205 protein-coding genes, 3 tRNA genes and 6 pseudogenes (1 of these 214 only partly in view) are annotated in these 227116 nt (G+C 58.6%); 126 read left to right on the top strand and 88 right to left on the bottom strand.

Annotated elements, in window-relative coordinates:
• From AC07W5_RS11375 to AC07W5_RS11355, 5 genes are all read right to left on the bottom strand, one after another.
• Nucleotides 1-2446: the 5' portion of an FAD-binding and (Fe-S)-binding domain-containing protein gene (locus tag AC07W5_RS11375; protein WP_495023367.1), read on the bottom strand. Its footprint begins 365 nt before the window's first position; the window shows 2446 of its 2811 coding nt (coding positions 1-2446); it begins with the start codon at nt 2444-2446; its stop codon lies off the left edge, out of view.
• Entirely contained in the window at nt 2443-3114 is a 672-nt protein-coding gene (locus tag AC07W5_RS11370; RefSeq protein ID WP_495023366.1) for a LutC/YkgG family protein, read from the bottom strand. The genes AC07W5_RS11375 and AC07W5_RS11370 overlap by 4 nt, the downstream gene beginning before the upstream one ends.
• On the bottom strand, nt 3114-4580 hold the full coding sequence (locus tag AC07W5_RS11365) for a LutB/LldF family L-lactate oxidation iron-sulfur protein (protein WP_494995365.1): 1467 nt from the start codon (nt 4578-4580) through the stop codon (nt 3114-3116). Before AC07W5_RS11365 ends, AC07W5_RS11370 begins: the two co-directional genes overlap by 1 nt.
• Nucleotides 4577-5401, bottom strand: coding sequence for a (Fe-S)-binding protein (locus AC07W5_RS11360; protein WP_495023365.1), 825 nt, complete (start codon nt 5399-5401; stop codon nt 4577-4579). The genes AC07W5_RS11365 and AC07W5_RS11360 overlap by 4 nt, the downstream gene beginning before the upstream one ends.
• Before the next feature lie 142 nt (nt 5402-5543).
• Entirely contained in the window at nt 5544-7232 is a 1689-nt protein-coding gene (locus tag AC07W5_RS11355; protein ID WP_494995363.1) for a lactate permease LctP family transporter, read from the bottom strand.
• A 261-nt stretch (nt 7233-7493) separates the two neighbouring features.
• Between AC07W5_RS11355 and AC07W5_RS11350 the strand changes: the two genes are divergently transcribed.
• Entirely contained in the window at nt 7494-8261 is a 768-nt protein-coding gene (locus AC07W5_RS11350) for an FCD domain-containing protein (protein ID WP_494995362.1), read from the top strand.
• Nucleotides 8262-8390: 129 nt separating this feature from the next.
• Here the strand turns inward: AC07W5_RS11350 and smpB are convergent, their stop codons facing one another.
• Nucleotides 8391-8873, bottom strand: coding sequence for an SsrA-binding protein SmpB (smpB, locus tag AC07W5_RS11345; protein WP_494995361.1), 483 nt, complete (start codon nt 8871-8873; stop codon nt 8391-8393).
• A gap of 303 nt (nt 8874-9176) precedes the next feature.
• Here smpB and AC07W5_RS11340 point away from each other — a divergent pair, with 303 nt between their 5' ends.
• Both AC07W5_RS11340 and AC07W5_RS11335 read left to right on the top strand, forming a co-directional pair.
• The gene (locus AC07W5_RS11340) at nt 9177-9611 is read left to right on the top strand and encodes a type II toxin-antitoxin system RatA family toxin (RefSeq protein WP_419118805.1); all 435 of its coding nucleotides are present in this window, start codon (nt 9177-9179) and stop codon (nt 9609-9611) included.
• Entirely contained in the window at nt 9604-9918 is a 315-nt protein-coding gene (locus AC07W5_RS11335) for an RnfH family protein (protein ID WP_495023364.1), read from the top strand. Before AC07W5_RS11340 ends, AC07W5_RS11335 begins: the two co-directional genes overlap by 8 nt.
• A 61-nt stretch (nt 9919-9979) precedes the next feature.
• On the opposite strand, the gene AC07W5_RS11330 is transcribed toward AC07W5_RS11335, so the two are convergent.
• Nucleotides 9980-10516 (bottom strand): outer membrane protein assembly factor BamE, encoded by a 537-nt coding sequence (locus tag AC07W5_RS11330; RefSeq protein ID WP_495023363.1) that lies wholly within the window; start codon nt 10514-10516, stop codon nt 9980-9982.
• Between the two features lie 98 nt (nt 10517-10614).
• On the opposite strand from AC07W5_RS11330, the gene fur reads away from it, so the two are divergent.
• Nucleotides 10615-11019, top strand: coding sequence for a ferric iron uptake transcriptional regulator (gene fur, locus AC07W5_RS11325; RefSeq protein WP_150641005.1), 405 nt, complete (start codon nt 10615-10617; stop codon nt 11017-11019).
• A gap of 69 nt (nt 11020-11088) precedes the next feature.
• Here the strand turns inward: fur and recN are convergent, their stop codons facing one another.
• Complete coding sequence (recN, locus tag AC07W5_RS11320) at nt 11089-12762, bottom strand: DNA repair protein RecN (RefSeq protein ID WP_495023362.1); 1674 nt, start codon at nt 12760-12762, stop codon at nt 11089-11091.
• A gap of 251 nt (nt 12763-13013) precedes the next feature.
• On the opposite strand from recN, the gene grpE reads away from it, so the two are divergent.
• The 8 genes from grpE to AC07W5_RS11280 all read left to right on the top strand — a co-directional run bounded on the left by grpE (nt 13014) and on the right by AC07W5_RS11280 (nt 23525).
• Nucleotides 13014-13580 carry a nucleotide exchange factor GrpE gene (gene grpE, locus AC07W5_RS11315; protein ID WP_494995357.1) on the top strand — a complete coding sequence of 189 codons (567 nt, stop codon included), beginning with the start codon at nt 13014-13016 and terminating at the stop codon, nt 13578-13580.
• A 102-nt stretch (nt 13581-13682) separates the two neighbouring features.
• Nucleotides 13683-15599, top strand: a complete 1917-nt coding sequence (gene dnaK / locus AC07W5_RS11310) for a molecular chaperone DnaK (protein ID WP_495023361.1) — start codon at nt 13683-13685, stop codon at nt 15597-15599.
• 323 nt (nt 15600-15922) lie between these two features.
• Nucleotides 15923-17047: a molecular chaperone DnaJ gene (dnaJ, locus tag AC07W5_RS11305; protein WP_495023360.1), complete on the top strand. Its 1125-nt coding sequence runs from the start codon at nt 15923-15925 to the stop codon at nt 17045-17047.
• A 10-nt stretch (nt 17048-17057) separates the two neighbouring features.
• Complete coding sequence (gene dapB / locus AC07W5_RS11300) at nt 17058-17864, top strand: 4-hydroxy-tetrahydrodipicolinate reductase (protein ID WP_494995354.1); 807 nt, start codon at nt 17058-17060, stop codon at nt 17862-17864.
• A gap of 256 nt (nt 17865-18120) precedes the next feature.
• Entirely contained in the window at nt 18121-19257 is a 1137-nt protein-coding gene (carA, locus tag AC07W5_RS11295; RefSeq protein ID WP_495023359.1) for a glutamine-hydrolyzing carbamoyl-phosphate synthase small subunit, read from the top strand.
• A 140-nt stretch (nt 19258-19397) separates the two neighbouring features.
• Nucleotides 19398-22619 (top strand): carbamoyl-phosphate synthase large subunit, encoded by a 3222-nt coding sequence (gene carB / locus AC07W5_RS11290; RefSeq protein ID WP_494995352.1) that lies wholly within the window; start codon nt 19398-19400, stop codon nt 22617-22619.
• Nucleotides 22616-23092 (top strand): transcription elongation factor GreA, encoded by a 477-nt coding sequence (gene greA, locus AC07W5_RS11285; RefSeq protein ID WP_495023358.1) that lies wholly within the window; start codon nt 22616-22618, stop codon nt 23090-23092. The genes carB and greA overlap by 4 nt, the downstream gene beginning before the upstream one ends.
• Before the next feature lie 28 nt (nt 23093-23120).
• Nucleotides 23121-23525 (top strand): MFS transporter, encoded by a 405-nt coding sequence (locus AC07W5_RS11280; RefSeq protein ID WP_495023357.1) that lies wholly within the window; start codon nt 23121-23123, stop codon nt 23523-23525.
• A gap of 9 nt (nt 23526-23534) precedes the next feature.
• Here AC07W5_RS11280 and AC07W5_RS11275 read toward each other — a convergent pair whose 3' ends face one another.
• Complete coding sequence (locus AC07W5_RS11275) at nt 23535-23843, bottom strand: YhbY family RNA-binding protein (protein ID WP_494995349.1); 309 nt, start codon at nt 23841-23843, stop codon at nt 23535-23537.
• A 116-nt stretch (nt 23844-23959) separates the two neighbouring features.
• Here AC07W5_RS11275 and rlmE point away from each other — a divergent pair, with 116 nt between their 5' ends.
• From rlmE to AC07W5_RS11190, 17 genes are all read left to right on the top strand, one after another.
• Nucleotides 23960-24610: a 23S rRNA (uridine(2552)-2'-O)-methyltransferase RlmE gene (gene rlmE / locus AC07W5_RS11270; RefSeq protein WP_419118816.1), complete on the top strand. Its 651-nt coding sequence runs from the start codon at nt 23960-23962 to the stop codon at nt 24608-24610.
• Between the two features lie 192 nt (nt 24611-24802).
• Nucleotides 24803-26713, top strand: a complete 1911-nt coding sequence (ftsH, locus tag AC07W5_RS11265; protein WP_495023422.1) for an ATP-dependent zinc metalloprotease FtsH — start codon at nt 24803-24805, stop codon at nt 26711-26713.
• Nucleotides 26714-26721: 8 nt separating this feature from the next.
• Nucleotides 26722-27573: a dihydropteroate synthase gene (folP, locus tag AC07W5_RS11260; RefSeq protein ID WP_495023356.1), complete on the top strand. Its 852-nt coding sequence runs from the start codon at nt 26722-26724 to the stop codon at nt 27571-27573.
• A 16-nt stretch (nt 27574-27589) separates the two neighbouring features.
• Nucleotides 27590-28927, top strand: coding sequence for a phosphoglucosamine mutase (gene glmM, locus AC07W5_RS11255; protein WP_495023355.1), 1338 nt, complete (start codon nt 27590-27592; stop codon nt 28925-28927).
• 66 nt (nt 28928-28993) lie between these two features.
• Entirely contained in the window at nt 28994-29749 is a 756-nt protein-coding gene (tpiA, locus tag AC07W5_RS11250; protein WP_495023354.1) for a triose-phosphate isomerase, read from the top strand.
• Nucleotides 29750-29753: 4 nt separating this feature from the next.
• Entirely contained in the window at nt 29754-30137 is a 384-nt protein-coding gene (gene secG, locus AC07W5_RS11245) for a preprotein translocase subunit SecG (RefSeq protein ID WP_419118821.1), read from the top strand.
• A gap of 28 nt (nt 30138-30165) precedes the next feature.
• Nucleotides 30166-30251, top strand: a tRNA-Leu gene (locus AC07W5_RS11240).
• 95 nt (nt 30252-30346) lie between these two features.
• Nucleotides 30347-30423: transfer RNA gene (locus tag AC07W5_RS11235), tRNA-Met, on the top strand.
• A 140-nt stretch (nt 30424-30563) separates the two neighbouring features.
• The gene (rimP, locus tag AC07W5_RS11230; RefSeq protein ID WP_419118832.1) at nt 30564-31022 is read left to right on the top strand and encodes a ribosome maturation factor RimP; all 459 of its coding nucleotides are present in this window, start codon (nt 30564-30566) and stop codon (nt 31020-31022) included.
• Between the two features lie 47 nt (nt 31023-31069).
• Nucleotides 31070-32551 carry a transcription termination factor NusA gene (gene nusA, locus AC07W5_RS11225; RefSeq protein WP_489068704.1) on the top strand — a complete coding sequence of 494 codons (1482 nt, stop codon included), beginning with the start codon at nt 31070-31072 and terminating at the stop codon, nt 32549-32551.
• 27 nt (nt 32552-32578) lie between these two features.
• Nucleotides 32579-35095 (top strand): translation initiation factor IF-2, encoded by a 2517-nt coding sequence (infB, locus tag AC07W5_RS11220; RefSeq protein ID WP_495023353.1) that lies wholly within the window; start codon nt 32579-32581, stop codon nt 35093-35095.
• 159 nt (nt 35096-35254) lie between these two features.
• Entirely contained in the window at nt 35255-35656 is a 402-nt protein-coding gene (gene rbfA, locus AC07W5_RS11215; protein ID WP_494995343.1) for a 30S ribosome-binding factor RbfA, read from the top strand.
• Nucleotides 35657-35659: 3 nt separating this feature from the next.
• Nucleotides 35660-36577, top strand: coding sequence for a tRNA pseudouridine(55) synthase TruB (gene truB / locus AC07W5_RS11210; protein ID WP_495023352.1), 918 nt, complete (start codon nt 35660-35662; stop codon nt 36575-36577).
• Nucleotides 36578-36694: 117 nt separating this feature from the next.
• Nucleotides 36695-36964, top strand: a complete 270-nt coding sequence (gene rpsO, locus AC07W5_RS11205) for a 30S ribosomal protein S15 (protein WP_009042128.1) — start codon at nt 36695-36697, stop codon at nt 36962-36964.
• Nucleotides 36965-37160: 196 nt separating this feature from the next.
• The gene (gene pnp / locus AC07W5_RS11200; protein ID WP_494995341.1) at nt 37161-39266 is read left to right on the top strand and encodes a polyribonucleotide nucleotidyltransferase; all 2106 of its coding nucleotides are present in this window, start codon (nt 37161-37163) and stop codon (nt 39264-39266) included.
• Nucleotides 39267-39458: 192 nt separating this feature from the next.
• A tRNA-Thr gene (locus AC07W5_RS11195) sits at nt 39459-39534 on the top strand.
• Nucleotides 39535-39669: 135 nt separating this feature from the next.
• A complete protein-coding gene (locus tag AC07W5_RS11190) occupies nt 39670-39975 on the top strand; it encodes a DUF6388 family protein (protein WP_494995340.1) in 306 nt (101 codons plus the stop codon).
• A 39-nt stretch (nt 39976-40014) separates the two neighbouring features.
• Here the strand turns inward: AC07W5_RS11190 and nadC are convergent, their stop codons facing one another.
• Complete coding sequence (nadC, locus tag AC07W5_RS11185; protein WP_495023351.1) at nt 40015-40863, bottom strand: carboxylating nicotinate-nucleotide diphosphorylase; 849 nt, start codon at nt 40861-40863, stop codon at nt 40015-40017.
• Nucleotides 40864-41226: 363 nt separating this feature from the next.
• Here nadC and AC07W5_RS11180 point away from each other — a divergent pair, with 363 nt between their 5' ends.
• The 5 genes and pseudogenes from AC07W5_RS11180 (at nt 41227) to AC07W5_RS11160 (ending at nt 46852) form a co-directional block, all read left to right on the top strand.
• The gene (locus AC07W5_RS11180) at nt 41227-43146 is read left to right on the top strand and encodes a DUF1631 domain-containing protein (protein WP_495023350.1); all 1920 of its coding nucleotides are present in this window, start codon (nt 41227-41229) and stop codon (nt 43144-43146) included.
• 62 nt (nt 43147-43208) lie between these two features.
• A complete protein-coding gene (ampD, locus tag AC07W5_RS11175) occupies nt 43209-43769 on the top strand; it encodes a 1,6-anhydro-N-acetylmuramyl-L-alanine amidase AmpD (RefSeq protein ID WP_494995389.1) in 561 nt (186 codons plus the stop codon).
• Nucleotides 43766-44602, top strand: coding sequence for a regulatory signaling modulator protein AmpE (ampE, locus tag AC07W5_RS11170; protein ID WP_495023349.1), 837 nt, complete (start codon nt 43766-43768; stop codon nt 44600-44602). The genes ampD and ampE overlap by 4 nt, the downstream gene beginning before the upstream one ends.
• 252 nt (nt 44603-44854) lie before the next feature.
• Nucleotides 44855-45946: pseudogene (locus AC07W5_RS11165) on the top strand (methyl-accepting chemotaxis protein); the annotation flags it as partial.
• Nucleotides 45923-46852, top strand: a complete 930-nt coding sequence (locus tag AC07W5_RS11160) for a methyl-accepting chemotaxis protein (protein WP_495023421.1) — start codon at nt 45923-45925, stop codon at nt 46850-46852. The pseudogene AC07W5_RS11165 and the gene AC07W5_RS11160, both read left to right, overlap by 24 nt.
• Before the next feature lie 75 nt (nt 46853-46927).
• Here the strand turns inward: AC07W5_RS11160 and AC07W5_RS11155 are convergent, their stop codons facing one another.
• On the bottom strand, nt 46928-47716 hold the full coding sequence (locus AC07W5_RS11155; protein WP_495023348.1) for a TatD family hydrolase: 789 nt from the start codon (nt 47714-47716) through the stop codon (nt 46928-46930).
• 2 nt (nt 47717-47718) lie between these two features.
• The gene (gene cra, locus AC07W5_RS11150) at nt 47719-48714 is read right to left on the bottom strand and encodes a catabolite repressor/activator (protein ID WP_495023347.1); all 996 of its coding nucleotides are present in this window, start codon (nt 48712-48714) and stop codon (nt 47719-47721) included.
• Nucleotides 48715-49009: 295 nt separating this feature from the next.
• On the opposite strand from cra, the gene ptsP reads away from it, so the two are divergent.
• Genes ptsP through AC07W5_RS11135 form a run of 3 tightly spaced genes read left to right on the top strand, consistent with a single transcriptional unit; the run spans nt 49010 to nt 54557 of the window.
• The gene (gene ptsP / locus AC07W5_RS11145; RefSeq protein ID WP_495023346.1) at nt 49010-51871 is read left to right on the top strand and encodes a phosphoenolpyruvate--protein phosphotransferase; all 2862 of its coding nucleotides are present in this window, start codon (nt 49010-49012) and stop codon (nt 51869-51871) included.
• A complete protein-coding gene (gene pfkB, locus AC07W5_RS11140; RefSeq protein WP_494995333.1) occupies nt 51871-52812 on the top strand; it encodes a 1-phosphofructokinase in 942 nt (313 codons plus the stop codon). Before ptsP ends, pfkB begins: the two co-directional genes overlap by 1 nt.
• A gap of 11 nt (nt 52813-52823) precedes the next feature.
• Complete coding sequence (locus AC07W5_RS11135; protein ID WP_495023345.1) at nt 52824-54557, top strand: PTS fructose-like transporter subunit IIB; 1734 nt, start codon at nt 52824-52826, stop codon at nt 54555-54557.
• 201 nt (nt 54558-54758) lie between these two features.
• Here the strand turns inward: AC07W5_RS11135 and AC07W5_RS11130 are convergent, their stop codons facing one another.
• Entirely contained in the window at nt 54759-57287 is a 2529-nt protein-coding gene (locus AC07W5_RS11130; RefSeq protein WP_495023420.1) for a PepSY domain-containing protein, read from the bottom strand.
• Between the two features lie 468 nt (nt 57288-57755).
• Nucleotides 57756-58919, bottom strand: a complete 1164-nt coding sequence (locus AC07W5_RS11125) for a type III PLP-dependent enzyme (RefSeq protein WP_494995331.1) — start codon at nt 58917-58919, stop codon at nt 57756-57758.
• A gap of 515 nt (nt 58920-59434) precedes the next feature.
• On the opposite strand from AC07W5_RS11125, the gene AC07W5_RS11120 reads away from it, so the two are divergent.
• Both AC07W5_RS11120 and AC07W5_RS11115 read left to right on the top strand, forming a co-directional pair.
• Entirely contained in the window at nt 59435-61018 is a 1584-nt protein-coding gene (locus AC07W5_RS11120; protein ID WP_494995330.1) for a peptide chain release factor 3, read from the top strand.
• A 770-nt stretch (nt 61019-61788) separates the two neighbouring features.
• Nucleotides 61789-62037 carry a hypothetical protein gene (locus AC07W5_RS11115; protein ID WP_495023344.1) on the top strand — a complete coding sequence of 83 codons (249 nt, stop codon included), beginning with the start codon at nt 61789-61791 and terminating at the stop codon, nt 62035-62037.
• A 110-nt stretch (nt 62038-62147) separates the two neighbouring features.
• Here the strand turns inward: AC07W5_RS11115 and AC07W5_RS11110 are convergent, their stop codons facing one another.
• The 9 genes from AC07W5_RS11110 to AC07W5_RS11070 form a co-directional block, all read right to left on the bottom strand.
• Nucleotides 62148-63119 (bottom strand): peptide ABC transporter ATP-binding protein, encoded by a 972-nt coding sequence (locus tag AC07W5_RS11110; RefSeq protein WP_494995328.1) that lies wholly within the window; start codon nt 63117-63119, stop codon nt 62148-62150.
• A complete protein-coding gene (locus tag AC07W5_RS11105) occupies nt 63119-64087 on the bottom strand; it encodes an ABC transporter ATP-binding protein (protein ID WP_494995327.1) in 969 nt (322 codons plus the stop codon). The genes AC07W5_RS11110 and AC07W5_RS11105 overlap by 1 nt, the downstream gene beginning before the upstream one ends.
• 10 nt (nt 64088-64097) lie before the next feature.
• Nucleotides 64098-65009 (bottom strand): ABC transporter permease subunit, encoded by a 912-nt coding sequence (locus tag AC07W5_RS11100; protein WP_495023343.1) that lies wholly within the window; start codon nt 65007-65009, stop codon nt 64098-64100.
• A gap of 10 nt (nt 65010-65019) precedes the next feature.
• Nucleotides 65020-66030, bottom strand: coding sequence for an ABC transporter permease subunit (locus tag AC07W5_RS11095; RefSeq protein WP_495023342.1), 1011 nt, complete (start codon nt 66028-66030; stop codon nt 65020-65022).
• Between the two features lie 73 nt (nt 66031-66103).
• Nucleotides 66104-67699, bottom strand: coding sequence for an ABC transporter substrate-binding protein (locus AC07W5_RS11090; RefSeq protein ID WP_494995324.1), 1596 nt, complete (start codon nt 67697-67699; stop codon nt 66104-66106).
• 78 nt (nt 67700-67777) lie between these two features.
• Entirely contained in the window at nt 67778-69172 is a 1395-nt protein-coding gene (locus AC07W5_RS11085; protein ID WP_495023341.1) for an OprD family porin, read from the bottom strand.
• 166 nt (nt 69173-69338) lie between these two features.
• Nucleotides 69339-69470 (bottom strand): hypothetical protein, encoded by a 132-nt coding sequence (locus AC07W5_RS11080; protein WP_495023425.1) that lies wholly within the window; start codon nt 69468-69470, stop codon nt 69339-69341.
• 302 nt (nt 69471-69772) lie between these two features.
• A complete protein-coding gene (locus AC07W5_RS11075) occupies nt 69773-71398 on the bottom strand; it encodes an ABC transporter substrate-binding protein (protein ID WP_494995322.1) in 1626 nt (541 codons plus the stop codon).
• A gap of 260 nt (nt 71399-71658) precedes the next feature.
• On the bottom strand, nt 71659-73260 hold the full coding sequence (locus AC07W5_RS11070) for an ABC transporter substrate-binding protein (RefSeq protein ID WP_495023340.1): 1602 nt from the start codon (nt 73258-73260) through the stop codon (nt 71659-71661).
• An 874-nt stretch (nt 73261-74134) separates the two neighbouring features.
• Between AC07W5_RS11070 and AC07W5_RS11065 the strand changes: the two genes are divergently transcribed.
• Entirely contained in the window at nt 74135-74506 is a 372-nt protein-coding gene (locus AC07W5_RS11065) for a DUF6124 family protein (RefSeq protein ID WP_495023339.1), read from the top strand.
• Between the two features lie 39 nt (nt 74507-74545).
• On the opposite strand, the gene AC07W5_RS11060 is transcribed toward AC07W5_RS11065, so the two are convergent.
• Complete coding sequence (locus AC07W5_RS11060) at nt 74546-75262, bottom strand: SIMPL domain-containing protein (RefSeq protein WP_494995213.1); 717 nt, start codon at nt 75260-75262, stop codon at nt 74546-74548.
• 318 nt (nt 75263-75580) lie between these two features.
• On the opposite strand from AC07W5_RS11060, the gene AC07W5_RS11055 reads away from it, so the two are divergent.
• From AC07W5_RS11055 to AC07W5_RS11040, 4 genes are all read left to right on the top strand, one after another.
• Complete coding sequence (locus tag AC07W5_RS11055; protein WP_495023338.1) at nt 75581-76843, top strand: ATP-binding protein; 1263 nt, start codon at nt 75581-75583, stop codon at nt 76841-76843.
• Nucleotides 76836-77396, top strand: a complete 561-nt coding sequence (locus tag AC07W5_RS11050) for a response regulator transcription factor (protein WP_494995211.1) — start codon at nt 76836-76838, stop codon at nt 77394-77396. Before AC07W5_RS11055 ends, AC07W5_RS11050 begins: the two co-directional genes overlap by 8 nt.
• A gap of 96 nt (nt 77397-77492) precedes the next feature.
• Entirely contained in the window at nt 77493-79220 is a 1728-nt protein-coding gene (locus tag AC07W5_RS11045; RefSeq protein WP_495023337.1) for an ABC transporter ATP-binding protein/permease, read from the top strand.
• 70 nt (nt 79221-79290) lie between these two features.
• On the top strand, nt 79291-80040 hold the full coding sequence (locus AC07W5_RS11040; RefSeq protein WP_495023336.1) for a FadR/GntR family transcriptional regulator: 750 nt from the start codon (nt 79291-79293) through the stop codon (nt 80038-80040).
• A 20-nt stretch (nt 80041-80060) separates the two neighbouring features.
• On the opposite strand, the gene AC07W5_RS11035 is transcribed toward AC07W5_RS11040, so the two are convergent.
• Together AC07W5_RS11035 and AC07W5_RS11030 are read right to left on the bottom strand one after the other, a co-directional pair.
• Nucleotides 80061-80390, bottom strand: a complete 330-nt coding sequence (locus tag AC07W5_RS11035; RefSeq protein WP_495010232.1) for a hypothetical protein — start codon at nt 80388-80390, stop codon at nt 80061-80063.
• Between the two features lie 156 nt (nt 80391-80546).
• The gene (locus AC07W5_RS11030; protein ID WP_495010233.1) at nt 80547-80738 is read right to left on the bottom strand and encodes a hypothetical protein; all 192 of its coding nucleotides are present in this window, start codon (nt 80736-80738) and stop codon (nt 80547-80549) included.
• A 179-nt stretch (nt 80739-80917) separates the two neighbouring features.
• Between AC07W5_RS11030 and kdgD the strand changes: the two genes are divergently transcribed.
• The 5 genes from kdgD (at nt 80918) to AC07W5_RS11005 (ending at nt 87492) form a co-directional block, all read left to right on the top strand.
• On the top strand, nt 80918-81829 hold the full coding sequence (gene kdgD / locus AC07W5_RS11025) for a 5-dehydro-4-deoxyglucarate dehydratase (RefSeq protein WP_494995208.1): 912 nt from the start codon (nt 80918-80920) through the stop codon (nt 81827-81829).
• Nucleotides 81830-81882: 53 nt separating this feature from the next.
• The gene (locus tag AC07W5_RS11020) at nt 81883-83328 is read left to right on the top strand and encodes an aldehyde dehydrogenase family protein (RefSeq protein WP_494995207.1); all 1446 of its coding nucleotides are present in this window, start codon (nt 81883-81885) and stop codon (nt 83326-83328) included.
• Nucleotides 83329-83505: 177 nt separating this feature from the next.
• Nucleotides 83506-84870 carry an MFS transporter gene (locus AC07W5_RS11015; RefSeq protein ID WP_494995206.1) on the top strand — a complete coding sequence of 455 codons (1365 nt, stop codon included), beginning with the start codon at nt 83506-83508 and terminating at the stop codon, nt 84868-84870.
• An 11-nt stretch (nt 84871-84881) separates the two neighbouring features.
• Nucleotides 84882-86435, top strand: a complete 1554-nt coding sequence (gene garD / locus AC07W5_RS11010; RefSeq protein WP_494995205.1) for a galactarate dehydratase — start codon at nt 84882-84884, stop codon at nt 86433-86435.
• A gap of 115 nt (nt 86436-86550) precedes the next feature.
• A complete protein-coding gene (locus AC07W5_RS11005; RefSeq protein WP_494995204.1) occupies nt 86551-87492 on the top strand; it encodes an AEC family transporter in 942 nt (313 codons plus the stop codon).
• A 231-nt stretch (nt 87493-87723) separates the two neighbouring features.
• Here AC07W5_RS11005 and AC07W5_RS11000 read toward each other — a convergent pair whose 3' ends face one another.
• From AC07W5_RS11000 to gatC, 6 genes are all read right to left on the bottom strand, one after another.
• On the bottom strand, nt 87724-88119 hold the full coding sequence (locus AC07W5_RS11000; RefSeq protein WP_494995203.1) for a carboxymuconolactone decarboxylase family protein: 396 nt from the start codon (nt 88117-88119) through the stop codon (nt 87724-87726).
• Nucleotides 88116-89183 carry a calcium/sodium antiporter gene (locus AC07W5_RS10995; protein ID WP_495023335.1) on the bottom strand — a complete coding sequence of 356 codons (1068 nt, stop codon included), beginning with the start codon at nt 89181-89183 and terminating at the stop codon, nt 88116-88118. Before AC07W5_RS10995 ends, AC07W5_RS11000 begins: the two co-directional genes overlap by 4 nt.
• Nucleotides 89184-89233: 50 nt before the next feature.
• On the bottom strand, nt 89234-89605 hold the full coding sequence (locus tag AC07W5_RS10990; protein WP_495023334.1) for a septal ring lytic transglycosylase RlpA family protein: 372 nt from the start codon (nt 89603-89605) through the stop codon (nt 89234-89236).
• Between the two features lie 142 nt (nt 89606-89747).
• Nucleotides 89748-91193, bottom strand: coding sequence for an Asp-tRNA(Asn)/Glu-tRNA(Gln) amidotransferase subunit GatB (gatB, locus tag AC07W5_RS10985; protein WP_495023333.1), 1446 nt, complete (start codon nt 91191-91193; stop codon nt 89748-89750).
• A 10-nt stretch (nt 91194-91203) separates the two neighbouring features.
• On the bottom strand, nt 91204-92655 hold the full coding sequence (gatA, locus tag AC07W5_RS10980; RefSeq protein ID WP_494995199.1) for an Asp-tRNA(Asn)/Glu-tRNA(Gln) amidotransferase subunit GatA: 1452 nt from the start codon (nt 92653-92655) through the stop codon (nt 91204-91206).
• 16 nt (nt 92656-92671) lie between these two features.
• Nucleotides 92672-92959: an Asp-tRNA(Asn)/Glu-tRNA(Gln) amidotransferase subunit GatC gene (gene gatC / locus AC07W5_RS10975; RefSeq protein WP_003197816.1), complete on the bottom strand. Its 288-nt coding sequence runs from the start codon at nt 92957-92959 to the stop codon at nt 92672-92674.
• 210 nt (nt 92960-93169) lie between these two features.
• Between gatC and mreB the strand changes: the two genes are divergently transcribed.
• From mreB to tldD, 8 genes are all read left to right on the top strand, one after another.
• Nucleotides 93170-94207 carry a rod shape-determining protein MreB gene (mreB, locus tag AC07W5_RS10970; protein ID WP_002555108.1) on the top strand — a complete coding sequence of 346 codons (1038 nt, stop codon included), beginning with the start codon at nt 93170-93172 and terminating at the stop codon, nt 94205-94207.
• Between the two features lie 142 nt (nt 94208-94349).
• Entirely contained in the window at nt 94350-95441 is a 1092-nt protein-coding gene (gene mreC, locus AC07W5_RS10965) for a rod shape-determining protein MreC (protein WP_494995216.1), read from the top strand.
• On the top strand, nt 95441-95929 hold the full coding sequence (gene mreD / locus AC07W5_RS10960; RefSeq protein ID WP_495023332.1) for a rod shape-determining protein MreD: 489 nt from the start codon (nt 95441-95443) through the stop codon (nt 95927-95929). Before mreC ends, mreD begins: the two co-directional genes overlap by 1 nt.
• A gap of 92 nt (nt 95930-96021) precedes the next feature.
• Nucleotides 96022-96627: a Maf family protein gene (locus AC07W5_RS10955; RefSeq protein ID WP_494995197.1), complete on the top strand. Its 606-nt coding sequence runs from the start codon at nt 96022-96024 to the stop codon at nt 96625-96627.
• A gap of 57 nt (nt 96628-96684) precedes the next feature.
• Entirely contained in the window at nt 96685-98142 is a 1458-nt protein-coding gene (gene rng / locus AC07W5_RS10950; RefSeq protein WP_495023331.1) for a ribonuclease G, read from the top strand.
• Nucleotides 98143-98217: 75 nt separating this feature from the next.
• The gene (locus tag AC07W5_RS10945) at nt 98218-102021 is read left to right on the top strand and encodes a YhdP family protein (RefSeq protein ID WP_495023419.1); all 3804 of its coding nucleotides are present in this window, start codon (nt 98218-98220) and stop codon (nt 102019-102021) included.
• A gap of 216 nt (nt 102022-102237) precedes the next feature.
• The gene (locus AC07W5_RS10940; RefSeq protein ID WP_495010236.1) at nt 102238-103086 is read left to right on the top strand and encodes a carbon-nitrogen hydrolase family protein; all 849 of its coding nucleotides are present in this window, start codon (nt 102238-102240) and stop codon (nt 103084-103086) included.
• 18 nt (nt 103087-103104) lie between these two features.
• Nucleotides 103105-104547, top strand: coding sequence for a metalloprotease TldD (gene tldD, locus AC07W5_RS10935; RefSeq protein WP_494995193.1), 1443 nt, complete (start codon nt 103105-103107; stop codon nt 104545-104547).
• 62 nt (nt 104548-104609) lie between these two features.
• On the opposite strand, the gene yjgA is transcribed toward tldD, so the two are convergent.
• Nucleotides 104610-105134: a ribosome biogenesis factor YjgA gene (yjgA, locus tag AC07W5_RS10930; RefSeq protein WP_494995192.1), complete on the bottom strand. Its 525-nt coding sequence runs from the start codon at nt 105132-105134 to the stop codon at nt 104610-104612.
• Between the two features lie 108 nt (nt 105135-105242).
• Between yjgA and pmbA the strand changes: the two genes are divergently transcribed.
• Nucleotides 105243-106589 (top strand): metalloprotease PmbA, encoded by a 1347-nt coding sequence (gene pmbA, locus AC07W5_RS10925; protein ID WP_495010237.1) that lies wholly within the window; start codon nt 105243-105245, stop codon nt 106587-106589.
• A 59-nt stretch (nt 106590-106648) separates the two neighbouring features.
• Nucleotides 106649-107101: pseudogene (locus AC07W5_RS10920) on the top strand (ZIP family metal transporter); the annotation flags it as partial.
• A gap of 30 nt (nt 107102-107131) precedes the next feature.
• Here AC07W5_RS10920 and AC07W5_RS10915 read toward each other — a convergent pair.
• From AC07W5_RS10915 to AC07W5_RS10870, 10 genes are all read right to left on the bottom strand, one after another.
• Entirely contained in the window at nt 107132-107404 is a 273-nt protein-coding gene (locus AC07W5_RS10915; RefSeq protein WP_494995190.1) for an HPr family phosphocarrier protein, read from the bottom strand.
• Nucleotides 107405-107419: 15 nt separating this feature from the next.
• Nucleotides 107420-108277 carry an RNase adapter RapZ gene (gene rapZ, locus AC07W5_RS10910; RefSeq protein ID WP_494995189.1) on the bottom strand — a complete coding sequence of 286 codons (858 nt, stop codon included), beginning with the start codon at nt 108275-108277 and terminating at the stop codon, nt 107420-107422.
• Between the two features lie 2 nt (nt 108278-108279).
• Nucleotides 108280-108744: a PTS IIA-like nitrogen regulatory protein PtsN gene (ptsN, locus tag AC07W5_RS10905; RefSeq protein ID WP_494995188.1), complete on the bottom strand. Its 465-nt coding sequence runs from the start codon at nt 108742-108744 to the stop codon at nt 108280-108282.
• 12 nt (nt 108745-108756) lie between these two features.
• On the bottom strand, nt 108757-109065 hold the full coding sequence (hpf, locus tag AC07W5_RS10900) for a ribosome hibernation-promoting factor, HPF/YfiA family (protein ID WP_494995187.1): 309 nt from the start codon (nt 109063-109065) through the stop codon (nt 108757-108759).
• Nucleotides 109066-109141: 76 nt separating this feature from the next.
• Nucleotides 109142-110635: an RNA polymerase factor sigma-54 gene (locus AC07W5_RS10895; RefSeq protein WP_495010238.1), complete on the bottom strand. Its 1494-nt coding sequence runs from the start codon at nt 110633-110635 to the stop codon at nt 109142-109144.
• A gap of 270 nt (nt 110636-110905) precedes the next feature.
• Nucleotides 110906-111631, bottom strand: coding sequence for an LPS export ABC transporter ATP-binding protein (gene lptB / locus AC07W5_RS10890; RefSeq protein ID WP_058436531.1), 726 nt, complete (start codon nt 111629-111631; stop codon nt 110906-110908).
• Nucleotides 111631-112176: a lipopolysaccharide transport periplasmic protein LptA gene (gene lptA / locus AC07W5_RS10885; protein WP_494995185.1), complete on the bottom strand. Its 546-nt coding sequence runs from the start codon at nt 112174-112176 to the stop codon at nt 111631-111633. Before lptA ends, lptB begins: the two co-directional genes overlap by 1 nt.
• On the bottom strand, nt 112163-112735 hold the full coding sequence (gene lptC / locus AC07W5_RS10880; RefSeq protein WP_494995184.1) for an LPS export ABC transporter periplasmic protein LptC: 573 nt from the start codon (nt 112733-112735) through the stop codon (nt 112163-112165). Before lptC ends, lptA begins: the two co-directional genes overlap by 14 nt.
• An 8-nt stretch (nt 112736-112743) precedes the next feature.
• On the bottom strand, nt 112744-113268 hold the full coding sequence (locus AC07W5_RS10875; RefSeq protein WP_494995183.1) for a KdsC family phosphatase: 525 nt from the start codon (nt 113266-113268) through the stop codon (nt 112744-112746).
• Entirely contained in the window at nt 113268-114242 is a 975-nt protein-coding gene (locus tag AC07W5_RS10870) for a KpsF/GutQ family sugar-phosphate isomerase (protein ID WP_495010239.1), read from the bottom strand. The genes AC07W5_RS10875 and AC07W5_RS10870 overlap by 1 nt, the downstream gene beginning before the upstream one ends.
• Nucleotides 114243-114465: 223 nt before the next feature.
• Here AC07W5_RS10870 and AC07W5_RS10865 point away from each other — a divergent pair, with 223 nt between their 5' ends.
• From AC07W5_RS10865 to hisC, 10 genes are all read left to right on the top strand, one after another.
• A complete protein-coding gene (locus AC07W5_RS10865) occupies nt 114466-115275 on the top strand; it encodes an ATP-binding cassette domain-containing protein (RefSeq protein WP_494995181.1) in 810 nt (269 codons plus the stop codon).
• Nucleotides 115275-116072 (top strand): lipid asymmetry maintenance ABC transporter permease subunit MlaE, encoded by a 798-nt coding sequence (gene mlaE, locus AC07W5_RS10860; RefSeq protein ID WP_495010240.1) that lies wholly within the window; start codon nt 115275-115277, stop codon nt 116070-116072. Before AC07W5_RS10865 ends, mlaE begins: the two co-directional genes overlap by 1 nt.
• Nucleotides 116072-116539, top strand: coding sequence for an outer membrane lipid asymmetry maintenance protein MlaD (gene mlaD, locus AC07W5_RS10855; protein ID WP_494995179.1), 468 nt, complete (start codon nt 116072-116074; stop codon nt 116537-116539). Before mlaE ends, mlaD begins: the two co-directional genes overlap by 1 nt.
• 11 nt (nt 116540-116550) lie before the next feature.
• Nucleotides 116551-117210 (top strand): MlaC/ttg2D family ABC transporter substrate-binding protein, encoded by a 660-nt coding sequence (locus AC07W5_RS10850; RefSeq protein WP_494995178.1) that lies wholly within the window; start codon nt 116551-116553, stop codon nt 117208-117210.
• Nucleotides 117207-117512: an STAS domain-containing protein gene (locus AC07W5_RS10845; protein ID WP_494995177.1), complete on the top strand. Its 306-nt coding sequence runs from the start codon at nt 117207-117209 to the stop codon at nt 117510-117512. The genes AC07W5_RS10850 and AC07W5_RS10845 overlap by 4 nt, the downstream gene beginning before the upstream one ends.
• A 114-nt stretch (nt 117513-117626) precedes the next feature.
• On the top strand, nt 117627-117878 hold the full coding sequence (locus AC07W5_RS10840; RefSeq protein ID WP_095077854.1) for a BolA family protein: 252 nt from the start codon (nt 117627-117629) through the stop codon (nt 117876-117878).
• A 22-nt stretch (nt 117879-117900) separates the two neighbouring features.
• A complete protein-coding gene (murA, locus tag AC07W5_RS10835) occupies nt 117901-119166 on the top strand; it encodes a UDP-N-acetylglucosamine 1-carboxyvinyltransferase (protein ID WP_494995176.1) in 1266 nt (421 codons plus the stop codon).
• Between the two features lie 137 nt (nt 119167-119303).
• The gene (gene hisG / locus AC07W5_RS10830; protein WP_494995175.1) at nt 119304-119939 is read left to right on the top strand and encodes an ATP phosphoribosyltransferase; all 636 of its coding nucleotides are present in this window, start codon (nt 119304-119306) and stop codon (nt 119937-119939) included.
• A gap of 169 nt (nt 119940-120108) precedes the next feature.
• A complete protein-coding gene (gene hisD / locus AC07W5_RS10825; protein ID WP_494995174.1) occupies nt 120109-121440 on the top strand; it encodes a histidinol dehydrogenase in 1332 nt (443 codons plus the stop codon).
• The gene (gene hisC / locus AC07W5_RS10820) at nt 121437-122489 is read left to right on the top strand and encodes a histidinol-phosphate transaminase (protein ID WP_494995173.1); all 1053 of its coding nucleotides are present in this window, start codon (nt 121437-121439) and stop codon (nt 122487-122489) included. Before hisD ends, hisC begins: the two co-directional genes overlap by 4 nt.
• Before the next feature lie 49 nt (nt 122490-122538).
• On the opposite strand, the gene AC07W5_RS10815 is transcribed toward hisC, so the two are convergent.
• The 3 genes from AC07W5_RS10815 to algW all read right to left on the bottom strand — a co-directional run bounded on the left by AC07W5_RS10815 (nt 122539) and on the right by algW (nt 126624).
• Nucleotides 122539-123267 (bottom strand): DUF4198 domain-containing protein, encoded by a 729-nt coding sequence (locus AC07W5_RS10815; protein ID WP_495023330.1) that lies wholly within the window; start codon nt 123265-123267, stop codon nt 122539-122541.
• 12 nt (nt 123268-123279) lie between these two features.
• Nucleotides 123280-125385 (bottom strand): TonB-dependent siderophore receptor, encoded by a 2106-nt coding sequence (locus AC07W5_RS10810; protein ID WP_495023329.1) that lies wholly within the window; start codon nt 125383-125385, stop codon nt 123280-123282.
• 84 nt (nt 125386-125469) lie between these two features.
• On the bottom strand, nt 125470-126624 hold the full coding sequence (algW, locus tag AC07W5_RS10805; RefSeq protein WP_494995170.1) for a Do family serine endopeptidase AlgW: 1155 nt from the start codon (nt 126622-126624) through the stop codon (nt 125470-125472).
• 102 nt (nt 126625-126726) lie between these two features.
• On the opposite strand from algW, the gene AC07W5_RS10800 reads away from it, so the two are divergent.
• The 3 genes from AC07W5_RS10800 (at nt 126727) to cysN (ending at nt 130451) form a co-directional block, all read left to right on the top strand.
• On the top strand, nt 126727-127485 hold the full coding sequence (locus AC07W5_RS10800) for a Nif3-like dinuclear metal center hexameric protein (RefSeq protein WP_495010243.1): 759 nt from the start codon (nt 126727-126729) through the stop codon (nt 127483-127485).
• Nucleotides 127486-127620: 135 nt separating this feature from the next.
• Nucleotides 127621-128538: a sulfate adenylyltransferase subunit CysD gene (cysD, locus tag AC07W5_RS10795; protein WP_494995168.1), complete on the top strand. Its 918-nt coding sequence runs from the start codon at nt 127621-127623 to the stop codon at nt 128536-128538.
• Nucleotides 128539-128552: 14 nt separating this feature from the next.
• Nucleotides 128553-130451, top strand: coding sequence for a sulfate adenylyltransferase subunit CysN (gene cysN / locus AC07W5_RS10790; RefSeq protein ID WP_494995167.1), 1899 nt, complete (start codon nt 128553-128555; stop codon nt 130449-130451).
• A 188-nt stretch (nt 130452-130639) separates the two neighbouring features.
• Here cysN and yihG read toward each other — a convergent pair whose 3' ends face one another.
• The 3 genes from yihG to AC07W5_RS10775 all read right to left on the bottom strand — a co-directional run bounded on the left by yihG (nt 130640) and on the right by AC07W5_RS10775 (nt 134018).
• The gene (yihG, locus tag AC07W5_RS10785) at nt 130640-131548 is read right to left on the bottom strand and encodes a 1-acylglycerol-3-phosphate O-acyltransferase, YihG family (RefSeq protein ID WP_495023328.1); all 909 of its coding nucleotides are present in this window, start codon (nt 131546-131548) and stop codon (nt 130640-130642) included.
• Nucleotides 131549-133648, bottom strand: a complete 2100-nt coding sequence (gene pta / locus AC07W5_RS10780) for a phosphate acetyltransferase (protein WP_494995165.1) — start codon at nt 133646-133648, stop codon at nt 131549-131551.
• Between the two features lie 61 nt (nt 133649-133709).
• Complete coding sequence (locus tag AC07W5_RS10775; RefSeq protein WP_494995215.1) at nt 133710-134018, bottom strand: DUF3565 domain-containing protein; 309 nt, start codon at nt 134016-134018, stop codon at nt 133710-133712.
• Between AC07W5_RS10775 and AC07W5_RS10770 the strand changes: the two genes are divergently transcribed.
• The 3 genes from AC07W5_RS10770 (at nt 134017) to AC07W5_RS10760 (ending at nt 136458) form a co-directional block, all read left to right on the top strand.
• A complete protein-coding gene (locus AC07W5_RS10770) occupies nt 134017-134502 on the top strand; it encodes an FKBP-type peptidyl-prolyl cis-trans isomerase (protein WP_020297166.1) in 486 nt (161 codons plus the stop codon). The two genes, AC07W5_RS10775 and AC07W5_RS10770, sit on opposite strands and share 2 nt — an antisense overlap.
• Before the next feature lie 134 nt (nt 134503-134636).
• Entirely contained in the window at nt 134637-135119 is a 483-nt protein-coding gene (locus tag AC07W5_RS10765; protein ID WP_495010244.1) for a glutathione peroxidase, read from the top strand.
• 235 nt (nt 135120-135354) lie between these two features.
• Nucleotides 135355-136458 carry an NADH:flavin oxidoreductase gene (locus AC07W5_RS10760; RefSeq protein WP_495023327.1) on the top strand — a complete coding sequence of 368 codons (1104 nt, stop codon included), beginning with the start codon at nt 135355-135357 and terminating at the stop codon, nt 136456-136458.
• Between the two features lie 60 nt (nt 136459-136518).
• Here AC07W5_RS10760 and AC07W5_RS10755 read toward each other — a convergent pair whose 3' ends face one another.
• Both AC07W5_RS10755 and cysZ read right to left on the bottom strand, forming a co-directional pair.
• Nucleotides 136519-137739: a glycosyltransferase family 4 protein gene (locus tag AC07W5_RS10755; RefSeq protein WP_495023326.1), complete on the bottom strand. Its 1221-nt coding sequence runs from the start codon at nt 137737-137739 to the stop codon at nt 136519-136521.
• Between the two features lie 41 nt (nt 137740-137780).
• Nucleotides 137781-138536: a sulfate transporter CysZ gene (gene cysZ / locus AC07W5_RS10750; RefSeq protein WP_495023325.1), complete on the bottom strand. Its 756-nt coding sequence runs from the start codon at nt 138534-138536 to the stop codon at nt 137781-137783.
• A gap of 306 nt (nt 138537-138842) precedes the next feature.
• Between cysZ and trxB the strand changes: the two genes are divergently transcribed.
• Nucleotides 138843-139805, top strand: a complete 963-nt coding sequence (gene trxB / locus AC07W5_RS10745) for a thioredoxin-disulfide reductase (RefSeq protein WP_494995160.1) — start codon at nt 138843-138845, stop codon at nt 139803-139805.
• Between the two features lie 168 nt (nt 139806-139973).
• Here trxB and AC07W5_RS10740 read toward each other — a convergent pair whose 3' ends face one another.
• From AC07W5_RS10740 to AC07W5_RS10715, 6 genes are all read right to left on the bottom strand, one after another.
• On the bottom strand, nt 139974-140312 hold the full coding sequence (locus AC07W5_RS10740) for a HopJ type III effector protein (RefSeq protein WP_495010248.1): 339 nt from the start codon (nt 140310-140312) through the stop codon (nt 139974-139976).
• On the bottom strand, nt 140305-140601 hold the full coding sequence (locus AC07W5_RS10735; RefSeq protein WP_495023324.1) for a DUF1244 domain-containing protein: 297 nt from the start codon (nt 140599-140601) through the stop codon (nt 140305-140307). Before AC07W5_RS10735 ends, AC07W5_RS10740 begins: the two co-directional genes overlap by 8 nt.
• A gap of 68 nt (nt 140602-140669) precedes the next feature.
• Entirely contained in the window at nt 140670-141041 is a 372-nt protein-coding gene (folX, locus tag AC07W5_RS10730) for a dihydroneopterin triphosphate 2'-epimerase (RefSeq protein WP_494995157.1), read from the bottom strand.
• A 2-nt stretch (nt 141042-141043) separates the two neighbouring features.
• Complete coding sequence (folE, locus tag AC07W5_RS10725; protein ID WP_494995156.1) at nt 141044-141604, bottom strand: GTP cyclohydrolase I FolE; 561 nt, start codon at nt 141602-141604, stop codon at nt 141044-141046.
• A 22-nt stretch (nt 141605-141626) separates the two neighbouring features.
• Nucleotides 141627-142337, bottom strand: a complete 711-nt coding sequence (folM, locus tag AC07W5_RS10720; protein WP_494995155.1) for a dihydromonapterin reductase — start codon at nt 142335-142337, stop codon at nt 141627-141629.
• 148 nt (nt 142338-142485) lie between these two features.
• Nucleotides 142486-143055: an antibiotic biosynthesis monooxygenase gene (locus AC07W5_RS10715; protein WP_495023323.1), complete on the bottom strand. Its 570-nt coding sequence runs from the start codon at nt 143053-143055 to the stop codon at nt 142486-142488.
• A 208-nt stretch (nt 143056-143263) separates the two neighbouring features.
• Here AC07W5_RS10715 and AC07W5_RS10710 point away from each other — a divergent pair, with 208 nt between their 5' ends.
• The gene (locus AC07W5_RS10710; protein WP_495023322.1) at nt 143264-144223 is read left to right on the top strand and encodes a MerR family transcriptional regulator; all 960 of its coding nucleotides are present in this window, start codon (nt 143264-143266) and stop codon (nt 144221-144223) included.
• Nucleotides 144224-144232: 9 nt separating this feature from the next.
• Here AC07W5_RS10710 and AC07W5_RS10705 read toward each other — a convergent pair whose 3' ends face one another.
• A complete protein-coding gene (locus AC07W5_RS10705) occupies nt 144233-144838 on the bottom strand; it encodes a hypothetical protein (protein ID WP_494995152.1) in 606 nt (201 codons plus the stop codon).
• A 282-nt stretch (nt 144839-145120) separates the two neighbouring features.
• Here AC07W5_RS10705 and AC07W5_RS10700 point away from each other — a divergent pair, with 282 nt between their 5' ends.
• The 4 genes from AC07W5_RS10700 (at nt 145121) to AC07W5_RS10685 (ending at nt 148536) form a co-directional block, all read left to right on the top strand.
• Complete coding sequence (locus AC07W5_RS10700) at nt 145121-145576, top strand: flavodoxin (protein WP_495010251.1); 456 nt, start codon at nt 145121-145123, stop codon at nt 145574-145576.
• Between the two features lie 203 nt (nt 145577-145779).
• The gene (locus AC07W5_RS10695; RefSeq protein WP_495023321.1) at nt 145780-146562 is read left to right on the top strand and encodes a class II aldolase/adducin family protein; all 783 of its coding nucleotides are present in this window, start codon (nt 145780-145782) and stop codon (nt 146560-146562) included.
• Nucleotides 146562-147464, top strand: coding sequence for an alpha/beta fold hydrolase (locus AC07W5_RS10690; protein WP_495010252.1), 903 nt, complete (start codon nt 146562-146564; stop codon nt 147462-147464). The genes AC07W5_RS10695 and AC07W5_RS10690 overlap by 1 nt, the downstream gene beginning before the upstream one ends.
• A 160-nt stretch (nt 147465-147624) precedes the next feature.
• Nucleotides 147625-148536 (top strand): SDR family oxidoreductase, encoded by a 912-nt coding sequence (locus AC07W5_RS10685; RefSeq protein ID WP_495023320.1) that lies wholly within the window; start codon nt 147625-147627, stop codon nt 148534-148536.
• A gap of 52 nt (nt 148537-148588) precedes the next feature.
• Here AC07W5_RS10685 and AC07W5_RS10680 read toward each other — a convergent pair whose 3' ends face one another.
• Together AC07W5_RS10680 and AC07W5_RS10675 are read right to left on the bottom strand one after the other, a co-directional pair.
• Nucleotides 148589-148846: a hypothetical protein gene (locus tag AC07W5_RS10680; protein ID WP_495010254.1), complete on the bottom strand. Its 258-nt coding sequence runs from the start codon at nt 148844-148846 to the stop codon at nt 148589-148591.
• Nucleotides 148843-150876: an S-type pyocin domain-containing protein gene (locus tag AC07W5_RS10675; protein WP_495023319.1), complete on the bottom strand. Its 2034-nt coding sequence runs from the start codon at nt 150874-150876 to the stop codon at nt 148843-148845. The genes AC07W5_RS10680 and AC07W5_RS10675 overlap by 4 nt, the downstream gene beginning before the upstream one ends.
• 1052 nt (nt 150877-151928) lie before the next feature.
• Here AC07W5_RS10675 and AC07W5_RS10670 point away from each other — a divergent pair.
• Both AC07W5_RS10670 and AC07W5_RS10665 read left to right on the top strand, forming a co-directional pair.
• Nucleotides 151929-152039 (top strand): annotated as a pseudogene (locus AC07W5_RS10670) (hypothetical protein); the annotation flags it as partial.
• Nucleotides 152040-152399: 360 nt separating this feature from the next.
• The gene (locus AC07W5_RS10665) at nt 152400-152756 is read left to right on the top strand and encodes a hypothetical protein (RefSeq protein ID WP_495010256.1); all 357 of its coding nucleotides are present in this window, start codon (nt 152400-152402) and stop codon (nt 152754-152756) included.
• 42 nt (nt 152757-152798) lie between these two features.
• On the opposite strand, the gene AC07W5_RS10660 is transcribed toward AC07W5_RS10665, so the two are convergent.
• A complete protein-coding gene (locus AC07W5_RS10660) occupies nt 152799-153584 on the bottom strand; it encodes an IclR family transcriptional regulator (protein WP_494995144.1) in 786 nt (261 codons plus the stop codon).
• A gap of 164 nt (nt 153585-153748) precedes the next feature.
• On the opposite strand from AC07W5_RS10660, the gene hmgA reads away from it, so the two are divergent.
• The 3 genes from hmgA to maiA are packed head-to-tail and all read left to right on the top strand — an operon-like array spanning nt 153749 to nt 157009.
• A complete protein-coding gene (gene hmgA, locus AC07W5_RS10655) occupies nt 153749-155053 on the top strand; it encodes a homogentisate 1,2-dioxygenase (RefSeq protein ID WP_495023318.1) in 1305 nt (434 codons plus the stop codon).
• A 3-nt stretch (nt 155054-155056) separates the two neighbouring features.
• Nucleotides 155057-156361, top strand: coding sequence for a fumarylacetoacetase (gene fahA, locus AC07W5_RS10650; RefSeq protein ID WP_495023317.1), 1305 nt, complete (start codon nt 155057-155059; stop codon nt 156359-156361).
• 12 nt (nt 156362-156373) lie between these two features.
• A complete protein-coding gene (maiA, locus tag AC07W5_RS10645; RefSeq protein WP_495023316.1) occupies nt 156374-157009 on the top strand; it encodes a maleylacetoacetate isomerase in 636 nt (211 codons plus the stop codon).
• Between the two features lie 75 nt (nt 157010-157084).
• Here the strand turns inward: maiA and AC07W5_RS10640 are convergent, their stop codons facing one another.
• Nucleotides 157085-157888, bottom strand: coding sequence for a SirB1 family protein (locus AC07W5_RS10640; protein WP_495023315.1), 804 nt, complete (start codon nt 157886-157888; stop codon nt 157085-157087).
• Between the two features lie 181 nt (nt 157889-158069).
• On the opposite strand from AC07W5_RS10640, the gene AC07W5_RS10635 reads away from it, so the two are divergent.
• The 4 genes from AC07W5_RS10635 (at nt 158070) to AC07W5_RS10620 (ending at nt 162392) form a co-directional block, all read left to right on the top strand.
• Nucleotides 158070-159089: a Leu/Phe/Val dehydrogenase gene (locus AC07W5_RS10635; RefSeq protein ID WP_494995139.1), complete on the top strand. Its 1020-nt coding sequence runs from the start codon at nt 158070-158072 to the stop codon at nt 159087-159089.
• Between the two features lie 103 nt (nt 159090-159192).
• Nucleotides 159193-160287, top strand: coding sequence for a pyruvate dehydrogenase (acetyl-transferring) E1 component subunit alpha (gene pdhA / locus AC07W5_RS10630; RefSeq protein ID WP_494995138.1), 1095 nt, complete (start codon nt 159193-159195; stop codon nt 160285-160287).
• Nucleotides 160280-161266 (top strand): alpha-ketoacid dehydrogenase subunit beta, encoded by a 987-nt coding sequence (locus AC07W5_RS10625; protein ID WP_494995137.1) that lies wholly within the window; start codon nt 160280-160282, stop codon nt 161264-161266. Before pdhA ends, AC07W5_RS10625 begins: the two co-directional genes overlap by 8 nt.
• 16 nt (nt 161267-161282) lie before the next feature.
• The gene (locus tag AC07W5_RS10620) at nt 161283-162392 is read left to right on the top strand and encodes a dihydrolipoamide acetyltransferase family protein (protein WP_495023314.1); all 1110 of its coding nucleotides are present in this window, start codon (nt 161283-161285) and stop codon (nt 162390-162392) included.
• Nucleotides 162393-162589: 197 nt separating this feature from the next.
• Here the strand turns inward: AC07W5_RS10620 and AC07W5_RS10615 are convergent.
• Nucleotides 162590-162829 (bottom strand): annotated as a pseudogene (locus AC07W5_RS10615) (YebG family protein); the annotation flags it as partial.
• A gap of 360 nt (nt 162830-163189) precedes the next feature.
• Here AC07W5_RS10615 and AC07W5_RS10610 point away from each other — a divergent pair.
• Nucleotides 163190-163690 (top strand): phosphate-starvation-inducible protein PsiE, encoded by a 501-nt coding sequence (locus AC07W5_RS10610; RefSeq protein WP_495023313.1) that lies wholly within the window; start codon nt 163190-163192, stop codon nt 163688-163690.
• On the opposite strand, the gene AC07W5_RS10605 is transcribed toward AC07W5_RS10610, so the two are convergent.
• The 3 genes and pseudogenes from AC07W5_RS10605 to AC07W5_RS10595 all read right to left on the bottom strand — a co-directional run.
• Nucleotides 163687-164016, bottom strand: a complete 330-nt coding sequence (locus AC07W5_RS10605) for a DUF3509 domain-containing protein (protein WP_495023312.1) — start codon at nt 164014-164016, stop codon at nt 163687-163689. The genes AC07W5_RS10610 and AC07W5_RS10605 overlap by 4 nt on opposite strands.
• A gap of 433 nt (nt 164017-164449) precedes the next feature.
• Nucleotides 164450-164572, bottom strand: a pseudogene (locus AC07W5_RS10600) (HAAAP family serine/threonine permease); the annotation flags it as partial.
• 67 nt (nt 164573-164639) lie between these two features.
• Nucleotides 164640-164929: pseudogene (locus AC07W5_RS10595) on the bottom strand (L-serine ammonia-lyase, iron-sulfur-dependent, subunit alpha); the annotation flags it as partial.
• Nucleotides 164930-165208: 279 nt separating this feature from the next.
• Between AC07W5_RS10595 and AC07W5_RS10590 the strand changes: the two are divergent.
• Nucleotides 165209-165616 (top strand): HPF/RaiA family ribosome-associated protein, encoded by a 408-nt coding sequence (locus AC07W5_RS10590; protein WP_494995133.1) that lies wholly within the window; start codon nt 165209-165211, stop codon nt 165614-165616.
• A 221-nt stretch (nt 165617-165837) separates the two neighbouring features.
• Here AC07W5_RS10590 and AC07W5_RS10585 read toward each other — a convergent pair whose 3' ends face one another.
• Genes AC07W5_RS10585 through AC07W5_RS10575 form a run of 3 tightly spaced genes read right to left on the bottom strand, consistent with a single transcriptional unit; the run spans nt 165838 to nt 168454 of the window.
• Entirely contained in the window at nt 165838-166590 is a 753-nt protein-coding gene (locus AC07W5_RS10585) for an SDR family NAD(P)-dependent oxidoreductase (protein WP_494995132.1), read from the bottom strand.
• Between the two features lie 22 nt (nt 166591-166612).
• Entirely contained in the window at nt 166613-167398 is a 786-nt protein-coding gene (locus tag AC07W5_RS10580) for a sulfite exporter TauE/SafE family protein (RefSeq protein WP_495023311.1), read from the bottom strand.
• Nucleotides 167399-167428: 30 nt separating this feature from the next.
• Entirely contained in the window at nt 167429-168454 is a 1026-nt protein-coding gene (locus AC07W5_RS10575) for a TauD/TfdA family dioxygenase (RefSeq protein ID WP_495023310.1), read from the bottom strand.
• Between the two features lie 554 nt (nt 168455-169008).
• Here AC07W5_RS10575 and AC07W5_RS10570 point away from each other — a divergent pair.
• From AC07W5_RS10570 to AC07W5_RS10550, 5 genes are all read left to right on the top strand, one after another.
• Nucleotides 169009-170397: an aminotransferase-like domain-containing protein gene (locus AC07W5_RS10570; protein WP_494995129.1), complete on the top strand. Its 1389-nt coding sequence runs from the start codon at nt 169009-169011 to the stop codon at nt 170395-170397.
• A 149-nt stretch (nt 170398-170546) separates the two neighbouring features.
• Nucleotides 170547-171122 carry an RNA polymerase sigma factor gene (locus AC07W5_RS10565; protein WP_494995128.1) on the top strand — a complete coding sequence of 192 codons (576 nt, stop codon included), beginning with the start codon at nt 170547-170549 and terminating at the stop codon, nt 171120-171122.
• Nucleotides 171122-172108 carry a FecR family protein gene (locus AC07W5_RS10560; protein WP_495023309.1) on the top strand — a complete coding sequence of 329 codons (987 nt, stop codon included), beginning with the start codon at nt 171122-171124 and terminating at the stop codon, nt 172106-172108. The genes AC07W5_RS10565 and AC07W5_RS10560 overlap by 1 nt, the downstream gene beginning before the upstream one ends.
• Before the next feature lie 176 nt (nt 172109-172284).
• Nucleotides 172285-174723 (top strand): TonB-dependent siderophore receptor, encoded by a 2439-nt coding sequence (locus AC07W5_RS10555; protein ID WP_495023308.1) that lies wholly within the window; start codon nt 172285-172287, stop codon nt 174721-174723.
• Nucleotides 174723-175775: a YncE family protein gene (locus AC07W5_RS10550; protein ID WP_495023307.1), complete on the top strand. Its 1053-nt coding sequence runs from the start codon at nt 174723-174725 to the stop codon at nt 175773-175775. Before AC07W5_RS10555 ends, AC07W5_RS10550 begins: the two co-directional genes overlap by 1 nt.
• 54 nt (nt 175776-175829) lie before the next feature.
• Here AC07W5_RS10550 and AC07W5_RS10545 read toward each other — a convergent pair whose 3' ends face one another.
• Nucleotides 175830-176705 carry a helix-turn-helix domain-containing protein gene (locus AC07W5_RS10545; RefSeq protein WP_494995123.1) on the bottom strand — a complete coding sequence of 292 codons (876 nt, stop codon included), beginning with the start codon at nt 176703-176705 and terminating at the stop codon, nt 175830-175832.
• A gap of 138 nt (nt 176706-176843) precedes the next feature.
• Between AC07W5_RS10545 and AC07W5_RS10540 the strand changes: the two genes are divergently transcribed.
• Nucleotides 176844-177746: a DMT family transporter gene (locus AC07W5_RS10540; RefSeq protein WP_495010267.1), complete on the top strand. Its 903-nt coding sequence runs from the start codon at nt 176844-176846 to the stop codon at nt 177744-177746.
• A gap of 115 nt (nt 177747-177861) precedes the next feature.
• On the opposite strand, the gene AC07W5_RS10535 is transcribed toward AC07W5_RS10540, so the two are convergent.
• Nucleotides 177862-178836, bottom strand: coding sequence for a 2-hydroxyacid dehydrogenase (locus AC07W5_RS10535; protein WP_495023306.1), 975 nt, complete (start codon nt 178834-178836; stop codon nt 177862-177864).
• Between the two features lie 210 nt (nt 178837-179046).
• Nucleotides 179047-180015: a LysR family transcriptional regulator gene (locus AC07W5_RS10530; RefSeq protein ID WP_494995120.1), complete on the bottom strand. Its 969-nt coding sequence runs from the start codon at nt 180013-180015 to the stop codon at nt 179047-179049.
• Nucleotides 180016-180209: 194 nt separating this feature from the next.
• On the opposite strand from AC07W5_RS10530, the gene AC07W5_RS10525 reads away from it, so the two are divergent.
• The 4 genes from AC07W5_RS10525 to AC07W5_RS10510 are packed head-to-tail and all read left to right on the top strand — an operon-like array spanning nt 180210 to nt 185005.
• The gene (locus tag AC07W5_RS10525; RefSeq protein ID WP_494995119.1) at nt 180210-181721 is read left to right on the top strand and encodes an efflux transporter outer membrane subunit; all 1512 of its coding nucleotides are present in this window, start codon (nt 180210-180212) and stop codon (nt 181719-181721) included.
• A gap of 24 nt (nt 181722-181745) precedes the next feature.
• Entirely contained in the window at nt 181746-183941 is a 2196-nt protein-coding gene (locus AC07W5_RS10520; RefSeq protein WP_495023305.1) for an FUSC family protein, read from the top strand.
• Entirely contained in the window at nt 183931-184131 is a 201-nt protein-coding gene (locus AC07W5_RS10515; RefSeq protein WP_494995117.1) for a DUF1656 domain-containing protein, read from the top strand. The genes AC07W5_RS10520 and AC07W5_RS10515 overlap by 11 nt, the downstream gene beginning before the upstream one ends.
• Before the next feature lie 10 nt (nt 184132-184141).
• A complete protein-coding gene (locus tag AC07W5_RS10510) occupies nt 184142-185005 on the top strand; it encodes an efflux RND transporter periplasmic adaptor subunit (RefSeq protein ID WP_494995116.1) in 864 nt (287 codons plus the stop codon).
• 67 nt (nt 185006-185072) lie between these two features.
• On the opposite strand, the gene AC07W5_RS10505 is transcribed toward AC07W5_RS10510, so the two are convergent.
• From AC07W5_RS10505 to yaaA, 3 genes are all read right to left on the bottom strand, one after another.
• A complete protein-coding gene (locus AC07W5_RS10505; protein WP_495023304.1) occupies nt 185073-185897 on the bottom strand; it encodes an SDR family oxidoreductase in 825 nt (274 codons plus the stop codon).
• 36 nt (nt 185898-185933) lie between these two features.
• Entirely contained in the window at nt 185934-186398 is a 465-nt protein-coding gene (locus AC07W5_RS10500) for a multidrug transporter (RefSeq protein WP_495023303.1), read from the bottom strand.
• 240 nt (nt 186399-186638) lie between these two features.
• A complete protein-coding gene (yaaA, locus tag AC07W5_RS10495) occupies nt 186639-187418 on the bottom strand; it encodes a peroxide stress protein YaaA (protein WP_495023302.1) in 780 nt (259 codons plus the stop codon).
• Between the two features lie 170 nt (nt 187419-187588).
• Between yaaA and AC07W5_RS10490 the strand changes: the two genes are divergently transcribed.
• From AC07W5_RS10490 to AC07W5_RS10465, 6 genes are all read left to right on the top strand, one after another.
• Complete coding sequence (locus tag AC07W5_RS10490) at nt 187589-188713, top strand: polysaccharide deacetylase family protein (RefSeq protein WP_495023301.1); 1125 nt, start codon at nt 187589-187591, stop codon at nt 188711-188713.
• Between the two features lie 361 nt (nt 188714-189074).
• Nucleotides 189075-190469 carry a PhoH family protein gene (locus tag AC07W5_RS10485; RefSeq protein ID WP_494995111.1) on the top strand — a complete coding sequence of 465 codons (1395 nt, stop codon included), beginning with the start codon at nt 189075-189077 and terminating at the stop codon, nt 190467-190469.
• A 273-nt stretch (nt 190470-190742) separates the two neighbouring features.
• Nucleotides 190743-191213, top strand: coding sequence for a cyclic pyranopterin monophosphate synthase MoaC (gene moaC / locus AC07W5_RS10480; protein WP_494995110.1), 471 nt, complete (start codon nt 190743-190745; stop codon nt 191211-191213).
• Nucleotides 191214-191229: 16 nt separating this feature from the next.
• Nucleotides 191230-191472, top strand: a complete 243-nt coding sequence (locus AC07W5_RS10475) for a MoaD/ThiS family protein (protein ID WP_494995109.1) — start codon at nt 191230-191232, stop codon at nt 191470-191472.
• Nucleotides 191473-191474: 2 nt separating this feature from the next.
• Nucleotides 191475-191927: a molybdopterin synthase catalytic subunit MoaE gene (gene moaE / locus AC07W5_RS10470; protein ID WP_495023300.1), complete on the top strand. Its 453-nt coding sequence runs from the start codon at nt 191475-191477 to the stop codon at nt 191925-191927.
• A gap of 298 nt (nt 191928-192225) precedes the next feature.
• Nucleotides 192226-193002 carry an ABC transporter substrate-binding protein gene (locus AC07W5_RS10465; RefSeq protein ID WP_494995107.1) on the top strand — a complete coding sequence of 259 codons (777 nt, stop codon included), beginning with the start codon at nt 192226-192228 and terminating at the stop codon, nt 193000-193002.
• A gap of 139 nt (nt 193003-193141) precedes the next feature.
• On the opposite strand, the gene AC07W5_RS10460 is transcribed toward AC07W5_RS10465, so the two are convergent.
• From AC07W5_RS10460 to AC07W5_RS10440, 5 genes are all read right to left on the bottom strand, one after another.
• Nucleotides 193142-193768: a helix-turn-helix transcriptional regulator gene (locus AC07W5_RS10460; RefSeq protein WP_494995106.1), complete on the bottom strand. Its 627-nt coding sequence runs from the start codon at nt 193766-193768 to the stop codon at nt 193142-193144.
• An 89-nt stretch (nt 193769-193857) separates the two neighbouring features.
• On the bottom strand, nt 193858-194985 hold the full coding sequence (locus tag AC07W5_RS10455) for an NAD(P)/FAD-dependent oxidoreductase (protein ID WP_494995105.1): 1128 nt from the start codon (nt 194983-194985) through the stop codon (nt 193858-193860).
• Between the two features lie 161 nt (nt 194986-195146).
• The gene (locus tag AC07W5_RS10450) at nt 195147-196103 is read right to left on the bottom strand and encodes an ornithine cyclodeaminase family protein (RefSeq protein WP_495010273.1); all 957 of its coding nucleotides are present in this window, start codon (nt 196101-196103) and stop codon (nt 195147-195149) included.
• 128 nt (nt 196104-196231) lie between these two features.
• Nucleotides 196232-197719, bottom strand: coding sequence for an ATP-dependent RNA helicase RhlB (gene rhlB, locus AC07W5_RS10445; RefSeq protein ID WP_495010274.1), 1488 nt, complete (start codon nt 197717-197719; stop codon nt 196232-196234).
• 96 nt (nt 197720-197815) lie between these two features.
• Nucleotides 197816-198472 (bottom strand): alpha/beta hydrolase, encoded by a 657-nt coding sequence (locus tag AC07W5_RS10440; RefSeq protein ID WP_494995102.1) that lies wholly within the window; start codon nt 198470-198472, stop codon nt 197816-197818.
• Nucleotides 198473-198938: 466 nt separating this feature from the next.
• On the opposite strand from AC07W5_RS10440, the gene AC07W5_RS10435 reads away from it, so the two are divergent.
• The 9 genes from AC07W5_RS10435 (at nt 198939) to AC07W5_RS10395 (ending at nt 207179) form a co-directional block, all read left to right on the top strand.
• Complete coding sequence (locus AC07W5_RS10435; protein ID WP_494995101.1) at nt 198939-199970, top strand: amino acid ABC transporter substrate-binding protein; 1032 nt, start codon at nt 198939-198941, stop codon at nt 199968-199970.
• A 65-nt stretch (nt 199971-200035) separates the two neighbouring features.
• Nucleotides 200036-201217 (top strand): amino acid ABC transporter permease, encoded by a 1182-nt coding sequence (locus AC07W5_RS10430; protein ID WP_494995100.1) that lies wholly within the window; start codon nt 200036-200038, stop codon nt 201215-201217.
• 10 nt (nt 201218-201227) lie between these two features.
• A complete protein-coding gene (locus tag AC07W5_RS10425; protein WP_495023299.1) occupies nt 201228-202325 on the top strand; it encodes an amino acid ABC transporter permease in 1098 nt (365 codons plus the stop codon).
• 10 nt (nt 202326-202335) lie between these two features.
• Nucleotides 202336-203100 (top strand): amino acid ABC transporter ATP-binding protein, encoded by a 765-nt coding sequence (locus tag AC07W5_RS10420; protein WP_494995098.1) that lies wholly within the window; start codon nt 202336-202338, stop codon nt 203098-203100.
• Between the two features lie 144 nt (nt 203101-203244).
• A complete protein-coding gene (locus tag AC07W5_RS10415) occupies nt 203245-203904 on the top strand; it encodes a FadR/GntR family transcriptional regulator (RefSeq protein WP_494995097.1) in 660 nt (219 codons plus the stop codon).
• The gene (locus AC07W5_RS10410; protein ID WP_495023298.1) at nt 203894-205210 is read left to right on the top strand and encodes a CynX/NimT family MFS transporter; all 1317 of its coding nucleotides are present in this window, start codon (nt 203894-203896) and stop codon (nt 205208-205210) included. Before AC07W5_RS10415 ends, AC07W5_RS10410 begins: the two co-directional genes overlap by 11 nt.
• Before the next feature lie 100 nt (nt 205211-205310).
• Entirely contained in the window at nt 205311-205781 is a 471-nt protein-coding gene (locus AC07W5_RS10405) for a nuclear transport factor 2 family protein (protein WP_494995095.1), read from the top strand.
• A 53-nt stretch (nt 205782-205834) separates the two neighbouring features.
• Nucleotides 205835-206179, top strand: a complete 345-nt coding sequence (locus AC07W5_RS10400) for a GIY-YIG nuclease family protein (RefSeq protein ID WP_494995094.1) — start codon at nt 205835-205837, stop codon at nt 206177-206179.
• A 64-nt stretch (nt 206180-206243) separates the two neighbouring features.
• Nucleotides 206244-207179: a glutathione S-transferase family protein gene (locus tag AC07W5_RS10395; protein ID WP_495010279.1), complete on the top strand. Its 936-nt coding sequence runs from the start codon at nt 206244-206246 to the stop codon at nt 207177-207179.
• Nucleotides 207180-207291: 112 nt separating this feature from the next.
• Here AC07W5_RS10395 and AC07W5_RS10390 read toward each other — a convergent pair whose 3' ends face one another.
• Complete coding sequence (locus AC07W5_RS10390) at nt 207292-207639, bottom strand: glutaredoxin domain-containing protein (RefSeq protein ID WP_494995092.1); 348 nt, start codon at nt 207637-207639, stop codon at nt 207292-207294.
• A complete protein-coding gene (yejK, locus tag AC07W5_RS10385; RefSeq protein WP_494995091.1) occupies nt 207639-208643 on the bottom strand; it encodes a nucleoid-associated protein YejK in 1005 nt (334 codons plus the stop codon). The genes AC07W5_RS10390 and yejK overlap by 1 nt, the downstream gene beginning before the upstream one ends.
• A 396-nt stretch (nt 208644-209039) precedes the next feature.
• On the opposite strand from yejK, the gene AC07W5_RS10380 reads away from it, so the two are divergent.
• Nucleotides 209040-209321, top strand: a complete 282-nt coding sequence (locus tag AC07W5_RS10380) for an HU family DNA-binding protein (RefSeq protein ID WP_003440137.1) — start codon at nt 209040-209042, stop codon at nt 209319-209321.
• Nucleotides 209322-209423: 102 nt separating this feature from the next.
• Here the strand turns inward: AC07W5_RS10380 and rlmF are convergent, their stop codons facing one another.
• The 5 genes from rlmF to AC07W5_RS10355 all read right to left on the bottom strand — a co-directional run bounded on the left by rlmF (nt 209424) and on the right by AC07W5_RS10355 (nt 216423).
• Complete coding sequence (rlmF, locus tag AC07W5_RS10375; RefSeq protein ID WP_494995089.1) at nt 209424-210446, bottom strand: 23S rRNA (adenine(1618)-N(6))-methyltransferase RlmF; 1023 nt, start codon at nt 210444-210446, stop codon at nt 209424-209426.
• A 302-nt stretch (nt 210447-210748) separates the two neighbouring features.
• On the bottom strand, nt 210749-213595 hold the full coding sequence (locus tag AC07W5_RS10370) for a valine--tRNA ligase (protein ID WP_495023297.1): 2847 nt from the start codon (nt 213593-213595) through the stop codon (nt 210749-210751).
• A gap of 415 nt (nt 213596-214010) precedes the next feature.
• Nucleotides 214011-214436 carry a DNA polymerase III subunit chi gene (locus AC07W5_RS10365; protein ID WP_495023296.1) on the bottom strand — a complete coding sequence of 142 codons (426 nt, stop codon included), beginning with the start codon at nt 214434-214436 and terminating at the stop codon, nt 214011-214013.
• Between the two features lie 7 nt (nt 214437-214443).
• Nucleotides 214444-214872: a DNA polymerase III subunit chi gene (locus tag AC07W5_RS10360; protein ID WP_495023295.1), complete on the bottom strand. Its 429-nt coding sequence runs from the start codon at nt 214870-214872 to the stop codon at nt 214444-214446.
• Between the two features lie 60 nt (nt 214873-214932).
• Nucleotides 214933-216423, bottom strand: a complete 1491-nt coding sequence (locus AC07W5_RS10355; protein ID WP_495023294.1) for a leucyl aminopeptidase — start codon at nt 216421-216423, stop codon at nt 214933-214935.
• Between the two features lie 322 nt (nt 216424-216745).
• Between AC07W5_RS10355 and lptF the strand changes: the two genes are divergently transcribed.
• The 8 genes from lptF to pdxJ all read left to right on the top strand — a co-directional run bounded on the left by lptF (nt 216746) and on the right by pdxJ (nt 225447).
• Nucleotides 216746-217864, top strand: a complete 1119-nt coding sequence (gene lptF, locus AC07W5_RS10350) for an LPS export ABC transporter permease LptF (protein ID WP_494992484.1) — start codon at nt 216746-216748, stop codon at nt 217862-217864.
• A complete protein-coding gene (gene lptG, locus AC07W5_RS10345) occupies nt 217857-218918 on the top strand; it encodes an LPS export ABC transporter permease LptG (RefSeq protein ID WP_495010284.1) in 1062 nt (353 codons plus the stop codon). The genes lptF and lptG overlap by 8 nt, the downstream gene beginning before the upstream one ends.
• Nucleotides 218919-219144: 226 nt before the next feature.
• Nucleotides 219145-220944, top strand: a complete 1800-nt coding sequence (gene lepA / locus AC07W5_RS10340) for a translation elongation factor 4 (protein ID WP_494992486.1) — start codon at nt 219145-219147, stop codon at nt 220942-220944.
• Nucleotides 220945-220949: 5 nt separating this feature from the next.
• Nucleotides 220950-221804 (top strand): signal peptidase I, encoded by an 855-nt coding sequence (lepB, locus tag AC07W5_RS10335; protein WP_494992487.1) that lies wholly within the window; start codon nt 220950-220952, stop codon nt 221802-221804.
• A 228-nt stretch (nt 221805-222032) separates the two neighbouring features.
• On the top strand, nt 222033-222722 hold the full coding sequence (rnc, locus tag AC07W5_RS10330) for a ribonuclease III (RefSeq protein ID WP_494992488.1): 690 nt from the start codon (nt 222033-222035) through the stop codon (nt 222720-222722).
• Nucleotides 222715-223617 (top strand): GTPase Era, encoded by a 903-nt coding sequence (gene era / locus AC07W5_RS10325; protein WP_494992489.1) that lies wholly within the window; start codon nt 222715-222717, stop codon nt 223615-223617. The genes rnc and era overlap by 8 nt, the downstream gene beginning before the upstream one ends.
• A 173-nt stretch (nt 223618-223790) precedes the next feature.
• The gene (gene recO, locus AC07W5_RS10320) at nt 223791-224480 is read left to right on the top strand and encodes a DNA repair protein RecO (protein ID WP_494992490.1); all 690 of its coding nucleotides are present in this window, start codon (nt 223791-223793) and stop codon (nt 224478-224480) included.
• Between the two features lie 223 nt (nt 224481-224703).
• Nucleotides 224704-225447: a pyridoxine 5'-phosphate synthase gene (pdxJ, locus tag AC07W5_RS10315; protein ID WP_495023293.1), complete on the top strand. Its 744-nt coding sequence runs from the start codon at nt 224704-224706 to the stop codon at nt 225445-225447.
• Between the two features lie 69 nt (nt 225448-225516).
• Here pdxJ and mltF read toward each other — a convergent pair whose 3' ends face one another.
• Complete coding sequence (gene mltF / locus AC07W5_RS10310; RefSeq protein ID WP_495023292.1) at nt 225517-226977, bottom strand: membrane-bound lytic murein transglycosylase MltF; 1461 nt, start codon at nt 226975-226977, stop codon at nt 225517-225519.
• Between the last annotated feature and the right edge of the window lie 139 nt (nt 226978-227116).

Here is a 227116-nt window from a genome sequence, read left to right as displayed (position 1 = left end):
TAAAACGCACCGGGTCGTAGAGGTCCAGCCGCACATCACCGAGGTCTTGCACCAGGCGCAAGGTGCAGGGGCTGGTGTCGCAGTAGATCGGATCGAGCCCGCCGCGACTGGCGTGCAGCAGAGCGCCGATCAGTTCCTGACGCTTGTGTTCGGCTTGTTCGGTGTAGCCTTTGGAGGCGAACGGCTGACCGCAGCAAAGGTTGTCCTGATTGTCCGGGAACACTACTTGGTAACCGGCCTTTTCCAGCAGGCTGCGGGTCTTGTCGTAGAGCGATATCTGCTCTTTATCGCCCGCCGCTGGCCCCATGATTCGCGACACGCAGGCGGCCAGGTACACAACACGCGGACGTTGATCCGTCACTGGCGGACTGAAGCGAATCGCCCGTTCCGGTTGCGGCATGGCGTTGGTCCATTGCGGGACTTTGCCTTTGGACAGTTTGCTCAGCGCAGCAGACATCTTCGCCAGCTGCGGCGCACCCAGCAACCTGCGTGCGCCGTTGGCGGCGTGCAGAGTGAAGCGTGCACCTTGCAGCGCAGTCTTGAAGTTCGTCGCCAGCCATTCGGCGGTTTTGGTGTGGTTAGCGCTGCGGCCGCGCAGCTTCTTCACCAGTTCGCCGGTGTTGATTCCCACCGGGCAACGTTGCGCGCACAGACCGGTGGCGGCACAGGTGTCGATGCCCTGATATTGGTAGGCTTCCTCCAGCTCCGAGGTATCAATGCCAGCGCGTTTTTTCGCCTGGATATCGCGCCAGATCACGATGCGCTGGCGCGGGCTCAGGGTCAGGCCTTTCGAGGGGCAGACCGGTTCGCAGAAACCGCACTCGATGCACTTATCCACAATCTCGTCGGCGGCGGGTAGCGGCTTGAGGTGCTTGAGGTGGATTTGTGGATCTTCGCTGAGCACCACGTCCGGGTTGAGAATCCCGTGCGGATCGAGCAAGCGTTTGAGCTGCCACATCAGTTGGTAGGCGTCGCTGCCCCATTCCAGTTCAACGAACGGTGCCATGTTGCGCCCGGTGCCGTGCTCGGCTTTCAACGAACCGCCGAACTCCACCGCCACCAGTTGCGCGACGTCGTCCATGAAGGCCTGGTAGCGCGCGACTTCTTCGGCGCTGTTGAAGCCCTGGGTGAAGACGAAGTGCAGATTGCCCTCCAGCGCGTGGCCGAACAGGATCGCTTCGTCATAGTGATGCTTGTCGAGCAGCTCGATCAAACGGTTCACGCCGATGGCCAGTTGTTCCACCGGGAAGGTCACGTCTTCGATGATCACCGTGGTGCCGGTTTTGCGCACCGCGCCGACCGCAGGGAAGGTGTCTTTGCGGATCGCCCAGAGTTTGGCGTTTTCCACAGGGTCTTCGGTGAAGTCGACCTGCTTTTCCACCGGGAATGAGGCCAGCGAGGCCATGATCTGCGCCAGTTGCTCCTGCAGCAGCGTTGAGGTGGCGGCGCGGGATTCGATCAGCAAGGCGCAGGCGTTGGCGGACAATAGCTGAACGAATGCCGGCATTCCGGGTTTGTCCTGCACCGAGCGCAGGCTGCGGCGGTCGAGCAGTTCGACGGCCGAGACCGGTTGGCTTTTGAGTACGGTGACGGCGTTGCAGCAGGTCTCGACATCGGGGAACACGATCAGTGCCGAGGCTTTGTTCGGATGGTCGATGACCGTGTCGTAGGTCACCGCGCTGATGAACCCGAGCGTGCCTTCGGAGCCCACCAGCAAGTGGCTGAGAATATCCAGCGGCTCATCGAAATCCACCAGGGCGTTGAGTGACAGGCCGGTGGTGTTTTTCAGGCGATATTTGTGGCGGATCTTCGCGGCCAGTTCGGTGTTGGCGCGGGTCTCGCGGCTGAGGGTCGCCAGCCGTTCCAGCAGCTCGGCATGACTGTCACGGAAGGCCGCAACGCTGTGGGCGTCTTCGGTATCGAGACAGCTGCCATCGGCCAGCACCAGACGAATGCCGGCCAGGGTGTGGTAGGTGTTTTGCGCGGTGCCGCAGCACATGCCGCTGGCGTTGTTGGCGACGATGCCGCCAATCTTGCAGGCGTTGATCGAGGCCGGGTCCGGGCCGATCTTGCGTCCGAACGGCGCCAGCCAGGCATTCGCTTGCGCGCCGATGACGCCCGGTTGCAGACGGATCTGCGTGCCCTGGCCGCGAATCTCTTTGCCGCCCCAGGTGTCTGCGAGGACGATCAGCACCGAGTCGCTGATGGCCTGGCCAGACAGGCTGGTGCCCGCCGCGCGGAAGGTCACCGGTACCTGGTCGCGCTGGGCCAGTTTCAGCAGGGCGACCACCTCGTCTTCAGACTCGACGCGGATCACCAGTTTGGGAATCAGTCGATAGAAGCTGGCGTCGGTGCCGAACGCGAGTGTCGAGAGCGGATCATCGAAACGCCGATCTTGAGGAATCAGGAGCTGTGCATCACGCACAAAAGCGGCTGGCAGACTCATTGGTCCTCCAGGATCAGTACTACCAGGTCTTTCGGGCCATGGGCGCCGTAAGCCAGTACTTGTTCGATGTCGGCGGTCTTCGACGGGCCGGACACCAGCAGAGCGTTGGTCGGCATGCCTTGGGCCCATTCGAATTGCTGCTGCACCTGATAGAAGTTGTCATGGATTTCGCTGGCCTTGAGCAGGGCGAAATGCACCGGTGGCACCAGGCTCATCAAGCGGGGTTCTTCGCGGGTCGGCCAGATGATCAGGCTGCCGGTGGCGGCGATGGCACCGAGGGTGGTGGTGAGGCTGGCCGGAGTGTCATTGAACAGCTCGGCCTTCCATTCTTCCACGGGACGGTCATAGGCTTTGAGCGTCGAGGGCTGCGGAATGCTCGCCCAATGCTCGGTCACACGCTTGCCGTGTGGCGTCGTCGGCGCGATCAACAGGCTTGGTAGTTGGCGATCACGCAAAAGTTGCGCGAGCAGCTCGGGCCACGCTTGTTCGGACGTCAGGTGGATTTCGGTGTGCACCGCTTCCATCTGTTTGCGCAGTTGGGCGATGCGTTGTTCTGGCGGATAAGTCCACGGCTCGGTCACCAGCGCTTCGTCGAAGTTGTCGGCCAGCGGCGTGGTGCCGGTCAGGCTTTTGCGCAGTTTGTTGAGGATGTTCTGTTTGGCGCTCATCAACGATCTCCCTGTTTGGCCAGGTGCTCGCGGGCCATGTCGTGCAGTGAACGGGCGGCAGGCTTGGGTGCGCTGTGGTTTTGCGTCCAGGGGCCGACATTGCTCGGCGTGAGGGCGCGCAGGCGGGTGGCGAAGAAGCCAAACAGTCGGTACAGCGTCGGCGAACTGTTGAGCCGCGCCCAGGTGTTCCAGATGAAGCGCTCTTTGCGCGAGTACTTGCTGCCTTGGCCGCGCATCACCTGATTTGGGCTGTCGGGGGCTTTGACGTTTTCTTCGCGCAGGCGGCGCAGCAATGCCGGGATTGGAATCTTCACCGGGCAGACTTCACCGCAGGCACCACACAGCGATGAGGCACTCGGATGATCGGGGACTTTCGCCAGGCCGACCATGTGCGGGGTGATGATTTTGCCGATCGGGCCGGGGTAGACCTCGCCGTAGGCATGGCCGCCGATGCGGGTGTAAACCGGACAATGGTTCATGCAGGCGCCGCAGCGGATGCAGTTCAGGGTCTGGCGCAATTCGCTGTCGGCAAAGGCCTGACTGCGGCCGTTGTCCAGCAACACCAAATGCACTTCTTGCGGACCGTCGAGCTCATGGGCTTTGCGCGGGCCGGAGATCATGTTGACGTAAGTAGTAATCGGCTGGCCGAGGGCCGAGCGGGTCAGCAGCGAGAGCAGGGGAACCACGTCGCGCAGGTTCTCGACGACTTTCTCGATCCCGGTGACGGCGATGTGCACGGGCGGAACGGTGGTCGACATGCGACCGTTGCCTTCGTTCTCGACCAGCAGCAGGGTGCCGGTTTCGGCCACGGCGAAGTTGACGCCGGAGACACCGATGTCCGCTTCGAAGAATTTCTGCCGCAAGACCTTACGACCGATCTGAATAAGTTGGTCAACGTCCTTGGTGTACTCCACGCCAAGTTTGTCGTGGAACAAGGACGCGACCTGACCGGCATTCTTGTGGATCGCCGGCATAATGATGTGTGAAGGCTTCTCGTGGTCGAGCTGGACGATAAATTCGCCCATGTCCGACTCCAGGCATTCAATGCCTTGAGCCGCGAGGACATGGTTCATTTCCATCTCTTCGCTGACCATCGATTTGCCCTTGATCACTTGCCGCGCCTCGTGAGCCCGGATGATCGAGAGGACGAGGTCATTGGCCTCGTCCACCGTTTCCGCCCAGTGCACTGTCACACCGTTGCGGGTCAGGTTCTGTTCAAGCTGCTCGAGCAGGTCGGGCAACCTGGATAACGCACGAGCGCGGACGGCATTGCCCAGCGCTCGTAAATGTTCTCTTTCGTGGGCGTCGCTGAACGACGCCGCACGTTTGCTCATCAGTGAATCCATCGCATTGCGAAAATTGTTTCGCAGTTGCGTGTCCCCCAACGCCTGGCGAGCCCGGGCGCGGAAATCTTCCTGCGTTTCTACGTGCTCCTGGTGAACAGGAATCAGCCTTGGCGTGCTCATCTCGCACCTCCGGTACGCTGCCAGAGGAAGCTGGCCAGATGCTGCCCGCGTAACGCTTCGTTCTGTTTTTCCAGCGAGCCGTTGATGTTCATCAAACAACCGCAGTCGGCACTCAGCACCTGGTGCGCGCCGGATTCCTTCAATGCACGGGTCTTGTCGGCGACCATCGCACCGGAGATGTCCGGCATTCGGACGCTGAAAGTCCCGCCAAAGCCACAGCATTCGCTTTCGTGGCTGTGTTCTACCCGTTCCACGTTGCTCAATTGCGCCAACAGCTCCCGGCCGTGCAGATGGGTGTTCATCTCACGACGCGCCGAGCACGAGGTGTGCAGCGCCACCTTGACCGGTTGGCCGCTGTCCTTGAGCTGCACCTTGCAGACGAACAACAGGAACTCGGCCAATTCGTAAGTCCGCGCCGCCAGGGCCTGAACCTGTTTCAAGGTGTCCGGCTCTTCCTTGAACAAGTCAGCGTAGTGTTCACGCAACATTCCTGCGCAGGAGCCCGAAGGCACCACCACGGGATAGTCCCCGGCGAACAGCGCCAATTGCGCGCGCGCGACCTGCCGTGCCTGCTCGGTGTAACCCGAGGTGTAGGCCGGCTGCCCGCAGCAGCTTTGCCCTTGCGGATATTCGACACGAATGCCTTCGCGCTCGAGCAGGTGAATCGCGTCCATCCCGGCTTCGGGATAAAACAGGTCAACCACGCACGTTCCGAACAGATAAACCTTTTGCGGTTTCTCGCTCGGGTATTGGCGCGGTTCTGGCAGCGGCGGGGCGAGGCGGGTCGCGTTTGGCACTGCGTTGTAAAAAAGCTCGCTCATCAGGCGCGTCTCCGGGTGGTCCCGGTTATCTGTCTGGCGCAGCTGCTGAAATGTAGAGTGTGGAGCTTTCAGCAGCCTTGCAGACCGGGTTGTGAATAGCTGACGCCCAGGGCGTCGGTTTTTACCGTAATGCGTGTGGCTCTTAATGCACCAGCATGCCGGTGAACCAGTAAGCCTGAGCCAGAGTGATCAGGCCGACGATAGTGGCAAAGAATAGGCTGTGCTTGAGCGTGAAGCGGAACAAGTCGGATTCCTTGCCCACCAGACCGGTCGCGGCGCAGGCCACGGCGATCGATTGCGGCGAAATCATCTTGCCGGTTACGCCGCCGCTGGTGTTCGCCGCGACCAGCAGGGTGTCGTTGACTCCGATCTGGTGCGCGGTGGTCGCTTGCAGCGAGCTGAACAGGGCGTTGGACGAGGTGTCCGAACCGGTCAGGAACACGCCCAGCCAGCCGAGGAACGGCGAGAAGAACGGGAATGCCGCACCGGTCGCGGCCAACACCAGGGCCATGGTCGACGACATGCCGGAGTAGTTGGTGACGAAGGCGAAGGCCAGCACCATGCCAATCGACAGAATCGGCCAGCGCAGCTCGTAGAAGGTTTCCTTGAAAGTGGTCAGACCAGTTTTAAGGTTGATCTTCAGGATCAGCATCGAGATCAGCGCGGAGAAGAAAATCGCCGTACCGGTCGCGGAAATCGGGTCGAGTTTGAACACCGCTGGAATCGCGGTCGGGGCGGCTACGATCGGGGCAGTCTTGATCACCAGTTGATCAAGGTGCGGGATCGCAAAGTTGAACACCCAGCTGTACATCGAACCGCCGGCGGCGAACATCGCCTTGAAGGGCTTGAGGGTCCAGATGGTCACCAGCGCGGTGAGGATCAGGAACGGCGACCAGGCCTTGAAAATCTCGCCAAGGCTGTAGGGCGAAGGCTGGGTCGTACGCGGTTGGCCGAAACCTCCGGCGCTTCTCACGGTTGCGGCACCGACGCTGGCGGTCGCTTCGGCGAACGAACGCTTGGGCTGCCAGACCTTGAGGAACAGGGTCAGAGAGACCAGGCTGACCAGTGCCGAGGTGATGTCCGGTAGCTCCGGGCCGATGAAGTTCGAGGTGAAGAACTGGGTCACGGCAAAGCTCAAACCCGCCACCAATGCTGCCGGCCAGGTTTCCTTGACGCCGCGCAGACCGTCCATCATGAACACCAGCCAGAACGGCACGAACACCGACAACAGTGGCAGTTGGCGACCGGCCATGGCGCCGATCTTGACGGCATCGATACCGGTTACTTGCCCGGCCACGATGATCGGAATCCCCAGTGCGCCGAAGGCGACTGGCGCAGTGTTGGCGATCAGACACAGGCCGGCGGCATACAGCGGGTTGAAGCCCAGGCCTACTAACAACGCCGCGGTAATGGCGACCGGTGCACCAAAACCGGCGGCACCTTCCAGGAACGCGCCGAAGCAGAAGCCGATCAGCAGCACTTGCAGGCGTTGGTCGTCGGTAATCGACAGCACCGAGCTGCGGATCACTTCGAACTGTCCACTTTTGACCGTCAGCTTGTAGAGGAAAACCGCGGCGACGATGATCCAGGCGATAGGCCAGAGGCCGTAGGCAAATCCATAGCCCGCCGCTGCGAACGCCATGTCTACCGGCATCTGGAAAGCAAAGATCGCCACCAGGATAGCCAGAGCCAGGGTAATGCTCCCGGCGACGTGTCCTTTGAGGCGGAACACGGCCAAGGCCAGGAAGAAAAATACGATGGGGATAACTGCCGCGAGAGCAGACAAGCCGAGACTGCCGAGCGGGCTGTAGAGCTGTTGCCAGGTTTGCATATGGGGTGGCCCCTAGTTGTTGTTGGTCAGGCACTGGTCAGCGTTCTTGGATAATTGGTAATACCAATTTACAATCGCTGTGGGCTAGGTTAAAAGCCTTATGAGTGGCGTGTCAATTTGTCGCCCTGAAACTTTTGTCGTAGGGGCTGCGCAAGTGCCTGCTGAGCAGCTCGATCAAGCGCTGTCTGGTAGGTGCTGGCACGGCGCCAATAGGCCAGAATAGAGAGCCCGGCGAGTTGTCGGGATGGTGGGGAGTGAGTTATGGGGTTTGATCAGATTCGTCAGCGCCGTTTGTCTGACGATATTGTCGAGCAGCTCGAGGGGATGATCCTTGAGGGCACGCTGAAGTCGGGTGAGCGGCTTCCGGCCGAGCGGGCGCTGGCCGAGCAATTTGGTGTGTCCCGTCCTTCATTGCGCGAGGCGATCCAGAAGCTGACAGCCAAAGGGCTGCTGGTCAGCCGTCAGGGCGGTGGCAATTATGTGGTGGAATCGCTGGGTTCGACCTTCAGCGATCCGCTGTTGCATCTGTTGGAAAGCAATCCCGAAGCGCAACGCGATCTGCTGGAGTTCCGGCACACCCTCGAAGGGTCATGTGCTTACTACGCGGCATTGCGGGCGACCGAAGTCGATCGCGAACGATTGGCTGCGGCGTTCGACGAATTGCAGGACTGCTATTCGCGCTCTGATGAAGTGAGCCGGGCGGAAGAGGGCGCAGCTGACGCGAAATTCCACCTGGCGATTGCCGAGGCCAGTCATAACGCGGTGTTGCTGCACACCATTCGCGGTCTGTTCGATTTGCTCAAGCGCAATGTGGTGACCAACATCGGCGGCATGTACAAACAGCGCACCGAAACCCGCGACATGCTGATCAGTCAGCACCGGGAATTGTATCTGGCGATTATCGAAGGGCGAGCGGAGCAGGCGCGGGAAGTCTCCAGCCGACACATTTTGTATGTGCAAGAAGTGCTGGAAGAAGTGCGTCAGGAAGTGCAGCGCATGGCGCGGGCGGAGCGGCGTAAGGGGATGTAGGTTCGGCTCATGATCGTTCCCACGCTCCCGCGTGGGAATGCATCCCGTAACGCTGCGCGTCACAAAGCGGAAGCAGGGCGTCCATGGCGGCATTCCCACGCAGAACGTGGGAACGATCAGGTAAGGAGATTAATCTTCCTTACCCTTGGATCGCACCGCACGCTGCAATTCACGATCGGAATCGCGTTCGCGCTCGGTGTGACGCTTGTCGTATTCCTTCTTGCCCTTGCCCAGAGCGATCTCGCACTTGATCAAGTGCTTGCTCCAGTAAAGCGAGAGGCAGACGCAGGCGTAACCCTTTTGCTGCACGGCGGCAAACAGCTTTTCCAGCTCGCGCTGGTTGAGCAGCAGTTTGCGACTGCGAGTAGGATCGGCGATGACATGCGTACTGGCGGTGGTCAGGGGAGAGATATGGCTACCGAGCAGCCAGGCCTCGCCATCCTTGAGCAGCACATAACTGTCGACCAGTTGTGCCTTGCCCGCACGCAAACTCTTTACTTCCCAGCCGGCCAGGACCATGCCAGCCTCGAACCGATGTTCGATGAAGTAATCGTGACGCGCCTTTTTGTTTTGCGCGATGGTCCCTGTTGGGTGTTTCTTCTGTTTAGCCATAGGGGCGGCATTATAGGGAGTTGCACGCGTGTCGGCTACGGTGAAGCTGCGTGCTTGAGCACGTTGAGTGAATCCCGGACAATGCGCCCTCTTTTTTGATCGGTTGGGCGTGTTAACGATGTCGACAGGCAAGGTTTCTGTCCACGGCGGATGGGCTAGTCGCTGGGACTCTATACTCGTTGCGACCGGCATCCGTCGCGGTTGGGTGACTTTCTGGCTGGCATTTATCTGCTGGTTCGTTGGTTTGGGGACGGTGTTCTCCTTCAATATCTGGCAACAAACAGCTGTGGAAGTGACGCTGACATGACGACACATATTCAACGTTCGGCCCTGCTGCCGTATCCGGCGCAAGCGCTCTATGACCTGGTCAATGATGTGGCGCGTTATCCGGAGTTTTTGCCTTGGTGCTCTTCTGCCGAGGTTCTGGAGGCCAGTGACGAGCATATGCGCGCCAGCCTTGCCGTCGCAAAGGGCGGGCTTAGCCAGCATTTCGTAACCAGCAACACCTTGGTCCCGGGGCATTCGATTGAAATGAATCTGGAAGAAGGCCCGTTCAATCAGTTACACGGTGTCTGGGTGTTCAAGCCGTTGGGTGAAAAGGCCTGCAAGATCAGTCTTGATCTGGCCTTTGACTATGCCGGCCCGATTGTCCGGGCAACCTTGGGGCCGCTGTTCAACCAGGCCGCTAATACCCTGGTCGATGCTTTCTGCCAGCGCGCCAAGCAACTGCATGGTTGAGTCATTGATTGAGGTCGAGGTGGTGTATGCCGCTGTAGATCGTCAGGTGTTACTCAAGGTCGCTGTGCCGGCGGGTTCTACTGTGCGGGCGGCTCTGTTGCGTTCCGGGATCGGTGCGCAGTTTCCCGAGCTGGATCTGAAGAATTGTCCGCTGGGGATTTTCGGCAAGGTGGTCGCCGATCCGGACAGTCGTGCGGTGCAGGCGGGGGATCGAATAGAAATTTATCGTCCGCTTCTGGCCGATCCCAAAGAGGTCCGCCGATTGCGTGCAGCCAAGGCCGCGCAAGCAAAAGCACGGGACCAATAGCTTTTATTTTACGACAGACAACAAAAAACCCGGCATGCCGGGCTTTGTTGTCTGTCGCAAATTATTGCGGCGAGGTTCCCAGTGGTTCTGGAGTCGGGACTGGAGTGGTTTCCACTTTGTCCACGTCCTTCTGGATCTGGTCCAGCAGGGAGCCCGGCTTGACCGGTTTCTCTGGTTTCTCTGGTTTCGGCTTCTCGACGTTTTCCGCTGGAGCCGCCACCGTAGTGCCGCTGTTCTTGCCGAGAATGGCTTCGTCACGGCTTACGCCAGGCCTGAAATCACCTGAAAGGCTGACGAGCTGGTCGTTGGAATTGAAGATTACGCTGATACGTTCCTGTTGGCGTTCACCGCCGCCTGGCTGCAGGCTATACAGATAATCCCAGCGATCGGCGTGGAACGTGTCGGTCAGCAGAGGGTTGCCCATAATAAACCGTACTTGCCGGCGGGTCATTCCCGGGCGTAACTGGTCTATCATGTCCTGTGTGACGACATTGCCCTGCTGGATGTCGATTTTGTAAACCCCGGGGAATGAACAACCGGCGAGTGCGAGCAGTCCCACGAAGGTGAAACTGGTTAGCAGGAGCTTGGTGTTTTGCATCGGTGGGCGACTTCCACTATCTTGGCTGGGACAACGTAAACCCCGATCATACCCGCATTAAGAGAAGCTGCGAAGCAGCATCCGCGAGAAAGCTGACCATGGTTGAAAATAGCGAACTACGTAAAGCCGGCCTTAAAGTGACCCTTCCACGGGTCAAAATTCTACAAATGCTCGATTCTGCCGAGCAGCGACACATGAGTGCCGAAGATGTTTACAAGGCGCTGATGGAAGCTGGCGAGGATGTCGGTTTGGCCACGGTTTACCGTGTTCTGACTCAGTTCGAAGCAGCTGGACTGGTGGTCCGTCATAATTTCGACGGCGGTCACGCGGTATTCGAGCTCGATGACGGCAAACATCACGACCATATGGTCAACGTTGAGACCAGCGAAGTGATCGAGTTCTTCGACGAAGAAATCGAAAAGCTTCAGAAGGCGATCGTTGAGAAGCATGGCTTCGAGATGGTGGATCACAATCTGGTGTTGTACGTACGCAAGAAAAAGTAAGCATGTCGCGTGGGAAACCGCGAAACGATCGAAGGCGACTCTAGGGTCGCCTTCGTGCTTTCTGCTGCCTTAGATTTTGGCGGTGACAACCATCTTTTTCGCGTGTGCCAGGGACTCCTTGGTGAGATCGATGCCGCCCAGCATGCGCGCCACTTCTTCGACCCGTTCGGTTTTGCCCAGTCTGGATACAGCGGTGTGGGTGGCATCGCTGCCGCGGACCTTGTGCACGAAAAGGTGTTGATGGCCCTGGGCAGCCACTTGCGGCAAGTGGGTGACGGTCAGGACTTGCCCGCGCTCGCCCAGTCGACGCAGCAGCTGGCCGACAATCTCGGCTGTCGGCCCGCCGATACCCACGTCCACTTCGTCGAACACCAGCGTCGGCACTCGGGACGTTTGCGCGGTAATCACCTGGATTGCCAGGCTGATGCGTGAAAGCTCACCACCTGACGCTACTTTGGCCAGCGCCTTGAGCGGTTGCCCGGGGTTGGCACTGACCAGTAGTTCCACCTGTTCCAGGCCATTAGGCAGTAGTTCATTGCTGGTGTTGGGGTGCAGCTCAATGGTGAAGCGTCCGCCGGGCATTCCCAGGCGCTGAATTTCCATTTCGACGGCGCTGGCCAGGCTCGTTGCAGCCTGATGGCGCAAATCGCTCAGCTCTCTGGCTTTCTCCTGATAATGCCGGGCGAATGACGCCAGCTCATCACTCAGTCGCTCGATGGATTCGTCGTTGGCGTTCAGCGTTTCGATCTCATCCAGCAGCTTTTGCTGCATGTCTGAGACTTCGGTGGGCTGGATACGGTGTTTGCGGGCCAGGGTGTAAATCGCATCGAGGCGCTCCTCGAGTTGCTGAAGGCGTGCCGGATCGGCGTCGAAGTGATCGAGAAACCGATTCAGTTCGCCAACGGCCTCTTCAACCTGAATCTGCGCGCTCGTCAGCAAATTGCTTGCCTCGCCCAAGGCGCCTGTTGAATTATTCACGCTCGACAGACGATTAAGGCTGGTCGTCAGGGCATTGAGGACATTTCCTGAATCGCTTTCACTGCACTGTTCGACAACTTGCCGGCAAATGCCCAGCAGGGTTTCGGCATTGGTCAGGTTTTTGTGCTCTTGTTCCAGCTGCTCCAGCTCATTCTCGCCAAGACCCAGGTTTTCCAGCTCTTCGAGTTGGTAGCTGAGTAATTGATGCCGGGCACGCTGTTCATTGCCAGAATTGGAGAGATGCTCCAGTTCCTGTCGTGTCTGGCGCCAGCGTTGGGCGGCGAGCTGTACCTGGCGGGCCAGATCAGTGGCGCCAGCGTATTCGTCGAGCAGGCGACGATGGGTGTCGGTTTTCAGCAGGGACTGATGTTCATGCTGGCTGTGAATGTCGATCAGTAGCTCACCGAGGGCTTTCAGGTCCCCGAGCGGGCAGGGGCTGCCGTTGATGTAGCCGCGCGATCGCCCTTCGGCAGTGATTACCCGGCGTAGAATGCACGGGCCGTCGCTGTCGAGGTCGCGTTCGGCCAGCCATGCGCTGGCTTCTGGAATGTCCACCAGGTCGAAGGTTGCCAGAATATCGGCCTTGTCTGCGCCTGGGCGAACGACGCCGCTGTCGGCGCGATCACCCAGGGTCAGGCCCAGGGCGTCGAGCATGATCGACTTGCCGGCGCCGGTTTCGCCTGTGATTACGCTCATCCCGCGATCCAGTTCCAGATCGAGATGTTCAACGATGGCGTAGTTATGTACAGACAGGTGAACCAGCATAGAGGCCGCTCCCAGGCTTTAGGTGTGGATATTTATACAGTGTTTTGTTTCTGGCTGACAATGCCCTCCCTTAGCTTGATTTGTTTGAGTCGCGATGTTTTTTAGCGCACTCGGGAATTGTCATATCCGGGCTTTATGAAGGGTTAAGGGTTTTTGCCGCTCTGTCAGCCCTTGAAGCTGAAAATTGCGACCCCATATACCGGGGCAGAAGAGCGAGTCGAGCTCGCGGACGAAATTGAAAGGAGAAAACTATGGCTGACGAACAGACGCTGGATACGCAAAATCTAGACGCCGATCAGGCTCCCGAGGCTTCGGGTGATGACCTGGCGGCTCGTGTGCAACTGCTCGAAGAGCAACTGGCTGGCGCCCATGATCAGGCTTTGCGTGTTGCTGCCGATCTGCAGAACGTCCGCCGTCGCGCCGAGCAAGACGTGGAAAAAGCCCACAAGTTTGGCTTGGAAAGATTTGCTGGCGATCTGCTGCCGATCATCGACAGCCTCGAGCGTGGTCTGGAGATGTCCAACCCGGACGACGAAAGCATCCGTCCGATGCGCGAAGGGATCGAACTGACCCTGAAAATGTTCCAGGACACCCTGAAGCGTTATCAGTTGGAAGCGATTGATCCTGAAGGCGAGCCTTTCAATGCGGCACTTCATCAGGCGATGGCCATGCAGGAAAGCGCCGACGTCGAGCCAAACAGCGTGCTCAAGGTGTTTCAAAAGGGTTATCAGCTCAATGGTCGTTTGCTGCGTCCGGCCATGGTCGTGGTCAGCAAGGCGCCTGCGGCAGTTTCGCCTTCGATTGACGAGCAAGCTTGAAATTAGCCGCAAGGCCCCCATTTAGAAGTCAAACGTTTTAGTGCTACCGCAGTTAGCCACCACTGCTGCGGCAACCAAATCCAAAGTTTCGGGAGAGTTAACATGGGCAAAATTATTGGTATCGACCTGGGGACCACCAACTCCTGCGTCTCCGTTCTTGAAAACGGCAAAGCCAAAGTCATCGAAAACGCTGAAGGCGCGCGTACCACGCCGTCGATCATTGCATATGCCAACGACGGTGAAATCCTGGTTGGCCAATCGGCCAAGCGTCAGGCTGTGACCAATCCGCACAACACCCTGTATGCGGTGAAGCGTTTGATCGGTCGTCGTTTTGACGAAGAAGTCGTACAGAAAGACATCCAGATGGTCCCTTACAAGATCGTCAAGGCTGACAACGGCGATGCTTGGGTCGAAGTCAACGGCCAGAAAATGTCTCCGCCTCAGATTTCGGCTGAAATCCTGAAGAAAATGAAGAAGACTGCCGAAGACTATCTCGGTGAGTCGGTGACCGAAGCGGTGATCACCGTTCCGGCCTACTTCAACGACAGTCAGCGTCAGGCCACCAAAGATGCGGGTCGCATCGCGGGTCTGGACGTAAAACGTATCATCAACGAACCAACCGCAGCCGCTCTGGCTTACGGTATGGACAAGGCCAAGGGCGATCACACCGTGATCGTTTATGACCTGGGTGGCGGTACTTTCGACGTTTCCGTGATCGAAATCGCTGAAGTCGATGGCGAGCACCAGTTCGAAGTGTTGTCCACCAACGGTGACACCTTCCTCGGTGGTGAAGACTTCGATATTCGTTTGATCGACTACCTCGTTGACGAATTCAAGAAAGAAAGCGGCATGAACCTCAAGGGTGACCCGCTGGCGATGCAGCGCCTGAAAGAAGCTGCTGAAAAGGCCAAGATCGAGCTGTCCTCCAGCCTGCAGACCGATGTCAACCTGCCGTACATCACCGCAGACGCTACCGGTCCCAAGCACTTGAACGTGAAAATCTCTCGCGCCAAGCTGGAAGCGCTGGTTGAAGACCTGGTTCAGCGCACCATCGAGCCATGCCGTATTGCACTCAAGGATTCTGGTATCGACATAGGCGCGATCAACGACGTGATCCTGGTCGGCGGTCAGACCCGTATGCCACTGGTTCAGAAGCTGGTGACCGAGTTCTTCGGTAAAGAAGCTCGTAAAGACGTTAACCCGGACGAAGCTGTAGCCATGGGTGCTGCTATCCAGGGCGCGGTATTGGCTGGTGATGTGAAAGACGTTCTGCTGCTCGACGTCACTCCGCTGACGCTGGGTATCGAAACCATGGGCGGCGTAATGACTGCGCTGATCGAGAAAAACACCACGATTCCTACCAAGAAATCCCAAGTGTTCTCGACTGCCGATGACAACCAGGGCGCAGTGACTATTCACGTACTGCAGGGCGAGCGTAAGCAAGCCGCGCAGAACAAGTCTCTGGGCAAGTTCGACCTGGCCGAGATTCCACCAGCTCCACGTGGCGTGCCGCAAATCGAAGTAACCTTCGACATCGATGCCAACGGCATCCTGCACGTAGGCGCCAAAGACAAGGCTACCGGCAAGACTCAGTCGATCGTGATCAAGGCCAACTCCGGTCTGTCCGAGGACGAAATTCAGCAGATGGTTCGCGATGCTGAAGTCAACGCTGACGAAGACCGCAAGTTCGAAGAGCTGGCCAGTGCCCGTAACCAGGGTGATGCCCTGGTTCACTCGACTCGTAAAATGATCGTAGACGCTGGCGACAAAGTGACTGCTGAAGAGAAGACTGCGATCGAAGGTGCTCTGGTTGCACTTGAAGCCGCTGTTAAAGGCGACGACAAGGCTGCCATCGATGCCAAGGTTGAAGAGCTGTCCAAGCTGTCTGCCCCGATTGCTCAGAAAATGTACGCAGAGCAAGCCAATCCGGCGGACGCAGCGGCCAAGCCAGCTGAATCCGCTGGAAAAGCTGACGACGTTGTCGACGCTGAGTTCGAAGAAGTAAAAGACCACAAGTAAGCTAGCTTGTTGGTCGGCCGGTTGACTGCGTTCGGGCGGTGACTGGTAGGATGTCGCCGCGCGGGAGCTTGCTCCCGCGTTGGCGTGTCTGGAGTAAGTGAATTTTTACAGCATGCGACAACGTTCGGGTGCTGGCGGTACGGTCGGGATGCTCCTGCTTTTCGGTCAACAAATACCGCATCCGCGGGCCAGTTTATTGGCCGCAAATCAAAGACCAGGATCGTTGAATTGACGTGAGTTGGGTCCGGGCCTGTATTGGGGCTCAACGAGTTTGGCGAGGCTCAGGAGGGGTTTGCCGAACGTCCTTAAGAGTGCAAAGAATTATGGCAAAGCGTGATTATTACGAAGTGTTGGGTGTGGAGCGCGGCTCCAGCGAGTCGGACCTGAAGAAGGCTTACCGTCGTCTGGCGATGAAGCACCACCCGGACCGTAATCCCGATGACAAAGCATCGGAAGATATGTTCAAAGAGGCCAATGAGGCCTATGAAGTGCTGTCCGATTCCAGCAAGCGTGCTGCCTACGATCAGTATGGCCATGCAGGCGTTGACCCGAGCATGGGGGGCGGCGGTGCCGGTTTTGGCGGTCAGAATTTCTCGGACATCTTTGGTGATGTGTTCAGTGATTTCTTCGGCGGTGGTCGCGGCGGTTCTCGTGGTGGCGCTCAGCGCGGCAGCGATCTGCGTTACACCCTGGAGCTGAACCTGGAAGAAGCGGTGCGCGGCACGACCGTGAATATCCGTGTTCCGACACTGGTCAACTGCAAGCCTTGCGATGGTTCCGGTGCCAAGAAGGGCTCCTCGCCGATCACTTGCTCGACCTGTGGCGGTATTGGTCAGGTGCGGATGCAGCAGGGGTTCTTCTCGGTGCAGCAAACCTGCCCGCGTTGCCATGGCCAAGGCAAGGTCATTGCCGATCCATGTGACTCCTGCCATGGCCAGGGTCGTGTCGAAGAATCCAAAACCCTGTCGGTAAAAGTGCCGGCTGGCGTTGACACCGGCGACCGTATTCGCCTGTCTGGCGAAGGTGAGGCGGGTACTCAGGGTGGGCCGACTGGCGATCTGTACGTGGTCATCAATGTGCGCGAGCACGCGATCTTCCAGCGTGATGGCAAGCACCTGTTCTGCGAAGTGCCAATCAGCTTCGTTGATGCTGCACTGGGTGGTGAACTGGAGATCCCGACGCTCGATGGCCGGGTCAAGCTGAGGATTCCTGAAGGTACGCAAACCGGTAAGCAGTTCCGGGTTCGCGGCAAGGGCGTTGCGCCGGTTCGTGGTGGTGGTGCGGGCGACTTGATGTGCCGTGTTGCGGTCGAAACTCCGGTCAATCTGAGTCGTCGTCAGCGTGAACTGCTCGAAGAACTTCGCAATTCCTTGGCGGACGACAATACTCATTCGCCCAAAACGACCGGCTGGTTCGAAGGCGTGAAGCGCTTCTTTGGCGATCTGTAAGGAGGCAGGCATGCGACGTATAGCTGTGATGGGCGCTGCCGGGCGCATGGGCAAGATCCTGGTCGAGGCGGTGCAGCAGCGCGCGCCGCTCACTGGTTTGACCGCAGCGATCGTACGTCCTGGCAGTACTTTGATCGGGGTGGATGCCGGTGAGCTGGCATCGCTGGGGCGTATCGGTGTGTCGTTGACCGGCAGCCTGGAGAAGGTGGCTGACGAGTTCGATGTGTTGATCGACTTCACGCTCCCGGAGGTCATGCTGAAAAACCTGGCATTCTGCCGCAAGGCGGGCAAGGCCATGGTGATCGGCACCACGGGATTGGGCGCCACGGAAAAGCAGCTGCTGGTCGAGGCGGGCAAGGACATTGCGATCGTGTTCGCGGCCAATTTCAGTGTCGGCGTAAACCTGTCGCTGAAGCTGCTCGATATGGCGGCTCGCGTGCTGGGCGATGATGCCGATATCGAAATCATCGAAGCACACCATCGGCACAAGATCGATGCGCCTTCAGGTACGGCTTTGCGCATGGGCGAGGTCATCGCCAGTGCGTTGGATCGTGATCTGCAGAAGGTTGCGGTCTATGGGCGTGAAGGCCATACCGGTGCGCGCGAGCGCGAAACCATCGGCTTTGCCACCGTTCGTGGTGGTGATGTTGTCGGTGATCATACGGTGCTGTTCGCCTGTGAGGGCGAGCGACTGGAGATCACTCATAAGGCGTCGAGTCGCATGACTTTCGCCAAGGGTGCCGTTCGTGCCGCTTTGTGGCTCGATGGTCGTGCGCCTGGTCTGTATGATATGCAGGACGTGCTCGACCTGCGTTGAGATGTGCCGCAAACAGGGTTCGAACTTGAGTTTGAGCCCTGTTTTCAACCGCTAAGCGACGCCCTGTCGCATTCTCCTGCCTTTAAGGCTCATTAGCGGTGGACCAAAAAAGCCTTTTTCTGTAAGCTACAGCTTTAGTGTGTCCACTAAAAGCGCGCAGATAATTCGACGAAGAAGCGGGGTGACGTGTCTATACGTCATTCCGCTTTTTTGCAACCTGCGATTGCCCTTCAGGCTTTATTTACGGGAGGTCTTCTTGACTAAGCCAGCCATACTCGCCCTTGCTGATGGCAGCATTTTTCGCGGCGAAGCCATTGGAGCCGACGGTCAAACCGTTGGTGAGGTGGTGTTCAACACCGCAATGACCGGCTATCAGGAAATCCTTACCGATCCTTCCTATGCCCAACAGATCGTTACCCTGACCTACCCGCACGTTGGCAACACCGGCACCACGCCGCAAGATGCCGAGTCGGATCGTGTCTGGTCGGCCGGCTTGGTAATTCGCGACCTGCCACTGGTTGCGAGCAACTGGCGTAACACGATGTCCCTGTCCGATTACCTGAAAGCCAACAACGTTGTGGCGATCGCCGGTATCGACACTCGCCGCCTGACACGCATCCTGCGTGAAAAAGGTGCACAGAACGGCTGCATCATGGCCGGCGACAACATTTCCGATGAAGCAGCGATTGCAGCTGCACGCGGTTTTCCAGGCCTCAAAGGCATGGATCTGGCGAAAGTCGTCAGCACCCAGTCAAGCTACGAGTGGCGTTCCACTGTCTGGGAGTTGAAAACCGACAGTCACGCGACCATCGACGCGTCCGAACTGCCCTACCACGTGGTTGCCTACGACTACGGCGTCAAGGTGAACATCCTGCGCATGCTGGTAGAGCGCGGCTGCCGCCTGACCGTCGTTCCGGCACAAACCCCGGCCAGAGAAGTCCTTGCGCTCAAGCCAGACGGCGTATTCCTGTCCAACGGTCCAGGTGATCCAGAGCCTTGCGACTACGCAATCCAGGCGATCAAGGACATCCTTGAAACCGAGATTCCGGTGTTCGGCATCTGCCTCGGTCACCAGCTGCTGGCCTTGGCCTCTGGCGCCAAGACCGTGAAAATGGGTCATGGTCACCACGGTGCGAACCACCCGGTTCAGGATCTGGACTCCGGCGTCGTCATGATCACCAGCCAGAACCACGGTTTTGCGGTAGACGAAGCGACCCTGCCAGGCAACGTTCGCGCGATCCACAAATCGCTGTTCGACGGCACCCTGCAAGGCATCGAGCGTACCGACAAGAGCGCATTCAGCTTCCAGGGTCACCCTGAAGCCAGTCCTGGTCCGAATGATGTGGCGCCACTGTTCGATCGCTTCATCAACGAGATGGCCAAGCGACGTTAATCGTTGGCCTTGAGCATGTAGCGAGAAGCTCCTGAGGGTGGCCCCGGTAATCCGGCGGCCCCCGAAGGACTTCAGAGATTGATCAAGACGGCTTCTCCTCGGGGGATTGCCGTCGGACCTGCGGATTTGAGTGACTACCCATGCCAAAACGTACAGACATTAAAAGCATCCTGATTCTCGGCGCTGGCCCGATCGTTATCGGCCAGGCCTGTGAATTCGACTACTCCGGCGCCCAGGCCTGCAAAGCCCTGCGCGAAGAGGGTTACCGCGTCATCCTGGTGAACTCCAACCCAGCGACCATCATGACCGATCCGGACATGGCCGACGCTACCTACATCGAGCCGATCAAGTGGCAGACCGTTGCCAAGATCATCGAGAAAGAGCGTCCGGACGCGCTGCTGCCGACCATGGGCGGCCAGACCGCTCTGAACTGCGCCCTGGACCTGGAGCGTGAAGGCGTTCTGGAAAAATTCGGTGTAGAGATGATCGGCGCCAACGCTGACACCATCGACAAGGCTGAAGACCGTTCGCGTTTCGACAAGGCGATGAAATCTATCGGCCTGGCCTGTCCGCGTTCCGGCATCGCCCACAGCATGGAAGAGGCCAACGCGGTTCTCGATAAACTCGGCTTCCCATGCATTATCCGTCCGTCCTTCACCATGGGCGGCACCGGCGGCGGTATCGCTTACAACCGTGAAGAGTTCGAAGAAATCTGCGCCCGCGGTCTGGACCTGTCGCCGACCAAAGAGCTGCTGATCGACGAATCGCTGATCGGCTGGAAAGAGTACGAAATGGAGGTTGTCCGCGATAAAAAGGACAACTGCATCATCGTCTGCTCGATCGAAAACTTTGACCCGATGGGCGTGCACACCGGTGACTCGATCACTGTTGCGCCAGCTCAGACCCTGACCGACAAGGAATACCAGATCCTGCGTAACGCCTCCCTGGCGGTACTGCGTGAGATCGGCGTGGAAACCGGCGGTTCGAACGTGCAGTTCGGTATTTGCCCGGACACTGGTCGCATGGTTGTGATCGAGATGAATCCACGGGTATCCCGTTCCTCGGCATTGGCCTCCAAGGCCACCGGCTTCCCGATTGCCCGGGTCGCAGCCAAGCTGGCGATCGGTTACACCCTCGACGAACTGCAGAACGAAATCACCGGCGGCAAGACCCCGGCCTCTTTCGAGCCGTCTATCGACTACGTCGTTACCAAGCTCCCACGTTTTGCCTTCGAGAAATTCCCTAAGGCTGACGCTCGTCTGACCACGCAAATGAAGTCGGTCGGCGAAGTCATGGCTATCGGCCGGACCTTCCAGGAATCCCTGCAAAAAGCCCTGCGCGGCCTGGAAGTAGGCGTATCCGGTCTGGACCCGAAGCTTGACCTGAGCAATCCGGAAAGCATGGGTGTACTCAAGCGCGAGCTGACCGTGCCGGGCGCCGAGCGTATCTGGTACGTCGCGGATGCTTTCCGTGCCGGCATGACTGTCGAAGATATCTTTGGCATGAACATGATCGATCCATGGTTCCTCGTACAGATCGAAGATCTGGTGAAGGAAGAAGAGCGGGTCAAGACTCTCGGTCTGGCCACCATCGACCGTGACGTGATGTACCGCCTCAAGCGCAAAGGCTTCTCCGATGCGCGTCTGGCCAAGCTGCTGGGTGTGACAGAAAAGGCCCTGCGTCGCCACCGTCACAAGCTTGAGGTTTATCCGGTCTACAAGCGTGTCGACACTTGCGCTGCAGAGTTCGCGACCGACACCGCTTACATGTATTCGACCTACGAGGAAGAGTGCGAGGCCAACCCTTCGACGCGCGACAAGATCATGATCCTGGGTGGCGGTCCAAACCGTATCGGCCAGGGCATCGAGTTCGACTACTGCTGCGTTCACGCGGCACTCGCACTACGCGAAGACGGGTACGAGACCATCATGGTCAACTGCAACCCGGAAACCGTATCGACCGACTACGACACTTCGGATCGCCTGTACTTCGAGCCAGTAACCCTGGAAGACGTCCTGGAAATCGTCCGTGTCGAGAAGCCGAAAGGTGTGATCGTTCAGTACGGCGGCCAGACTCCGCTGAAACTGGCTCGCGCTTTGGAAGAGGCTGGCGTGCCGATCATCGGTACTAGCCCTGACGCCATCGACCGCGCTGAAGACCGTGAGCGTTTCCAGCAAATGGTTGAGCGTCTGAACCTGCGTCAGCCGCCAAACGCTACTGTTCGCAGCGAAGACGAAGCGATTCGTGCTGCCGGCAAGATTGGTTACCCGCTGGTGGTGCGTCCGTCCTACGTACTGGGCGGTCGGGCGATGGAAATCGTCTACGAAGAAGAAGAGCTCAAGCGCTACCTACGTGAAGCAGTGCAAGTGTCCAACGACAGCCCGGTACTGCTGGACCACTTCCTCAACTGCGCCATCGAAATGGACGTGGACGCGGTCTGCGACGGCACCGACGTGGTGATCGGCGCGATCATGCAGCACATCGAGCAGGCTGGCGTGCACTCCGGTGACTCCGCGTGCTCGCTGCCGCCATACTCGTTGCCGGCGCACATCCAGGACGAGATGCGCGAACAGGTCAAGAAAATGGCTCTGGAACTGGGTGTGGTCGGCCTGATGAACGTTCAGTTGGCGTTGCAAGGCGAAGACATCTACGTCATCGAAGTCAACCCGCGCGCATCGCGTACCGTTCCGTTCGTGTCCAAGTGCATCGGTGTTTCCCTGGCGATGATCGCGGCTCGCGTCATGGCCGGTAAAACCCTGAAGGAAATCGGCTTCACCAAAGAAATCATTCCGAACTTCTACAGTGTGAAAGAGGCGGTGTTCCCATTCGCCAAATTCCCTGGCGTTGACCCGATCCTGGGCCCGGAGATGAAGTCCACCGGTGAAGTGATGGGTGTCGGTGACACCTTCGGTGAAGCGTTCGCCAAAGCCCAGATGGGTGCCAGCGAAGTGCTCCCGACCGGCGGTACCGCGTTCATCAGTGTGCGCGACGATGACAAGCCGTTGGTTGCCGGTGTAGCCCGTGATCTGATCAGCTTGGGCTTTGAAGTGGTCGCAACCGCCGGTACTGCCAAGCTGATTGAAGCGGCAGGCCTGAAAGTGCGTCGTGTGAACAAAGTGACCGAAGGTCGCCCACATGTGGTCGACATGATCAAGAATGACGAAGTCACGCTGATCATCAACACCACGGAGGGTCGTCAGTCGATCGCTGATTCCTATTCCATTCGTCGCAACGCCTTGCAGCACAAGATCTACTGCACTACCACCATTGCTGCTGGCGAAGCCATCTGTGAAGCGCTCAAGTTCGGTCCCGAGAAGACCGTGCGCCGCTTGCAGGATCTACACGCAGGATTGAAGGCATGATCAAATACCCAATGACCGTCCAGGGCGCTAAAGCCCTGGAAGAAGAGCACGCTCACCTGACCAAGGTCGTCCGTCCGAAGCTTAGCCAGGACATCGGTACGGCCCGCGAGCTGGGCGACTTGAAGGAAAACGCCGAATACCATGCAGCCCGCGAACAGCAGGGCATGGTCGAGGCGCGGATTCGTGATATCGAAGGTCGCATGCAGAATGCGGTCATCATCGACGTCACGACCATTCCCCACACTGGCAAAGTGATTTTCGGCACTACCGTCGAAATCGCCAATGTCGAAACCGACGAGAGCGTGACTTATCACATCGTTGGTGAGGATGAGGCTGACTTCAAGTTGGGCAAGATTTCGGTCGGTTCGCCTCTCGCTCGCGCCTTGATTGCCAAGGAAGAGGGTGATGTGGTGGCGGTTAAAACGCCAAGTGGCGTTATCGAGTATGAGATTGTTGAAGTCCGTCACCTCTAAAAGAAGGCGCCCGCTGCATGCGGGCGCCATGCTCTGGCAGCTGACCCAGATGCTCTGGGTTGGCGGCGTCTGGCTGCTGCACATAGGTCTGCTGCCGGTGCTGGGTCAAATTGGCCTGGCGCCGTTACTGATCGAAGAGATTGGTAATATGTTGAGTGCGCTGCTGGTGGGGTTTTCAGCCGTTTGCGTGGCTCTGCAGATTCTGGTGCTGATTCAGGCCGAGGGTCGGGCCAGTCTGTGGCGGGATATTCGCGGGCAGTTACTGTTAATGGCGTCGTATGCGTGTGCGATGTATTTCGTGGTGCGTGTGTGGTTGCCAGAGGCACATCACTGGCATTTGTTCAGCTATCTTGTTCTGGGTTTTTCCGGATTGGTACTGGTATTGCAGTCGGTGCCGGGGTGGAGTGGCAGGGTGCGCGAAGCACACCCTTGACCCTTGATATCACTTGAAGCGATGGACGTTCGACAGCTGCTTGTTGACGCTGAAGTTCTTGCGGTAAATCAATGCCATTTTGCCGATGACTTGCACCAGATCCGCCTTGCCGGCCTTGCACAGCTCGGCAATGGCTCCCAGGCGGGATTCGCGTTCGAGGATGTTGAGCTTGATTTTGATCAGCTCGTGATCGCTCAATGCGCGTTCAAGTTCGGCTAACACACCTTCAGTCAAACCGTTGTCAGCCACAGTCAAAACTGGTTTCAGATGGTGGCCAATGGATTTGTACTGTTTCTTCTGCTCTTGAGTGAGCGGCATAATCTGACCCCTGTGTCTGATCTTGTAAAAAGCGGCGGCCAGTTTACCCGAGCGAGTCCGGGACCGCCCAGTTAATCACGACCCGTTTATTTTTGAGTTTAATTTTGAGGTGGCCCGTGGCCCGTTCCAAGACAAGCCATAACTGGCTGAAAGAACACTTCAACGACCCGTACGTCAAAATGGCGCAAAAAGACGGGTATCGTTCGCGTGCCAGCTACAAACTGCTGGAAATCCAGGAGAAGGACCGTCTTATCCGTCCCGGGATGAGTGTAATCGACCTCGGCGCAGCGCCAGGAGGGTGGTCGCAAGTGACCAGTCGTCTGATCGGTGGCCAAGGCCGACTGATTGCATCCGACATCCTGGAAATGGACAGCATCCCTGATGTGACCTTCATTCAAGGGGATTTCACCGAGGATGCGGTGTTGGCACAAATCCTCGAAGCCGTAGGTAATACACAAGTAGACCTTGTGATTTCCGATATGGCCCCCAATATGAGTGGATTGGCTGCTGTGGATATGCCACGTGCTATGTTCCTCTGCGAATTGGCGCTGGACCTTGCGGGTCGGGTTTTGCGTCCTGGTGGTGATTTTTTGATCAAGGTCTTCCAGGGTGAAGGCTTCGACGAGTACCACAAGGACATTCGCAAGTTGTTCGACAAGGTGCAGATGCGCAAGCCGCTGTCTTCCCGTGACAGGTCCCGTGAGCAGTATTTGCTGGGTCGCGGGTTTCGCGGAATTGAAGGTGCTGCGAGTGATGAGCGTCTTTAATGCAGGTGATAGTTTTTTTTGTGTCGCTTTACGAGTGAAGCATAAACGAAAATCGTGTAGTCAAGGTTTCACAAAGGGTTACAGACGGCGCCTGCCACATCTGTAGGTTCTGTAGTAAGTTAGGATGGTGAATATCATGCGAAGCGCGCGCCAATAGCGGAGCTTGCTTCAGAGGGTAGTTAATTGAACGATATGGCAAAGAATCTGATCCTGTGGTTGATCATCGCGGCTGTCCTGGTGACGGTGATGAACAACTTCTCCAGCCCTAACGAGCCACAGACCCTCAACTATTCCGACTTCATCCAGCAAGTGAAGGATGGCAAGGTCGAGCGCGTAGCGGTAGATGGCTATGTGATTACCGGCAAGCGCAATGACGGCGATAGCTTCAAGACCATTCGTCCTGCGATTCAGGACAATGGCCTGATCGGCGATCTGGTGGATAACCACGTAGTCGTCGAAGGCAAGCAGCCTGAACAGCAAAGCATCTGGACCCAGCTTCTGGTTGCAAGCTTCCCGATCCTGGTGATCATCGCCGTATTTATGTTCTTCATGCGGCAGATGCAGGGTGGTGGTGGCGGGAAGGGCGGGCCGATGAGCTTCGGCAAGAGCAAGGCGCGCTTGCTATCTGAAGATCAGGTGAAAACCACTCTTGGCGACGTTGCTGGTTGCGATGAAGCCAAGGAAGAGGTTGGTGAACTCGTTGAGTTCTTGCGTGATCCGGGCAAGTTCCAGCGCCTTGGTGGTCGTATTCCTCGCGGCGTGCTGATGGTTGGTCCTCCGGGTACCGGTAAAACCTTGCTGGCTAAAGCTATTGCTGGCGAAGCCAAAGTGCCCTTCTTCACCATTTCCGGTTCCGATTTCGTCGAAATGTTCGTCGGTGTCGGTGCCAGCCGTGTTCGCGATATGTTCGAACAGGCGAAGAAACACGCTCCATGCATCATCTTCATCGACGAAATCGACGCCGTCGGTCGTCACCGTGGCGCTGGCATGGGGGGTGGTCACGATGAGCGTGAACAGACCCTTAACCAGTTGCTGGTAGAGATGGATGGTTTCGAGATGAATGACGGCATCATCGTCATTGCCGCGACCAACCGTCCTGACGTGCTTGACCCTGCGTTGCTGCGTCCAGGTCGTTTCGACCGCCAGGTCGTTGTGGGCTTGCCGGACATTCGTGGTCGCGAACAGATTCTGAAGGTCCACATGCGCAAAGTGCCGATGGGTGATGATGTCGCTCCGGCAGTAATCGCTCGCGGTACCCCTGGCTTTTCTGGTGCGGACCTGGCCAACCTGGTGAACGAGGCTTCGTTGTTTGCTGCCCGTACTGGCAAGCGCGTTGTCGAGATGAAAGAGTTTGAGCTGGCCAAAGACAAGATCATGATGGGCGCAGAGCGCAAGTCCATGGTCATGTCCGAGAAAGAGAAGCAGAACACTGCCTACCACGAAGCGGGTCACGCTATCGTTGGTCGTGTTGTGCCTGAGCATGATCCGGTCTACAAGGTTTCGATCATCCCTCGCGGTCGTGCGCTGGGTGTCACCATGTTCTTGCCGGAAGAAGATCGTTACAGTTTGTCCAAGCGTGCGTTGATCAGTCAGATTTGCTCGCTTTACGGTGGTCGTATCGCTGAAGAAATGACCTTGGGCTTTGACGGTGTCACCACTGGCGCCTCCAACGACATCATGCGTGCCAGCCAGATCGCACGAAACATGGTTACCAAGTGGGGGTTGTCGGAAAAGCTCGGTCCGTTGATGTACGCCGAAGAGGAGGGTGAGGTGTTCCTGGGTCGCGGTGGTGGTGGCCAGCATGCCAGTTTCTCGGGTGAAACCGCGAAGCTCATCGACTCTGAAGTGCGAAGCATCATTGACCAGTGCTACGGTACTGCCAAGCAGATCCTTACCGACAACCGTGACAAGCTCGACGCCATGGCGGATGCCTTGATGAAGTACGAGACGATCGATGCTGAGCAGATCGACGACATCATGGCTGGGCGGACTCCGCGCGAGCCTCGCGACTGGTCGGATGGTGCCGGTACTTCCGGAACTCCTCCGGTAGTGCAGGACGAACGTCCGCAAACCCCAATCGGCGGTCCGGCTGCTGACGTGTAAGGTTTTAAATGACTTCTGTACAGTCCTCGACCCGGTTGCCTTGCGGCAACCGGGTTCTTGATTTGGCCCGCACTCATGTGATGGGCATTCTTAACGTCACTCCTGATTCTTTCTCTGATGGCGGCCGCTTCAATCAGCTCGATGCGGCCTTGCGCCATGCCGAGGCGATGGTTGCGGCTGGTGCGACGCTGATTGACGTCGGTGGTGAGTCGACCCGGCCGGGCGCGCGGGTGGTTTCGCCGATCGAAGAGCTTGAGCGCGTTGCGCCCATTGTCGAGCGAATTCATCGTGAACTGGATGTGACTATTTCGGTCGATACCTCGACGCCCGCGGTCATGCGTGAAACTGCGCGACTGGGTGCGGGTCTGATCAACGATGTGCGTTCACTGCGACGTGATGGAGCGCTAGATGCGGCGGCGGCCACAGGGCTGCCAGTGTGTCTTATGCATATGCTCGGCGAGCCGGGAGATATGCAGGACAATCCGCAATATCGAAACGTGACAAGCGAGGTCGGCGAGTTTCTGGCTGAGCGTATGGCTCAATGTGCGATGGTTGGCATCCCGCCCGGGCGGATCATCCTCGATCCGGGCTTCGGTTTTGCGAAAAGCCTGCAGCACAATTTGAGTCTTTTCAAGCATATGGAGGCTCTGCATGCCTTGGGGCGTCCCCTGTTGGTTGGGGTTTCGCGAAAGAGCATGATAGGGCTGGCGTTGAATCGTCCGGTTGGAGAGCGACTGCATGGCGGTCTGGCTCTCGCCGCATTGGCCGTGGTCAAAGGGGCGCGGATTTTGCGCGTGCATGACGTAGCCGAGACGGTCGATGTGGTGCGGATGATCGAAGCGGTAGAATCAGCCGATTAAGAGTGATGGAGCATTTATGACTAAAAAATATTTTGGTACTGACGGCATTCGTGGTCGGGTCGGCGAGTTTCCTATTACCCCGGATTTCATGCTCAAGCTCGGCTGGGCTGCGGGTATGGCATTTCGAAGCATGGGCGCCTGTCGGGTGCTGGTGGGCAAGGATACGCGGATCTCTGGCTACATGTTCGAGTCTGCCCTGGAAGCCGGGTTGTCTGCTGCAGGCGCCGATGTGATGCTGTTGGGGCCGATGCCGACACCGGCTATCGCCTACCTGACTCGCACCTTCCAGGCTGAGGCCGGTATTGTCATCAGTGCTTCACACAACCCTCATGACGATAATGGCATCAAATTCTTCTCCGGGCAGGGCACCAAGCTGCCGGACGAAATCGAACTGATGATCGAAGAGTTGCTCGATATGCCGATGACGGTGGTCGAGTCGAGCAAAATCGGTAAGGTTTCACGGATCAACGACGCGTCAGGTCGTTATATCGAATTTTGCAAAAGCAGCGTGCCGACCGGTACCAGTTTTGCCGGTTTGAATATCGTTATCGATTGCGCACACGGCGCTACCTATAAAGTGGCGCCTAGTGTCTTTCGTGAGTTGGGTGCGCAGGTAACGGTGCTTTCAGCTCAGCCTAACGGTCTGAACATCAATGAAAACTGCGGTTCGACCCATATGGGGCAACTGCAGGCGGCGGTGCTTGCCGAGCATGCCGACCTTGGTATTGCCTTCGACGGTGATGGCGATCGGGTGTTGATGGTCGATCATACGGGCGCGGTAGTCGATGGTGATGAGTTGCTGTTTATCATCGCTCGTGATCTGCATGAGCGTAAGAAGTTGCAGGGCGGCGTCGTAGGTACTCTGATGAGTAATCTGGGGCTGGAGCTGGCTCTCGCAGACCTGGGTATTCCATTCGTGCGAGCCAATGTCGGTGACCGCTATGTGATAGCGGACCTGCTGGAGCGTAACTGGCAGGTCGGTGGCGAGAACTCTGGCCATATCGTCTGCTTCCAGCACACGACTACCGGTGATGCGATCATTGCAGCGCTGCAGGTATTGATGGCATTGAAAGGCCGTAAAGAGAGTCTTGCTCAGTCCCGCCAGGCGTTGCGCAAGTGTCCTCAGGTGTTGGTCAATGTGCGCTTTTCGGGCGGCGTAAATCCGGTCGAGCATACTACCGTCAAAGAGGCTTGCGCCCGTGTTACAACGGCTATGGCGGGTCGTGGGCGGGTGCTTTTGCGCAAGTCCGGCACCGAGCCTTTGGTCCGCGTAATGGTCGAAGGCGATGATGAAGCGCAGGTTCGTGGTTACGCCGATGAGCTGGCAAAACTGGTTACTGAAGTTTGCGCCTGATTTTGGCTTGCCAGTGTTGATGCGGTTGGGTAACATCTGCGCCCACTTTGACCGACGAGGTACAGCATGCGTCGCCCTATGGTAGCTGGTAACTGGAAAATGCACGGTACCCGCGCCAGCGTCGCTGAGCTGATTAATGGCCTTCGTCATCTGGCCTTGCCAAGCGGTGTTGATGTCGCGGTATTCCCGCCTTGCTTGTATATCAATCAAGTGATTGATGGCTTGAAAGGTCAGTCGATTTCGGTCGGCGCGCAGAATTCTGCGGTGGAATCCATGCAAGGTGCTTTGACTGGCGAGATTGCGCCAAGTCAGCTGGAGGACGCAGGTTGTTCTCTGGTGCTTGTGGGTCATTCCGAGCGTCGCCTGATCCTGGGTGAGTGTGACGGGACTCTCAATCGCAAGTTCGCCGCGGCGCAAGCATGTGGCTTGATTCCGGTGTTGTGTGTAGGGGAAACCCTCGAGCAGCGCGAAGCCGGGAAGACCCTTGAGGTTGTCGGGCGTCAGCTTGGCAGCATCATCGAGGACTTGGGCGTAGGTGCATTTGCAAAGGCAGTAATCGCTTACGAGCCGGTCTGGGCTATTGGTACCGGGCTGACTGCATCACCGCAACAGGCGCAGGATGTGCACGCAGCCATTCGCGCCCAGTTGGCGGCAGAGGATTCTGAAGTCGCACGAGGTGTGCGGCTTCTATACGGCGGCAGCGTGAAGGCGGCCAATGCGGTCGAACTGTTCGGCATGCCGGATATCGATGGGGGGCTCATTGGTGGAGCTTCCCTGAATGCAGATGAGTTCGGTGCGATTTGTCGCGCCGCGGGAAACTGAGAAAATGCTGGAAACAGTCGTAGTCGTTTTTCATCTGTTGGGTGCTCTGGGCGTTGTTGCTCTGGTATTGCTGCAACAGGGTAAAGGTGCGGACGCTGGCGCGTCTTTCGGAGCAGGTGCTTCAAATACTGTGTTCGGAAGCCAAGGTTCCTCTACCTTTCTTAGTAAGTTTACTGCTATACTTGCCGCAGGTTTCTTCATGACCAGCTTAGGGTTAGGTTACTTTGCTAAAGAGAAAGCTCATGAGCTGACTCAAGTAGGTTTGCCAAATCCAGCGGTGTTGGAAGTTCCAAAGCAAAAACCGGCTTCTGATGATGTCCCGGTGCTTCAAGAGCAAAAGTCGGCAACCAATGCGACTGACGTACCTCCAGCTCAAGAGCAAAAGTAAGAAGGGTTTCATGCAGTAACGTTGTATTGCCGAGGTGGTGGAATTGGTAGACACGCAACCTTGAGGTGGTTGTGCCCATAGGGTGTAGGGGTTCGAGTCCCCTTCTCGGTACCAATTATCAGGAGAGCCCGCTGTTGCGGGCTTTCTTGTAGGTGGAGGTTCGATTGACCCTGCAAGGGATCGGTCGTATACTTCCGCCCCAGCTTTGTCGCGGGGTGGAGCAGTCTGGTAGCTCGTCGGGCTCATAACCCGAAGGTCGTCGGTTCAAATCCGGCCCCCGCAACCAGTTTTAGCGGAGCCCCTTTTTAGGGGCTTTTTGTTAGCTGGACACTTTCTACGCCGCTGTTCGACGGCGTTTCAAGGATGGGCGTTTCGCCCATTTTTTTATTTTGCATAGCATGCACATACATGCACGAGGGGGTTCAGGTGTCGAGCAAGCTAGAAGAGTTGCAGGCCTTGCTGGCCCCGGTGGTCGTGGCCCTGGGCTATGAATGCTGGGGTATTGAGTTTTCGGCTCAAGGTCGCCACTCAATGTTGCGCGTTTATATTGATAAAGAAGGCGGCGTGCTGGTGGACGATTGTGCCATCGTCAGCCGTCAGATCAGCGGTGTCCTGGATGTTGAAGATCCGATCGCCGTTGAATACACCCTTGAAGTTTCCTCGCCTGGCATGGAACGCCCACTGTTCACTATTGAGCAGTTTGCAAAATTTGCCGGTGAACAAGTGAAGATCAAGCTGCGCTCGCCTTTCGAAGGTCGACGCAACTTTCAAGGCCTTCTGCGCGGCGTAGAAGAGCAGGATATCGTGGTGCAGGTTGAAGACCATGAGTTCCTGTTGCCGATCGATATGATCGACAAGGCCAACATTATTCCCAGTTTTGACTGAGACGCGGATCCCGCGGATCCAATGGCTTGCGAAAGGCGAGGCGTACGATGAGCAAAGAAGTACTGCTGGTTGTTGAGTCGGTATCCAATGAAAAGGGCGTACCGGCAAACGTTATTTTTGAAGCGCTGGAGCTGGCTCTGGCCACCGCTACCAAAAAGCGTTTCGAAGACGAAGTTGACCTGCGTGTGGAAATTAACCGCCACACCGGTGCCTATGAAACTTTCCGTCGCTGGGCGGTAGTCGAAGAAGCAGATCTGGACGATCCGGCTGTCGAGATGTGGGTCGAGCAGGCTCAGGAAACCCAGCCGGGCGCTAAAGCTGGCGACATCGTTGAAGTAAAAATCGACTCGATCGAGTTTGGCCGCATCGCTGCACAGACCGCCAAACAGGTCATCGTGCAGAAAGTCCGCGAAGCAGAGCGTGCTCAAGTCGTTGATGCCTATCGCGAGCGCTTGGGAGAAATCATCTCCGGCACCGTGAAAAAAGTGACGCGCGACAATGTGATCGTCGATCTGGGTAACAACGCCGAGGCGTTGTTGGCCCGTGAAGACATCATCTCTCGTGAGACTTTCCGTGTTGGCGTGCGTCTGCGTGCGCTGCTCAAGGAAATCCGCACCGAGAACCGCGGTCCGCAGTTGATCCTGTCGCGTACCGCGCCGGAAATGCTGATCGAATTGTTCCGTATTGAAGTGCCGGAAATTGCCGAAGGCCTGATCGAAGTGATGGCAGCATCCCGCGATCCGGGTTCTCGTGCCAAAATTGCGGTCCGTTCCAAAGACAAACGCATCGACCCGCAAGGCGCCTGCATTGGCATGCGCGGTTCGCGCGTCCAGGCAGTGTCTGGCGAGTTGGGCGGCGAGCGTGTGGATATTGTCCTGTGGGACGACAACCCGGCGCAGTTCGTGATCAACGCCATGTCACCGGCTGAAGTTGCGGCAATTATCGTTGACGAAGATGCCCATGCCATGGACATCGCCGTTGGCGCAGACAATCTTGCTCAGGCCATCGGTCGCGGTGGTCAGAACGTGCGTCTGGCTAGCCAGTTGACTGGCTGGACCCTGAACGTGATGACCGAATCGGACATCCAGGCTAAGCAGCAAGCAGAAACCGGCGACATCCTGCGCAACTTCATCGACGAGCTGGAAGTCGACGAAGATCTGGCACAGGTGCTGGTCGATGAAGGCTTCACCAGCCTGGAAGAGATTGCCTACGTACCGTTGGAAGAAATGCTCAACATCGACGGCTTTGACGAAGATACAGTCAACGAGCTTCGCGCTCGCGCCAAAGACCGTTTGTTGACTAAAGCCATCGCTACTGAGGAAAAGCTGGCAGACGCCCATCCGGCCGAAGACCTGCTCTCGCTTGAGGGTATGGACAAGGATTTGGCGATGGAACTGGCGGTGCGCGGCGTAATTACCCGCGAAGACCTGGCCGAGCAGTCTATTGACGACCTGCTCGACATCGACGGCATTGACGATGATCGTGCCGGCAAGTTGATCATGGCCGCCCGAGCCCATTGGTTCGAGTAATTAGGCGCGGCCTGAGGAGAGAAGTGCATGACGCAAGTCACGGTGAAACAACTGGCCGATGAGGTCAAAACACCGGTAGAGCGCCTGTTGCAGCAGATGCGTGAGGCAGGTCTGCCGCACACCGCCGCCGAGCAAGATGTGACCGACAGTGAGAAGCAGGCTCTGCTGACTCACTTGAAAAGCAGCCACAAGGCGAAAGTGGAAGAACCGCGCAAGATCACTTTGCAGCGCAAAACCACCAGCACCCTGCGTGTTGCTGGCAGTAAAAGCATCAGCGTTGAAGTGCGCAAGAAGAAAGTCTTCGTACAGCGCAGCCCGGAAGAAATCGAAGCCGAGCGCAAACGCGAACTGGAAGAACGTCGCGCAGTAGAAAATGCTGCTCGCCAAAAGGCTGAAGAAGAAGCCAAGCGTCGCGCCGAAGAAGAAGCGCGTCGCCAGCCTGCTCCTGTGCAAGTGTCTGCAAATGACGCTGTTGTAGTGGCGCCTGCTGCTTTCGTCGCCCCAGTGCAAGAGGCCCCTGTAGTGGCTGCTGCACCGGCTGTCGACGCTCGCAAGCGAGATGAGCAACGTCGCCCGGACAAACCACGCAGTGATGACAGCAGTCGTCGCGGCGATGGCGAGCGCAAGAGCAATGCTCCGCATCGTGCAACCGTTAAAGAGAAGGCTCCGGCTCCACGCGTTGCCCCTCGTACTACCGACGAAGAAAGCGATGGCTTCCGTCGTGGTGGTCGCGGCAAGGCCAAGCTGAAGAAGCGCAATGCCCACGGCTTCCAGAGCCCAACCGGCCCTGTGATTCGTGACGTCCAAATCGGCGAGACCATCACTGTGGGCGATTTGGCCGCGCAGATGTCGGTCAAGGCTGCCGAAGTCATCAAGTTCATGTTCAAGATGGGCACTCCGGCGACCATCAATCAGGTACTCGATCAGGAAACTGCTCAGCTGGTTGCTGAAGAACTGGGCCACAAAGTGACCCTGGTCAGCGACACCGCCCTGGAAGACTCCCTGGCAGAATCGCTGAAGTTCGAAGGTGAGACGTTCTCCCGTGCGCCAGTCGTGACCGTAATGGGCCACGTTGACCATGGTAAAACCTCGCTGCTCGACTACATCCGTCGTGCCAAGGTAGCTGCTGGCGAAGCCGGTGGTATCACCCAGCACATCGGTGCTTACCACGTTGAAACCGATCGCGGCATGGTCACTTTCCTCGACACCCCTGGTCACGCCGCGTTTACCGCAATGCGTGCTCGTGGTGCCAAGGCGACCGACATCGTGATCCTGGTAGTTGCGGCGGACGACGGTGTAATGCCGCAGACCATCGAAGCTGTTCAGCACGCCAAAGCCGCCGGTGTTCCGCTGGTTGTTGCTGTGAACAAAATCGACAAGCCGGGTGCCGATCTCGATCGCATTCGTAGCGAACTGTCTGTCCACGGTGTTACGTCCGAAGAATGGGGTGGTGATACTCCGTTCGTTTCAGTCTCCGCGAAAATGGGTACTGGCGTTGACGACCTGCTGGAAGCAGTCCTGCTGCAAGCTGAAGTTCTCGAGCTGAAAGCAACCCCGTCCGCTCCTGGTCGTGGCGTTGTGGTTGAATCGCGCCTCGACAAAGGTCGTGGCCCGGTTGCAACCGTTCTGGTTTCAGACGGCACGCTGCGTCAAGGCGACATGGTTCTGGTTGGTTCGAACTTCGGCCGTATCCGGGCGATGCTTGACGAAAACGGCAAGCCGATCAAAGAAGCGGGTCCTTCGATTCCAGTCGAGATTCTCGGTCTGGACGGCACGCCGGAAGCTGGCGACGAGATGAGCGTAATGACTGACGAGAAGAAGGCACGCGAAGTTGCCCTGTTCCGTCAAGGCAAGTTCCGCGAAGTCAAACTGGCTCGTGCTCACGCTGGCAAGCTGGAAAATATCTTCGAGAACATGGGTCAGGAAGAGAAGAAGACGCTTAACATCGTCCTCAAATCCGACGTCCGCGGTTCTCTGGAAGCTCTGCAGGGCGCCCTCGGCGGCCTGGGTAACGATGAAGTGCAAGTGCGCGTAGTCGGTGGCGGTGTCGGTGGTATCACCGAGAGCGACGCCAACCTTGCACTGGCCTCCAACGCTGTACTGTTCGGTTTCAACGTGCGTGCCGATGCTGGCGCTCGCAAGATCGTCGAACAGGAAGGTCTGGATATGCGTTACTACAACGTGATCTACGACATCATCGAAGACGTCAAGAAAGCCCTGACCGGTATGCTTGGCAGCGACGTTCGGGAGAACATCCTGGGTATCGCTGAAGTCCGCGACGTGTTCCGTTCGCCGAAGTTTGGCGCGATCGCCGGTTGTATGGTTATCGAAGGTGTTGTGCACCGTAACCGTCCAATCCGTGTACTGCGTGAAGACATCGTTATCTTCGAAGGCGAGCTGGAATCCCTGCGCCGCTTCAAGGATGACGCTTCCGAAGTACGTGCCGGCATGGAATGCGGTATCGGCGTGAAGAGCTACAACGACGTCAAGGTCGGTGACAAGATCGAAGTCTTCGAGAAGGTTCAGGTTGCTCGCAGCCTCTAACTCGCGCACTTCAAGAGCCGTGATGGGCAGCCGCATGCAAATGCACGGCGCATCACCCGGACTCTAAACGCAACGCCCGGTCTGGCTTCTGTCAGGCCGGGCGTTTGCCGCTTTCAGACCACACGGGTTTCACCGTGAGGCAGTAACAGGTAACAATACATGGCAAAAGAATACAGCCGTACCCAACGTATCGGCGATCAGATGCAGCGTGAGCTGGCACAGCTGATCCGTCGTGAAGTCAAAGACCCGCGCGTCGGCCTGGTCACCATTACCGCTGTTGAAGTCAGCCGTGACGTCGGTCACGCCAAGATCTTCATCACCGTGATGGGGCAGGACAGCGCCGACGACATCGCTCAAAGCATCAAGGTGCTGAACTCGGCCGCCGGTTTCCTGCGTATGCAACTGGCTCGTGAGATGAAGCTGCGCAGCGTTCCACAGCTGCACTTCCACTACGACGAAAGCGTCGTGCGTGGCGCTCATCTGTCGGCATTGATCGAACGCGCGGTGGCTGAAGACAATCAGCACCTGGTTGCGGCTGAACCCGAAGACGCCAAGGAGTAATCGGTGGCTCAGGTCAAACGTATCCGTCGTAACGTCAGCGGCATCATCCTGCTCGACAAACCGTTGGGGTTCACCTCCAATGCAGCGCTGCAGAAAGTCCGTTGGTTGCTCAATGCCGAGAAGGCCGGGCATACCGGCAGCCTGGACCCGCTCGCCACTGGCGTGCTGCCGTTGTGCTTCGGTGAAGCCACCAAGTTCTCGCAATATTTGCTCGATTCGGACAAGGCTTATGAAACCTTGATGCAATTGGGCAAGACCACCACCACGGCGGACGCCGAAGGTGAGGTTTTGCAGACACGGGAAGTGACCGTCGGTCGCGCCGATATTGAAGCGGTTTTACCGAATTTTCGCGGTCAAATCAGTCAGATACCACCGATGTACTCAGCTCTCAAGCGTGATGGCCAGCCGCTTTACAAGTTGGCCCGTGCAGGTGAAGTGGTGGAGCGCGAAGCGCGTTCTGTTACTATTGCGCGCTTGGAATTGCTTGCGTTCGAGGGCGATACTGCCCGGCTTGCAGTGGATTGCAGCAAAGGCACTTATATCCGGACCCTTGTGGAGGATATTGGTGAGCAACTCGGTTGTGGCGCTTACGTTGCTCAATTGCGACGTACCCAGGCCGGTCCTTTCAGCCTGGCCCAGACGGTTACGCTGGAAGAGCTGGAAGCAGTACATGCCGAAGGCGGCAATGAGGCGGTTGACCGCTTCCTGATGCCATCGGACAGCGGCCTGCTGGATTGGCCACTGTTGCAGTTCTCGGAGCATAGCTCGTTCTACTGGCTTAACGGCCAGCCGGTACGAGCCCCGGATGCACCGAAGTTCGGCATGGTACGGGTACAGGATCATAACGGTCGCTTCATCGGTATCGGTGAAGTGAGCGAAGACGGGCGTATCGCGCCTCGTCGACTGATTCGGTCAGAATGACCGGACGAGGGTGGCTGTTAACAGGCACGGTCACTACTCATTTATAGATACAGGGATTTGTCCCTGGCCTGTTGAAGCTGTTTCTTTGAAACAGTTTCCTGATAAAAGGATTGCCTCATGGCTCTCAGCGTTGAAGAAAAAGCTCAAATCGTTACCGACTACCAGCAAGCTGTTGGTGATACCGGTTCGCCAGAAGTGCAGGTTGCACTGCTGACCGCCAACATCAACAAACTGCAAGGTCACTTCAAGGCCAACGGTAAAGACCACCACTCCCGTCGTGGTCTGATCCGCATGGTAAACCAGCGTCGTAAGCTGCTGGACTACCTGAAAGGCAAAGACCTGAGCCGTTACAGCGCTCTGATCGGTCGCCTGGGTCTGCGTCGCTAATAAGCGATTGCGCTAGAGGTTGGTTGTCTGTCGTGCGTCAGCGGGTTTCCCGCAGGCGCATGGCAGGCTCCCAGCCTCAAGTTTTATCTGGACAGTAGTTTTATCTGGACAATACAAGTCGGGCCGATTCCCGGCGTTGCCCAAGAATTTCGCAAGAAACCAGTTCCCCCAAGAGCCACAAAGAAGGTAGGACACCGTGAACCCGGTAATCAAAAAATTCCAGTTCGGTCAGTCGACCGTTACCCTCGAGACTGGCCGTATCGCCCGTCAGGCCTCCGGCGCAGTATTGGTCACCGTTGACGACGACGTCAGCGTATTGGTGACTGTAGTCGGTGCCAAGCAAGCCGATCCAGGCAAGGGCTTCTTCCCTCTGTCTGTTCACTACCAGGAAAAGACTTACGCTGCCGGTAAGATCCCTGGCGGTTTCTTCAAGCGCGAAGGCCGTCCTTCCGAGAAAGAAACCCTGACTTCCCGACTGATCGACCGTCCGATCCGTCCTCTGTTCCCGGAAGGCTTCATGAACGAAGTGCAGGTTGTCTGCACTGTCGTTTCCACCAGCAAGAAAACCGATCCGGACATCGCTGCGATGATCGGTACTTCGGCTGCGCTGGCAATCTCCGGCATTCCTTTCGATGGTCCGATCGGCGCTGCCCGCGTTGCGTTCCACGAAAGCACCGGCTACCTGCTGAACCCGACTTACGAACAACTGAAAGCATCGAGCCTGGACATGGTCGTTGCCGGTACTTCGGAAGCGGTATTGATGGTTGAATCGGAAGCCAAAGAGCTGACCGAAGACCAGATGCTGGGTGCGGTATTGTTCGCCCACGACGAATTCCAGGTGGTGATCAACGCTGTCAAAGAGCTGGCCGCCGAAGCTGCCAAGCCAACGTGGACCTGGGCTCCTCAGCCAGAAGCCACCGCACTGCTGGGCGCTATCCGTGCCGAGTTCGGCGAAGCGATCTCCCAGGCTTACACCATCACCGTCAAGGCCGACCGTTACGCTCGCCTGGGTGAACTGAAAGACCAGGTTGTTGCCAAGCTGTCCGGTGAAGAAGGCCAGCCTTCGTCCAGCGAAGTCAAAGCTGCTTTCGGTGAAATCGAATACCGCACCGTTCGCGAAAACATCGTTAACGGCAAGCCGCGTATCGACGGCCGCGACACCCGCACCGTACGTCCGCTGAACATCGAAGTCGGTGTTCTGCCGAAGACCCACGGTTCGGCACTGTTCACCCGTGGTGAAACCCAGGCTCTGGTAGTCGCGACTCTGGGTACCGCCCGTGACGCACAGCTGCTGGACACCCTGGAAGGCGAGAAAAAAGACCCCTTCATGCTGCACTACAACTTCCCTCCGTTCTCGGTGGGCGAGTGTGGTCGCATGGGTGGCGCTGGTCGTCGCGAAATCGGTCACGGCCGTCTGGCCCGCCGTTCGGTTCAGGCCATGCTGCCAGCCGCTGACGTGTTCCCGTACACCATCCGTGTGGTATCGGAAATCACCGAGTCCAACGGTTCCAGCTCCATGGCTTCGGTCTGCGGCGCTTCCCTGGCGCTGATGGACGCTGGCGTGCCGATGAAGGCGCCGGTTGCCGGTATCGCCATGGGTCTGGTTAAGGAAGGCGAGAAGTTTGCCGTCCTGACCGACATCTTGGGTGACGAAGATCACCTGGGCGACATGGACTTCAAAGTAGCCGGTACCTCCAAAGGTGTTACCGCGCTGCAGATGGACATCAAGATCAAGGGCATCACCGAAGAAATCATGGAAATCGCTCTGGGCCAAGCCCTGGAAGCGCGCCTGAATATCCTCGGTCAGATGAACCAGATCATTGGCCAGTCGCGTACCGAGCTGTCGGAAAACGCTCCGACCATGATCGCGATGAAAATCGACACCGACAAAATCCGTGATGTCATCGGTAAAGGCGGCGCGACCATTCGTGCGATCTGTGAAGAAACCAAGGCTTCGATCGACATCGAAGACGACGGCTCGATCAAGATCTTCGGCGAAACCAAGGAAGCCGCTGAAGCCGCTCGTCAGCGCGTTCTGGGTATCACCGCTGAGGCCGAGATCGGCAAGATCTACGTGGGTAAGGTTGAGCGCATCGTCGACTTCGGCGCATTCGTCAACATCCTGCCGGGCAAGGACGGTCTGGTTCACATCTCCATGTTGAGCGATGCTCGCGTCGAGAAAGTGACCGACATCCTGAAAGAAGGTCAGGAAGTGGAAGTACTGGTACTGGACGTGGACAACCGCGGCCGTATCAAGTTGTCCATCAAAGACGTAGCAGCTGCCAAGGCTTCGGGCGTTTAATACTCCCTTCGCTTGATCGCTGAACACGCAAACGCCCCGACTGGTTCGGGGCGTTTTGCTGTGTGCAGGAAACGTAGCCGGTGCCGAACCCAGGCTCCGCAAGCTGCTACAGAGGGTTGCGTGCAAGTCTGTAGAAATTCAGATACGCAGTAAGTTGCCTGACCTGAAAGTCAGTGCTAGGTTTAGCCCACCGCCCGTGTAGCTCAGCCGGTAGAGCAGCGCACTCGTAACGCGAAGGTCGCAGGTTCGATTCCTGTCTCGGGCACCAGGCACCACCTGTTTTCAGATGATCCCGAATGGTTCTGAAGGCCAGATAAACCGGATTGCACGCGGTTTTTTCTGCGTCAGAGAGATCCTTGATGATCCAGATCCATCTTCCATTCCCCAGATCAGAGAGAACGAAATGACCATTAAAGAACTGACACAAGAAGCCCGGCACGAAGAGGCCCTCAAGAAATACATTCTTGATGCGCCCGAGTTGATGGACGAGATCAAAGACTTGAGCGCTGACGATCAGAAAGATCAGATTCAGTGGGCGTTCGAGGACGAGGCTGAAGCGCAGGGCTTGCAGCCCTGGGAGCTGACGCTCAAGTACACCTCAACGCCGGAAGAATACGAAGCGACACGCCTTGCATTGCACAAGGAAGCGGCCGAAGTGTTGGGCGTCGCGTGGGAAGAATACTGCGAGATGAACAATCTGGTGGTTTGATGCCAGCGCCAGCCTCATTGAGGCTGGCGTTTTGCTACATCAGAGACTCAAGCGCATCGACAGGTCCACGGCCTTCACATCCTTGGTGATTGTACCGATAGAAATGTAATCCACGCCGGTTTCGGCGATTGGGCGCAAGGTGCTTTCGCTGATCCCGCCGCTTGCCTCGAGTTTGGCTTTGCCAGCGTTAAGGCGCACAGCTTCGCGCATGTCGTCGTGGCTGAGTTCGTCCAGCATGATGATGTCGGCACCGGCAGCGAGTGCTTCTTTCAGTTCCGCAAGACTTTCCACCTCTATCTCTACCGGTTTGCCCGGGGCGATCCTGTGCGCAGCAGTGATTGCCTGGGCGATGCCCCCGCAAGCGGCGATATGGTTTTCCTTGATCAGGAACGCGTCATACAGGCCGATGCGATGGTTGTGGCAACCACCGCAGGTCACCGCGTATTTCTGTGCCAGACGCAGACCAGGCAGGGTCTTGCGGGTATCCAGCAGCTTTACCTGGGTGTCGGCAACCTGGTCGGCGAAGTATTGCGCGCGGGTGGCGACCCCGGACAGCAATTGCAGGAAGTTCAGCGCGCTGCGTTCACCGCTGAGCAGCGAGCGAGCAGGGCCTTCGAGGTGGAACAGCGCCTGATTGGGGCTGACGCGCTCGCCATCACGCACCTGCCAGTGCACCGCGACCCGCGGGTCCAGTTGCCGAAATACCGAGTCGACCCAGGCGGTACCGCTGATGACGGCCGTGTCGCGCGTGATGATGGTGGCTTTGGCCAGGCGTCCGGTCGGGATCAGTTGTGCGGTGATGTCACCGCTGCCTATGTCTTCAAGCAACGCACGGCGCACGTTGGCTTCGATTTCGGCGGTCAGGTCGGCGAGACGTAGATTCGGCATAACGGGCTCCACAAACAAAGTGGCCCGATTATAGGGCCATGCCGTGAGCTAACCCAAGGCGACATACACCTTCACTTCGCTCTGAACCCTGCATTTGGTCGCTTCAGCTAAGCCGTCAGGTTCGGGCGAGGGACGAGTTTGAGGGGCTGCTTCAAAATGAAGTGCAGGGTCTGCTGGCACAAGTGGCATCTTTTACCAGATAATCTGCCTTGTAATTGACGTCATGGCTTTGACGTCGCTGTGTTCTTTCGATCGATGAATTGCCGCGCAGTGCATCCGTACCCGCCCCAAACCGGGCCGCGCGCGTTGCAGGCTGCCGATCATTTACACAGAACCGAAGGATGACCGTTTCAGGAGGCTTGGATGCACAATGACGGGAAGGTAGTGCCTTTGCACAAGGCTGCTACTGATCAGGCGACTCACTCGCCGCTCGCCCGCCTGCCAGTCATTCTGCTCCAGGTTCGCGACAAAGCCGCGCAGCAACTCAAGCATGGCCTGCAAGCGTTGTTCGATAATGCCTATGACACCTTGTTCGAAATGGCTGACCGAGCTCAGAACAATGTTGACCAGAGCACGTTCTTCGAAGCCATGCGCGATTTGCGTCTCAAGCGAAAAAGCATTGAGCGTGGCTTTCTCGAGAAATTTTTCGAGGCCTTTGCCGGCCTCGCTCAGTACGACATAACGCAAACGTCGTTTCCCCGGTCGGTGCTTTGCGACCCATTGCTACAGGCTCCCAACGACGAGCTGGAACGAACCGTAGCGTTGGAGGCCATGGTCGCCAAGGCGCTCAGTCGTGACGGCTTTGCCCTGGGCCAATTGACCGCGCGTTTGAGTGCGTTGCTCGGCAAGCGTCTCGATGATCAGCACAACCCGATGGGGCCGGCCATGCTCTGCGAGCATTTCCTGGAGGCCTGGTGCAATCTGGGTGTGGAGACCAAGGTCAAGTTGATCATTCTCAAGCTGTTCGAGAAGTATGTGCTCAGCGATGGTGACCAGCTCTATGCTGAAGCCAATCAATTGTTGATAGTCACCGGCGTACTGCCCGAACTCAAGGCCGCTCCCACCCGCCGGGCTTCCGAGCGGGCGGCCGTCAACGCTGGTGCCGTGCAAACCGACCCTGGCACGGCCAAATCCAGCGGCGCACAGATCGACGAGGGGGTGCAGGAGGTTTTCGCGGCGTTGCAGGAACTGCTTTTACACGTCAGAGGCAGCGTTGCACCGACCTTCGAAGTCAGTGCGCAGACTCAGCCTATTTCGACCCGGGATTTGTTGCGCCTGCTCTCGCATCTACAGCAGTACGTACCAGAGCCCAGTGCTCAGGATGATTTCGATCTGCGTAATCAGCTTGAGCAATTGCTGACCCGAGTCAGCGTCAAAAGCGGCAAGTCCAGGGTCGTCGGCGTGGCTGATGAGGATGTGATCAATCTGATTGCGATGCTTTTCGAGTTCATCCTCGGTGATCGCAATTTGCCCGATTCGCTCAAGGCGCTAATCGGCCGCTTGCAGATCCCGATGCTGAAAGTCGCGGTGCTGGACAAGAGTTTTTTCAGTCGCGGCAATCATCCGGCCCGGCGCCTGCTCAATGAAATTGCCGCCGCCGCGGTGGGCTGGGGCGAGTGCGATGACTACCAGCGCGACAGTCTGTACCTGCGTATCGAGCAGCTCGTGCAGCGGCTGTTGAATGATTTTGTCGATGACCCGGCGATCTTCTCCGAGCTATTGGCCGATTTTCTGGCCTTCACCGCTGACGAACGCCGTCGCAGCGAATTGCTGGAGCAGTGCACCCGTGATGCCGAAGAAGGCCGCGCCAAAATGCAACTGGCCCACCAGTGTGTCGAACAGGAGCTGAATCAGCGGCTGTCGGGCCAGAAGCTTGAGAAGAGCCCGGCTATTGTGGGCAATGATGATTTGCCGACGATGGTTGAGGTAGTCCAGAAGATTGTTCTGAGGACCGCCGACGAGGGGCCTGTCGACGTTGCCGCTGTGCGCCTGGGCAAGGATGACGCGGGCCTGCTTGAGGTTAATCAGCTGCGTCCGGGGTGTTGGGTCGAATTCCAGGAAGACGATGAAAACACGGCTCGATGCAAACTGGTAGCGATCATCCAGCCATCCGGCAAGTACATTTTTGTCAACCGTACCGGCATGAAAGTACTGGAGCGAACCCGCACCGCGCTGGCGCTGGAGTTCCACTGCGGGGCTGTTCGAAAACTGGATGACACCTTGTTGTTCGACCGGGCGCTGGAGTCGGTGCTTGGTAACTTGCGTCGACTCAATCGCAAGTGATCGCAACCTGAGTGCTGATCGCGGCATACTGGGCCATCAAAGTCGTTGTTCAAGGAATCTGTATGCAGTTGGACCCCGCTAGCGGTTGGTGTCAGGGCGTGCGTCATTGTCCGTCGCCAAACTTCAATGCGCGCCCCACAGGCGAGATTTCCCTGCTGGTGATCCACAACATCAGTCTGCCGCCAGCGCAGTTCGCGACGGGTAAAGTGCAGGAGTTTTTCCAGAATCGCCTGGATGTCACGGAGCACCCTTATTTTGCAGGGATAGCCGATCTGCGCGTGTCTGCGCATTTTTTGATCGAACGTGACGGTGCGATCACTCAGTTTGTCTCCTGTCTTGAGCGTGCCTGGCACGCGGGTGTCTCACGCTTCGATGAGCGGGAAGGGTGCAATGATTTTTCTTTGGGCATCGAATTGGAAGGTACTGACGAGTTGCCATTCACCGATGCTCAATATCAGGCGTTGATTGCCTTGACCCGGCAGTTGCAGAGCGCCTACACGGCGATCACTGTGCAGCGCATCTGCGGCCATAGTGATATTGCTCCCGGGCGAAAAACCGATCCGGGGCCGGCTTTCGACTGGGTACGCTTTCGTGCAGCCTTGGATAAAGGGGACGAACAATGAGTTTTCTGGTGTTGCTGCTGGCGGTCTGGGTCGAAAAATTCTCGGCCTTGCGTCATCAGGTACAGCGCGACAGTGGATGGTTACGCGAGTTGGCCAAGCTTGAGGCCAGTCCGCGACTGACGAACCGACCCTGGTTAGTGCTAGCGCTGCTGGTTTTACTGCCGGTTACGGTGCTGGGATTAGGGCTGGTGGTGCTGGAACCGGTGTTCTACGGTTTGTTGGCGTTACCCGTTCATCTGTTAGTGGTGATTTACAGCCTGGGACGCGGCGACTTGTTGGGTGCTCTGGGGCCGTTTCGCGATGCCTGGCGTCGTGAGGACCTGCAAGCAGCGGCTCATGTTGCCAAGCGTGACCTGGATATTTGCGCTGACAGCGGCGAACAGTTGCTTGGGCGGGTTCAAGGACACTTGCTGTGGGAGGCCTATCAGAGCTTTTTTGCGGTGATTTTCTGGTACTTTCTGCTCGGTCCGGTCGCAGCGTTGAGCTATCGCTTGCTGGCATTAGCGGCTGAGCACGGGAAAAATCCGGCGCTGGCCGAGCGCGCCGAGCAATTGCGTCATGCCTTCGATTGGTTGCCGGTGCGATTGTTGGCAGCAAGCTTTGCGCTGGTGGGCAACTTTGTTGCGGTCAGCCGGGTGATGTTGCATGAGTTGCTCAACTGGAACATCAGTGCCGCGCAGTTGCTGGAGAAAGTCGGCCTGGGGGCTGGCGAGATCCCGGCACCAATGGTCGGCGCGGATGGTATTACCAGTCTGGACCGGTTATGGGAACTGCTGCTCCGGGCTGCGGTGCTTTGGTATGCCGGCTTTGCACTCTGGACTGTGTTTCTCTGAGACGTGCACAAAACCTGAGGTGAGAAAAACATTGCGGCGAGAGGGCTTTGCCCCTCGCCACAAAGGAGCTTCCCCGTTCACCAGACCGATACTCACGCGGTTAACTTTAAGTTACAAAACCTCCCTTTGATTTGAGCTATACAGACGTAGCGCCGAATAGTGGCTATCTGCTGTCTTCGCGTGCCTGCCAATAAAAATAAAAGAAAAGGGAGACTTTCAGTGAAGAGCTTGCTCTATCCCGCTGTAGCGCTGATGAACCGCCTGAGCTTCGGTATGAAGTTCAGCCTGATCAGTGTTCTGTTTTTCCTGCCGATGCTGGTGACCAACTTCTATCTGGTCCGCGACTCCTATCGCGAATTCCAGGGCACCCGGGTCGAATTGCAAAGTCTTGACCTGTTGGGCAGCAGCCTTACGCTACGGCGTGATCTGGAAACCCTGAATAACCTGGTGCAGATCAACGTCAACCTTGGCCAGTCCGGCAAAGCGGGGGATGTCGAGCCGAAGATCAGCGTCCTTGAACAGAGCGTCCTGGAACGCATGAAGGGGCTGGCGGCTGTGACCATCGACCCCGGGCAGATCAGCGTTTTCGATGGCAAGCGCGATGAAATGATTACGGCCTTCAAGGCTCAGCAAGCCGAAAACTCTTTGCAAAGCAAAAGCGCGTTGATCGGCAAGTTGCTCGGCAGTGCGCAAGTGTTCAGCCAGATTATCGCCAGCCAGTCCGGCTTGAGCCGCGACAATCAAAGTGACATGCGCCAATTGAGTGAGTTGATCACTGGGGTCACCCCGCAAGTCACGCAAATCCTGGGCGAAGGCCGGGCCATAGGCAGCTATTCGCTGGGGCAGGGTTTCCTCAATTCGTCGTCGAGCACTCGTTTCGATGAGCTGTTACAGCAGATTGAAAAGCTCCAGGCCGAGTATGGCTTGAAGCTGCAGGATGCTTTGGGCTCGAGCAAAGCGGCCCACGACGCTCTGGACCCATTGGCCAGCGCCAGCAGAGCGACGCTCAAGCAAGGTAGCGAACTGTTCGAAGAGCAGGTGGTGATGGCCGATACCCTCGATGCTCCCTGGCAAGCTTTTTACGATCATGTCAGCGGATTAATGGCGCAGACCTACCAACTCAATGAGGCCACGTTGAAGTTCCTTGGTGCGCAATTGCAGCAGCGTCTGGAGCAGAACCGCACGCAGATGGTGGCGTTGGTGGTTGCACTGGCCGCGGTGTTTTTATTGATCGTTTACCTCTATGGCGGTTTCTACGCTTCGACCCGCACTACCCTCAAACGCCTGGGAGCGGTGATGGATAAGGTCGCGGCGGGGGACATGACTGTCACTTTCACCGCCCACAGTCGCGACGAGTTGGGTGAATTGGGCAATGTGTTCAACGGTACCGTGGCGAAAATCCATGACCTGATCGAACTGGTGGGCAAGACCGTCAATGAAGTCGAGCTTCAGGCCGGTCAGGTTGAATCGGTATCGGCTCGCAGCAATCAGGCCGTCGCCGGTCAGCGCAGCCAGATTGAACAGGTTGCCACGGCCATGAATCAGATGTCGGCGACTGCCCAGGAAGTGGCCCGTAGCGCAGCAGCGGCGGTCAGTAGCGCCCACAGCGTCAACGACGAAACGGTCAGCGGCCGTGGTTTGGTGGTGTCTCAGCAGGGCAGCATTGCTCAGTTGGCCGGCGAGATTGACCAGTCAGTGTTGGTAATCAATCAGTTGGCCAGTGACAGCCAATCCATCAGCCGTGTACTTGAAGTGATCAAAAGCATTGCCGAGCAGACCAACCTGTTGGCGCTCAATGCGGCCATTGAGGCTGCGCGTGCCGGTGAACAGGGGCGCGGTTTTGCTGTGGTGGCCGATGAGGTCCGGACATTGGCCAAGCGTACTCAGCAATCGACTGAAGAAATCGAGCAAATGATTGCCAGGTTGCACAGCGGCGTCGGCGCGGCGGTGAAAGCCATGGGTGTTAGCCATCAGATGGCCAATGGAACGGTCAGCCAGTCGGAAAAGGTTCAGCAGGCGCTGGAAAACATCCTTGGAGCAGTAGGGATGATCGTCGATCAGAACCAACAGATCGCAGCAGCAGTCGAGCAACAAACCGCAGTGGCCCACGATATCGATCAAAACATCGTCGAGATCAACCGCGCCGGCGAGCGCACCGCTGAAGGTGCGCACCAGACCGAAGATGCCAGCCGTCAGCTTTCCGCGCAGGTGGTGCAGTTGAAGGCGTTGATCAGCGCGTTCCGGGTTTGAGGTCGGCAGCCATCATTGAGTGGGCAGCTTCCAGGCCATGCGGCGAGTGAGCATGATCCTGTAGGCTGCCAAGGCCTATTGCGACTGATTCCAGTTGAACAAATCACAGGCGTTGGCAGTGCTCGCCGCCGCCAGTTGCTGGGGGCTGATGGCCATGATTTCGGCCAGCGCCGAACAGATCGCCGGTAAGTGCTGCGGGCTGTTGCGCTGGCCTGGATACATGGCGGGCGCCATATCCGGCGAATCGGTTTCCAGCACGACGGCATCCAGCGGTAAGCCTTTGATGACTTTGTGCATGCGCAGCGCCTGCGGCCAGGTCGCGGCGCCTCCCAGGCCCAGTTTGAAACCGAGTTTGATGTATTCGCGGGCCTCTTCCTGACTGCCGGCAAAGGCATGGATGATGCCCGCGCGCTTCAAGCGAAAACGTTTGAGGGTCGCGATCGTGGTCGCATGGCTACGGCGGACATGCAGCAGCGCCGGTAACTGGAAATCTGCCGCCAGTTGTAACTGCGCTTCAAACAGCGCTTGTTGCCGTTCGCGGTCGAGATGTTCGAGAAAATAATCGAGACCGATCTCTCCCACCGCACACAGCTGCGGATGGCCAGCCAGACGGGTCAGCCAGTCGCCAAGCTCGGTCAGGTCCGCCGGGCAATGCTCATCGAGGTACGCCGGATGCAAGCCGAACGCGGCATGCAGGTCCGGGTCGCTTTGCACCAGATCCCATACCCGCTGCCAATTTCGCTGATAAACCCCCAGCACCACCATTCGTCGCACCCCGAGGATGCGGCTGTCAGCCAGCAGCGCTTGGCGATCTTCGTCGAAATCCGGAAAGTCCAGATGGGTATGGCTGTCGATCAGCTCCACGTTCACGCCTCGTGAATACGCTGCTTGAAGGTCCGCGCGATGGCCAGGACACCCGGTTGGTAGTGTTGTTCTTCAATCGCCGCCAACGCCAGTTGCAGCGCTTTGTCCGCGATCAGTTGATGTTGCTGGGCCATGGCGTTCACCGGCAGCGGCAGGAAGTCCAGCAACTGGGTGTCGCCGAACGTACCGAGGCGCAGCGGTCGGGATTTGAGCGGGAAGTCATGCAGCGCATCGAACACGCCCTGGAGCAGCACATAGGAGGTAGTCACCAGCGCATCCGGTAAGTGGCCGAGGCGTTGTAGTAACTCCTCCATCAGCTGTCGTCCGCAATCGCGACTGAAGGCTTCGCCGTGCTCGATCAGGATCTTGCCGTCAAATCCGGACAAGGCCTGCTTGAAGCCTGCTGCACGTTCCTGGCTGATGCTCAGCTCGGGACGCGCACCGATGAGCACGATCTGCCGAGGTGCGGGTTGCAACAGACTGCGGGTGAGTTGCAAGCTGGCTTCTTGATCATCGCTGATCACCGAGCAGAAATGCTCGGGCTCCATGACCCGGTCGATGGCAATGATCGGCAGGCCCTTGGCCTGCAACTGGCGATAGCTGTCATCATCGGGCGGCAGGCAGCTGGCGACGAACAATGCATCGCAACGTCGGGCGCGGAATAATTGCAGCAATTGTCGCTCGCTGTCCGGCGCATCGTCGGAACTGGCAATCAATAACTGATAGCCGCGTGCGCGGGCACCTTGTTCGAGCAATTTGGCGATCCTGGCATAACTGGGGTTTTCCAGGTCGGGCAGGATGAAACCCAAGGTACGCGTATGCCGGCTGCGTAGCCCGGCCGCTTGTGGGTTAGGCGTGAAGCCATGTTGTTCGACCACCGCCTGCACACGCTCGACGGTGCTGCGGCTGATCCGTTGTTGTTCGGCCTTGCCGTTGATGACATAGCTGGCGGTGGTGACAGACACACCGGCCAGTTGGGCGATATCACTGAGTTTCAACCCGGGATTTCCTTGTTGTTTTGGAGCTTGCCCCGACATTTTGTCCAATCGTAACCGAAATGAGGGGGCGACCATCGTCGCAACTGCGACCGACAGATAGGGCTTCAAGGATGAGCGATTATCGAGTAACGTGCCAAACATTCTAGATTAAACGTTTCAGCAAGCGTGTTTTCAGGGGTATAAAGGAGTTGGGCCGGTTCTGCCGAGAAGCCGCCCGAGGCTGTTCTGACAATAAGCCTAAGCTGATTCATTCAAAACAATACCTAGCGCGAACTTGCGCTAAATAGGAGAAAGCATGCTCGAGCTCACCATAGAGCAGATATCCATGGGCCAGTCGGCTGTGGATAAGTCCGCGGCACTGCACCTGCTTGCCGAACATCTTGTCGCTGATGGCCTGGTCGAAGAGGGTTACCTCGGCGGTTTGCAGGCGCGGGAAGCCCAGGGCTCGACCTTTCTCGGTCAAGGTATTGCGATCCCCCATGGCACCCCTGAAACCCGCGATAAGGTGTTCACCACCGGTGTGCGCCTGTTGCAGTTCCCGGAAGGGGTGGACTGGGGTGATGGCCAGATCGTCTATCTGGCGATCGGCATTGCCGCCAAATCCGATGAGCACCTGCACCTGTTGCAATTACTCACCCGCGCCCTGGGTGAAACCGATCTGGGCCAGGCCCTGCGCCGCGCCAGTTCCGCCGAGGCCCTGTTGAAGCTGCTGCAAGGTGCGCCGCAAGAGTTGGCGCTGGATGCGCAGATGATCGGGTTGGGCGTGCCCGCCGAAGATTTCGAAGAGCTGGTTTGGCGTGGCGCGCGTTTGCTGCGTCAGGCCGACTGTGTGAGCAATGGTTTTTCCGCAGTACTGCAACAGGTTGAAGCACTGCCGCTGGGCGACGGCCTGTGGTGGTTGCACAGCGAACAGACGGTCAAGCGTCCAGGCCTGGCCTTCGTCACGCCGGACAAGCCGATCCGCTACCTCGGCCAACCGCTGAGCGGTCTGTTCTGTCTGGCCAGCCTGGGTGAAGCCCACCAAGCCTTGCTCGAACGCCTTTGCGCGTTGCTGATTGAAGGTCGCGGCCACGAGTTGGGACGAGCTACCAGCAGCCGCGCGGTCCTGGAAGTACTCGGTGGCGAATTGCCGGCGGACTGGCCGAGCGCCCGGATCGCCTTGGCCAATGCCCACGGCTTGCATGCGCGTCCGGCGAAGATTCTGGCGCAACTGGCGAAAAGCTTTGAAGGCGAGATTCGCGTGCGGATCGTCGACGGCAAGGACAGTGCGGTGTCGGTGAAGAGCCTGAGCAAGTTGCTCAGCCTCGGCGCCCATCGTGGCCAGGTGCTGGAGTTTATCGCTGAACCGAACATCGCTGCCGATGCCTTGCCCGCGTTGCTGGCGGCCATCGAAGAAGGGCTTGGCGAAGAAGTCGAGCCGTTGCCGGCGATCAGCGCACCGCGTGAAATCGTCGCTGAAGTGGAGCCGGTGCTGGTAGTTCCGGCCTCGGGCAGTCTGATTCAGGCGATAGCCGCCGCACCCGGGATTGCCATCGGTCCGGCCCATATTCATGTTCTGCAGCCGATCGATTACCCGTTGCGTGGTGAGTCCGCCGCCATTGAACGTGAGCGTCTGAAACAGGCGCTGGCCGATGTCCGTGGTGACATCGAAGGGCTGATTCAGCGCAGCAAGGCCAAGGCTATCCGCGAGATTTTCATTACTCACCAGGAAATGCTCGACGATCCGGAGCTGACCGACGAAGTCGACACTCGCCTCAAGCAAGGTGAAAGCGCCGAGGCTGCATGGATGGCGGTGGTCGAGGCAGCGGCCAGACAACAGGAATCGCTGCATGATGCGCTGCTGGCCGAGCGTGCGGCGGACTTGCGAGATGTCGGTCGCCGGGTGCTGGCGCAGCTGTGTGGCGTCGAAACCCGGGTCGAACCTGAGCAACCGTACATTCTGGTGATGGATGAGGTCGGCCCCTCGGATGTGGCGCGTCTCGATCCAGCGCGGGTTGCCGGGATTCTTACCGCTCGTGGTGGCGCCACCGCCCACAGTGCGATTGTCGCGCGGGCGCTGGGCATTCCAGCGCTGGTCGGTGCCGGCGCTGCGGTATTGCTGCTGGCGCCGGGCACGCCCCTGTTGCTCGACGGTCAGCGTGGCCGCCTGCATGTGGACGCCGATGCCGCGACCTTGCAGCGCGCCACCGTAGAGCGCGATACCCGCGAGCAACGTCTGCAAGCCGCAGCGGCCCAGCGCCACGAACCGGCGTTGACCACCGATGGCCACGCCGTTGAAGTGTTCGCCAATATCGGTGAAAGCGCAGGTGTCGTCAGTGCCGTGGAGCAGGGCGCCGAAGGCATTGGCTTGCTGCGCACCGAACTGATTTTCATGGCCCACACGCAAGCGCCGGATGAGGCGACCCAGGAAACCGAATACCGCCGTGTGCTCGATGGTTTGGCCGGCCGGCCTTTAGTGGTGCGTACCCTGGATGTTGGCGGTGACAAACCGCTGCCTTACTGGCCGATCGCCAAGGAAGAAAACCCTTTCCTCGGTGTTCGCGGCATTCGTCTGACTCTGCAACGTCCGCAGATCATGGAAGCCCAGTTGCGCGCCTTGCTGCGCGCCGCTGATAACCGGCCGCTGCGGATCATGTTCCCGATGGTCGGCAGCGTCGATGAGTGGCGCCAGGCCAGGGACATGACCGAGCGCCTGCGTCTGGAAATCCCGGTGGCCGATCTACAATTGGGGATAATGATCGAAGTGCCGTCCGCGGCGTTGCTCGCTCCGGTATTGGCCAGGGAAGTGGATTTCTTCAGCGTCGGTACCAATGACCTGACCCAATACACCCTGGCCATCGACCGCGGCCATCCGACGTTGTCGGCCCAGGCCGATGGCTTGCACCCAGCCGTGTTGCAACTGATCGACATCACCGTGCGTGCGGCCCATGCCCATGGCAAATGGGTCGGCGTGTGTGGAGAGCTGGCGGCTGATCCGTTGGCCGTACCAGTGCTGGTGGGGCTTGGCGTGGATGAACTGAGTGTCTCGGCGCGCAGTATTGCCGAGGTCAAGGCGCGGGTTCGCGAGCTCGGTTTGAGCCAGGCAAAAATCCTTGCTCAGCAGGCATTGGCCGTGGGCAGCGCCAATGAAGTGCGTGCTTTAGTGGAGGCACTGTAATGGCTAAGATTCTTACCCTTACCCTGAACCCGGCGCTGGACCTCACCGTCCAGTTGGCCTGCCTGGAACCCGGTCAGGTCAACCGCAGTGATGCCATGCACACCCACGCCGCCGGCAAGGGTGTGAACGTGGCGCAGGTGCTGGCCGATCTCGGGCATCAGCTGACCGTCAGCGGTTTCCTCGGCGAAGACAATCTACAGGCCTTCGAAACCCTGTTTGCCCGGCGTGGTTTTGTCGATGCGTTCATTCGCGTGCCCGGAGAAACCCGCAGCAATATCAAACTGGCTGAAAGCAATGGGCGTATCACCGACTTGAATGGGCCGGGCCCGCTGGTCAGTGAAGCCGCTCAACAGGCGCTGCTTGATCGTCTCGATCAGATCGCCGTCGGGCATGATGCGGTGGTGGTCGCTGGCAGTCTGCCGCAGGGCGTCAGTGCGCAGTGGTTGCAGACGTTGCTGATCCGCCTGAAAAATCTCGGCTTGAAAGTTGCCTTGGATACCAGCGGCGAAGCCTTGCGTGCAGGGCTCGCTGCAGGTCCATGGCTGGTCAAGCCCAATACTGAAGAGCTGGCCCAAGTGCTGGATTATCCGGTCGTGTCGGTGGCTGCGCAAACCGAGGCGGCAAGCCGGTTAAGGGCGCAAGGTGTCGAGCATGTGGTGATTTCCCAAGGTGCCGACGGTGTGAACTGGTTCAGCGTCGGTTGTGCCTTGCAGGCACTGCCACCGAAGGTCCGAGTCGCCAGTACCGTCGGTGCTGGCGATTCATTGCTGGCGGGGATGCTGCACGGTTTGCTCAGTGCTCATACCCCTGAACATACCTTGCGCACGGCCACCGCGATTGCCGCCATGGCCGTTACCCAGATCGGTTTTGGAATCAACGATGCCGCGCAACTGGCGCAGCTCGAACAGGGTGTTCGTATTCATCCCCTGACAGAACAATAAGAGGGTTCGTAATGAAGTTAGCCATTGTTACTGCCTGCCCGAATGGCATGGTCACCAGTGTGCTCTGCGCGCGTTTGCTCGACGCAGCGGCGCAACGCCAGGGTTGGAGCACCAGCGTCGAAGTGCATGACGCGGCGCATCCAGAACGCCAGTTGTCGGCCGCGACCATCGAAGCTGCTGAGTGGGTGCTGGTGGTCAGCAGCGCGCCGGTGGATATGTTGCGCTTTGTTGGCAAGCGAGTGTTTCAGAGTTCGCCGGCTCAAGCGCTGCAAGACGTCGAAGCGGTATTGCGACGCGGTGCCGAGGAGGCGCAGGTCTATGCCGCGCCCGACGTGGTTGCCACGCCGCCCGCCGTTGGCAAACGCGCGCCACGGCTGGTCGCAGTGACCGCTTGCCCGACCGGCGTCGCTCACACCTTTATGGCGGCCGAAGCATTGCAGCAAGCGGCCAAGCGCCTGGGCTATGACCTGCTGGTGGAAACCCAGGGCTCGGTCGGTGCACGTAACCCCTTGAGCGCAGCGGCGATTGCCGACGCCGATGTGGTATTGCTGGCGGCGGATATCGAAGTCGCCACTGAGCGTTTTGCCGGCAAGAGGATTTACCGCTGCGGCACGGGCATCGCCTTGAAACAGGCCGAAGCCACGCTGAATAAAGCGTTGGACGAGGGGCAGCAGGAAAGTGCTTCGACCGGCACCAAAGGTCCGGCCAAGCAAGAAAAAACCGGTGCCTACAAGCACCTTCTGACCGGTGTGTCGTTCATGTTGCCGATGGTGGTGGCCGGCGGGTTGATGATCGCCTTGTCATTTGTCTTCGGTATCACGGCGTTCAAAGAGCCAGGGACCCTGGCCGCGGCGCTGATGCAGATCGGTGGCGAGAGCGCATTCAAGCTGATGGTGCCGCTGCTTGCCGGTTACATCGCCTACTCGATCGCCGACCGTCCGGGCCTGGCGCCGGGGATGATTGGCGGTCTGTTGGCCAGTACCCTGGGGGCGGGTTTTATCGGTGGGATCATTGCCGGTTTTATCGCCGGTTATGCCGCGCAAGCGATCAATCGCTGGGCGCGCTTGCCGCAAAGTCTCGAAGCGTTGAAGCCAATCCTGATCATCCCGTTGCTGGCGAGCCTGTTCACGGGGCTGGTGATGATCTACGTGGTGGGTAAACCGGTTGCCGGGTTGCTTGAAGGGCTGACTCACTTCCTCGACAGCATGGGTACGACCAACGCGATTCTGCTCGGTGTGTTGCTCGGCGGCATGATGTGCGTTGACCTTGGTGGGCCGATCAACAAAGCTGCTTATGCGTTCTCGGTGGGCCTGCTGGCATCGCAAAGTTATGCACCGATGGCCACCACCATGGCTGCCGGTATGGTGCCGCCGATTGGTATGGGCATCGCTACGTTCATCGCCCGCCGCAAGTTTGCCCAGGCCGAGCGTGAAGCCGGCAAAGCGGCATTTGTGCTCGGCCTGTGCTTTATCTCCGAAGGGGCGATCCCGTTTGCCGCCAAGGACCCGTTGCGGGTGATCCCGGCGAGCATCGCCGGCGGTGCGTTGACTGGCGCACTGTCGATGTACTTCAGCTGCAAGCTGATGGCGCCGCACGGAGGGCTGTTCGTTATGCTGATCCCGAATGCAATCAACCATGCGTTGTTGTATCTCTTGGCGATTGTCGCCGGGAGTTTGCTGACGGCGGTGACGTATGCGCTGATCAAGCGGCCTGAGGTGGTTGAGTTGGTTCTGGAGCCGGCATAAGCCTGATACCTGTAGGAAAGCAGGGGGGCGCCTAGCTGTTGCCTGCGATAAGGTCAACGCGGTCTAGCTGGCGCACCGCGTTATGATCGTTCCCACGCTCTGCGTGGGAATGCCGCTCTGGACGCTCTGCGTCTGCTTTGGATGTGACGCGCAGCGGCACGGGATGCATTCCCACGCGGGAGCGATCAGTTACTCGGTGTATCAGTACACATCCCGTCGATAACGCCCTTGCTCGACCAGCTTCTCAACCTCTTGAGCCCCCAGCACGTCATTGAGCACCTGATCCACACCCGCCGCCATCCCTTGCAGGCTGCCGCAGATATAAATGGCCGCACCATCGGCCAGCCACTTTTTCAACTCTTCGGCTGCGTCGCGCAGTCGATCCTGCACATAGATCTTCTCTTGCTGATCCCGCGAGAACGCCAGGTCCAGGCGCGCCAGATCGCGGCATGCCAGCCATTCGTGCAGCTCGTCCCGGCAATGGAAGTCATGCTCGGCATTACGCTCACCGAACAACAACCAGTTGCGTTGCTGACCATCGGCGATGCGTGCTTTGAGCAGGCTGCGCAGCCCCGCCAGGCCGGTGCCGTTGCCTAGCAGGATTAGCGGTCGTGGTTCTGCGGGTAGATGGAAACCGCTGTTGCGCCGCACCCGCAGGCTGATGGCAGAACCCAGCGGCGCGTGTTCGGTCAGCCAGCCGGAGCCGATGCCCAGACTGCCATCGGCGTGACGCTCCTGACGCACGATCAGTTCCAGTAGACCGTCGCTGGCGATCGAGGCAATCGAGTATTCGCGCATGGCCAACGGCACCAGGGCATCGACCAATGCCTGGGCTTGCAGACCAACCAGATGAACACGATTGTCGGGCAACTGAAGACCTGCCAGGGCCTGGGCCAGGGTTTCCTGCAAACCGTCGAGCTGGACTGGAGCTGTCGCAGGCAGGCTCATCCCACTGAGAAAATGCTCGACTGCAGCACCGCTGTTGCGCGGCAGGATTTCCACCAGATCGCCGGCCAGCCAACTGCTGGCGGTTGGCGCGGTCAGCCCCAGCAAATACACGCCTGAGCCACTGCTGTTAGGGTTGAGTAGCCTGCGCTGGCTCAGCGTCCAGTTGTCGAAACTCGGTGCTTTCCAGGTGTCCACCGGGGTATGCCCGGTCAGCTGACCGAGTTGCTGTTGCCAGTGCCGCAGGGCGTAGGGGTCGCCGCTGTCGACTTCAATCGGGGCGAACAGCGTGGCGCCGCCATGTTCTGCGAGCCAGGCGTGCAGACGTCGGGCAAAGCCACAGAAGTGCTGATACTGCCGATCACCGAGACCCAGCACCGTGTAATTGAGGTTGTTTAGTGTCAACGCCTGTCCGAGCACTTTGCGTTCGAAGCCTCGGGCGCTGTCCGGTGCTTCACCGTCGCCGAAAGTACTGACCACGAACAACGCGTGGTTTGACTCTCGCAAATGCTGTTCGCTGACATCCGCCAATGGCTGCACCTTGACCGGCACCCCGGCGGCCTGCAATTGGCCGGCGGTTTGCCACGCCAGCTGTTCGGCAAAACCGCTTTGGCTGGCGAAACCGATCAGCCAGGCCGGTGCATCGCTGTTGTTATGACCCAGGCCGTTGCGGGCGTCTTTTACCTGGCGTTTCTTGCGTCGACGATCTAGGTACAACAGCCAGCCGGTGACAAAGAACAGCGGCATGGTAAGGGCGGCGAGGGTCAGCACAATGCGCCCCACAATCCCGAAGTAACTGCCGACATGCAGCGCGTAAATACTGGTCAGCAGTTGTGCCTTGAAGCTTTTGTCGGCATAGCGATCATGCCGGCTGACAGCGCCATTGGCCGGATCGAGCATGATCTGGTTCAGCGCACGATCATGGGGCGAGTTCTTCAGCAGGTAAAACACCGTGGACGGTTGTCCGGCCACTGGCGGCATGCGGATGTTGTAGGCACTCAAGCCTGGGCCGGCAGTGCTGTAGATGCTGCTCCACATCGCGCGGTAATCGGCGGTCGGTGCCGGGCCGGACGGCGGTGCGCCTCGGTCACCTTTACGCATCTGGCTATCGGGAGAATCCGAGAGCAGCTTGTTCAGGCCTTTGTTGTACCACTCATAGGACCAGGACAATCCGGTCAATGCCGCCAGCAGATAGAAAATCAGGCACCAGGTACCGGCCACCGAATGCAGGTCCCAATTGAAGCTGCGGCCTTTTTTTGCCCAGTCGAAGGTCAGCCAGGCGCGCCAGCTTGCGACCTGACGCGGCCAGCGCAGATAGAGGCCGGACAGGCAGAAGAAAATCAGAATCAGCGTGCAGGCGCCGGTGATTTGCCGGCCGGTATCGCCCATCGCCAGGAAGCGGTGCAGCTGCAGCATCAGGCCAAAGAAGTCCTGACCTGTAGCATCGCCCATGAAGTCGCCGGTGTAGGGGTCGAAGTAGCGCATCTGTCCGCGACGCTCGCCGGGCGGCGGGGTGAAGAACACCCGCGCGGCGTTACCGCTGTCGGTTTCGACCCAGAGCATCGAGACCTTTTTGCCTTCAGCGGCCTCGATTTTCTCCACCAGTTCGGCAGGCGGCAGCACACCGGCCAGCGGCTTCCCGACCTGCAAGACCTGTGGGTTCAGTGCCCGCAGGATCTCGTCCTGAAACGACACCGCCGCACCGGTAATGCCCATCAAGGCCAGCACCAGCCCGGCACTGATGCCGAAGAACCAATGCAGCTGGAACAGGGTTTTCTTCAACACGTCGACCGCCTTGTTCATCTGAAACTGTTTGTTCAAGAAAAATTCACGGCGTGCATTATGCCGTGAGTTGTCGAGAAACATTCCTCTTTACATGCAAAAGCCCCGCTCATCGTGATCAGCGGGGCCTGGCGACTTCACATGTGAATCAGAATTCATGAGAGTGGCAGGCTCAGTGCTGTTGAGCGCGAGCGATCCGCAGATCCAGGCGTTGGCCACGGATTATCAGCAGCGGGCAGTCGAGTTGGCATAAGAAGTTAGATCGTTCTCACGCTCCCGCGTGGGAACGCAGCCTGTGACGCTCTGCGTCACATTGGACGCAGAGCGTCCATGGAGTCATTCCCACGCAGAGCGTGGGAACGATCGGCGGTGTCTAGTCCTGAAACAGGTGTAAACCTATTTCAGGACTAGACACGGCACACAAAAAAGCCCATGACACGTCATGGGCTTTTTAATTTCAGCGAGCTGCGTTTAAACGTAGAACGACTTCAGCGGCGGGAAGCCATTGAACTCAACGGCGCTGTAGCTGGTGGTGTATGCGCCGGTGGACAGCCAGTACAAGCGGTCGCCGATGGCCAGGTTCAGTGGCAAGCCGTACTTGTAGTTCTCGTACATGATGTCGGCGCTGTCGCAGGTTGGGCCGGCGATGACCACTTCTTCCATCTCGCCTTTTTTCTCGGTCCAGATCGGGAACTTGATGGCTTCGTCCATGGTTTCGATCAGGCCGGAGAATTTGCCCACATCCGTGTACACCCATCGCTCTACAGCGGTACGGGATTTACGGGCTACCAGCACCACTTCGCTGACCAGGATGCCGGCGTTGGCGATCAGCGAACGGCCTGGTTCCAGGATGATTTCCGGGAGGTCGTCACCGAAATCTTCCTTGAGGAAACGGATGATTTCTTCGGCGTAGGTTTCCAGGCTGTTGGTGCGGGTGATGTAGTTGGCCGGGAAGCCGCCGCCCATGTTGATCAGCTTGAGGTGGATGCCGTCTTCTTCTTTCAGACGTTCGAAGATCACTTTGACCTTGGCGATTGCTGCGTCCCAGACGCTGATGTCGCGCTGCTGCGAACCAACGTGGAACGATACGCCGTATGGCACCAGGCCCAGGTCGCGAGCGAGGATCAGCAGGTCCATGGCCATGTCGGTCTGGCAGCCGAATTTGCGCGACAGTGGCCAGTCAGCCGTGGTCGAGCCTTCGGTGAGGATGCGCACATAGACTTTCGAGCCTGGTGCAGCCTTGGCGATGTTGCGCAGGTCCGCTTCGGAGTCGGTGGAGTACAGACGCACGCCCTTCTCGTAGAAGTAGCGGATGTCCCTGGATTTCTTGATGGTGTTGCCGTAGCTGATGCGATCCGGGCTGACGCCCTGGTTCAGGACTTTATCGAGCTCGTAGATCGAGGCGATGTCGAAGCTCGAACCTTTTTCTTTGAGCAGGTCGATGATTTCGACGGCCGGGTTGGCCTTGACCGCGTAGTAAACCTTGGCAAATTCGAAACCAGCGCGCAGGTCGTCATAGGCCTGGGCAATCATCGCGGTGTCGATGACCACGAATGGGGTTTCTTGTTTGTCGGCGAAGGCCTTCATTTTCTGAAAGGTTTCGCGCGCGAAATAGTCTTCGACATTGATCGACATACTTGGGAGCTCCTAATGGCAAACGGGTAAAAACAATGGGTGCAAATGAACGTCCTCCGTATCCCCACTTTGGTTCGCCTACTTCCCAAGGCATGTCCGCCGAAAGCAAAAAGGTCAACCGTGCAGAGCGCTACGGGTGACCTTGCTGTCTCGTCGTCAGTACTTGAGCCGGATGGATCGTTTCCAGCATGGACGTTCGGCGCGAACTTTAGGGCGTGAGGAGCTTGAGATCAACAAAAAATGTCGCGTTTTTGCACGCGTCCGTCGCGAGCTCCTGGTCAGCCACTTATGTAACCGACCCAGATGACAGGCTGATGTTCCCCGATCGGGGGAAATGGGCAGGATTTTCTGACAGACCGAGTCCTTGCCCGCGATGTCGTCAGATCAGGCCGGGGCCGCTTTGTCAGGCTGATGGGTTGGTTTTCGGTTCCTGATGTGCTCAACGGTTCGGTTCCGGGTTCAACTTGGGCTATAATCGCGGCCCTTTTTTTGAATCACCTGCCAGGCGATTTCCCATGACCAAACAGGCCGCCGAAGTCGCGAAACGCCGCACTTTCGCCATTATTTCCCACCCCGATGCGGGTAAAACCACCATCACCGAGAAGTTGTTGCTGATGGGCAAGGCTATTGCGGTGGCCGGTACGGTCAAATCCCGTAAGTCGGACCGTCATGCCACCTCCGACTGGATGGAAATGGAAAAGCAGCGTGGTATCTCCATTACCACGTCGGTCATGCAGTTCCCGTATCGCGATCACATGATCAACCTGCTCGACACCCCGGGCCACGAAGACTTCTCCGAAGACACCTACCGCACCCTGACGGCGGTCGACTCGGCGCTGATGGTGCTCGACGGCGGTAAAGGCGTCGAACCACGGACCATCGCCCTGATGGACGTCTGCCGTTTACGCGATACACCGATTGTCAGCTTCATCAACAAACTCGACCGGGACATTCGTGACCCCATCGAGCTGCTCGACGAGATCGAAGCGGTGCTGAAGATCAAAGCCGCGCCGATCACTTGGCCGATCGGTTGCTACCGCGACTTCAAGGGCGTGTACCACCTCGCCGACGACTACATCATTGTTTACACCGCCGGCCACGGCCACGAGCGCACCGATGTGAAAATCATCAAGAAGCTCGATTCCGATGAAGCCCGCGCGCACCTGGGTGATGAATACGACCGTTTCGTCGATCAACTGGAACTGGTGCAGGGTGCTTGCCACGAATTCAATCAACAGGAATTCATGGACGGCCAGCTGACCCCGGTGTTCTTCGGGACCGCCCTGGGCAACTTCGGTGTCGATCACGTGCTCGACGCCGTGGTCAACTGGGCGCCCAAGCCGCTGGCCCGTGTCGCGAACGAGCGTACGGTCGAGCCGGTTGAGGAGAAATTCACCGGCTTCGTGTTCAAGATCCAGGCAAACATGGATCCTAAACACCGTGACCGGATTGCCTTCATGCGTATTTGTTCCGGCAAGTACGACAAGGGCATGAAAATGCGCCACGTACGGACTGGCAAGGATGTGCGGATCGGCGATGCGCTGACCTTCTTCTCCTCCGAGCGTGAGCAACTGGAAGAAGCCTTCGCCGGCGACATCATCGGCCTGCACAACCACGGCACGATCCAGATCGGCGACACCTTCACCGAAGGCGAGGTACTGGGTTTCACCGGGATCCCGCACTTCGCCCCGGAACTGTTCCGTCGCGTGCGTCTGAAGGACCCGCTCAAGTCCAAGCAACTTCGACAAGGCCTGCAACAGCTGGCCGAAGAAGGCGCAACCCAGGTGTTCTTCCCGGAGCGCAGCAACGACATCATCCTTGGCGCCGTTGGTGTGCTGCAGTTCGATGTGGTCGCCAGCCGCTTGAAAGAGGAATACAAGGTCGAGTGCGCTTATGAGCCGATCACCGTGTGGTCCGCCCGCTGGATTGATTGCAGCGATAAGAAGAAGCTGGAAGAGTTCAGCGTCAAGGCTGTGGAAAACCTCGCCCTCGACGGCGGCGGTCACCTGACTTACCTGGCCCCGACCCGGGTCAACCTGGCCCTGATGGAAGAGCGCTGGCCGGACGTGAAATTCCGTGCGACGCGTGAGCATCACTAAGCACTGGCTGGTGACACCCGAAAGCCCACTGTGAAAACAGTGGGCTTTTTTTTTGCAAGCGACTTCGATCTTTGTGGCGAGAGAGCTTGCTTCCGCCGGCCAGTCCGCGCTCGGGCGAAGCAGTCGTAAAGTCGCTGCATGCGGTGTGTCTGGAAGAATGGGATAGATCGTTCCCACGCTCTGCGTGGGAATGCCTCACTGGACGCGCAGCAATCGCTTCGGCAGTGACGCAGAGCGTCACGGGCTGCATTCCCACGCAGAGCGTGGGAACGATCATTGGCAGATCTGACACCCAGTAATCAAAAAACGGGCGGCTCTGAGGTCGCCCATTCTTGATGTGGCGGGATTTCCGAGGCGGGTGTAGGACGTGCGGTGCTGGCCCGAAAAACATCGCAGCCTGCGGCAGGACCTACAGTGGAGCGCGGTCAATTGTGGCGAGGGAGCTTGCTTCCGTTGGGCTGCGGCCCTGAATTCATCCGGCACGGTGTTTCAGGAACACCGCATCTAACTGTTTCACTTCTGCTGCGCCCGAGCGCGGACCGACCAGTGGGAGCCAGCTCTCTAGCCACAACTATTCGTCATTCATTAAATAGCGATTTGAAATAAACATTAGTCCAAACCCGTCTGTTGACGAAGGGCATTTGGTGACCTCCATTAGTGTCCTATCTGGTGTATCCCGTATATCCGGACTAGATTTCAGACAGCGCTGCGGTCCTTGCGCACAAGGTCTGTGGCTTCGGTGATTCACCTACGAAAGGATGGAATCAGCTATGAGCATTTTTCAACGCATGGTTTTACTGATCAAAGTGCTGGTGTTGCTGTCGGTGGGCACTTCGGCAGCGTGGGCGAGCAGCGGCGCGGTACAGGACCAGGGTTTCTGGGCGGCAAAAAGTGTTCAGAGCAGTGGTTTGATTGCCGCCAAGTCCGAATCCGAATCTGGAGGGCAGGATCAGGGCGGCAGTAAAGGCGATGACGACTCGACCACCGACGATAATCCCGAAGACGATACCCAGGGTTAAGTATCCAGACAAAAGAAAACCCCTCTTGCCGGACTGATGCGCAATCCTGATGGAGGGGTTTGGATAACTCGTTGAAAGCGCCCCCAAGAGGGCGCTTTTTCATGCCCGGCTTATACGACGAATTGCTCGGCGTAATGGCAGGCCACCTGGCGGTTGTCGAGTGAGCGCAGGACCGGCTCTTCGGTGCTGCAGCGCTCGGTGGCGTACGGGCAGCGCTTGTGGAAGGCGCAGCCGGACGGCGGATTGAGCGGGTTAGGCAATTCGCCGACGATCTTGATTTTCGGCTTGCTCGGGTCCGGATGGATGGTCGGTGTAGCCGACAGCAGTGCCTGGGTGTAGGGGTGCAGAGGACGAGTGTAGATGTCTTCTTTGGGACCCATTTCCACCGGGCGGCCGAGGTACATCACCAGCACCTGATCGGCGACATGGCGCACCACCGCGAGGTTGTGAGAGATGAACACGTAGGCAGTGTTGAACTCTTGCTGAAGGTCCATGAACAGGTTGAGTACCTGCGCCTGAATCGACACGTCGAGGGCCGAAGTCGGTTCGTCCGCCACCAGCACTTTGGGTTGCAACATCATCGCTCGAGCCAAGGCAATCCGCTGGCGCTGACCACCGGAGAACATGTGTGGGTAACGCTGGTAGTGCTCAGGGCGCAAGCCAACCTGCTTCATCATCGCCTGGACTTTCTCGCGACGCTCGGCGGCGGACAGACTGGTGTTGATCAGCAGCGGTTCAGCGAGCTGGTCGCCGATTTTCTGCCGTGGATTCAAGGAGGCGTAAGGGCTCTGGAAAACCATCTGCACATCTTTGCGCAGCTGCTTGCGTTCGGCCTTGTTGGCACCGGCCACTTCTTGCCCTGCGATTTTCAGCGAACCGGAGGAGGGTTCTTCGATCAGCGTCAGGGCGCGGGCCAGGGTCGATTTACCGCAGCCCGACTCGCCTACAACAGCGAGGGTCTTGCCGGCTTCCAGTTCGAACGACACGCCATTGAGCGCGCGAACCAGCGCGGTGCCTTTGAACAGGCCTCGGGAAACTTCGTAGTGACGGGTAAGGTCGCGGGCGGTGAGAACGACGCTCATTACGCCACCTCCTGATTCAAGGGGTAGAAGCAGCGGGCGAGGCTGTTGGTTTTCGGGTCCAGACCTGGACGTTGTTGACGACAGCTGTCCTGCACGTACGGGCAGCGCGGCGACAGCAGGCAGCCTTGCGGACGGTCATAACGGCCGGGAACGATGCCCGGCAGGGTGGCCAGGCGCGAGGAACCCAGGCTGTGTTCGGGAATGGCCTTGAGCAGCGCTTCGCTGTACGGGTGCGCCGGGATGTCGAACAACTGCGGCACCTGACCGACTTCTACCGCTTGGCCGGCGTACATCACGCACACGCGCTGGGCGGTTTCGGCAACCACCGCCAGGTCGTGAGTGATCAGCACCAGGCCCATGTTGTGCTCTTGTTGCAGGTTGAGCAGCAGGTCCATGATCTGCGCCTGAATCGTCACGTCCAACGCGGTGGTCGGTTCGTCAGCGATCAGAAGTTTGGGTTCGCCGGCAATCGCCATGGCAATCGCCACACGTTGACTCATACCGCCGGAGAGTTGATGCGGGTAGGCGTCCATACGGCTCGCGGCGCCCGGGATTTCGACTTTTTCCAGCAGCTCGATGGCGCGCTTGCGGGCGGCCTTGCTGGACATTTTCAGGTGCAGACGCAGCACTTCTTCGATCTGGAAACCCACGGTGTAGCTTGGGTTGAGTGCGGTCATCGGATCCTGGAAAACCATCGCCAGGTCCTTGCCGACAATGCGCCGACGTTGGCGGGCGCTGAGCTTGAGCATGTCCTGGCCGTCGAAGCTGAGGGCGTCAGCGGTGACGATGCCCGGGTGCTCGATCAGGCCCATCAGCGCCATCATGGTCACGGACTTGCCGGAACCCGATTCGCCAACGATGGCCAGTACTTCGCCCTTGTCCACGGAAAGGTCGAGACCGTCGACCACCGGTACGGCGTTTTTGTCGCCAAAGCGAACGTTGAGATTCTTGATTTCTAACAGTGACATTTGAATCTCCTCAGGCGGCGTTCTTGAGTTTCGGGTCCAGCGCATCGCGCAGGCCGTCACCCATCAAGTTGATTGCCAGCACGCTGAGCAAAATGGTCAAACCAGGCAGGCTGACGACCCACCAGGCGCGTTCGATGTAGTCGCGAGCCGAAGCCAGCATGGTGCCCCACTCAGGGGTTGGCGGTTGTACGCCAAGGCCGAGGAAGCCCAGGGCTGCGGCATCGAGAATCGCCGAGGAGAAGCTCAAGGTCGCCTGAACGATCAGCGGCGCCATGCAGTTAGGCAGCACGGTGATGAACATCAGGCGCGGCAGACCGGCACCGGCCAGGCGCGCGGCGGTCACGTAGTCGCGGTTCAGTTCGCCCATCACCGCAGCGCGGGTCAGACGGACATAGGACGGCAACGAAACCACGGCGATGGCGATGACGGTGTTGATCAGGCCAGGGCCTAAGATGGCGACAATCGCCACAGCCAGCAGCAAGGAGGGCAGGGCCAGCATGATGTCCATCAGGCGCATGATGGTCGGGCCGAGCACGCGCGGGAAGAACCCGGCGAACAGGCCCAGCAGAACGCCCGGAATCAGTGACATGACCACCGATGACAGACCGATCAGCAGTGACAGGCGTGAGCCGGTGATCAGCCGTGACAGCAGGTCACGCCCCAACTCATCGGTACCGAGCAGGAACTGCAGCTGGCCGCCTTCGAGCCAGGCTGGCGGGGTCAGCAGGAAGTCACGGAATTGTTCGCTGGGGTTGTGTGGGGCAACCCATGGCGCGAACAGTGCGCAAAACACCACGAGGATCATGAACAGCAGACCGGCGACCGCCCCTTTGTTTTTCGAGAAGGCTTGCCAGAACTCTTTGTACGGTGATGGATAAAGCAGGCTTTGATCGACTGCTATTGAGGATGTTGGAGTGCTCATTAGTATGATCTCAGCGCTGGTGACGGATGCGTGGGTTGGCAAAGCCGTAGAGGATGTCCACCACGAAGTTGACCATAATCACCAGGCAGGCGATTAACAGGATGCCGTTTTGCACCACCGGGTAGTCTCGGGCGCCAATGGCTTCAATCAGCCATTTGCCGATGCCGGGCCAGGAGAAAATGGTTTCGGTCAAAACCGCGCCGGCCAGCAGGGTGCCGACTTGCAGACCGACAACGGTCAGTACCGGGATCAAGGCGTTACGCAGACCGTGCACAAATACCACGCGCGCTGGCGACAGGCCTTTGGCCCGGGCGGTACGAATGTAGTCTTCGCGCAGCACTTCGAGCATCGAGGAGCGGGTCATCCGGGCGATCACCGCCAGCGGGATGGTGCCGAGCACGATGGCCGGAAGGATCAGGTGATGCAGGGCATCGAAGAAGGCGCTGGTGTCATTGGCCAGCAGGGTGTCGATCAGCATGAAGCCGGTTCTTGGCTCGATGTCGTAAAGCAGATCGATCCGCCCGGAGACTGGCGTCAAGCCCAGCGATACCGAGAAGAACATGATCAGGATCAGGCCCCACCAGAAGATCGGCATCGAATAACCCGCAAGGGAGATGCCCATCACGCCATGGTCGAACAGCGATCCTCGCTTCAAGGCGGCGATCACCCCGGCCAGCAGCCCGAGGACACCGGCGAACAGCAGGGCAGCCGAGGACAGCTCCAGGGTCGCCGGGAACAGCGAGGTGAATTCGGTCCAGACGCTTTCACGGGTACGCAGGGATTCGCTAAGGTCGCCGTGGGCGAGTTTGCCGATGTAGTCCAGATACTGGGCATACAGTGGTTTGTTCAGACCCAGGCGTTCCATTGCCTGGGCATGCATCTCAGGGTCGACCCGACGTTCGCCCATCATCACTTCCACGGGGTCGCCGGGGATCATGCGAATCAAAGCGAAAGTCAGCAAGGTGATGCCGAAGAAGGTGGGGATCAACAACCCCACGCGGCGGGCAATAAAACTAAACATCTTCTGGTGTACCTCATCAGCCGGTTAGGCGTGTCCGGCACCGCTGGGATCAACGGTGACGGACGTTTCTTATCTACTTCACCAGGGTGGTAGCGAAGTTGTTAGTGGTCAGAGGGCTAATGTGATAACCCTCGACGTTCTTGCGCATGGCAGTAAACATTCTTGTGTGTGCCATGCTGATCCAGGGCTGGTCCTGGTGGAAAATCTCCTGGGCTTGCTCATAGAGCGCCGCACGTTCGGCCGGATCAGTCTTCTCACGGGCCTGGTCGATCAGCGCCTGGAACTTCTCGTTGCACCAGCGGGCGTAGTTTTCGCCGTTTTTCGCCGCCTCACAACTGAGCATAGGCGTCAGGAAGTTATCCGGGTCGCCGTTATCGCCCGCCCATCCGGCGGACACCATATCGTGTTCACCGTTTTTGGCGCGCTTGAGCATTTCCCCCCATTCCATGACGCGGATGTCGAGTTTGATCCCGACTTTGGCCAGATCGGCCTGCATCATCTGTGCGCCGAGCATCGGGTTGGGGTTGGTCGGGCCGCCGCCGTTACGGGTGAACAAGGTGAATACAGTGCCTTCCGGCACGCCGGCTTCCTTGAGCAGGGCGCGGGCCTTGTCCAGGTCGTGGGGCGGGTTCTGCAGTTTACTGTTGTAGCCCAACAAGGTCGGCGGATACGGGTTGACGGCGGTCAGGGCGTTACCCTTGCCGAACAGCGCGTTGACATAGGCCTGCTTGTCGAAGGCGATTTCGACCGCCTGACGTACTCGCACGTCGCTCATGTACTTGCGGGAGGTATTGAGCGCGGTATACGAGGTGGTCATCGCTTCGATTTCATCGACCTTCAGGTTTGGATCAGCCTTGAGGTTTGGAATGTCATCGGGTTTTGGATAGAGGGCGATCTGGCACTCGTTGGCCTTGAGCTTCTGCTGACGCACATTGTTGTCGACGGCGATGGCCAGGATCAGCACTTCACTTGGTGGTGCGCCACGGAAGTAATCGGGGTTGGCTTTGAAGCGAACCTGGGCATCCTTGGCGTAACGCTGGAAGACAAACGGGCCGGTGCCGATCGGTTTGCTGTTGAGGTCGTTGGTCTTGCCAGCCTTGAGCAACTGGTCGGCGTACTCGGCCGGGAAGATCGAGGAGAATGCCATGGCCACGTCAGGCAGGAACGGTGCCTCGGGACGGGTCAGGGTGAACCTGACGGTGTAGTCGTCGAGTTTTTCGACGCTTTTGAGCAGCTCTTTGAAACCCATGCTTTCGAAGTACGGAAAGCCCACGCTGGACTTGTCATGCCATGGGTGTTTCGGGTCCAGCTGACGCTGGAAACTCCAGACCACGTCGTCGGCATTCATGTCGCGGGTGGGCTTGAAGTAGTCAGTGGTGTGGAACTTCACACCTTTGCGCAGGTGGAAGGTGTAGCTCAGGCCGTCCGGGCTGATGTCCCAGCTTTCGGCCAGCGCAGGGGCGATTTCGGTCGTGCCGGGTTTGAAGTCCACCAGACGATTGAAGATGGTTTCGGCCACCGCATCGGCTGTGACTGCAGTCGTGTACTGGACCATATCGAAGCCTTCCGGGCTGGCTTCGGTGCAGACCACCAAGGGTTTGGCCGAAATACCGACAGCGACACTCAACAGCGCGGCGGCAATAGCGGCTTGTAAGGGGAGCATCTTCATTAGGAGCCCTCTGCAATCAATTGAACCAGACTGGCTTGAACGGGGGATTCATCATGAATCCGCCGTTTAACTGGCGCTTTAGAGAATGTTGAATGGAATGGTGGTGACCAGACGGAATTCGTTGATGTTGCCGTCGCCCTGATTCTCACTGGCGCGGTGCGTGGTGTAGGTCGCGCGGACGGCGGTGGCTTTCAGCGGGCCGCTCTGTACGGCGTAGGACGCACCGATGCCGTATTCATAGTGGTGCTCGCCATCCAGGTTTTTCACGTCATAGGCGGTGCCGGTGTAATGCGTACCGTCGATGCCCCAGCCGCGGGCCTGGTAGATGTTGAACTTCAGGCCTGGAACGCCGTATTCAGCCATGTTGAGGCCGTAGGCGATCTGGAAGGACTTTTCGTTCGGGCCGTTGAAGTCCGAAAGCAGGGAGTTGGCCAGGTAGATACCGTTGGTTTCGTGCAGGTAGTCGAAGTACTCGTCACCGTTAATTCCCTGGTAGGAGAACGTCAGGCTATGGGCCTGGTGAGTCAGGCCGAACGACAGCGAGTAGGCATCGTTGTCGATTTCACCCATCTCTTTTTTGCCGGTGTCGACGGTTTTGTAGTAGTTCAGGCCAGTGGTCAGGCTCAGAACCGAGCTATCGCCCAGTTCGTGAGTGGCGCCGAAGTAGTACTGGTTCCAGAAGTCTTCGACATTGGAGGCATACAGGCTGGTCTTCAGGCTTTTCAGCGGCTGGTAGTTGAGGCCGACGATGTTCACGTGGTCGGTTTCAGCGCCGTTGTTGGAGTATTCCGAGCGGAATTTCGACAGGCTTTGCTCGGTCCGTGGCGACACGCGATCGAAGGTACCGGCATCGAACGACAGGTTATTGAACTCTTCGCTGTGGATGCTCACACCTTCGAAACTTGAAGGCAGAGGGCGGTTGCCGATGACATCGACAATCGGTGTGCTGAAGTTCTGGCGACCGGCAGTCAGGGTGGTGTTGGATACACGCGCCTTGACGTTGGCCAGACCCAGTTTGCTCCATTGATCTAGCGGATCACCGCTGCTGTCAGTCAGGGTCCGGTTGCTCCCACTGGCGCCACCGTTACCAGCCGCGACGTCGTGACGGCTGCGATCCAGAGCAATCGCGTTGTACGCCGCGACTTCAGTACTGAAACCTACAGTGCCTTGGGTAAAGCCCGAGGTGTAATTGAGGATTGTGCCTTGAACCCAGTTGATACGACGTGGAGTCGTGGTGAGCGCGCCGTCTTTTTGATATTTGAAGCGGTCATCACGACGCTTCAACTCGTTGGCATACCAGTTACGGGTAGTCCCCGACAGGCTTTGCCCTTCGATAAAACCTTTGGTATCGGCCTGTGCGCTGGTGCTGTTGAGCTGGGTTGGAACGAAGTCCTGGCTCACGCTTTCTGCGTAGGCGGTGGCCGTAATGCTGCTGATGGCCAAGGCTAATAACGCGGTGCTGCTCAATCTCATGGGTGAAGCTCCGTTCTTTCTTTTTTGATGCCGGTTTTTGCTCGTCCGGCTATTGGTTTTTAATTCAAACAAGGCATTGCAAACGTTTGCTAGAGGCCAGTTGGCCGATTTCAGGCAACACGATTGCTGGAGAGCGAAATTCGCGCTCCGGGATTCGGTCAGCTATTTACGAAGTGATGCCGACAGCCGGGCTACCTTCCGGGCAGAACACCAGGTTATTGCTGGAGGCCTGACTGATCGATGTGCCGGCCAGCAAGCCTGTGCCCGGCAATGCGGATGTAACCAAGGTGTGGCGCATGACGCTCCTTCTCTTGTTAGTGTCTTGATCAGCGAGCAATCGCCCCGTCCCGGGACGTGCGGGTATCACTGATCCCAAACCATCGCGTACAGCAGTGCCGGCCAAAATCGTATAACTGCCGTGCCTCGACGGTATGAGTCGCAGGCGAGGCGGTAAATGCGTAAGGCCTGAAAGACGCGTAGGAAAAGGCAATACGCCCTACAGCCGCTGCTGTAGTACGCAGCGGTTTCGGATGTAAGCGGATTCTGCGGTCCTGGCAGGTAAAGCAACGGCGACGTCAGGGACGCCGCCGTTGCCAGACCTTATTTGCTGACGCTGACGCCGTAGAAGGAGTTCAAGCCAAACGGGCTGATCTTGAAGTCCTGCACGTTGTTGCGCATGGGTTGGAACACCGTCGAGTGAGCGATAGGTGTCATTGGAACGGCGTCTTTGAGGACGTGTTGCGCCTGTTTGTACAGTTCGGTGCGCTTGGCCTGATCGGTGGTGCGCTTGGCTTCTTTCACGATGCCGTCAAACTTCTTGTCACACCACTTGGAGAAGTTGTTGCCCTGCAGCGAATCGCAGCCGAACAGCACGTTCAGCCAGTTGTCCGGGTCACCGTTGTCGCCGCTCCAGCCAATCAGCATCGCGCCGTTTTCGCCGCCTTTGGAGCGCTTGATGTACTCGCCCCACTCATAGGTCACGATCTTGGCCTTGATACCAATCTTGGCCCAGTCGGACTGCAGCATTTCAGCCATCAGTTTGGCGTTCGGGTTGTAAGGACGCTGCACCGGCATCGCCCACAGGTTGATCTCGGTGCCTTCCTTGATGCCGGCTTCCTTGAGCAGCTCTTTGGCTTTCTCAGGGTTGTACGGCACATCCTTGATGGTGGTGTCGTAAGACCACTGGGTTGGCGGCATGGCGTTGACCGCCAGTTGACCCGCACCCTGGTAAACCGAGTCGATGATCTGCTGTTTGTTGACGGCCATGTCCAGTGCCTGACGCACTTTCAGTTGAGCCATCGGGTTCGGCTGATCGCTGCCCTTGATCTTGTCCATCACGTTGTAGGCGATGTAACCCAGGTTGAAACCAGCCTGGTCAGGCACCTTCAGAGTCTTGTCTTCTTTCAGCGCCTTCAGGTCGGCCGGGCGTGGGAACAGAGTGATTTGGCACTCGTTCTTTTTCAGCTTCTGAATACGCACCGACGGGTCGGTGGTGATGGCGAAGATCAGGTTGTCGATCTTGACGTCGTCAGGCTTCCAGTAGTCCTTGTTCCCGGTGTAACGGATGTTGGAGTCTTTCTGGTAGCTCTTGAACACGAACGGACCAGTGCCGACCGGCTTCTGGTTGATATCGGCGGCTTTGCCTTCCTTGAGCAACTGGGCAGCGTACTCGGCGGACTGGACCGAAGCGAAGCTCATGGCCATGTTCTGGATGAACGCGGCATCAACTTCTTTGAGGGTGAACTTGACGGTGTGATCGTCGACTTTATCGATCTTGGTGATGTTGGTGTCCATCCCCATGTCGGTGAAGTACGGGAATTCGGTCGGGTACGCCTTACGGAACGGGTCATCCTTGTTAATCATGCGATTGAAGGTGAACAGCACGTCGTCGGCGTTGAAGTTACGCGTCGGCTTGAAATACGGTGTGGTGTGGAATTTCACCCCGTCGCGCAGATGGAAGGTGTAGGTCAGGCCATCCGGGGAAATGTCCCAGCTGGTGGCCAGGCCAGGAACAACGGCGGTGCCGCCACGTTCGAACTGGCTCAAACGGTTGAACATGGTTTCTGCTGAGGCGTCGAAGTCGGTTCCGGTGGTGTACTGACCAGGATCGAAACCGGCCGGGCTCCCTTCGGAGCAGAACACCAGGTTAGTCGCAGCTTGGGCGAAAGGTGCGCTAGCTAACAAGCTTGCGCCGACTAAAAACGGAATGACCGCGTGTTTAAGCATGGTGGCCTCATGATTTGTTGTCATTTTTGGAGTTAGAGGACGACCTCGTGAGTCGACCTGCGGATACTTATGCAGGCCCCATACCCAATGCAAGATCCTGAGCGGTCACAAGTCTGAAACAGTGGTACGAACGTACACGAATGTCGCATTGGTATAAATTCTGACGCATTTTACCGTTTGCAAGCGGTTTACTCGGTGCGTTGGGCGCACCGAATGAGGTCAACCGGGAGCGTCTGGCGCACCCGGTTGGGGCGATGGTGTTACTTATTTATACCCACACCGTAGAACGGAGTCAGGCCAAACGGGCTGATTTTGAAGTTCTGCACTTCCTTGCGCAGCGGCTGGAATACCGTCGAATTCGCAATCGGTGTGATAGGTACTTGTTCCTTAAGAATTTTTTGGGCCTGTTGGTAGAGCGTTATACGTTCCTGACGATCGGTACTGACTTTGGCTTTTTGTACTAACTGGTCGTAGGCCGGGTCGCACCATTTGGCGTAGTTGCTGCCTTTGACCGCGGCGCAACTGTAGAGCACACCGAGCCAGTTATCCGGGTCGCCGTTGTCTCCCGTCCAGCCATAAATCATGGTGTCGTGTTCGCCGTTCTTGGCGCGCTTGATGTACTCACCCCACTCATAGCTGACGATGTTGGCCTTGATCCCGACCTTGGCCCAGTCCTGCTGGATCATCTGTGCTGACATCCGCGCGTTGGGATTGGAGGCGCGCTGCACCGTCATCGCCCATAAATCGATGGTGGTACCGGGGGCAATGCCTGCTTCTTTCAGTAGCGCACGGGCCTTGACCGGGTCGTGGGGCGCGTCCTTGATGTTCGGGTCATAAGACCATTGCGCAGGCGGCAGAGCGTTTTGCGCCAGCTGCCCGGCACTTTGGTAGACGGCTTTGATAATCGCCGGCTTATCGATGGCCATGTCCAGGGCCTGACGAACCTTGAGCTGGTCCAGCGGCTTGTGGGTCACGTTGTATGCCAGGAAGCCCAGGTTGAAACCGGCTTGTTTGAGCACTCGCAGGTTTGGGTCCTGCTCCATGATTTCGATGTCGGCCGGACGCGGATAGCCGCTGACCTGGCATTCGCCAGCCTTGAGTTTCTGCAGGCGCACCGAGGCGTCCGGGGTGATCGAGAAAATCAGATTGTCGAGCTTCACATCCTCGGGTTTCCAATACGCGGTGTTTGCGCTGTAGCGGATCTGCGAATCCTTCTGATAGCGCTTGAACACAAACGGCCCGGTGCCGACCGGCTTCTGATTGATGTCTGCGGCTTTGCCTTCTTTAAGCAACTGCGCGGCGTATTCGGCGGACTGGATCGAAGCGAAGCTCATCGCCAGGTTCTGCACGAAGGCTGCGTCGACGTTGTTCAGGCTGAAACTGGCGGTGTGTTCATCGACTTTATTGATGCTCTTGATCGTGGTGTTCAGGCCCATGTCGGTGAAGTAGGGCGACTCGGACGGGTAAGCCTTGCGAAACGGGCTGTCGGCGTCGAGCAAGCGCTGGAAGGTGAACAGCACATCGTCGGCGTTGAAATCGCGCGTCGGCTTGAAGTAGTCGGTGGTGTGAAATTTCACCCCTTCACGAAGATGAAAGGTGTAGGTCAGACCGTCCCTGGATACATCCCAACTTGTCGCCAGTCCAGGTTCAACTTCGGTGCCGCCGCGCTTGAACTGCGTGAGGCGGTTGAAGACGGTTTCGGCGGAGGCGTCGAAATCGGTGCCGCTGGTGTATTGGCTGGGATCGAAGCCGGCGGGACTGGCCTCGGAGCAGTACACCAGTGTGGTCGCGGCCTGAGCCAGTGGCGCGCAGGCAAGGAGGCTGGCAGCGAGCAGTAGCGGTTTGAAGGTGATTCTTTCCATGGAGTCCCCTGGGATGGCCGTTTAGAGCGGTTTTGATGAGTACGGTGGTCGTCGAGAGTAGCGCTGTTGGGGTGTGTGGAGTCAAATTGTCGGTAGGCGTGAATCGATCGCTTGTCTGCGAAGGCGGCCTGTCTCTTGCTGGTGTACACAGATCCCTTGTAGGAGCAGCCGGTCGACGCTCGATTGCTCGCGATGGCGGCCTGACAGCCGACCAATCTCTTGCCGGTGTACATATCCATTCCTGCGGTAACGGCCACTTAGGGTTTCGCCCTTACGGCGAGGCCCTTTTGGCAAACGCCCCAAAAGGACCCAAAAGGGCTTGCCCCGAGCGTACGGCACCTCGCCAAGGCTCGGCGTTCCCTCGCTCCGGCGCTCATCAGGGGGCGCCGCATTGCGGCGGAATCAGCTTCGCTGACGGCGCTACGCGCCACCCCCCTGATGAGCACCTCCACTCGGCCTTCCGAAGGGGCGGGCAGATCAAAAACAAGGCGAGGCGGCCTACCGGCCGGCCTGTTTTTTTTGGGGGGTGCGTTTCTCCTACAGAAAGCGCTGTCGGCCGAGTCTGCGGGGGAGAATTTTCCGACGAACTCTGGCGGTTGCGTGGGAGTTGGAGCTTGCCTAACCTTTGGTCGTTGCTGCGAATCAGCGATAGGGCGTGAGAACCCAGGAATCAGTAGGCGCAAAGCGCCAGCACCACCATAATCGTTGTCGGCGTTTTTTTTCGTCTGCAAAATGCGTTATGGCGGCTGTGTGCGGGCAGACTTCGGTCTGGCCGGAGTCCTACTGTCCGGTATTCTCACCCCGTACATAGCTGCCACCTCTTTGTCGAGTGAGACCGGCAAGTGATGGCTCCCATTTCAGTAGGAGCTTATGCATGGACAAGATCGTCCCAGACCCACCCTTCAATATAACCACGCCAATCCCGGATGCTCTGAGCGCCGAAGACCTGCTCAAGGACCGTGCCGCTGCGGATCGGGCCCTTGAGCATTACCTGGCGCCATCACTTGATAAATCCCCTGGCACGCGGTCGGTCAATATCTTCACCGTAGCCCCCGACCTCGACACCGAATTGCTGCTGGCCAGTGCCTCCGAGACTCTCGCAAGCGCCAATGCCATCGCCTGCGACCTGGCCTTCGATCTCGAAGACTCGCGACGCAGTGTGGTGTTGGGGATTTATCAGATGATCGAGTTGAGCAAGCTGTTGGTGGATAAGGCGCTGGATCAGGCCTGCCGGGTCAATCCGTAGCGAGAGGGATGATCGTTCCCACGCAGAGCGTGGGAACGATTAAGGCATCAACACTTCAATCGAACCATCGGCCGTCATGCTGACCTGGCTGGTGCCGGGTTCGACTTCCGGGGTCACCGGCGCTGAATCCATGCTGGCGGCTTTCATCATCATCGGTGCGCGCATGTAGGGGCGCGGGTAACCGTTGCTGTTGAGGTTCAGGTTGACGATTTTGTAACCCTTGCCGCCCAGTGCCTCGGTGGCCAGTTGTGCGCGGGCCTTGAAGGCGCCGACGGCTTCTTTGAGCAAGGCGTCTTCGCTGGCCTTGCGGGTCGGGTTGGCGATGGCGAAATCCATGCCGCCCATTTTCAGGTCCGTCAGCAGTTCGCCGGTCAGCCTGGACAGCGCGGCGAAGTCCGGACTTTCCAGGCGCAGTTCGGCACGTTCGCGCCAGCCGGTGATTTTCTGGCCTTTGGTGTCGTAGATCGGGTAGCTGTTGCGGCTGCCCTGACGCAAGGTGATGTCCTTGACCTGACGAGCCTGGCCCAGCGCCTTGTTGATGGTGGTGCTGATGTCGGCGGCGAGTTTGGCCGGGTCGGTATTCTGCTGTTCGCTGTAGAGGGTCACGATCATCAGGTCGCGGGCCACTTCCTGGCTGACTTCGGCGCGCAGGGAAATCTGGTTGTAATGAAGCTCATCGGCGGCCAGGGCCGGCAGGCTGGCGAGGGCGCCAGTGCTCAGGGCAAGTAGGGCAGCGCTGCGGCTGAATGTATGCATGGAAACTCCTTGAGTGCAATCCGCAGGGGCTATGGTCCGAGCCTGCGTGAAACCATCAGACTGTAGCTTCTATTCTCCGGTTCACCTGGTTACAACTTCTATACATCTAAGGCTGATGACGACCGCTTCGCGGTCGATCGCAGGCAAGCCTCGCTCCTAATTGCGCGGTCCCTGCAGGAGCAAGGCTTGCCCGCGAGGCGCCCTGACAGCCGCCGAAGATCCCGACTGGACTGTGGCCGTTTGCCGCAGTTTGCCTGTGGGAGGCGCGGCTTGGTTATACTCATCGCGATCCGCCTGGAGCGCTCATCAGGAGAGCTCATGCTCGCCCCCGTTCAATTGCTTTCCGCCACTCGCCAGAACCTTTGGCGTCTGACTTTTATCCGCACGCTGGTACTGGCCGCCCAAGCCGGTTCGGTGGGGCTCGCCTACTGGTTCGATTTGCTGCCGTTGCCCTGGCTGCAACTGGCGGTGACCCTCGGTTTTTCCATGGTGCTGTGCGCTTTCACCGCCATTCGCCTGCGCACATCGTGGCCGGTGACTGAGCTGGAATACGCCCTTCAACTGGCCTGTGACCTGTTTATCCACAGTGCCTTGCTGTACTTCTCTGGCGGCTCGACCAACCCTTTCGTTTCCTATTACCTGGTGCCGCTGACCATCGCTGCAGTGACCTTGCCTTGGCGTTATTCGGTGGTTCTCTCCGGCATCGCCTTGACGATGTACACTTTGCTGCTGGCGCAGTTCTACCCGCTGGATACCTTCCCGATCGCCCGGGAGAAGATGCAGATCTACGGCATGTGGCTGAGCTTTGCATTGGCAGCGGCGGTGATTACCTTCTTCGCGGCGAGGATGGCCGAGGAACTGCGTCGTCAGGAAGAGTTGCGGGCGATCCGCCGCGAAGAAGGCCTGCGCGATCAACAACTGCTGGCCGTGGCCACGCAAGCCGCCGGTGCCGCCCATGAATTGGGCACGCCGCTGGCAACCATGAGCGTGCTGCTCAAGGAAATGCGTCAGGACCACCACGACCCGTTGCTGCAGGATGATTTGAGCGTGCTCCAGGACCAGGTAAAGCTGTGCAAAGAGACCTTGCAGCAATTGGTCCGCGCCGCTGAAGCCAATCGCCGTTTGGCGGTGGACATGCAAGACGTCACCGACTGGCTCGACGAAGCGCTGAACCGCTGGCACCTGATGCGTCCGGAGGCCAGTTACCGCCTCCAGCGTCTGGGCCAGGGCCCGGTGCCGCGATTGGCGCCGCCGCCGGACCTGACCCAGGCGTTGCTCAATCTGCTGAACAATGCCGCCGATGCCTGCCCCGAAGGCCTGGAAGTGCATCTGGATTGGGACGCCGAAAACCTCACCATCAGTATTCGCGACCACGGCGCCGGTGTGCCGCTGGCGATTGCCGAGCAAATCGGCAAGCCATTTTTTACCACCAAGGGCAAAGGTTTCGGCCTGGGCCTGTTTTTGAGCAAGGCCAGCGTGACACGCGCCGGCGGCTCAGTGAAACTCTATAGTCATGAGGAAGGCGGTACGCTCACCGAGCTGCGCCTGCCCCGTGTCGCCCGAGGAGACGAACATGAGTGACGAGATCCAAGTCGAAGGCGAAGAACTGCCGCATTTATTGCTGGTAGACGATGACGCTACCTTCACCCGCGTCATGGCGCGCGCCATGAACCGCCGCGGTTTTCGCGTGAGCACCGCAGGTTCTGCCGAAGAGGGGCTGACCATCGCCCAGCAGGACATTCCGGACTACGCCGCACTGGATCTGAAAATGGACGGCGACTCGGGATTGGTGCTGCTGCCCAAGCTGCTCGAGCTCGACCCGGAAATGCGCGTGTTGATCCTGACGGGCTATTCGAGCATCGCCACGGCGGTCGAGGCCATCAAGCGCGGCGCCTGCAATTATCTGTGCAAACCGGCGGATGCCGATGACGTGCTGGCAGCTCTGCTTTCCGAGCATGCCGACCTCGACACCCTGGTGCCGGAAAACCCGATGTCGGTGGACCGTCTGCAATGGGAGCACATCCAGCGCGTGCTGACCGAGCACGAAGGCAACATCTCCGCCACTGCCCGCGCCCTGGGCATGCACCGTCGTACCCTGCAGCGCAAACTGCAGAAACGTCCCGTTCGCCGCTGAACGGGCGCTGAACGAATATCTCCAGACTCGCGATAACCCGGGCTGATCATCTATGATCGGCTCGACGCGTGTTCTTTTCCCTATAGAGCCTGAACAATGAATCAGAACGCTGAATATTCTGCGGTCAACGACGCTGTGAGTGGGCAATTCCTGCGGCGGGTCTGGCGCATGACTACGCCGTACTGGCGCAGTGAGGAGAAGGGTAAGGCATGGACGCTGTTAATAGCCGTGATCGCGCTGTCATTGTTCAGCGTGGCGATCTCGGTGTGGATCAACAGTTGGTACAAAGACTTCTATAACGCGCTGCAAAAGAAGGACGATGCGGCGTTCTGGCAGTTGATTCTGTATTTCTGCGGGATCGCCGCAGTGGCTATCCTCGGGGCGGTGTATCGGTTGTATCTGACGCAGATGCTGACCATCCGCTGGCGGGCCTGGCTGACCGAGCATCATTTTGCCCGCTGGCTTGGAAGCAAGAACTACTACCAGTTGGAACAGGGCGGTTATACCGATAACCCGGACCAACGGATTTCCGAAGACCTCAACAGCTTCACCTCCAACACCTTGAGCCTTGGGTTGGGGTTGATCCGGACCGTGGTCAGTCTGGTCTCGTTCTCGATCATTCTCTGGGGCGTGTCGGGTAGTATCGAAGTCTTCGGCTACACCATTCCCGGTTACATGTTCTGGTGCGCGCTGGTGTATGCGGTGGTTGGCAGTTGGCTGACTCATTTGATCGGCCGGCGCCTGATCAGCTTGAACAACCAACAACAACGCTTTGAAGCTGACCTGCGTTTTTCCCTGGTACGGGTCCGTGAAAATGCCGAGAGCATTGCGCTGTATAACGGCGAACCCAACGAGAACAAACGGCTGAGTACCCGTTTTGGCATGGTCTGGCAGAATTTCTGGGAGATCATGAGGGTGTCAAAACGCCTGACATTCTTCACAGCCGGTTATGGTCAGATTGCTATTATCTTCCCGTTCATCGTCGCGGCACCGCGTTACTTTACCGGCAAGATCGAGCTCGGCGAGCTGATGCAAATCAACTCGGCGTTCGGCAACGTTCAGGAGAACTTCAGCTGGTTCATCACCGCGTACTCCGAGATCGCAGCGTGGCGCGCCACCTGTGACCGGTTGCTGAGCTTTCACCAGGCCATGAGCGAAAACGAAGAGCGGCCGCCGGCAATAGATGTGCAGAGCCAGGGCGATGAGCTGAAAGTGCACAACCTGGGGCTGGACCTGGCCGACGGCCGTCATTTGCTGGCCGGCGCCAACATGAGTGTTGCGGCGGGTGAGCGATTGATGCTCAGCGGCCGTTCCGGTAGCGGCAAAAGTACCTTGCTGCGGGCTATGGGTCACCTCTGGCCCAGCGGCCACGGCAATATCCGCTTGCCGGCCCAGCGCTATCTATTCCTGCCGCAAAAGCCTTATTTGCCGATTGGCAGCCTGCGCGACGCCCTGAGTTATCCACAGCCGGGTGACGTTTATCCTCACGAGCGTTATGTGCAAGTGCTGGAGACCTGCCGTTTACCGCATCTGATCCCGCGTCTGGATGAGAGCAATCACTGGCAGCGCATGTTGTCGCCGGGCGAACAGCAACGCTTGGCCTTTGCCCGCGCGCTGCTCTACGCCCCGCATTGGCTGTACATGGATGAAGCCACTTCGGCGATGGACGAAGAAGACGAAGCGGCGCTTTATCAAGCCTTGATTCATCAGTTGCCGGGCTTGAGCATCGTCAGCGTCGGGCATCGCAGCAGTCTCAAGCGTTTCCACTCACGGCATGTGCGCATCGAGGGTGGTCACTTGGTCGAGCAAACGGTGACGGCGTAGTCAACAGTGATCGTACAACCCGGTTGAGCTATGATACGGGTTCAGCCGTTTGCCGAGAAAGATGTTCACCATGGAAAACCAGATCGAGGCGCCACGCCTTCCGCGCAAACGTCGCAGCCTTGCGCAAGAGTTGGTGACGGTGTTGTCCGAGCAGATCCGCGACGGTCAGCTGCAGCGCGGTGACAAGCTGCCCACCGAGTCAGCGATCATGGAGGCTCATGGCGTCAGCCGCACCGTGGTGCGCGAAGCGATTTCGCGCTTGCAGGCCGCAGGGCAGGTCGAGACTCGCCACGGTATCGGCACCTTTGTGCTGGACACACCCAGCCCGAGCGGCTTTCGTATCGATCCGGCGACCGTGGTGACCTTGCGTGATGTGTTGGCGATTCTTGAGCTGCGTATCAGCCTGGAAGTGGAGTCTGCCGGCCTCGCGGCGCAACGCCGTAGCGCCGAGCAGTTGGCGGCGATGCGCGCGGCACTGGATGCGCTTAACGAAAGTGCCGCCCGTGCCGGTGATGCGGTAGCGTCGGATTTCCAGTTTCATCTGCAGATCGCACTGGCCACCGGCAACCGTTACTTCACTGACATCATGACCCACCTGGGCACCAGCATCATTCCTCGCACCCGGCTCAACTCCGCGCGTCTGGCCCATGATGACCAGCAGCACTACATGAGCCGTTTGAGTCGTGAACACGAAGAAATTTATGAAGCGATTGCTCGCCAGGACTCGGACGCAGCCCGTGCGGCCATGCGTTTGCACCTGACCAATAGCCGCGAACGTCTGCGCCACGCCCATGAAGAGGCAGAGGCGCAGCGGGGCTAGGTTGGTGATCGTATGAGGCTTTACGCAACTACGTTTGCAGAAACCGGGTCAGATTCAATTCCGTCTACGGTGTAGGTAACGCGCCCCCTTTTGCCCTCCTGAGTGGCATAGACACCGCGATCAATGAGGACATCAAGCACTGCTCCAGTGCCGGATACTTTATCACTCCAGTTGGAATTTGGCCCCGCAGTCCATTTCACCAAGACCTCCTTACCCACAGGGAAGTTTTGAGTATCGATTCTGGCTAGAATGCCGGCAGAGTTAGCTTGGATAGAGATCACACCGTTCAGCGGCTGCCCGGAGCGGTTTAACAAAGTAGGTGCTACATAAGTTTTTTGTTTCACTGTCATGATGAAATTTCCTTCTTTCAATAATTGAAGACATCTGAGGTTCTCAGTCGTCCGACTTGACTTGGCCGCGACCAGGTCAAGCTGGAATCTATGCCGGCGCGAACCCTGTCGCTACTATCAGAAATGATAGTAGCGACAGGCGGTCATCGAGCGGATTCAGCCGCTCTTGAGAATCGAACGATCCACTCTCACCGCCAGTTGTCCTCCAACGGGCTTGGCATTGAACGCCACATTCCCTTGTTCATCCACGCTCGCCCTGGCAATCGGCGCGCCATTGGAAAGCAGTTCCAGCGGTGCGCCTTTGAGGGATTGGCCTGAGGCCAGTTCGAGGGTCAGGTTAATAGTCATCAGTGATTACGACCGCTTCGCGGCCGGACGTAGCCTTTGGCAACTGCTACGGGAAGATCATCGAGCCAATCAGATGAATTGCAGTTGACGATTATAATTTAAGTTGTACGATGACGTACGACATCGGCCAAGGCTGACGTACCTCTTCATCACAACGTGCTTCCCAGGGTGTTCGAATAATGAATCCACAAGAACTGAAGTCCATCCTCTCTTCCGGTCTGCTGTCTTTTCCGGTGACCGATTTCAATGCCCAGGGCGACTTCCATCGCGCTGGCTACATCAAGCGTCTCGAGTGGCTGGCCCCGTATGGCGCCTCGGCCTTGTTCGCGGCGGGTGGCACCGGTGAGTTCTTCTCCCTGGCGGCCAGCGAGTATTCGCAAGTCATCAAGACGGCCGTCGACACCTGCGCCGCCAGTGTGCCGATCCTTGCCGGTGTCGGCGGCTCTACCCGCCAGGCCATCGAATACGCTCAAGAAGCCGAGCGCCTGGGCGCCAAAGGTTTGTTGCTGTTGCCGCATTACCTGACTGAAGCCAGCCAGGACGGCGTCGCCGCCCACGTTGAGGCGGTGTGCAAATCGGTAAAAATCGGCGTGATTGTCTATAACCGCAACGTCTGCCGTCTGACCGCGCCATTGCTGGAACGCCTGGCTGAGCGCTGCCCGAATCTGATTGGCTACAAGGATGGCGTGGGTGATATCGAGTTGATGGTGTCGATCCGTCGTCGCCTCGGCGATCGCTTCAGCTACCTTGGTGGCTTGCCGACCGCAGAGGTCTACGCCGCGGCTTACAAGGCGTTGGGCGTACCGGTTTACTCCTCGGCGGTGTTCAACTTCATTCCGAAAACCGCGATGGATTTCTATCACGCCATCGCCCGTGAAGATCACGCCACCGTCGGCAAAATCATCGATGACTTCTTCCTGCCGTACCTGGATATCCGCAACCGCAAGGCCGGGTACGCGGTGAGCATCGTCAAGGCCGGAGCAAAAATTGCCGGCTACGACGCAGGCCCTGTGCGCACTCCGCTGACTGATCTGCTGCCAGAAGAATACGAAGCACTGGCTGCGCTGATCGACAAGCAAGGTCCGCAGTAAGAATTTTCCTGGGCCGCCGAGCAATCAGCGGCCATCGTGCAAGGAGATTGCTCGTGTCAGATACAAAACGATTCGATAACTACATCGGCGGCCAATGGGTCGCTGGTACCGACTACTCGACCAATATCAATCCATCCGAGTTGTCCGATGTCATTGGCGAATACGCCAAGGCCGACCTGGCTCAGGTACACGCCGCCATCGACGCTGCCCGTGCCGCGTTCCCGGCCTGGTCGACGTCCGGTATTCAGGCGCGCAGTGATGCGCTGGATAAAGTCGGCAGCGAGATCCTCGCCCGTCGCGAAGAACTCGGCACGCTGCTCGCTCGGGAAGAGGGCAAAACGTTGCCCGAGGCTATTGGCGAAGTGTCCCGCGCCGGCAACATCTTCAAGTTCTTCGCCGGTGAATGCCTGCGCTTGTCGGGCGATTACCTGCCGTCGGTGCGTCCGGGCGTCAACGTTGAAGTCACCCGCGAAGCCCTGGGTGTGGTCGGTCTGATCACGCCGTGGAACTTCCCGATTGCCATTCCAGCCTGGAAGATCGCCCCGGCGTTGGCCTACGGTAATTGCGTGGTGCTCAAACCGGCCGACCTGGTGCCGGGTTGCGCTTGGGCGTTGGCGGAAATCATCTCCCGCGCAGGCTTCCCCGCTGGCGTGTTCAACCTGGTGATGGGCAGCGGCCGAGTGATCGGTGACGCTATGGTCAACAGCCCGAAAGTCGACGGCATCAGCTTCACTGGCTCGGTCGGCGTGGGTCGGCAGATCGCGGTCAGCTGTGTATCGCGCCAGGCTAAAGTGCAACTGGAAATGGGCGGCAAGAACCCGCAGATCATTCTCGACGATGCCGACCTCAAGCAAGCGGTCGAGCTGGCGGTACAGAGCGCGTTCTACTCCACCGGGCAGCGTTGCACCGCCTCGAGCCGTTTTATCGTCACCGCAGGGATTCACGATACATTCGTCGAAGCCATGGCCGAGCGTATGCGCTCGATCAAGGTCGGCCATGCGTTGAAGTCCGGAACCGATATCGGTCCGGTGGTCTCTCAAGCGCAGCTTGAACAGGATCTGAAGTACATCGACATCGGCCAGTCCGAAGGTGCGCGACTGGTCAGTGGCGGTGGCCTGGTGACCTGCGATACCGAAGGCTACTTCCTCGCACCGACGCTGTTTGCCGACAGCTCGGCCCAGATGCGCATCAGCCGTGAAGAGATCTTCGGACCGGTGGCCAATATCGTTCGTGTAGCGGATTACGAGGCAGCGCTGGCCATGGCCAACGACACCGAATTCGGTCTGTCGGCGGGCATCGCCACCACCTCGCTGAAGTACGCCAACCACTTCAAGCGCCACTCCCAGGCCGGGATGGTGATGGTCAATTTGCCGACCGCCGGCGTTGATTACCATGTGCCGTTTGGTGGTCGAAAAGGTTCATCCTATGGTTCTCGCGAGCAAGGTCGCTACGCGCAGGAGTTCTACACCGTTGTAAAAACCAGCTACGTCGGTTCGTAACACGCACCACCCTGTAGGAGCAGCCGGTCGACGCTCGATTGCTCGCGATGCACTCGAAATTACCGCGGTATTCCTGATGCCCCGCGTTATCGTTGACGACCATCGCGAGCAAGCTCGCTCCTACAGAAATCAAAAATCATTACCCGCAAAAAAAATAATTAGTGGGAGTACATCTACATGCAAGCGACCAAGCCGACGCATGTCCGCTATTTGATTTTGCTCATGCTGTTTCTGGTGACCACAATCAACTACGCCGACCGCGCAACCATCGCCATCGCAGGCTCCAGCCTGCAAAAAGACCTTGGCATCGACGCCGTCACCCTCGGCTATATCTTCTCCGCATTTGGCTGGGCCTACGTGGCCGGGCAAATCCCCGGCGGCTGGCTGCTCGACCGTTTCGGTTCGAAAAAAGTCTATGCCCTGAGCATTTTCACCTGGTCGCTGTTCACCGTGCTGCAAGGCTATGTGGGTGAGATCGGTGTATCCACCGCCATCGTCGCATTGTTCATGCTGCGCTTTCTGGTGGGCCTGGCCGAAGCGCCATCCTTCCCCGGTAATGCGCGCATCGTTGCGGCCTGGTTTCCGACTGCAGAGCGTGGAACGGCGTCGGCGATCTTCAACTCGGCGCAATACTTTGCCACGGTGATCTTCGCCCCGCTGATGGGCTGGATCGTCTACCGCTTCGGCTGGCAGCATGTGTTCGTGGTAATGGGCGCAATCGGCATTGTGTTCTCGCTGGTCTGGCTGAAAATTATCCACAGCCCGCGCCAGCATCCGATGATCAACGACGCCGAGTTCAAACACATCGCCGATAACGGCGGCCTGGTCGACATGGATCAGGACAAAGGCAAGGGCAAGCGCACCGACGGTCCGAAATGGGACTACGTGCGTCAGTTGCTGAGCAACCGGATGATGCTCGGCGTGTACCTGGGCCAATACTGCATCAACGGTATCACCTACTTCTTCCTGACCTGGTTCCCGGTGTACCTGGTTCAGGAGCGCGGCATGACCATTTTGAAGGCGGGTTTCATCGCTTCTTTGCCGGCCATCTGCGGTTTTATCGGCGGCGTATTGGGCGGGATTATTTCCGACTACCTACTGCGCAAAGGTCATTCCCTGACCTTCGCCCGCAAGGCACCGATTATTGGCGGTTTGCTGTTATCCACCAGCATCGTGGCCTGCAACTACGTCGATATCGAGTGGATGGTGGTGGGTTTCATGGCCCTGGCGTTCTTCGGTAAAGGTGTTGGCGCGCTCGGTTGGGCGGTGGTGTCCGATACCTCGCCGAAACAGATCGCCGGCCTCAGTGGTGGCCTGTTCAACATGTTTGGCAACATCGCTTCGATTACCACGCCGATCGTGATCGGCTACATCATCAGCTCTACCGGTTCATTCAAATGGGCGCTGGTGTTTGTCGGTTGCAATGCGCTGGTGGCGGTCTTCAGTTATCTGGTGATCGTCGGCCCGATCAAACGCGTGGTGCTCAAGGAGCCGCCGAGTGCCGGCCCGGAACTTAATAAATTTTCTCAAGCTCATTCCTGAGGAGCGGCGTCATGCAGTTGATTGAACATTCCGACTCGCCGCGCTACATCCGTCTGCACGAGCTGGATAATGTAGTGATTGTGGTCAACGACCAGGGTGTGCCGGCCGGTACCGAGTTCCCGGACGGCCTGGTGACTGTGGATTTCGTCCCGCAAAGCCACAAGGTGACGCTGGAAGATATTCCCGAAGGCGGCCAGGTGATTCGTTACGGTCAGACCATCGGTTACGCCTTGCAGCCGATCCCGCGTGGCAGCTGGGTCAAGGAAGATCAACTGCGCATGCCCACCGCGCCGCCGCTGGACAGTTTGCCGCTGTCCACCGAGGTACCGGCCGCACAAGCACCACTGCAAGGCTTCACGTTCGAGGGGTATCGCAATGCCGACGGCACTGTTGGCACGCGCAATATTCTGGGTATCACCACCACCGTGCAGTGTGTGACCGGTGTGCTGAATCATGCGGTCAAGCGTATACGCGACGAGCTACTGCCCAAGTACCCGCATGTCGATGATGTGGTGGCGCTGACCCACAGCTACGGCTGCGGTGTGGCGATTACCGCCACCGATGCCTACATCCCGATCCGCACCGTGCGCAATCTGGCGCGCAACCCGAATCTGGGCGGCGAAGCGCTGGTCATCAGTCTGGGTTGCGAGAAGTTGCAGGCCGGCCAGGTGATGCATGAGAACGACAGCTCGGTGGACCTCAGTGAGCCGTGGTTGTATCGCTTGCAGGACTCCAGCCACGGTTTCACCGAGATGATCGAACAGATCATGGCGCTGGCCGAAACCCGTTTGAAGAAACTCGACCAGCGCCGTCGCGAAACCGTGCCGGCGTCCGAATTGATTCTCGGCATGCAGTGCGGCGGCAGTGATGCGTTTTCCGGGATCACCGCCAACCCGGCGCTCGGTTATGCCTCGGACTTGCTGTTAAGAGCGGGTGCGACGGTGATGTTTTCCGAAGTGACCGAAGTGCGCGATGCCATCTACTTGCTGACCTCGCGCGCCGAAACCGAGGAGGTGGCGCAGGAGTTGGTGCGCGAGATGGACTGGTACGACCGTTACCTGGCCAAGGGTGAAGCGGATCGCAGCGCCAATACCACGCCGGGCAACAAGAAGGGCGGGTTGTCGAATATCGTCGAGAAGTCGTTGGGCTCCATCGTCAAATCCGGCAGCAGCGCGATTAACGGCGTGCTTGGTCCGGGCGAACGCTTCAAGCGTAAAGGCCTGATCTTCTGCGCGACGCCGGCGAGTGATTTTGTCTGTGGCACCCTGCAACTGGCGGCCGGGATGAACCTGCATGTGTTCACTACCGGGCGGGGTACGCCTTATGGCCTGGCTATGGCACCGGTGGTGAAGGTCTCGACCCGTACCGAACTGGCCCAGCGCTGGCCGGACCTGATCGACATCGATGCCGGGCGCATTGCCACCGGCCGCGCCAGCATCGAAGAGCTGGGTTGGGAGCTGTTCCACTTCTACCTGGACGTCGCCAGCGGCAAGAAACAGACCTGGGCCGAGAAGCACAAATTGCACAACGACATCACGCTGTTCAATCCGGCGCCGATTACCTGACCTTATGATTATTCCCACGCTCGCGCGTGGGAACGATCCTGGATTGCGATGCGGCTTATCTGTCGCTGCTGGCTTATCATTAGCCCCCTAATGACAGGCACAAGGTTCACCAGGCATGCTGGCAATCTTTCTCGAAACACTGAATATCACCGCGCCAGTGTTTGCCATGTTGTTTTTGGGGGTGTTGCTCAAACGCATCGGCTGGATCGACGACAATTTTATCCACACCGCGTCGGCACTGGTGTTCAACGTCACCATGCCGGCGTTGTTGTTTCTCGGCATCCTGCATGCCGATCTGCATTCGGCGTTGCAGCCATCATTGCTGATCTATTTCGCCATCGCCACGTTGGTCGGTTTTGCCATTGCCTGGGGTTGGGCGATCTGGCGTTGCCCGCAGGAAGACCGTGGGATCTACGCCCAGGGCGCGTTTCGTGGCAACAACGGCGTTATTGGTCTGGCCTTGGCAGCGAGTATGTATGGCAGCTACGGGATTTCTCTCGGGGCGATTCTCGCGGGGCTGGTGATTGTGTTCTACAACACCCTCTCGACCATTGTGCTGGCGGTCTACAGTCCGGTCATCAAGTCTGATCCATGGAGCGTCTGCAAAAGCGTGTTCAGCAACCCGCTGATCATCAGCGTGTTTTCCGCGGCGCCGTTCGCCTATTTCCGGATAGGCCTGCCCAACTGGCTGGAAACCTCCGGCGGGTATCTGGCGCAGACGACTTTGCCACTGGCACTGATTTGCATCGGTGGCACGCTGTCGCTGGCGGCGTTGCGCAAAAGTGGTGAGCTGGCGTTGAGCGCAAGCCTGGTGAAGATGATTGGTTTGCCGGTGCTGGCTACATCTGGGGCCTGGCTCTGCGGCTTTCGCGGGGCGGAGTTGGGGATTCTGTTTCTGTACTTCGGCAGCCCGACTGCCGCCGCCAGTTTCGTCATGGCCCGACAGGCCAACGGCAATCACGAATTGGCGGCCGCCATCATCGTGATCACCACGTTGATGGCGGCAGTGACCACCAACATCGGGATCTTCTTGTTGCAGTGGGGTGGGTGGATCTAGTGGCCTGTGTGGCTAGTTCTGTTAGTCAACTTCGGCGCCAGCAGCCCATATCCTGCGTTGCTGTTCCTCGCCATAGCGGGCTATGACTCGTCACAGCGCCTTGGCTCTGGGCCGCCGGCATCCGAATTTGAGCTAACGAACTAGCCACACAGGCCACTAGGCCTTGGATCTTCATAGCTCTTTAGATCCATTCGCGGGCAAGTCGGATCTGCCACCGAAAATCCCGGCTAATTACTCGGCCTGCTGATACTCATCAATCACTTCCTGCGCCGCACGAAACGCATCGATTGCGGCCGGCACACCGGCATACACCGCACAGTGCAGCAGCGCTTCGCGAATCTCTTCTACGGTGCAGCCGTTGTTCAGTGCGCCGCGTACGTGGCCTTTGAGTTCCTGCGGGCATTTGAGCGCGGTGAGGGCGGCGAGGGTAATCAGGCTGCGGGTTTTCAGCGGCAAACCTTCGCGGTTCCAGACACTGCCCCAGGCATGTTCATTGACGAAGTCCTGCAACGGTTGGGTGAACTCGGTGGCATTGCCCAGCGCGCGGTCGACGAAGGCGTCGCCCATCACCTGGCGACGTATTTCGACACCTGCTGCTTTTGAAGGCGTAGGCTTGTTGTCGGTCATAGCGATTCCCTCTTGTGTTGGCGGCGCCAGGCGCTCAGTGACGTGAACAGCAGAAATGCCACCAGCGCCGGCAGGACGAAAAACAGCATCAAGTGTTCCAGCTTGCCGGCCAGCGGCATGCCAGTGGTGAACGACACCACGTGTAGTCCGTAAGCCAGATACAAGCTCAGAAACAGCACACCCTCGGCGCGGGTAATCCGGTAGCCCGAATAGAACACCGGCAAGCACAGCACGGCGACCCCGAGCATTACCGGCAGGTCGAAATCCAGCGCATTGGGCGACACAGATAAAGGTGTTGGCGCCACCAGCGCGGTGACGCCCAACACCCCCAGCAGGTTGAACAGGTTGCTGCCGATCACATTGCCCACGGCGATATCGCGTTGACCGCGCAAGGCGGCGATCAGTGAGGTGGCAAGCTCCGGCAGCGAGGTGCTGACTGCAATGATGGTCAGCCCGATGATTCGCTCCGATAACCCAAGCTCGGTAGCGACCTTGACTGCCGCATCGAGCAGCAGATGGCCGGCGTACGCCAGCAGGGCCAACCCGCCCAGCATCATCACCAGGCTGCTGAACCAGGGGGCGCGAATCCTGGACGTTCCATTGTCGTGTTTGTGTTGAGGGCGAGCAGCACGCCGCGACTGGCGTAGCAACAGCCCGAGATACAGAACCAGTGCCATCAGCAGCACCGCCCCATCCAGTGGTGTCAGCTCTTCGTTGTGGGCCAGTACGAATACCAGCAGGCTGGCGCCGATCATCAACGGAATGTCCAGCCGCACCAGTTGCCGGGAAACCCGCAGTGGAATGATCAGTGCCGAGAGGCCAAGGGTGACCAGGACGTTGAAGATGTTGCTGCCGATCACGCTGCCGACGGCGATGTCGGTGTTTTCCGATAAGGTTGCTTGCAGGCTCACGGCCATCTGTGGGGCACTGCTGCCGAAGGCGACGATGGTCAGGCCGATGATCAGTGGGCGGACTTTCAGCCGGGTCGCCAGGCGTACGGCGGCGCGGACCAGCAGTTCGGCGCCGGCGATCAACAGTACCAGACCACAGAGCAACTGGATCACTTTGAGCAGCGGTAAATCGGCTAATCCGAATATGGTCAGGGCTCCGCGGCTCAGTTGTTCAAGGCTTGCACGCGAACCCGCGTGGTGCCACTGCGCAGCATCCCCAATTGTGCGGCAGCATCACGTGACAAGTCGATCAAACGGCCGCGCACATGCGGCCCGCGGTCGTTGATGCGTACCACCACGGTCTTGTCGTTGTTCAGATTGGTGACTTTCACTTGTGTGCCGAACGGCAGTTGGCGATGAGCGGCGGTCAGGGCGTGCTGGTTGAAGGGTTCGCCACTGGCGGTACGTTTGCCATGATGCTTGGCACCGTAATAGGACGCGCCGCCCGTTTCGTCATAACCGCGTGGATCGATGTCATGGCTGGCACAACCGGCCAGCAGAGAGAGCAGGGCGCAAGCGCTAAACAGACGCTTCATAGGGGACTCCCGAAGTTGATCGTTCGCCGATCGTTCCCACGCTCTGCGTGGGAATGCCTCACTGGACGCTCCGCGTCCGCTGTTGTGACGCAGAGCGTCACGGGCTGCATTCCCACGCAGAGCGTGGGAACGATCACTGTGGTCAGCCTTCAAGCTTGCTTTTCAGCAGTTCGTTGACTTGTTGCGGGTTGGCCTTGCCTTTCGATGCTTTCATCGCCTGACCGACGAAGAAGCCGAACATCTTGCCGCGTTTGGCTTCATCAGCCGCGCGGTATTGTTCGACCTGTTCGGCGTTGGCCGCGAGCATCTCGTCGAGCACTTTGGAGATTTCGCCGGTGTCGGTTACTTGCTTCAGACCACGCTTGTCGATGATCTCGTCAGCGCTGCCTTCGCCGTTGGCCATACCTTCAAAGACCATCTTGGCGAGCTTGCCGGAGATGGTGTTGTCCTTGATGCGCAGCAACATACCACCCAACTGCTCGGCTGAAACCGGCGCTTCGTCGATTTCCAGACCTTGTTTGTTCAACAGGCTGCCCAGCTCGACCATGACCCAGTTGGCCGCCAGCTTGGCGTCGCCGCCGATGCTCACGACTTTCTCGAAGTAATCCGCTTGCTCACGGCTCGAAGCCAGCACGCTGGCGTCGTAGACCGACAGCCCGAACTGCTCCTGGAAGCGCTCGCGTTTCTGCGGTGGCAATTCCGGCAAGGTGGCGCGGATGTCGGTGAGGAACGAGTCCTCGATGACCACCGGCAACAGGTCCGGATCGGGGAAGTAACGGTAGTCGTTGGCTTCCTCTTTGCTGCGCATGGCGCGGGTTTCGTCTTTGTTCGGATCGTACAGGCGGGTCTGCTGAATGACCTTGCCGCCATCTTCGATCAACTCGATCTGGCGACGCACTTCGGTGTTGATCGCCTTCTCGATGAAGCGGAACGAGTTGACGTTCTTGATCTCGCAGCGCGTGCCGAATTCAACCTGGCCTTTGGGGCGGACCGACACGTTGCAGTCGCAACGCAGCGAGCCTTCGGCCATGTTGCCGTCGCAGATGCCCAGGTAACGCACCAGTGCGTGGATCGCCTTGACGTAAGCCACGGCCTCCTTGGCGCTACGCATGTCCGGCTCGGAGACGATCTCCAGCAGCGGCGTGCCAGCGCGGTTCAGGTCGATGCCGGTGGCGCCGCTGAACTCTTCATGCAGGCTCTTGCCGGCGTCTTCTTCCAAATGCGCGCGGGTGATGCCGACGCGTTTGACCGTGCCGTCTTCCAGCGGGATGTCCAAATGGCCTTTGCCGACGATCGGCAACTCCATCTGGCTGATCTGGTAGCCCTTGGGCAAATCCGGGTAGAAGTAGTTTTTGCGGGCGAACACGTTGTGCTGGCCGATATGTGCATCGATCGCCAGGCCGAACATCACCGCCATGCGCACCGCTTCCTGGTTCAGCACCGGCAAGACGCCGGGCATGCCCAGGTCTACCAGGCTGGCCTGGGTATTCGGCTCGGAGCCAAACGTGGTGGCGCTACCGGAGAAAATCTTCGATTGGGTGGCGAGCTGGGTATGAATCTCCAGCCCGATCACGACTTCCCATTGCATGTGTTTCTCCTCAGAAGCCTGTCGGGGTGCGGGTGTGCCAGTCAGTGTTGAGCTGATACTGGTGGGCGACGTTCAACAGACGGCCTTCCTGGAAGTACGGGGCGAGCAATTGCACGCCGACCGGCAGACCATCGACGAAACCGGCTGGCATGGACAAGCCCGGCAGGCCCGCAAGGTTGGCGGTGATGGTGTAGACGTCTTCCAGGTACGCAGCGACCGGGTCGCTGTTCTTGGCGCCGAGTTTCCAGGCCGGGTTCGGCGTGGTTGGGCCGAGGATGATATCGACCTCATTAAAGGCAGCCATGAAGTCGTTCTTGATCAGGCGACGAATCTTTTGCGCCTTCAGGTAGTAGGCGTCGTAGTAACCGGCCGACAGCGCGTAGGCGCCGACCATGATCCGGCGCTGCACTTCCGGGCCGAAACCTTCACCGCGCGAACGTTTGTAAAGGTCGGTCAGGTCTTTCGGGTCTTCGCAGCGATAGCCGAAACGCACACCGTCAAAACGCGACAGGTTGGAGGACGCCTCTGCTGGAGCGATCACGTAGTACGCAGGGATCGCGTGCTGCATGTTCGGCAGGCTGATTTCCTTGACCAGCGCGCCGAGCTTTTCCAGCTCCTTGACGCTGTTGTGGATCAGTTCGGCGATGCGTGGATCGAGACCGGCGCTGAAGTACTCCTTCGGTACGCCGATGCGCAGGCCCTTGAGCGAACCGTTGAGGCTGGCGCTGTAATCCGGCACGGGCTCGTCGATGCTGGTTGAGTCCTGCGGATCGAAACCGGCCATGCCTTGCAGCAGGATCGCGCAGTCTTCAGCGGTACGCGCCAACGGACCGCCCTGATCGAGGCTGGAGGCGTAAGCGATCATGCCCCAGCGCGAAACACGACCGTAGGTCGGTTTCAGGCCGGTGAGGTTGGTCAGTGCTGCCGGCTGTCGGATCGAGCCACCGGTGTCGGTGCCGGTCGCCGCAGGCAACAGACGAGCGGCAACCGCCGCCGCTGAACCGCCGGACGAACCGCCTGGAACGTGTTCCAGGTTCCACGGGTTTTTCACTGCGCCGTAGTAGCTCGATTCGTTGGCCGAGCCCATGGCGAACTCGTCCATGTTGGTCTTGCCCAGCGTGACGGCGCCGGCGGCAGCCAGTTTGGCGACCACGGTGGCGTCATACGGCGCCTTGAAGTTGTCGAGCATCTTCGAGCCGCAGCTGGTGCGAATGCCCTGGGTGCAGAACAGGTCTTTGTGAGCGATCGGCGCGCCGAGCAGGGCACCGCTCTCACCGTTGGCCCGGCGTGCGTCAGCGGCTTTCGCCTGCTGGAGCGCCAGGTCCTCGGTGAGGCTGATGAAGCTGTTGAGCTGCGGGTCGAGCCGGGCAATACGCGCCAGCAGAACCTTGGTCAGCTCTTCGGAGGAAAACTTTTTGTCGGCGAGTCCGCGGGCGATCTCGGCCAGAGTCAATTGATGCATTGCAGGCTCTTTCCCTTTAGTCGATGACTTTCGGAACCAGATACAGGCCGTTTTCGACCGCTGGTGCGATGGACTGATAGGCCTCGCGATGATTGGACTCAGTCACGACGTCTGCGCGCAGGCGTTGGCTGGCTTCCAGTGGGTGGGCCAGAGGCTCGATACCGTCGGTATTCACAGCCTGCATTTCATCGACCAGGCCGAGAATACTGTTCAGGGCGGAAGTAATATGTGGAAGATCGGCTTCATTGAGGCCAAGACAGGCCAGATGAGCGATTTTTTCCACGTCGGAGCGTTCAAGCGCCATGGGATTCTCCAGTGGAAAACAGAACGGATGCTATCCGTGTGTTAGATTGTCGGAACACTACCGCATTTCTACGGTCATAAGGCCGCGATTGTGGGGCTTGGTGCACAGAAAAGCGGCCAATTTAACATATTGGCGCCTTGCCCAAAATCCCTGTCGTTGTTAGAGTTTGCCGCACTTTTTTACCCACGCGTTGCCTAGGGTCCCTTCCCCATGTTCAAGAAACTGCGTGGCATGTTTTCCAGCGATCTTTCAATTGACCTGGGCACTGCCAACACCCTTATTTACGTGCGTGAGCGCGGTATCGTCCTGAATGAACCATCGGTTGTGGCCATTCGGACGCACGGTAATCAGAAAAGTGTCGTTGCCGTCGGCACTGAAGCCAAGCGCATGCTCGGCCGTACACCCGGCAACATTGCTGCCATTCGTCCGATGAAGGACGGCGTGATCGCCGACTTCAGCGTCTGCGAAAAAATGCTGCAGTACTTTATCAACAAGGTTCACGAAAACAGCTTTCTGCAGCCTAGCCCTCGTGTGCTGATCTGCGTTCCATGCAAATCCACCCAGGTTGAGCGTCGCGCCATTCGTGAGTCGGCTCTGGGTGCCGGTGCCCGTGAAGTGTTCCTGATCGAAGAACCAATGGCTGCTGCCATTGGTGCCGGTCTGCCAGTTGAAGAAGCCCGCGGCTCGATGGTCGTCGATATCGGTGGTGGTACCACTGAAATTGCGCTGATCTCCCTCAATGGTGTGGTTTACGCTGAATCCGTACGGGTTGGCGGCGACCGCTTCGACGAAGCGATCATCACCTATGTGCGTCGTAACTACGGCAGCCTGATCGGTGAGTCCACCGCTGAGCGCATCAAACAGGAAATCGGTACGGCCTACCCGGGCGGCGAAGTCCGTGAAGTCGATGTTCGCGGTCGTAACCTGGCTGAAGGCGTTCCACGCGCATTTACCCTGAACTCCAATGAAGTGCTGGAAGCTCTGCAAGAGTCCCTGGCAACCATCGTTCAGGCCGTGAAGAGCGCTCTGGAGCAATCGCCTCCGGAACTGGCTTCCGATATCGCCGAGCGTGGTCTGGTGCTGACCGGTGGTGGCGCCTTGCTGCGTGACCTGGACAAGTTGCTGGCCCAGGAAACCGGTCTGCCGGTAATCGTTGCCGAAGACCCGCTGACTTGCGTTGCTCGCGGCGGTGGCCGTGCATTGGAAATGATGGATAAGCACACGATGGATCTGCTTTCCAGCGAGTAATTTCGCGGGATGCATCTATGCTGTTCCGCTCTCAGGCAGCACTTTGCAGTGCTGCCTGTTGGCGTTCATCTTCTGTCAATCTGCTCCAGGCCGGTTTGATGCCGTATGAATAACGAGAACATTTGCCTGGGAGGAGCGGCTTATTAAACCGCTTTTCGCCAAAGGCCCCTCATTGGGCGTGCGCGTGTTGGTGCTGGTCGTGCTATCGGTCGCGCTGATGGTGGTCGATGCCCGCTTCACACTGCTCAAGCCGGTGCGTAGCCAGATGTCGCTGGTGCTGATGCAGTCTTACTGGATCACCGACCTGCCACAGCGGCTATTGCAAGGTGTTGCCAGTCAATTTGGCAGCCGTACCGAGCTGGTCGCCGAAAACGAAAAACTCAAGACCGAAAACCTGCTGTTGCAGGGCCGCATGCAAAAACTGGCGGCCTTGACCGAGCAGAACGTTCGGCTGCGCGAGTTGCTCAATTCTTCCGCGCTGGTCAACGAAAAGGTCGAAGTGGCCGAGTTGATCGGCATGGACCCCAATCCGTTCACCCATCGCATCATCATCAATAAAGGTGAGCGTGACGGTGTGGTCCTCGGCCAGCCGGTGCTCGATGCCCGCGGGTTGATGGGCCAGGTGGTCGAGTTGATGCCATATACCTCCCGTGTGTTGCTGTTGACCGACACGACCCACAGTATCCCGGTCCAGGTGAACCGTAACGGTCTGCGCGCCATCGCCAGCGGTACCGGCAATCCGGAGCGCCTGGAGTTGCGCCATGTGGCGGATACCGCAGACATCAAGGAAGGCGACCTGTTGGTCAGCTCCGGCCTCGGTCAGCGATTCCCGGCGGGCTACCCGGTGGCGACGGTCAAGGAAGTGATTCATGACTCCGGCCAGCCATTCGCGATCGTTCGGGCAGTTCCGACCGCAGCGCTGAACCGTAGTCGTTATTTGTTGCTGGTGTTCAGCGATAACCGTACCGCCGAAGAGCGAGCCAACGACGCCGCACAGGCTCAGGAAGCGCAAGATCGGCAAAACGGTACCGCCCCGATAATTCCGGCAACCGTTCCCAAACCTGTCACGCCGCCAGTGCCAGCTGTAGCTCCGGCTGTTGCAACGCCAGCGTCTGCTGCCGTGCCAGCCAAACCGGTTGCCCATACCCGTGCGCATCCCGTCAAACCGGCTACCCCGGCAGCGGCGAAGCCACCTGCTGCGGCTCCGGCGGCCACCACTCGGGAGAGGCAGTAATGGCAGGTATTCATTCGCGCAATGGCTGGATGGTCTGGCTGACCTTTGCCATTGGCTTGTTACTCAGCGTTTCGCCGTTGCCGCAGTTCATGGAAATTCTCCGGCCACTGTGGCTGGCGTTGCTGTTGGCGTTCTGGACTCTGGCGCTGCCGCAAAAGGTCGGCATGGTCACTGCCTGGTGTCTCGGTCTGGCGGAAGACGTGCTGTACGGTACGTTGCTCGGGCAGAACGCCTTGATTCTGACCTTGATCACTTTCCTGGTGCTGTCATTGCAGCAGCGTTTGCGCATGTTCCCGATGTGGCAGCAAAGTCTGGTGATACTTGTGATCTTCGGCCTGGCCCAGCTGGTTCAGCTGTGGCTGAGTGCTTTGACCGGTAACCGCCAGCCGACTCTGGCGCTGGTATTGCCAGCATTGGTCAGTGCTTTACTCTGGCCGTGGGTCAGCTTCGGTTTGCGTGGATTGAGTCGGCGCTACAAAATCAATTGATCCGGTCAGGCTTAGGGTCTGTTGACGCTTGGTGGCGGTTCGTCACCAAGCGTCAACAGACCCTACCCACACCTCGACAGGGAGATGTCTTGATGTATCCGCTTTATCTGGCCTCTGGCTCACCACGTCGACGTGAACTGCTGACGCAGATCGGCGTGCCTTTTACCGCTATCAGCGCGGATATCGATGAAACCCCTCTGATTGACGAATCTCCGGCGGCCTATGTCGAGCGTCTGGCTCGCGGCAAGGCTGAAGCCGGGCATGGGGTGCTTGCGGTCAGCGAATCCGACGCACCAATTTGTGTGCTGGGTGCAGATACCGCCGTGGTACTTGACGGGCACATTCTCGGTAAGCCGGTTGATGAAGCAGATGCCCTGGCCATGCTTATGGCCCTGTCCGACCGCGAACATGAAGTGCTGACCGCGATAGCCGTGCTCGACGGTCAACGTTGTGAGTCGCGCGTGGTTCGCAGTCTGGTGCGGTTTCGGTCGATCAGTGGCGAAGAAGCAGCGGCCTATTGGGCCAGTGGCGAGCCGCAGGATAAGGCCGGCGGTTATGGGATTCAGGGGCTGGGTGCGGTGTTTGTCGCAGGGCTCAATGGCAGTTATTCAGCGGTCGTTGGCCTGCCGGTGTGCGAAACCGCAGAACTACTCGGCCATTTCGGCATACCCTGTTGGCAAAACCTTACAGTGCGCTAAGCGCCGTACCTGACTGACGCGGCCATTATCGTGAATACGCTTGAGCGAGACCCTGCCATGAGTGAAGAGATTCTGATCAACATCACGCCGATGGAATCGCGCGTGGCGGTGGTTGAAAACGGTGTTTTGCAAGAGGTTCATGTCGAGCGCACCCAGAAGCGCGGGATCGTCGGCAACATCTATAAAGGCAAGGTGGTCCGGGTTCTGCCAGGTATGCAGGCGGCGTTCGTCGATATCGGTCTGGACCGCGCGGCATTTATTCACGCTTCGGAAATCTCCATGCGTGAAGGCCCGGCGGTGGAAAGCATCGGCGCCCTGGTCCATGAAGGGCAAAGCCTTGTCGTGCAAGTCACCAAGGATCCAATCGGTTCCAAGGGCGCGCGCTTGACCACTCAGTTGTCTATTCCGTCGCGTTATCTGGTGTACATGCCGCGCACCGCCCACGTCGGCATTTCCTTGAAGATCGAAGACGAAGCCGAGCGCGAGCGGCTCAAGCAGGTGGTCAGCGACTGCGTGACGAAGGAAGGTATCAAGGAAGCCGGTGGCTTCATCCTGCGTACGGCCGCTGAAGGCGCCGGGGCCGATGAGATCCTGATGGACATCCGCTACCTGCGAAGATTGTGGGATCAGATCGCGGAGCAGATCAAGACCATCAGTGCGCCGAGCGTCATTTATGAAGACCTGGGCCTGGCTTTGCGCACCTTGCGCGATCTGGTCAGCCCGAAGATTGAGAAAATTCGCATCGATTCCCGGGAAACCTTCCAGAAAACCACTCAGTTCGTCGCTGAACTGATGCCGGAAATCGCCGACCGCCTTGAGCACTATCCCGGCGAGCGGCCGATTTTTGATCTGTACGGTGTCGAAGACGAGATCCAGAAGGCCCTGGAGCGCAAAGTGCCGCTCAAGTCCGGCGGCTATCTGGTGGTCGATCCGGCGGAAGCCATGAGCACCATCGACGTCAACACCGGGGCTTTTGTCGGCCATCGCAACCTTGAAGAGACAATCTTCAAGACCAACCTCGAGGCCGCGACGGCGATTGCCCGTCAACTGCGCCTGCGCAATCTCGGCGGAATTATCATCATCGACTTCATCGACATGGAGGACGAGGAGCACCAGCGCCAGGTGTTGCGCACACTGGAAAAGCAGCTGGAGCGTGATCACGCCAAGACCAACATTATCGGTATTACCGAATTGGGCCTGGTGCAGATGACCCGCAAGCGTACCCGCGAAAGTCTTGAGCAGGTGCTGTGCGAACCGTGCAGCAGTTGTCAGGGCCGCGGCAAGTTGAAGACTCCGGAAACGGTTTGCTATGAAATTTTCCGCGAAATCCTGCGCGAGGCTCGGGCTTACGAGGCTGTGGGCTATAGAGTGCTGGCCAATCAAAAAGTAGTTGATCGGTTGCTTGACGAAGAGTCGGGGAACGTTGCGGAGCTGGAAGGGTTTATCGGACGGACTATCCGTTTCCAGGTCGAAACCATGTACTCCCAGGAACAATATGACGTGGTGCTGCTCTGAATCGGCGTGCTGTACTTTTATTGGAAGCGGCTGGATTGAGCGTTTTGCATGACTACGCCATGGGGGCCACCTGACATGGAGCGTTTGATACGCTTTTTTGTTGCTTTGACTCGCTGGGGGCTGGGACTTTGCGCCTTGATGTTGGTGTTGACTGCGCTGTACGTCAGCCTTGGTCGCGAACTCATTCCGCTGGTCGCCGAGTATCGAGGTGATGTCGAGGCCAAGGCCCGCGAAGCGACGGATATGCCATTGAGCATTGGCAGCCTCGAAGGCAGCTGGAGCGGTCTGGCGCCGATTCTGCTGGCCCGCGATGTGGTGGTCAGTAAGGGTGCCAATGGGTTGCGCCTGGATCATGTGCGGGTAGTGCCGGATGTCTGGGCCAGCCTGCTGGCTCGCGAGGTCCGTATCGCCCATCTCGAACTCAACGGCCTGAAACTGAGCCTGAAGGAAGACCAGAACGGCCATTGGGCACTTGAAGGGTTGCCGGTTCAACAGGGTCAACCCGTCGATCCCGAGCAACTGCTCAATCGCATGCAAATGATTGTTCAGCTGTCGGTGCTGGACAGCCAGGTCACTTTGCAGCCGTTCAATGAAACCCCACTGACCCTGACGAATGTCGGCCTGAACCTTAAAACCGGTCTGACCCGCCAGCGTCTCGATGCTCGCTTGACCTTGCCCGACGGCCAGCCCATGGCTCTGAGCTTGCGCACTCGTGTGCGTGCCAGCCACTGGCGAGATGCTGAGACGGATGCTTACCTGAGCCTGCCGCAAAGCGATTGGGCGCGCTGGCTGCCCGCGCGGTTGACCCAGCAATGGAAGTTTTCCGAGCTCAAGGCCGGTGGCGAGCTTTGGCTGAGCTGGGCTGAGGGCACTGTGCAAAGCGCTGTGGCCCGCCTCAATGCCCCGCAAGTCAAAGGCGCCTACACCGGGCGAAAGCCGCTGACGATTCAGAATCTGGCGCTCAACGCCTGGTTCCAGCGTAGCGACGAAGGCTTCAGCGTACTTCTCGATTCGTTGGCCATGAACCTCGGCGAAACCCGTTGGGAGTCGCATGTGCAGCTTCAGCGGTTCGCCGCCACCGACAAAGCCGAAGAACGCTGGCGTGTCCAGGCTGATCGCCTTGATCTGACGCCGATCACACCTGTGCTGGATGCCTTGGTACCGGTGCCGGACAATGTCGAAGTGGTGATCGACAACCTCAAAGTCACTGGCGCCCTGCGCAATGTGCTGGTCGATTATCGCCCACAGGCAACCGACGACCAGCGTTTGAGTTTCGCCGCCAACCTGGAGCGGGTTGGCTTCAACGCTTATCACGGCGCTCCGGCGGCACGTAATGTGAGCGGTAGCATCAGCGGCGACCTTGGACAGGGCGAGCTGCGTATGGACAGCAAGGATTTTTCCCTGCACCTGGACCCGATCTTCGCCAAGCCATGGCAGTACATCCAGGCCAATGCGCGGCTGACCTGGAAGCTCGACAATGAAGGCTTCACCCTGATCGCACCGTACCTGAAAGTGCTGGGCGAGGAGGGCAAGATCGCCGGCGATTTCCTGATCCGTCTGCATTTCGATCATACCCAGGAAGACTACATGGACCTGCGGGTCGGTCTGGTCGAGGGCGACGGTCGTTATACCGCCAAGTATCTGCCGGCAGTCCTCAGTCCGGCTCTGGATGAGTGGTTGCGTACGGCAATTCTCAAGGGCGCGGTGGATGAAGGCTTCTTCCAGTACCAAGGCTCGCTGAACCACGGCGCCATCGACAACGCGCGCAGTATCAGCCTGTTCTTCAAGGTTCACGACGCTGAACTGGCGTTCCAGCCGGGTTGGCCGCACGTCGGCAAGGTCAGCGGTGATGTGTTTATCGAAGACAGCGGCGTACGAATTCTGGCAAGCAAAGGCCAATTGCTCGACACCCAGGTTCGCGACATCTACGTCAATATTCCCCATGTACCCGCCGGACAAACCAGCCGCCTGTTTCTCGACGGCGAGTTTGCGGGTGGCCTGGGCGACGGTTTGAAGATTCTGCAGGAAGCGCCGATCGGCACCGACTCGATTTTTGCCGGTTGGCAGGGGGAAGGTGACTTGCAGGGCAAGTTGAAACTGGATATTCCGCTGGCCAAAGGCGAGTTGCCGAAAATCCTGGTGGACTTCAAGACCGCCAAGGCCCGGCTGAAGCTGAGCGAACCCGAACTTGAACTGAGCCAGCTCAAGGGGGATTTCCGCTTTGACAGCAGCAAGGGTTTGAGCGGGCAGGGCATTACAGCGCAAGCTTTCGATCGGCCGATTACCGCGCAGATTTTTGCCGATGGCAAAGCGGGCAGCCTCAACACCCGCGTCGTTACCAAGGGGCAGGTGACGGTGAAGAAACTCACCGAGTGGCTGAAAGTCAGCCAGCCGTTGCCGGTTTCCGGCGACATTCCTTATCAGTTGCAACTGACGCTCAACGGCGCGGATAGCCAGCTCATGGTCAACTCCAGCCTTAAGGGCGTCGCGGTGGATCTGCCTGCACCTTTCGGCATGCCGGCCAGTGAAGGCCGCGACACCGTGTTTCGGATGACCCTGCAAGGGCCTGAGCGGCGTTATTGGGTCAACTACGGCGACCTCGCCAACTTCACCTTCGCAGCGCCGAGCGGCGGCATTGCCGATGGGCGCGGCGAGCTGTTTCTGGGCGCCGACAATGCAGTGTTGCCGGATGTTAAAGGCTTGCGTGTGCGCGGTGTGCTGTCGGAGCTGGATATCGAGCCCTGGAAAGCCTTGGTCGATCGCTATGCCGGCCAGGCCCCCGGCGACAGCGCCAGGCAACTGTTGAGCAGTGCCGACGTCCAGGTGAGCAAGCTCATCGGGTTTGGCAGCACACTCGATAAGGTCTCGTTGCAGTTGAATCGCAAACAAGCCTCTTGGGCTTTGCAGATCGATAGCCAACAGGCCAAAGGCAGTGTCGGCATCCCCGACGCCAAGGACGCTGCGGTGGCAATCGATCTGCAATATGTGCGTTTGCCGGCCATAGATCCCACCGTTCAGGCCGACGAAAATTCTCCGGACCCGCTGGCGTCAGTCGATCCCGGGAACATCCCGGCGCTGGATATCTCCATCGTCCAGTTGTTCCAGGGTAATGATCTGATTGGCGGCTGGTCGCTCAAGGTACGCCCTACCGCCAAAGGTATTGCACTCAACAGTCTGGATCTGGGCCTCAAGGGCATGGTGTTGCAGGGCACAGGCGGCTGGGAGGGCCCGCCAGGGGCCAGCAGCAGTTGGTACAAGGGGCGTCTGGGCGGCAAGAATCTTGCGGATGTGCTGAAGGGCTGGGGCTTTGCCCCTACCGTGACCAGTGAAGATTTTCATATGGATGTGGACGGTCGTTGGCCCGGCTCTCCGGCCTGGGTCGGACTCAAGCGCTTCTCCGGAAGCCTCGATGCAACGTTGCGAAAAGGTCAATTCGTTGAAGTAGAGGGCGGTGCACAGGCCTTGCGGGTGTTCGGCTTGCTTAACTTCAACTCGATTGGTCGACGTCTGCGTCTGGATTTCTCTGACCTGTTCGGGAAAGGCTTGAGTTACGACCGGGTAAAAGGCCTGCTGGTGGCCAGCAACGGGGTGTACGTTACCCGTGAACCGATCACCCTGACCGGACCGTCGAGCAATCTGGAACTCAATGGCACGCTGGACCTGGTTGCCGATCAGGTCGATGCCAAGCTGTTGTTGACGTTGCCAGTGACCAACAACCTGCCGATCGCCGCGTTAATCGTCGGTGCGCCGGCGATTGGCGGGGCATTGTTCCTGATCGACAAGCTTATCGGTGATAGCGTGTCCCGTTTCGCCAGTGTGAAATACAACGTCAAAGGCCCGTGGAAAGAACCGAAAATCACCTACGACAAGCCTTTTTGAAAAACCACGCCTGGGGCTATGGGAGTAGCATGACTCCATGCGTTTTTTGTAGCAGTTGCCGCCAGGCTACGTCCGGCTGCGAAGCGGCCGTAGAGTCTGACACTGCGATTCTTCTGGTTAACCGCGTACGCCGCAGACGCAGGCTTCGCCAGCTGCTACACAGGGTTTTGCAGAGTCTGCACCGGGCGTGCAGAACCAACCGAAAAAGGATACGCCATGTCTCTTGCGGTGATTCAAATGGTCAGCCAGAGCGATGTTCTGGCCAATCTGGTCCAGGCCCGGCGCTTGCTGGAGCAAGCAGCGGCTGGCGGTGCCCGGCTGGCGGTGCTGCCGGAAAACTTCGCTGCCATGGGCCGCCGTGATATTGCCGACATTGGTCGTGCCGAAGCCTTGGGCAGCGGTCCGATCCTGCCCTGGTTGAAACAGACCGCTCGCGACCTCAAGTTATGGATAGTGGCCGGCACATTGCCGTTGCCGCCCCAGGATCAACCCGACGGCAAGGTCAATGCCTGCTCCTTGTTGATCGACGAACACGGTGAGGCGGTGGCGCGTTACGACAAGCTGCATTTGTTCGATGTGGATGTGGCCGACAATCGCGGTCGTTATCGTGAGTCGGATGACTATGCTCATGGAGATGCGGTGGTGGTCGCAGACACACCTGTCGGCCGAGTGGGCCTGACGGTGTGCTACGACTTGCGCTTCCCGGAGTTGTACAGTGAGTTACGCGCAGCCGGTGCCGAGTTGATCACCGCGCCCTCTGCATTTACCGCGGTGACCGGTGCGGCTCATTGGGAGGTGCTGATCCGCGCACGGGCAATCGAGACCCAGTGTTATGTGCTGGCGGCTGCCCAGGGTGGGATTCACCCGGGACCGCGAGAAACCTTTGGCCATGCAGCGATTATCGACCCTTGGGGGCGTGTGCTGGCCGAGCAGGATCAGGGCGAGGCTGTGCTGCTGGCCGAGCGCGATAGCAGCGAACAGGCGTCCATCAGGGCGCGGATGCCGGTGGCCAGCCATCGGCGCTTTTTCTCGCAGGGCGCACAGCGACCTGCCTCAGAACGATGAATTTAAGGCGCAAAGCATATGAGCGAGTTGTTGTCCTCAGTCAGTGAACACCTTTTAGCGCCGGGTGGCGTGACCATTGAAAGCCTGCAAGCAGTGCTCGGCGATCTGGCCGGGCCGGGCATCGATGCCGCCGACCTGTATTTCCAGGGACAGATTTCCGAGTCCTGGGCGCTGGAAGACGGCATCGTCAAGGAAGGTAGCTTCAACCTTGACCAAGGCGTCGGTGTGCGTGCGCAGTCGGGCGAGAAGACCGGTTTTGCTTACAGCAATGCCATTACTCTCGAAGCCCTGGGCCTGGCCGCCCGTGCTGCCCGTTCGATTTCCCGTGCCGGGCAGAATGGCACCGTGCAGGCGTTCAGTACCCAGGATGTCGCCCGACTGTATGCGCCGGATAACCCGCTGGAAGTCATCAGCCGTGCCGAGAAGGTCGAGCTGCTCAAGCGCGTCGATGCCGCGACCCGGGCGCTGGACCCGCGCATCCAACAAGTCACCGTGAGCATGGCCGGGGTCTGGGAGCGGATTCTGGTCGCATCCACCGACGGCGGTCTGGCGGCAGACGTGCGTCCCTTGGTGCGATTCAATGTCAGCGTCATCGTCGAACAGAATGGTCGCCGCGAACGTGGTGGTCACGGCGGTGGCGGTCGTACCGATTACCGTTACTTCCTTGGCGAGGACCGCGCCATGGGTTATGCCCGTGAAGCATTGCGCCAGGCGCTGGTCAATCTCGAGGCGATTGCGGCACCGGCCGGTACGTTGCCGGTGGTCCTCGGTTCCGGTTGGTCGGGTGTGCTGTTGCATGAAGCGGTAGGTCATGGCCTGGAAGGTGACTTCAACCGTAAAGGCAGTTCGGCTTACAGTGGCCGCATGGGCGAAATGGTTGCTTCCAGGCTCTGCACCATCGTCGATGATGGCACTTTGGCCGGTCGCCGCGGTTCCTTGAGCGTCGACGACGAAGGCACTCCGACCGAGTGCACTACTCTGATCGAAAACGGTGTGCTCAAAGGTTATATGCAGGACAAGCTCAATGCCCGCCTGATGGGCATGGCCCGCACTGGCAACGGTCGTCGTGAGTCATATGCGCACTTGCCAATGCCGCGGATGACCAACACTTACATGCTCGCTGGTGAAAGCGATCCGGCCGAAATCATCGCCTCGGTGAAGAGGGGTATCTACTGCGCCAATCTCGGCGGCGGTCAGGTGGACATCACCAGCGGCAAATTCGTGTTCTCCACCAGCGAGGCCTATCTGATCGAAGACGGCAAGATCACCGCGCCGGTCAAAGGTGCGACGTTGATCGGTAACGGGCCGGAAGCGATGAGCAAAGTGTCGATGGTCGGTAACGACCTGGCGCTGGACAGCGGGGTAGGGACATGCGGTAAGGATGGGCAGTCGGTGCCGGTGGGTGTCGGCCAGCCAACCTTGAAGATCGACGCGATCACCGTGGGTGGCACGGGCGCTTGAGCTTGAGAGGGAGCCTTGGGTGGGTGAACCGCGAAGCGGTACAACCCACCCGGGGTCGAAGACTAACGCAGACCGCGTTGTGTCTCGTCCAGCTCACGGATGTACTTGAAGATTTTTCGGCTGGCAGCAGGTGGCTTGCTTTGCGCAAGCTCATGCTGGGCCTGACGGATCAGGGAGCGCAGTTGCTGGCGATCCGCGTCCGGGTAGTCGATGACGAACTTCTCCAGGACACCGTCATCGCCCGCGATCAAGCGATCGCGCCAGCGTTCCAGACCGTGGAAACGTTCGTTGTACTGCCGAGTGGAGGCGTCGAGTTGATCAAGCAACACCAGAATGGCGTCAGTGTCCTGATCGCGCATCAGTTTGCCGATGAACAGAATGTGCCGTTTACGCGCGATATTCGCGGTGTGCTTGGGCGCTTCAGCCAAAGCCCGGCGCAAGGCGTCGGTCAATGGCAGTTTTGCCAGCAAGTCAGGCTTGAGTGTTGTAAGGCGCTCGCCAAGATCAACCAGAGCATGCAGCTCGCGTTTGACCTGGGATTTGCTTTTTTCTCCCCCGTCGAGGGAGTCGTCGTAAGAATCAACCATGGTGGCAGTCCGCAAAGAAACGCCGCCATGATAACCAGTCGGGGGCCGCTTGTCCGGCCCGGTCGCTCGAAGGCCCCAGCCGAACGCAGAATTTGAGTGGAGAAAACCATGAGTGCAGTTGAAAGCGTCGGTCCACAAGCCTTGCCGGCACTGCAAGAACAAGTCGAGCAGATCATCGCCGAGGCCAAACGCCAGGGCGCCAGCGCCTGTGAAGTCGCGGTTTCTCTGGAGCAGGGGCTGTCGACCACGGTCCGCCAGCGGGAAGTCGAAACCGTTGAGTTCAACCGTGACCAGGGCTTTGGCATCACCTTGTATGTTGGCCAGCGCAAAGGTTCGGCCAGCACCTCGGCCAGCGGTCCGGAGGCGATTCGCGAAACCGTCGCCGCCGCCCTGGCCATCGCCAAACACACCTCGGAAGATGAAAGCTCAGGTTTGGCCGATGCAGCCTTGATGGCCAAGGATCTGCCGGACTTCGACCTGTTCCACGCCTGGGACATCACTCCGGAGCAAGCCATTGAGCAGGCACTGGCCTGTGAAGCGGCGGCGTTTGCCACCGACAGCCGAATCAAGAACGCCGATGGCACATCCCTGAGCACCCATCAGGGTTGCCGTGTGTATGGCAACAGTCACGGATTTATCGGCGGTTACGCGTCGACCCGTCACAGCCTGAGCTGCGTGATGATTGCCGAAGCCGATGGCCAGATGCAGCGCGATTACTGGTATGACGTGAATCGCCAGGGCGAACTGCTCGCTGATCCGGTCAGCATCGGCCAGCGTGCTGCGCAACGGGCGGCCAGTCGTCTGGGCGCGCGTCCGGTTCCAACCTGCGAAGTGCCGGTGCTGTTTTCCGCAGAACTGGCTGGCGGTTTGTTCGGCAGTTTTCTCGGGGCGATCTCCGGCGGCAATCTGTACCGAAAATCGTCGTTCCTCGAAGGTACGTTGGGCCAACGGCTGTTCCCTGAATGGCTGACCCTGGATGAACGGCCACACCTGATGCGTGGCCTGGGTAGTTCGGCCTTCGATGGCGACGGTCTGGCAACTTACGCCAAACCTTTCGTCGAGAACGGTCATTTGGTTTCTTACGTGCTGGGCACGTACTCCGGTCGCAAACTGGGCATGCCGAGCACCGCCAACGCTGGTGGCGTGCATAACCTGTTCGTTAGCCATGGCGATGAAGACCAGGCTGCGCTGCTGCGGCGCATGGGGCGCGGGCTGCTGGTCACCGAATTGATGGGTCAGGGCTTGAACATGGTGACTGGCGACTATTCCCGTGGTGCCTCGGGTTTCTGGGTGGAAAACGGCGAGATTCAGTTCGCCGTGCAAGAAGTGACCATCGCCGGCAACATGCGTGACATGTTCCAGCAGATCATCGCCGTTGGTAATGACCTGGAATTGCGCAGCAATATTCGTACGGGGTCAGTGCTGATCGAGCGGATGACAGTGGCCGGTAGCTAAACGACCGCAGCTTCAAGCGAAGGCGCGTCACCCAATGGGAGGCGCGCCTTTTTTTGTGGGAGTATCCGGTGATTGCTCCGCGGATCTGGCAATTTGTATTTGCCATCATTGCTCACAACATCCCGGAAGGCATGGCGGTCGGTGTGTCTGCCGGCGGTGGGATGCCCGACGCCGACAGTTTGGCCATGGGCATCGCTTTACAGGATGTGCCGGAAGGTTTGGTGATCGCTTTGGTATTAGCCGGGGCAGGGATGTCGCGGGTCAAGGCGTTCCTGGTCGGCGCGGCTTCAGGTTTGGTTGAGCCGGTCTTCGCGTTGTTGTGTGCCTGGCTGGTGAGTCTGGCCGAGTTGCTCTTGCCACTGGGGTTGGCGTTGGCTGCAGGCGCGATGCTGCTGGTGGTGACTCACGAGGTGATCCCAGAGTCACCGTGCAATGGCCACGACAAGCTGGCCAGCCTGGGGCTGTGTATCGGGTTCTGTCTGATGACAGTCATGAATACCGCGCTTGCGTAGGCGCCGCCGAAGGCTCGGGCCGCCGAGCTTTTATTCGCCTTCGTCGAAGAAGTTATTGATCAGCGCAACCAGCGCATTCAGCGCTTCCTGTTCTTGTTCGCCTTCAGTGCAGAGATGGATTTTGGTGCCTTTACCGGCAGCGAGCATCATCATGGCCATGATGCTTTTGCCATCGACCATGGATTCAGGGGTACGTCCGGCTTTTATCTGGCAGGGATATTGACCTGCTACGCCGACAAACTTGGCAGATGCTCGGGCATGTAAACCCAGCTTGTTGATGATTTCAATTTCCAGAGCGGGCATCGCGGTGTGAATCCTTTAGCTTAGGTCGCGGTGGCGAACCTGGACGTTCTTCAGGGACTTTTGTAGAGCCTGGCCCAGACGTTCGGTCAGGTAGACGGAGCGGTGATGCCCGCCGGTGCAGCCAATGGCAATGGTGACGTAGGCGCGGTTGCTGGCGGCAAAGCGGGGCAGCCATTTCAGCAAATACGCAGAGATATCCTGGAACATTTCTTCGACATCCGGCTGAGCAGCCAGATACTCGGCAACCGGCTGGTCCAGCCCGGACTGATCGCGCAACTCCGGTTTCCAGTATGGATTGGGTAGGCAGCGCACATCGAATACCAGGTCAGCATCGACCGGCATTCCGCGTTTGAAGCCGAAAGATTCGACCAGAAACGCCGTGCCCGGCTCCGGCTGGTTCAGCAGGCGAAGTTTGATGGTATCGCGCAGTTGATACAGGTTCAGATGGGTGGTGTTGAGCTTCAGATCAGCGAGGTCGGCAATCGGCCCAAGCAGGTTGGTTTCATCATCAATGGCTTCGGCGAGCGACCGATTGGCGGTGCTCAGGGGGTGGCGTCGACGGGTTTCCGAGAATCGCTTGAGCAGGGTTTCCTCGTCGGCGTCCAGATACAGCACGTCGCATTGGATGTGCCGGCTGCGCACTTCTTCCAAAAGCTCCGGAAAGCGCGACAGATGGCTGGGCAAGTTACGGGCGTCGATGGAAACCGCAACCAGCGGTTGCGCCAGTTCAGTGTGAATCAACGCACGTTCGGCCAATTCCGGAAGCAGGCCGGCCGGCAGGTTGTCGATGCAGTAGTAACCGTTGTCCTCCAATACATCGAGGGCCGTGCTTTTACCGGAGCCGGATCGGCCGCTGACAATGATCAAACGCATGATTAATGACCGTTCTGCTCGTCCAGGACAACCTGGTACAGGGCTTCATTAGTTGCGGCGCTGCGAAGTTTTTCGCGCACTTCCTTGCGATCAAGCATGCTGGCAATTTGCCGAAGCAGTTCCAGATGCGCATCGGTAGCGGCTTGCGGGACCAGCAGGACAAACAGCAGGTCGACCGGAGCACCATCGATGGCGTCGAAATCTATGGGGGCGTCCAGGTGCATCAAGGCACTGATGGGCGATTCGCAGCCTTTGAGGCGGCAGTGGGGAATGGCGATGCCGTTGCCAAAACCGGTTGAACCAAGTTTTTCACGGGCTATCAGACTCTCGAAGACATCTTGCATCCCCAGATCCGGCACTTCGCGGCTGATCAGGTTGGCAATTTGCTCGAGGGCGCGCTTTTTACTGCCGCCCGGCACGTTCACCAAAGAACGGCCGGGGGTCAGGATGTTTTCAAGTCGAATCATGGGTTGGGAGTGTTAACGACCTGTTGCGCCCTGGAGGAGGCTCTGGGTCTTTTCCTTGTGCTTTTTGAGTTGGCGATCCAGCTTGTCGGTGAGTGCGTCGATTGCCGCGTACATGTCGTCATGCTCGGCGTTGGCGACCACTTCATTGCCGGGGATATGCAAGGTAGCTTCGATTTTCTGCTTCAGCTTTTCGACGGTCATCGTGACTTGCACATTGGTGATCTTGTCGAAATGCCTTTCCAATCGTTCGAGTTTTTCGCCGATGTAGATGCGCAGGGGTTCGGTCACTTCCAGTTGGTGTCCACTGATGTTGACTTGCATACAGCTTCTCCTTCGTTGCCAGTGCATAAAGCGGCAGGCAGAAATGCCTGCCACTGGAACGCTGTGGCGTGGCCCGTTACATCAAACGCTTACGTTCGCTCGAAGGCGCGATCCCAAGGGATTCGCGGTATTTGGCGACGGTGCGACGGGCTACCTGAATGCCTTGTGCCTCCAGTAAACCAGCGATCTTGCTGTCACTCAACGGCTTTTTCTGATTTTCCGCTGCAACCAGTTTTTTGATGATCGCGCGGATCGCTGTAGACGAGCATTCACCGCCTTCAGAGGTGCTTACGTGGCTGGAGAAAAAATATTTCAGTTCGTAGATGCCGCGCGGGGTATGCATGAATTTCTGGGTGGTGACCCGGGAAATTGTCGATTCGTGCATGCCGACCGCTTCGGCGATGTCATGCAGCACCAGCGGTTTCATCGCCTCATCGCCGTACTCGAGAAAGCCCCGTTGATGCTCGACGATCTGGGTGGCGACTTTCATCAGGGTTTCGTTGCGGCTTTGCAGGCTTTTGATGAACCAGCGCGCTTCCTGCAACTGGTTGCGCATGAAGGTGTTGTCGGCGCTGGTGTCGGCCCGGCGCACGAAACCGGCGTACTGCGGGTTGACCCGCAGGCGCGGCACGGATTCCTGATTCAACTCCACCAGCCAGCGTTCGTTGTCCTTGCGTACGATGACGTCGGGGACGACGTACTCGGCTTCGCTGGATTCGATTTGAGAACCCGGGCGCGGGTTGAGGCTTTGCACCAGCTCGATGATCTGCCGCAGTTCGTCCTCTTTGAGCTTCATACGGCGCATCAGCTGGCTGTAGTCACGGCTGCCAAGCAGGTCGATGAAGTCGGTGACCAGGCGTTTAGCCTCGGTCAGCCAAGGTGTTTTGGCTGGCATTTGACGCAGCTGCAGCAACAGGCATTCGCTGAGGTTGCGCGCACCGATACCGGCGGGTTCGAATTGCTGGATGCGGTGCAGGACGGCCTCAATCTCGTCCAGTTCGATGTCCAGTTCCGGGTCGAAGGCTTCGAGGATTTCCTCAAGAGTTTCGTCCAGGTAGCCCTGATTGTTGATGCAATCGATCAGGGTAACGGCGATCAGGCGATCAGTATCGGACATCGGTGCCAGGTTCAGTTGCCAGAGCAAATGACTCTGCAGGCTCTCACCGGCCGATGTGCGGGTGGTGAAGTCCCACTCGTCGTCATCGTTACTCGGCAGGCTGCTGGCACTGGTCTGGTAAACATCTTCCCAAGCGGTGTCGACAGGTAATTCGTTGGGGATGCGCTCGTTCCAGTCGCCTTCCTCGAGGTTATCCACCGTCGGGGCGGTTTCCTGGTAAGAGGGTTCCTGAACATCGGTATTGGCTTTCTGCTCGACGTTGTCGGCCAGAGGGTCGGCGTTATCGAAGTCGTCGCCTTCTTCCTGGCGTTCGAGCATCGGATTGGACTCCAGTGCCTCCTGAATTTCCTGTTGCAGGTCCAGGGTCGACAATTGGAGCAGGCGGATGGCCTGTTGCAGCTGCGGTGTCATCGTCAGCTGCTGGCCCATTCTCAAGACTAGCGATGGTTTCATGGCAGGGGCTTAACACCTTATTTGCCGGCGCACATGCGCCATCCACTACAGGGCGCCGAAGCGCCAAACATAAGCAAATTATATGCCTGAAACTGAAGTGTTTGCCTAGAGCGCGGTAACAATAAAAATTTACAGGATCTCATTGCTACTGGCGCTCTGACTATTGGCTGAACACCTGAGGGCGCGTGTTTGCCTAAAGCGCGGTAACAATAAAATTTATAGGGTTTTATTGATAGCGGCGCTCTGACGACTTGCCCAACACCTCAGCGCTTACAGGCGGAACTCATGGCCCAGATACACTTCCTTGACCAGCTCGTTGGCCAGGATGGTGGCGGAGTCGCCTTCGGCGATCAGTTGACCGTCGTTAACGATGTAGGCGGTCTCGCAGATATCCAGGGTTTCACGGACGTTGTGATCTGTGATCAGCACGCCGATGCCCTTGGCCTTCAGGTGATGAATGATCTGCTTGATGTCTCCCACCGAGATCGGATCCACACCGGCAAACGGTTCATCGAGCAGGATGAACTTCGGTGCGGTGGCCAGGGCTCGGGCGATTTCCACGCGACGACGTTCGCCACCGGAGAGGCTCATGCCGAGGTTGTCGCGGATATGGTTGATGTGGAATTCCTGCAGCAGGCTTTCCAGCTCCTGGCGACGTCCGGCCTTGTCGAGTTCCTTGCGGGTCTCAAGAATGGCCATGATGTTATCGGCAACCGACAGCTTGCGGAAGATCGATGCTTCTTGCGGCAGATAGCCGATGCCGGCCCGTGCGCGGCCGTGCATCGGCTGGTGGCTGACGTCCAGGTCGTCGATCAGTACGCGACCCTGATCGGCCTGGACCAGCCCGACGATCATGTAGAAACAGGTGGTCTTGCCGGCACCGTTAGGGCCGAGCAAGCCGACGATCTGGCCGCTGTCGATGGACAGACTGACGTCACGCACGACCTGGCGGCTCTTGTAGCTCTTGGCCAGATGCTGAGCTTTCAGAGTTGCCATTACTGGGCCTTCTGCTCGTCAGTTTTCTTTTTCGGCTGGATCACCATGTCGACCCGCGGACGTTGCTGGGTGACCTTGTTGCCGGTGGCGCGACCGGCGTTAGCGACCTGTTTGACGGTGTCGTAGACGATTTTCTCACCTTCGGTGGTGTTGCCGTCGTTGATCACTTTGGCCTTGTCGATCAGCACGATACGGTTTTGCGCGGCGTGATACTGAATGGTCACACCATAAGCCTGGACAGGCTTTGGATCAGTCGCCTTTTGCAGCTGTTCGAAGTAAGCCAGGTTGCCCACCGAGGTCACTACGTCGATTTCACCTGCCGGGGTGCGAGTGATGGTCACGGTATTACCGGTGATCTTCATCGAGCCCTGGGTAATGATCACGTCGCCCTTGTAGGTGGCCACGCCATTCTTGTCGTCCAACTGAGCGTCGTCGGCCTGAATGCGGATGGGTTGCTGGCTATCAGTCGGCAGAGCCCAGGCGCTCACGCTTCCCAGTGCTGCGCTCAGGCTGAGCAAAATAGGGAGGGTTTTAACGAGCCTCATACTGTCCTCTTACGTTCGATAGCAGGTGCATCCTGCCTTCTTCCAAATACGCTTTCATTCCCTTGCCAGTAGTCGCGCCACCAGCGCCGTCGATTCTAACGGCTTGCTCGGTCTGCGCATATTGCTTCTGAGGGAATACGGTCATACGGCTACTGGTAATAATGGTCGTACGATCTTTCTCGTCGGTACGTGCAATACGTACCGAATCAATCAGTTCTACTTCAGTGCCGTCCGGATTGACTTCGCCGCGTTCGCTCTGGACGTGCCAGGGGAAAGTAGTGCCGCGATAGATGTGCAAGTCGGGCTTGGTCAGCATCGTCACTTCGGTCGCTTTCAGGTGTTCGACCTTGTCGGAAGTCATTTCGTACTGCAACTTGCCATCGGGCAGAAACTGCACACTGTGGGCGTTGATGGCGTAGTAGTCGATAGCGTTTTCGTCGACGACTGCCGCCGGCCGCTCGAGAAAGCGTTCCGGGCTGATGTTCCAGTAGCCAACGGCTGCGAACAGGGCGGTGATGACTCCGAAAATCAGAATGTTGCGAGTTTTTTTGCTCAGCATAGGTGGCTCTACAGGTAGGCGGCGTTGGCCGCTTCAAGGCTGCCTTGGGCGCGCAGGATCAACTCGCAAAATTCGCGCGCAGCCCCTTCGCCGCCACGGGCCTGAGTGATGCCGTGCGCATGTTCACGAACGAAGCTGGCGGCGTTGGCGACCGCCATACCCAAACCGACACGACGAATCACGGGAAGGTCGGGCAGGTCGTCACCCAGGTAGGCGACTTGTTCATAGCTTAGGTTGAGTTGAGCAAGAAGCTCGTCCAGTACCACCAGTTTGTCTTCGCGGCCCTGATAAAGATGAGGAATACCGAGATTTTTCGCGCGGCGCTCGACCACCGGGGTCTTGCGGCCGCTGATAATGGCAGTCTGTACGCCCGCGGCCATCAGCATCTTGATGCCTTGGCCGTCGAGAGTGTTGAAGGTCTTGAATTCGCTGCCGTCTTCAAGAAAGTACAGGCGGCCATCAGTCAGTACGCCGTCGACGTCGAAAACCGCGAGTTTGATGTTTTTGCCGCGTAGCAGTAGGTCTGTGCTCATTACATTACTCCCGCACGCAGCAAATCGTGCATATTCAAGGCGCCAACCGGGCGATCATCGCTATCGACCACCACCAGTGCGCTGATTTTATTGTCTTCCATGATTTTCAGGGCCTGGGCCGCGAGCATTTCGGCGCGCGCGGTTTTGCCATGAACGGTCATCACTTCATCGATGGTGGTGCTGTGGATGTCAATGGTGCGATCCAGTGTTCGACGCAAATCGCCGTCAGTGAAGATCCCGGCCAGACGCCCGTCGGCCTCGAGAATCATGGTCATGCCAAGGCCTTTGCGGGTCATTTCCACTAAGGCGTCTTTGAGCAAGGTGCCGCGCGGCACTTGAGGCAGTTCCGTGCCCGAGTGCATGACATTTTCCACTTTCAGTAGCAGGCGACGACCCAGGGCACCGCCCGGATGGGAGAAGGCGAAGTCTTCAGCGGTAAAACCCCGTGCTTCAAGCAAGGCGACCGCCAGTGCGTCCCCCATTACCAGGGCTGCGGTGGTGGAGGACGTCGGCGCCAGGTTCAGCGGGCAGGCTTCGTGCTCGACGTGAACATTGAGATTGACCTCTGCGGCCTTGGCCAGTGCCGACTCGGGATTGCCGGTCATGCTGATCAACTGAATGCCCATTCGCTTGATCAGAGGCAACAGGGTGACGATTTCATTGGTAGAGCCGGAATTGGACAGGGCGAGGATGATGTCGTCGCGGGTGATCATGCCCATGTCACCGTGGCTGGCTTCCGCCGGGTGTACGAAAAATGCCGTGGTGCCGGTGCTGGCCAGGGTTGCGGCAATTTTATTGCCGATGTGCCCTGACTTGCCCATGCCGACCACAACCACGCGGCCTTTGCTGGCCAGAATCATCTCGCAAGCGCGTACGAAATCTGCGTCGATATGAGCCAGCAAGCTTTCTACAGCTTCAGTTTCGAGGCGAATGGTACGTTGTGCTGATTGAATCAGGTCGCTGGATTGGCTCATATCAGAAATCGTATACCCAGATGAAAAGGCGGCGATTATAACGGTAATGATCAGTTCCCTCACGTAAGTTCGTCGGGCTTTGCGTGATTTGCCTGTCTTGATCCTGAACAGGCACGGCTTCGGCCTTGGGCGCTCTGCATCAGCAGTGATATAGTTCGCCGCCAGTTCGGCCTGCCTAGGGAGCCAGGCGTCCTAGTGAGAGGCTGCATCGCAAGGAGTTTAGATGAGTGCCGATAACGCCTACGCGGTCGAGCTGAAGGGACTGTCCTTCAAGCACGGTGCGCGCAGCATCTTCAATAACGTTGATATTCGCATTCCGCGAGGCAAGGTCACCGGCATCATGGGACCTTCCGGCTGCGGTAAAACCACGCTGTTACGCCTGATAGGCGCGCAGTTGCGGCCCAGCGCCGGTGAAGTCTGGGTCAACGGTCAGAACCTGCCGAAGCTATCGCGCAGCGACCTGTTCGACGCGCGCAAGCAAATGGGCGTGTTGTTTCAAAGCGGCGCATTGTTCACGGATCTGGACGTTTTCGAGAACGTTGCCTTTCCGTTGCGCGTTCATACCCAATTACCGGATGAAATGATCCGCGACATCGTTCTGCTCAAATTGCAGGCGGTGGGGCTGCGGGGTGCCATCGATTTGATGCCTGACGAGCTGTCGGGCGGCATGAAACGTCGCGTCGCGTTGGCACGAGCCATTGCCCTCGATCCGCTGATTCTCATGTATGACGAACCCTTTGTCGGGCAGGACCCTATCGCCATGGGCGTACTGGTGCGCCTGATCCGTCTGCTTAATGACGCTCTGGGGATCACCAGTATCGTGGTTTCCCACGATTTGGCCGAAACGGCGAGCATTGCCGATTACCTGTATGTGGTCGGCGATGGACAAGTGTTGGGGCAAGGGACTCCTGAGGAATTGATGAACACCGACAACCCGCGCATTCGCCAATTCATGAAAGGCGATCCAGACGGCCCGGTTCCGTTCCACTTCCCGGCGCAGGATTACCGCGCAGATCTTCTGGGGAAGCGCTGATGCACAAGACTTCATTAATCGAGAGGATTCGCCTCTTTGGTCGATCCGGCATCGACATTGTCGAGTCGCTGGGACGTTCGACGCTGTTTCTGTTTCACACACTGCTGGGTCGCGGGAGCATCGGCGGCGGGTTTGGCCTGCTGGTAAAACAATTGCATTCGGTGGGTGTGATGTCCCTGGTGATCATTGTGGTCTCCGGGATATTCATCGGCATGGTACTGGCACTGCAAGGCTTCAATATCCTGTCCAGCTACGGTTCGGAGCAGGCGGTCGGGCAGATGGTTGCGCTGACGTTGCTGCGTGAATTGGGGCCGGTGGTCACCGCCTTGCTGTTTGCCGGGCGTGCCGGTTCGGCCCTGACCGCCGAAATCGGCAACATGAAATCCACCGAGCAGCTCTCCAGTCTGGAAATGATTGGCGTGGACCCGCTCAAGTACATCATTGCCCCGCGCCTCTGGGCCGGCTTCATTTCGCTACCGCTGCTGGCGATAATTTTCAGCGTGGTAGGGATCTGGGGTGGCTCCTGGGTAGCTGTCGACTGGCTTGGAGTGTATGAAGGCTCCTACTGGTCGAATATGCAAAATAGCGTGAGTTTCCACGGCGATGTGCTCAATGGTGTTATCAAAAGCATCGTTTTCGCTTTTGTAGTGACCTGGATCGCCGTTTTTCAAGGCTATGACTGTGAGCCCACATCCGAGGGGATCAGTCGTGCCACCACCAAGACGGTGGTGTATGCCTCATTGGCCATTCTCGGCCTCGACTTTATTCTGACCGCCTTGATGTTTGGAGATTTCTGATGCAAAACCGCACCCTGGAAATCGGTGTCGGCCTTTTCTTGCTGGCTGGCATCCTGGCTTTGCTGCTGCTGGCTTTGCGGGTCAGTGGCCTGTCCCCGAGCGCGAGCAGTGACAGTTATAAACTTTATGCGTATTTCGACAATATCGCCGGTTTGACTGTCAGATCCAAAGTGACCATGGCCGGTGTAACCATCGGCAAGGTCACGGCTATCGATCTGGATCGCGACAGTTTCACCGGTCGGGTCACGTTGCAGCTGGAAAAGCGTGTAGATAACCTGCCGACTGACTCCACTGCATCTATCCTGACCTCTGGCCTGTTGGGCGAGAAATACATCGGCCTCAGCGTGGGTGGGGAGCAGACTCTGCTCAAGGATGGTGGAACCATCCATGACACCCAGTCGTCGCTGGTGCTTGAAGACCTGATCGGTAAATTCCTGCTCAATACCGTTAGCAAAGACCCCAAATGAGGAGTTTTTTCATGATCTCTATCTTGCGACGTGGCCTGTTGGTATTACTCGCGGCATTGCCGTTGGTGGCTAACGCCGTGGCTGCGCCTTCCGCGCACGATCTGGTACAGGACACCACCAATCGATTGCTCGCCGATCTGGCGGCCAATAAAGAGAAGTACAAACGGGATCCGAGCGGCTTTTACGACTCCTTGAACAGCATCGTCGGGCCTGTAGTGGATGCCGAGGGCATCTCCAAGAGCATCATGACGGTCAAGTACTCGGGCAAAGCCACGCCTGAGCAAATGAAAACCTTTGAAAATAACTTCAAGAGGGGCCTGTTCCAGTTCTATGGCAACGCCTTGCTCGAGTACAACAATCAAGGCATCACCGTCGATCCAGCCAAGGATGAGTCGGGAGATCGTACAAACGTTGGCATGACGGTCAAGGGCAGCAATGGCGCGATCTACCCTGTGTCTTACACACTGGAAAAGATCAATGGCGAGTGGAAGCTGCGTAACGTGATCATCAACGGCATCAACATCGGCAAGCTGTTCCGTGATCAGTTCAGCGATGCAATGCAGCGCAATGGCAATAACCTGGACGCGACCATCAATGGTTGGGCCGGTGAAGTCGCCAAAGCCAAGGAAAAGACCGAAGCTGAAACGACTCAGAAGAAGCCCGCCCAATGAGTGAGTCGGCTGTCAGCATGGGCGAGGCCGGTGAGCTGATGCTCAATGGCATACTCGATTACCGCACCGGGCTGGATCTGCGCAAGCAGGGCCAGGTGTTGATCAAGTCGAGCGAGGCGTCAGCCTTGGTGCTTGATTGCTCGGGTGTGCAAAAGTCCAGCAGCGTCGGTTTGTCGTTGTTGCTGTGTTTCATGCGTGACGCGCAAGCGGCGGGCAAGGCGCTGAGCATCCGTGCCCTGCCTGACGACATGCGTGAAATCGCTCAGGTCAGCGAGTTGACCGAGCTGTTGGCGCACCCTTAACTATCATCAATAAAGAGGCCCCCCGTCAGAGTCCTGCTATGCGGGGTTCGCAGGCGCGGGGCTTTTTTGTATGATGTCCGACCCGTGCGCACAGGGCGCCGATTGAGGTTGAGCATGCAGGCCAACGAAGTGAAGAGCTTCCTTGAAGGAAAGCTGTCCGAGACTCTTTTATCAGTGCAGGTAGAAGTTGAGGGCGAAGGCTGCAACTTTCAGCTGAACGTGATTAGTGACGAGCTGGTGGCTTTGAGCCCGGTCAAGCGTCAACAGAGCATCTATGCCCATTTGAACCCATGGATCGCCGATGGCAGCATCCACGCGGTCACTATGAAATTTTTCAGCAGCGCGGCCTGGGCCGAGCGCACCTGAGCCCAAGGGCGTCGAGATTCTTATGGATAAATTGATTATTACCGGCGGCATTCGTCTTGATGGCGAAATTCGCATCTCCGGGGCAAAGAACTCTGCCCTGCCGATTCTGGCTGCAACCTTGCTCTGCGATGGTCCTGTAACCGTCGCCAACCTGCCGCACCTGCACGACATCACCACCATGATCGAGCTGTTCGGTCGCATGGGCATTGAGCCGGTGATCGACGAAAAACTCAGCGTTGAAATCGATCCGCGTACCATCAAGACCTTGGTCGCACCGTACGAACTGGTGAAAACCATGCGTGCCTCGATTCTGGTGCTGGGGCCGATGGTTGCCCGTTTCGGTGAAGCCGAAGTCGCGCTGCCTGGCGGTTGCGCCATTGGCTCGCGTCCGGTCGACCTGCACATCCGTGGCCTCGAAGCCATGGGCGCAACCATCGAAGTCGAAGGCGGCTACATCAAGGCCAAGGCGCCTGAAGGCGGCCTGCGCGGTGCGCACTTCTTCTTCGATACCGTCAGTGTGACCGGTACCGAAAACATCATGATGGCTGCCGCGCTGGCCAACGGTCGCAGCGTGCTGCAAAACGCCGCCCGCGAGCCCGAAGTCATCGACCTGGCGAACTTCCTGAACGCCATGGGTGCCAAGATCTCCGGTGCCGGCACTGACACCATCACCATCGATGGCGTGGAGCGTCTGCACCCGACGATTTACAAAGTGATGCCTGACCGCATCGAAACCGGTACCTACCTGGTGGCTGCTGCTGTCACGGGCGGCCGCGTGAAGGTCAAGGACACCGATCCGACCATCCTTGAAGCCGTACTGGAAAAACTCAGGGAATCGGGTGCCGAAATTACCACCGGTGAAGACTGGATCGAACTGAACATGCACGGCAAGCGGCCAAAAGCCGTCAACGTGCGTACTGCTCCGTACCCGGCGTTCCCGACCGACATGCAGGCGCAGTTCATCTCGCTCAACGCCATTGCCGAAGGCACTGGTGCGGTGATCGAGACCATCTTCGAAAACCGCTTCATGCACGTGTATGAACTGCACCGCATGGGTGCCAAGATCCAGGTCGAAGGCAACACCGCGATCGTTACCGGCACCGAGAAGCTTAAAGGCGCGCCAGTCATGGCCACCGACCTGCGGGCTTCGGCCAGTCTGGTCATCTCGGCACTGATCGCCGAAGGCGACACGCTGATCGACCGCATCTACCACATCGACCGTGGTTACGAGTGCATCGAAGAGAAGCTGCAGATGCTCGGCGCCAAGATTCGCCGCGTACCGGGCTAGTTTCTTGCGTCATGGGCACATGGAGGTGCCCGATAGTTGGTTTCGTTTCAAGTCGAGCCTGTAATGTTCAGGTTCGATGTTTGTCCGGCGCCGTTTGTGACCGGGCATAAGTATCCTGATAAGGACTTACGTTTCCCATGTTGACCATCGCACTGTCCAAGGGCCGCATTCTCGATGACACTCTGCCGCTTCTGGCTGAAGCGGGCATTGTACCGACCGAGAATCCGGACAAGAGCCGCAAGCTGATCATCCCCACGACCCAGGCCGATGTGCGCTTGCTGATCGTGCGCGCTACCGATGTGCCGACCTACGTCGAGCATGGTGCCGCCGATCTCGGTGTGGCCGGTAAAGATGTGTTGATGGAGTACGGCGGCCAAGGCCTGTACGAGCCATTGGACCTGCAGATTGCCCAATGCAGGCTGATGACCGCTGGTGCCATTGGCGCGGTTGAGCCCAAAGGCCGGCTACGGGTGGCGACCAAGTTCGTCAACGTTGCCAAGCGTTACTACGCCGAACAGGGCCGTCAGGTCGACATCATCAAGCTTTACGGCTCGATGGAACTGGCTCCGTTGATCGGTCTGGCGGACAAGATCATCGACGTCGTAGACACTGGCAACACGTTGCGGGCCAATGGCCTGGAGCCTCAGGAGTTGATCTCGATGATCAGTTCCCGTCTGGTGGTCAACAAGGCCTCCATGAAAATGCAGCACGCCCGTATCCAGGCGCTGATCGATACCCTGCGCAAAGCGGTAGAGTCGCGACACCGCGGCTGACCCATCCGCGCGACCCCGGTCGCGCCCATCTATCCGTGTCATAGCCAGAATTCTCAGGTGCCCACGCGGATGGCTTGGTAGTCTTGCGGCGCCTGAGATTTGCAAAACCCAGCTTTGCAAAACCAAGCTTTGCCCATTTGAGCATTCGCCAATTATTGAGGCCCTCGCTATGACCGCTCCCACTGCAATTCGCCGACTCAACGCTGCTGACCCGGATTTCGCGCATCATCTGGATCATCTGCTGAGCTGGGAAAGTGTGTCTGACGACTCGGTCAATCAGCGGGTGCTGGATATCATCAAAGCCGTGCGCGAACGCGGCGACGCGGCGCTGGTGGAATTCACCCAGCGCTTCGACGGCCTTGAAGTGACATCGATGGCCGATCTGATTCTGCCCCGTGAGCGTCTGGAGCTGGCCCTGACCCGGATCACCGTGCCCCAGCGTGAAGCGCTGGAAAAAGCTGCTACGCGAGTACGCAGCTACCACGAAAAACAGAAACAGGATTCCTGGAGCTACACCGAGGCCGACGGCACGGTGCTGGGCCAGAAGGTCACGCCGCTTGACCGCGCCGGTCTGTACGTCCCCGGAGGCAAGGCTTCCTATCCGTCTTCGGTGTTGATGAACGCGATCCCGGCCAAGGTCGCGGGCGTGACCGAAGTGGTCATGGTCGTACCGACCCCGCGCGGTGAAATCAATGAACTGGTGCTGGCCGCAGCCTGCATCGCCGGTGTTGACCGGGTATTTACCATCGGTGGCGCCCAGGCCGTTGCCGCCTTGGCTTATGGCACCGAAAGTGTACCCAAGGTCGACAAAGTCGTCGGCCCGGGCAACATCTATGTGGCCACCGCCAAGCGCCACGTGTTTGGTCAGGTCGGTATCGACATGATTGCCGGCCCGTCCGAGATTCTGGTGGTCTGCGACGGTCAGACCGATCCGGACTGGATTGCCATGGACCTGTTTTCCCAGGCTGAGCACGACGAAGATGCCCAGGCCATTCTGATCAGCCCGGATGCCGGGTTCCTCGACAAGGTGGCGGCGAGTATCGCCAAACTGCTGCCGACCATGGAACGCGCCGAAATCATCGAGACCTCGATCAACGGCCGTGGTGCGTTGATTCAGGTTCGCGACATGCAGCAAGCCATCGACGTGGCCAACCGCATTGCCCCGGAGCACCTGGAGCTGTCGGTCGCCGATCCGCAAGCCTGGTTGCCGCAGATCCGCCATGCCGGTGCAATCTTCATGGGCCGTCACACCTGCGAGGCCTTGGGCGACTATTGCGCCGGTCCCAACCACGTGTTGCCGACTTCCGGCACTGCGCGTTTCTCCTCGCCGCTGGGGGTGTATGACTTCCAGAAGCGTTCGTCGATTATTTTCTGTTCGCAGGCGGGCGCTTCCGAACTGGGCAAAACCGCTTCAGTGCTGGCCCGCGGCGAGTCCCTGACTGCCCACGCCCGCAGCGCGGAATACCGGATCGTTACCAATGAAGAGGGGAAACAAGCATGAGTAAATTCTGGAGTCCCTTCGTCAAGAATCTGGTGCCTTACGTGCCGGGTGAGCAGCCGAAGCTGGCGAAACTGGTCAAGCTCAACACCAACGAAAATCCTTATGGTCCATCGCCTAAAGCCTTGGCGGCGATGCAGACCGAATTGAACGACAACCTGCGTCTGTATCCGGATCCGAACAGCGACCTGCTCAAGCAAGCCGTTGCCAAGTACTACGGGGTGCAGAGCAATCAGGTGTTCCTCGGCAACGGTTCCGATGAAGTGCTGGCCCATGTTTTCCACGGCTTGCTCCAACACGATCAGCCGCTGCTGTTTCCGGACATCAGCTACAGCTTCTATCCGGTGTACTGCGGCCTGTACGGTATGGCATTCGAAGCGGTGGCGCTGGATGAGCAGTTTCAGATTCGCGTCTCGGACTATGCCAGGCCTAACGGCGGGATCATTTTCCCCAATCCGAATGCGCCAACCGGTTGCCTCTTGGCGCTGGACGCGGTCGAGCAAATCCTCAAGGCCAGCCCGGACTCAGTAGTCGTTGTCGACGAGGCCTACATCGACTTCGGTGGCGAGACGGCGATCAGTCTGGTGGATCGTTATCCGAATCTGCTGGTGACTCAGACACTGTCCAAGTCGCGTTCCCTGGCGGGTCTGCGGGTCGGTCTGGCGGTCGGTCATGCGGATTTGATCGAGGCGCTGGAGCGGATCAAGAACAGCTTCAACTCCTACCCGCTGGATCGTCTGGCGATCGTCGGCGCGGCAGCCGCGTTCGAGGATCGTGAGCACTTCGACAAGACCTGCAAGCTGGTTATCGACAGTCGTGAACACGTGGTTGAGCAATTGCAGGCAAAGGGTTTTGAAGTGCTGCCGTCGGCGGCGAACTTCATCTTCGCCCGTCATCCGCAACACGACGCGGCAGGCCTGGCGGCCAAGTTGCGTGAGCAAGGCGTGATCGTGCGCCACTTCAAGCAGGAGCGAATCGCTCAGTTCCTGCGCATCTCCATCGGCACGCCAGAGCAGAACCAGGCGTTGCTGGACGGCTTGGGCGACCTGTAGTTGGTTTTGATTGATCGTTCCCACGCTCCGCGTAGGAACGATCTTTGCCTTACTCGTGATGCGCTTCACCCAAAAACGTCAGTGAACTGAACAATCCCCGCGACGCCACATCGGCATTGTCTTTCAGCGGGATTTCCACCTGCGCTGCAATCACATTCAGCCCTTCATTACGCACCAGCACCTGTGCCCGACCTTCGGCATCCGTTTCGGTACTCAGGGTGTTCGGCGCGTTGCGATAATCGCCAATCAACTTCACCCCGGCCGCAGGTCTGCCATCGAGCAGCACGCGCACCGGCAGTGACTGGCCCGGGCCGACGGTGAGCGGATCGACTTCCGGCAGGATCAGCAGTTTGATCTGATCCAGCTTCGGCAACCTGGCCCCCGGCTGATAAATCGCCAGGCTGTATTTGAAGGTCTGGGTCGAGGCGATCGCTCCCGGTACTTTGCTGCGTCCCTGATTGACCCATTGCTTGTCAGCGGTCTGCGACCACATACCGTTATCCAGCGCCACGGCCAGCACGGCGGGCGGCTTGAGTGGTTGAAGGCGCGCATGATCGGCCAAGCGTTGTACGGTGACCGGGATCATCTTGCCTGCGACGTCATAGGCCCAGGCACCGCTGATTTTCTGCGCTTTGAAGGCATTGTCCTCGGCGCCATGGCCGTAGATGACTTCGACATTACCACGGCGTTGTTCGGTCCACAGGCCGTGGGCCGAGACATGAGTGGCGAACAACGCGCCGAGCAGACCCAGCAGAGCCAGTGTTTTTGGTTGTTGCATGGCGGTTCCCTTTTACAGATTGAGTGTCAGGCTGACGGTGAAATTGCGCGGCTCGCCGGGGTTGACCCAGTAATTACTGTAGGAGCGCTCGTAATATTTCTCGTCGAAGAGGTTGTTCAGATTCAGCCCCACGGTGACGTTTTCGCTGGTCTTGTAATGGGCCAGCAGGTCGACGGTGTGGTAGGCGGGCAGTTCGAAATCGCCACCGGCTTCGCCTGAGCGGTCACCCACATAGGTGAGCGCCGCGCCGACATCGGCGCCGCGCATCGGGCCATCCTGAAATACATACACGCCCAACAGACTGCCGCTGCGTTTGGCTACACCGAGAATCCGGCTGCCGGTGGGGATCGCTTTGTCGCCTTTTGTGACCTCGGCATCGATATAGGCGAAAGCACCGATCACTCGCACGGCGTCACTGAGTTGCCCGGTGACTTGCAGGTCAATGCCCTGGCTGCGGCCCTTGCCCATGGCGCGATAGTTGTCGGTGGCCGGGTCAAGGGTCAGAACGTTTTCTTTCTCGATGTGGAAAGCGGCGAGGGTGGTGCTCAGGCGATCGTCGAACAGCTCGCTCTTGATACCGGCTTCATAGCCGACGCCTTCCTCTGGATCGAAGGATTTGCTGCTGACATCCAGGCCGTCGTTCGGTTTGAACGAGGTGGACGCATTGGCGAACAGGCCGACTTGCGGTGTCAGTTGGTAGAGCAGGCCCGCGCGTTGGGTCAGAGCGTCATGGGTTTGCCGGGTACTGGCGTTCCTCGTGAAGTCGTCGATCTTCTGTTCGAAGTGCTCCAGGCGAACGCCGAGCATGCCTCGCAGACGTTCGCTGAAGACGATCTGGTCTTGCAGGTTCAGCGCCTGGCTTTCGACATGTTCGAAGAAGTCTGTGCCCGAGCGCGCACCATCGGGTTTCGGCTGGCCGTAAACCGGGTTGTAGATATCGATGGCATACGGGCTACCGGCGATAGTGGTGACCCGTTCATTCTTGCGGTAGTTCTCGTATTCGCTGCCGATCAGCAGCTCGTGCTGCCAATTGCCGATCTCGAACAGACCGCGTAGTTCAAGCTGGGTAATGCTGTCGTGCCAGTCGCTATCGCGCTCCCGGTAGCGACGGTTGACGGTGTGCTGATCGGCGTTCAGCGGGCGGGCTTCCGAGGCGAAACCCCAGAGTTTGCCCTGCTTGTAATGACTGGCCAGGCGCAGTTTCCAGGCATCGTTCAAATGATGTTCGAGCGCGGCCTGGAGCATGTTGTTGTGGTTATCAATGTCATCGTCGTTGGGCTCGCCGAGGAAGGTAGAGCGCGATACACCGCTCCACGTGTTGTTCGGTGCAACGATGCCGCGATCGAATGTCGAGCTGTGGCGTACGAATTCACTTTCCACCAGCAGGCTGGTATCCGGGTCGGGTTGCCAACTGAACGACGGCGCGACGAACACCCGCCGACTGTCGACGTGATCGCGCAAGCTGTGGTTGTCTTCTACCGCGAGGTTGACCCGGGACAGCACATTGCCTTGCTCGTCGAGGGGGGTGTTGACGTCCATTGCACTACGGTAGCGATCCCAACTGCCGGTGCTGGTTTGCAACGTCGTGAAGGCTTCGGGTTGCGGTTTTTTGGTGACGATATTCACCGTGCCGCCGGGATCGCCACGACCATACAGGCTGGCTGCCGGCCCTTTGAGTACTTCGATGCGCTCGATGTTGGCGGCATCCGGTGTGCTTGGGAAACCGCGGTTGGCGCTAAAGCCGTCCTTGTAGAACTGCGAAGTGGTGAAGCCGCGCACGCTGTATTCGTAGAGGGTCAGGCCACCGAAGTTGTTTTGTTTCGAGACGCCGCCGGCAAACTCCAGGGCGCGTTCGACGCTGGTGCTGCCCAAATCCTTGAGCACGCTGGCGGGGATCACACTGATGGACTGCGCAATATCCCGAATGGCCGTATCGGTTTTGCTCGCGCTGGAGGAACGAGTGGCGCGATAGCCCTTGACCGGGCCGGTGGGGGATTCGTAGTCGGCGGTGACGCTGATGGCGTCGAGTTCCAGCGGTTGTGGTTCTTCGGCGAAGACCGGATCCCCCAGCAGACCAAGGGCCAGGCCTGCCAGGGAAGCAGTTTTGCGAGACGTCATGACATCGTTCCAATAGCAATATTGAAACAATATAACATGACCAATGAGAATGTATGCTTTTAGCCCGGCGAGCCGGGCTGGCGCTTACTGCTCTTCTTTGACGGGCGCTGGCGGCGGACGCAGACCGATTTCCGCCGTGAGCTTGAGATCCTGGCCGTTGCGGATGACCTGGATGGTGACCTTGTCGCTCGGCTTGATCCGCGCCACCTGGTTCATCGAGCGGCGCCCGTCACCGGCCGGTTCGCCGTCGATGCTGAGGATCACATCGCCCAGTTGCAGACCGGCTTTCTGCGCCGGGCCATCACGGAAAATTCCGGCGACCACAATGCCCGGACGTCCGGAGAGGCCAAAGGATTCCGCCAGTTCCTGAGACAGCGGCTGTACTTCGATGCCGAGCCAGCCACGGATCACCTGGCCGTGCTCGATAATCGACTTCATCACTTCCATGGCCAGTTTGATCGGGATGGCAAACCCGATGCCCTGAGAGCCGCCGGATTTGGAGAAGATCGCCGTGTTGATCCCGGTCAGGTTGCCATTGGCGTCTACCAGTGCACCGCCCGAGTTACCGGGGTTGATCGCGGCGTCGGTCTGGATGAAGTCTTCGTAGTTGTTCAAACCCAGCTGATTGCGCCCGGTGGCGCTGATGATGCCCATAGTGACGGTCTGGCCGACGCCGAACGGGTTGCCGATGGCCAGCGCGACGTCGCCGACGCGGATGTTTTCGGAGCGGCCGACGGTGATCGAGGGCAAATTCTTCAGATCGATTTTCAGGACCGCAAGGTCGGTCTCCGGATCACTGCCGATCACTCGGGCCAGGGTTTCGCGGCCATCCTTGAGGGCCACCACGATTTGGTCAGCGCCGGTGGTAACGTGGTTGTTGGTCAGCAGGTAGCCTTCCGGGCTCATGATCACGCCCGAGCCGAGGCTGGACTCCATGCGCTTTTGCTTGGGTGCGTTGTCGCCGAAAAAGCGCCGGAACTGGGGATCCTCGAACAGCGGATGAGCGGGTTTGTTGATCACCTTGGTGGTGTACAGATTGACCACCGCAGGCGCGGCAGTGACCACCGCATCGGCGTAGGACACAGGCCCCTGCAGGGTGCTGGTGGTTTGCGGAGCTTGCTGCAGGTTGACGTCAAGGCTTGGCAGCCCGACCCATTGCGGGTAACGCTGAATAATCAGCAACGCGATAAGCACGCCGGCCAACAGCGGCCAGCCAAAAAAACGCAGCGCCTTGAGCATTAAGCAAGTCCTGAGAGGTTACGAAGGACCGCATACGGCCCATAATGTCGCGCATTATAGAGGCGCGCGAGCGCCTCTGAACGGGATATTTAGGAGTCTTTTATGGCCGTCGCCCTGAGCACCCTGGTAGAAGAAGCGGACCGTTACCTCGGCAGTTCGCGGATTGCCGATTACTGCCCCAACGGTTTACAGGTCGAAGGCCGGCCGCAGGTCATGCGCATCGTCAGCGGCGTCACCGCCAGTCAGGCGTTGCTGGACGCCGCAGTGGAGGCCAGGGCTGATCTGGTGCTGGTGCATCATGGCTACTTCTGGAAGGGCGAGAACCCGTGCATTACCGGGATGAAGCAGCGCCGGCTGAAGACCTTGCTCAAGCACGACATCAGCCTGCTGGCGTATCACCTGCCACTGGACCTGCATCCCGAGGTCGGCAATAACGTGCAGCTGGCGCGTCAACTGGACATCACGGTCGAAGGCCCGCTGGACCCGGAAAACCTCAAGGTGGTCGGCATGGTCGGGTCCTTGGCCGAGCCTGTGACCGCGCGTGATTTTGCCCGTCACGTGCAGGAAGTGATGGGCCGCGAGCCGCTGTTGATTGAGGGCAGCGAGATGATTCGGCGTGTCGGCTGGTGCACCGGCGGAGGCCAGGGTTATATTGATCAAGCGGTATTGGCCGGTGTCGATCTGTACCTGAGCGGTGAAGCTTCGGAGCAGACCTTCCACAGCGCCCGGGAAAACGACATCAGCTTTATCGCCGCCGGTCACCACGCCACCGAACGCTATGGTGTGCAGGCGCTGGGGGATTACCTGGCGCGGCGTTTTGCGCTCGAGCACATCTTTATCGATTGCCCGAATCCGATTTGAACGCTCAAACAGGCGGGTATATTCATATACCGTTTCGATCTACTTGGTGTCCTCAATAGAAGCGGACGCTGTGCTAGCATGCCCCGCTCGAACACGGCCCGCTGGCCGTCCATAAGATCGTTTTCGTGAGTAGCCATGGTCGACAAACTGACGCATCTGAAACAGCTGGAGGCGGAAAGCATCCACATCATCCGCGAGGTCGCCGCCGAGTTCGATAACCCGGTGATGCTGTACTCCGTCGGTAAAGACTCCGCTGTAATGCTGCACCTTGCGCGCAAGGCATTCTTCCCCGGCAAGCTGCCGTTCCCGGTGATGCACGTCGACACCCAGTGGAAATTCAAGGAGATGTACAGTTTCCGCGACCGCATGGTCGAAGAACTGGGCCTGGACCTGCTGGTGCACGTCAATCCGGAGGGTATAGCGCAGGGCATCAACCCGCTGACCCACGGTAGCGCAAAGCACACCGACATCATGAAGACCGAAGGCCTCAAGCAGGCTTTGGACAAATACGGCTTCGACGCCGCTTTCGGTGGCGCCCGTCGCGACGAAGAGAAGTCTCGTGCCAAAGAGCGCGTGTATTCCTTCCGTGACAGCAAGCACCGCTGGGACCCGAAAAACCAGCGCCCCGAGTTGTGGAACGTCTACAACGGCAACGTCAACAAAGGCGAGTCGATCCGGGTATTCCCGCTGTCGAACTGGACCGAGCTGGACATCTGGCAGTACATCTACCTTGAAGGTATCCCGATCGTGCCGCTGTACTTTGCCGCCGAACGCGATGTCATCGAGATGAACGGCACGTGGATCATGATCGACGACGAGCGTCTGCTCAATCACCTGAGCGATGAAGACAAGGCTCGCATCGTCAAGAAGAAGGTCCGTTTCCGCACACTTGGCGACTACCCGTTGACGGGCGCGGTCGAGTCCGAGGCCACCAGCCTTACCGACATCATTCAGGAAATGCTCCTGACGCGAACTTCCGAGCGCCAGGGCCGGGTCATCGATCACGATGGCGCCGGTTCCATGGAAGAAAAGAAACGTCAGGGCTATTTCTAAACAGGGTGTCTCACATGTCGCATCAATCTGAATTGATCAGCGAGGACATCCTCGCCTATCTGGCCCAGCACGAACGCAAGGAAATGCTGCGCTTTCTCACCTGTGGCAACGTCGACGACGGCAAGAGCACCCTGATCGGGCGTCTGCTGCACGACTCCAAGATGATCTACGAAGATCATCTGGAAGCCATCACCCGCGATTCGAAGAAAGTCGGCACCACGGGCGACGATATCGATCTGGCATTGCTGGTCGATGGCCTGCAGGCCGAGCGCGAGCAGGGCATCACCATCGATGTCGCCTACCGTTATTTCTCGACCGCCAAGCGCAAATTCATCATCGCCGACACCCCCGGCCATGAGCAGTACACCCGCAACATGGCCACCGGCGCATCGACCTGCGACCTGGCGATCATTCTGGTGGACGCCCGTTACGGCGTGCAGACCCAGACCCGTCGCCACAGCTTTATCGCCTCGTTGCTGGGCATCAAGCACATCGTTGTCGCCATCAACAAGATGGACCTCAACGGCTTCGATGAAACCGTGTTCGAGTCGATCAAGTCCGATTACCTGAAGTTCGCCGAAGGCATCGCGTTCAAGCCGACCACTATGGCGTTTGTCCCGATGTCGGCGCTCAAGGGCGACAACGTGGTGAACAAGAGCGAGCGTTCGCCCTGGTACACCGGTCAATCGCTGATGGAGATTCTCGAAACCGTCGAAATTGCCAGTGACCGCAACTACGCCGACTTGCGTTTCCCGGTGCAGTACGTCAATCGTCCGAACCTGAATTTCCGTGGTTTCGCCGGTACCCTGGCCAGCGGCATCGTGCACAAAGGCGATGAAGTCGTGGTTCTGCCGTCGGGCAAGAGCAGTCGCGTCAAATCCATCGTCACCTTTGAAGGCGAGCTGGAACACGCAGGCCCAGGTCAGGCGGTGACGCTGACCATGGAAGACGAGATCGATATCTCCCGTGGCGACTTGCTGGTGCATGCCGACAATGTCCCGCAAGTGACCGACGCTTTCGACGCCATGCTGGTGTGGATGGCTGAAGAGCCGATGCTGCCGGGCAAGAAATACGACATCAAACGTGCTACCACGTACGTGCCGGGTTCGATCACCAGCATCGTCAATCGCGTCGATGTGAACACCCTGGCCGAAGGTCCTGCCAGCGCGTTGCAGCTGAACGAGATCGGTCGGGTGAAGATCAGCCTCGATGCAGCCATTGCGCTGGACGGTTACGACAGTAACCGTACCACCGGTTCGTTCATCGTCATCGACCGTTTGACCAATGGCACTGTCGCAGCGGGCATGATCATCGCCCAGCCTCTGGCTCATGACAGCGTCACTCATCACGGCAAACTGGCTCATGTTGCCACCGAAGAGCGTGCCCAGCGCTTCGGCCAGCAACCGGCCACCGTGCTGTTCAGCGGCCTGTCCGGTGCCGGCAAAAGCACATTGGCCTATGCGGTTGAACGCAAATTGTTCGACATGGGCCGTGCGGTGTTCGTACTCGATGGCCAGAACCTGCGTCATGACCTGAACAAAGGTTTGCCGCAGGATCGCTCCGGGCGTACCGAGAACTGGCGTCGTGCGGCTCACGTCGCGCGTCAGTTCAACGAAGCCGGCCTGCTGACGTTGGCGGCGTTCGTCGCACCGGATGCCGAAGGTCGCGAACAGGCCAAGGCGCTGATCGGCGGCGATCGTTTGCTGACTGTCTATGTCCAGGCTTCGCCGACGGTCTGCGCCGAGCGTGATCCGCAAGGCTTGTACGCGGCGGGCGGGGACAACATCCCTGGCGACTCCTTCCCGTACGACGTGCCGCTGGACGCTGACCTTGTGGTCGACACCCAGTCGCTGTCGCTGGAAGAGTGTGTCAAGCAAGTACTGGAACTGCTGCGTAACCGCGGCGCGATCTAAGCTTCACGCGCACTGAAAAGCCCGCAACCGAGTGATCGGTTGCGGGCTTTTTGTTGATCCGGGATTGATCGTTCCCACGCTCTGCGTGGGAATGCCGCCTTGGACGCTCCGCGTCCTCTTCAGCTGTGACGCAGAGCGTCACGGGATGCATTCCCACGCGGAGCGTGGGAACGATCATGTACAGGCGGTCAGCGTTTGCTCGGATACTCCAGATGCATCTGCGCCAGCAATGCATCCTTGTTTTCCCACAGCACATTGATCCACTGCTGAAACTCCAGGCGGTACTCATCATCCTGGTCGTAGTTCTTGCCGATGAATTGCGCTGGAATCCGTACTTCCTCGAAATGCACCACAAGGTCATTCACCTTGCCGCACAGCAAGTCCCAATAACCGGGACGCCCGGCCGGGTAGTGGATGGTGACGTTGACGATCGACTCCAGCTGTTCGCCCATGGCATCCAGCACAAAGGCGATGCCGCCGGCCTTGGGCTTGAGCAGGAAGCGCAACGGTGAGTTTTGCTGTGCGTGTTTGCCTTCGGTGAAGCGCGTGCCTTCGACGAAGTTGAAGATACCGACAGGATTGTCGCGAAACTTCGCGCAAGTCTTGCGGGTGGTTTCCAGGTCTTTGCCTTTCTTTTCCGGGTACTTGGCCAGATAGGCCTTGGAGTAGCGCTTCATGAACGGGAAGCCCAGCGCCCACCAGGCCAGACCGATCACCGGGACCCAGATCAACTCCTGCTTGAGGAAGAACTTCAGCGGACGGATACGCCGATTCAGCACGTACTGCAGCACCATGATGTCGACCCAGCTCTGATGATTGCTGGTGATCAGGTACGAGTGCTGATAGTCCAGGCCATCAAGGCCGCTGAGGTGCCAGCGAGTCCGACGCAGCAGGTTCATCCAGGCTTTGTTGTTGCTGATCCAGGCTTCGTGGATATGGCTCATCAGCCAGTCGGTGAAGCGTTGGGCGGCCGGGAACGGCAGCAGCAGTTTGACGATTGCCACGATAAACAGCGGGGTGCAGCAGGCAATAGTGTTCAGCGCCAACAGCAGCGAGGCGATCACGCCGCGCACCGGTGCGGGTAGAAAATCCAGCATTTAGAGGTCCAGAGGTCGGTTGGCGGCTTGAATCGCAGTCAGGGCAATGGTGTAGACGATGTCGTCGACCTGAGCGCCGCGCGGCAAATCGTTTACCGGTTTACGCAGGCCTTGCAGCATCGGTCCGAGGCTGACGCAATCGGCACTGCGCTGCACGGCTTTGTGGGTGGTGTTGCCGGTATTCAGGTCGGGAAAAATGAACACCGTTGCCCGACCGGCCACCTGACTGTTCGGCGCCAATTGCCGAGCCACGACTTCGTTGGCCGCGGCGTCGTACTGTAACGGGCCGTCGATCAGTAGCGAGTTCTGCGTTTCATGGGCGAGCAAGGTGGCTTCGCGGACTTTCTCGACTTCTTCACCGCTGGCCGACTCGCCACTGGAATAGCTGAGCATCGCCACCCGGGGGGTGATGCCGAATGCCGCGGCGGAGTCGGCGCTTTGCAGCGCAATCTCGGCCAGTTCGCTGGCGCTCGGGTGCGGGTTCATGATGCAGTCGCCGTAAACCAGCACTTCTTCCGGGAACAGCATGAAAAACACCGACGAAACCAGCGTGCAGCCGGGCGCGGTCTTGATCAGTTGCAGGGCCGGACGAATGGTGTTGGCGGTGGAGTGAATGACCCCGGATACCAGCCCGTCGACCTCATCGAGCGCCAGCATCATGGTGCCGATCACCACGGTGTCTTCCAGTTGCTGCTCGGCCATCGGGGCGTTGAGGCTTTTGGTTTTGCGCAGTGCGACCATTGGTTCGACATAGCGCTGACGGATCAGGTCCGGATCGAGAATCTCCAGGCCTTCAGGCAACTCGATGCCTTGGGCGCGCGCGACTGCCTGCACGTCCTCGGGCTTGGCCAGTAACACGCAGCGAGCGATACCGCGAGCCTGGCAGATCGCCGCCGCCTGTACGGTCAAGGGTTCGCTGCCTTCAGGCAGGACGATGCGTTTGTTGGCAGCCTGGGCGCGCTGGATCAATTGATAGCGGAACACTGCCGGCGACAGACGCATTTCCCGTGGCGTGCCACAGCGCTGATGCAACCAGTTTGCGTCCAGGTGGCTGGCGACGAAGTCAGTGATGATCTCCGCACGTTCGCGGTCGTCGATCGGGATTTCCTTGTTCAAGCCGTTCAACTGGTTGGCGGTGTCGTAGGAGCCGGTACTCACCGACAGTACCGGCAGACCGGCCTGCAAGGCGCCTCGGCAGAGGTCCATGATTCGTGGGTCGGGCAGGGTGTCGCTGGTCAGCAACAGGCCGGCCAGCGGCACGCCGTTCATTGCCGCGAGGCTGACGGCGAGGATGATGTCGTCGCGATCGCCGGGGGTCACCACCAGCACGCCTGGCTTGAGCAGTTCCACGGTGTTGCGCATGGTGCGAGCGCAGATGATGATCTTGGTCATGCGCCGGGTTTCGTAGTCGCCGGCGTTGAGCACTTGAGCGCCCATCAGGTCCGCTACGTCGCGGGTGCGTGGGGCGTTCAGTTCAGGCTGGAACGGGATGCAGCCGAGCAGACGGAAATCGCCGCTGCGCAGCAACGGCGAATGCTCTTTCAGGCGAGCGGCGAAGGCCTCCATGCTTTCATCGGTGCGGACCTTGTTGAGGATCACGCCGAGGACTTTCGGGTCTTTCGGACCGCCGAATAGCTGCGCCTGCAACTCGACCCGACCGGACAGTTCGGTAAGCACTTCGTTTTCCGGTGCCGAGACCAGAATCACTTCGGCATCCAGGCTTTTCGCCAGATGCAGGTTGACCCGGGCGGCGTAACTGGCGCTGCGGGTTGGCACCATGCCTTCGACGATCAGCACGTCTTTGCCAATCGCGGCCTGCTGGTAAAGGGTGATGATTTCTTCCAGTAGCTCATCGAGTTGACCATCGCCAAGCATTCGCTCGACGTGGGCCAGGCCCAGCGGCTGCGGCGGTTTCAGACCGTGGGTGCGGGCCACCAGTTCGGTGGAGCGTTCAGGCCCGGTGTCGCCGGGGTGCGGCTGGGCAATTGGCTTGAAGAAACCGACTTTCAGCCCGGCCCGTTCAAGGGTACGCACCAGCCCGAGGCTGATAGAGGTCAGACCCACACCAAAATCGGTGGGCGCGATAAAAAAAGTTTGCATGCGGATTCTCTGGAGGTGCATGGCAAGGGTGAACGCCTATGACTGGCCTTCTACCGATATTTCAGACGTCAAGGTTATCGCTAACCGAGCCTTGAGCGCACCAACCGCAGTCAAAGGGTTGGCCTATTTTTTCCTGACGTCGCGCAGGATCCATTACCCAGGCTCGGGATTGCCACGGTGGCTGGTGGCGAAGGTGCTGGGTATGGCCGCAGGAAAGCTCGGCAACCCAGTGTCCGTCCTCGTCTTGATGGAAGCCATCGATCGTCGATCCTTTCGAAGCGGGCCGTCTGTCCGGGTTCCGTTCGCTTTCGGGCGATTGCTTCGCTAAACTTGACCGTTCTTCATTCTTTTGCAAAAGGTCTCGCCCCATGCTGATCGCTGCCAATAAGGCTGTCTCTATCGACTATACCCTGACCAACGATGCTGGTGAGGTCATCGACAGCTCCGCCGGCGGCGCGCCGCTGGTTTACCTGCAAGGCGCAGGTAACATCATCCCGGGCCTGGAAAAGGCTCTGGAAGGCAAGAAAGTCGGTGATGAACTGACTGTTGCCGTAGAACCTGAAGATGCCTACGGCGAATACGCTGCCGAACTGGTCAGCACGCTGAGCCGCAGCATGTTCGAAGGCGTCGACGAACTGGAAGTGGGCATGCAGTTCCACGCTTCCGCTCCGGACGGCCAAATGCAGATCGTCACCATCCGCGATCTGGACGGCGACGACGTTACCGTCGACGGCAACCACCCGCTGGCTGGTCAACGCTTGAACTTCCAGGTCAAAATCGTTGATATCCGCGACGCCAGCCAGGAAGAAATCGCCCATGGTCACGTCCATGGCGAAGGTGGTCATCACCACTGATTTTCTGCGCTAAGCTCGGATCGCTGGAGAGGCGCCCGAGGGCGCCTTTTTAGTCTTCGGCTGTTCGCGGCTGCAAAGCGGTTGTACTGTCGAGTGGCTATTTCGAGAAGAACACGGGAAATTTGGAGTCCGTCATGAGTGCTTTTCACGACCTTAATCTAAAAGCTTTGGATGGCCAGGACCTGCCTCTCGCGCCCTTCAAGGGGCACGTCGTACTGGTGGTCAACGTCGCCTCCAAATGTGGTTTGACGCCACAATACGCGGCGCTGGAAAACCTCTACCAGCAATACAAGGACCAAGGCTTCAGTGTGCTGGGTTTGCCGTGCAATCAATTTGCCGGGCAGGAACCAGGTACTGAACAGGAGATCCAGGAGTTCTGTAGCCTCAACTATGGCGTAACGTTTCCGTTGTCCAGCAAGCTGGAAGTGAACGGGCATGATCGTCATCAGCTGTACCGTCTGTTGGCGGGCGAGGGCGCGGAATTCCCCGGTGACATCACCTGGAACTTCGAAAAATTCCTCCTGGGTAAAGACGGTCGCGTGCTGGCGCGTTTTTCGCCACGTACGGCTCCCGATGATCCAGCCGTGGTTCAGGCGATCGAGAAAGCCCTGAGCTGAGCATTGCAACAAGAAGTGCCGGGCATCAGCGCCCGGCCAGTTTCACCCCCCGCCTTTCGGATGTTTCGCACTTCCACTCTTTCGCCAGCTTTTGCACCTTAATCACGTTGATCAATAGTGCTGGGCGATTCTCTCGATGAACAATATTATAGCCATCATAAGGCGTTCGATCGGCCGCTAATCCGCGTCGATGCGCTGACCTTTGATTCGAGCCCGCTTTCTTGTGGAGTGCCGCATGCCTGTTCAAGCCTTGTTCAAACCGTTTCAGCTCGGAACACTTCAACTGCCGACCCGAGTGGTGATGGCACCGATGACCCGTTCGTTTTCCCCGGGTGGCGTGCCGAACTCAAAAGTGATCGAGTATTACCGTCGTCGCGCCGCGGCCGGCGTGGGCCTGATCATCACTGAGGGCACGACGGTCGGTCACAAGGCTTCCAACGGTTATCCCAACGTTCCGCATTTCTATGGTGAAGTCGCGCTGGCCGGCTGGAAGAAGGTTGTCGATGCGGTGCACGCCGAGGGCGGCAAGATCGTTCCACAACTCTGGCACGTCGGCAGTGTGCGACGTATCGGCACCGAGCCGGATGCCAGCGTGCCGGGCTATGGCCCTTCGGAAAAACTCAAGGACGGTCAGCTCGTCGTTCACGGTATGACCAGGCAAGACATTGATGACGTCATCGCCGCGTTCGCCCAGGCCGCCAAAGATGCTCAGAGTATCGGCATGGACGGTGTGGAGATCCACGGTGCCCACGGTTATCTGGTGGATCAGTTCTTCTGGGAAGGCAGCAACCAGCGCACCGATGAATACGGCGGCAGCCTGGCCAATCGTTCACGTTTTGCCATTGAGTTGATTCAGGCCGTGCGCGCTGCGGTCGGCCCGGGCTTCCCGATCATCTTCCGTTTCTCCCAGTGGAAGCAGCAGGACTATACCGCCCGCCTGGTACAAACCCCGGAAGCCTTGGGTGAGTTCCTCAAGCCATTGTCCGATGCCGGCGTGGATATCTTCCATTGCTCGACGCGACGTTTCTGGGAGCCGGAGTTCGATGGTTCCGAGCTGAACCTGGCCGGCTGGGCTCGCAAGCTCACCGGCAAGCCGACCATCACCGTAGGCAGCGTGGGCCTGGATGGCGAGTTCCTGCAGTTCATGGTCAACACCGACAAAGTTGCTCAACCGGCGAGCCTGGGAAAACTGCTGGAGCGTCTGGGCAACGATGAATTCGATCTGGTTGCAGTCGGCCGTGCACTGTTGGTCGACCCGGACTGGGCGTTGAAGGTTCGCGAAGGCCGCGAGCAAGACATCCTGCCGTTCAGCCGTGAGGCGTTGATGAGCCTGGTTTAAGCGGCGACCAGGCTGACACCATATCGCGGGCAAGCCTCGCTCCCACAGGATTTGGGTCGATCACAATAATTTTGATCTCGCCGGACCTTGCAGGAGCGAGGCTTGCCCGCGGTGCTCTTCCTGGCAAGCCCCGCGCAACTGGCCTTCAAACTGTTCGATGACCGTTGCCCAACCTTGCCGGCTGGCGTGCTGGCGTGCATTGAGCCGTACCCGACGCAAGGTTTCGCGCTCTTCCAGCAGCCAGATGGCAGCATCGCAGAACGCGTCTTCGTCGCCGGGCATGGCGAGTACGCCGTTGTAACCATGTCGAATGTGTTGGGCCGCCGCTGCTTGATCGTAAGCCACCACCCCCAATCCCGACGCCAGGGCTTCGAGCACCACGTTGCCGAAGGTTTCGGTCAGGCTTGGAAACAGAAACAGGTCCCCCGACGCATAGTGGCTGGCTAATGCTTCCCCACGTTGCGAGCCGCAAAAAATCCCTTCCGGCAATTCCTTCTCCAGCGTCGCGCGTTGTGGTCCTTCACCAATCACGATCAGTTTCATCCGCTGCTGTGGATAAGTGGTCTGCAAGGCATCGAAACTACGCTTGAGCAATCCGAGGTTTTTCTCTGACGCCAGGCGTCCTACGTGAATGACTGCAATATCGTCGTTACCCAGGCCCCAGGTTTCCCGCAGCGCGTTCAGGCGTTTGGCCGGGTTGAACAGCTGGTTGTCCACGCCACGCGAGAGCAGTGCCAGGCGCTCGAAGTGCCGACGTTCCAGCTCCAGGCGTTGGCTGGTGCTGGGCACCAGAGTCAATTTTGAACGGTTGTGGAACCAGCGCAAATAATGAGTCAGCAGCCGGGTTATCAGACTGAGGCCGTACTGGTTGGAGTACTGCTGAAAATTGGTGTGAAAACCACTGACCACCGAGATACCCAGGCGTCGAGCGGCCCGCAGTGCAGACAAACCCAGTGGCCCTTCAGTGGCGATGTACAGCACATCGGGGCGATGGCGCTGCCAGCGACGCAGCAATTTGTGCATCGAGGAGTGCCCCCATTGCAGGCCGGGGTAGCCGGGCAACGGCCAACCGCGACAGAGCAGCAGTTGCTCGTCACTCGGCCGGCTCTGGTCACAGTCCTGACGCGGCCGGACCAGTTCGACCTGATGTCCGCGCGCGCGCAAACCATCGAAAAAGCGGCCAAGCGTATTGGCCACGCCGTTGATTTCCGGAGGGAAGGTTTCGGTGATCAGAGTGATACGTAGAGCTGTCGTCATGGCCTCAGTGTCGGCTGAGGCCATGTCGTCATTGTGTCGCTGGGATGATGGATTTGTGACGGTGCTCAGGCTTGCCTGACCACCAGGTTTTCCGCGCCGCGCTCGCGGACCCAGAACAAGGTCGCCCCAGCCACGGCGGCGGGCATCATCAGGATGTTCACCACCGGAATCAGCAACGCCAGATAGACGATGCCGCCAAAACTCATGCTCTGCCAGCGCTTCTCGCGCAGCCAGGCAAGCATCTCGTTCCAGCCCAACTGGTGGTTGTCCGCCGGGTAGTCGATGTACTGGATTGCCATCATCCACACGCCGAACAGCAGCCACAGCGGTGCGGCGATCACGTTGACCACGGGAATGAACGAGAGGATGAACAGGCCAATGGTTCGCGGCAGGAAATAGCCGAGCTTGCGCATTTCCCGGGCCAGAGTGCGCGGGACCATGGCGATCAACTCGCGCCAGCTGAATGACGGGAAGTCGTCGGTGCCGCGCACCACCACTTCGACTTTCTCCGCGAGAAAACCGTTGAAGGGTGCAGCGATGACGTTAGCCAGCAGGGTGAAGGTGAAGAACACCATCAGCGCCACCAGCACCACGAACAGCGGCCAGAGGATGTAGCTGAGAAAACTCAACCAGTGCGGCAATGAAGGCATCAGCGCATCGACCCACAGGCTGAACTGATGACCGGCCAGGTAGATCAATCCGACGAACAGCACCAGGTTGATCGCCAGGGGTAACAGGACGAACAAACGCAGGCGGGGGCTTAAGACCAGCTTCAGGCCTTCGCGCAGGTATTGCGGGCCAGACAGAGCGGGGGCGGGCATAGCGTGTTCCTTGCGATGAGAAAACTTGCCGACCTTAACGGCTTTGCTCCCTAGGCGAAAGCGCAGTAATTGTGTCGACATTAACTGTAACAAAGGCGCCCTCAGTCAGGACTGTTGCAGATAGAGACCGCCTATGAGCTGGATTGTTAATCCGTATTTCCTTAATCTTCGCCCCCTCGATACGCTGCACCCATTATTTTCAGGACTGTCTCGCTTCCCCAAGTGCTTTCACAGTCCTTTTTTTATTCCAGCCGGTTTTCCGGCGTTCCGCGCCAGATGCCCAGGGCCGGTCAATAGGAGTGAGTCATGTCTGATGTACGTCATTCGCGAGTGATTATTCTCGGTTCCGGCCCTGCCGGTTACAGCGCTGCGGTCTATGCCGCTCGTGCCAACCTCAAGCCGCTGCTGATCACCGGCATGCAGGCCGGCGGTCAGCTGACCACCACCACCGAAGTCGACAACTGGCCGGGCGACGTCCATGGCCTGACCGGCCCGGCGTTGATGGACCGTATGCGTGAGCATGCTGAACGCTTTGAAACCGAAATCGTGTTCGACCACATCAACGCAGTCGACTTTGCGGCCAAGCCTTACACCTTGACCGGTGACAGCGCCACCTACACCTGCGACGCGCTGATCATCGCCACTGGCGCCAGCGCTCGTTACCTGGGTCTGCCTTCAGAAGAAACCTTCATGGGCAAAGGCGTTTCGGCCTGCGCTACCTGCGATGGTTTCTTCTATCGCAACCGTGAAGTCGCTGTGGTCGGTGGCGGCAATACCGCCGTTGAAGAAGCGCTGTACCTGGCCAACATTGCCAGCAAGGTCACGCTGATCCACCGTCGCGAAACCTTCCGCGCCGAGAAGATCCTGATCGACAAACTGCACGCGCGGGTTGCCGAGGGCAAGATCGTCCTAAAGCTGAATTCGACCCTTGACGAAGTGCTGGGCGACAACATGGGCGTGACCGGTGCGCGTCTGAAGAACAACGATGGCAGCTTCGACGAGCTGAAAGTCGATGGCGTGTTCATTGCCATCGGCCACACCCCGAACACCTCGTTGTTCGAAGGTCAGCTGACATTGAAAGACGGCTACCTGGTGGTTCAGGGCGGCCGTGAAGGCAATGCCACTGCGACCAGCATCGAAGGTATCTTTGCTGCTGGTGACGTGGCTGACCACGTTTACCGTCAGGCGATCACTTCGGCAGGTGCCGGCTGCATGGCCGCACTGGACGCAGAGCGTTATCTGGACGACCTGCAGAACGCCAAGTTCTGAGTCTGATGAAATGAAAAAACCGGCCTTGGCCGGTTTTTTCATGTTCGCAGTTCATTGAGCATTCCCACGCTCCGCGTGGGAATGCAGCCCCGGACGCTCCGCGTCCATTGCGGAGCGTCCAATGAGACATCCCCCACGCAGAGCGTGGGAACGATCATCCATCTTGAATTAGCGGCGTTGCAGAGGCTGCGCCGCGAACTTCACACCCGCCAGACCATGAGCCATCAACGCCCGGATATTGCCGTGGTCGGTGCCATCCGGGGTCGCTACGACCGAGCGGTAGTGCTCGCCGAACGCCAGCAAGGCTTCCTCGTCGCTCAAACCTTCCAGCAGCGCCAGGCCCAGGGTCTTGCACGAACCTTCGTTCTGCCCAGCAGCATTTTCTACGCCGCCGTTGTTGAAGGCTTGTGGCTGGTAATCGTAGCCAGCGGCGATAAACGCCAGGGTCTCGGCAAAGGCGTGTTCGTCGCTTTTGAGGCTGGCGCGCAGGGTGTTCAGATCAGTCATGGGTTTTTCCTTTGGCAAACGCCGCTTGTTGTTCGGCGTTGGCTTCTTGCTGGTATTGGGCTTTCCACTCGGCGTACGGCATGCCGTAAACCACCTCGCGGGCGTCGTCGAGGCTGACCTCGATCTGGCGTTCATCGGCCTCGGCCTTGTACCACTTGGACAGGCAGTTACGGCAGAAGCCGGCGAGGTTCATCAGGTCGATGTTTTGCACATCCTTGCGGCTGTCCAGGTGCGCGACCAGGCGGCGGAAGGCGGCGGCTTCGAGTTCCAGGCGTTGTTGCTCGGTCATGATGGGCTCTGTGCGATCTATCGTGGCGCGGATGATAAAAGCCTGGCGGACAATTGGCCAGACGGCGGTCAGCGGCTCGCGGCGAGGGTGATCGACACCGACTCGGCGAAACGCAGGGCATGGGGTTTGTCGACTTCGACTTCGGCGTACAGCACCGATTCGTTGGTCATCACCAGATCGAGCAACTCCTGGGTCAGGCGTTCGAGCAAGGCAAAACGATTGCCCTCGACGTGGGCAATGATCGCTTTGGTGATTGTGCGGTAATTCAGCGCGTGGTCGATGTCGTTGTCGCGCACAGCGTCCTGTGCGGCATAGAGGATGGTCAGGTTGATCAACACATCCTGCTTGTTGAGGATTTCGTCCTCATTGATTCCGATGAAGGTCCGCAAACACAGGTCCTTGACCCGGATGCGTGCCATTCCTGGCTGAAGTTGTGGCATTGCTACTTGCTCCGTCCAATCAATTGCAGGAACTCCTGGCGAGTGTTGCTCGAGTCGCGGAAGGCACCGAGCATCACCGAGGTATTCATGGTCGAATTCTGTTTCTCGACGCCGCGCATCATCATGCACATATGTTTGGCCTCGATCACCACCGCGACACCAGCGGCCTGGGTCACTTGCTGAACGGCGTCAGCGATTTCCCGGGTGAGGTTTTCCTGGATTTGCACGCGGCGGGCGAACATGTCGACAATTCGCGCGATCTTCGACAGCCCCAGGACCTTGCCGGTCGGAATATAAGCCACATGAGCCTTGCCGATGAAGGGCAGCAGGTGATGTTCGCAGAGTGAGTAGAGTTCGATGTTGTCGACGATTACCATCTCGTCGTTATCAGAGTCGAACAGTGCACCGTTGACGATCTCCTCGACGCTCTGCGCATAGCCATGACAGAGGTACTGCATGGCCTTGGCTGCGCGGGCAGGCGTCTGGAGCAAACCCTCGCGATCCGGGTCTTCACCCAGGCCTATCAGGATTTCCCGGTAATTTTGGGACAGGGATAACGTCATACAACATCCTCGCAGGGGCGGCTTATTTGACGTGCCTTCCGCCGTTGACGGTCAGGGTCGTGCCGGTGACATAAGGGTTGTCCAGCAAATAGCGCAGGCTCTGGTAAATCACCTCGCTGCCGGGTTCGATACCCAGCGCGGACTTGGCCAGTGCCCTGGCGCGGTACGCCGCGTCGTCGTCCGGGTTGAACATCAGCAGGGCCGGGGCAATGCCGTTGACCTTGATTCGCGGCGCATATTTCGCTGCGAAGGACAGGGTCAGGCTGTCCAGACCGGCTTTGCTGGCGCAGTAGGCAATGTGCTTGCTGCTGCCCTTGCGGGTGACATCGTCGCTGATATGCACGATGTCCGCCGGGCTGGAGCGTTCCAGCAAGTCAGCACAATGCAGGTTGATCAGATAGGGCGCAAGCATATGCACGCTGAACATCTGGGTGAATGCGGCTGTTTCGCTGCCAGGCGTTTCTGCCAGCCAGGATGAAGCGTTGTGAACAATCGCCCGCAGGCCAAGGGTGTGAGTTTTCAGTTCGGCAATGAACTTCAGGATGCCGGCCTCGCTGGAGAAGTCGGCAAACAACGCAATGGCACCGCGCTCGCGCAGGGTCTGCACGCCCGGCCGCTCGCTGCGGTAGCTGATGATGACCGGATGACCTTCCTCCAGCAGCCGCAATGCGCAATGCAGGCCAACGCGCTGGCCGGCGCCGGTGATCAGGATCGGGGCAGGGGAAAGAGTCATGGAACGCTCGCGTCGAGGTATAGGTAAAACTATACCAGCGACGATACCTGGTCACCTAAAACGAAGGGGGGGACAGCCTCGTGTGCAGAAAAATCGTCCGAACGCGGCCCGAGCCATCGGTGCAGGAGCCGGCGCTGGCTGCGATCTTTTATGGAGTTTGCGTGGAAGGTGCGCCGGGCAATGATCGTGCAGGCGTGCTGTTCAGCCAGCCGGATAAAAGATGGGTCGACAGCGGAATAAAGAAGTACACCATCAATGGCGTCAAGGCCAGGGTGCTGAAGAACACCCGACTCAACAGCCCCAACTCGCCCAACAATGGCCCCAACAGCAGGTTGAACAGCAGCGAGACTGGAAAGAATGCCAGCCAGATCGCTACGGCCTGCTTCCAGCGAGGAGGGCGGTGACCGGCTGCGCCAAACCAGCCATCGATGCCGCTGACCCGATGTTCCGAAGGATGAGCGAACAAGTCGCTACCCCGCGCCAGCCAGGCGCCGCGCGAGGCGGAGTGTTCCCAGGCATGCAGGGTCTGTTCATTGGCAAAGCGGAAGATGATCTGGAATTCGTCATCATCGGGCGGCGGAGCAAGCACGCCAGAGCCGAGATAGCCGGGGAAGTCGGTGGCCAGTTGTTCGCCTTCGCCAAGCCAGGCGATCAAATCCTGGTAACGACCGTTGGCGACGCGGCGCGCCACCATCAGAGTGACGGGGTAGGTAGACATTGTGTATCTCCGAATTGTAAGCGCAGCCCCGGATAGGGGACTCACTTCACGCAGCGCCGGGGTGGTGGGCTGCGTTTAAGTACATGCAAGGATTATTCCTTGTTTCGGCGAATATACCAGCGACGTTTGTCGACTATGCCCTTGGAAGAACGGTACTTTTGGAGCATAAAATGGGATCCAATTTGTTAGCAGATATTTCCGCGTCCAGATGATCTCCATTATTGAACTCGCCCGCGATTCACTCATCTCCCACCAACTTGAACGGGAAGAGTTGTTCCCGATCCGGGAAGTGGCACGGCTGACGGGCGTCAACCCGGTGACCCTGCGCGCCTGGGAGCGTCGCTACGGTTTGATTGTTCCCACACGCACCGAAAGTGGGCATCGGTTGTATTCAATGGTCGAGATCGAGAAGGTCCGCAGCGTCCTTGGCTGGATCGAACGTGGTGTTGCGGTCAGTAAAGTCGGCAAGATCCTGAGCAAAACCAGCGCAGCTCAGACGCAGTCCAACGCCATTCCTGGTGAAGACACCCAAAGTGAGTATGCGCATTGGCAGACGCAACTCAAGACGGCGGTCAGCGAGTTTGATGACCTGCAACTGGAACGGCTGTATGGCCAAGTGTTTTCAAGCTTCGAGCTGAGTGTCGTGTTCCAGGACGTCCTGATGCCGCTCTGGAAACAATTGCTGCACCAGAAGGAGATGTTTGGTCAGACCAGCGAGTGGCTGTTCCTGGATGGCTTTTTACGCGCTCGGGTCTCGCAACGTCTGGTGTTGATACGCGGCTCGCAACGGCAGCGGGTGCTGGTGACGGCCATCGCCGGACAGTGCCGTGAGCTCGAATTGCTGGTGGCTGCCCTGTTCATGGGAAGCATGGAGGTCGGTGTCAGGGTACTGACGGTGGGGCAACCGTTCGATGAGTTGACCCTGGTCTGCGAAAAGATCAAACCCCAGGCGCTCGTGCTGTTCTCCAACCATGCACCTGCTCCCGAGTTACTCAGGCGCTTGAATCGTCTGGCCATTACCCTGAATTGTCCGGTAATGCTGGCTGGCGACGCGGCGAATCTGGCGCAGGAGAGTCTGGCGGGGTCGTCGATCGGGTGTCTGGGCAGCGATGTTCAGGTGATGCCGCAACGCTTGCGGCGACTCCTGAGCGGCGCGTTGGATACCTGAAAGAAAGCCTCAGATGTGAAGTGCAGGATGGGTCAGACGATGCTGCTGAAGGATGAACTGGCGCAGGCGTTCGGTTTCGTTCTTGTCACTCTGGTTCAGACGATAAGCGTAGTAGCCGTGCTCGGTTTCGCGCTCGAAGGTGCCGCGCAGAGCGATGCGCTCATAACCCGAAGGGCTGAACCAAAGGGCGAAATGCTTCGCTGGTTTGGTTCGATTGCGAATTTCCACCAGTACCCCTTTGAATGACACCTCGTGGACCCACAAGGCACCGGGTTGACCCTTTGCGTTTTCCAGTGCAACCGGCTCTTCGAGCGTCAAACGCCAAGGTCGAACCATAGGCCCGTCTTCATAAATGCTGGGTACACCGAGGCGTAAATGCATCGCATGAAACTCGTCTTCCACCAGGTGCAGCGGAAAAGTAATCTGCTGGTTTTCGAAATGTGCCTGGATGGTGACTTGCTCATGGGCGGCAAGGCGCGTGAGCAGATCGCGGATTTGTGAACCGCCGTTGACCAACAGGCTCGATGTCGCATCCCGCACGTTGAGTTGCGGGTTGTGCTGCATGGTCTGGATGAAATCCAGCTCATCCTGGGTCAGGAGGGTGTCACGGTGCATGATTTACTCGAAAAAAATAATTACAAATTCATTGGTGATTGTAGTTAATGACCATTAATTCGATGACTTGTTTAAGCCGTTCGTCGCTTTGAACGCTTCGAGTTCGGCTTGAACCTCGGCCAATTGCGCTTCCAGTTGTACTACGCGTTGCTAAGCCTTGACCTGAACAGTGACGTCTCTGCTTCCTGTCTAGGACGCTGCATTTTAAGACATCATCGTGAGCTATCCACTTGCCGTCAGCTGTTAATATTCTGGTCTTTACTCAGCTTCAGGATCAGATTGATGAAAGTCGCCATCCTTTCCGGCTCGGTGTACGGCACGGCTGAAGAAGTCGCCCGGCATGCCGCAAAACTTCTAAATGCAGCAGGTTTCCAGGCTTGGCACAACCCGCGTGCGAGCCTGGCCGATGTCCTGGCATTCGGCCCCGAGGCGTTTCTTGCCGTGACCTCGACCACGGGCATGGGTGAGTTGCCGGATAACCTGCAACCGCTGTATTCGATGATTCGTGATCAATTGCCTGCTGCCTGGCGCGGTCTGCCGGGAGGGGTGATCGGTTTGGGCGATTCGAGTTACGGCGATACCTTCTGCGGCGGCGGTGAGCAGATGCGAGAGCTGTTCGCCGAACTGGGCGTGCGCGAAGTCCAGGAAATGCTGCGTCTGGACGCCAGCGAGAGCGTGACCCCGGAAACCGACGCCGAGCCGTGGCTTGCTCAGTTCGCTAGCGCTCTGCGCGGCTGACCGGGCTGTTGAATCTGTTCGCGGCCCCCTCTACTGGCGCCGATGCGTTGATATTAAATTGAACGTATTGATACGAAACTCAGCTCTGACCCGCTCGGCCAGTAAGCTGGCTGCCAATGCAACTACCCCAGGCCCGGTGGCTGACTAGACTGATTGGACGTTAGTAAAAATAATAAAAATCGAAAACTGCCGAGGTCACTGCCGTGAGCGTAGCCCCCGTTCCATCGACACAGAATGTGAAAGACCAGGTCAGCGCCGCCGAGTGGCAGACCCGTGTGGATCTGGCAGCCTGCTATCGGCTGGTGGCGATGCATGGTTGGGACGATCTGATCTTTACCCACATTTCGGCCAAGGTGCCGGGCACTGAAGATTTTCTGATCAATCCCTTTGGTTTGATGTTTCACGAAATCACCGCGTCCAGTCTGGTGAAGGTCGATCAGGCCGGCAACAAGCTGATGGACAGTCCCTACGAGATCAATCCCGCGGGCTACACCATCCATAGCGCGGTGCATGAAGTGCGTCACGATGTGGTTTGCGTCCTGCATACCCATACGGCTGCTGGCGTGGCGGTTTCGGCACAGAAGCAAGGCGTGTTGCCGATCAGCCAGCAATCGCTGTTCGTGCTCGCAAGCCTTGCCTGTCACGGCTATGAAGGTGTGGCGCTGAATCAAGAAGAGAAGGCGCGACTGCAAGCCGATCTCGGTGAAAACAATTTTTTGATGCTGCACAACCACGGTCTGCTGACCTGTGGTGGCACGATTGCCGATACCTTCCTGATGATGTTCACCTTCCAGCGAGCCTGCGAAATCCAGGTGCTGGCGCAGAACGGCGCGGCGGAGCTGATTACGATCGAGCCGCAGATTCTGGCAGGGGCCAAGGCCATGATCGCCGGGGTCACGAAAAGCGCTCAAGGCATGGGTGGCATGCTGGCCTGGCCAGCGCTGCTGCGCAAACTCGATAAACAAGACTCGGGATACAAACTCTAATGCATCTCGCCGAGATCCCTCTTTGCGTCTGGCGAAAGCGCGGGAAGAGCTTTGTGTTTCGCGGCCAGACCATTCGCTACTGGATGGCGGGGCAGGGGGAACCGCTGTTGCTGATTCATGGCTTCCCGACCGCCAGTTGGGATTGGCACTATCTCTGGCAGCCGCTGGCTCAGCGCTACCGGGTGATTGCCTGCGACATGCTCGGCTTTGGTGACTCGGCCAAACCGCGGGATCATGAGTACAGTCTGCTGGAACAAGCGGACCTGCAACAGGCGCTACTGGAGCATTTGGGTATCGAGCAGCCGGTGCATGTGCTGGCCCATGATTATGGCGATAGTGTTGCCCAGGAACTGCTTGCCCGTCATTACGAAGCCAGTATCCATATTGCCAGTTGCGTGTTTCTCAATGGTGGCCTGTTCCCGGAGGCCCATCGTCCGGTGCTGATACAGAAACTCTTGCTCAGCCCCTTGGGCTGGATGATCGGCCGGGCGTTCAGCCGTGACAGGCTGGTCAAGAGCTTCAGCCAGATCTTCGGTCCTCAGACCCGGCCCAGCGAAAGTGTGCTGGATGACTTCTGGAGCCTGGTCGACAACAACCATGGGACGCGGATCCTGCACAAATTGATCAGCTACATCCCGGAGCGTCGGGTGCAGCGCGAGCGGTGGGTCAGCGCCATGCAGCGTGGTGACGTGCCGCTGCGGGTCATTGATGGTGAGGTCGATCCGGCTTCCGGTGCGCACATGGTTGTGCGCTACCGGGAGTTGATCCCGGAACCGGACACCATTCTACTGGCCCGGATCGGCCATTACCCCCAGACCGAAGCACCGGTGCAGGTGCTCAAACATTATCTGGATTTTCGTGACCAGCTTATTTCCCCACCCAGGAAAATGGTGTGCTCCTGAACTCGTTTCTACGAGGTTTTGCGTTCGACGATTCTCACTTTCAGCCGCCAATCATCCCCCTGCCTTATCGCGCACCATTCAGCCTGCGCCGTATTCATTGTGACCAGCAAGCCTGTGCCTGACACTCAACGTATTGTCCATTGGCCTGCTGGAGTTCCGTATGAATGAGTCTGTGCGCTTCGAAGATAAAGTCGTGATCGTCACCGGTGCAGGCGGTGGCCTCGGACGGGCTCATGCACTGCTGTTCGCTAAACATGGTGCAAAAGTGCTGGTCAACGATCTCGGCGGTTCGGCTCAGGGCGAAGGCGCAAACGCATCGGCGGCAGACCGTGTGGTGGCAGAGATTCGTGATGCAGGCGGGATCGCCCAAGCCAACCACGACTCGGTCACCGATGGCGACAAAATCGTTCAGAACGCTATGGATGCATTTGGCCGCGTTGACGTAGTCGTAAACAACGCCGGTATCCTGCGGGACAAAACCTTCCACAAAATGGACGACAGCGACTGGGACCTGGTTTACCGCGTGCATGTCGAAGGCGCCTACAAAGTTACCCGCGCCGCCTGGCCGCATATGCGTGAGCAACGTTATGGCCGGGTTATCTTCACCGCCTCAACCTCAGGCATTTACGGCAACTTTGGCCAGTCCAACTATGGCATGGCCAAACTCGGCCTTTATGGCCTGACCCGCACTTTGGCCATCGAGGGCCGCAAGAGCAACATCCTGGTCAACGCTATCGCCCCCACCGGCGGCACGCGCATGACCGAAGGGCTGATTCCGCCGCAAGTCTTCGAACAACTCAAACCGGAACTGGTCAGCCCGCTGGTGGTGTACCTGGCCAGCGAAAATTGCCAGGAAACCTCCGGCCTGTTCGAAGTGGGCGGCGGCTGGATGGGCAAAGTCCGCTGGGAACGCAGTCTCGGCGCAGGCTTCGATCCCCGTGAAGGCTTCTCGCCGGAAGACGTCGCCGCCCATTGGCAACAGATCTGCGACTTTGAAGGTGCAGCTCATCCGAAGGACAACATCGAAGCGTTGAAGGAAATGATGGAGAACTTGCAGAAGTATTCGTTGTAAGAACTGCACGTCACCAAGCCGCTGATCTGCAGCGGCTTGGTGAGTTCTGTGTTTAGACGTATCTTTTTTCTGTTACGAACTTTGGTTCTTTCCAGTTAGGGCCTTTGGTTGCCAGTCCTTTTTCACCGTTGGCCAGTACACCTTCTTCGAAAAGTCGTGCATAGACTTTTTGAAGTTCTCCGTGCTGGATGGCTTCACGATTGTAGCGTCTGATCATCATATCTAAGTGTGGAGGTGCTTTTGCTAGTGCAAAGACAGACACAATATCTTCTAATGACTCATTTTTAACGATCTGCTCAATAGTGTTCATTGCTGCATGTCCTTCAGAAGACTTTGAAAATATTTTCTGTCCTGTTCGTCTGCTGCGGCTAAAGCTTCTTCTGTGTAAAGTAGTGAGTTATCGTCTTTAACTTTGTAATCTTCGAGAGCTGCAGTATGAGCGTTGTTCCATGTAGGGGAATCTTGTTGCGGTGTATCTGTGTCGCTGTAACCTAAAGCTCTAAATCTATCCAGTTCTCTAGTTTCATGAGTGTAGTAACGTTTGTCAATGTCAGTGAAGTCGAGTTCTCCCTTCAGAATTTTTTCCAGTCGTTCGATCATCACGTTGTTAGCGTCAGAGGCTGCAAGTCGACCAGTATGAAGTTTTACCAAATCTATTCCTCCTTGAGAGATGATGGCAGAACTCCATTCCAGATCCTGAATCGGTCCTCCCGCCTGATCTGGATTGAAGTCGCGTCCACTGTGCTCCCCCGTGGCAGTGGCGCCATCGTAAGGGCTGCTGAACACCACATAGAGAGGCGGTATGGCGGAATCATCCGGGAACACCGTGATGAAATTTTCCCAACCCGTCACCAGGGCGGGGAGTCTGTCTATGCGCCCCTCCACCGGTACAACTGTGGCACCGGGATAAACGGGGAGGTCAGGCTGTGCAACTGGCAATTGGGTAGAGCTGTTACCTGGCGTCACCGCAGGTGTCCAGGTCAGTGTGCTGGTCGACGAGTTGGGCGGGGTCACACGATAGACATTAAGCTGCGCATCGTAGGTCGCCAGCCTCACCGGCACGGTTGACGGTAGTTTCACACCGTCGGTTGTCGCAACGAAGACCTCTATTCCTGTCTCTGTTGGTTTGAAACCAATACGCATTGGCAGGTCTGTTCCTCCGCTTTCAGCGGCGATCGCCCAAAGCTTCTGATGTTGTACGGGCGCCAGTTCCGCCAAGGGGATGCTCATGGCCAAACGTTCACTGTTCCCCAGTCTGGAAGGAACAAGCAGCGCGGCAAATCCGACCAGTACAGGACCGAGCATCGTCAGTGCCGCCGCACCTGCTGCTATCAGTGCCGATCGCAACGCAGTGATGATCGCAATCGATGTTTCGGGGGCGAGGAGGATAACAGTCGAAGCAAAGGAGATAACGGGTCTGGATGCTGCAGATGCACCAGAAGCTGGGTAGGTGCTGGTGGTCTTGAGCGCGTCCTGACGCAGACGCTCCTGCGCCCATAGGATTTCTTGCTGTTCGGTTTCAAGGCGAAGCAGTTCCGCCTGGCGCTGAGCCTCTGCCAGTTCCGCGAGACGAGCCTGTTCGGCGGCGATGTGCTGAGCAGCCGCTTTTGCAGCAGCCTCAGCCTGCTCGTTGGCCAATCGTTGAGCTTCTGCCAATGCTGCAACCCGCGCCTGCTCTCGAGCCCGGGCCTCTGCTTGCGCGTTGATGCGGGCCAATTCGGCAGCGACCCTCTGGGCTTCCTGTTTCGCAGCCATTCGTGCCTGATCATCTGCCTGCACAGCGCGGAGAAAGTTCTGCACATTGACGGATTGCTGGTTGAGCAACTGAATGGTTTGGGACAACAATCGTGCGTCGTGGGCCGCCCTGTACGACGTGGCCCACGCCTGCATCGCAATACCATCGGGGACAACCACCTTCTCCAGGGTCAAGGCTTTTGGGTAGAACTCCTGCAACGGCCTGTCAATTGGGTCGAAGCCATAAAATTCATTGGCGATAGCCGTTTTGTAATGGAACTCAGCCGTCTTTCGAATCAATAGTTTGTTACGCACGCCCAACTCGCGAATGATCGCTTCAGCGGGCGGAAGCGGGTTGGTTGGACCTTCCAGCCTTGTTGCGGCCAGTTCATTCTCAATGGTTTGCGGTAGTTGGTTGGATAGGGTTTTATACTCCTCTGCCAATGTACTGGCGGTGGTTTTCAGTTTGTGCAAATTTATTCCGACTGCCGGCTGGAAGCCGGGCTTGGACGTTCTGTCGAAACCTCCCCCAATGGGGTCTTTACCGGGTGGTGGCTGAGCACCAACGTAGATTGCTGGAAGTACATTTTCCTGACGGTCAGACATGTTTTGTTCTCCGTGATATTGATCAGTGTCAACTTACTTAGAGATGAATGGTTTAGGCTCGATGTTCGAGCGTAAAAATTGTTTGTTGAGTATTGATTTTCTTGTGCATTACTTGTCCTGCGTTGGATGCGAAAAGTTAAGCGTTTGAGCAAGTGCTTACATGTTAGCGAATGGCGTTTGGTAATGGGTCTGAGAAGTGTGTAGGTTATTTCCTGTTTTTGTTGCGTGCGTCGAAGATTTGGTTTTTTGTTAATAATTGAAATATGTGAATTAAAGGTGGGATGTTTTTTTATGTGTCAGCTAAAAGTTATTTGTTTTCTGTAGAGGCTTTCTGGTTTGTTGCTGGTCGCAGTTCTGCGTGTAAAGCTCGCCCTGCGACCACTTTACTTTTCAGTACATTGGGGCGAGAGGAATCAGGCGCAGATAAAGTTGCGGGCAGATGGAGCAAGCAAAAAAAAGCCGCTGCATCAGCAGCGGCTAAAATAAGACGTTAGATAAAGGAGCAATAAATCAACGTCAGTGAACTCAGTGGTAACAGCTTGAATAAGTTTTTTCAAGCTGTCCGAATGCTATCAATCAGAAGTGGAGTATTCACACTTCACTGTTTGCTCTTTCTGGCTGTTTGCCGTGAAAGCCCGGCAAGAATAAACACTTATCTCCCCGTGAAAAATAGTGATTCAGAACAATGACTGTTACAGCTTCAGCAACAGTCACCGTTCAGACTGCGCGCGTCCCCGTAGCAGCTGCCGAAAGCTGCGTCCGAGCCTGGGTCGCGTCCGACCGACGCACACGCAAAACCAGACACCGTGTTTTTCAGGATAACCAGGTCTGCATGATTTACGACTGCTGCGCAGCCGGACGCAGCCTTCGGCAGCTGCTACAAAAGCCGGTGCTATCCATCCCCCTGATAACGTCCCATCCAGCCCACGCATGCTCCGCTGCAAGCCCTGGCAGGCGCAGGCATTCATCCTTTCGAGGTACAACGCGAATACCTCCTTGGTGCGCTTATCGCTCCCGATTGCCGACAGTAGGGTGAGGCCTTCTGTCACTCATTTATCTCGTTGCATATGGTGAAAACTCATGCCCGGTGGATTCACGGCAAGCTTGGGGTGGAACGCCGGACTCAGGCGGTCGCCAAGGCCAGGCAGCTGGAACTGATGTGACGTGTATATGCCTTTAATATCTGGCGCTGTGAAACTCAGTGAGTGAGTCTTGGATGAGTAAAAACTGTACGTGACTCGAATGAACTGTGTGGGCCTATGATGTTCTTTTTACGAAATCATACATATTTCAGTGAGCGATGCTTTTGTAATCGGCTATAAATTTATTCGCGGCAAGAATAAGTGGTGCCTTGAATCTGCTCTGTCGGTCCATCCTTAATTAACCAAAGGGAGTCTTCGGAGCCGATTTGTCCCTTGCGAACAGTATGAGGTGGTTTGTAAGTAACGTTTGATTATCAGAAGGCTCATGTATTGATATTCCAGACTTGGAGTCTGGGCACGTGAGCGTTAAAAGGAGCAGTTATGAGTGACCGATATTTTCACAAGAATGATCCGCGTATTACCGAGCTTCACAAAGGCCATATTGCACATGCAGTGCGCGTACTCTTGGGTGAGCGTCTTGAAAAGCTGGGGCTTCACCCTGAAAGGACATACATCACCAGTGTTGATAATCTTGTCTCTCAGCAAATTTTCGGATCGCGGACGCTGTTCGACGAGGTGCTGGAGAAGGTTCAGGAGAACGATCGACCCACGTATAGCCAAGGGAATGTCGGTATTTTTACCGAGTCGTATTCGTTTGCACCTGAACATAAGGTGAAGGGGTTGGACATTATTCAGTTTGAAAACATGCTCATCAACATCGTCGATGTATTGAATTAACGATGTTGACGCTGCACCGGACGACTCTATTGAACCGTCCGGTCAGCGCTCATACCCCATTCTCCAACTCACCGCCTGCGTCGCCGCCAACAAACGCTGCGCGGCCGGGCCATTCTCATCGGCATGAAACAACGACGTCGGGCCGACCACCGTCAGCACTGCCGCCACATTTCCGACCGCGTTGAACACCGGTGCCGACAACGCGTCCACACCCGGCATCAACAGGCCATGGACATGATGCAGACCGCGTAAACGGATCTGTTCGCACACTGCCGCGTAAGCCTTCTCATCGGCCAGCAGATGACCAGCGCTCGCTTTCAGTTCCTGCTCGCGCAACTCGATGGTTTCGCGGTTCGGCAGGAAAGCGCTGAACACCAGTCCTGTCGATGAGCTGAGCAATGGCAATACCGAGCCCAATTGTGTGACCACCGTCACTGCGCGCACCGCCGGTTCGATATGCACCACGGTCGCACCCTGATTACCCCATACCGCGAGGAAGCACGTTTCGTTCAGCTCGTCGCGCAACTCGGCCAGCGGCAGCGCGGCGACTTTCAGCACGTCCATACTGCTAAGAGCGGCCAAACCCACGCGCAATGCTTCACGGCCCAGGCCGTAATGGTTGGTGGCGGTATTTTGCTCAGCAAAACCGCTGGCAATCAGCGCCTGCAAATAGCGATGGACCTTGCTCGCCGGCATCTTCACGTGTTCGGCCAGACGCGACAAAGAAGTGGCCGGCGACAGTTCCGCCAGGGCCTTGAGGATGTCAGTACCGACCTCGGCCGAGCGGACTTTCTGTTTACCGTTGCTGTCGCTGGTGTTCTTTTCCATGGAGGCGGTGTGATCCCGAGACGAATGGACGTCTTTATAGCTTGACGCTCAATACCAATCAAATTACGTTATGCGTAATCTAATTACGATAAAAACAATGCAGGCGTGCTGAGACTTCTGGATCGGAAGGTACAGCGCTCTGCTCACTCCACTCAGGAGGCTCCATGGACCTCGATTCCTCGGCGCAAGCCTTGGCTTATCAGTCAGGCTTTGGCAACGAATTCAGCAGTGAAGCGCTGCCTGGTGCGTTGCCCGTCGGCCAGAATTCTCCGCAAAAAGCGCCCTACGGTCTCTACACCGAACTCTTCTCCGGCACCGCGTTCACCATGGCTCGCAGCGAAGCGCGGCGCACCTGGATGTACCGCATTCAGCCATCGGCCAACCACCCGTCGTTCGTCAAGCTGGAACGGCAACTGGCGGGTGGCCCGCTGGGTGACGTCACGCCTAATCGCCTGCGCTGGAACCCGTTGGACATTCCCGGCGAACCGACCGATTTCATCGACGGTCTGGTGAGCATGGCTGCCAACTCGGCGGCGCAGAAGCCGGCCGGGATCAGTATCTATAACTACCGCGCCAACCGCTCGATGGAGCGGGTGTTCTTCAACGCCGACGGCGAGTTGCTGGTGGTGCCGGAGCAGGGCCGTCTGCGTATCGCCACCGAACTGGGTGTGCTTGAGCTGGAACCGCTGGAAATCGCCGTGCTGCCTCGCGGTATGAAATTCCGTGTCGAGCTGCTCGATGCCCAGGCTCGCGGCTACATCGCCGAGAACCATGGCGCACCCCTGCGCCTGCCGGACCTGGGGCCGATTGGCAGCAACGGCCTGGCCAATCCGCGGGACTTCCTGACCCCGGTCGCCCATTACGAAGACCTCAAGCAGCCCACTACCCTGGTGCAGAAATTCCTCGGCGAACTCTGGGGTTGCGAGCTCGATCATTCGCCGCTGAACGTGGTCGCCTGGCACGGTAACAACGTGCCATACAAATATGACCTGCGGCGTTTCAACACGATCGGCACGGTCAGCTTTGACCATCCCGATCCATCGATCTTCACCGTCCTTACGTCGCCGACCAGTGTCCACGGCCTGGCCAACCTCGACTTTGTGATCTTCCCGCCACGCTGGATGGTGGCCGAGAACACCTTCCGTCCACCGTGGTTCCACCGCAACTTGATGAACGAGTACATGGGTCTGATCCAGGGCAGTTACGACGCCAAGGCCGAAGGCTTCCTGCCGGGTGGTGCGTCCTTGCACAGCTGCATGAGCGCCCACGGGCCAGACGGCGAGACCTGCACCAAAGCGATCGCCGCTGAGCTTTCGCCGAGCAAGATCGACAACACCATGGCTTTCATGTTCGAAACCAGTCAGGTGCTGCGCCCGAGTCGCTTCGCCCTCGACTGCCCGCAGTTGCAGAATGACTACGATGCTTGCTGGGCGTCGTTGCCCGCTACCTTCAATCCGAACCGGAGATAACCGATGAATCAGCCAACCATCACTCGTAGCTGGGTTGCCTCCGCCAACGGCCACGCCGATTTCCCGCTGCAAAACCTGCCGTTGGGTGTGTTCAGCATCAACGGTTCTGCACCCCGCAGCGGCGTGGCGATCGGTGAGCACATCTTTGATCTGGAAGCGGCGCTGGAGGCCGGTCTGTTTGACGGCGCAGCACGCACGGCGGTCGAAGCTACCCGCGGCGGCCAGTTGAACGCGTTCTTCGAGCTGGGCCGCAGTGCTCGCCTCGCTTTGCGCGAACGTCTGCTGGAACTGTTCGCCGAAGGCAGCACCCTGCACGGCAAGATCGAAGCCCAAGGCGCGAAGTTGCTGCCACTGGCTGCGAACTGCCAAATGCACTTGCCAGCGAAGATCAATGATTACACCGACTTCTATGTCGGCATCGAGCACGCACAAAACGTCGGCAAGCTGTTCCGTCCCGACAACCCGCTGCTGCCGAACTATAAATATGTACCGATCGGCTACCATGGCCGCGCATCGACCATTCGCCCGTCCGGCACCGACGTGCGTCGGCCGAAAGGCCAGACCCTGCCGGCCGGTCAGACCGAGCCGACTTTCGGCCCATGTGCGCGCCTGGACTATGAGCTGGAACTGGGTATCTGGATCGGTCAGGGCAACGCCATGGGCGACTCGATTGCCATTGGCGATGCAGCGGAGCACATCGCCGGTTTCTGCCTGCTCAACGACTGGTCGGCGCGGGATATCCAAGCGTGGGAGTACCAGCCGCTGGGTCCATTCCTGTCCAAAAGCTTCATCACCAGCATCTCGCCGTGGGTGGTGATGGCCGAAGCCCTGGAGCCATTCCGTCGTGCCCAACCGGCCCGTCCGGAGGGCGATCCACAGCCGCTGCCGTATCTGCTCGACAAGCGTGATCAGGCCACCGGTGCCTTCGATATCGAACTGGAAGTGCTGTTGCTGACCGAGTCGATGCGCGAACAGAACCTGCCGGCCCATCGCCTGACTTTGAGCAACACTAAACACATGTACTGGACCGTGGCGCAGATGGTTGCGCACCACAGCGTCAACGGCTGCCAGCTGCAGGCCGGCGATCTGTTCGGTTCGGGCACCCTGTCGGGGCCGGAGAATGGTCAGTTCGGCAGCCTGCTGGAAATCACCGAGGGCGGCAAAAAGCCGATCGAACTGGCGTCGGGCGAGGTGCGTAAATTCCTCGAAGACGGCGACGAAATCATCCTGCGTGCTCGCTGCAGTGCTGACGGTGTTGCCTCCATCGGTTTCGGCGAATGCCGCGGCAAAATCCTGCCGGCACGTTAAGAGGTTCTAGCCATGGAACTCTATACCTACTATCGCTCGACCTCGTCCTATCGGGTGCGCATCGCGCTGGCGCTCAAGGGGCTGGATTACCAGGCGCTGCCGATCAACCTGATCGCCGCCCAAGGTGGCGAACATCGGCAGCCGGCGTACCTGAGTGTCAACCCGCAGGGCCGCGTACCGGCCTTGCGCACCGATGAAGGCGACTTGCTGATTCAGTCACCGGCGATCATCGAGTACCTCGAGGAACGTTATCCACAGGTGCCGTTGCTGTCCAAAGATCTGGCCACCCGCGCGCACGAGCGTGGGGTGGCAGCGTTGATCGGTTGCGACATTCATCCGTTGCACAACGTCAGCGTGCTCAACCTGCTGCGCCAATGGGGCCATGACGAGGTTCAGGTGGTGCAGTGGATCAGTCACTGGATCACCCAAGGGCTGGCGACGGTCGAGCACTTGATCGGCAACGAAGGTTACTGCTTTGGCGGCGAGCCGGGGTTGGCGGATGTCTACCTGATCCCGCAGGTGTATGCGGCCGAACGGTTCAAAATTTCCCTTGAGGGCTATCCACGGATTCGTCGGGTGGCCGCGTTGGCTGCTCAGCATCCGGCGTTTCTCAAGGCGCATCCGGCGCAGCAACCCGATACACCGTAGTGTGAGGGTTGATGATCGTTCCCACGCTCTGCGTGGGAATGCCGCCATGGACGCTCTGCGTCCGTCAATTCAGACTCAATGCACAATCGAATTAGGCGGTAAATGCTCCAACCGCTCGGTCAGTCGCAACCGCTGTATCGGGTCTTCACTGAGCAGCAACGCATGCTCAAGATCGAAGCGCTCGGCATTTGGGCAATCCAGACGTTGATACAGGCTGGCGCGGGCCAGGTAATCGGCTGCGCTGGCGTTACCCAGCTCCAGCACACGTTCGGCGTCGATCAGTGCGCCGAGGTTGTCGTCGTTGGCGAGGTGTAACTGGCGCAGGTTGCGCGACAGGCGCTGCAACATGTGAATCGGCTCGGCGGTGAGTAAATGCTCTGCGCCAAGCTTCATGTTCGGACCATATTGGCGTTGCAGCAGCTCACGGCAATCATTGGGATATAGCCGTCGCCCGCCGCACGGGTCGAGTAGATGGTCAGTACCAGGCACTCGCAGCAGGAAATGCCCCGGGAAGTTGACGCCGACGAGGGGGATTTCCAGACGCCTGGCCAGCTCCAGGGCAACCAACCCCAGCGCCAGCGGTTGTCCGCGTCTGCGTTCCAGTACTTTATTGAGCAGTGCAGCCTGGGGTCGCAGCGGGGTGGAATCATCCTGCGCAAAGTGCAGGTCATTCATACGGCGCAACAAGGGCTGCCCGAGCTCAGTCACCGGCAACATCGGCAAACCGGAGCTGACCCGTTGCTGCAGCTCTATGAAATTGTGCAACAGCACCTCTGGCTCTACCGCCGGATCGTGCTCGACAGCGATCCACAGTGCCGCTTCAAAGAGCGCCGGTGGAGAGCGTTGCAGACAGGCGAAAAAAGCTTGGCGGGGGGTCATCAAAATCTCCGGTGAATGCCTCGTTTTAGCCCCGTCGCCGGCTTTCGTCCAGTGCCGTGCGCATGACGTTGCAGGTTATGTCTGAAAGCCTTCAAACAGCCTCGGCTTATTCCCGTGTGCTTCAGCAATCTTTTACCGGAAGCCTATACTGGCGACATAAGCTTTATTCGGGAGCCCGATGATGTTTGCTCTCATGCAAAGCACTCGCCTTGAATCGCTGCACCTGAGCGTCGACCCAAAGACCGGGTTGAAGGCGGTGATTGCCATTCATTGCAGTCGCTTGGGACCAGCCCTGGGCGGTTGTCGTTACCTTGCCTACCCCGACGACGAAAGCGCTGTGGTCGACGCTGTGCGTCTGGCCCAGGGAATGAGTTACAAGGCTGCATTGGCCGGTCTGCCTCAAGGCGGCGGCGTAGCGGTGATCGTTCGCCCGCCTCATGTCGAAAGTCGCGCCGCCTTGTTTGAATCTTTCGGCCGCTGCATCGAACAGCTTGACGGTCGCTACATCACCGCCATCGACAGTGGTACCTCGGTTGCCGACATGGATTGCATTGCCCAACAGACCCAGCATGTCACCAGCACCACCGCTGCGGGCGATCCTTCGCCGCACACCGCCATGGGCGTGTTCGCCGGAATCCGCACCACTGCCATGGCCCGTTTGGGCAGCGATAACCTTGAAGGTTTGCGCATTGCCATTCAAGGTTTGGGTAATGTCGGCTTTGCACTCGCCGAGCAATTGCACGCCGCAGGTGCCGAATTGCTGGTCAGCGACATTGACCCCGGCAAAGTACAGTTGGCCATGGAGCTATTGGGGGCTCATCCAATTGCCAATGAAGCGCTGCTCAGCACCCCGTGCGACATTCTCGCGCCTTGCGGTCTGGGTGGTGTGCTCAACAGCCACAGCGTCGCCCAATTGCGCTGCGCGGCGGTAGCCGGTTCCGCGCACAATCAGCTGACCAACCTGCTAGTCGCCGATCAACTGGAAAATCGCGGGATTCTGTATGCACCGGATTACGTGATCAATTCCGGCGGGTTGATTTACGTTGCGCTGAAACATCGTGGCGAAGAGCTGACGACCATTACCGCTCACCTCTCGAAAATCGGCGCACGGCTGACCGAAGTCTTCGCCCACGCCCAGGCCGAAAAACGCTCCCCGGCGCGGGTGGCTGACGAGTTGGCGGAGCGCCTGCTATACCGATAGGAGAGAGCAAAGACCCCACGACGGCCGACTTGCTCGAAAGGCCCGCGCCACAAGCACCGGGCTCAACAGCATCACGCTTATCCGGCGTGCAAGGAGCGGTGCCATGCCCAATAAGGTCGACCTTCCCTATACCCGCTATTTATCTCCCGACGGCAAACTGCTTGGTGAGCTTCCTGCCTGGGCGGATGATTTCAACCTGCTGACGCGCCTCTACCGGCAGATGGTGTTGACGCGCCTGTTCGATCAGAAAGCCGTCGCTCTGCAACGCACCGGGCGCATTGGGACTTACGCGCCGACCCTGGGCCAAGAGGCGATCGGCGTCGCGATTGGCAGCCTGATGCGGCCCGAAGATGTGCTGGTGCCCTATTACCGCGACACCGCCGTGCAATTGATGCGCGGGGTACGCATGGAAGAAATTCTCCTGTATTGGGGGGGCGACGAGCGCGGCAGTGACTTTGCCGAACCTGCGGTGGCCCAGGATTTCCCCATCTGTGTGCCGATCGCGACCCAGGCGCTACATGCCTGTGGCGTCGCCAGTGCATTCAAGATCCGTGGCGAGCATCGGGTGGTGGTGACCACCTGTGGCGACGGCGCCACCAGTAAAGGTGATTTCCTCGAAGCCCTCAACGTGGCCGGAGCCTGGCAGTTGCCGGTGGTGTTCGTGGTCAACAACAACCAATGGGCGATCTCGGTACCGCGGCGGATTCAGTGCGGCGCGCCGACTCTGGCGCAGAAGGCGATTGGCGCCGGGTTCCACGGCGAGCAGGTCGACGGCAATGACATGCTCGCGGTGTATGAGCGCATGCAAATCGCCCTCGAACGGGCGCGTCACGGCAAAGGCCCGGTACTGCTGGAATGCCTGAGTTATCGCCTCGGCGACCACACCACCGCGGACGACGCCACGCGTTACCGCCCGGCCGATGAGGTCAAGCAAGCCTGGCTTGAAGAACCGATCAAACGCCTGCAAACCTTCATGGCCGGGCAGGGTGTCTGGGATGAAGGTCGCGAGCAGGCGCTGATCGCCGAATGCCAGGGTCTGGTGCAGCGTGCTGTGGATAACTTCGATGCGGCTGGCAATCAAGCGCCGGAAGCGGTGATGCGATACGTCTATGCACAGTGGCCGGCGGCCTTGGCGGAACAGCGCGAATGGTTTCTCGAAAGGATTGCGCGGCGCGCGGGAGGTTCGGCTCATGAGTAACGAAAAAGTCAGCCTCCTTGAAGCCGTGAACCTGGCCATGCACCGGGCCATGAGCGAAGACGAAAATGTCATCGTCCTCGGCGAAGACGTCGGCGTGAACGGCGGTGTGTTTCGCGCCACCCAAGGATTGCGGGACAGCTTCGGCTTCAAACGGGTCATCGACTCGCCACTGGCGGAAACCATGCTCGGTGGACTTGTGGTGGGCATGGCCGCTCAAGGCTTGAAACCGGTGGTGGAAATCCAGTTCATGGGTTTTATCTACGCCACCATGGAGCACCTGGTGTCCCACGCCAGCCGCATGCGCAACCGTACGCGTGGGCGGATCACTTGCCCGATGGTAATGCGCTCGCCGATGGGCGCCGGAATTCGTGCGCCGGAGCATCACAGCGAAAGTACCGAAGCATTGCTTGCGCATATTCCGGGGCTACGGGTGGTGATTCCATCGTCGCCGGCAAGAGCCTATGGCTTGCTGCTGGCGGCCATCGATGATCCCGATCCGGTGGTGTTTCTCGAGCCAACCCGGCTCTATCGCATGAACCCGCAACCGCTGGTCGATGACGGCAAACGCCTGCCGCTGGATACCTGCTTCACCCTGCGCGAAGGCAACGACATCACCTTGATCAGTTGGGGCGCCAGCGTCATGGAAACCTTGCAGGCCGCCACCGCGCTGGCCGAGCAGGGCGTTTCGGCGGAGGTAATCGATGTCGCCTGTGTCAAACCTTTGGACCTCGACACCCTTGAAGCCTCGGTACGCAAGACCGGTCGCTGCGTGATCGTCCATGAAGCACCACGCTCCTGTGGCGTCGGCGCGGAAATCGCTGCGAGCCTCTACGAGCGGGTATTGCTGCAATTGCAGGCACCGATCCAGCGAGTCACCGCGCCGGATATTCCGCCACCGCTGTACCGGCTCGAACACCTGTATATCCCCAGCGTCGAGGACATCCTTTACGCCTGCGATACCGCGCTGAATTTCGCCTGAGCCCGAGGAGGGAGCGATGAAATATTTCAAACTGCCCGATCTGGGCGAAGGTCTGCAGGAAGCGGAGATTGTCGAGTGGCACGTCAAGGTCGGCGATACGGTGAAAGCCGATCAACTGCTGGTCTCGGTGGAAACCGCCAAGGCCCTGGTGGATATCCCTGCGCCCTATGACGGTGTGGTGGCAAAAACCTACGGCGGCGAAGGCGACATCCTGCATGTTGGCGAGCCCTTGCTTGGCTATGAAGGCGAAGCGGATGCGGGCACCGTGGTCGGGCGCCTCGAAGGCGGCGGCAACAGCCAGGACGATCAGTTTTTCGTCGGTGCCGCGCCCTCGACCCGTGAACACATGGCTACTCGCGCCACCCCGGCGGTGCGGCAACTGGCACGGCAACTGGGCGTCGACTTGAGTGCGCTGAGCGGTTCCGGCGCTGATGGCTTGATCACCCGCAGCGATGTCGAGAACGCGTCCCAGACCGAGCGCGACAAATTCGGCGGCGATAAGCTGCGTGGCGTACGTCGCAGCATGGCGTTGAACATGGCCAGGTCCCACGCTGAAGTGGTGCCGGTGACAATCTTCGGTGATGCCGATTTGCATCGCTGGGGGCACGCCAGGGATCCGTTGATTCGTCTGGCCAAGGCCATGGCCGCCGCTTGTGCGGTGGAGCCAGTGCTCAACAGTGCGTTCGACGGCAAGTCGCTGTCGATCAAGCAGCACGAAACACTCGACCTGGGGATCGCCGTGGACACACCGGACGGCTTGTTCGTGCCGGTGCTGCGTGACGTGGGCAATCGTAAATCGGCAGACCTGAAAGAGGGCATGAGTCGTTTGCGAGCGGACGTGCAGGCTCGCTCGATACCGCCCAAGGAGATGATGGGCGCGACCCTGACGCTGTCCAATTTCGGCACCTTGTTCGGACGTTATGCCAACCCGGTGGTGGTGCCGCCGCAAGTGGCAATCCTCGCTGCCGGCGGGATTCGCGACGAACCGGTGGCGGTGAACGGCAAGGTGGCGGTGCATCCGGTGCTACCGCTGTCATTGACCTTCGATCACCGGGCAGTCACGGGAGGCGAAGCGGCGCGCTTCTTCAAGGCGTTGGTCGAGGCTCTGGAAAAGCCTGAGGATTAGACTTTTCATTCGCCCATGAAAAAGGCCCTGAGCCATTTGACTCAGGGCCTATTCAATTCGGGCGTTGCTTACTTGGCGGACTTGGCGGTTTTCGCGGGCTTAACGGGTTCAGCTGCTTTAGTCGCTTCAGTCGCTTCAGTTGTTTCAACCACTTCAACCACTTCAACCGATTCAGTTACTTCAGCCGGCACGTTGAGCAACTCGGACAGTGCATCCGGTTGGCTCTTGAATGCCCTGGCGAACACATCGCGGTTTTTCGCCATGTAGATCCCGGCTTCTTCCACTTGCTGTTCGGTCAGCGACGGAACTGCTTTTTGCAACACTTCAGCCAGCAACTCAGCCAGTTCGAGCATTTTGTCATGACGGTCAGCTTCGGCTTTATCCATGAACAAGCGCTCCAGATCTCGGCTGCTGCGGTATACCACTTCGACGGCCATTCACCACCTCACATGCCTTTACGATAGTTGTCTTGGCGACTACTGTATTTTTATACAGCTAAAAGGATAAGCGAATCCCTGCGCTTTGGGTAGTGGCTTTTTAATGTAGTCGGGATTTTGGGTTTGTCAGGTAAACCGAGGTGCCTCATTCGCGGGCAAGCCTCGCTCCTGCAGGTACTGCGTTCATGTAGGAGCGAGGCTTGCCCGCGATGATGGCGCCGGTACAGGTGCCGCAGAAAAGTGCCTCATATCACCCCGTCACCATCTCACTTCTCAGGCTCTGGCCTTTTTTCTGCATGCAGAGAAACCGTCACGTCAAACCCGCATGATCTGGTCTAACCGACCTAAGGAAATACCATCGTGAAAATCAATTGGGCCGAGAACCTTCGCCAAAATGTCCATCAGCTGGCCGAGTCGCTGGGCAATCTGTTCGTCGAAACGTTCCACTACCTGGCGCTGTTCGCCATTGGTGCGGTGACGGCCTGGGCGGCGGTGATAGAATTCTTGCAGATGATCGAGGCGGGTCACATCAAGATCGATGACATTCTGCTGCTGTTCATCTACCTCGAACTGGGGGCGATGGTCGGGATTTACTTCAAGACCAACCACATGCCAGTGCGCTTCCTGATCTACGTGGCGATCACCGCGCTGACCCGCCTGCTGATTTCCAATGTCTCCCACCACAATCCGCCAGACGTTGGCATTATTTATCTGTGCGGCGGGATTCTGCTGCTGGCATTTTCGATTCTGGTGGTGCGCTACGCCTCGTCGCAGTTCCCCTCGGTGAAGATTGCAAACCCGCAGCGCAAAGCCGGTGCGGGTTCCAGCGAGCATTCGGAAGTCGAGGAGGGCGAGCGTTAATTCCTCATTGCCAGAGGGGGCTGGCAGCCCGGCCAGCTCTTGCGTGGAGGAGATGGAAGTTTGAGGTTGTCGCTGTCGGTCATCGCCTCGAGAATTGCCATGGCGCTGTGGCCCTGTTCGATGGCGATGCCGAACTGAATACTTTGCACCAGTCGTTTCAGGCGCTGCGGGTCGTTGCGTTGCTCGATGCTGATCATGCGTTTGGCCACCACACGGCCAGCGTTGGAAAGGGTCAGCATGATGCTGCCGTCGAGCCCTTGAATGCTCAGATTGACCTGATAAAGCGGGGCAAAAGCATCGGTAATGATCTGAAAAGGATTGTCCATAATGCGTCACCGCGTGATTGGATCTTGCAGTCATTGACCGGTCGTGATCGGGATTGGTTCGTACTTCCAGACCATCGGCAGGCCGTTCGCTGAGGTTTCATAAGTCCATTTTCCTCCTGACCGACAAAGCAAAGGGCATGCCGGGAAAATCGTCAGACAATAGACCGGCAATAAAAAGGCGGGCTCACGGGCCTAATGCCAGTCAGTTAAGGAATTTCAGGTTCAGCGCTGTCCCCCGTAGCAGCTGCCGAAGGCTGCTCCGGCGGCGAAGCCGTCGCAAATCCTGCTTCCACGATTTGTCTGGAATACCGCAGTGACTGTTTTACGACTGCTGCGCAGCCGGACGCAGGCTTCGCCAGCTGCTACGGTTCGCGTAATGTCTTGACTGACTGGCATTAGGCTCACGGGCCCGCCTTTCAAAACACTGCCCGTTTCAGGGCATGAACGAGAAGATGATCGCCGAAAGCGCCACCAAACCGATCACGACCACGAACAGGTTCGACAGCTGCCCGGAGTACTGGTGCAGCGCCGGCACCCGGCGAATCGCATACATCGGTCATAAGTATCGCCTGATTATTGTTTTTACTGGGGCTCACGGAAAAAGGACGGTTAAGGAGTGCTCGTCAGCATTCCACCCAGCTCACAGCCAGGCCGCCCCGTGAAGTTTCTTTGTATTTGTCATGCATATCGGCGCCGGTATCGCGCATGGTGCGGATCATCCTGTTTAGGGAAATGAAGTGTTTGCCATCGCCGCGCCAGCACCGGAAATCGAGGCGTTTTTCTTGCACAGAATCCCCACCGCTGCCGCGCCGAGGAAGAACGCTCTGACATCGTCATCGCAGGCTTCGGGATTGAACTTCATGTCGTAATGCAGCACTGCGGGGATGATTCCGGCGGCGCCGGCGGGCGGTGCATGACTGGCTGGTGGAGGAGGGGATTTTTCGCAGCATGCACCCGTTGGGCGAGGGGCAATTGTGAAAATTGGAGAGGGAGAGCCGAGGCGACCCAACTCTCGACATTAACAGCGCTTTTGCGTGTTGTCCGGCTTTTTTTGTGAATGAAAATTTATCTTTTTTTAGGGGTTGAATTGTTCTGCGCGCAGCCCGACTCTGTAAGCAAGAGGTCACGGTCATCACGCCTCAAGGCGTTGCCGGGGTACCTCTCGCGAGCTAGCTGAAATAAGGGATGAACTATGCAAATCCAAGTCAATAGCGATAACCATATTCAAAGCAGCATCCGACTGGAGGAGTGGGTACGTACTACCATTGAGAGCACGCTCGAACGTTATGAAGAAGACCTGACACGGGTCGAGGTTCACCTGCGGGACGAGAACGGCGACAAACCGGGTCCCCACGATATGCGCTGCCAGCTTGAAGCGCGGCCAAAAGGCCATCAACCGATTTCGGTCACCCATAAAGCCGATACGCTGGACCAGGCGATCGAAGGTGCAGCCACCAAGCTTGAGCACGCGCTGGAGCATCTGTTCGGCAAACTGCGCGGTAAACGCGCCACCGTGACGCCAATCCAGACTGGCGCTCATGCAGATGCGCTGCTTGAAGAAGAGTTTCTGGAAAATGAACAGGCCGCGCTCAATAGCTGACGCCTGACATACCTTTACCACCCCAATGAAAACGGGCCTGCAATCGCAGGCCCGTTTTGTTTTTGGCAATTGGTGCCTGACGCCTGATCCGTTGATCGTTCCCACGCTCTGCGTGGGAATGCAGCCCGTGACGCTCCGCGTCACAGCCAAAGTGGACGCAGAGCGTCCAGTGAGGCATTCCCACGCAGAGCGTGGGGACGATCAACGCCGATGCAAAAACCTCAAAGATTGCGTGCGATGCTCAAGGCCGAATAGGTCTGGGCGACGGGCATGATTTCGATGGAGTTGATGTTCATGTGTTCCGGTTGCTGGGCAATCCATGCCACGGTATTGGCCAAATCCTGCGGCAGGATGGCGTCGACGTCCTTGTACAATGCCGCGACCGCTTCCAGGTTGCCATCCAGGCGCACCACGGAGAAATCCGTCCCCGAGCAAAGCCCCGGTTCGATATTGGTCACGCGCACTTTTGTCCCCGCAAGGTCTGCCCGCAGGTTCAGGCTGAACTGCTTGACGAAGGCTTTGCTGGCGCCATATACGTTGCCGCCGGGGTAGGGGTAAGTACCGGCAATTGAGCCGATGTTGATGATCAGTCCGGTATTGGCTTCGACCATGGCGGGTAGAATCTTGTGCGTGACCATCGTCAACCCGGTGATGTTGGTTGCGATCATCCGCTCCCAGTTCTGTGCGTCGGCGTTTTGTGCCCGTTCGATGCCCAGAGCCAGACCGGCATTGTTCACCAATACATCAATCTGCAAAGACGAATCGCGAATGGTTTCGATGGCTGCATCCAGCGATGCCGGATCCGTGACATCCAGGGTGAGGGGAATGAAGTTCTCTCCCAATTCCTGCTCAAGTTCCGCCAGCTTGTCAGTGCGGCGTGCGCCACCAATGACGCAATAACCGTCAGCAATCAGTTTACGGCAGATGGCTTTGCCGAACCCGGCGGATGCGCCGGTTACAAATGCGGTTTTCATGGTGTTCTCCCGTTGAAAAAAATCAGGCCAGGTACTTCACGCCAAGACTGGCGAACAGACAGAGCATCGACAGCACCAGCACTTGGCGCACCACCTCGTTACCCTTGCGGATCGCCAGGGCGCTGCCCACGTGATTACCCAGGATGTTGCACAGCACCAGTGGCAGCGCCAGCAGATAGACGACTTTGCCGGCCATGACGAAGGCCACCAATGCACCAATGTTCGAGGCGAAGTTGAAGGTTTTGGAATTGGCGGAGCTCGATACCAGATCCATCTTCAACAGGTAATGAAAGGCGATGATGAACATGCTGCCGGTGCCTGGCCCAAAGAAGCCGTCGTAGAAACCGATCACCAGGCAGGTCAGCGGGACCACGGTGTAGAGCACCCGATTGCTCAGGGTGTGTTCTGCAACGGGGCGATCTTTGGGGGTCAGGAAAATCAGGATGCCGATCGGAATCAGCGCGAGGATGATTTTTCCCACGGTTTCCTGAGAGATTGAAATGATCAGGTGCGCCCCGAGGTAGGCACCCAACAGGGAAAACGGTACCCCGACCAGCGCCACTTTCCAGACCATTTTGCTATTGGCCAGAAAGTTTCTGATAGCGGCGATCGTGCCCAGGGTGCTGACCAGTTTTTCCTGACCGAGCGCGACCTGAGGCGGCAACCCGACCAACAGGAAACCCGGCACCAGAAACAACCCGCCACCGCCGGCGATGCTGTCGACAAAGCCTGCGACAAAGGCGATCGATCCCAGCATCAGGATCGCGAATATCCAGTGTTCAGCCCAAAAAGATCCCAGCAATTCCATGGTGATACCTGACGAGTGTGAGTTGAAAAATCAAGAAAGGACTTCGTACAGATGATCGGCGCGGGTGAAGCGCACCCGGTTCAAATCGTTGACGGCGAACAGGCGCATCAACCAGCGATCGGCGCCGTCGTTCTGCGGTTCGAAACCATCGCGGGCATGCAGCACGCGCTGATTTTTAAAGATCATGAAGTCGCCCGGCAGCAGCAGATGCGGCTCGTCGAATTGCCGCGATTCCACCAGGGCTTTCAGGGCATTGAGCGCGCATTGCGCCTGGGTGTTCATGGCATAGGTGTTTTCGCAGTCGAAGCGGCACAGCCATTCACCGGACGAGCCACGCACCAGCACCGGCAAGTTGGCCGTGGTGCGGCGATTGCTGGCGAAGGAATCGGGACGTCTGATCTCGAACTGCGGCAACGTCAGTGCGTGGACGGTTTGCGTCGGCAGGGCTGCAACGAGATCGTCGACGTTGACCAGTGTGGTGTTGATCCGCGGGTCGCAACGCATGCCGAAGAACGACAGGTATTCCGGGCAGCAGGACACCGCGTCGACGTTTTCCGCAGAGAGTGGAAGGTCAGGATTGTCCACGTGATAAGAGAAGCGCAGCTTCGAACCATGGGAGCTTTTCTGGGTGCCCGAGGCGCGTGCCGGAATCACGTGACGGAACAGTCGTCCATCGTTCTCGCCTTCGTACACCACCGGGTTGATGCCCAGCAGGCTGTGCATGGACAGGCTCACCAGGCAAGCCACTGGTGTGCTTTTCGGGCTGAGCACGCCTGAGTAAGGCGTCGGCGGAATATCGCGGTCTCGGGGGCAGTTCCTGATGATCAGCGAGCTCAGCTGTTGGTCTTCGACGAATGAGCGGATTTGCTGGGTCAGTGATGAGCCGAGAACATCCTGGGCCTGTTCCTTGAGCTGAAAGTAGATGTCCTTGTTGGCTTCGAAGTCGAGCGGCGTGTGGTTCAGTACGGCCTGCCATGCGCTGGAAATGACCCATGGCAATCTGATTTCCAGCTTGGTGACAGCCTCGGCGGCGAGCTTTAAATTTGCGCTTTCCATTTCCAGTGAAACCCCATGTTCCGATGCTTGGTGCCGTTAGATTTCGTGCGACGCTGGCAGGCGTGCACGACATTATGATTTTGCCGGTGGCGTCTGTCGGAGCGCGGCCGGGTGTTCGTATCGACTCACGGGGTGCATGGAATGCGCCTCTTGATTGAGTCGATGTAATAATTGTAATTACAAAAATTAAATCGATTCAATTTATTTCTTTGGGGCGATCTACCGCAGCATCGCAAAATGATGTTTAACGTGATGATTAAAAAGGGATTTTTCCGACGGAATTTTATTTTTGAATTCCAGCGCTCTGAGCGCTCAGGCGAAGATTTTATTGGGCATCGCTAAACGACTTGCGCCTGAATATCAGGCCGTGATGCGGGATCAGTAGCAGTGAGTCCACTCATGGGCGCGCCCGCTTTCAGGCATTTCTCAACAGATGTTTTTCTAGGGGTGTAATCGTATTAATAGGTGAATATTGATTCGATTGTGGTGCGATTACTCTTATTGAATTTTTCATGTTAGGCTTTCGCGTTCATGCAATTTCTGGTGTTGTCCCTATGTGGGTTCCTCAATACAGCGGCCAAGCACAACCGGTCTATCTGATGATCGCCGACGCCATCGAGCGCGACATCGTCGCCTCCAGACTCGAGCCCGGCGATCGGCTCCCAACCCTCAAAGAACTGGCTGAAATCCTGAAAGTCACGCCGGGCACCATCGGCCGCGCCTACGATGAAGCGGGCAAGCGCGGGTTGGTGATTGGCGAGGTGGGGCGCGGTACGTTCGTGCTGCACAAGAAAGTCTCGAGTGCAGAGCCGCGCGTGCTGAAGAGTCCCGGGAGCAAGGCCGTGACCGGGCAGATCGATCTTTCGATCATCAAACCCAACGATGCCGGAATGACCGACTGGTTACGCGGCTCGATCGTCGAACTGGCGCAGTCGCCGGACCTGGGGCGCATCCTCGATTACACCACTGATGGTGGTCATGCCGTTCACAAAGAGGCCGGTGCCGCCTGGGTGCAACGAAGCTTGCCGGACGCCAACTGGCAGCAGATCGTGCTGACCGCTGGCGCGCAACATGGTTTGTTGGTCGCCATCAGCAGCCTGTCGACCAGTGATGACGTCATTCTCTGCGAAGAGTATTGCTATCCCGGCATCATCTCCCTGGCCCATAGCCTTGGCCGTCGTTTGAAAGGTGTTCGGGTTGACGAATTCGGACTGGTGCCGGAGTCGTTTCGCGCCCTGTGTGCCGAGCACCGGCCGGCCTTGTTGATCTGCGTAACGACCCACCAGAACCCGACCAACTCGATCATGCCGGATGAGCGACGGGCGCAGATTGCGCAGATCGCCCGTGAGTTCGACGTGTTCATCGTCGACGACGACATCTATGGTTTTCTCGAAACCCGTAACGTCCACAAGCCGCTATCGGCTTACGCCCCCGAGCGCTCCATCTACCTGACCAGCTTGTCCAAAAGCATCTTGCCGGCGCTGCGTATCGGTTACCTCTATGCGCCTGCGGAGACCTTGTCGCGGTTGTCTTCGATGGTGCGCAGCAGTGTCTGGATGCCGTCGCCGTTGATGGCGCAACTGGCGAGCAACCTGATCAACAGCGGCATGGGCGCAGGTCTGGTGAAAGTGCAGCAGGATGAAGCTGCGGTGCGGCAGAAAATGGCGCTGGAAATTCTGGGCGCTTATGACATTCGCAGTCAGACCAACAGTTTCCATATCTGGCTTGAGTTGCCGGAGCCCTGGACCAGCGACGAGTTCGCCAATCTGGCGCGGGCCAATGGCGTGACTGTGGTCAGTGGCAGCCAGTTCCTGGCGCAACGCACGGCGTCGACCCGTGGTGTGCGGATTGCCCTGATGACTCCCACTCGCGACGAATTGGGCTTTGCCCTGACCAAGCTGGCCAGTCTGTTGGCAGCGCCGGAGCCGCGGTTGTTCTACTGACGGACAGGTCTGCGCTTGCGCATTTGTGGCTGCCTCGTCGATGTCTTTTGCGTATGAGAATATTTATCATTAATATTGGCGTTTTGTTGAACCACGAACTAGTGCGGCTGCTTGAGACCTTTGCGCAGCACTAGTTGAGCCAGCTATCAATGATCACTACGCCCCCCGAATCCCAGGACGCCGACAGCGCTGAAGCGTTGGGCGGCCGCGCGCATTTCCTGCAGGTGTTTCTATCGCAGCGCCCGCAGATGGAAGCGCTGGTCAGTCGCCGGGTAGGTTGCCGGGCGACCGCGGCGGATCTGGTGCAGGACTTGTTCCTGCGTTTCTGGCGTCGGCCCCTGGTGCAGGTTGAAGAGCTCAGTACCTATTTATTGCGCTGTGCCGGCAACATCGCCATCGATCATTTACGCAGCGAAGGTGCGCGGGGGCGGGTCAACGAAGGTTGGCTGCCGGAGCAACAGGACAATCAAGGCACCGAACCGCAAGCGGCGCTGGAAGCCAGCAATGACCTGCGCCACGTCGAAGCGGCGTTACGCAGTTTGCCGGAGCGCACGCGGCAGATCTTTCTGCTCAACCGCATTCACGGCCGCAAGTACGCTGAGATTGCCAAGGCCATGGGGCTGTCTCAAAGCACCGTCGAAAAACATATGATGCGCGCCCTCGATGCTTGCAAGGCAAGCCTGCGGGAGCCCTCGACACCACGTACGCCAGGGAAAGCACCGTGATGAACACCGCAAGCGTCACCCCGACGCCCGCCCAGGAACAGGCCGCGCTGGCCTGGCTGAGCCTGTTGCATGACCAGCCGAGCAGTGGCGATCAGGCTACGTTCAGGCGCTGGTTGCAGGCCGATCCAGCCCATGTCGAGGCTTATGCCCAGGCTCAGGTGGTCTGGGAGTTGAGTGAAGCGCCAGCGAGCAAGCTGGCACAGGAAGAGGCCTTTGCCTTGCAGGGTTATCTCAACGCCATGAACCGTTCCGGGCGCACTTCGCTGCGACGCTGGTCTGGCGCGTTGGCGATGGCCGCCTGTTTGTTGTTGATGATTTCCCTGGGCGCCGGTTGGCAGCCCTCGCGCTGGATCGATGATTTGGGCGCGGATTATGTCTCGGCGCCTGGCGAAGTGCGTACCGCCACCCTTGCCGATCAATCGCAAGTCACCCTGGATGCCGACAGCGCCATCGCCGTTGATTTCAGCCGGGGAGAGCGGCATATCCAGCTGCGTCGCGGCGCCGGGTTTTTCAGCGTGACCCATACCGGCGAACCGTTCGTCGTTGAAGCCAACGGTGGTGAGGCGCGAGTGCTCGGCACCCAGTTCGAAGTGCGGCTGCAACCGACGGGCGCGCAGGTGACGGTACTGTCCGGGCGGGTGGGCGTCAGCGCGAGCAAAGACACCGCACAACAGGTGCTCGGCGCCGGTCAGCAAGTGGTCTATGCCTCGGGCGCTGCCAGCAGTTTGCATTCGGTCGACAGCGAAGCGCAGCTTGCCTGGCGCCAGGGCTGGCTGAATTACTACAAGGCACCGCTGGCCGACGTGGTCAAAGACCTGAGGCGCTATTACCCGGGGCGGATTGTTCTGCTCAATGATGAACTGGCTGCCCGCCGGGTCAGTGGCAGCTTTCCCAGCAAGGATGCGCAGCTGGTGTTGAATTCCCTGCAAGGCGTTTTGGGCTTTGAGCAGCACAGTGTGTTGGGGCGTCTGATTATTTTGCGTTGAAGCCTCCTGGCAGAAAATCGTTCCCACGCGGTGCGTGGGAACGATCTCCACAATCTCCAATCTCGGACCTGAAAATATTTTCACATTTTTCGTGAGGTAAACCCGGGCGACATCCGTGTAGTGCTTGAAAGTGCGATTCATTCGCATCCGTAGCGTTCTACACACAGGTCATGAGCATGAAGTCCAGGGCAAGGTCGGCGGCAAGCGGTTCGGTAAAACAATGGCTCGGTGCATCTGCACTGGCTGTTTCGGGTTTGGCCCTGTTGCCGCTGAGTGTGGCGTTGGCCGCGGATACCGTCGGTGCGCAACACAGTGCACTGTTCAACTTCGCGATCGCGGCCAAACCGCTGCCCCAGGCACTGAGCGACTTCAGCCGGGTCACGGGCATCAGTGTGGTCTACACCGATGAAGCGCCCTATGGCCTCCAGGCGCCGGCCGTCAGCGGTCAGCTGAGTGCCGTGCAGGCCATGCAGCGCTTGTTGAGCCATTCCGGGTTCACCTTCCGCCAAACCGACGCCCACACCCTGGCTCTCGAACCGCTGCCTACTGAAGGCACGTTGAATCTGGGCGCGACCACCATCACCTCGTCCGAACAGCAACCGATGAGCTATCAGCCGCCGCCCACCAGTTCGGTGATGCGCTCCCAGGCGTTGCAGCAAGAAACTCCACAGACCGTCAACGTGATCCCGGCCCAGGTCATTCGCGATCAGGCGCCACGCAATCTGGATGACGCGCTGGCGAACGTCAGCGGCATCACTCAGGGCAACACGCTGGGCAGTACTCAAGACTCGGTGATGACCCGCGGTTTTGGCGACAACCGCAACGGTTCGATCATGCGTGACGGTATGCCAGTCGTGCAGGGCCGAGGCTTGAACGCCTCGGTGGATCGCGTCGAAGTGCTCAAAGGGCCGGCTTCGCTGCTCTATGGCATTCAGGACCCGGGCGGTGTGGTGAACATGGTCAGCAAGAAGCCCGAGCTTGAGCAATACAACGCATTGACCCTACGCGGTTCGACCTATGGCTCCGGTAAGAACGGCAGCGGTGGCAGCCTCGACAGCACGGGTGCGCTGGGAGATTCGGGGCTGGCTTACCGGATGGTCCTGGACCATGAAGACGAAGATTACTGGCGCAATTTCGGCACCCACCGCGAGTCCCTGATCGCGCCGTCCCTGGCCTGGTTCGGTGAAAGCACCAAACTGTTGTTCGCCTATGAACACCGCGAATTCCTCTCGCCGTTCGACCGTGGCACCGCCATCGATCCCAACACCAATCACCCGCTGGACATTCCCCGTGGCCGGCGTCTGGACGAACCGTTCAACAATATGGAAGGGCGCTCGGACCTGTATCACTTCGAAGCCGACCACGACCTGAACGACAACTGGAAAGCCCACTTCGGCTACAGCTGGAACCGTGAAACCTACGACGCCAGTCAGGTCCGGATCACCGCCATCGACACTAAAAAAGGCACGCTGACCCGCAGCATGGATGGCACCCGGGGCGCCATCAGTACCGATCGCTTCGCCACCGCCAGCCTCGATGGCAAGGTCGATGTGGCCGGCATGCAGCATGACCTGGTGTTTGGCCTGGACGATGAATACCGCAAAATTTATCGTTCCGACCTGATCCGCCAGAAGAGTCAGACAACCTTCAGCTACGTCAACCCGGTCTATGGTCGTGAAGTCGAAGGCAGCACCGTCAGCCCGGCCGACAGTGCCCAGACCGATTTGCTGCGCAGCGATTCGTTGTTCATGCAGGACTCGATTCACCTCACCGACCAGTGGATTCTGGTGGGCGGTGCGCGCTTGCAGGAGTACGACCAGTTCGCCGGCAAAGGTCGACCATTCAAGGCCAACACCGACGGCAACGGGCAGAAATGGGTGCCGCGTGCAGGCCTGGTGTACCGCTACACCGATGAGTTGTCGTTCTACGGCAGCTACACCGAGTCGTTCAAGCCCAACTCGACCATCGCACCGTTGAGCGGCAGCGCGGTGGTGCTCGATGGCAGCATCGCGCCAGAAGAGGCCAAGTCCTGGGAGCTGGGTGCCAAGCTCGACATAGCGGGCCGTGTGACCGGCAACATCGCGCTGTTCGACATCAAGAAGCGCAACGTACTGGTGGCCAACTCCGAAGGTTTGACGACAATTTACAGCACCGCCGGGGAAGTGCGCTCCCGAGGTCTGGAACTGGACATGAGCGGTCAGTTGAGTGATCGCTGGAGCATGATCGGCAGCTATGCCTACACCGATGCCGAAGTCACCGAAGACCCGGACTACAAGGGTAAACGTCTGCAAAACGTGGCGAAAAACAGCGGCTCGCTGTCAGCGGTCTATGACTTCGGCACGATCGTTGGCGGTGACCAGTTGCGGGTGGGTGCAGGCGCGCGTTATGTCGGCGAGCGGGCCGGTAACGCGGCGAATGATTTCGACCTGCCGGGCTACACCGTGGCCGATGCCTTTGCCACCTACGACACCCGGGTCGAAGGTCAGAAGGTCAAGTTCCAGCTCAACGTGAAGAACCTCTTCGACCGCACTTACTACACCTCGGCTGTCAGCCGGTTCTTTGTGTCGATGGGCGATTCGCGGCAGGTGTCGTTGTCCAGCACCCTGGAGTTTTGATGAAGCGCATGAGCCTGTTGTTTCTGGCGTTTGCTTTGAGCAATGCGGCACTGGCCGCCGCGCCGCAGGATGCCCGGCTGTATCACCGCGAGCAGCAGGTGATGTTGCCGGGGTCGGGGGACAGCTGGGGGTTCGCCGCGCTCGATCCCGCGCGACCGTATCTGTTTCTCGCGCGTCGGGAGAACGGCCTGAGCGTGTTCGATGTGGATAAACAGCGTCTATTGAAAACCGTAGAAGGCACCGAGGGGGCCAACGGTGTGGTGTTCGTTGCGGCGTTGAACCGCTTGTTCGTGCTCAACACCGACGGCAGTCTGGGGGTGATCGAGTTATCCACACTGCGGCTGCTGAAAAGGATTCCCGTCGCGCAAAGCAACCTCAACAGTGCGGTGTACGACCCCCAAAGCGGGCAGGTGATCATCGTCAGCGGTCGGCGTGCCAATCGCTCGACGTTGTTCGTGTTCGATCCCAAACAGGAACGTATCACCGCCGCCCATGAGCTGGACGTCAAGAAGATCGATCCGCTGTTGCTCAAGGGCGATGGCAGTTTCTTTTTGCCCATGCGCGATGAAGGCAAAGTGGCGCGGTTTTCGACCAGCACCTTCGAGATCCTCGATACCTGGCAATTTGCTGGTTGCCCACGCCCCAGCGCCTTGGCGCAGGACACTGAGCGCCAGCGTTTGTTTGTGGCTTGTCGCGGCGACACGCCGCAGCTAATTGTTGCTGATCGGGTGAGCGGCGCCATCAAGGCCAATCTGCCGATTACCCGTGATGTGAATGCCTTGGCCTATGACGCGGATAATCGCCGGTTACTGATTCCCAGTGGTGTCGATGCCAACCTGAGCGTTGTCGATCAACTCGACGCTGACCATTACGCCCTTCGAGGCAGCGTCAGCACGCAACCGATGGCGTACAACATGGCCTTCGATCCGTTGAGCAAAAAGGTCTACCTGCCGGCGATGAACTTTACTCAACCCGCGCCGGGCAAGAGTGAGCCCAAGCCCGATCCGCTGTTTCATGCCGATACTTTTTCAGTGATGACGCTGGCGCCTTGAGTTTTTTGCGCCGGAATGATTGTGCGGGAAAGTCCTTCTCCACTCGCAAAAAAGCTAGCGCAAAAACGCCTGCCGATATTCCCCCGGCGTTCCACCCACCGCTTGCCGAAAGCGGTTGGTGAAATGGCTGGCGCTGGCAAAACCACAGGCCAGAGCAATCTCGCCCAGCGGTTGCGAAGTGGTGCGTAGCAATTGCCGCGCATGAGTCAGACGCCGCGCCAACACGTATTGATGAGGCGGCAAGCCAAAGCTTTCACGGAACATGCGGGCGAAGTGGTATTCCGACAGCGCACACAAACCTGCCAGTTGACCAAGGCTGATCGGCTCGGCCAATTGGTTGTCGACGTACTCCACCAGTTGCCGTCGTTGGTGCGCGGCCAATCCACCTTTGAGGCGCAAGCCCTGACGCATGCCGACCTGGCTGAGCAGGGTATGGCTGAGCAGCTCGTGGGCCAGGCTGCTGGTCAGCAGGCGTTCGCCGGGTTCGTTCCAGTTCAGCTGGATCAACTGGCGAAATCGCCGGGCCTGCGTCGGGTCGTCGAGGAAGGTGCTTTCCTGCAATTGCAGCTCGCGGGGTTCGCGGTCCAGCAGCGTGACGCAACCGAGCGCGAATTGCTCCGGGCTGAAGTACAGGTGAGCCAGGCGGATTTCGCCGTTGATCACCCAGGCGGACTGGTGTTCGGCGGGCAAGATGCAGAGTTTGTCCGGACCACCCTTGGTGCCGGGATGTTCACGGCGAAAGGTCCCGGTGCCACCGGCGATGTAGCAGGACAAGGTGTGGTGGCTCGGCGCCTGGTAGTCCTGGGCGTCGTGATGGTTGCTCCACAGGGCTGCAGCCATGCCGTCACCGAGCTCGGCGCTGTGCTCCAGACGAGCATTGGGCGAGCGGTTCAAGGCTTGAAAGACTTGCAGGTTTTCCAGTGTGGGCATGATCGTTTTCTCCAACGCTTTGCATCCTACTCCGTAGCCTGCGCGCTGTGAGCCCGCGATCTGACAAAAGCGCAAGTTTATGCAAGCGCGTCCAGGCTTGCGGTCTGAGACTGGTAGCCATACTCAGGAGTCCTCGCCATGAACATCACCTTGTACCTGCTCACTGTCCTGATCTGGGGCACCACCTGGATTGCTCTGAAGCTGCAATTGGGCGTAGTGGCGATTCCGGTGTCGATCGTCTATCGCTTCGGTCTGGCGGCGCTGGTGCTGTTCGTCATACTGCTGCTCAGCCGTCGCCTGCAAGTCATGAACCGGCGCGGGCACCTGATCTGCCTGGCGCAGGGCTTGTGCCTGTTCTGTGTGAACTTCATGTGCTTTCTGTACGCCAGCCAATGGATTCCCAGCGGCCTGGTCGCCGTGGTGTTTTCCACTGCGACGTTGTGGAATGCCTTGAATGCCCGGGTGTTCTTCGGCCAGAAAGTCGCGCGTAACGTGTTGATGGGCGGCGCTCTGGGCCTGCTGGGTTTGGGCTTTTTGTTCTGGCCAGAACTGGTCGGCCACACGGCCAGTCCGCAAACCTTGCTCGGTCTGGGTCTGGCGCTGCTGGGGACCATGTGCTTCTCGGCCGGCAACATGCTTTCGAGCCTGCAACAAAAGGCCGGTCTCAAACCATTGACCACCAACGCCTGGGGCATGACCTACGGGGCTGCGATGCTGTCGCTTTACTGTCTGGTCAAAGGCATTCCCTTCGACGTGGAATGGAGCACGCGCTACATCGGTTCGTTGCTGTATCTGGTGATTCCGGGCTCGGTGATCGGCTTCACCGCCTACCTGACGCTGGTCGGGCGCATGGGCCCGGAGCGGGCAGCGTATTGCACCGTGTTGTTCCCGGTGGTGGCGCTGAACGTTTCGGCGTTCGCTGAGGGCTACCAGTGGACCGCACCGGCGCTGGCCGGGTTGGTGCTAGTGATGCTGGGCAACGTACTGGTGTTTCGCAAGCCCAGGCCGCTGGCGGCGACGGCCCCCGGCAAACTGGCCTGACCCGTTTTTGTAGGAGCGAAGCTTGCTCGCGATGAACGATGACACGGTGTGACAGGTAAGCCGCGTTGACCGCATCGCGACCAAGCTTCGCTCCTACAGAAGACCACCGATTATCTCAACCCTTCCACACCTGCGGATTGACCAGGTCCTGCGGCCGCTTACCCAGCAATGCACTGCGCAGGTTGTCCAGGGCGCGATTGGCCATGGCTTCGCGGGTCTCAAAGGTGGCCGAGCCGATGTGCGGCAAGGTCACCGCATTTTTCAGCTGGAACAGCGGTGACTCGGCTAACGGCTCCTTCTCGTAGACGTCCAGTCCGGCGCCACGAATATTGCCGTTTTGCAGGGCTTCGATCAGCGCCGGCTCGTCGACCACCGGACCCCGGGAAATATTTACCAGAATCGCGCTCGGCTTCATCAGCGCCAGTTCGCGATGGCTGATCAGGTGTTTGGTTTTTTCGCTGAGGGGCACTACCAGGCAGACGAAATCGGCTTCGGCCAGCAACTGATCGAGGCTGCGAAATTGTGCACCTAGCTCCTGCTCCAGCTCGGTCTTGCGGCTGTTACCGCCGTAGATCACCGGCATGTTGAAACCCAAACGCCCACGACGGGCGATGGCCGCGCCGATGTTGCCCATGCCGACGATACCCAGGGTTTTGCCATGCACATCGCAGCCAAACAACGGCGCACCGACGGTGGCCTGCCATTGCCCGGCCTTGGTCCAGGCGTCCAGTTCGGCGACGCGCCGGGCGCTGCTCATCAACAGCGCGAACGCCAGGTCGGCGGTGCTTTCGGTGAGCACATCCGGGGTGTTGGTGAGCATGATCCCGCGTTCGTTGAAGTAGGCCAGGTCGTAGTTGTCATAGCCGACCGAAACGCTGGAGACCACTTCCAGTTTTGCGGCGTTTTCCAGCTGAGCGCGACCAAGCTTGCGGCCAACGCCAATCAAACCGTGAGCGTGGGGCAGGGCTTCGTTGAATTGGGCATTGATGTCGCCCTGTTTCGGGTTCGGAACGATCACGTTGAAGTCCAGCTGCAGGCGCTCGACCATTTCAGGCGTGACACGGCTGAAGGCAAGTACGGTCTTTTTCATCGCAGGAAAGCTCATCGGGCGGAGGAGAATGCCAAGCAAGCTATCATTTTTGGCGGGGGGCGCGCGAGACCTGCACGTTTGATCGTTCCCACGCGCAGCAAAGGAATGCAGCCCGTGACGCTCTGCGTCACAGAAGCAGACGCAGAGCGTCCATGGAGGCGTTACCACGCGGAGCGTGGGAACGATCTCTCATCGCATAGATCCTTGAGATCAGTTAGCCAGCCTTGCCCCATTCATGCTCCCGCTCAGGTCATACGCCGCCAACTCTGCCTGATGCGCCGCGAGAATTTCCGGCAGTGAACCACGCAGGTACTCGACCCAGGTTTTGATCTTGGCATCCAGGTACTGTCGCGACGGGTAGATGGCGTACAGGTTCAGTTCCTGGGAGCGATACTTGGGCATCACCCGCACCAGGGTGCCGTTGCGCAGACCTTCGATGGCTGCGTAGACGGGCAGCACGCCAACCCCCATGCCACTGGTAATGGCAGTCTTCATCGCGTCGGCCGAATTCACCAGAAACGGAGAACTGTTGATGGTGACCATTTCCTGGCCTTCGGGACCATCAAACAGCCACTTCTCCAGTGGAATCACCGGGCTCACCAGGCGCAGGCACGCGTGGTTGAGCAGATCGCTGGGTTTCTGTGCGCAGCCATTGGCTTTGACGTATGCCGGCGAGGCGCAAACGATGCTGTAGGTGATGCCCAGTCGTTGCGAGACGAAACCCGAGTCCGGCAACTCGCTGGCGAGCACGATGGACACGTCGTAACCCTCGTCCAGCAGATCCGGTACGCGGTTGGCCATGGTCAGGTCGAAGGTCACGTCCGGGTGGGTTTTGCGATAACGCGCAATGGCGTCGATCACAAAGTGCTGCCCGACCCCGGTCATGGTGTGCACTTTCAACTGCCCAGCCGGGCGCGCGTGGGCGTCACTGGCCTCGGCTTCGGCTTCCTCGACATAGGCCAGGATCTGTTCGCAGCGCAGCAAGTAGCGTTTACCGGCCTCGGTCAGGGCGATACGTCGGGTGGTGCGGTTGAGCAAACGGGTTTGCAGGTGGGCCTCAAGGGTGGAGACCGCGCGCGAGATGTTGGCAGTGGTGGTGTCCAGTTGCACGGCCGCGGCGGTGAAGCTGCCGGCTTCGGCGACACAACTGAAGGCGCGCATATTTTGCAAAGTGTCCATGGGGTGCTCTCTTTGGAGATTGCAAATTGTGACACGAAGTTTCTATTTTTACAGGCACTCCTGTGAACCTGACCAACGGATTATCGCGTTAACGGTAACAAAGATTCACAGGAATCCCGGCTTATCGCCATCCCTGCCGCCCCCTAGAATTGCGCCACCACCCGGAAGATCCCCCACGTCAGGAAATTGCAGCAGTGCCGCGTCGCATCAGCAGAGAACTGAGGACTCTCAGTGTTTGGGCTTTATCGTTAGCAATCAGCGGCTGCATCGGAACCGGAGGAATTGCCCCGCAAGGCAAGACACTCACCGCCAACACATTGGCCACCGACGAGGCGATCCAGAGCGCCGCGCAGGATGCTCACTGGCCGATCGCCCAGTGGTGGCAGGCCTATGGCGACCCGCAATTGAACCGCTGGGTAAACCTCGCCGTGCAGGGTAGCCCGAGCATGGCCATGGCCGCTGCCCGAGTACGCCAGGCCCGGGCGATGGCCGGGATTGCCGAATCTGCCGAGTCGTTACAGATCAAAGGCGAATCGACCCTCAAGCGTCATAACTGGCCCACCGACCAATTCTATGGCCCCGGTGAACTGGCCAATACCACCACCTGGGACAACAATGCCGCGTTGGGCTTCAGCTATGCCCTTGACCTATGGGGCCGCGAAAGCAACGCCACCGAACGCGCTGTGGACATTGCCCACATGAGCGTCGCCGAAGCACGCATGGCCCAGCTGGAGCTGCAGAACAATGTGGTTCGTGTCTATATTCAGCTGTCCCTGCATTACGCTCAGCGGGACATCGTCGAGGCGACCCTGAAGCAGCAACAGCAGATCCTCGACCTGGCGCAAAAGCGTTTGAATGGTGGCATCGGCACACATTTCGAAGTCAGTCAGGCCCAGACGCCGTTGCCGGAAACCCATCGGCAACTGGATGCGCTGGACGAAGAAATCGCGCTGAGTCGCAACCAGCTCGCCGCACTGGCAGGCAAAGGCCCGGGGGAGGGCGCGCAGTTGCAACGGCCAACGCTGTCGTTGGCTGCGGCGCTGAAACTGCCATCGGCGTTGCCCGCCGAACTGCTCGGTCAACGTCCGGATGTGGTCGCCAGTCGCTGGCAAGTGGCGGCTCAGGCGCGCGGCATTGATGTCGCCCACGCAGGTTTTTACCCCAACGTCGATCTGGTCGGCAGCCTTGGCTTTATGGCCACCGGCGGTGGCGCGCTGGAGTTTTTGACCGGCAAAAAGCTCAACTACAACGTCGGACCGGCGATTTCGTTGCCGATCTTCGATGGCGGGCGTCTGCGCTCGGAGCTGGGAGAAGCCTCGGCCGGTTATGACATCGCCGTCGCCAAGTACAACCAGACCCTGGTCAATGCGTTGAAAAGCATCTCCGACCAGTTGATCCGTCGCGAGTCGATGGACAAGCAGCAAGGCTTCGCCGCCGAGTCGGTGGCTTCGGCGCAGAAGACTTACGACATCGCGATGATCGCTTTTCAGCGTGGGCTCACCGACTACCTCAACGTGCTCAATGCCCAGAGCCTGTTGTTCCATCAGCAGCAGATCCAGCAACAGGTCCAGGCCGCACGCCTGAGCGCCCATGCTGAACTGGTCACCGCATTGGGGGGCGGGCTCGGCGCAGGCCTGGACGTGCCTGACGACAGCAAAACCGTGCCAGGCAAGACCCCGGCAGCGCTGGCTGCCTTCGATCACTGACGCTCGGCTATAGAGAACGATGCAATGACTCCCTTGCCTGCACCGCTGCGCTGGCTGTATTCCCTTGAATGGCGCCGTGGTTTTTTCGACTGGGCACGCAGCGATGGCGTGACCTGGGTCTACATCTTCAAGGTGTTGATCGCTGCTTTTCTGACCCTGTGGCTGGCCATGCGCCTGGAGTTGCCGCAACCGCGTACGGCAATGATCACGGTGTTTATCGTGATGCAACCGCAGAGCGGCCATGTGTTCGCCAAAAGCTTCTATCGCTTGCTCGGTACCCTGACCGGGTCTGCGGTGATGGTTGGGTTGATCGCCCTGTTCGCGCAGAACACTGAACTGTTCCTCGGCTCGCTGACGATCTGGGTCGGCATCTGTACGGCTGGCGCGGCGCGCTGTCGCAACTTTCGCGCCTACGGTTTTGTGCTGGCCGGTTACACCGCGGCGATGGTCGGTTTACCAGCGCTGGCCCATCCCGATGGTGCGTTTATGGCTGCCGTGTGGCGGGTGCTGGAAATCTCTCTGGGCATTCTCTGCTCTACGCTGGTCAGTGCCGCGATCCTCCCGCAAACCGCCAGCGCCGCCATGCGCAACGCGCTGTACCAGCGCTTTGGAGTGTTTGCGCTGTTCGTCACCGATGGCCTGCGCAGCCGCAGCCAGCGCGATGCGTTCGAAAGCAGTAACGTGCGCTTCATCGCTGAAGCGGTCGGCCTTGAAGGCCTGCGCAGCGTCACCGTATTCGAAGACCCGCACATGCGTCGGCGCAACGGTCGCCTCAGTCGTCTGAACAGCGAATTCATGGGCATCACCACGCGCTTCAACGCCTTGCACCAATTGCTCGAGCGTTTGCACAGCAGCGGCACGGAGCATGTGGTGGCGGCGATCAGGCCCGGTTTACAGGACCTGGCCGAATTACTCGACGGTTTCTCCGCTCGGGCGCTGACCAGTGCCGATGCGCAACGGCTGGCCGCGCAACTGGCGACCTTTAAAGAAGGTTTGCCGGCGCGAGTGCGCAGCCTGCGGGCGACCTTTGAGGAGAGCAACCCGAGCGACGCCGAGCAGCTGGATTTTCACACCGCATATGAGCTGCTCTATCGCTTCGTCGACGACCTGCACGGTTATGCACAGACCCACGCTTCGCTCGCCGAACACAGTCACGAACGCGAGCGCTGGGACGAACCCTACACACCGCAAACCAACTGGCTGGCTTCGGCGGCTTCGGGGATTCGTGCGGCGTTCATTCTGGTGGTGCTCGGCAGTTATTGGGTGGCAACGGCCTGGCCCAACGGCGCCACCATGACCCTGATTGCCGCGGCGACCGTCGGCCTGTCAGCCGCCACACCCAACCCCAAGCGCATGGCGTTTCAGATGGCGTGCGGGACCTTGCTCGGTGCGCTCATCGGTTTCGTCGAGATGTTTTTCATCTTTCCCTGGATCGACGGTTTTCCATTGCTCTGCATGATGCTCGCACCGGTGATCGTGCTTGGCTCGTTCCTCACTTCACGGCCGCAATACGCCGGGGTCGGCCTGGGTTTGCTGATCTTTTTCAGCACCGGCTCCGTACCGGACAACCTGACCGTCTACAACCCCTATGCCTTCATCAACGACTACATCGCCATGGTCATGGGCATGTTGGTGTGCGCCGCCGCCGGGGCGATCATTCTGCCGCCCAACAGCCGCTGGTTGTGGCGTCGGCTTGAGCAGGATTTGCGCGGGCAAGTGGTGTACGCCATCAGCGGCAAGCTTAAGGGGCTCGGTTCGAGCTTCGAGAGCCGCACTCGGGATTTGCTGCATCAGGCCTATGGCCTGGCAGTGAGGCAACCGCAGGTGCAGCGTGATTTGCTGCGCTGGATGTTCGTGGTGCTGGAAGTCGGCCACGCGATCATCGAGTTGCGCAAGGAACAGGCGATCCTCCCGGTGCATCCGGCTTACGCCGAAATCCAACCGTGGCGCCAGGCGATTCGGGTGATGGGGCGCTCATTGGTGCGGCTGTTTATCCAGCCGAGCCAAAGTAACCTCGAGCGCGCGTTGACCGCGGTCGACCACGCTATCAGCCGGGTGCAGGCCACCGACGAACCTTTCGCGCCGCACTTCGATACCTCGGCGCTGCGTCGCGTCAAGAGTTACCTGCACTTCATCCGCACCTCATTGCTCGACCCGCAATCACCGCTGGCCGCGTTCGCTGCACCCGCCGAGCCGCAAGGACTAGAACATGCCTCGTGAAATCGCCTTCCACGGCGTGTACATGCCGACCATGACCCTGATGTTTTTCATCGCGGCTCTGCTTGCCTGGGCCCTGGATCGTTTTGTCTCCGGTTACGACCTGTACCGCTTTTTCTGGCACCCGGCGCTGCTGCGCCTGAGCCTGTTCACCTGCATTTTCGGCGCCTTGGCGCTCACTGTTTACCGTTGAGAACGATCTGATGAAAAAACTCTTCAGCCTGCTCGCCACCTTGCTCGTGCTGGCCCTCGCCCTGTGGATTGGCCGGACCCTTTGGGTGCATTACATGAACACGCCCTGGACTCGTGACGGCCGGGTGCGCGCCGATATCATCAACGTTGCCGCCGACGTCACGGGTGAGGTGGTCGACGTCCCGGTGCGTGACAATCAGTTGGTAAAAAAGGGCGACCTGCTGATGCAGATCGACCCTGAGCATTACCAGATCGCGGTGAAACAGGCGCAGTCGCTGGTGGCCTCACGCAAGGCAACCTGGGAAATGCGCAAGGTCAACGCCCATCGGCGCGCCGACATGGACAGCCTGGTCATCTCCAGGGAAAACCGTGACGACGCCAGCAATATCGCTGACTCGGCCCTGGCAGATTACCAACAAGCGCAAGCACAGCTTGAAGCGGCGCAGTTGAACCTCAAACGTACCCAAGTGCTGGCGGCGGTGGACGGTTATGTCACCAACCTCAACGTTCATCGCGGCGACTACGCGCGCATCGGTGAAGCGAAAATGGCCGTGGTCGACATGAATTCATTCTGGGTCTACGGCTTCTTCGAAGAAACCAAACTGCCCCACGTAAGGGTCGGCGATAAAGCCGATATGCAACTGATGAGCGGCGACGTGCTCAAGGGACATGTGGAAAGCATTTCTCGTGGCATCTACGACCGCGACAATCCCGAGAGCCGTGAACTGATCGCCGATGTCAATCCGACCTTCAACTGGGTGCGCCTGGCGCAACGGGTACCGGTGCGCATTCATATCGATGAAGTGCCGGACGGCGTGCTGCTGGCGGCGGGGATTACCTGTACGGTGGTGGTGAAGCAGGAAGGCGAGCAATAGTCCTCAGACCGTCTGATCGTTCCCACGCTCTGCGTGGGAATGCATCTTTCGGATAGCTGCGATCCTCTTACAATCGCCCACTCAACCCGAACCGCTTCATCAACCCCGTCTCCAACACGCCCTTGGGCAGCACTGCCGCCAACAACGGCATCGCCCGGCTGCCATTGCCCAAACGCAGCAAGCGCGGTGGTTTGCTCCGCTGTACAGCCTTGAGCAAATCAGCCGCAAACTCACTGGCAGGTGTCGGGTTGTTCTGGGAGGCTTTGGCCCGGGCGCGGATGCCTTCGCGCAGTGGCCACCAGGGAGATTGTTCGGTGATCAACTGTTCGGCCTCATGCCCTGCATTCTTGGCAAAACTGGAGGCGATGGCGCCGGGCTGGACTTCCATGACGTGGACACCGAACGGTGCCAACTCCATGCGCAGGGCATCGCTCAAGGCATGTACGGCGGCTTTCGAGGCGCAGTAGGCGCCAGCAAATGGTGTCACCAATACGCCGGACACACTGCCGATATTCACCACCAGGCCTTTGCAGCGGCGCAGTACCGGGAACATTGCACGGGTTACCCCGACTACCGCGAACACGTTGGTTTCGAACTGGCGCTGCATCGCCTCCACACCACCATCGAGCAGCGGCCCCATGGCGCCATAGCCGGCATTGTTGATCAGCACTTCCAAACCGCCGTGTTGCTGATTGATGCGCTCGCTCAACGCTTCCAGCGCAGGCCCGTCATTGACGTCCAGTTGCACCGCGGTGAACCCGGCGGCGGCCAATACCGCAACATCATCAGCCTTGCGCGCAGTCGCCCAGACCTCGTAACCGGCCGTTTTGAACGCATCGGCCAACGCGCGGCCGATGCCGCTGGAACAACCGGTGATTAACGCGAGGGGCATGGAGCGGTCCTTGTGCAAAAGGGGAGAAGTGATGGCTCAGTCAGAGAAACTACCCTGCAAATGCTCGGCGCGAAACTCCAGGGTTTGCGGGCGATAACCGGGACGCAGTGGTGGTAGCGGCAAGCAGTCTTCCCACGAGGCGCCGGCCTGTAGCTCACCGGGGCCACGGTAGCGCGGGGCAGCGTAGAGATTGTCCGCAAGGTTTACCGTGTCGCCGGGCGCATACGCGGCGATCCGCCAACGCAGTTCGGTCAGTGGCACGTCATTGCCGTTGTTCATTGTAAGTTTCAGCGGGCGATCCGCCGGGCAGTGCTCGGGCGCATAGCTGATGCGCAACTCCAGCCGCGCCAGTTGCTTGAGTTCGCGGTTGTCCAGCCAGACCACCCACGTCGCTACCAGACCCAGACCCATCGCTGCCGCCAGCGATACCGGAAAGGCTTTGGCCGGATAACGCAGCAGCAGGGTCAGCCAGGTGATGACCAGCAAGACGCCGATGAACATGACGCGGACCTCGGGAATTGAAGAGACCATCCTACCCAAGCGTAGGCGCGATTGACCATGGCCGAAAACCAGTGGTGAATGCTCAGGGGGCCAATCGCTTCGCTTGCTCGTGATGGCGGCCTGTCATCCAGCACCATTGGACAAACATGGAAAGCGGGAATAAAAAAGGTTCTTCACACAATCCCGGGAAACGCTGTTCGGCGCACGTGCCCGATTCATGATGTGCGCCGAAAGAGAGCTCTATTCGGGGGCGTGGTCGCGCAGAAAAACCAGAGTGTCGGGCCTGGACTGCTCAGCGCTGAAGCGGTAACCCTGCGCATCAAATTGCTTGAGTGCGGCCGGGTCGTTGATGCGCTCCTGAATGACGAACCGGCTCATCATGCCGCGAGCCTTTTTCGCGTAGAAGCTGATGATTTTGTACTGGCCGTTTTTCAGGTCCTTGAACTCGGTGTTGATGATCCGTGCGTTCAGGGCCTGGCGTTTGACCGCCGAGAAGTACTCGTTGGAGGCCAGGTTGAGCAACACATCGTCGCCTTGTTCGGCCAACGCCTGGTTCAACCACTCACTGATTCGGGTGCCCCAAAAAGCGTACAGGTCCTTGCCACGGGCGTTGGCCAGTTTAGTGCCCATCTCCAGCCTATATGGCTGCATCAAGTCCAGCGGGCGCAGCAGGCCGTACAGGCCGGAAAGCATGCGCAAGTGTTGCTGGGTGTAATCGAAATCCGCCTCACTGAATGTTTCGGCGTTCAGGCCGGTATAAACGTCACCTTTGAACGCCAGCAGCGCCTGTTTTGCGTTGGCTTGGGTGAAGGCCGGGGTCCAGCTGCCGAAACGTGCGGCGTTCAGGCCACCGATTGTGTCGGAAACGTGCATCAACTCGCTGATCTGCGCCGGGCTCAGCTCGCGTAACTGCAGGATCAGCTCCTGGGAATGATCGAGGTATTGCGGCTGGGTGAAGCGCTGGGTCACCGGCGGAGTCTGGTAATCGAGGGTCTTGGCTGGGGAAATCACCATCAGCATGAAGTCGTCTCCTGAAATCGTCGGGGGATTCTAGGGGGTTGCAGGCGTTGACTCCAGCTATCAAGGTCATAGGGGGGGTCGTAGCAGCTGCCGAAGGCTGCTACATGGAGCGCGTCAGGCGCAATGCATCAGCTATAGTGCCGCGCGGCTTTTGTTATGGAGACATCCCTTTGCGTATCGCTTTTCTCTTCTTGGCCTGGCTGTTCAGTCTCAGCGCCATGGCTGTGCCCAATGACGTCGCCACGCTGGACCGCAGCACCTGGCCAGAGCAGCTGACCAGTCCGACTCTGTTCGATGTCGCGTCGCGAGCGGAAATCCTCACCTTTGCTCGCGCCTTGCTCGCCAGCGAGGCGCTGGACGAAACCGCTTTAAAGCAGCGCCTGGGGTTGCGGACGATCAATCTGGAGTCGATCAATATGTTGCGTCAGCGGATGTGGCAGCGTTTGCTCGCCAACTACAATTTCGCCCAGCAAAGCTGCGATCAGGACGCCTCCTTCTGTTATCTGGTCGAAGACATGGACTCCCTGCGCGAGCAGGCCGGTAAGTTTCAGGTTGCTGCGGATTCCTACTACATGCGCTGGGCCGAACCGAGCCGGATCTTTCATGAGCACTATCTGGACGAACAACTGCGCAAGGCGGCGTTGTTTGCGCAAACCAGCAGCGAAGTCGATCGATTCGGCGATTACGAGCGCAACGGTGACGAGCTCAACGATCGGCTGTTTTTACTGACCTTCGACAGCGCCGCCGCAACCTCGCCGGATAACACCGCCTGGCTCAGCGACTACTTGCGCAAGTCGAACATGAGCGCGACCTTTTTTGTGCTGGGCAGCGATATTCAGAATCGTTTGGCCCAACGCTCGGTGGCTGATTTACAGGCGTTGTACTCAAAGCAGTGCGTCGGTGTGCAGGGTTGGGAATACCGCTCCCATAGCCATTGGCAGGACTGGCAATACTCGATCGAGCGCAGCGTGGAACTGGTGAAAAGCAAGTTACCGGAAAATTACAAACCGCTGTTTCGCCCACCTTATGGTCAGCGACGCGCCGACGGCGAAGGGTTTTTCAAGGCGCAGGGTTTGCAGGTCGCCTTGTGGGATATCGACCCTCAGGACGCCGGCGGCAAGCTCAAGGCTCAAGAGAGCGGCCAGAGGGTGTTGACGCTGATGCTGCTGTGGCGGCGTGGGGTGATCAACTTCAATGTCAAACAGGACGCGGTAAAAACGGCGATACCCTGGCTGGTCACGCAAACCGCGCAAAGCGGTATCGGCTGGGAGGATTGTCAGGACGTTTTTCGTTGAAAAGGCAAAAGGCCAGCAATCATTGGGGGAAGGGTAAGGCAGGAAGGTTTTTAGCGGGATTTCGATACAGGCAGACTTTCGACTTTAACGGGGGTGATGGCAGTCCGCCAAGTGCTATTGGTCACTCTGAAAAATAAACTTCAAAAAAACGTCAAAGTGCTTTTTCCTGTCACAGGTTTTGGAGTATTACGAAGACAGACCGCCGAAACCTGCAACACAGGTGGCGTCTTTCAAGACCCAGCGTGTGCAGTTCACTTGAGTCCTGCTGTTTTTGAGTACTGCAGGGTGAATTCGGTGGCCACTTCGAGGCGCAGCACTGTAATGGTATTGCGTCGACTGGCTCCCACAAAGGTGACCGAGTATGGATGATCACGGACGTAGCTCTTCTTCCAACCAGCCAATCCTCTATGTACTCGATACCAACGTATTGATTCACGATCCAAACGCACTCCTGAACTTCGAAGAACACCACGTTGCCATCCCGATGATCGTCCTTGAAGAGCTCGACAAGCTCAAAAGTGGCCATCACAGCGTCGCGTCCGAATGCCGGCAGGCGATCCGTCTGATCGACAAGACTCTGGGTGATGCAACCCCGGAAGACGTTGAGCTGGGGGTGCCGATCCAGCGTGGCAAGAGCGGGCCAAAAGGTTTGCTGTCGATTCTGATGAACAAGCGCAAAGAGCCCAACAATCTTTTGCCCGAGAATCTGAACGACAACATCATCATCAACCAATTGATCGACCTGCACGTGCGCGACAAGGATCTGCGCCTGGTGCTGGTGACCAAAGACATCAACATGCGCCTCAAAGCGCGAGCCTGTGGGATCGCCGCCGAGGACTACAGCACCGACCAACTGGTTGACGACGTGTCGCTGCTGTCACGTGGTTATCACAACATGACGGGTTCGTTCTGGGATCGCGTCAGCAAGGTCGAGACTCGTCAGGACCACGGTCGCACCTGGCATCAGGTGCAACTCATCGACAACCTGCCTGCCGTGCATGTCAACGAGTTCATCATCGACGAGCAGGGTTTTGTCGGCTGGATCAAAGAGATCAGGGTCGACGTCCTGCTGATCCTCGACCTGCATCAAGAACCGCTGATGCACCAGGAAGCCTGGGGGCTGAAGCCGCGTGACGTCTATCAAAGCCTGGCGCTGTTCGCCTTGCTCGATCCGGACATCCATCTGGTCAACCTGTCCGGTGCCGCCGGTTCCGGGAAAACCATCCTGGCACTGGCCGCCGCCATCGAACAAACCATGGTCAGCAAACGCTACCGGCGCATCATCGCCACCCGTAGCGTGCAGGGGCTGGACCAGGAGATCGGCTTCCTGCCGGGCACCGAAGCGGAAAAAATGGAGCCTTGGCTAGGCGCCATTACCGACAACCTCGAAGCCTTGCACATGGATGACGAAAATACCCATGGCAGTGTGGATTACATCCTCAGCAAAGTGCCGTTGCAGTTCAAATCCCTCAATTACATCCGGGGCCGCAGCTTCCAGCAGAGCCTGATCCTGATCGATGAATGCCAGAACCTCACCCCGCACCAGATGAAAACCATCATCACCCGTGCCGGTGCCGGTTCCAAAGTGGTGTGCCTGGGTAACCTGGCGCAGATCGACACCCCTTACCTGTCCGCGACCAGTTCCGGGCTGACCTACCTGACCGAACGCTTCAAAGACTTCCCCAATGGTGTGCACATCACCCTGCAAGGGGTGCCACGTTCGATTCTGGCCGAATACGCCGAATCCCATCTGTAACCCTCAAGAACCGGGCGGCCCAAAGCCGCCCGGTTTTTTTTTTGTTGCGATACAACACCCCCTTGTAGGAGCGAGGCTTGCCCGCGATCGAGCGCGAAGCGCTCGCAGAACAGGTCTGCGCATTCCGACAGGACAATTGAGTCGTCTGGATTGCGGCCGCTTCGTGCTCGATCGCGGGCAAGCCTCGCTCCTACATCGCGGGTTTCAATAATCAAACGTGCGAAAAATTGACCTGCAGGTTTACAATCGGCGCTCCTGATCAGGAGTAACCCTGTGCTGACTCATCTCGATTCCCAAGGTCGCGCCAATATGGTCGACGTCACCGAAAAAGCCGTGACGTCCCGTGAAGCCACAGCCGAAGCGCTTGTGCGCATGCTTCCCGAAACCCTGCAAATGATCGTCAGCGGCGGTCATCCCAAGGGTGATGTGTTTGCCGTGGCGCGGATCGCCGGGATTCAGGCAGCGAAGAAAACCTCCGATTTGATTCCGTTGTGCCATCCGCTGATGCTCACCAGCGTCAAGGTCGAGCTCAGCGCCGAGGGCGAGGACGCGGTGCGCATCGTCGCCCGCTGCAAACTCGCCGGCCAGACCGGTGTCGAGATGGAGGCGCTGACCGCCGCCAGCATCGCCGCGCTGACCATCTACGACATGTGCAAGGCCGTGGATCGTGGTATGACCATCGAGAGCGTACGCTTGCTGGAGAAGCTGGGTGGCAAAAGCGGCCACTATCAGGTGTCTGAATAATGCAGGTGTCCGAATAATGAAAGTGACGGTGAAGTTTTTTGCCCGCTACCGCGAGGCGCTTGGAGTGGACTCGCTGAACGTCGAAGGCGATTTCGCCTCGGTCGATGATGTGCGTTTGCTTTTGGCACAGCGCAACGGTGCCGAGGTACTGAGTGAACAGAACCTGATGTGCGCCCGCAATGAAGACCTGTGTCAGCTCGATGAGCCGCTGACCGACGGCGATGAAGTGGCGTTTTTCCCTACCGTGACCGGAGGCTGAGCATGGCCATTCGCGTGCAATCCGCAGCGTTCGACCCTGGCGCTGAAGTCAACGCGATGCACGCGGCGAATGTCGGCGTCGGCGCGGTGGTGAGTTTTGTCGGCTACGTGCGCGACTTCAATGATGGCCGTGAAGTTGCCGGGATGTTTCTCGAGCACTATCCGGGCATGACCGAAAAGGCTCTCGGAAAGATCGCCGAAGAAGCCGGGCAGCGTTGGCCGCTGCTCAAGCTTGAAGTGCTACACCGGATCGGCGCCCTGGAGCCGGGTGAGCCGATTGTCTTCGTCGGTGCCGCCAGTGCCCACCGCCAGGCAGCGTTCGACGCCTGCGCTTTTGTCATGGACTACCTGAAAACCCGCGCGCCGTTCTGGAAAAAAGAAAACACCAGCGACGGGCCTCGCTGGGTGGAAGGGAAGGACAGCGACCATGCGGCGGTAGAGCGCTGGGAAAAGTAATCCCCTGATCGTTCCCACGCTCCCACGTGGGAATGCCGCCCCGGACGCTCTGCGTCCGCTTTGGCTGTGACGCGGAGCGTCACGGGATGCATTCCCACGCAGAGCGTGGGAACAATCAATGGATCTCCTTTCGTTACCCCATTTCATCCTCGCGACCAAAGGAAGGGCGAAGTGTGGACGGCCGATTGACGGCCAATACATAAAAGTCCAGTATGGAATTATAAGTACAAAAAAGCGCTTCAGTTTTAACTTTTCCTTCTGTCTTGCAAAACCAACAACAACCCGCGAGAGAACGAACATGAAGAAACTCCCCCTCATCAGTGGCCTGGCCCTTAGCCTGTTGGCGTGTAGCAGCCTGTTCGCTGCCGAGAAAACCGTACGTATTGGCATTGAAGCCGCTTATCCACCCTTCGCCTCAAAGACTTCCGACGGCAAGATCAGCGGTTTCGATTACGACATCGGCAACGCGTTGTGTGCGCAGATGAAGATCAAGTGCGAATGGATCGAGGGTGAGTTCGATGGCCTGATCCCGTCGCTGAAAGTGAAGAAAATCGATGCGGCCCTGTCCTCGATGACGATCACCGAGGAGCGCAAGAAGTCCGTCGATTTCACCCACAAGTACTACTTCACCTCGTCGCGTCTGGTGATGAAGAAAGGCGCCGTGGTGGATGACCAGTACGCCAGCCTCAAGGGCAAGACCATCGGCGTGCAACGCTCGACCACCACCGACCGCTATGCCACCGAAGTGTTCGAGCCCAAGGGCATCAAGGTGGTGCGCTACAGCAACAACGAAGAGATCTACATGGACCTGGCGTCCGGGCGCCTGGACGCCATCTTCGCCGACACCATTCCGCTGGATGACTTCCTGTCGATGCCGCGCGGTGCCGGTTATGCCTTTGTCGGCCCTGAGTTGAAAGATCCGAAATACGTCGGTGAAGGCGCCGGGATTGCCGTGCGTAAAGGCAACACCGAGTTGCTGGCCGATCTGAACAAGGCCATCGACGGCATTCGCGCCAGCGGCGAATACCAGAAGATCGAGGCCAAATACTTCAAGTCGGATATTTATGGGGATTGATCAGGGGGATTTGTAGCGCCTGATACATTGCAATCGCGGGCAAGCCTCGCTCCTACAGACCCCATTATCCGTAGGAGCGAGGCTTGCCCGCGAAGCGATGGTAAGAACCATAAATCTGATTCGGGTCAAACGCGGACCTTCAGCCCTTCAATTCTTTCAAATGCTTGTACACCGTCGCCCGGCCCATGTTCAGTACATTCGCCACATAATTGGACGCGCTTTTGCCCTTGAAGGCGCCTTCAGCGTGCAGGGCCAGCACCAGCTCGCGTTTATGCTCGCGGGTCAGCAGGTTGAGGCTCAGCTGACGTTCTTGCATCCATGCGTGGAGGAAGGTGTTGATCCGCTCCTGCCAGTCATCACGAAACAGTGAGTCCGGTTGCGCAATCAGCTTGCTCGGCGACAGGAACAAATCCAGCGCCGCCTTGGCATTTTCGAACAGCGAAATATTCAGGTTGATACACAGCACAGCCAGAGGCTGGCCATCGCTGTCGCGCAGCACACTGCTGAGGCTGCGGATTTTTTGACCGTCCCAGTTGAGCTTTTCGTAAGGGCCAATGTTTCGTTCGCTGACCTCTTCGCTGAGCATGTCTTCCAGCGCGGCATCGTCGCCGATTTCGCGTTTGGACAGGTTGTTGGCGATGTAGTCGATCTTTTGCGTGCGCAAATCGTGCAGCACCACCTCGGCGTGGGGATAAAACAGCGTGGCAATGGCGTCGGCAATCGCCCGGAAGTTTTCCAGGGCGGGATCTTGTCGAGGTGGTGTCATAGGGAGTTGCTCCAGGCAGCGTCAGCGCCCTATCGAAAAGGGCGCTGGAAGTGTGCCGCAATCGAGGCGGGTCGTCACCTGAGGGCGTGTTAACCGAGGCGAGCGGGGGAGAGCATTGCGGCGCTCAGACCAAAGCGCGTCAGTTGTTCAGGCAGGGCTTCGCCGCGTACCAGTGCCGCACCGGCCTGACCCATGGCGGGCGAGGTCTGGATGCCATAACCGCCTTGGGCCGCGACCCAGAACAGCCCCGGCACCTGCTGGTCAAAGCCGCACAAAAGGTCACCGTCGCTGACGAAACTGCGCAGTCCGGCCCAGGTTCGGGTCGGGCGGCGGATGGTCAGCGTGGTGGCTTCTTCAATCTGGTAAATGCCCATGGCGATGTCCAGCTCTTCAGGCTGTACGTCGTGAGGTTCGACCGGGTCGGCGTTGGCCGGTGAGCCGAGGAACATCCCGGCATCCGGTTTCATGTAGAACGACTCGTCGAGGCTGACCAGCATCGGCCAGTCATGGATATCCACCCCTTCAGGGCCGGCGAAGATAAATGCTGCACGACGCTTGGGCTGCAGGCCGAGCGGCCTGGCCCCGGCCATCTCGCCGATTTTATCGGCCCAGGCACCTGCCGCATTGATCACCACCGCAGCGCTGAAGGTCTGTTTGGCGGTCTTGACCTGCCAATTACCTTGGGCGTCACGGGTCAGGCTCTGGACTTCACTGTCGGTATGCACTTCACCCTGATTGCGCCGGATACCGCGCAGGTAGCCTTGGTGCAGGGCGTCGGTGTCGATATCGCTGGCGCTCGGGTCATAAATCGCCCCGTGAACTTTCTCCCGGCGCAGGATCGGCAGGCGTTCGCAGGCTTGCTCGGCGCTGAGCAATTGCATCTCCGGCACGCTGGCCTTGGCGCTCAGGTATTGGCTGTTCAACTCTGTCGGGTCGCCGGTGAAGTCCACAGTCATTTCACCACGCGGGGTCAGCAACGGGTGCTCGCAGAAACCGGCCGGCGGCGCGTCGAAGAATTCCCGGCTGGCGAGGGTCAATGCACGGACCTGGGCGGTGCCATAAGCGGCGGTGTATAAGGCGGCGGAACGCCCGGTCGAGTGATAGGCCGGATGCGATTCACGCTCCAGCACAATCACCCGAGCCTGACGCGATAGCCAGTAACCGGTGGACGCACCGGCGATACCGCCGCCGATGATGATGAAATCTGCCTGGGGCATGGGGGTTCTCCTGTCACTGCTCAATGCTTTTGTAGGAGCGAGCGGTGCGGCGATCCGACTTGCCCGCGATGAACGATGACGCGGTAAATCAGACAGACCGCAGCGCCTGATTTCGCGGGCAAGTCGGATCGCCGCATCGCTCGCTCCTACAGGTGTTGGTATTAGCCGATGCGTTTTTGTAGAAGGTAGATAGCATTGGCTAGCGCGATGTCTTCCAGGCCCAGGCCAATGGAACGGAAGAATACGTGGCGGTCGTAGGCCGGGCGCGGCGCCTTATCGGCAAGCAGCTCTGGCAGGTCGCCTAGAATGGCGCTCCTGTCCCAGCCATGCTGCTCGCTGGCGATCAGCATTTCCCCGGCCGAGCCTGGGGTGGTCTGACGATAGTCGCAATAGACCTGCATTTCATTCAGGGTTTGCGGCGGCACTTCGTGAGCCCGTGGCGCGTTGGTGCTGATCGAGGTGATCAGTGCCGGTTTACTGAGGGTACGCGGGTCGATCACCGGGCCCGCGGAGGAGGTGCAGAGCATGATCACGTCGGCGTCCTGAAGCGCCTGCTCGCGGCTGGCAACGATTTGCAAGCGCGGGTCAAGGGTGCTGATTGGCGCCAGCTCTTCAGGGCTTTTGCCGGCCAGGGCTGGCGAGTAGAGGCTGATGCTCTGCCAGTCGCGCAGCGTCTTCACATAGCGCAGGTGAGCCAGGGCCACCGGGCCGCTGCCAATAATCGCAAGACGCCTGGCGTGCGGCTCAGCCAGGGCGTCGATGGCCACAGCGGTCGCGGCGGCGGTGCGGGCGACCGTCAGTTCGCCTGCGTCGCAGAGTAGCAGCGGTTGACCATTGTCCATCGACATCAGCAGCGTCCAGGCCGTCACCAGTGCGCCTTCGCTGCGCACGATATAGGGTGAGGTTTTCACGCCGTAGACGCGGTCTTCGGCCAGAACGCCAAGGTAATTGATGAAATCGCCGGCGCCTTGGGGGAACTCCACCAATTGCTGGGCCGGTTGCACGGCATGCCCGGCGGCCAGATCACGGAACATCTTGCGCAGAATCTGCGGCACGTCGAGGTGTTCGAGTAGCTGGCGGGCCTGGGCTTTGGCGACCACATAAGGCGTGCTGGACATGCTGATGCTCCGTGGAAGTGAATGTAAACTAATTTGTCCATTATGGACTTATAGTTCCATATGACAATATCCAGACGAAAAAAAACGCAGACCGTTTCCGGGCTGCGTCTCTTTTGTTGCGCCGGGTTTTACGGGCGCTTGCGCTCTACTGCGCGCAGTAGATGCGTCGGCGGTGTCTCGCAACTGATCTTGCGACCCAGCAGCGCCTCGATGGACGGTAGCTGGTAGGAGTCGTCTTCACCGGCGAAGCTGATGGACACACCATCGGCGCCCGCACGACCGGTCCGGCCAATGCGGTGGACGTAATCGTCCGGCACTTCCGGCAGGGTGAAGTTGATCACGTGGCTGATGCCGTCGATGTGAATCCCGCGACCGGCGACATCGGTGGCCACCAGCACGCGAATCTTGCCTTCGCGGAAGCCTTCCAGGGTCTTGATGCGCTTGTGTTGTGGAACGTCGCCGGAAAGCTGGGCGGCGTTGACACCGTCACGCACCAGACGTTCTTCGATGCGCCGCACTTCGTCCTTGCGGTTGGCGAAGACCATCACCCGTTCCCAGCCGTTGTCGTTCACCAGGTTGTAGAGCAGTTTGTATTTGTCGGCAGCGGCAACAGCATAGATGTGCTGTTCGACGTTCTCGCTGGCAACGTTCTCGGATTCGATTTCAACGATGGACGGGTCGGTGGTCCATTGCTTGGCCAGGTTCATCACGTCTTCGGTGAAGGTCGCAGAGAACAGCAGGGTCTGACGCTCGTTTTTCGGCGGAGTCTGGCGAATGATCTGACGCACTTGTGGGATGAAACCCATGTCGAGCATTCGGTCGGCTTCGTCCAGGACCATCACTTCGACCATGTCCAGGTGCACGTCGCCGCGCTGGTTGAAGTCCAGCAGACGGCCCGGGGTGGCCACGAGGATGTCGCAGTGGCGGGCCTCGAGGTGCTTGAGCTGCTTGTCGAAGTCCATGCCGCCAACGAACGTCATGACGTTGAGGTCGGTGTACTTGGTCAGGTTGGCGGCGTCCTTGGCGATCTGCACCACCAGCTCGCGGGTCGGCGCGATGATCAGCGCCCGCGGTTCACCCATGTAGCGCTCTTTCGGCGGTGGGGTTTGCAGCAGCTGGGTGATGATCGAGATCAGGAACGCGGCGGTTTTGCCGGTACCGGTCTGGGCGCGGCCGATAGCGTCTTTGCCTGCCAGGGTGAAACCCAGCACCTGCGCCTGGATCGGGGTGCAGTACGGGAAACCCAGGTCCTGGATCGCGTGCATTAATTCTGGCGCAAGCTTGAAATCGTGGAAACGGGTTTTGCCTTCCTGGGGTTCGACGACGAAATCTTCGAGTTTCCAGGGAGTGACAGGCGCTTTCGGCGCGTGCGCGCGACGAGGTTGCTCTGGTTTGGGCTTTTCGCTGCGCGGTTGTTCGGAGGCCGGAGCCGCTGCCGGTTGAGCTTGGGGAGTGTTCACCGGCTCTTTTTTAGGCGCGGTGTCAGGCACGGCGCGACCAGGCTGATTACCGTCGGTGCGGCTGCCGGGGCTGTGGGAAGGTGCAATGGAGCCAGGCGCGAGCTGCTCAGCCTCGCTTTTACCAAACATTTTCTTGAGTGCTTTGAGCACGGTCATCTCATCAATTGGTTAAGGAATGTACGCCGGGCAGTGTAATGCAAGAATCGGGCGCGGCGTAGTGGATTGCTTAAAGGGCTACAGGAAGTTTCTATTTCAACGCAAACGGTTGGTGATCCAGGCGCCAATGTCGCGAATTTCATCGGGTAACACTTCATGGCCCATTGGGTATTCCTGCCATGTCACGGTGACATCAAGTCGCTTCAAATGCTCGTAGGCAGTTCGACCCATGGCGTTTTGTACGACGTCATCGTAGTGGCCATGCAGGCAATACACCGGGATCCGCTGTTGGCTGGCCGACAATTGCAGTTCGTCACTGAATGTCGGTGCATAAGTAGAGAGGGCGATTACGCCACCCAAGGGGCCTTGCCATTTCAAGAAGGCGGTGTGCAGCACCACCGCACCGCCCTGGGAAAAACCGGCTAGAAAAATCCGCGAGGCGTCTATTCCGCTGGCGCGCTGTTCTTCGATCAAATCGGTGAGCGACCGCGCGGACTCATCCAGCTGCTCGCGGTTGATTGCCCGCGCCGGGTTCATGGCCAGAATGTCGTACCAGCTCGGCATTTCATAGCCGCCGTTGATGGTCACGGCGCGGGTCGGCGCTTGTGGCAGAACAAAGCGGGTAGTCAGCAGGCTTTCTTGTAGCGCCTCGGCTACCGGCAGGAAATCGTAGCGGTCGGCGCCCAGGCCATGCAGCCAGATCACGCAGGCATCGACGGGCTTGCTGGGCTGAAGAATCAAGGTCTGGGTCATGTCTGCTCCATTAGTGTGCGTGCGCTCTGATTGAGTGCGACGTCAGAGTGCGCTTCTGGTTAATCAGTTAAGAAGATGTCGCAAGGTTGCAAGTTTTGCTATTGACCTGCCGCTGAAACGCTTTAGCGGCAGGTGTGGTACGGGCTTTGCTATGTGGAAAGCTGTGCAAGTAATCCTGCGCCGAGCGGTAACACTATCAGTCTACCTTCGGTTGTGGGATAGCAAAGAATCCGGTGATGGACGTTCGCCAAGGGCCGCTACGGGCTTCGCGAACATGAAGGGCTACAGCCTGTTCGGCCGATTGGTGAGAAGTGAGTTTTCCATTAAGTGGATTTTCTCCTACTAGACTCATGGCTAGGTCTTACGCCGCTTGACCCTTAAAAAAGCCAACACGGGTCAACAGCGCCTCATAAGGGTGCGGCAAGACTCAAGCTCCGACACAACAAGAGCAAAACTGGAGGTTTGAATGAAGATGTTGAAATCCACCCTGGCCATCGTGACTGCGGCCGCAGTACTCGGTGTCAGTGGGTTCGCTCAGGCGGGTGCAACCCTGGATGCGGTGCATAAGAAAGGTTTCGTACAGTGCGGTGTAAGCGATGGTCTGCCGGGTTTCTCGGTACCGGACGCAACTGGCAAGATCCTCGGGATCGATGCTGACGTCTGCCGCGCTGTGGCCGCTGCCGTATTCGGCGACGCGACCAAGGTCAAATTCAGTCAGTTGAACGCCAAGGAGCGTTTCACCGCGCTGCAATCCGGTGAAATCGACGTACTGTCGCGTAACACCACCATGACCAGCTCTCGCGATGCGGGCATGGGCCTGAAATTTCCGGGTTTCATCACTTATTACGACGGTGTGGGCTTCCTGGCCAACAACAAGCTGGGCGTGAAAAGTGCCAAGGAACTGGATGGCGCGACCATCTGCATTCAAGCCGGTACCACCACTGAGCTGAACGTTTCTGACTACTTCCGTGCCAATGGCCTGAAGTACACCCCGATTACCTTCGATACCTCCGATGAAAGCGCCAAGTCGCTGGAATCCGGTCGTTGCGACGTGCTGACCTCCGACAAATCCCAGCTGTTCGCCCAGCGCAGCAAGCTGGCCTCGCCGAAAGACTATGTGGTGTTGCCGGAAACCATCTCCAAGGAACCTTTGGGGCCGGTGGTCCGTAATGGCGACGACGAGTGGCTGGCCATCGTGCGCTGGACAGGCTACGCCATGCTCAACGCTGAAGAAGCCGGTATCACTTCGAAAAACGTTGTGGAACAAGCCAAGTCCACCAAGAACCCGGACGTTGCCCGTCTGCTGGGCATCGATGGTGAGTACGGCAAGGACCTGAAGCTACCGAAGGACTGGGTCGTCCAAATCGTCAAGCAGGTTGGTAACTACGGCGAAATCTTCGAGAAGAACCTCGGCAAGGGCACGCCGCTGGAAATCGACCGCGGCCTGAACGCCCTGTGGAGCAACGGCGGCATTCAATACGCACCACCTGTGCGCTGATGGTTCTATCACCCGGTGGGCCAACCACCGGGTGATGTTCTGTTCCATTATTTCTGGGGCACTTCATGCAAAATTCAATCGGCGCACCAAAGCAGAGGTTCTCCCTCAGCGATCCTCGAGTGCGTGCGTGGCTCTTCCAGATCATCACGGTTGTCGCGGTGATCGCCATGGGTTGGTACCTGTTCAACAACACTCAGACCAACCTTCAGCACCGGGGCATCACCTCAGGGTTCGGTTTTCTTGAGCGCAGTGCCGGGTTCGGTATCGCCCAGCACCTGATCGATTACACCGAATCGGACAACTATGCTCGCGTCTTCCTGATCGGCCTGCTCAATACCCTGCTGGTGACCTTCATTGGCGTCATTCTGGCGACGATCCTCGGCTTCATCGTTGGCGTTTCCCGACTGTCGCACAACTGGATCATCAGCAAACTGGCGACCGTTTACGTCGAGGTTTTCCGTAACATTCCGCCGCTGCTGCAGATTCTGTTCTGGTACTTCGCGGTGTTCCTGACCATGCCAGGGCCGCGCAACAGTCATAACTTCGGCGACACTTTTTTCGTCAGCAGTCGTGGCTTGAACATGCCGGCAGCCCTGATCTCCGGCGGCTTCTGGCCGTTCATGGTCAGCATCGTGGTGGCCATCGTTGCCATCGTGCTGATGTGCCGCTGGGCCAACAAGCGTTTCGAAGCGACCGGCGTGCCGTTCCACAAGTTCTGGACCGGCCTGGCAATGTTTCTGGTGATTCCTGCGTTGTGCGCGCTGATCTTTGGCGCTCCGCTGCATTGGGAAATACCGAAGCTGCAAGGCTTCAACTTCGTCGGTGGCTGGGTGTTGATCCCGGAACTGCTGGCCTTGACCCTGGCGCTTACGGTGTACACCGCGGCGTTTATCGCCGAGATCGTGCGCTCGGGCATCAAGTCGGTCAGCCATGGCCAGACCGAAGCGGCCCGTTCCCTGGGGCTGCGCAACGGCCCGACCCTGCGCAAGGTGATCATCCCGCAAGCTCTGCGCGTGATCATTCCGCCGCTGACCAGCCAATACCTGAACCTGGCGAAGAACTCCTCGCTGGCTGCCGGTATCGGTTACCCGGAAATGGTTTCGCTGTTTGCCGGCACCGTGTTGAACCAGACCGGTCAGGCCATCGAAGTCATTGCCATCACCATGAGCGTGTACCTGGCGATCAGTATCAGCATTTCCATGCTGATGAACTGGTACAACAAGCGCATTGCGCTGATCGAGCGGTGAGGAAACGCGCATGACGACTCATATTTTCAAACCTGACATGCCACCACCAGGCATCCGCATCGGTGTCGTGGCGTGGATGCGCGAGCACATGTTCTCCAGCTGGATCAACACGCTGCTCACGCTGTTCGCGTTCTACCTGATCTATCTGGTCGTGCCGCCCATCCTGCACTGGGCGTTTCTCGATGCCAACTGGGTCGGTACGACCCGCGCCGACTGCACCAAGGGCGGCGCCTGCTGGGTGTTCATTGAGCAACGCATCGGCCAGTTCATGTACGGCTACTACCCGGTGGATCTGCGCTGGCGCGTGGACCTGACCGTGTGGCTGGCGGTGATCGGCGTGGCCCCGTTGTTCATCACACGCGTCCCGCACAAGGCGATCTACGGCCTGAGCTTCCTGGTGCTGTACCCGATCATTGCCTACACCCTGCTGCACGGCGGCTACCTGGGCCTGAGCAATATCGCCACCAGCCAGTGGGGCGGCCTGATGTTGACCCTGGTAATTGCTACCGTCGGTATTGTCGGTGCGTTGCCGCTGGGAATTCTGCTGGCGCTGGGACGCCGTTCGAACCTGCCGGCGATCCGCGTGGTCTGCGTGACCTTCATCGAGTTCTGGCGCGGCGTGCCCTTGATCACGGTATTGTTCATGTCCTCGGTGATGCTGCCGCTGTTCCTGCCTGAGGGCATGAACTTCGACAAGCTGCTGCGGGCGCTGATCGGCGTGATCCTGTTCCAGTCGGCCTACATCGCCGAGGTGGTGCGCGGTGGTTTGCAGGCCATACCCAAAGGTCAGTACGAAGCGGCCGCGGCGATGGGCCTGGGCTACTGGCGCAGCATGGGCCTGGTGATTCTGCCGCAAGCCCTGAAGCTGGTGATCCCGGGGATCGTCAACACCTTCATCGCACTGTTCAAGGACACCAGCCTGGTGATCATCATCGGCCTGTTCGACCTGCTCAACAGCGTCAAGCAAGCCGCCGCCGACCCGAAATGGCTGGGTATGGCCACCGAAGGCTATGTGTTTGCGGCCCTGGTGTTCTGGATTTTCTGTTTTGGTATGTCCCGCTATTCCATGCACTTGGAACGTAGGCTGGACACAGGCCACAAGCGTTAGGAGTTTTGTGATGAGTGAAGCGATCAAACAGCCTGTGGGCCCTGAAGGCATTATTCAAATGCAGGGTGTGAACAAGTGGTACGGCCAGTTCCACGTGCTGAAAGACATCAACCTGAACGTCAAACAGGGCGAGCGCATCGTCTTGTGCGGGCCGTCCGGCTCTGGCAAGTCGACCACCATTCGTTGCCTCAATCGCCTGGAAGAACACCAGCAGGGCCGCATCGTGGTCGATGGCGTGGAGCTGACCAACGACCTCAAGCAGATCGAAGCGATCCGCCGTGAAGTCGGCATGGTGTTCCAGCACTTCAACCTGTTTCCGCACCTGACCATCCTGCAGAACTGCACGCTGGCTCCGATGTGGGTGCGCAAGATGCCCAAGCGTCAGGCCGAAGAAATCGCCATGCACTATCTGGAGCGCGTGCGCATTCCAGAGCAGGCGCACAAATTCCCGGGGCAGCTTTCCGGTGGTCAGCAACAGCGTGTGGCGATTGCCCGTGCGTTGTGCATGAAGCCGAAAATCATGTTGTTCGATGAGCCGACCTCGGCGCTCGATCCGGAGATGGTGAAGGAGGTTCTGGACACCATGATCGGCCTGGCCGAAGACGGCATGACCATGCTCTGCGTAACCCACGAAATGGGCTTCGCCCGCACCGTGGCGAACCGGGTGATCTTCATGGATAAAGGCGAAATCGTTGAACAGGCCGCGCCGAACGACTTCTTCGACAAGCCGCAGAATGAACGGACCAAGCTGTTCTTGAGCCAGATCCTGCATTGATGGGTTAGCCGCTGCACCGATAAACCCGGCCATGTGCCGGGTTTATTTTTGTCTGGAATTTGTGTCCTGCTAGTTGAACTCGTGGCTATATCTGACTATGTTGTCAGGAAATTCATCCGATGATTGGATGAAAAGGCGATTTCCATGACAGATATTTCCCCGTTAGTAAGGCGTTCCCTGGTCGATCAGGCTCTGGAACAGTTGCGTCTGCGCATCAATGACGGCACCTGGACGATCGGCCAGCGCTTGCCCACCGAGCCGGAGCTGGCGATCGAGTTGGGCATCAGCCGCAACACGGTGCGTGAGGCTATGCGGGTGTTGGCGTTTTCCGGGCTGATCGAGATTCGTCAGGGCGACGGCAGTTACTTGCGGGCGGTGGTCGATCCGCTGGACACCATGAAGGTGTTGTCACGCTGTTCCCACGAGCAGGCCCGGGAGACGCGGCACATCCTTGAAGTCGAGGCAATCGGCCTTGCGGCGTTGCGGCGTACGGATGAAGACCTCAAAGCGCTGCATGAAGCGCTGGGCGTCAGCGGCAGTCATTACCACGGCGACCTCGAGAGCTACATCGCGTGTGATCTGGTGTTTCACCGACGGCTGGTGGATGCCGCGCACAACCCCACCTTGAGCGAACTGTACCGCTACTTTTCCAGCATGGTCGGCGCGCATCTGCGCCAGACACTGAGCATCACGCCGCGGCGTCAGGAAGTGTTCGACCTGCACATCGAACTGCTTGAGGCCGTCGAGCAACGGGACCCGGAACGGGCCAAAGCCATTTCCCGGAAGCTGATCAATGAACCTTGAAACCGAGAATCCCATGTCCACCCCACAGGCGACCCGGCGCGGTGTGACGCAACCCAGACGCACGGCGGAGCTTGAGGAGCTATTGATCGACGCCGAAGCGGATGACGAAGAAATCCAGCAAAGCCATCCGCTTTTACGTCGGCCGTGGCTGTTGCTACTGGGATTGATTCTGGTTGCGTTGAACCTGCGCCCGGCGCTGTCGAGCATGGCGCCGTTGCTCAGTGAGGTGTCAAAAAGCCTCGGGCTGTCGGCGGCGCAAGCGGGGCTGCTGACCACATTGCCGGTGCTCTGCCTCGGTCTGTTCGCCCCGCTGGCGCCGATTCTGGCGCGACGTTTCGGTGCCGAGCGGGTGGTGCTGGGAATCTTGCTGACCTTGGCCTGCGGAATCATTCTGCGCAGTTCATACGGTGAAGTCGGCTTGTTTTCCGGCAGCATCCTGGCCGGTGCCAGTATCGGTGTGATCGGTGTGTTGCTGCCGGGTATCGTCAAACGGGACTTTGCCAAACACGCCGGGACCATGACCGGTGTCTACACCATGGCGCTGTGTCTGGGCGCGGCCGTGGCGGCGGGGGCGACGGTTCCTCTGAGCCAGCATTTCGAGGGCAGTTGGGCCATGGGGCTGGGTTTTTGGATCCTGCCGGCATTGGTGGCGGTGGTGTTCTGGTTGCCGCAAGTCGGTCAGAAACACGCTACCCACAATGTGGCTTATCGGGTACGTGGCTTGCTGCGTGATCCGTTGGCCTGGCAGGTGACGCTGTATATGGGCCTGCAATCTTCGTTGGCTTACATCGTTTTCGGCTGGTTGCCATCGATCCTGATCGGTCGTGGCCTGGCACCGACTCAAGCGGGTCTGGTGCTGTCCGGCTCGGTCATCGTCCAGCTGGCCAGCTCGCTGGCCGCGCCTTGGCTGGCAACCCGTGGCAAAGACCAGCGTCCGGCGATCGTCATCGTCATGTGCCTGACGCTCGGCGGTCTGTTCGGTTGTCTCTACGCGCCGCTCGAAGGCCTCTGGGGTTGGGCGATTCTGCTCGGCCTGGGGCAGGGTGGTACCTTCAGCCTGGCGTTGACCCTGATCGTGCTGCGCTCACGGGATGCCCATGTCGCGGCGAACCTCTCGGGCATGGCCCAGGGCATCGGTTACACCCTGGCGTCCATGGGGCCCTTCGCTGTCGGGCTTGTGCATGACCTGACAGGCGGCTGGACTGCGCTGGGCTGGATCTTCGGGGTGATCGGTAGCGGTGCCATCATCGCCGGCCTCGGCGCCGGGCGTTCGCTGTACGTTCAGGTCGAAAGCGAAAAGGTCTGAGCCAGGCGCACTATCGGTATTCCCGCCACGAATGCCGATAGTTTTCCCGAGCGCTGCAGACTATTGTGCAGGCATCCTTTCGATTTTTCGGAGCCTGTTTATGAGTGATGCCCACAGCGCATTGATCACTGAGTTCTACACCGCTTTCCAGCGGCTGGATGCCGAGGCCATGAGCGCCTGCTACACCGAGGACGTGGTGTTCAGTGATCCTGCGTTTGGCGAGTTGCGCGGCCGCGATGCCGGCGATATGTGGCGCATGCTGACCACTCGGGCCAAGAACTTCTCTCTGACCTTCGACGATGTCCGTAGCGATGAGCGCACCGGTAGCGCCCAGTGGGTGGCGACCTATCTATTCAGTCAGACCGGCAACACCGTGGTCAACGACATTCAGGCACGGTTCGTTTTTCGCGATGGCAAGATCTGTGAACACCACGACCACTTCGATCTGTGGCGCTGGTCGCGGCAGGCGCTGGGCACCAAGGGCTTGTTGCTGGGCTGGACACCGTTGGTGAGAAACGCCGTCCGGACCCAGGCCTTGAAGGGATTGAGGGCTTTCCAGGCCAGTCGTTAAAGGCTGGCCTCTGATAAGATTGCGGCTTGTTTTCTGCAGGCCAATATCCTCACGTGAACAGCAGCCTTGAAGCCTCCATCAACAGCGTCGAACCAGAGCCCGCGGTGAGCAAACCATGGTTCGTCTATCTGGTTCGCGCGGCCAATGGTTCGCTGTATTGCGGGATCAGCGATGATCCCGTGCGACGGTTTGCGGTGCATCAGAGTGGCAAGGGCGCGCGGTTCTTTCTTTCCAGCCCGGCGGTGGCACTGGTTTACACGGAAGTCTGCCGCGACAAGGGTGAAGCCCTGCGTCAGGAACGCCTGATTAAAAAACTCAAGAAAAGCGCCAAGGAATGCCTGGTGACGAGTGCCTCCACAGGCTTTATCAATCTGACTGATAAGGTCCCATCAGGCTGATGGGTAGGCCGCCTACCATTTGCGCGCTAAGCTGGCGACTCTTACTCGTGCGGTGGACTTGAGCATGTCAGATCTGATTCTTCACCATTACCCGACTTCCCCTTTTGCGGAAAAGACCCGGCTGTTGCTGGGTTTCAAGGGCCTGTCATGGCGCTCCGTGAAGATCTCGCCGGTGATGCCAAAACCCGATCTGACAGCGCTGACCGGTGGTTATCGCAAGACGCCAGTCTTGCAGATTGGCGCTGATATCTATTGCGACACCGCGTTGATTGCCCGTCGTCTCGAGCAAGAGAAAGTCTCACCGGCACTGTTTCCTGAAGGTCAGGAAATGATCGCCGCGATGTTCGCCACCTGGGCCGATTCGGTGGTTTTCCAGCATGCGGTCAGCCTGGTGTTCCAGCCAGAGTCGGTGGCGGTGCGCTTCGCCAAATTGTCGCCGGAAGCGATCAAGGCGTTTGTCGCCGACCGTGCCGGTTTTTTCAGTGGCGGTAGTGCCACGCGCTTGTCGGCCGAACAGGCCAAGCATCAGTGGCCGACAATCATGGCCCGTCTGGAGCAGCAACTGCAGCGCGAGCAGGGCGACTTCCTGTTCGGTGAACCGTCGATCGCCGACTTCTCCATGGCCCACCCCTTGTGGTTCCTCAAAGGCACACCGGTTACTGCGCCATTGGTCGATGCGTACCCGGCGGTGTCCGCCTGGCTTGCCCGGGTGATGGGCTTCGGCCATGGCGCATCGAGCGATATGACCGGCGAAGAGGCGCTGGAAATTTCCCGTCAGGCCACGCCAGCCGCTTTGCCGGACGAGCAGTTCGAAGATCCGAATGGTTTCAAGGCCGGTCAGCAGGTGGTGATTGCCGCGATCGACTATGGCGTTGATCCGGTCGCAGGCGAGTTACTGTTTGCGGGTCGCGAAGAGTTGATCCTGCGTCGCGAGGACGAGCGGGGCGGTGTAGTACATGTGCACTTTCCGCGGTTCGGCTTTCGGATTGAAGCACGTTGATTGACAGGTCGAGCGCATAGAGTTGGATGTGTAGGAGCGAGGCTTGCCCGCGAGCAGACGGCGCATTTTTTCAGATGTACCGCGTTGTCTTCATCGCGGGCAAGCCTCGCTCCTATAGCGCTGACAAAATAGCTTCAGGGCTGTAACCGCGAATCAAGGTGCCGTTTACGTCCAGCATCGGAATCCCGCGTCCACCCAATGCCTCATAGGCCTTGCGCCCTTGGGCATCTTTCTCGAAGTCGAACTCGCTATACGGGATGCCTTTCTGGTCCAGGAAGCGTCGGATCAGTTTGCAGTAGCCACACCAGTCGGTGGCGTAGAGCACGACCCTGGCATTGGCCCGGGTCTGCTCGGACACCACCGCTTGCGGGTTGAACACTCGCTCGATTTTCCCCCAGTTCTGGTAGGCCACGACCACCAGCAGAATCAGCAGGAATTTCTTCAGGATCCCGTTCAGCATCAGTTGCGACGCTTGAGCTGATCAGTCAGTTGGGTCGGCAAGCCCTTGATGATGAGCGTGCCGGCTTCTTCGTCGTATTCAATCTTCGAGCCCAGCAGGTGCGCTTCGAAGCTGATGGACAGACCCTCGGCACGCCCGGTGAAGCGGCGGAACTGGTTGAGGGTGCGTTTATCTGCCGGGATTTCCGGCGACAAGCCGTAGTCCTTATTGCGGATGTGGTCGTAGAACGCTTTCGGGCGCTCTTCGTCGATCAGCTCGGACAATTCCTCCAGCCCCATCGGCTCGCCCATTTTTGCCTGGCTGCTGGCGTAGTCCACCAGGGTCTTGGTCTTCTCCCGGGCGGACTCTTCCGGCAGGTCTTCGCTTTCGACGAAATCGCTGAAGGCCTTGAGCAGCGTGCGGGTCTCGCCAGGGCCATCGACGCCTTCCTGGCAGCCGATAAAGTCGCGGAAGTACTCCGAGACCTTCTTGCCGTTCTTGCCTTTGATAAAGGAGATGTATTGCTTGGACTGCTTGTTGTTCTGCCACTCGGAGACGTTGATTCGCGCCGCCAGGTGCAACTGGCCCAAATCAAGGTGGCGCGAGGGGGTCACGTCCAGCTCGGCGTTCACCGCCACGCCTTCGCTGTGGTGCAGCAGGGCAATGGCCAGGTAGTCGGTCATGCCTTGCTGGTAATGAGCGAACAGCACGTGGCCGCCGACCGACAGGTTGGATTCTTCCATCAGCTTTTGCAGGTGTTCGACCGCGATTCGGCTGAAGGCGGTGAAGTCCTTGCCGCCGTCGAGATATTCCTTCAGCCAGCCGCTGAAAGGATGCGCCCCGGACTCGGCATGGAAAAAGCCCCAGGCCTTGCCTTGCTTGGCGTTGTAGCTCTCGTTGAGGTCGGCGAGCATGTTTTCGATGGCCGCGGACTCAGCCAGTTCGGAGTCGCGAGCGTGGAGAACAGCAGGTGTGCCGTCGGGTTTTTTGTCGATCAGGTGGACGATGCAATGACGGATCGGCATGGGCTTCTCGGCTGGTCGTATAGGGAGGGTTGAGCCCCCCAAAAAAGTGCCCAGTGTACCGCACCTATTGGTTTTGGCGCTGTTCGACGGTCGTTTTGGGACTGTCTGACCGGCGTTATGCATTTTTTTACGGTTTTAGTGTGATAAAGCTGACCAAATGGGTAGGTAGAGGCGGATATTTCCCCGTCTCTGTGCTAGTTTTGCCCCGTCTTACGCGCAGTAATGGCGTTAAGCGTGCATTCAGCATTTGTCAGGTCGAACCAAACCCCATTTCCGGTATCTATAACCCCGATCTGTGGTGGTTGTAGCCAGGGGTGCCAAGTCCTGAGGATCTGGCTCGATGGCTGACACTGCACTCTGCAATCCAAATGAATTTGATAGGGAAGGAACACCACAATGGCTATTACTAAAGACCAATTGATCGCTGATATCGCTGAAGCTATCGACGCGCCGAAAACCACCGCGCGTAACGCTCTGGACCAACTGGCTCAAATCGTTGCTGATCAATTGGAAAACGGCGGCGAAATCACTCTGCCAGGTATCGGCAAGCTGAAAGTGACCGAGCGTCCTGCCCGTACTGGCCGTAACCCATCGACTGGCGCTGCCATCGAAATCGCTGCCAAGAAAGTTATCAAGCTGGTCGTGGCTAAAGGCCTGACTGACGCTGTTAACAAGTAAGACGCAGTAAAAAAACCGTGCTCCGGAGCAATCCGGACACGGTTTTTTTGTGCCTGCGATTTCTGCGATTGACCCAGGGTCAATCGCTGTTTCAGCCGTTACTTAGTTTTTGCGAGCCCAACGTTCGCGCCAGGTCTGCTGCTCGGATTTAGTCTGGAAGGTCCAGGCGACGAAGCGGCTTTGCTTCTGCCCTTGGGACATTTCCACGACCTGACTTTCCAGTACGCCGGCCTTTTTCAGCGCCGTCTGGATTGCAGGCAGGTTTGAGGTTTTCGAGACCAGGGTGCTGAACCAGAGCACTTTGTGTTGAAAATGCGCGCTCTCGGCGATCAGTTGCGTCACAAAACGTGCTTCGCCGCCTTCACACCACAGTTCGGCCGATTGACCGCCAAAGTTCAGCACCGGCAGTTTGCGTTTTGGGTCGGCGCGGCCCAGGGCGCGCCATTTACGCTCGCTGCCCTTGGTCGCCTCGTCCATAGATGCGTGGAATGGCGGGTTGCACATGGTCAGGTCAAAGCGCTCGCCGGGTTCGAGCAGGCCCAGCAGAATGTGCTTGGGATTGCTTTGTTGGCGCAACTGGATGGCTTTGTTCAGCCCGTTGGATTGCACGATGGCTTTGGCGGCAGCTACGGCCGTCGGGTCGATTTCCGAGCCGAGGAAGTGCCAGCGGTAATCGCTGTAACCGATCAGCGGATAGACGCAGTTGGCGCCCATGCCGATATCGAGCACCTTGACCGGCGCACCGCGAGGGATTTCGCCATCGTTGACGCTGGCCAGCAGGTCCGCCAGGAAGTGCACGTAATCGGCACGACCCGGAACCGGCGGGCACAGGTAGTCGGCCGGGATATCCCAATGGGCGATGCCATAGAACGATTTGAGCAGCGCCCGGTTGAACACCCGCACCGCGTCAGGGCTGGCGAAGTCGATGCTTTCCTTGCCGTACGGGTTGATGATCACGAACTTCGCCAGTTCCGGCGTGGTTTTGATCAGCGCCGGGAAGTCGTAACGACCCTGATGGCGATTGCGCGGATGCAGGCTGGCCTTCTCGCGGGGTACGACGGCTTTGGGCGTAGTCGCGGGTTTAGGTTTTTTGCGCGCTGGTTTGGGTGTGCTGGGGGCGGTCATGGGCGAGGTCGATTCGGGTATGGCTTAAAGTGACGGGCATTGTCCCACATCTATCGTCGGGTGCGAGATCGCCAAGATCGCAGGCTTCGCCAATGGCTGTACGCACCCCCTGTAGGAGCAGCCGGTCGACGCTCGATTGCTCGCGATGGACTTGAAGCTGATGCGTTTCGTCAGAAAGCACGCGTTATCGTTGACGACCATCGCGAGCAAGCTCGCTCCTACAAAAAGCAATCGTGCCAATTTTGCCGACAAAAAAAGGGAGGCCTTGTGGGCCTCCCTTTTTTCAACTGCCTGATTTGCCGTTACAAACTGGCAATCCGCGCATGCTGTTCAGCCAGCTTGCCCAGAGCCTGTTCGGCTTCGGCCAGTTTGGCGCGCTCTTTGTCGATGACTTCGGCTGGAGCCTTGTCAACGAACGCGGCGTTGGACAGCTTGCCGCCGACCCGCTGCACTTCGCCTTGCAGGCGCTGGATTTCCTTGTCCAGACGCGCCAGTTCCGCTGCCTTGTCGATCAGGCCGGCCATCGGTACCAGCACTTCCATCTCGCCAACCAGAGCGGTGGCGGACAGCGGTGCTTCGGCGCCTGGGGCGAGAATCGTGATCGATTCAAGCTTGGCCAGCTTCTTGAGCAGTGCATCGTTTTCGCACAGGCGACGCTGATCTTCGCTGCTGACGTTTCTCAGGAACAGCTGCAACGGCTTGCCCGGGCCGATATTCATCTCGCCACGGATGTTGCGCGTGCCGAGCATCAGGCCTTTGAGCCATTCGATATCGTCTTCGGCCGCCGGATCAATGCGCGCCTCGTTCGCCACCGGCCACGGTTGCAGCATGATGGTCTTGCCTTCGATACCGGCCAGCGGCGCCAGGCGCTGCCAGATTTCTTCGGTGATGAACGGCATGAACGGGTGCGCCAGACGCAGGGCGACTTCCAGCACGCGAACCAGCGTACGACGAGTGCCGCGCTGACGTTCGATCGGCGCGTTTTCGTCCCACAGCACAGGCTTGGAGAGTTCCAGGTACCAGTCGCAATACTGGTTCCAGATGAACTCGTACAGCACCTGAGTGGCCAGGTCGAAACGGAACTGGTCGAGTTGGCGGGTCACTTCGGCTTCGGTGCGTTGCAGCTGCGAAATGATCCAGCGATCGGCCAGGGACAGTTCGACGTCTTCGCCGTTCTGACCGCAGTCTTCGCCTTTATCGAGCACGTAGCGCGCGGCGTTCCAGATTTTGTTGCAGAAGTTGCGATAGCCTTCGACGCGGCCCATGTCGAACTTGATGTCGCGGCCGGTGGAGGCCAGCGAGCAGAACGTGAAGCGCAGGGCGTCGGTGCCATAGCTGGCGATACCGTCAGCAAACTCGTCGCGGGTCTGCTTTTCGATCTTCTTCAGCAGTTTTGGCTGCATCAGACCGGTCGTGCGTTTTTCCACCAGTGCTTCGAGTTCGATGCCGTCGATGATGTCCAGCGGGTCCAGGACGTTGCCCTTGGACTTGGACATTTTCTGGCCCTGGCCATCGCGGACCAGGCCGTGCACGTAGACAGTCTTGAACGGGACCTGCGGCGTGCCGTCTTCGTTTTTCACCAGGTGCATGGTGAGCATGATCATCCGGGCAACCCAGAAGAAAATGATGTCGAAGCCAGTCACCAGCACGTCGGTGGAGTGGAACTTCTTCAGGAACTCAGTCTGCTGCGGCCAACCCAGGGTGGAGAACGTCCACAGACCCGAGCTGAACCAGGTGTCGAGAACGTCGTTGTCCTGTTGCAGCGCTACGTCCGGGCCAAGGTTGTTTTTGGCACGCACTTCGGCTTCGTCGCGACCTACATAAACTTTGCCCGATTCGTCGTACCAGGCCGGAATCCGGTGGCCCCACCACAACTGACGGCTGATGCACCAATCCTGGATATCGCGCATCCAGGAGAAGTACATGTTTTCGTACTGCTTGGGTACGAAAGCAATCCGGCCGTCTTCAACGGCGGCAATCGCCGGTTCAGCCAACGGCTTGGTGGAGACGTACCACTGGTCGGTCAGCCACGGCTCGATGATGGTCCCGGAGCGGTCGCCTTTCGGCACTTTCAGGGCGTGATCGTCGACGCTGACCAGCAGGCCTGCAGCCTCGAAGTCGGCAACGATTTCCTTGCGTGCCTGGAAGCGGTTGAGGCCGGCGTACACGGCGGGCAGTTTACCGTCGATCTGCTCGTTGAGCGTGCCGTCGAGGTTGAACACCTGAGCGACCGGCAGTACATCGGCGTTCTTGTCGAAGATGTTCAGCAACGGCAGATTGTGACGCTTGCCGACTTCATAGTCGTTGAAGTCGTGGGCCGGGGTGATTTTCACACAGCCGGTGCCAAATTCCGGGTCGCAATACTCGTCGGCGATGATCGGGATTCGACGGCCAACCAGCGGCAGCTCGACGAACTTGCCGATCAGGGCCTTGTAGCGCTCATCTGCCGGGTTCACCGCGACGGCGGCGTCGCCGAGCATGGTTTCGGGACGCGTGGTGGCAACGATCAGGTAATCCAGACCTTGCGCAGTCCTGGCGCCGTCGGCCAGTGGGTAGCGCAGGTTCCACAGGAAGCCTTTCTCGTCATGGTTTTCCACTTCGAGGTCGGAAATCGCCGTGTGCAGTTTGGTGTCCCAGTTGACCAGACGCTTGCCACGGTAGATTAGGCCGTCTTCGTGCAGGCGCACAAAGGCTTCTTTAACGGCTTCCGAAAGACCGTCGTCCATGGTGAAGCGCTCGCGGCTCCAGTCTACGGACGAACCCAGGCGGCGAATCTGGCGGCTGATGTTGCCACCGGACTGATCCTTCCATTCCCAGACTTTTTCGAGGAATTTTTCGCGGCCCAGGTCATGGCGATTCTGGCCTTGAGCTTCAAGCTGACGCTCCACCAGCATTTGTGTGGCGATACCGGCGTGATCGGTGCCCGGTTGCCACAGGGTATTGCGACCCTGCATGCGGCGGAAACGGATCAGGGCGTCCATGATCGCGTTGTTGAAACCATGGCCCATATGCAGGCTGCCAGTGACGTTCGGCGGCGGAATCATGATGGTGTAGGAATCGCCCGCGCCTTGCGGAGCGAAATAATTCTCGGACTCCCAGGTGTTGTACCAGGAAGTTTCAATGGCGTGCGGCTGGTAGGTCTTATCCATGCGCGGCGGGACCCTATTGGCATTTATTCAGGAAAAGCCGGCAAGTATAGCGGGGATGTTCGATTGGGCGTAGAGCGAGGTGATAGCAGGAGGGAGAAAAAACGATAGGGGGGAGGCTGGCGGCGAGGGCGGCAAGCCCTAATGCCCCCCTGTAGGAGCGCAATGCTGTTCAGTTAAGGCGACGACGCGATCCGTAGCAGCTGCCGAAGGCTGCTGCTACAGGGAATGTGCGGAGCCAGAAATTCCTTAACTGAACAGCATTGCCCTGTAGGAGCGAGCTTGCTCGCGATGGACGTTAACGATAACGCGTGCTGTCGGAATGAACGCGTCGTCCTCAGGTCCATCGCGAGCAAGCTCGCTCCTACAGGGGGGCATTGGGGTTTACCCTATCGCCACAAGAGAGATGTGTTTGGGGTCAGAACTGATACTGGCTCAACAACCGTTCCATCCGTGCGTCGAGCCGGCGTTTGATTTCGGTTTCGATGTGCGGGGCAAAGTCGTCGATCACGTCTTGCATGATCAGCTGTGCGGCGGCACGCAGTTCGCTGTCCAGATGCAGCAGGGCATCAGGGCCTTTGTTGGCGACCGGCGCTGCTGCCAATGCAGGGGCGGGCTCTGGCTCTGCGATCGATACCGGCGTCGGTTGTGCCGTGGAGTTTTCGATGGTTTCGGCAGGTTTCTTGCCTGCGACCATGTCAAACAGCATGGGGATCTGTACATCGCTGGCAACCGTTTCGGTCAGCAGCGGTGGTTGCAGGTTGTCATCGCCGAGCAGTTGGCGGATCGACTCGAGGTCGTCCAGCAGGTGCGCGGACTTTTGCAGCGGATTTGGAGTGTCCATCGGGTGCTCAGAGTCGCTGTAGACGGTGATCTTGCAGAGGATAGCCCTGTTCGCGGTAGAAACGGAAACTCTCCCGCGCGGCCTGACGAATAGTAGGGTCTTCGACCACGACTTCTGCCACACGGGCGAAGCGCTGAGCGAATGCCGGGACTTTCAGGTCCAGATTGACCAGCAGGTCGTGATGTTGTCCGCAGTCTTGGCCCAAGCCGAGAACAATCAGCCCGTCCGGCTCGTTTTCAGCGGGGCCATGAGGCACAAAGCTTTCGCCTTTGAAGCTCCACAAGCGGGCGTCGAGATCCTCACGCTGGGCCACGTCACTGCAATGCAGATAGACCCGGTGCCCAAGGCGCCAGGCTTTTTCGGTGAGTTTGCAGGCGAAGTCCAGGCGCGCGGACGGATCGGCGCTGGGCAGAATATAAAAGTCGACTTTGGTCATTGCGGGTCCTGACGCCTGCGCTGCGTCATCCAGGGATGACGCAGCGCAGGGTCTTCAGTTTCAGGCTTTGGCGCGGTCCAGCAGGTACTGGGTCAACAGCGGAACTGGACGGCCAGTGGCGCCCTTGTCCTTGCCACCGCTGGTCCAGGCAGTCCCGGCGATGTCCAGGTGCGCCCAGTTGTATTGCTTGGTGAAGCGCGACAGGAAGCAGGCGGCCGTGATGGTGCCGGCTTTCGGGCCGCCGATGTTGGCGATGTCGGCGAACGGGCTGTCCAGCTGTTCCTGATACTCATCGAACAGCGGCAGTTGCCAGGCGCGGTCGTCGGCCTGAACGCCTGCGCTCAGCAGTTGGCCGATCAGCTCGTCGTTGTTGCCCAGCAGGCCGGAAGTGTGAGCCCCCAGAGCGACGACGCAAGCACCGGTCAGCGTTGCGATGTCGATCACCGCTTGTGGCTTGAAGCGCTCGGCATAGGTCAGGGCGTCGCACAGCACCAGACGGCCTTCGGCGTCGGTGTTGAGGATTTCCACTGTCTGGCCGCTCATGGTGGTGACGATGTCGCCCGGGCGGGCCGCGCCGCCGCTCGGCATGTTCTCGGCGCAGGCCAGGATGCACACCAGGTTGATTGGCAGTTTCAGTTCGAGCACGGCATGCAGGGTGCCGAAAACGCTGGCCGAACCGCCCATGTCGTACTTCATCTCGTCCATGCCGGCGCCAGGCTTGAGGCTGATACCGCCAGTGTCGAAGGTGATGCCCTTGCCGACCAGTACGAATGGCTTCTCGGACTTCTTGCCGCCCTGGTAGTTCATGACGATCAGGCGAGGCGGTTGATCGCTGCCCTGGCCTACGGCGTAGAACGCGCCCATACCCAGTTCTTTGATTTTCTTCTCGTCGTGAATCTCGACTTTCAGGCCTTTGTGCGCCTTGCCGAGGTTTTTCGCTTGTTCGGCGAGGAAGCTCGGGTGGCAGATGTTTGGCGGCAGATTGCCCAGGTCGCGGGTAAAAGCCATGCCGGTGGCGATCGCTTGCGCGTGGCTTACGGCGCGTTCGACTTCGGCTTGTGCCGCCTTGATGGTCAGCAGGGTGATTTTTTTCAGGGCGCGCGGTTCGGTTTTCTGGCTCTTGAATTGCTCGAAGAGGTATTCACCATCCACCAGAGTTTCGGCCAGCAGGCGCGTCTTGCCGTAGCTGTCACGGCCTTTGACGATCACTTCGTCCAGGGCCAGTACCGCGTCGCTGCCGCCCAGGTTTTTGAGGGTGTTCAGCACGCCGCTGATGATTTTGCGGAAAGGACGGTCGCCCAATTCGGCATCTTTACCGATACCTACCAGCAGCACGCGTTCGGCTTTGAGGTTCGGCAGGCTATGCAGCAACAGGCTCTGGCCCACTTTGCCGGCCAGGTCGCCGCGCTTGAGGACTGCGCTGATGGCGCCGCCGCTGAGTTCGTCGAGTTGTTTGGCGACAGTGCCGAGCGTGCGGTCTTCGCCGACGGCGACCACCAGAGTGGCGGTTTTCAACGTTTCTGGGCTAACGCTTTTTACAACCAGTTCCATGTCCGGGTCCCTGAATAAATGGTCAAAGTGCGCACCGCTCAATGGTGTGCGCTTGGCTTATCTATATAAAACTTGCTTATAAAGAGAAGTGCGCCAGTACGTACCAGCGACAAAGCCGCCAGTTTGAACCTCGCTGCCCGAGGCTGACAACCCTCCCATGAGCGATCTCCAGCGCTTTGCGTGCCAGCTTGAGCTTGCGCAGTGACAGGCGTGCTCAATCACAGGATAATGCGCCAGCTTTTTCAGCGGCTCAGCTTCACGAGCCAGCTCGATACGTTTGCTTGTTTGGCCGCCTTAGCCTGACAACCCTGGAGTGTCTGGTTTGATCGTCTTCCGTTATTTGTCCCGCGAAGTCCTGTTGACCTTGAGCGCCGTCAGCGCTGTGTTGTTGGTCATCATCATGAGCGGGCGCTTCATCAAATTCCTGGCTCAGGCAGCTTCCGGCGCCCTTGACCCGGGTTCGCTGTTCCTGATCATGGGTTTTCGCCTGCCCGGCTTCCTGCAGCTGATTCTGCCTTTGGGGCTGTTTCTCGGGATCCTGCTGGCTTACGGCCGTCTGTACCTTGAAAGCGAAATGACAGTGCTCTCGGCCACGGGCATGAGCCAGCAGCGTCTGCTGGGCATGACCATGGTCCCGGCCGTCCTGGTTGCGCTGGTGGTTGCATGGCTGAGCCTTAGCCTGGCGCCGCAGGGTGCGAAGCAGTTTCAGTTGCTGCTCAATAAGCAGGATGCGATGACCGAGTTCGACACGCTGGTGCCGGGTCGCTTTCAGGCCTTGCGTGACGAGACGCGTGTGACCTACACCGAGCAACTGTCCGATGATCGTGCCAATTTGGGCGGCGTATTCATTTCGGAAAAGCGCATGTCCACTGACAAGAAGGATCGTGGCATTTCCGTGCTGGTTGCGCAGAAGGGGCGTCAGGAAGTCAAAGAGGATGGTAGCCGCTACCTGATCCTCGACAATGGCTATCGCTACGACGGTAATCCGGGGCAGGCCGACTACCGCGCCATCAAGTACGACACCTATGGAGTGCTGCTGTCCAAGCCGGATGTGAGCGAAGAAGTGACCGATCGCGATGCGATGGCGACCCGCGATCTGCTGGGTAATCCGGATCTTCGTGCGCGTGCCGAGCTGGAGTGGCGAGTCTCCCTGCCGTTGCTGGTGTTTATCGTGACACTGATGGCGGTGCCGTTGTCACGAGTCAATCCGCGGCAAGGTCGTTTCCTCAAGCTGCTCCCGGCGGTTCTTCTTTATATGGCTTATCTGACCATCCTGATTGCGGCCCGTGGCGCCTTGGAAAAAGGCAAGATCCCGGCGGCGCTGGGGTTGTGGTGGGTGCACGCGATCTTCCTGACCGTTGGTCTGGGGTTGCTGTACTGGGAACCGTTGCGCTTGAAGCTGGCGAGTCGCCGTAGTGTGCTGGAGATGGCCCGTGGATAAGCTGGATCGCTACATCGGTAGAAGCGTGTTCGTAGCCATTGTGGGAGTGTTGGGGGTCATTCTCGGTCTGGCGTCATTGTTTGCCTTCATCGACGAGATGACCGACGTCACCGATACCTACACCTTGGTCGACGTCTTGAGCTTCGTATTGCTGACCGCGCCGCGGCGTGTCTACGACATGTTGCCAATGGCAGCCTTGATCGGCTGCCTGATCGGGCTGGGCAGCCTGGCCAGCGCCAGCGAATTGACCATCATGCGCGCCGCTGGCGTGTCCATCGGTCGTATCGTCTGGGCAGTGATGAAGCCAATGCTGGTGTTGATGCTGGTTGGGGTTCTGGTCGGCGAATACGTTGCGCCGGCCACTGAAAGCCAGGCACAGGCCAATCGCTCCCTGGCTCAGGGTAGCGGTGATGCGCAAAGTGCCAAACATGGTTTGTGGCACCGTCAGGGCGATGAGTTCATTCACGTCAACGCCGTGCAGCCCAATGGTCTGCTATTTGGCGTGACCCGTTATCGTTTTGACGATCAGCGTCATATGCTCACTTCGAGCTTCGCCAAGCGCGCGGAATTCGATAAGGACCATTGGCAGTTGAGTGGTGTGACCACGACGCTTTTCCATGATGGCAGCACCGAGGTCGTCACGGCTCCCGAGGAGCGCTGGGACGTGGCGTTGAGCCCGCAACTGCTTAATACGGTCGTGATGGTGCCGGAAGCGCTGTCTATCACCGGGTTGTGGAGTTATATCCACTATCTGGCCGATCAGGGCTTGAACAACGGTCGCTACTGGCTCGCGTTCTGGGTCAAGGTGTTGCAACCCTTGGTCACCGCCGCGCTGGTGCTGATGGCTATTTCGTTCATTTTTGGCCCGTTGCGCTCGGTAACCCTTGGTCAACGGGTATTCACTGGTGTGTTGGTGGGCTTTACCTTCCGTATCGCTCAGGATCTGCTGGGGCCATCGAGTCTGGTGTTCGGTTTCTCGCCATTGTTCGCGGTATTGGTGCCGGCCGGTATCTGTGCGCTGGCCGGGGCCTGGTTGTTGCGCCGAGCCGGTTGATAGCGGGCTTTGCCCTGCGCTGGCTGAATAAAAACGCCCCTGTCGAAAGATCGGGGCGTTTTTTTTGTAAAGCCTTGCTACCCCGCTGCGGGCTGATCAAAGGAACTGAAGTTACAACTGCTACGCAGCCGAGCGCAGGCAAACGTGACGCTTGCTCGGTGTATCAGGTACAATTCCCGGCTATTTTTCGGCGGGCTATGCCTGCAGCCTTTTTGAGTGTTGATCCGTGAGTGATTTGAGTCATATCCGCAATTTCTCCATCATCGCCCACATTGACCATGGCAAGTCGACTCTGGCCGATCGCTTCATCCAGATGTGCGGCGGCCTGGCCGAGCGCGAAATGGAAGCCCAGGTACTGGACTCCATGGACCTTGAGCGTGAACGCGGGATCACCATCAAGGCACATAGCGTAACCCTGTATTACAAGGCCAAAGACGGCATCAACTACCAGTTGAACTTCATTGACACCCCGGGCCACGTTGACTTCACCTATGAAGTCAGCCGGTCGCTGGCGGCCTGTGAAGGCGCGCTGCTGGTGGTCGACGCCGGCCAAGGCGTTGAGGCCCAGTCGGTAGCCAACTGCTACACGGCGATCGAGCAGGGCCTGGAGGTCATGCCGGTACTGAACAAGATCGACCTGCCACAGGCCGATCCAGACCGCGTTAAAGAAGAAATCGAAAAAATCATCGGCATCGATGCCACCGACGCGGTCACCTGCAGTGCCAAGACCGGTCTGGGCGTCGATGAAGTGCTTGAGCGTCTGGTTCACACCATTCCTGCGCCGACCGGCAACATCGAAGATCCGCTGCAAGCGTTGATCATCGACTCCTGGTTCGACAACTACCTGGGCGTTGTGTCCCTGGTTCGCGTGCGCCACGGCCGCGTGAAGAAGGGCGACAAGATTCTGGTGAAATCCACCGGCAAGATCCACCTGGTGGACAGCGTCGGCGTATTCAACCCGAAACACACCGCTACCGTTGATCTGAAAGCCGGTGAAGTAGGCTTCATCATCGCCGGTATCAAGGACATTCACGGCGCGCCAGTCGGTGACACCCTGACCTTGAGCTCGACGCCGGACGTCGACGTATTGCCAGGTTTCAAACGCATTCAGCCGCAGGTGTACGCCGGTCTGTTCCCGGTCAGCTCCGATGACTTCGAAGATTTCCGTGAGGCCCTGCAAAAGCTCACGCTGAACGACTCCTCCTTGCAGTACACCCCGGAAAGCTCTGACGCGCTGGGCTTCGGCTTCCGTTGCGGGTTCCTCGGCATGCTGCACATGGAAATCATCCAGGAGCGCCTGGAGCGCGAGTACGACCTGGACCTGATCACCACGGCGCCGACGGTAATTTTCGAGCTGTTGCTCAAGAGCGGTGAAACGATTTACGTCGATAACCCGTCCAAGCTGCCGGATCTGTCGGCCATCGAAGACATGCGCGAGCCGATCGTGCGGGCCAATATTCTTGTGCCGCAAGAGCACCTGGGCAACGTCATTACCCTGTGCATCGAAAAACGTGGTGTACAGCACGACATGCTGTTCCTGGGCAGCCAGGTCCAGGTGACCTACGATTTGCCGATGAACGAAGTGGTTCTGGACTTCTTTGACCGTCTGAAGTCCACCAGTCGCGGCTATGCTTCGCTGGATTATCATTTCGATCGTTATCAATCAGCTAATCTGGTCAAGCTGGATGTATTGATCAACGGTGAGAAAGTCGACGCCCTGGCGTTGATCGTGCACCGTGACAACGCACACTACAAAGGCCGTGCGTTGACCGAGAAGATGAAAGAACTGATTCCGCGGCAGATGTTCGATGTGGCAATCCAGGCCGCCATTGGCGGGCAGATTGTGGCGCGGACAACCGTCAAGGCGCTCAGAAAGAACGTACTGGCCAAATGCTACGGTGGTGACGTTAGCCGTAAGCGCAAGCTGTTGGAAAAGCAGAAGGCCGGTAAAAAACGCATGAAGCAGGTGGGTAACGTGGAAATTCCACAAGAAGCCTTCCTTGCTGTGCTCAGGTTGGATAGTTAGGTCCTATGTCACTAAATTTCCCGCTGTTGCTGGTCATCGCTGTCGCCGTTTGCGGTTTGTTGGCGTTGCTCGATCTGCTCTTTCTGGCACCGCGCCGGCGTGCAGCCATCGCCACTTATCAGGGCAGCGTCAGCCAGCCCGATGTAGTCGTGGTCGAGAAGCTGAACAAAGAGCCGTTGCTGGTTGAATACGGCAAATCGTTCTTCCCGGTGTTGTTCATCGTGCTGGTACTGCGTTCGTTCCTGGTGGAACCGTTCCAGATTCCTTCGGGCTCGATGAAGCCGACCCTGGATGTCGGCGACTTCATTCTGGTGAGCAAGTTTTCTTACGGGATCCGCTTGCCGGTGATCGACAAGAAAGTCATCGAAGTCGGTGATCCGCAGCGCGGCGATGTGATGGTGTTCCGCTACCCAAGCGATCCGAACGTCAACTACATCAAGCGCGTAGTCGGCTTGCCAGGCGACGAAATTCGTTACACCGCCGACAAGCGACTGTTCGTCAATGGGCAATCGGTGGCCGAGCAGTTGGTGGGTTCCGAGCCAGGTACGTTGGGCAGTGCAGAGCTCTATAAGGAAAAACTCGGCGCTGTCGAGCACCTGATCCGCAAGGAAATGAGCCGCTTTCGTGCAACTCCGGACCATCAGTGGACCGTGCCTGCCGGGCATTACTTCATGATGGGCGACAACCGCGACAACTCCAATGACAGTCGCTACTGGGATGACCCGAGTATTCCCAAGGATCTTCTGGGCATGGTTCCCGACAAGAATATTGTCGGCAAGGCCTTTGCAGTCTGGATGAGCTGGCCCGAACCAAAACTCAGCCGCCTGCCGAATTTCTCGCGGGTTGGCCTGATCAAGTAATCACACACGGCGCTGTTGAACACAGCGCCGAATGCTTTTCTGGGTCTTGTAGAACGCTTCACGACGCCGGTTCCGCCGTCGTCAGTGATCTTTACAGCGATGTCGCCAGAAGCATGCAGTCAACAATATTCAGGATGTGGATTTGAACACAGCGTTAATTGTCGAGGGCCAGCGGTGCCTTGTCCCAATGGTGGCGATATTCGACCACGAACTCAGTGTGGGTAAACCGTGAGCGTCTCTTTAAGCCGTCTCGAGCGTCAGCTCGGCTATACCTTCAAGGATCAGGAACTGATGGTCCTGGCCCTGACTCACCGCAGTTTTGCCGGGCGCAACAATGAACGCCTGGAGTTTCTCGGTGATGCCATTCTCAACTTCGTCGCCGGTGAAGCACTGTTCGATCGCTTTCCGCTCGCTCGCGAAGGCCAGTTGTCGCGTTTGCGCGCACGGCTGGTGAAAGGCGAAACCCTGGCGGTGCTGGCTCGTGGTTTCGATCTGGGCGAGTACCTGCGTCTGGGCTCCGGCGAGTTGAAGAGCGGGGGCTTTCGTCGCGAGTCGATCCTCGCTGATGCCCTGGAAGCTCTGATCGGCGCCATCTACCTGGATGCGGGCATGGAGGTGGCGCGCGAGCGCGTACTGGCCTGGCTGACGTCCGAGTTCGAAGGCCTGACGCTGGTCGACACCAACAAAGATCCAAAGACCCGACTGCAAGAGTTCCTGCAGTCGCGTGCCTGTGACCTGCCACGTTATGAAGTGGTAGATATCCAGGGTGAGCCCCATTGCCGGACGTTCTTCGTCGAATGCGAAATCACCTTATTGAATGAAAAAAGCCGAGGTCAGGGTGTGAGTCGTCGTATTGCCGAACAGGTAGCGGCCGCCGCAGCACTGATAGCCCTGGGCGTGGAGAATGGCCATGACTGATTCAACTGCAACTCGCTGTGGCTATGTCGCCATCGTCGGCCGTCCCAACGTGGGCAAATCCACGCTGCTGAACCACATTCTCGGGCAAAAGCTGGCGATCACTTCGCGCAAGCCGCAAACCACCCGCCACAACATGCTCGGCATCAAGACTGAAGGCACCGTTCAGGCTGTCTATGTCGACACCCCGGGTATGCACAAGGGCGGCGAAAAAGCGCTCAACCGTTACATGAACAAAACCGCGTCAGCGGCGTTGAAAGACGTCGATGTGGTGATCTTCGTGGTCGACCGCACCCGCTGGACCGATGAAGACCAGATGGTGCTCGAGCGTGTTCAGTACGTTCAAGGCCCGGTCATCGTGGCATTGAACAAGACCGACCGCATCGAAGACAAAGCTGAACTGATGCCGCATTTGAGCTGGTTGCAAGAACAGTTGCCAAACGCGCAGATCATGCCGATTTCGGCGCAGCACGGTCACAACCTCGACGCCCTGGAGCGTGTGATCGCCGAGCACCTGCCGGAAAACGATCACTTCTTCCCGGAAGACCAGATCACTGATCGCAGCAGCCGTTTCCTTGCAGCGGAACTGGTGCGCGAGAAAATCATGCGTCAGATGGGCGCTGAATTGCCGTACCAGATCACCGTGGAAATCGAAGAGTTCAAGCAGCAGGGCAAGACCTTGCATATCCACGCCTTGATTCTCGTCGAGCGCGACGGTCAGAAGAAAATCATCATTGGCGAGAAGGGCGAGCGGATCAAACGCATCGGTACCGAGGCGCGCAAGGATATGGAGCTGCTGTTCGACTCCAAGATCATGCTCAACCTGTGGGTCAAGGTCAAAGGCGGCTGGTCCGACGACGAACGCGCCCTGCGTTCCCTGGGTTACGGCGACCTGTAATCGCCAAGGCTGGATGCAACAAAGATCTAATGTGGGAGCGGGCTTGCTCGCGAAGGCGGTGTCACAGTCGACAGAGATGTTGAATGTTGAACCGCTTTCGCGAGCAAGCCCGCTCCCACATTAGGTATGTGCCGTTTTCACTGGCTGTATTCTCTTAGAGATACTCGACTTCCATGCCCCCAACCCCACCCATCGCCCAACCCGCCTACGTACTGCACAGCCGGGCTTACCGCGAAAACAGTGCGCTGGTGGATTTCCTCACGCCTCAAGGTCGGCTGCGGGCGGTGTTGCGCAGTGCGCGGGGTAAGGCCGGGACATTGGCACGGCCGTTCGTGCCGCTGGAAGTCGAATTTCGTGGGCGCAGCGAGCTGAAAAATGTCGGGCGAATGGAAAGCGCCGGTGTTTCCACCTGGCTCAACGGTGAGGCGCTGTTCAGCGGGCTCTACCTCAATGAGCTGTTGATCCGCCTGCTGCCTGCCGAAGATCCTCACCCAGCCGTTTTCGATCACTACGCCGCGACCTTGCTGGCCCTTGCTGAAGGGCGTCCGCTCGAACCTTTGCTGCGGGCCTTCGAGTGGCGCCTGCTGGATGATCTCGGTTACGGATTCGCGCTGGACACCGACATTCATGGCGATCCGATAGCTGCGGACGGTATGTATCGCTTGCAAGTCGATGCCGGGCTTGAGCGGGTCTACTTACTGCAACCGGGATTGTTCAACGGCACTGAGCTGCTGGCCATGGCTGAAGCCGACTGGACTGCCCCCGGCGCGCTCTCCGCTGCCAAGCGTCTGATGCGTCAAGCGCTGGCTGTGCATCTCGGTGGTCGGCCATTGGTCAGTCGCGAGTTGTTTCGCAAGCCGTAGCGAGCGGTTTCCGGTCTCGGAAATACGTTCGAGTTTTGACGAGTGGATCTCGAAGTCAGGCAAGGCGCCGCGACGAGTCATCGCCCGCTGTGGCGAGGAGCGGCAACGCAACATGGCCGAAGTGTCGGACCGAACGAAAGACGCCGTCAAAAGCGAACAGTTATTTTCGTGACCGGACACTATATGCTGTGCGCCGAATCTTCCATTCTTCAGGAGCGCTTCCGTGACCACCAGCAATCGCATTCTTCTTGGCGTGAACATCGACCACGTTGCCACTCTGCGCCAGGCCCGGGGCACTCGTTATCCTGATCCGGTCAAGGCGGCGCTGGATGCGGAAGAGGCGGGGGCTGACGGGATTACCGTGCATTTGCGTGAAGACCGCCGACACATTCAGGAGCGTGATGTGCTGCTGCTCAAGGATGTGTTGCAAACCCGCATGAACTTCGAAATGGGCGTCACCGAAGAAATGATGGCTTTCGCCGAGCGCATTCGCCCGGCGCATATCTGTCTGGTCCCGGAAACCCGTCAAGAGCTGACCACCGAAGGCGGTCTTGATGTCGCGGGGCAAGAAGCGCGGATCAAGGCTGCGGTAGAGCGCCTGGCCAAATTCGGCTGTGAGGTCTCGCTATTTATCGATGCCGATGAGCGGCAGATCGAAGCGTCCAGGCGGGTCGGCGCACCGGCGATTGAATTGCACACCGGCCGTTACGCCGATGCGCAGACACCGACCGAAGTTGCAGAAGAATTGCTGCGAGTCGCTGATGGCGTGGCCTGCGGCCTGGCCCAAGGTCTGATCGTCAACGCCGGTCACGGCCTGCATTACCACAACGTCGAAGCCGTTGCCGCGATTCAAGGCATCAACGAATTGAACATCGGGCACGCGTTGGTGGCACATGCGCTGTTTGTCGGATTCAAGTCGGCAGTGGCGGAAATGAAGGCGTTGATTCTGGCGGCAGCAAAGGCCTGACAAGATCATTCCCACGCTCCCGCGTGGGAATGCCTCACTGGACGCTCCGCGTCCGTTTTCAGTCATGATCTACAGCGGTGGCATTTCTTCGGTCGGCTTGGTCTTGTCCACGCCGGGTACGTGCAGATTGCCTTCAGCCACCTGATTGCCCTCCAGCTGCGGCTGCGTGACCCAGGTCAGGATGTCGTAGTAACGACGGATGTTGGCGACAAAGTGCACCGGCTCACCGCCACGGGCATAGCCATAGCGGGTTTTGCTGTACCACTGCTTCTGCGCCAGGCGCGGCAGCATCTTCTTCACATCGAGCCATTTGTTCGGATTCAGGCCTTCTTTTTCGGCCAGTTTTCGAGCGTCATCAAGATGGCCGGTACCGACGTTGTAGGCCGCAAGTGCAAACCAGGTGCGATCCGGCTCTTCGATCTTGTCGTCCAGCTGATCCTTCATATACACCAGGTACTTGGCCCCGCCGCTGATGCTTTGCCTGGCGTCCAGGCGGTTGGACACGCCCATGGCCTGCGCGGTGTTCTGAGTCAGCATCATCATGCCGCGAACGCCGGTTTTGGAAGTGACTGCCGATTGCCATAACGACTCTTGATAGCCAATCGCGGCAAGCAGTCGCCAATCGACTTTTTCATCCTTGGCCGACGCTTTGAAGTGCTTTTCGTATTTGGGTAAGCGTTGCTGCAAATGCTGGGCGAAGGTGTAGGCACCGACATAGCCAAGTACGTCCACATGCCCATAATAGCGATCCTTCAAACGTTGCAAGGTGCCGTTCTTCTCCACCTTGTCGAGGAAAGTGTTGATCTCGTTGAGCAGGCTGTTGTCATCGCCAGGGGCCACGGCCCAGCTCTGGTTGCTGGCATCACCCAGGTCGAAGGCGACCCGCACATTGGGGAAGTAGACCTGGTTCATCGCCACTTCGTTGGAATCGACCAGCGTCAGATCAATCTGGCCCTCATCAACCATGCGCAGCAGGTCGACGACTTCAACGGCGTCGGACTCTTCGTATTCAATACCGGGATATTTGCGTTTCAGATCCGCCAGCTGCTCGGCGTGGGTGCTGCCCTTGAGCACCATGATGTGCTTGCCCACCAGGTCGGCAGCGTTGGTCGGGCGTGACTGGCCGTTGCGGTAGATGATCTGTGGAGTGACTTCCAGGTAGGTGTGGGAAAACCTGACCTGCTGTTTGCGCTTCTCGCTGCTGACCAGACCGGCAGCCGCCAGCACCGGGCCATTGGGTTTGCCTATCTGACTGAAAAGATCATCGAGGTTGTCAGCGGTTTCGATCTTCAGCTTGACGCCCAGGTCCTCGGCGAAACGTTTCACCAGCTCGTATTCGAAGCCGGTTTCGCCATTGCGATCCTGGAAGTAGGTGGCGGGGCTGTTACGGGTGACCACCCGCAGCACGCCATCCTCCTTTACGCGCTCGAGTGTGCTGGGTTTATCAACACAGGCACTGAGCATCAGGAAGAGTCCGGTTGCGATGAGCCATTTGACACAGCGCGGACGGAAAGCCGTTTTGGAAAACATTCGCGCAGTATACGCAAAGGACCACGACCGCCATATCTCGACAGCGAAGGGCATGTCTGCTAGCGAGAGAAAAAACCGGCTGAAGCCCTGAAAAACAGGCTCTGTGGCGCGAATGTGACGGCAAAAATAACCCGTCGCA

This window comes from Pseudomonas sp. GW821-FHT01E05, assembly GCF_059422425.1.
This window is presented reverse-complemented; position numbering and strand designations above follow the sequence as displayed.

Bases quoted from the DNA above. Each gene is read 5' to 3' on its own strand.
- AC07W5_RS10640 (WP_495023315.1), bottom strand. From the start codon at position 157,888: ATGACCCCCCGCCAAGCTTTTTTCGCCTGTCTGCAACGCTCTCCACCG.
- AC07W5_RS11370 (WP_495023366.1), bottom strand. From the start codon at position 3,114: ATGAGCGCCAAACAGAACATCCTCAACAAACTGCGCAAAAGCCTGACC.
- AC07W5_RS11180 (WP_495023350.1), top strand. From the start codon at position 41,227: ATGCACAATGACGGGAAGGTAGTGCCTTTGCACAAGGCTGCTACTGAT.
- AC07W5_RS10625 (WP_494995137.1), top strand. From the start codon at position 160,280: ATGAGTAACGAAAAAGTCAGCCTCCTTGAAGCCGTGAACCTGGCCATG.
- yihG (WP_495023328.1), bottom strand. From the start codon at position 131,548: ATGCTGGATTTTCTACCCGCACCGGTGCGCGGCGTGATCGCCTCGCTG.
- AC07W5_RS10415 (WP_494995097.1), top strand. From the start codon at position 203,245: ATGACAGATATTTCCCCGTTAGTAAGGCGTTCCCTGGTCGATCAGGCT.
- AC07W5_RS10660 (WP_494995144.1), bottom strand. From the start codon at position 153,584: ATGGAAAAGAACACCAGCGACAGCAACGGTAAACAGAAAGTCCGCTCG.
- AC07W5_RS11040 (WP_495023336.1), top strand. From the start codon at position 79,291: ATGGAAAACCAGATCGAGGCGCCACGCCTTCCGCGCAAACGTCGCAGC.
- AC07W5_RS10895 (WP_495010238.1), bottom strand. From the start codon at position 110,635: ATGAAACCATCGCTAGTCTTGAGAATGGGCCAGCAGCTGACGATGACA.
- nusA (WP_489068704.1), top strand. From the start codon at position 31,070: ATGAGCAAAGAAGTACTGCTGGTTGTTGAGTCGGTATCCAATGAAAAG.
- rlmF (WP_494995089.1), bottom strand. From the start codon at position 210,446: ATGACCGCCCCCAGCACACCCAAACCAGCGCGCAAAAAACCTAAACCC.
- cysD (WP_494995168.1), top strand. From the start codon at position 127,621: ATGGTCGACAAACTGACGCATCTGAAACAGCTGGAGGCGGAAAGCATC.
- AC07W5_RS10635 (WP_494995139.1), top strand. From the start codon at position 158,070: ATGTTTGCTCTCATGCAAAGCACTCGCCTTGAATCGCTGCACCTGAGC.
- infB (WP_495023353.1), top strand. From the start codon at position 32,579: ATGACGCAAGTCACGGTGAAACAACTGGCCGATGAGGTCAAAACACCG.
- AC07W5_RS11080 (WP_495023425.1), bottom strand. From the start codon at position 69,470: ATGCGCCACACCTTGGTTACATCCGCATTGCCGGGCACAGGCTTGCTG.
- AC07W5_RS10505 (WP_495023304.1), bottom strand. From the start codon at position 185,897: ATGCCCCTCGCGTTAATCACCGGTTGTTCCAGCGGCATCGGCCGCGCG.
- AC07W5_RS10450 (WP_495010273.1), bottom strand. From the start codon at position 196,103: ATGTCCAGCACGCCTTATGTGGTCGCCAAAGCCCAGGCCCGCCAGCTA.
- AC07W5_RS10940 (WP_495010236.1), top strand. From the start codon at position 102,238: ATGTCTCTTGCGGTGATTCAAATGGTCAGCCAGAGCGATGTTCTGGCC.
- AC07W5_RS11105 (WP_494995327.1), bottom strand. From the start codon at position 64,087: ATGTCACTGTTAGAAATCAAGAATCTCAACGTTCGCTTTGGCGACAAA.
- kdgD (WP_494995208.1), top strand. From the start codon at position 80,918: ATGAATCCACAAGAACTGAAGTCCATCCTCTCTTCCGGTCTGCTGTCT.
- AC07W5_RS11330 (WP_495023363.1), bottom strand. From the start codon at position 10,516: ATGCAAAACACCAAGCTCCTGCTAACCAGTTTCACCTTCGTGGGACTG.
- AC07W5_RS11120 (WP_494995330.1), top strand. From the start codon at position 59,435: ATGACCAAACAGGCCGCCGAAGTCGCGAAACGCCGCACTTTCGCCATT.
- AC07W5_RS10560 (WP_495023309.1), top strand. From the start codon at position 171,122: ATGAACACCGCAAGCGTCACCCCGACGCCCGCCCAGGAACAGGCCGCG.
- AC07W5_RS10870 (WP_495010239.1), bottom strand. From the start codon at position 114,242: ATGAGCCAATCCAGCGACCTGATTCAATCAGCACAACGTACCATTCGC.
- AC07W5_RS10765 (WP_495010244.1), top strand. From the start codon at position 134,637: ATGAGTGCTTTTCACGACCTTAATCTAAAAGCTTTGGATGGCCAGGAC.
- secG (WP_419118821.1), top strand. From the start codon at position 29,754: ATGCTGGAAACAGTCGTAGTCGTTTTTCATCTGTTGGGTGCTCTGGGC.
- glmM (WP_495023355.1), top strand. From the start codon at position 27,590: ATGACTAAAAAATATTTTGGTACTGACGGCATTCGTGGTCGGGTCGGC.
- greA (WP_495023358.1), top strand. From the start codon at position 22,616: ATGATCAAATACCCAATGACCGTCCAGGGCGCTAAAGCCCTGGAAGAA.
- AC07W5_RS10710 (WP_495023322.1), top strand. From the start codon at position 143,264: ATGATCTCCATTATTGAACTCGCCCGCGATTCACTCATCTCCCACCAA.
- AC07W5_RS10515 (WP_494995117.1), top strand. From the start codon at position 183,931: ATGCCTCGTGAAATCGCCTTCCACGGCGTGTACATGCCGACCATGACC.
- AC07W5_RS11015 (WP_494995206.1), top strand. From the start codon at position 83,506: ATGCAAGCGACCAAGCCGACGCATGTCCGCTATTTGATTTTGCTCATG.
- AC07W5_RS10410 (WP_495023298.1), top strand. From the start codon at position 203,894: ATGAACCTTGAAACCGAGAATCCCATGTCCACCCCACAGGCGACCCGG.
- AC07W5_RS11100 (WP_495023343.1), bottom strand. From the start codon at position 65,009: ATGAGCACTCCAACATCCTCAATAGCAGTCGATCAAAGCCTGCTTTAT.
- nadC (WP_495023351.1), bottom strand. From the start codon at position 40,863: ATGCCGAATCTACGTCTCGCCGACCTGACCGCCGAAATCGAAGCCAAC.
- gatA (WP_494995199.1), bottom strand. From the start codon at position 92,655: ATGCATCAATTGACTCTGGCCGAGATCGCCCGCGGACTCGCCGACAAA.
- AC07W5_RS10705 (WP_494995152.1), bottom strand. From the start codon at position 144,838: ATGCACCGTGACACCCTCCTGACCCAGGATGAGCTGGATTTCATCCAG.
- AC07W5_RS11030 (WP_495010233.1), bottom strand. From the start codon at position 80,738: ATGACTATTAACCTGACCCTCGAACTGGCCTCAGGCCAATCCCTCAAA.
- AC07W5_RS11085 (WP_495023341.1), bottom strand. From the start codon at position 69,172: ATGAGATTGAGCAGCACCGCGTTATTAGCCTTGGCCATCAGCAGCATT.
- AC07W5_RS10425 (WP_495023299.1), top strand. From the start codon at position 201,228: ATGACGACTCATATTTTCAAACCTGACATGCCACCACCAGGCATCCGC.
- ampD (WP_494995389.1), top strand. From the start codon at position 43,209: ATGCAGTTGGACCCCGCTAGCGGTTGGTGTCAGGGCGTGCGTCATTGT.
- AC07W5_RS10875 (WP_494995183.1), bottom strand. From the start codon at position 113,268: ATGAGCACAGACCTACTGCTACGCGGCAAAAACATCAAACTCGCGGTT.
- dnaK (WP_495023361.1), top strand. From the start codon at position 13,683: ATGGGCAAAATTATTGGTATCGACCTGGGGACCACCAACTCCTGCGTC.
- AC07W5_RS10390 (WP_494995092.1), bottom strand. From the start codon at position 207,639: ATGCTGAACGGGATCCTGAAGAAATTCCTGCTGATTCTGCTGGTGGTC.
- dapB (WP_494995354.1), top strand. From the start codon at position 17,058: ATGCGACGTATAGCTGTGATGGGCGCTGCCGGGCGCATGGGCAAGATC.
- pmbA (WP_495010237.1), top strand. From the start codon at position 105,243: ATGAGTGCAGTTGAAAGCGTCGGTCCACAAGCCTTGCCGGCACTGCAA.
- AC07W5_RS10770 (WP_020297166.1), top strand. From the start codon at position 134,017: ATGCTGATCGCTGCCAATAAGGCTGTCTCTATCGACTATACCCTGACC.
- AC07W5_RS10370 (WP_495023297.1), bottom strand. From the start codon at position 213,595: ATGGATAAGACCTACCAGCCGCACGCCATTGAAACTTCCTGGTACAAC.
- garD (WP_494995205.1), top strand. From the start codon at position 84,882: ATGCAGTTGATTGAACATTCCGACTCGCCGCGCTACATCCGTCTGCAC.
- mreD (WP_495023332.1), top strand. From the start codon at position 95,441: ATGGCAGGTATTCATTCGCGCAATGGCTGGATGGTCTGGCTGACCTTT.
- AC07W5_RS10800 (WP_495010243.1), top strand. From the start codon at position 126,727: ATGGCCGTCGCCCTGAGCACCCTGGTAGAAGAAGCGGACCGTTACCTC.
- trxB (WP_494995160.1), top strand. From the start codon at position 138,843: ATGTCTGATGTACGTCATTCGCGAGTGATTATTCTCGGTTCCGGCCCT.
- maiA (WP_495023316.1), top strand. From the start codon at position 156,374: ATGGAACTCTATACCTACTATCGCTCGACCTCGTCCTATCGGGTGCGC.
- AC07W5_RS10605 (WP_495023312.1), bottom strand. From the start codon at position 164,016: ATGGACAATCCTTTTCAGATCATTACCGATGCTTTTGCCCCGCTTTAT.
- AC07W5_RS10550 (WP_495023307.1), top strand. From the start codon at position 174,723: ATGAAGCGCATGAGCCTGTTGTTTCTGGCGTTTGCTTTGAGCAATGCG.
- AC07W5_RS10990 (WP_495023334.1), bottom strand. From the start codon at position 89,605: ATGAAGCGTCTGTTTAGCGCTTGCGCCCTGCTCTCTCTGCTGGCCGGT.
- hisD (WP_494995174.1), top strand. From the start codon at position 120,109: ATGACCGCTCCCACTGCAATTCGCCGACTCAACGCTGCTGACCCGGAT.
- AC07W5_RS10760 (WP_495023327.1), top strand. From the start codon at position 135,355: ATGCCTGTTCAAGCCTTGTTCAAACCGTTTCAGCTCGGAACACTTCAA.
- AC07W5_RS10430 (WP_494995100.1), top strand. From the start codon at position 200,036: ATGCAAAATTCAATCGGCGCACCAAAGCAGAGGTTCTCCCTCAGCGAT.
- AC07W5_RS10555 (WP_495023308.1), top strand. From the start codon at position 172,285: ATGAAGTCCAGGGCAAGGTCGGCGGCAAGCGGTTCGGTAAAACAATGG.
- pta (WP_494995165.1), bottom strand. From the start codon at position 133,648: ATGCAAACTTTTTTTATCGCGCCCACCGATTTTGGTGTGGGTCTGACC.
- lepB (WP_494992487.1), top strand. From the start codon at position 220,950: ATGTCACTAAATTTCCCGCTGTTGCTGGTCATCGCTGTCGCCGTTTGC.
- rbfA (WP_494995343.1), top strand. From the start codon at position 35,255: ATGGCAAAAGAATACAGCCGTACCCAACGTATCGGCGATCAGATGCAG.
- AC07W5_RS10580 (WP_495023311.1), bottom strand. From the start codon at position 167,398: ATGGAATTGCTGGGATCTTTTTGGGCTGAACACTGGATATTCGCGATC.
- AC07W5_RS10540 (WP_495010267.1), top strand. From the start codon at position 176,844: ATGAACATCACCTTGTACCTGCTCACTGTCCTGATCTGGGGCACCACC.
- mlaD (WP_494995179.1), top strand. From the start codon at position 116,072: ATGCAAAACCGCACCCTGGAAATCGGTGTCGGCCTTTTCTTGCTGGCT.
- AC07W5_RS10915 (WP_494995190.1), bottom strand. From the start codon at position 107,404: ATGCCCGCTCTGGAAATTGAAATCATCAACAAGCTGGGTTTACATGCC.
- AC07W5_RS10845 (WP_494995177.1), top strand. From the start codon at position 117,207: ATGAGTGAGTCGGCTGTCAGCATGGGCGAGGCCGGTGAGCTGATGCTC.
- folE (WP_494995156.1), bottom strand. From the start codon at position 141,604: ATGACGTTATCCCTGTCCCAAAATTACCGGGAAATCCTGATAGGCCTG.
- AC07W5_RS11360 (WP_495023365.1), bottom strand. From the start codon at position 5,401: ATGAGCGAGCTTTTTTACAACGCAGTGCCAAACGCGACCCGCCTCGCC.
- AC07W5_RS10740 (WP_495010248.1), bottom strand. From the start codon at position 140,312: ATGACTGATCTGAACACCCTGCGCGCCAGCCTCAAAAGCGACGAACAC.
- AC07W5_RS11115 (WP_495023344.1), top strand. From the start codon at position 61,789: ATGAGCATTTTTCAACGCATGGTTTTACTGATCAAAGTGCTGGTGTTG.
- AC07W5_RS10575 (WP_495023310.1), bottom strand. From the start codon at position 168,454: ATGGAAAGCGCAAATTTAAAGCTCGCCGCCGAGGCTGTCACCAAGCTG.
- carB (WP_494995352.1), top strand. From the start codon at position 19,398: ATGCCAAAACGTACAGACATTAAAAGCATCCTGATTCTCGGCGCTGGC.
- AC07W5_RS10460 (WP_494995106.1), bottom strand. From the start codon at position 193,768: ATGACACCACCTCGACAAGATCCCGCCCTGGAAAACTTCCGGGCGATT.
- AC07W5_RS10395 (WP_495010279.1), top strand. From the start codon at position 206,244: ATGTCAGATCTGATTCTTCACCATTACCCGACTTCCCCTTTTGCGGAA.
- folP (WP_495023356.1), top strand. From the start codon at position 26,722: ATGACTTCTGTACAGTCCTCGACCCGGTTGCCTTGCGGCAACCGGGTT.
- moaE (WP_495023300.1), top strand. From the start codon at position 191,475: ATGGCCATTCGCGTGCAATCCGCAGCGTTCGACCCTGGCGCTGAAGTC.
- AC07W5_RS11355 (WP_494995363.1), bottom strand. From the start codon at position 7,232: ATGCAAACCTGGCAACAGCTCTACAGCCCGCTCGGCAGTCTCGGCTTG.
- AC07W5_RS10690 (WP_495010252.1), top strand. From the start codon at position 146,562: ATGCATCTCGCCGAGATCCCTCTTTGCGTCTGGCGAAAGCGCGGGAAG.
- yejK (WP_494995091.1), bottom strand. From the start codon at position 208,643: ATGCCGATCCGTCATTGCATCGTCCACCTGATCGACAAAAAACCCGAC.
- rapZ (WP_494995189.1), bottom strand. From the start codon at position 108,277: ATGCGTTTGATCATTGTCAGCGGCCGATCCGGCTCCGGTAAAAGCACG.
- era (WP_494992489.1), top strand. From the start codon at position 222,715: ATGACTGATTCAACTGCAACTCGCTGTGGCTATGTCGCCATCGTCGGC.
- mlaE (WP_495010240.1), top strand. From the start codon at position 115,275: ATGCACAAGACTTCATTAATCGAGAGGATTCGCCTCTTTGGTCGATCC.
- yaaA (WP_495023302.1), bottom strand. From the start codon at position 187,418: ATGCTGATGGTGATTTCCCCAGCCAAGACCCTCGATTACCAGACTCCG.
- hisC (WP_494995173.1), top strand. From the start codon at position 121,437: ATGAGTAAATTCTGGAGTCCCTTCGTCAAGAATCTGGTGCCTTACGTG.
- AC07W5_RS10675 (WP_495023319.1), bottom strand. From the start codon at position 150,876: ATGTCTGACCGTCAGGAAAATGTACTTCCAGCAATCTACGTTGGTGCT.
- AC07W5_RS10570 (WP_494995129.1), top strand. From the start codon at position 169,009: ATGTGGGTTCCTCAATACAGCGGCCAAGCACAACCGGTCTATCTGATG.
- AC07W5_RS10360 (WP_495023295.1), bottom strand. From the start codon at position 214,872: ATGACCAAAGTCGACTTTTATATTCTGCCCAGCGCCGATCCGTCCGCG.
- lptA (WP_494995185.1), bottom strand. From the start codon at position 112,176: ATGAGGCTCGTTAAAACCCTCCCTATTTTGCTCAGCCTGAGCGCAGCA.
- hmgA (WP_495023318.1), top strand. From the start codon at position 153,749: ATGGACCTCGATTCCTCGGCGCAAGCCTTGGCTTATCAGTCAGGCTTT.
- fur (WP_150641005.1), top strand. From the start codon at position 10,615: ATGGTTGAAAATAGCGAACTACGTAAAGCCGGCCTTAAAGTGACCCTT.
- AC07W5_RS11280 (WP_495023357.1), top strand. From the start codon at position 23,121: ATGCTCTGGCAGCTGACCCAGATGCTCTGGGTTGGCGGCGTCTGGCTG.
- AC07W5_RS10590 (WP_494995133.1), top strand. From the start codon at position 165,209: ATGCAAATCCAAGTCAATAGCGATAACCATATTCAAAGCAGCATCCGA.
- AC07W5_RS11340 (WP_419118805.1), top strand. From the start codon at position 9,177: ATGACGACACATATTCAACGTTCGGCCCTGCTGCCGTATCCGGCGCAA.
- murA (WP_494995176.1), top strand. From the start codon at position 117,901: ATGGATAAATTGATTATTACCGGCGGCATTCGTCTTGATGGCGAAATT.
- folM (WP_494995155.1), bottom strand. From the start codon at position 142,337: ATGACTCTTTCCCCTGCCCCGATCCTGATCACCGGCGCCGGCCAGCGC.
- rng (WP_495023331.1), top strand. From the start codon at position 96,685: ATGAGTGAAGAGATTCTGATCAACATCACGCCGATGGAATCGCGCGTG.
- AC07W5_RS10810 (WP_495023329.1), bottom strand. From the start codon at position 125,385: ATGACGTCTCGCAAAACTGCTTCCCTGGCAGGCCTGGCCCTTGGTCTG.
- ptsP (WP_495023346.1), top strand. From the start codon at position 49,010: ATGCTCGAGCTCACCATAGAGCAGATATCCATGGGCCAGTCGGCTGTG.
- AC07W5_RS10475 (WP_494995109.1), top strand. From the start codon at position 191,230: ATGAAAGTGACGGTGAAGTTTTTTGCCCGCTACCGCGAGGCGCTTGGA.
- AC07W5_RS10700 (WP_495010251.1), top strand. From the start codon at position 145,121: ATGAAAGTCGCCATCCTTTCCGGCTCGGTGTACGGCACGGCTGAAGAA.
- lptB (WP_058436531.1), bottom strand. From the start codon at position 111,631: ATGGCAACTCTGAAAGCTCAGCATCTGGCCAAGAGCTACAAGAGCCGC.
- ptsN (WP_494995188.1), bottom strand. From the start codon at position 108,744: ATGATTCGACTTGAAAACATCCTGACCCCCGGCCGTTCTTTGGTGAAC.
- AC07W5_RS10455 (WP_494995105.1), bottom strand. From the start codon at position 194,985: ATGCCCCAGGCAGATTTCATCATCATCGGCGGCGGTATCGCCGGTGCG.
- AC07W5_RS11135 (WP_495023345.1), top strand. From the start codon at position 52,824: ATGAAGTTAGCCATTGTTACTGCCTGCCCGAATGGCATGGTCACCAGT.
- AC07W5_RS10520 (WP_495023305.1), top strand. From the start codon at position 181,746: ATGACTCCCTTGCCTGCACCGCTGCGCTGGCTGTATTCCCTTGAATGG.
- AC07W5_RS10485 (WP_494995111.1), top strand. From the start codon at position 189,075: ATGGATGATCACGGACGTAGCTCTTCTTCCAACCAGCCAATCCTCTAT.
- AC07W5_RS11005 (WP_494995204.1), top strand. From the start codon at position 86,551: ATGCTGGCAATCTTTCTCGAAACACTGAATATCACCGCGCCAGTGTTT.
- pfkB (WP_494995333.1), top strand. From the start codon at position 51,871: ATGGCTAAGATTCTTACCCTTACCCTGAACCCGGCGCTGGACCTCACC.
- AC07W5_RS10365 (WP_495023296.1), bottom strand. From the start codon at position 214,436: ATGGACACTCCAAATCCGCTGCAAAAGTCCGCGCACCTGCTGGACGAC.
- cysZ (WP_495023325.1), bottom strand. From the start codon at position 138,536: ATGCCCGCCCCCGCTCTGTCTGGCCCGCAATACCTGCGCGAAGGCCTG.
- rpsO (WP_009042128.1), top strand. From the start codon at position 36,695: ATGGCTCTCAGCGTTGAAGAAAAAGCTCAAATCGTTACCGACTACCAG.
- AC07W5_RS10955 (WP_494995197.1), top strand. From the start codon at position 96,022: ATGTATCCGCTTTATCTGGCCTCTGGCTCACCACGTCGACGTGAACTG.
- AC07W5_RS11190 (WP_494995340.1), top strand. From the start codon at position 39,670: ATGACCATTAAAGAACTGACACAAGAAGCCCGGCACGAAGAGGCCCTC.
- AC07W5_RS11060 (WP_494995213.1), bottom strand. From the start codon at position 75,262: ATGCATACATTCAGCCGCAGCGCTGCCCTACTTGCCCTGAGCACTGGC.
- ampE (WP_495023349.1), top strand. From the start codon at position 43,766: ATGAGTTTTCTGGTGTTGCTGCTGGCGGTCTGGGTCGAAAAATTCTCG.
- AC07W5_RS10685 (WP_495023320.1), top strand. From the start codon at position 147,625: ATGAATGAGTCTGTGCGCTTCGAAGATAAAGTCGTGATCGTCACCGGT.
- AC07W5_RS11365 (WP_494995365.1), bottom strand. From the start codon at position 4,580: ATGAGCACGCCAAGGCTGATTCCTGTTCACCAGGAGCACGTAGAAACG.
- AC07W5_RS11050 (WP_494995211.1), top strand. From the start codon at position 76,836: ATGAGTGACGAGATCCAAGTCGAAGGCGAAGAACTGCCGCATTTATTG.
- ftsH (WP_495023422.1), top strand. From the start codon at position 24,803: ATGGCAAAGAATCTGATCCTGTGGTTGATCATCGCGGCTGTCCTGGTG.
- AC07W5_RS10530 (WP_494995120.1), bottom strand. From the start codon at position 180,015: ATGGACACTTTGCAAAATATGCGCGCCTTCAGTTGTGTCGCCGAAGCC.
- AC07W5_RS10815 (WP_495023330.1), bottom strand. From the start codon at position 123,267: ATGCAACAACCAAAAACACTGGCTCTGCTGGGTCTGCTCGGCGCGTTG.
- algW (WP_494995170.1), bottom strand. From the start codon at position 126,624: ATGCTCAAGGCGCTGCGTTTTTTTGGCTGGCCGCTGTTGGCCGGCGTG.
- AC07W5_RS10840 (WP_095077854.1), top strand. From the start codon at position 117,627: ATGCAGGCCAACGAAGTGAAGAGCTTCCTTGAAGGAAAGCTGTCCGAG.
- hisG (WP_494995175.1), top strand. From the start codon at position 119,304: ATGTTGACCATCGCACTGTCCAAGGGCCGCATTCTCGATGACACTCTG.
- AC07W5_RS10435 (WP_494995101.1), top strand. From the start codon at position 198,939: ATGAAGATGTTGAAATCCACCCTGGCCATCGTGACTGCGGCCGCAGTA.
- AC07W5_RS11000 (WP_494995203.1), bottom strand. From the start codon at position 88,119: ATGACCGACAACAAGCCTACGCCTTCAAAAGCAGCAGGTGTCGAAATA.
- pdhA (WP_494995138.1), top strand. From the start codon at position 159,193: ATGCCCAATAAGGTCGACCTTCCCTATACCCGCTATTTATCTCCCGAC.
- fahA (WP_495023317.1), top strand. From the start codon at position 155,057: ATGAATCAGCCAACCATCACTCGTAGCTGGGTTGCCTCCGCCAACGGC.
- AC07W5_RS10620 (WP_495023314.1), top strand. From the start codon at position 161,283: ATGAAATATTTCAAACTGCCCGATCTGGGCGAAGGTCTGCAGGAAGCG.
- AC07W5_RS10680 (WP_495010254.1), bottom strand. From the start codon at position 148,846: ATGAACACTATTGAGCAGATCGTTAAAAATGAGTCATTAGAAGATATT.
- mreB (WP_002555108.1), top strand. From the start codon at position 93,170: ATGTTCAAGAAACTGCGTGGCATGTTTTCCAGCGATCTTTCAATTGAC.
- AC07W5_RS10535 (WP_495023306.1), bottom strand. From the start codon at position 178,836: ATGAAAAAGACCGTACTTGCCTTCAGCCGTGTCACGCCTGAAATGGTC.
- AC07W5_RS11045 (WP_495023337.1), top strand. From the start codon at position 77,493: ATGAATCAGAACGCTGAATATTCTGCGGTCAACGACGCTGTGAGTGGG.
- AC07W5_RS10755 (WP_495023326.1), bottom strand. From the start codon at position 137,739: ATGGCCTCAGCCGACACTGAGGCCATGACGACAGCTCTACGTATCACT.
- AC07W5_RS10665 (WP_495010256.1), top strand. From the start codon at position 152,400: ATGAGTGACCGATATTTTCACAAGAATGATCCGCGTATTACCGAGCTT.
- AC07W5_RS11035 (WP_495010232.1), bottom strand. From the start codon at position 80,390: ATGACAGTGAAACAAAAAACTTATGTAGCACCTACTTTGTTAAACCGC.
- AC07W5_RS10715 (WP_495023323.1), bottom strand. From the start codon at position 143,055: ATGTCTACCTACCCCGTCACTCTGATGGTGGCGCGCCGCGTCGCCAAC.
- AC07W5_RS10500 (WP_495023303.1), bottom strand. From the start codon at position 186,398: ATGTTCATCGGCGTCTTGCTGGTCATCACCTGGCTGACCCTGCTGCTG.
- folX (WP_494995157.1), bottom strand. From the start codon at position 141,041: ATGCCACAACTTCAGCCAGGAATGGCACGCATCCGGGTCAAGGACCTG.
- AC07W5_RS10585 (WP_494995132.1), bottom strand. From the start codon at position 166,590: ATGAAAACCGCATTTGTAACCGGCGCATCCGCCGGGTTCGGCAAAGCC.
- AC07W5_RS10420 (WP_494995098.1), top strand. From the start codon at position 202,336: ATGAGTGAAGCGATCAAACAGCCTGTGGGCCCTGAAGGCATTATTCAA.
- AC07W5_RS11110 (WP_494995328.1), bottom strand. From the start codon at position 63,119: ATGAGCGTCGTTCTCACCGCCCGCGACCTTACCCGTCACTACGAAGTT.
- AC07W5_RS10510 (WP_494995116.1), top strand. From the start codon at position 184,142: ATGAAAAAACTCTTCAGCCTGCTCGCCACCTTGCTCGTGCTGGCCCTC.
- AC07W5_RS10545 (WP_494995123.1), bottom strand. From the start codon at position 176,705: ATGCCCACACTGGAAAACCTGCAAGTCTTTCAAGCCTTGAACCGCTCG.
- dnaJ (WP_495023360.1), top strand. From the start codon at position 15,923: ATGGCAAAGCGTGATTATTACGAAGTGTTGGGTGTGGAGCGCGGCTCC.
- AC07W5_RS11335 (WP_495023364.1), top strand. From the start codon at position 9,604: ATGGTTGAGTCATTGATTGAGGTCGAGGTGGTGTATGCCGCTGTAGAT.
- tldD (WP_494995193.1), top strand. From the start codon at position 103,105: ATGAGCGAGTTGTTGTCCTCAGTCAGTGAACACCTTTTAGCGCCGGGT.
- AC07W5_RS11090 (WP_494995324.1), bottom strand. From the start codon at position 67,699: ATGAAGATGCTCCCCTTACAAGCCGCTATTGCCGCCGCGCTGTTGAGT.
- lptC (WP_494995184.1), bottom strand. From the start codon at position 112,735: ATGCTGAGCAAAAAAACTCGCAACATTCTGATTTTCGGAGTCATCACC.
- yjgA (WP_494995192.1), bottom strand. From the start codon at position 105,134: ATGGTTGATTCTTACGACGACTCCCTCGACGGGGGAGAAAAAAGCAAA.
- gatC (WP_003197816.1), bottom strand. From the start codon at position 92,959: ATGGCGCTTGAACGCTCCGACGTGGAAAAAATCGCTCATCTGGCCTGT.
- AC07W5_RS11350 (WP_494995362.1), top strand. From the start codon at position 7,494: ATGGGGTTTGATCAGATTCGTCAGCGCCGTTTGTCTGACGATATTGTC.
- AC07W5_RS10380 (WP_003440137.1), top strand. From the start codon at position 209,040: ATGGCTATTACTAAAGACCAATTGATCGCTGATATCGCTGAAGCTATC.
- AC07W5_RS10565 (WP_494995128.1), top strand. From the start codon at position 170,547: ATGATCACTACGCCCCCCGAATCCCAGGACGCCGACAGCGCTGAAGCG.
- AC07W5_RS10775 (WP_494995215.1), bottom strand. From the start codon at position 134,018: ATGGGGCGAGACCTTTTGCAAAAGAATGAAGAACGGTCAAGTTTAGCG.
- AC07W5_RS11070 (WP_495023340.1), bottom strand. From the start codon at position 73,260: ATGGAAAGAATCACCTTCAAACCGCTACTGCTCGCTGCCAGCCTCCTT.
- AC07W5_RS10735 (WP_495023324.1), bottom strand. From the start codon at position 140,601: ATGACCGAGCAACAACGCCTGGAACTCGAAGCCGCCGCCTTCCGCCGC.
- AC07W5_RS10865 (WP_494995181.1), top strand. From the start codon at position 114,466: ATGAGTGCCGATAACGCCTACGCGGTCGAGCTGAAGGGACTGTCCTTC.
- recN (WP_495023362.1), bottom strand. From the start codon at position 12,762: ATGCTGGTTCACCTGTCTGTACATAACTACGCCATCGTTGAACATCTC.
- cysN (WP_494995167.1), top strand. From the start codon at position 128,553: ATGTCGCATCAATCTGAATTGATCAGCGAGGACATCCTCGCCTATCTG.
- AC07W5_RS11075 (WP_494995322.1), bottom strand. From the start codon at position 71,398: ATGCTTAAACACGCGGTCATTCCGTTTTTAGTCGGCGCAAGCTTGTTA.
- AC07W5_RS10405 (WP_494995095.1), top strand. From the start codon at position 205,311: ATGAGTGATGCCCACAGCGCATTGATCACTGAGTTCTACACCGCTTTC.
- AC07W5_RS10945 (WP_495023419.1), top strand. From the start codon at position 98,218: ATGGAGCGTTTGATACGCTTTTTTGTTGCTTTGACTCGCTGGGGGCTG.
- AC07W5_RS10355 (WP_495023294.1), bottom strand. From the start codon at position 216,423: ATGGAACTGGTTGTAAAAAGCGTTAGCCCAGAAACGTTGAAAACCGCC.
- mltF (WP_495023292.1), bottom strand. From the start codon at position 226,977: ATGTTTTCCAAAACGGCTTTCCGTCCGCGCTGTGTCAAATGGCTCATC.
- grpE (WP_494995357.1), top strand. From the start codon at position 13,014: ATGGCTGACGAACAGACGCTGGATACGCAAAATCTAGACGCCGATCAG.
- AC07W5_RS11160 (WP_495023421.1), top strand. From the start codon at position 45,923: ATGACTGTCACTTTCACCGCCCACAGTCGCGACGAGTTGGGTGAATTG.
- AC07W5_RS11275 (WP_494995349.1), bottom strand. From the start codon at position 23,843: ATGCCGCTCACTCAAGAGCAGAAGAAACAGTACAAATCCATTGGCCAC.
- tpiA (WP_495023354.1), top strand. From the start codon at position 28,994: ATGCGTCGCCCTATGGTAGCTGGTAACTGGAAAATGCACGGTACCCGC.
- AC07W5_RS11065 (WP_495023339.1), top strand. From the start codon at position 74,135: ATGGACAAGATCGTCCCAGACCCACCCTTCAATATAACCACGCCAATC.
- smpB (WP_494995361.1), bottom strand. From the start codon at position 8,873: ATGGCTAAACAGAAGAAACACCCAACAGGGACCATCGCGCAAAACAAA.
- recO (WP_494992490.1), top strand. From the start codon at position 223,791: ATGCCCCCAACCCCACCCATCGCCCAACCCGCCTACGTACTGCACAGC.
- AC07W5_RS11095 (WP_495023342.1), bottom strand. From the start codon at position 66,030: ATGTTTAGTTTTATTGCCCGCCGCGTGGGGTTGTTGATCCCCACCTTC.
- AC07W5_RS10440 (WP_494995102.1), bottom strand. From the start codon at position 198,472: ATGACCCAGACCTTGATTCTTCAGCCCAGCAAGCCCGTCGATGCCTGC.
- hpf (WP_494995187.1), bottom strand. From the start codon at position 109,065: ATGCAAGTCAACATCAGTGGACACCAACTGGAAGTGACCGAACCCCTG.
- AC07W5_RS10850 (WP_494995178.1), top strand. From the start codon at position 116,551: ATGATCTCTATCTTGCGACGTGGCCTGTTGGTATTACTCGCGGCATTG.
- rhlB (WP_495010274.1), bottom strand. From the start codon at position 197,719: ATGACCGTGCTCAAAGCACTCAAGAAAATGTTTGGTAAAAGCGAGGCT.
- gatB (WP_495023333.1), bottom strand. From the start codon at position 91,193: ATGCAATGGGAAGTCGTGATCGGGCTGGAGATTCATACCCAGCTCGCC.
- AC07W5_RS11055 (WP_495023338.1), top strand. From the start codon at position 75,581: ATGCTCGCCCCCGTTCAATTGCTTTCCGCCACTCGCCAGAACCTTTGG.
- AC07W5_RS10465 (WP_494995107.1), top strand. From the start codon at position 192,226: ATGAAGAAACTCCCCCTCATCAGTGGCCTGGCCCTTAGCCTGTTGGCG.
- AC07W5_RS11125 (WP_494995331.1), bottom strand. From the start codon at position 58,919: ATGTCGATCAATGTCGAAGACTATTTCGCGCGCGAAACCTTTCAGAAA.